Origin of the sequence: Caballeronia arvi (assembly GCF_001544695.2) — a bacterium.
In the GTDB taxonomy this organism is placed as follows: domain Bacteria; phylum Pseudomonadota; class Gammaproteobacteria; order Burkholderiales; family Burkholderiaceae; genus Caballeronia; species Caballeronia arvi.
This window is the reverse complement of the sequence record NZ_FCOM02000004.1, coordinates 114,230-308,679: the sequence shown is the minus strand read 5'-3', so window position 1 is coordinate 308,679 and position 194,450 is coordinate 114,230. Positions and strand designations below refer to the sequence as shown.

Here is a 194,450-nt window from a genome sequence, read left to right as displayed (position 1 = left end):
ACCAGCCCGATGCGCCAAGATGAATGTGTCAGCTATGTCCCCGACGAAAGTGTCAACCATGTCCCCGGTCTATACACAGCAGCAAAGAAAGTGACTGCCGCCCCGCACAGGGGCAGAGCCAACAAACCGACACGAAAACAGCCTTCCATGAAACCGCAAGCAATCGACGAGCAAAGAAATGGATTCGCTGATCACAGCGGCGGCCCGCGCGCTCGCCGCGGGTGACCCTCTCGGCGCGCTGAACAGTATCGCCCTGCGCGAGGACGCAAGCGCGCTCGCCTTGCGCGGCATTGCGATGGCACAACTCGGCGACTTCCCCCGCGCCCGCGCGCTGATAAAAAGCGCCACCCGCGCATTCGGCGCAAAAGAAGCCTTGTCGCGCTCACGCTGCATCGTCGCGGAAGCGGAAATCGCTTTGGCATCGCGCGATCTCGCCTGGCCTGCGAAAGCGCTGGATCATGCGCGCGCGATCCTCGAAGCCCATGGCGATCGCGTGAACGCCGCGCACGCACGCTATCTCGAAGTACGTCGCGCGCTTCTGATCGGACGGATCGACGACGCCGATCGCCTGCTCGCCGACCTCAATCCCGCTACGCTGCCAGCCGCCTTGCGCACGGCGCACGAGCTCATGACTGCGGGCATCGCGATGCGCCGTCTGCAGACCAAACCAGCCCGCGCCGCGCTCGAACGCGCGACGACCGCCGCGCGCGACGCGCGCATTCCCGCATTGGCTGCCGAAGTCGAGAGCGCCTGGCACATCCTGCACGCCCCCGCGGCGCGCGTCATCGCGAAGGGCTCAGAGCGGCCGCTGCTGCTCGAAGAGGTAGAAGCGCTGCTCGCATCGAAGAACGCATTGATCGTCGATGCCTGCCGACTGTGCGTGCGCGAGAACGGCGCAACGATTCCGCTCGCGACGCGCCCCGTGCTTTTCACGCTCGCGCGCATGCTCGCGCAGGCATGGCCCGGCGATGTTCCGCGCGACGCGCTGATCCTGCGCGCGTTTCGCATCAGGAACGCGGACGAGACGCATCGTGCGCGGCTGCGTGTCGAAATCGGCCGTTTGCGCACGATGCTGAACGCCCACGCGAGCATCGATGCGACGCCGCGCGGCTTCGCACTGAAGCCCGTGCATGCGCGCGACGTGGCGGTGCTCGCGCTGCCCGTCGAAGACGAATACGCGCCGCTGCTCGCCTGTCTCGCCGATGGCGAAGCGTGGTCCAGCTCCGCGCTCGCGATCGCGCTCGGTGCGAGCCAGCGCACCGTGCAGCGCGCGCTCGATGCGCTCGCCGCGAGCGGCAAGGCGCAATCGTTCGGACGCGGCCGCGCGCGCCGCTGGACCACCCCGCCGATGCCCGGATTCACGACGGCCTTGTTACTCCCCGTCGAGCTCGCGGGCGACTAGCATGAAGGCTCGATCAACGAAGGAGGAAGGCGACATGAAACGCGCGAAAGCGGAAATCATCCGTGAATACGGGCCTTTTGCGGATATCGAAGGTGTACACGGCGTCACGTTCGACGGCGAGCGCGTGTGGTTCGCCGCCGGCGACACGCTCAACGCGTTCGATCCCGAAAGCGGCGAGAAAGAGCGCTCGCTGAAGGTGGCCGCACATGCGGGCACGGCCTTCGACGGCGAGCATCTGTACCAGATCGCCGAGGACCGCATCCAGAAGATCGATCCGAAAACGGGCCGCGTGCTGTCGACGATTCCTGCGCCGGGCGGCGGCGCGGATTCGGGTCTCGCGTGGGCCGAGGGTACGCTCTGGGTCGGGCAATACAACGAACGCAAGATTCATCAGGTCGATCCGCGCGACGGCGCGATTCTGCGCACCATCGAATCGAATCGCTTCGTCACGGGCGTCACGTGGATCGACGGCGAGCTGTGGCACGCCACCTGGGAAGGCGACGAGAGCGAGCTGCGGCACATCGATCCGCAATCGGGCGAAGTCATCGAGCGGCTGGAGATGCCGGAAGGCGTCGGCGTGTCGGGGCTCGAATCGGACGGGCACGAGCGGTTCTTCTGCGGCGGCGGGCGCACCGGCAAAGTGCGCGCCGTGCGCAAGCCCAGGCGCGGCTGACCCGACCTCAAGACTTTCCCGTTTCCGCCGATAAACACGCATCAAACCACTAGCGGAACAGGGCCAAAGCGGTGCAGACGAGAGCGACCGATTTTCTCGGGACCATCGGCGAGAATGTCGCCAGGAACCTGCCAGCCATCGGAAACGCGCGCCGTTTCGATGGGCTTGGCGTGGCTCCGCTCGCCATCCTCTGCGCCGCGGCCGGCACCTTTTTCGCGCCGCTCCCGTGGACTGTGCCGCTCGCCGCGACGGTCGTCGGCATGACGTTCGTCGTGCATCGCATGCAGGTGGCGAACCGCAAGATCTTCGTCGCGCATCAGGTCGCGCACGGCCTGCTTTCCATCGCCGAGGATTGCCTCAAGCTGCTTTCGCTTGAAGGCCGCGTCATGTGCATATCGGAAGTCGGCATGCGCTTGCTGGAAGCGGACTGCGCGGACGAGCTCGTCGGCGTCGACTGGCTCGCGCTCTGGGACGGCCCCGATGCGCGGCAGGCGTTCGAGCGTGCCAAGGCGGGCGAATCGACATCGTTTTCCGGCACTTGCCGCACGGAGAACGGCAAGCTGAAATGGTGGACGTCCACCTTCGCGCCCGTCTACGGCGAGCACGGCAAGGTCACGGCGGTGCTGTGCAAGTCGCGCGACATCACGGCGGAAGTGAAGCTCATCGACGAACTGCGCGGCAATGCGCGCGTACAGAAGGACATGGAAGATCATGTCGACGCCGTCTTCTGGACCGCGACGCACGATTTCCGCGAGCTGCTGCATGTGAGCTCGGCCTTCGAACGCATGTGGGAAATGCCCGTGTCCGCGCTTCAGGCCGATCAGACCGCGTGGTCGCAGCGCGTGCATCCCGACGATCTGCCCGCCTTGCGTGACGAAATGCGCACGGCCGTGAACACGGGCGCCGCGAGGCAAAGCTATTTCCGCCTGTGCCTGCCGCACGACCGCACGCGCTGGGTGCGCGCGGACATCTATCCGGTGACCGAGGACGGCGCGGTGTCGCGCGTCGTGAGCGTGTGCGTCGATGCCACCGACGAGCGCCAGCGCCTTCAGGAACTGCATCGGCTCGCGAACACCGACAGCCTCACGGGTCTGTCCAACCGCAACGCGATGATGGACGCGCTCGTGAAGCGCTGCGAATCGGGCGTGCCGTTCGCGTATCTGTTCGTCGATATCGATCGCTTCAAGTCGATCAACGACACGGCCGGCCATATCGCGGGCGACGCCGTGCTGCGCGCGATCGCGAGGCGCATACAGGAGACGCTGCCCGAAGGCGCCGTGGCCGCGCGTCCTGGCGGCGATGAGTTCACGGTCATTCTGCCCGGCACCTTCGATCAGGAAAACATCGCGCGCGCGTGCCGCAGGCTTTCGCTCGTGTGCCATCGGCCGATCCAGATCGACTGCAAGAGCCTGACGATGACCTGCTCGATCGGCGTCGCGCTCTATCCGGAACACGGGCGCACGCCCGAAGCGCTGTTCATCAGCGCGGACATGGCGATGTACGCCGCGAAACGCGCGGGCCGCAACACGTTCCGCGTGTTCGGCGACCGCGAGAAGGACGATCTTGCGCGCGCGCATCTCGAAGCCGAGCTGCATGGCGCGATCCGCGAGAACCAGTTCGTGCTGCACTATCAGCCGCAATATGTGGTCGATTCGGGCGCGCTCGTCGGCGTCGAGGCGTTGCTGCGCTGGAATCATCCGCAGCTCGGGCTGCTTGCGCCCGGCGCGTTCGTGCCGGTGCTGGAAGAGAGCGCGCTGATCGTCGAGGCGGGGCATTGGGTGATTCGCGAGGCCGTGCTGGCGGCGTCGCGACTGATGCTCGCGCTGCCCGCGGTGCGATCGGTCGCGATCAACGTGTCGCCGAAGCAGTTCCGCGATCCGCGTCTCGTGTCCGTGCTCAGGCACGCGATCAGGCGCGGCTGCATCGATTCGCACCGCATCACGCTGGAAATCACGGAGTCCGCGCTGATCGATAACGTCGACGATGCGCAGGAAGTGCTGTCGAACGTTCGCGCGATGGGCGTGCGCATCGCCATCGACGATTTCGGCACGGGTTATTCGAGTCTGAGTTATCTCGCGCGCTTTCGCCCCGACGTGCTGAAGCTCGACAAATCCTTCGTCGACAATATCGCGACCGATGTGATGGCGCGCACCGTGGTCGAAGGTGTGATCGATCTCGCGCACAAGCTCGGGGTGATGGTGGTCGCGGAAGGCGTCGAGACGCGCGAGCAGCTCGATACGCTGCGCGCGGTGCGTTGCGACAAGGTGCAGGGGTTTTTGCTGAGCCGTCCGGTGCCGCTGGAAAGGCTGGTGGAGCGGGCGGAGGCAGAGGAGGCCGCGACCGTGCGCTGAGGCGCGTTTCCTTGCTGCCGCGCCCGTCGCCCGGCGTTATCATCGCGGCATTCGCGGCGTCTCGGAGAGAAGCGATGAAAACTGCATCGATGCGCGTTGTGCTGGCACTCTCGGGCTTACTTCTCAGCGCGTTCGCGTTCGCCCAATCTGCGCCGCCGTGTGCGTCCGCAAGCAACCTCGTTCAGGTCCGCGACTTCAAGGCGGTCAACTCGGGCGTGTCATCGCATTTCCCCGGCTCGCGGCTGCGCGCCGCGCGCAACGCGATGCAGGTCGAACAGAACGCGTCAGCGCTGGCCGACGGCATCGTCAGCAAGCTCAACGCGAAGGGCATCGCCGCATGCCATTTGACGACGCAAGCCGAACAAGCCGCGCCGCCCGCGTCCGGCTGGCTCGTGACCGGCGAGTTCGACGAAACGCTGTCATCGGGATTCGGCTCCGCGCTGCCATCGATGGGTTCGTCGGACAAGAAACCCAACACCCACGTCACCGTGCAGCTCGCGAATCTCGGAGCGAGCCCGGACGCGCCGCTCTCGCAGATCGACACCAACAGCCAGCTCAAGGGACAAAAGTCCGCGGCGGCGCCGAAACCCTACGGCGCGGCGGCGCGCTTCGTCATCAACAAGACCGAAGCGATTTCCTCGCTCGACGATCTCGCAAGCAAGATCGCCGATCAGATCGCGGCGGAGAAGGCGAAGATGGAAGGCGGCGGCGCGCAGTAACGCGGCGCTTCGATCAAAGCGAATCACAGCGCAAGAACTGGAGTGTCCGGGCGCGCGCCATCCGTGACGATGGAAGCATTCCATCCCGCCACGGAGCACGTCCGATGCGCTTTCCCGCTTCCTTCCAGCGTCTCGCCTGGTCGAACCTGCTCGCGCAATCGGCGGAGCAGATCGGCCTCGCCGCCGCGCCGCTCGCCGCCGTGTTCGCGCTCGGCGCGTCCGCCGCGGATATCGGCCTTCTGCAAAGCGCACAGACGCTGCCGTTCCTGTTGCTGTCGATGCCGCTCGGCGTGCTCGCCGACCGCCGCTCGCGCCGCGCGCTGATGACCGTCGCCGAATGCGCCCGCGCGCTCGCGATGGCCTGCGTGCTGCTGCTCGTGCTCTCGCATGCGTTGACGCTGCCGCTGCTCGCGCTGCTGGGTTTTCTCGGCGCGACCGGCACGGTCGCCTACAACGTCGCCGCGCCCGCGCTCGTGCCGGCGCTCGTCGAGCGCGCCGCGCTGCCCGCCGCCAACGGGCGCATCGAACTGGCGCGCAGCGTCGCGTATTCGGCGGGGCCGGCGCTGGGCGGGCTGATCGTCGGATGGATCGGCGCGGGATGGGCCTATGGCTGCGCGGCGGCTTTGTCGGCATCGGCGGCGATGCTGCTCGCGGGCTTGCGCGAACCGGCGCGCCAGCCCGCCGCCGCGCGCCATTTCCTGACGGAGTTGCGCGAAGGCGCGCGCTTCGTCGCCCGCGATACGCTGCTGCGCCCGATGCTTGCCACCGCCGTGTTCTTCAACATCGGCTTCTTCACGTTGCAATCGATGTACGTGCCGTATGCGGTGCAGCGGCTGGGACTGAGCGCGTCGGCGGTCGGCGTGACGCTCGGCGCTTACGGCGTTGGCATGGTGTGCGGCGCGCTCGCGGCGCCAGCAGTCGCGCGGCGCATGGCATTCGGCCGGATGCTGCTCGTCGGGCCGTTTTGCGGGCTGGCCGCATCGCTCGTGATGGTCGCGACACTCGCCGCGCCGTCGTTCTGGCTCGCGGCATCGAGTTTCTTTCTGCTCGGCGCGGGGCCGATCCTGTGGACCGTCGGCTCGACGACGCTGCGCCAGGCCATCACGCCCGCGAACATGATGGGCCGCGTCTCGGCGCTCAACAGCACGGCGACCTACGGCGCGCGTCCGCTGGGCGCGCTGCTCGGCGCGGCGATCAGCGCGCGCTTCGGCATGGGGCCGTGCCTCGTCGCGGCGGCGCTCGCGTTCGTCGTGCAGGCGTGGATCATTTCGATGTCCCCGGCGGCGCGGCTCGCCGACGTGCCCGAGTGCGCGGCGGTTTGACGGGCGCAGCGGCCGCGCGCGAGAACATCGGCATCCGGCTCAGAATCCAGTCGAGCAATTCCTGCGGCCCCGCCGCGAGCGGACGCCCCGCCTTCACGAGCAGCTTCGCCTGCGCGCTTTCGAAGAGCGGGTGCGCGATCGGCACCGTCGTCAGCTCGCCGCTCGCCAGTTCGCGATACGCGGCGAATTCGCCGATCAGCGTCATGAAGTTCTCCGCGGCGACGAAGCGTTTCAGCGCGCTGAGCGAATTCGTGGTGAGCGTCGGGCGGATCGCGAGATCGTCGGTGGTTTCCAGCATCTTCACGACATGGCCGATGCCGAATGTCGGCGGCATCAGCGCGAGCGGATAGTCGAGCAGATCGCGAATCCGCGCGACGCCGCCACGCCGCGCGAGCGGATGATCGCGCCGGGCGAGCAGCACGACCGGCTGCGGCGAGCTCGCGCGAATCTCGATGCGCTCGTGCGGCGGCGGATTGTACGCAAGCCCGATGTGCGCTCGGCTTTGCGCGACTTCGTCGAGCAGATCGTCGACGGCGAGCATCTGCACGTCGATGTCGAGGCGCGGATAACGCGCGCAGAAGGGCGCGAGCACGTCGTCGACAAGCGTATCGACATAACCTTCGCTCACCGCGAGCCGGATCTGCCCTTGCTGCAATCCCTTCAGCGCGTGCAACTGGTCTTCCAGCTTCTCCTGCTGCGATCGATAGCCCCGCCAGAACTCCAGCAGATGAAACGCTGCTTCGGTCGGCCGCACGCCGCGCGCCTCGCGCTCGAAGAGCGTCGTGTCGAGTTCGTCTTCCAGCAGCTTGATCTGACGCGCGATCACCGAAGGCGACGTGTTCAGATGATCCGCCGCGCCGCGAATCGTCCCGTGCGTCAGGACTTCGTGGAAGTATCGCAGGCGTTGCTGATTGATTTCGCGCATGGTCTTTCGAATCCCGTGTGTTGCTCACAGAGCAACGATACGTGAACTTTGTTGCTCTTGCTCGCACGGTCGCACGCGCTCAACATGGCCTCAACCCGAAAAACGGGGGAGACAACCAAGGAGACGCAGATGTCGACGATTCAGACCCTGCGAGGCGGCGATGCCGTTTCGGCGCTCTACAGCAGAATCAACTGGCGGCTCCTGCCGCTTCTGATCGCGTGTTACATGTTCGCGTATCTGGACCGCGTGAACGTCGGCTTCGCGAAACTCCAGATGCAAAGCGACCTCGGCCTTTCCGACGCGGCGTATGGCGTCGGCGCGGGCATCTTCTTCATCGGCTATGTGCTGTTCGAGATTCCGAGCAACCTGATGCTGCCGAAAATCGGCGCGCGCCTCACGTTCAGCCGCATTCTGGTGCTGTGGGGCATCACGTCGGCGTGCATGCTGTTCGTGCGCAACGTGCCGACGTTCTACGCGATGCGTTTCCTGCTCGGCATCTTCGAAGCGGGCTTCGCGCCGGGCATGATCTATTACCTGTCGCGCTGGTACGGACCGAAGCGCATGGCGCGTGCGATCGCGCTCGTGTTCGTCGCGGGGCCGCTCGGCGGCGTCGTCGGCGGGCCGCTTTCGGCGTGGCTGATTTCGTCGCTCGGCGGTGTCGGCGGGCTGGCCGGATGGCAGTGGATGTTCCTCGTCGAAGGGCTGCCGTGCATCGCGCTCGGCGCGCTCGTGTGGTTCACGCTGGCGAACCGTCCCGCCGATGCGCGCTGGCTCACGCAGGACGAGCAGCGTCTCGTCGAAGCCGAAACCGGCGGTCATGGCGACGGCTCGCATCGCATCGATTCGTTCCGGGAAGTCGCGAAGAATCCGCGCGTCTACGTGCTGGCGCTCGCGTACTTCTGCATCATCTTCCCGATCTACGCGATCAGTTTCTGGCTGCCGACGCTCGTCAAGGAGCAAGGCGTGAACGACACGCTGCGCCTCGGCTGGTATGTCGCGATTCCGTATGTGGCCGCAGCCATCGCGATGTACGCCGCGGGCCGCCGCTCCGACAAGGTCGGCGAGCGCCGCTATCACAGCGCGCTGCCCGCACTCGGCGCCGCCGTGCTGCTGGTGATGACGCCGTATGCATCGGGCAATCTCGTTGCCACGCTCGTGCTGCTCACCCTCGCCACCGCCTGCATGTGGATGGCCTACACGGTCTTCTGGGCGATTCCGGCCGAATCCATCTCCGGCCCGGCTGCGGCGGGCGGCATCGCGCTCATCAACACGATCGGCCTGTCGGGCGGCTTCTGGGGCCCGGCGGTGTTCGGCTGGGTCAAGTCCGCGACCGGCAGCACGCATGGCGGATTGCTCGTGATGGCCTGCATGGCGGCGCTCTCGTGCGTGCTGATACTCGCGAACAAGCGCAGGGGGGTTGCTGCGAAAACGCGCACGGCCTGACATCATTCACTCGACTCGCAAAAGGACGACGACCATGAAGATCCTGATCGCAGGATTCCAGCACGAAACCAACACCTTCGCGCCGACGAAGGCAAGCTATCAAAGCTTCATTCAGGGCGAAGGCTTCCCGCCGATGGCGCACGGCGACGATGTGTTGAAGCTGCGCGACGTAAACGTGCCGATCGGCGGTTTCATTCAATGGGCCGAAGCGCAGGGGCACGAACTGATCCCGGTGATCTGGGCGGGCGCGAGCGCATCGGCGCATGTGACGGAAGATGCATATGAGCGCATCGCGGGTGCGATCGTCGATCGCGTTCGGGCCGGCGGCTTCGATGCGATCTATCTCGATCTGCACGGCGCGATGGTCACCGAGCATCTCGACGACGGCGAAGGCGAACTGCTGTCGCGAGTGCGCGGCATCATCGGCGATGACATGCCGCTCGTCGTCTCGCTCGATCTTCACGCGAACGTCACGGCGCGCATGGTGGAACTCGCCGATGCGCTCGTCGCGTATCGCACGTATCCGCATGTCGATATGGCCGAGACGGGCCTGCGCGCGGCGCATCTGCTGGGGAAGCGGATCGAACATGGCAGGCCGTTCGAACGCGCGATGCGCCGCATCCCGTTCCTGATTCCGGTGAACGGCATGTGCACGCTCGTCGAGCCGGCACGCGGCATGTACGGCATGCTCGAAGCGCTCGAAAAAGACGTGGTGTCGCTGTCGTTCGCGCCGGGTTTTCCGGCATCGGATTTCGATGAATGCGGCCCGGTGTTCTGGGGCTACGCGCTCGATCGGCAATCGGCGGATTTCGCGGTCGACAAGTTATACACGCAACTCGTCGATGACGAAGCGCGCTGGGACGTGCCGTTCCTTTCGCCCGACGAAGCCGCACGCGAAGCCATCGATGCGAGCCGCGACGCGACGAAGCCGGTGATCATCGCGGATACGCAGGACAATCCCGGCGTCGGCGGCGATTCGAACACGATGGGCATGGTCCGCGCGCTTCTGCGCAACGGCGCGCGCGATGCGGCTGTGGGCGTGATCTGGGACGAGCACGCGGCGCGCGCGGCGCATCGCGCGGGCGTCGGGGCGCGCATCACGCTTGCGCTCGGCGGCGGTTCGAACGTGCCGGGCGATTCACCGCTCGAAGGCGTGTTCGAAGTCGAGCATCTTTCCGATGGCCGCTTCCGTTTCGATGGCCCGATGCTCAACGGCATGTCGGGCGAGCTGGGGCCGACGGCATGTCTGCGGATCGACGGCGTACGCATCGCGGTGAGCAGCATCAAGATGCAGGTGTTCGACCGCAATCTGTTTCGCGTCGCGGGTATCGAGCCCGAGCGCATGAGGATTCTGGTGAACAAGAGCTCGGTGCATTTTCGGGCGGACTTCGAGCCGATCGCCGAGCGCATACTCGTCGCCAAAGCGCCCGGTCCGATGGCCGCCGATCCGGCCGATCTGCCGTGGCTCAATCTCGATGCGCGCATGCGCGTGCGCCCGCTAGGGCCGACGCTCGAGGCGCTGCGCGCATCGGCGGCGTGATGGTTCGTGCTTCTTCCGCGTTTTTTGCCTGCTAACTGACAACATCGAAGAAAAGGAGAATCGCAACATGACGGATCAGATCAACGCGTGGCGCCGCCGCTTCATCGGCACGACGATCGCGAGTGTCGGCGCGATGCAGCTCGGCTTCAGCGATCTCGTGGGCGCCCAGACGACGCAGGGCGCGAAGCCCGCGCGCGCTTCATCGACGGCGGGTTTCGCCGACATTCGCCAGATCGAGGCGGGCACGCTCGATATCGGCTATGCGGAAGCGGGGCCGGCGAACGGTCCCGCGGTGATTCTGCTGCACGGCTGGCCGTACGACATCTACAGCTTCGCCGAAGTCACGCCGCTACTGACGGCGCAGGGTTATCGCGTCATCGTGCCGTATCTGCGCGGCTACGGCTCGACGCGCTTTCTCTCTGCCGACACGCCGCGCAACGGGCAGCAGGCGGTGGTCGCCGTGGATATCATCGCGCTCATGGATGCGCTGAAGATCCAGAAGGCCACACTCGGCGCGTTCGACTGGGGCGCGCGCACGGCGAACATCATGGCGGCGCTGTGGCCCGAGCGCGTCAAGGCGATGGTGTCCGTGAGCGGCTATCTGATCGGCAGCCAGCAGGCGAATCGCGCGCCCTTGCCGCCCAAGGCCGAATTCGCGTGGTGGTATCAGTTCTACTTCGCAACGGAGCGCGGCCAGGCGGGTTACGAAGCGAATCGCCACGATTTCAACAAGCTCATCTGGCAACTCGCGTCGCCAAAATGGAATTTCGATGACGCCACGTATGACCGCTCAGCGAAGTCGTTCGAGAATCCGGATCACGTTGCCGTGGTGATCCATAACTATCGCTGGCGGCTCGGGCTCGCGCAGGGCGAGGCCAAATATGACGCGCTGGAGCAGCGTCTTGCGACAGCGCCGACGATCGGCGTGCCGACGATCACGCTGGAAGGCGACGCCAACGGCGCGCCGCATCCCGATCCTGCCGTGTATGCGAAGAAGTTCACGGGCAAGTACAAGCATCGGAATGTCGCGGGCGGGATCGGGCACAATCTGCCGCAGGAAGCGCCGAAAGCGTTTACCGATGCGGTGATCGGGGCGGACCGGATGTGAGTGCGCGGCAGGGACTGCCAAACCGGCAATGCCATGCAAATTGATCGCGATCACCCGCGTCTATGGCAGCGTGAGGGTCCGCACGCGCTCAAATTCGGCAGGGTGATCGGTCTTCAGGCGTCGAAGCTGGGCGATCAATGCGTCTGCCGTCAACGAGGCTTCGTCAGCCTTGAGTTCATCGATCCGCTGATTGAGCTCTCTGAGCCGACGCAGCGACTGATCGGCCAGAGCCTGGTCGATCGATGCGGAATCGGCAAGATGCAGCAGAACCTCGGAAATCAGGCCAAGCTGCCTGCCATAGGATGCAACATTGAATGCCTTCGCTTCGACAGCACCGTTTCCCGCCTTTGTGGGGATAGCGCCGAAGAACCAATCCGTTTCGGGATCTATTTTCTGCGCGACTGCACCGCTCCACGGATAGTGATAAATCGGGCACCAGATCCACATCCATGGAAACATAGCTTCTCCGTCGCGCAGGGCAGATTCACAAAAGCCAGATGCAGTCCGAATCAACCATTCGATTGCGGTACTGTCCGGGCAAGCGTGTTCGGCATTGTAGCATCGCCTCTTTACCCGTCAGCTTGCGTCAATCATAGGCATTTCTAATAGTTCGGATGCGGCGCTTGCGGAAGTGTGACGGCTGCAAGGTCGGTTGCTTCGTCTGCGACCTTGCAGCCTGCGTGCGCTTAAAGCTCGATCTGCTCTGGACTCGGTCCCTGGACTATTGCTTCGTCAACTGACCATAGGCAATTCGCAAACTGTCCAGATTCTTCACGTTGTACAGAATGGTCCTCTTATATCCGTTACTGCCATTGATAGGCAGGAACACAATGGCGGCGTTGCCGGTATAGGTCATTCCGGCGGGCATCTGGCAAGACGTGCCTGGCGCAGCGCTCATTGTCACGGCATACATGTTGTGGTTGGTTCCGGGCGCCGCCAGTAGCATCGTCCCGCTGACATTGCAATTACTGAGCTTGCCAGTGAAGGAACCGTCATTGTCGATGGTGAGCGACGTCGAGGATTGCGACCATGTGCCTGCAACGCTCTGTTGCGTAACGCTCAGTGCATTTGCCGCATCGTAGTTCCATGAAATGTCTTTGGTCGCTCCGTTAGCGACGTAACTGCCCGTGAAAGTCTTTTGGGAAGCGTATGCGCCGCTTCCCGAAGTCGTCGGATAGGCAAAGAAGTTGCTGAAAGACCATCCGGAGGTCAGCGTCCATGCTTGTGGCGTCGGAGAGATGACACCGTAGAGCTGGTCGGTAACGAATGACGCCATCGCATTCAACGACGAGACGTTGCCGGTTGAATCGATCAGCGCCACGGCATGACTGGTGATCGAAGACGTCGTCCAGATTCCTTCCGCGTTCGTGCCTGTCAATGCCGTCGATCCCGGTTGCGGACTCGAGAGACTAGGCAATGCTTCGCCGACCATCGCCGGCGACGACGCTTCCGAAGGCGCGCTTGCGCTAGTCGGCAATGCAGTCGAAGCGCTCTCCGGTGCCGCTGCGCTCGCCGGTGCGTCTGCGCTCGATGCAGCACTGGGGGCGCCGGCGGATTGACTCGTGCCGTCTGTGTTGCCCGATCCACCGCCGCCACCGCAAGCGGAAAGCAATAAAACGCTGCTCAAAGTCAATGTTAAGGCAGCAATATTTCTAAAGGACATGTGCGTATTTCCTCTCCTGCATGGTGTTGTCAGTAAAGCGCGGGAGTATCTCGGAAAATTACTCGATAGATTGTCAAAAATAAGCAATTCAACAGTTGTCTGTCAGGTAGTTGTGAGCTCTTGAATTCTTTAGGATTTGCGCATCCGGCGGTGGAGCAAGTCCTCTGCTACCAGCGCCAGACCGTCTTCCTTGAAGGGAGGCGAGAGCGGGAGATTCGCGAGTCCGCGCTCCGCGTACTTGGAGGCGCCACTACCGCATATGCGGACGTTCACGCTGCCGCAGGCAAGCTGGCGTGTGATTCGGCATGCGAACTTACTCAGCAGTCCGAGTACCCAGCGCCTCACCAAGATCATGGCCAAGGATGAAAGTGCGTCGTTGTATCGTCCGATTTCAGATGAGGGCGGGATATGGACTGCCAAACAGTCGCTCGGTTGGCTCAGATTGTTCCGAAATAAATTGGCTGTTGGCAGCTAAATTTGCTTTATGGACGTCTATTTAAGGTCATTTTTCCTGTGCGCGGGCCATTTTTTTCAATCTTCTCCTTTCGCATGCGCGTCGCTCTGCCACAATCCTGCGCTGGCTCAAACTTCAATTCGGTCTTACTGTCCGAGCGAGGCAACGCAAGATATGGCTTCACCTGGTTTTCTGACGGCGCTCAAGGACCCCAATGCATGGGTCTCTCAACACCTGTCGCTGACTGTCGCGGGACTGACGTCCGTGGTCGATCCGCTGGAGTACACCCTCAAAGAGGAAATGAACGAGTTGTTTCAACTCGACATCCTCATTTACTCCGACGATCAGACGCTCGATGGTGCGGACTTTCTGGGTAAGAACGTAACCCTCGTGATTGAGGAACGCGCTGAGTTGAAGTACATGGGCACGGCTTCACGCCACGCCCGAACCGTCCACGGCGTCGTCAGAGAGTTGACGCACGAGAGTTCGAGCAAGGACGGCGCGCAGTATCGCCTGTTGATCCAGCCGAGAGTCTCTCTTCTGGATTTGACGAAAGACTCTGATGTTTTTTTAAAAAAGACGCTCAAGGAGATCTTTTACGAGCTTCTCGTCGATCGCGAGCGCATCTTTCCGCACGATATCGAACTGAATTTTGAAGGGGTGGATCAGCGTTATGATCAGCTTCTGATGGCCGACGAGACTGCGATCGGATTCATCAGGCGTCAGTGCTTGCGACACGGCCTTTATTCGTACATCAAGCACGCAGAGGTCGGCAGCAAGACCCATCGCGATACGCTCGTGATCGACAATCGTCCGAATGGCTACATGCGATCGATCGACATGCCATTCGCGCCGCCCAATGGACAGGACGGTGGATTCCACGAAGCGATACTGAGCATGAAGCGCAAGCAGACGCTGCTGCCTCAAAGCGTCGAGTTGCGGGACCACAATTTCCGCACGCCCAGCGCTCCGGTATCGGCGATTGCGTATGTCGATCGCGGCGACAAGACCCTGTATGGAACTATCGACCGCAGCACCGAGCATTTCCATACCAAGGAAGAAGCGCAGGCGCTGGCCAAGGTGCGCACGCAGGCGATCGGTTCAAAGCAGGTCGTTCACATCGGCACATCGAACATCGTCGGCCTGTATCCGGGTTGGGTGCTCAACGCCACGAACCACAAGTTCCCGAAAGCGCCCTATGGTCTGGTCATCACCAAGATGACGACGACGGGATCGCGCTCGAAGCCGGCTAAAAACGAATTTGAGGGAACGCCGGCGGACAAGATATGGCGGCCTGAATACGTTCCCGAGCGGGATTGGCGCTGGATGCAAGGTTCAATCGTCGCAACGATTGAATCGAGCGCCGAGGGCAGCCCCTATCCGGATTTGGACCAGCATGGCCTGTATCTGGTCAAGTTCCACTTTCATCGCAGTGCGGGCAAGCCGGGTTCGAACAGTATGCGGTTGCGGCTGATGCTGCCGTCTGCGGCCAGGGACGGCGGGTTTCACGCGCCCTTGCTTCCGGGAACCGAAGTCAGAATCTTTTTCACAAACGGCGACGTCGACCGGCCCTATATCGGGTTCGCCGCGCACGACTATTCGCACGCCAATCACGTCCACGGCTATGAGGGCTGGAGCTCGCGTGAGGTGTGGCGTTCGGCGCTGCTTGCCAACAAGGTTCGCTTTGAGAACTTCAAGGGCAAGGAAGGCGCGAAGTTCGCGACGATCTATCAGAAGTCCGCGGTGAGCATGGGCTATCTGGTGGACAACCAGAAGCAGCTTCGTGGGGAAGGACTGGAGGCGTTCACGCGCAAGCACATGGCGATGCGCGCGGGCACGGGCATGTTTCTCGTCGTCGATCCCCAAGCCGATCCGAACAAGCCGCAGTTGGAGATGCAGCGAACCAAGATGCAGTTGGACGCGGCGCTCTCGCAAATGCAGAACTTGGCCGACTTGGCAAGCGCCGCACAGGCGCTTGCTGCTGACGTTGAGCGTCAGCGGCAGATGCTGACTGAACGGATCGACGGGCTCAAGCAGGCGGTCTTGCTCGCCAGCGCGCCCGATGGCATCGCGTTGACCAGCGGCCAGCATTTGCAGTTCTCGGCCCAGGCGAATATCGCAGCGATTGCCGGCGGGAATGCGGACTATGGCGCCATGCGGAGCCTGACGCTCGCGGCGGGTGACGGTGCCTCCGTGTACGCTAACCAAGGCCCGCTCAAGGTGATTGCCCAGAAGGGGAGGATGCAGCTTCAGGCACAGGGCAACGCGATGGACGTCGCTTCAAAAGGCGACATGACGATCACCAGTTCGACCGGTGAAGTGCGCGTGTCGAGCGACAAGGCCATCACCCTCTATTCCGGCGGTGCTTACATCAAGCTCAGCGGCGGCAACATCGAAATTGTTTGTCCAGGCGAACTGACGCTCAAGGGCGGGACACATGCACGCGGTGGCCCGGGCTCCGCCCCGACGCCCGGCTACTCGTTTGCCGACGGCAAGGAACTCGACCCGCACGACCATCATTTCGTTCTGAAGAACCCTGTGACCGGTGAACCTCTTTCGGGTGTTAAGTACCGCGTGGTTGAGCCGGACGGCACGGAACACTTCGGGACCACTGATGCAGCGGGCAAGACGAATACGATTACGACCAACTACGCGCAATCGCTGCTGAAGATGCATATTGCGCTGAAGGATAACTAAGCAATGGGTGATAATTGGATTTTTCTAGGGGATGGTGTGTCCCAGAGGGCCTCGGAGGCCAGTTGGACCGCCATGCATTTTCCGCGTCGGATTGATCGAATTCGAATCATGCGGCTTCCGGTGTATTCCACCTCTCCGAGTATACCGGGGCACTATTGGTTCGAGATCGACCACGGGAAGAATGGTCCATTAGAGGGATACGGCTGGTATCCAGCGGAAGATATATCGCACAATCAGGGTCGCCTAGTACCCTCAATGTTCGACAAAGTCGAGGGATGTATCAATGGCGATTCGCCGGCTCGTCGAGAGGCACAAGAGGCACAGGGCAAAAACATTCCCGTGTTCATCGCTGGCGGCGGAATCGGTACGAAACCATACCCGTGGGACCCGCATCAGAAGGAAAAGGGGTCGCCTTCCATCAGTCACCCCTATGTGCTAGACGACCGGTCAGAAGAAGAGATCATCCAAAGCATTCGTGATTACGCTGCATCTTATAAGTCAACAAGCAACGGAAAATGGAGTTTCAAATTGGATGTGGCGTCCGAGAACAACTGCCACACTTTTGTCTGGCGAACGCTTTACCACTGTCAGTTGATTGACGTCGACGTTTTGAGCGTAAGAATCGATCCCCACTTTGCATCGCTTCGTTTGAACACTATATTTACGGCCGACGAAGACTACGTGGCATATATCAAATCGAAAGCGAGCCAGGTGGAGAAGTTGATCGAATCGCACGCTGCAAGTGGGGGGGTGATTTCTGGGAGCTTATGATGCCATTGATCGTCGTTGGAAATTCGCCGTTAATAGAGGAGGAAGCTGCCGATGAGGAATCCGTCTCCGCACTCCGCGCAAGATAAGCCGCCTCAACGCAAATGGACGAAACTGATCGCAATCGCATCGGTCGCAGCGCTTACGGTTTATTTAGGTACGCGACCTGCAATCAAGAACCTTCTTACGTGGGCTTGGCATATGACACACATTGACGAGTACGGCATGAATGGCATGCACTTGGAACCGGGCCGGGAATACTACTTTCCCCCTTCGGCTCCGTATTTTGACTACGACTATTTTCAGGTGAAACCCGTTGACGCTGCCGAAATCGAACAAGACGAACTAATCGGCATCGGCACGGTAAGGTCTGACCAGAAGAGGGACTACATGTACGGCTATCGTCGGGTCCGTACCAAGTACACACCGCGAATAGACACTGCCGCACTTAGGCTCGTCCGAAACGGGGACTATTTCTTGTCCGTAGACGAGACAGGGCGGGCCGCCAATCTTGTGTCTATTGATGAAGCGATTCGCCTTCCAAAGTATGTGAAGGTGACGGTCTACTTGCAGAAGGTCGTTGAGGCAGAGTTGGTAGACCGAGTCGGAGAGACCCACGTCCAGTTCAAGTACTGGACCACGACTGGATATCGACAAGAACTTGTTTCTTTTGACATCGACGAAGGAGTTAGAACGGACCACCGCTTATGCTACGCCGAAGCAGACGGCAGGCGAACGCCCTGTTCTGATTCACAAAAGAAGCCATGACGAGCAGCGTAACCCATAACAATTCGATCCATGCCGCTTGATCTTGCAAGGCTCCCGCCACCTGAAGCGCGCATCCCACGAACACCAAGAGTCGTAGTTTGGCTCCTCCTTGCCGTTATTGTCATCGGCGGCGGAGCCGCGTTCTGCCTATGGTGGCAGTCGCCTCAAGGTCAAAACACGCATCACTTACGCTTCTGGTTATGGGTGGCTGTAGTTCCTTCACTTGTATATGGCCTCATGTTGACGGCACGTTGGCATAGCTTCCAACAAGGCAGTTTGCGCATTGCCGCGTACAACCGGAAACGACACGAGGCAGTCGATCGCGACATCGAATTCGCACGCCGTCCGATCGCCCTGCTTGCTCACAGCTATGTCACTGCACTGGGGTGCGAGAAAGGGGCCGCCCGCGTCGTAGCCGGCGAGTCAGCTCTGCGCTTCCAGCCCGTCCGAGGCATCGGCTTACCGGTCAGCCATTCCTCGGTCATTGCGCAAGCGCCGGAGCGGTTGAACGGCGAGAAGCGTCGGACCAGAGCCAATGCCTTGCCGCTAAACGACGACGACTTGTTGGAGTTGTTCGGCAAATTGATCAGCGCTCTGGAACCGCAGCTGTCAGCCTTGCGCTCGCTCGTAGTACTGCCGGTGCAAATGGTTGTTTCGGGAAACGAGTTTCCCCTCGACGTCGCCGGCCAGTGGGAGCGCGCCTGGGCCTCGTTCGGCCTCGGGAGGTACGTGCTCAATGAACACTCGACAGAGGCGGGAACGATGGTGCTCGACGCATGGCTCGACGAAACGGATCGGTCCAGGCGGGAGCGCGTGGCCTTGTTCGTCAACGTTCAACTTCGTGATGCTCCGCCGGAAGGCAGCGCCGAAGTCGCGACCGCGCTGCTTGTCGCCTGGCCCGAGCTTCTTCCCCGTATCGGTTTGAAGCCGACGAACTGGCTGCATCGTCCGGTGCGTGGGCTGGACGCGCCAGACAACAAGTCGCTGGAAACGGCCCTCACATGGGGGCGCGTGGCGAGCATCAATAATGCCCACATCTGGACATGTGGCCTCGACACCAACTCTCATCTGTCCTTGAGCGCCATGCAGGAACATCAGAACGAAAAGAACAACGCAGAAGCAACCGGTGCGATCGATGCGGCAGATATCGAAAAGAAGTTGCGCTCGCTAACGGACATCGATACCGCACTGGGCGACGCGGGACACGCGTCTTCATGGCTTGCATGTGCATTGGCAGCGGAAGCCGCCCGTGACACGTCCGCACCTCAACTGATCGCCACGCGCGATCTGACTGGCACCACCTACTCCGTGGTCCGCTCGACCAATTGATCAACATAGATTCTTGTTTTCCTGCCTGTGACTAATCGAACCGTTCCGCAGCATACCTGGGGCTATCGCGCATTTATCTTCTTGCTGGCTCTTCTGGCGATGGTTCTCGCGTATGCAATGCGAGAAAGCTGGTCGTGGCTGGCGGGCGGTGGCTTGGGATGGGCCGTGGCGGCAATAATTCTCGCGGCGGCGATTCTGTTCGCGCTGGAACCACTTGTCCTGTCATCGTGGGATCGTATCTATGGCCGATTCTTCGAAGCACAGAAGCTGGACAAGGGGAGTCCCGAAACAACGAAGCAGAATCTAGACGCTCGTCTTCAGAACTTGCACGATGAGTTGCGCACAACACTCGGCTGGCGCTGGCGTCACGCGATGCCGTGGATCATGCTCACGGGTGAAGACGCACGCATCAACGAAGTTGCGCCGGGACTGAAGCAATTCGCCGTGCTGCGCGTCGGCGACATAATTCTTGTCCACGCCTCACCCGACACAATCGACGCGCAAGCATGGCGCAAGCAGCTTCGCCGTCTGCGGTGGCGTCGGCCGGTCGATACGCTGGTGTCCGTAGAGCGATTCAGCGAGAACTCCGCTATCGATGGAGACGCACCGCGCGCCCTCTCTAACATCGCGCGCGATCTCGGATGGGCCGCGCCGGTCATGATCTTGCACGCCGTCGGCGCGACTGGAAAACAATTTAGCGGTGTTCAGACGGTGGGCGCTTTTATCGCTGTCCCGTTTGGAACAACTGCGCATGCGTCAGCCGACGCGCTTGCACTCGATCTCAAGTACATCGACCAGAGTACGGCGGATCATGGCGTTGCGCTATTGACGGGTCCCGACCAAGTTCGGTATCTCGCCGAATTGTCTCAGTACATCGGTCTGTGGCGTGAGCGCGTTGGACAGGCCTGGCAAACGCTTTGTGCGTCAAAGTGGCGGCGCGCGCCGTTGGCCGGGGTCATGTTTGCACCAGTGTTCATGCCTCAGATTCAAGCAGACTTGCCAGACGATGACACCGTGCCGGTTGGCACGCTCGCGTCGCTCTCACATGTGCAACCGCCTGCGCTGCTTCCTACGTGGCGCGAAATCGGAACACGCGTCGATCCGCGCAAGGGGCGGCGCGTAGGCTTTCATTGGCCGAACGCGCTCGCGATCGCGTTGACGGCGGTCGTCATCGCGTGGTGCGTGACGATGACCGTCTCGTTCGTCGGAAACAGGACTATCGTCCAAAGCGCCCGCGAAGCCGTCGATGCCGCGCTCTCCGCCAAGCCAGGCACGCCCGCCGCGCTGCGCACGCAACTCGAACTCCAGCAGCAAATCGACACGCTCGAATACCGGCAGCAGCACGGCGCACCGTGGTATCTGCGCGCCGGCCTGAATCGCAACGATGATTTGCTCGCGGCTCTCTGGCGCCCGTATGGGACGATCGCCGCGCACAATCTGCGCGATCCCATCGCGCATCAACTCGAAGCGTTGCTCACGCAACTGTCGCAGACGCGCGCCGACGCACTGGTCAGCACAGGTGATCAGCAGCGCGGCTACAACGCACTCAAGACCTACCTGATGCTCACCCAGCCACAACATGCGGATGTGGCCTTTCTCGTCAAGCAATTGCCTGCCGTATGGCCTGCGATCGCCGAGATGCGAACAGGCGAATGGCTCGACATTTCGCAACGGCTGACATCGTTCTATGCCAATCATTTGCGCGCGCACCCGGATTGGCGTGCGGCTGGATCGAACGATCTCGTCATTGCGGCGCGCAACACGCTCGTCAACCAGATCGGTTTGCAGAACTCCGATGACACGCTTTACCAATCCGTCATCGAACAGGCGAAGGGCAAGTACGCGGACATGACGCTGGCGTCGCTGCTCAACGGCGCAGACGCGCGCGGACTCTTCGGCTCGACCCAGACGGTGCCGGGCGTTTACACCCGCACCGCGTGGGACGGCGTGGTGAGTGATGCGATCGACAGGGCCGCGAAGGAAGGCCGCGTGAGCGCCGACTGGGTGCTCGCCGACGAACGAGCCGCGCGTGTTCCGGGTGCTGCACTTGAGGAACACCAGGACAGTGAAGAAGTCCGGCAACGCCTACGCGCGCGCTACTTCACTGAATACACCGCCGCGTGGCAGGCCATGCTCAACAGCATTCAATGGCAAGCGGCGACGAACCTGAGCAGCGCGATCACCCAACTTACGCGGCTGACGGACGCCCAGACTTCGCCGCTGATCGCGCTGATGAAGTCGGTCCAGTATCAGGCCGAAGCCGGACGGCCGTCGCAGGCGCTGGCCGATACGCTGGTGCGCAAGGCGCAGGATCTCATCGGCACGAAGGCGGGCAATCCAAACGAACCGGTCGTCAATCCGCTGGACAAACCCTTCGGCCCGCTGCTTGCGCTGATGGGCGACGACGTGGTGACCGGCGCAAGCGGCAAAGCAAACGGCAAAACGAGCAAGAACGCGGCGGACTTCAGCGGCGTGAGCCTCGCGCATTTCCTGACGGTGGCGACCACCATGCGCCTGAAGCTGCAACAGATCGCCACCAGCGCGGATGCGCAGGCGATGGCGCGGCAGATGGCGCAGGCCGTGTTTCAGGGCAAGCTCTCGGAGCTCACGCAGGCGCGTGACGATGCGGCTCTGACGGCCGCGAGTCTCGGCTCGCAGTGGGCCGGCTTCGGTGCTGCGCTTTTCGCGCGTCCGCTCGATGTGGCGTGGCAAACCATCCTGCAACCCGCGGCGGCTAGCCTCAACGAAGTGTGGCGTTCCGCCGTGGCCGCGCCCTTCGCCAGCTCTTTCGACGGGCACTACCCCTTCGCCGATACCGCATCCGATGCGTCGTTCGTCGAACTCGGCCGCTACATCAAACCGGATACAGGGTTGATTTCGCGCTTCGTGGCGACACAGCTCGCTGGCATCTTGCAGCAGCAGGGCAGCGCGTGGACACCGAACGAACTCGCGCCGCAAGCGTTGCAATTCGATCCCGAGTTTCTGTCGGCGCTGCGGCAGTTGTCCGCGTTCGGCGCGCAACTTTACGCGCAAGGAGACGCAAGCTATCGCTTCCAGATCATGCCGCACCCGACGCCCGAGGTGACGCGCAGCGTTCTAACGGTGGACGGTACGAAGATCGAATACTTCAACCAGATGGAAACATTCACGCCGATCGTATGGCCGGGCAACGAGCAGAACGGGCGCACGATGCTGACATGGGAGTCCGATACGGCTGGTACGCGTATCGCGTTCCAGGCCAATGGTGATTGGTCATTCCTGCGTCTGCTCGGCACGGCCAAGGTCAAGCCGCTCGACAGCACGAGCTATGCGCTGACCTTCAACCAGGACAGCGGCTATCCGCTGCATTACGACCTGAAGGCACAGGTCGGCGCGGGGCCGCTGGATCTGCTCAAGCTGCGCGGCTTCAAGATGCCGCAGCGCGTGTTCATCGTCGGTAAAGGCGGCGCTATTTCAGCAGCGCCGGTGCTGCCGCCGCTGCCGCCCGAGTTGCAGTAATCCGCTCGAACAAGACCCGGAAGGAAGTCAATCGATGAAGCGATTCGACATTCTCGACAACGACACGACCACCGCCAAGGGGCGCGTGAAGGCCACCTGCAAGACCGACACGATCGACGGTCACGCCACAGCCTATGAGAACGATCCCGTCTGGTGTGCAGCCTGCAAGAGTTGGGGAAAGATCGCGTGCGTCGGCCCGCGCGTCGAGACGAAGGGACCGGACGGTCGCGAGCAGGCATTGAGCGACGACCTGTGCCGCTGCCAATGCACGCCGAGTCCGCGGCTCGTGGCGTCACAGACGCGTTCGTATTGCGAGGTCTGACGCCGTGCGACACTCCCTGCTCAAAACCCCTGCAAGCGTTGCAAGACAGGCGAAACCGTCGATCGAACAGGTGCGCCAAAGCGCGTTTGACTTCATGGTTGCTGTCAACGAGGTGTCCATCACAAGTCGGACGTTGCCGCCGGTACGCGGACTACAGGCAGGTCTGCTTCCGGCGTGGCGTGCATTCGCTCACACCTTGGAGCAATGCGGCTACCCCAAGTCTTTATCCGTCCACAATCGGAGCGACTATGGCCTGCACGAGGCCAACGAAGCTTGTAGTCAAATGATCCTCCACGCGTCCCGCCTGGTCGAACCACAAGACGGGCGCACACTGCCCCGCAAGTATATTTTTTCATTGTCATCTCTCGCCGGTCTTGCCGCGCTGTATCTAACCCGCTCACATGCTGTGATTGAACCAACCGATGCATTGCAGGCGTGGCTCGCGCGAACGGATATCGGTGACGATATTCCGGCCTCTCTCTTCAGGCTGCCACTGGGTGCGATCTTTCTGCGCGTAGGCGCGGAGTTGCGACAGACGATCGATCCGCCGCTGTGGGCGAGTTGTGAGCATCCTTCTACGACGCAAGGCGTGTACATTCACGAAGCCCTTGTCGAGAATCGACGCGAGCTGATGTTCGTCGCTGTGCGTGACAGTGCTTTGGGAACCGATGCGGCCCGCGGCGTGCGGATTCTGATCGAAGACGAGAACGAGTCGCTGTTGTCTGCAATGCGAAGGATGCAACTGGATCTGTCCTCTGATTTGGAAGATTTCATTCCAATGGTGGAGCATTGCGTCAAGGTCATGCTGTATCTACAGGCACCCGCCGCGATCCGGATCAATGACATGCGCGATGACGACGCCGCATCACGACTCACCCGCGTAGGCAGCAAAAAAGCAACCCGGATCGAGCGCAAGGTCGCGAGTCGCTACAACCGCATCATCGTGGGACCCGCGCAGATTCCCGGACATACGGGCGGCGAAGTCGCTCCGCACTGGCGACGCGGACATATGCGGATGCAGGCACACGGTCCGCAATTCTTGCTGCGCAAACTGATGTTCATCGCTCCCGCCCTGATACGCGCCGACCGCCTCAACGATTCGGGCACCGTTACCCGCTGAAAGAGCGCACCGCGCTCGCGTACCGAAATTCACGCAGGCGCGTCACGAGAAATCGAATGAAGAACGACACAACGAACGGCAGCGAACCCGACTTTCCTCAAGCGCGCCGGGACGAAGACCCGGTTCTGCGCTATTACGAAGCCGAGATGCGTTACCTGCGCGAATCGGGTCGCGAATTTGCTCGCGCGCACCCGGACCGGGCGAGGATGCTCAACCTCGATCGTGTAGGCGACCGCGACCCGTATGTGGAGCGTCTGTATGAAGGCTTCGCGTTCCTGACCGGGCGTTTGCAGCAGAAGCTCGACGACGAACTCCCGGAACTCACCGAGGGCCTTGTGAGTTTGCTGTGGCCTCACTATCTGCGGATGATCCCGTCGCTGTCGATCGTGGAACTGATCCCTGTGGCTGACAAGCATGAGCGAACTGAGCAGGTGCCCGCAGGCGTGACGGTGCGATCCAGGCCGATTCCCGTCGCCGGCAATTCAGCCGACGGCACGACGCAAAAGTCGGTTCAATGCCTGTATCGCACCACGCAGCCCGTGGACCTGCATCCCGTGCGATTGGTGCAGGCCGGACCCGGTGTGCGTCACGATGGTCGCTCGATCATCCGGCTCGCCTTTCAACTCGACACGGCCGCGAAACGCAACGAGACTGACCTCTCGCGCTTACGCCTGCATTTGAGCGCGGATCAGCCGCTCGCGTTCGCGATGCACTTGGCCCTTACGCGCCATGTCCGCGCCATCGAGTGGCGTATCCCCGAAGTGCGGGATGGCGAGGCGCTATCGCTCGATGGCGTTACGATCGAACCGGCCGGCTTTGCACCTGCAGAACGATTGTGGCCCAAGCCGGACGCCGCTTTTTCGGGCTATCAACTGCTGCTCGAATACTTCACGTTCCGCGAGAAATTCCTGTTCGTCGATGTATGCGGACTCGATGTCCATCGGCTGCCCGAGCGCGCGACGCGCTTCGAGCTGGAAATCGTGCTGAATGAGGCCTACCCCAACGATCAGCATTTCAACAAAGACAACGTGCGGTTGTTCTGCACACCGGTCATCAATCTGTTCGAACTCGATGCCGAACCCGTGGTGATCGACCATCACGAGACGGAATATCGAGTGATTCCATCGAGTCACCAAGGCGAGCACATTGAGACCTATTCCGTCGATGCAGTGGTCGGGTTCGATCATGTCAGCGCGCAAAGCTTCGAATATGTGCCGTTCTCGACCTTCCGCCATCGCGGCGGGATGATGCGGCACGAGTCGCCCGAGCGCTATTTCCATACGCGCGTGCGACCCGGCACGGACGGCCTGCATGAAACGTGGCTCATTTTCGGCGGTCATGCGTGGGAGTCGATGGAAGACTTGCCGGAAGAAAGCGTATCGCTGCAGGTGACGGGAACGAATGGCCTGCTGCCGCGCAAGGGTCTGCGCGAAGCGCGCATCGACGAGATGACGGGTGGCGCAGCAGAAATTGCGGGCGTGAGAAATCTCGTTGCACCGACAATGCCGCTGTATCCGCCCACCGGCGACCGCTTCCAATGGCGAGTTCTGTCACACCTTGCGCCCAACTTCCTGTCGATGATGAACGCCGAGGTGCTGCGTGGCGCGCTCGCGCTCTACGACTGGACCAACGATGAACTGAATCGCAGGCGTCTGGCGGGCATTCTGCATGTATCGGAGAAGTTGCTCGAAGAGGTATCGGGCGGCGCGGTGGAGCGAGGCGTGCTGATCGAAGTGACGCTCGATTCACACGCGTTCTCGAGTGAAGGCGACGTGATGCTATTCGGCGAACTGCTGCACCGATTCTTCGAACGCTATGCGGAGATCAACCTCTACACGAAGCTCGAAATCGTGAGTCTGCCGACGCAGGCACGCATCGAATGGCCGCGCAGCAAGACTTGGCGGGCGCCGCTATGACGCTGCGCCATCTCACCCCAGATGCGATTTCTTCGGCTTCGGCTTCGGCGTCTTCCTCGACGTCAGCTCCCGCATGATGCCGCACGCATCGACCGCCTGCTCGCCCCGGCACTTCTTGCGCAATGCCGTGAGTTGATCGCGTAGCCGGATCAATTCGCCGATGCGTGCGTCGACATGTTCGATGTGCGCGTCGACGAGCGCATCGATCGCGCAGCATCGAGACATGTGCGCTTCGGATGCATCGAGCAGGGCGCGCACTTCGTCATGCGTCATGTCCAGTTCGCGACAATTCCTGATAAGCCGCAAACGCTCGATGTGCGTCTCGTCATAGGTCCGGTAGTTCTTCTCCGTCCGTTCGGCTTGCGGAAGCAGGCCTTCTTTTTCATAGAAGCGGATCGTGTCGGGCGTGCAGTTCGCAATCCTCGCCAGTTCTCCAATTTTCATCTGGCCATCCTTTCTGCTTGACCCTGGAGTTGCTCCAAGGTGTTTACTCAAGCCTGAGTCAAGAAAAGGAAGCCAGTATGTTACGTCCTGAAGATATCGGCAAGTCGTATTGCGGAGATAGTCATGAACCTGTGGATCATGACGGAAGCAATGAAAAGGATAACGAAAGAGCGACGAAAGAAAGCGCGCCGAAACGAAGCAGCGCCGCGTGGCTGCTCGGATTCGCCTGCGTCGCTGCAGTGAGTTCCGAAGCGGCGAGCTGGCTCGGCGGTCCGCCCTGGCTCGTCGCCGCGCTCGCCCTGGCGGCCGTGCTTGCGTCGGGCTTCGGCACGTATCGCAAGGGGCTCGTCGCGATTCGTTACGGCAACCTGAACATCAACGCGTTGATGAGCATCGCGGTGACGGGTGCGATGATCATCGGGCAATGGCCCGAGGCGGCGATGGTCATGGTGCTTTTCACGCTCGCCGAATTCATCGAGACGAAATCCCTGCAACGTGCCCGCGACGCCATCGCGAAGCTGATGACGCTGTCGCCTGACACGGCGGTCGTGCAGCAAGCCGATGGCGCGTGGCTAGAGTGCAATGCCCGCGACGTCGCGTTAGGCGCGATTGTGCGCGTGAAGCCAGGCGAGCGCATCGCGCTGGACGGCAACATCGTGTCCGGCCAGTCCACCGTCAACCAGGCGCCGATCACGGGCGAGAGCCTGCCCGTCGAGAAGACCACCGGGGATGCGGTGTTCGCGGGCACCATCAACGAAACCGGCGCGTTCGAGTTTCGCGTGACGGCAGCGGCAGGCGACACGACGCTCGCGCGCATCATTCGCGCAGTCGACGGCGCGCAGGGCGCGAAGGCGCCCACCCAGCGCTTCGTCGACCGCTTCGCGCGCATCTATACGCCGGTCGTCTTCTGCGTGGCGCTCGCCGTCGCGCTCGTGCCACCGCTCGCGTTCGGCGAAGCGTGGCTGACGTGGATTTATCGCGCGCTCGTGCTGCTCGTGATCGCGTGCCCGTGCGCGCTCGTCATTTCGACTCCGGTGACGATCGTGAGCGGACTCGCCGCGGCGGCGCGCCACGGCATTCTGGTGAAGGGCGGCGCCTTTCTCGAGCGCGGCCGCCGCCTGCGCTGGATCGCGCTGGACAAGACCGGAACCATCACGCACGGCAAGCCCGTGCAGACCGATTACCAACGGCTCGATCCGCAACTCGACGAGACGCGCGTGCGCGCGCTCGCGGCCAGCCTTGCAAGCCGCTCGGACCATCCGGTGTCGCGCGCGATCGCCGAGGCCGCAGAGAAAGCGGGCGTGCCGCGCTTCGAGGTCGATCGCTTCGAGGCCGTGCCGGGGCGCGGTGTGCGCGGCGTAATCGACGCGCGTCCGTACTGGCTCGGCAATCATCGAATGATGGAGGAGATCGGCTGCTGTTCCGTCGATGTAGAGCGCCGCGTCGACGTGCTCGAGCGCGCAGGCAAGAGCGTCGTGATGCTCGCCGGCGAGGACGGCCTGCTCGGTCTCTTCGCGGTGGCGGACACGGTGAAGGAATCGAGCCGCGGAGCCATCACGCGGCTGCACCGGCTTGGCGTACGCACCGCGATGCTCTCGGGCGACAACCCGCACACCGCGCAGGCGATCGCGAAACAGGTCGGCATCGATCGCGCCGAGGGCGGCCTGTTGCCCGAGGACAAGCTGCGCGTGATCGAAGACATCGCCGCGGGCGGGGTGCAGGTCGGCATGGTGGGCGACGGCATCAACGACGCGCCAGCGCTCGCGCGCGCGGACGTCGGTTTCGCGATGGGCGCGCTGGGCGCCGATGCGGCCATCGAAACAGCGGACGTCGCGCTGATGGACGACGACCTGCGCAAGATCCCGGCGTTCATCCGCCTGTCGCGCGCGACGCACGGAATTCTGACGCAGAACATCGCGATCGCGCTCGTCGTCAAGGTCGTGTTTCTCGGACTGACGCTGGCCGGGCTCGGATCGATGTGGATGGCCGTCTTCGCGGATGCGGGCGCGAGCCTGATCGTAGTGGGTAACGGATTGCGGCTGCTGCGCAAACGGTTCGATTGAATGGCGAATACGCCAGGAGGATGTGATGGGTTTTCTACGCAAGATATTCAGCAACGACCACGGCCGGGGGCACGGCCAGGAATACGACCAGTGGGGCCGAAACAAGCACCACAGGCGTTATCGTCCCGAAGATCGTGACGATGCCGGCGAGCGCTGGGGCGGTCACGCCGGTTCGATTCCCGCGCTGCCGCCGGATTCGATCTGCCCGTTATGCCGCAAGTCCAATCCGCCCGGCACGCGGGCGTGCAGGCAATGCGGCACCGCGCTCGATCTGCAGAAGTGCGAGCGCTGCAGCGCGATTCTTCTGCGCGGCGCGGCCTTCTGCGTGCGTTGCGGCCAGCGGGCGGATTGACCGCCCGGCAGGACGAAAAGGCCACCGTTGCGTGGCTTTTTCGGCAGGCGGGCGCGTCGCATCACTGCGCATCGGCAGCTTTATCGCGTACGCGCTTTCAGGTCATCAACGGAACTATTACATCGGCCTGTCAAACGATTTTCACATTCATTTCCTACAGTAGCGCGTCAACCGGCACGTCAGGCCGCAACGGCCCGAGAAAAAAGAAGTTCATCGCCGGTGCACACACCGCAATCAAGGAATTGAAACCACACATGGCGCAGCCACTCGACCTCTCCCGCCGCAAGGCCCTGAAGATTCTCGCCAGCGCACCGATGCTGCCGCTCGGCGGCGGGGCCACCGCAGCGTTGCTCACGACCGCGTGCGGCGGCAGCGACAGCAACGCGGCCACGCCCGCGCCCGCATCGACTGCCGCATTCATCACGGCGACCTTCAGCGGCATGGCCGCGCCGACGCTCGCCGATCCCGCCGCGATGGCGAAGACCACGGTCGCCTCGACGATGACCGTCAGCTTCAGCGACGGCAGCAACCGCGCCTACAAGCTCGCGTATCAGCCGTTCTTCGTGACGGGCGATACCGTGCCGAACACCGCGGGCGGCACGATCGTCGCGGGCGGCTACTTCGATATCAACAATCAGCCGATCGTCGACAGTTCGGCGTCGGGCAAGGAGCGTCAGTTCTTCTCGGACTGCCCGGACGGCACCTCGCTGCTCAAGCTCGACAATCCGACGGTGAAGGGCGTGAAGGGCAACGCCGTGTTCGCGGTCGTGCAGTTCGAATACGTCACGCGCGACCAGAGCGCGGCGGACATGTACGGCAAGCTGCCGTCGCCGATCGCCGTGCTCACGCTCGACCAGGACCCGTCGACGGGCAAGCTCTCGCTCGTCAGCTATGCGAATGTCGATACGTCGAAGGCGAACGGTCTGTGGATCACCTGCGGCGCGAGCCTGTCGCCGTGGAACACGCACTTGTCGAGCGAAGAGTACGAGCCGGACGCGGCCGCGCTCGCGACGAATACGCAGTTCAAGGCCTACAGCAAGAACCTCTACGGCGACGAAACGAAGGCGCGCGCGTACCACTACGGCCATCTGCCAGAAGTGACCGTGCATCCGGACGGCACCGGCACGATCAAAAAACACTACTGCCTCGGCCGCATCTCGCACGAGCTGATCCAGGTGATGCCCGACAAGCGCACCGTGATGATGGGCGACGACGCCACCAACGGCGGCCTCTTCATGTTCGTCGCGGACAAGGAAGCCGACCTCTCGGCGGGCACGCTCTACGTCGCGAAGTGGGCGCAGACGTCGTCGGCGGGCGCGGGCTCGGCGACGCTCACGTGGATGAACCTCGGCCACGCGACGAGCGATGAAATCGAGAACCTCGCCAACACGTTGACGATCACCGACATCATGGACGTCGTCACCGACGCGGCGGTCGGCGCGACGCTCGACACGAGCTACACGCGCATCAACTACAGCGGCAAGATCAACTGGGTCCGCATCAAGCCCGGCATGGAGAAAGCGGCCGCGTTCCTGGAGACGCACCGCTACGCCGCCTTGCGCGGCGCGACGCTGAGCTTCACCAAGCTCGAAGGCACGACCGTCAACGCGAAGGACAAGATCGTCTACACGGCGATGTCGCAGATCGTCACGTCGATGGTGAAGGGCGATGCGGCTTCGCAGGACATCAAGCTCGACAAGAAGATCACCTCGGGCGCCGTGTATGCGCTGAACCTGAAGAGCGGCCAGAAAGACATCACGGGCGCCGCGATCGACAGCGAATGGGTGCCGGTCGACATGGCCGCGCCTGCTGCGCTCGTCGGCGAAGACATCTCCGCCGATGCGCTCGGCAATCTCTCGAACCCGGAGCGCATCGCGAATCCGGACAACCTCAAGTTCTCGGAGAAGCTGCGCACGCTGTTCATCGGCGAGGACAGCGGCGGCCACGTCAACAACTTCCTGTGGGCGTACAACGTCGATACCAAGTCGCTGACGCGCATCCTGTCGACGCCTTCGGGCGCGGAATCGACCGGCCTGCACGCGGTCGACGAGATCAACGGCTGGACCTACATCATGAGCAACTTCCAGCACGCCGGCGACTGGGACAGCAAGCTGCACGGCAAGGTGCAGGCGACGCTCGATCCGCTGATCCGCGCGAACTACAAGGATCGCTTCGGCGCGGCGGTGGGTTATCTGACCGCCGATCCGACCTCGATCAAGCTCGCCTGACGATGTGACGCAAGCGGAGCGAAGCAGCGCGCTTCGCTCCGCTACCGGTATCAATGCGTGGGTTCGAAGTGCGTCGCGGACGACTTGTCGTGCGTGGCGTACTTCTCGATCATCGTCGCGCTCGCGCGGTTCAAGCCGGTCACATCGACCGCGATTCCGTTACGGCGAAACTTGTGCACGATGCGGTCCAGCGCATCGATCGCCGTGATGTCCCAGAAGTGCGCGTGCGACAGATCGAGCCGCACCGAGCGCACGTTTTCCTTGAAATCGAACTCGGCCACGAGCGCTTCCGACGAAGCGAAGAAAACCTGTCCGCGCACGATGTAGCGGCGCTCGCCCGCCGTCTCGTTCAACGTCGATTCGACCTCGAGCACGCCGCGCACCTTCGACGCGAAGAATAGCGCCGACAACAGCACGCCGACGCCCACGCCAATCGCGAGATTGCCGGTCGCCACGACGACGACGACCGTCGCGAGCATCACGGCCGACGAGCTCTTCGGATGCGTGCGCAGGTTCGATATCGACTTCCAGCTAAATGTGCTGACCGACACGAAGATCATCACCGCGACGAGCGCGGCCATCGGAATCTGCCTGACCCACGGCCCGAGGAACACGACCAGCACGAGCAGGAACGCGCCCGCGACGAAGGTCGACAAACGCCCGCGCCCGCCCGACTTCATGTTGATGACGGTCTGCCCGATCATCGCGCAACCCGGCATGCCGCCGAGAAAGCCCGCGACGATATTCGCGCAGCCCTGGCCGCGGCATTCGCGATTCTTGTCGCTGGGTGTGTCGGTGAAGTCGTCGACGATGGCGGCGGTCATCAGCGATTCGAGCAGCCCGACGATCGCAATGCCGACCGAATACGGGAAGACGATGCGCAACGTGTCGAAGCTGAACGGCACGTGCGGGAACGCGAGCGCCGGCAGGCGATCGGGGAACGAACCCATGTCGCCGACGGTGCGCAATTGCAGATGCAGCGCCATCGAAAGCGCGGTCAGCACGACGATGCAGACGAGCGGCGAGGGCACCGCTTTGGTCAGGCGCGGCAGCAGATAGATGATCGCGAGGCCGCCCGCGACCATCGCGTAGACATACCAGGGTTGCGCGTGCAACTGCGGCATTTGCGCGAGAAAGATCAGAATCGCGAGCGCGTTCACGAAGCCCGTGATGACCGAACGCGACACGAAGCGCATCAGCGCGCCGAGCTTCGCGAGCCCCGCGCCGATCTGCAGAATGCCCGCGAGGATGCCCGCCGCGAGCACGTATTCAACGCCATGCGCCTTCACCAGCGACGAAAGCAACAGCGCGACCGCGCCCGTCGCCGCCGAAATCATGCCGGGCCGCCCGCCCGCGATGGCGGAGACCACCGCGATGCTGAACGCGGCATAGAGCCCGACTTTCGGATCGACGCCCGCGATGATGGAAAAGGCCAATGCCTCGGGAATGAGCGCGAGCGCGACGACGATGCCGGCGAGCACATCGCCGCGCACGTTGGAGAACCACTCCTCGCGCAATGTGTGTGTCTTCATGATGGGAGCGTGGGTCGAATCGATTGCGGATGAGGATCGGGAAGCGCGCGCAACGCCGCTGCATGAAAGCAGCGAAAACGATGCGCGCGAAAATCTGATGCGGCGTCGCGGCGGATCGCAGGCGACGCGCGATAGGTCCGCGAACCCTGAAAAAAGAAACGCCGCGAACGATGGTCGCGGCGTCGGTCGGCATTTTACCCGATGGAAGACGCAGGGCGCGTCAGGCGAAAAACTCGCAGCCTTGCGCGCAATCGATATATTCGGTGCCCGCGGCAATCGCAAAGCGGATCGCTTCTTCGACGCTGGGGAATTCGCCCGGCAGCCGCACGGACCGCTCCATCCCGTTCAAGTCCTGAATTCGCGCCGTTGCCGCGAAGTTGTCGCCGTGCCGGACCGCTGCCGGCGTGACCATCATTTCCCTGTAGCTGAAGACCATTGCTCTCTCTGTCGAATGTTGCCGGCCCGCGCCGGGCGGGGCGCGGAACGTTTTGTCCCGAATGTCTCGAATGTCGATGAGGGCCGGACGATCGTCTGGCCCTTTCTGTTTCCGGGTTATCGGCATCGGCAGATGTTTCTTTACGGAGATCGCTTAAAAGCGCGGTCGAATCAGGTTCGGCCGCGCTTCCGGTCGCGCTACCGGCCGGGGAAAGGCACGAATGCCTTGCTGCAATCGACCGGCGCGAGGCTCGTCCCGCCCGCCGCGGCCTGCGTGACGACGACGTCGCTCCGGGCCTGGAATGGCAGCGACGTGCCGCTTTCGCCGAGGGTCACGAGCGCGTCCGCGACCGTGAAATTCAGCGGCGCGGCATCCGCGACGACATTGTTCAGCGAGATCGACAGCGGATTCACGACCGGCGGAGCCGGCCAGCCGACCGTCCCCGCCGACCAGCCCGAGCCTTGCAGCACGGGGCTGGCCGAGTTGAAACCCTGGAACGTGTAGCTCGATGCGTTGACGATGCGCACGCCATCGAGCGCGATGTTCCTGAAGCTCGGATAGAGGCCGTTGTTCTTCGTCGGGCTGTAGTAGGGCGAAAAAATGAGTGCCTGCGGCTTGCCGTCCGGCGACGACTCCGGCGTGCGAATGCACACGTTCGAATAGCGGATGTCCGACACGAGGCCGCTGCGGCTCCAGTCCGACTTGATGCGCAATCCGTTGTCCGCGCCGTCGATGACGAGATCGTAGACATTCACGTTGCTGACGCTCGGCAGAATGCCGTCCACCGGGGTGACGTCGGGATTCGGGGTGTCGTTGTCCGTGCCCGCCGTTTCGCTGCCGATCGACATGCCGTGTCCCGAGTAGAAATGGCTGTGCGCAACGGTGATGTTGTACGTGCGGCCGTTGACCTTGCCGGTGCCGCCTTTGATCGCGATGTTGTCGTCGCCGGTGCGGATGGACGTGTAGGCGATCAGGATGTTGCTCGCATCGCCCTTCAGCTTGCCGGGGTTGCCGGGATTGCTCGTGATCGGTCCGGAGCTCGCCGGATCGATGCCGTCCGTGTTCTTCGCCGTATCCGGGCTGTACGGCATGCCGAGATAGTTCGTCATCGCCTCGTAGGCGGCGGTCGGCGTGTAGATCTTGACGCCCCACGCGGTGAAGCCTTCGACGCCGCTTGGCACGACGTGGAACTTGGGCGCGTTCTGCAGCGTCACGCGATACAGCGTGAAGTTGCGGCCATTGCTGATCTGGACGAGCCGCGGATTGTTCTGCGCCTGATTCAGCACCTTGTTCGCCATCCAGCCGATATCCCACCAACTCATCGTGCCGCCGCCATTCGGGCGCTTGAGCAGGTTGGGGTCGTTCGGCACGCTGCTGATGAGCGGACTGCCGCCGCGTCCGTCGATGACACCGTCGCCCACCACCGCGGCGTTTGCGATCTTGCTTGCGTTGATGAGCGCGAGACAGCCGTTGTCGCTCGCCGTGATGATGCCGCAGCTCGCGGTGCCTTTGACCTTGTCGTACTGACGCGGGTCGCGCGACGCAAAGAGCGTGACGCCGTCATCGATCCAAAGCGTGACGCCGCTTTGCAGATTGAGCGCGCCAGCGATGAACGCGTTCGCGCCGTTCGGGCCGGCAATGAGACGCACGGCCTTGTTCGTCGCGAGACCGCTGCTCGACGGATTCTTGCAGGCGTCGATCGCCGCCTGGATACGCGCCGTGTCGGGAGCCGTATCGGTGGCGTCAGCGCTGTCGGGCAGGAGGCCGTTTGCCTGGGCGGTGATCGCGGCGGGCAGCGTCGCGCAGATCTGCGCGCTGAAGGGCAGCGTGGGCTCGGGCGGCAATGCGGGGTCGTAGGATGTCGTGCCGACCGGGAAGCCCGCAGGCTGCGGGGCGGAGGCGGGTTGATCCGGCGTCGCGGGTGTGGAAGCAGGTTGGTCTGGCGTCGCGGGCGTCGCGCTCGAAGCGGGCTGATCCGAAGCCGCGGAGGCGGCTTGATCGGGCGCTGCGGACGTCGAGGATGCGTCGAAGTTCTGAGCCGTTGGCGAGGTGGACGCGTCCGAGCCGCCGCATGCGGCGAGCGTCAGCGCGAACGAAGTGGCGGCGAGCCACGCGATGCCCGCGCGGGCCAGCGTGGAAGGGGCAGAATTATTGTTCAATTGTCGAGCCTCGTGTGGAGCGATCGGATCGCGGTTGTATGACATCGCACGAATATTAGTCATCCGAACGAGTGTTGCGATACTTGGTGTTCGCCCTTAAGCCATATCGAGGGTTGTGCTGAAAGCAATGTGTGCGAGAACGGGAAGCTGGACGACAGCGATCAGGGGTCGCAGGCGTGCTTCATGGGGGGATTTGAAAGGGGAGAAAGGGAAGCGCGGCAGCGCGCGCTTGAACCCCGTTAGAAGTGATACAACTCGGCAGGATTATCGACAAGGACCTTTCGGCGCGCGTCATCGGCATCCAGAAGTTGCAACGCCCAGTCGAGCATATGGGCGTCGTCTGGCAGGGGCCGGACGTTCGGATGCGGCCAGTTCGATGCCCACAATCCCCGCTCCGGATAACGTGCCGACAAATCGCGCACGAGCCACGCGACATCGCCGTACGCGGGCGGACCGTTACGCGAGCTTTCATACGGCGCGGACAGCTTGATCCAGCAGCGCGGACCATCGAGCAGACGGCACAACGAGGCGAAGCCATCGCTTTGCGGCGTGACGGGTGCGAGGAACTTGCCGAGGTGATCGATCACGAGCTTCGATGGCAGACGCGAAAGCATCGCTTCATGCTGCGGCAGCGTGTGCCCGTCGAGTTGCAGGTTGATGTTCCAGCCCAGCGGCGCGATGCGCGCCGACATGTCCGCGAGCGCATCCCACGGCAACGCGCCACCGGGAAGCATCATGAAACGCACGCCGCGAATGCCCGCTTCATGCAGACGCTGCAATTCCTGATCGCTTGCATCGGGTTGCACGACCGCGATGCCGCGCGCGCCATCGCCCAATTGCGCGATCGCGGCCAGCGTGCAGCGATTGTCGAAGCCATAGCCGGTCGGCTGTACGACGATCACGCGCGACAACCCCAACGCCCGCTGCACTTCGCCATACGCCGATGCAGGCGCTAGCGGCGGCGTGAACGTCGCGCTCGCGGCGAGCGGATAGCCGTCTTCATACACGTGGACGTGGCAATCGCACGCGCCTTCGAGTGTGAGCGGCGCGCTCATCGCGTGGCCGTCTGCACGTCGAAGCTCGCATGATTCCAGCGTGCAAGCCGAAACGCATGCGCCGCATTCACGGCGCCCGCCGGCATGCGGCCGTCGAACAGCGCTTCGGTTTGCGCGACGGTTTCCATCGACTGATGTTCGATCGCGCCAGGCGTCAGTCCGCCGACGTGCGGCGCCGCGATCACACGCGGATGCGCCGCCAGAGCAGGCAAAGGCATCTGATCGGGCGCACGGCCCACATCGAGCGCGCAGCCCGCGATGCGCCCGCTTTCCAGCGCGGCGAGCAGCGCGGCGTCATCGACGAGTTCGCCGCGCGCCGCGTTGATGAAGTACGCATCGGGTTTCATCGCGGCGAAGGCGCGCGCGTTCATCATGTTCGCGGTCCGTGCGTTGGCAGGCGCGAGGCATACGACGAAATCGGCATCCGCGAACAGGGCGTCCATGCTGACCTGATGAAGCCGCGCGTCGTCGATACGCGCGTAAGGATCGGACACGATCACGCGCATGCCGAACGCCAGCGCGAGATCGCACAGATAGCGCGCAATCTGCCCGTAGCCGATCACGCCGAGCGTGCTGCCGCGCAATTCGCGGCCCATCCGCGGAACCGGCGATTCATTGCGGTGATACGCCGATGCGTACGCCGTCGTCGCGCGTGCGAGATCGAGCATCGCGCCGATGACCCATTCGGAGACCGCCGGCACGAAGCCCGCGCTCGCCTGCGTGACGAGCACGCCGTGTTCGCTCGCGGCATCGACGTCGACGGTGCGGATATCGACGGCGCAGCGTACGAACGCGGCCAGCTTCGGCAAGGCCTCGAACAATGCGCGCGGCGCGGGCGTCTGACGATACGCGATGACGACATCGGCTTCCCGCGCGGCATCGGCGAGTTCGGCGATCGTCAGTTCGCGGTCTTCGGTGTTGTACGTCGCATCGGCGAACTTCGCGAGCGCGGCCGATGCGCGCGCGCCGAAGTAATGGTCCAGCATGTGCCGGGGATGGCTCACGAATACCTTGTTCATTTCTTCGTCCTGGATTGCTTCGTTATCCTTGTCATCGGCGATGCGTGGCCCGGCCGCGTGACCGATTCGCGCTCGACGAGCGTGATATTCGTGAAAAGCGCCTGTTCCGATGCAGGCATGGGTTCGTCGTGCGAACGCATCACGCGCTCGACCATCGCGGCGGCCATCGCGGGCACCGGAAGCTGCACCGTCGTCAAAGCGGGATTCGAGATCGCCGCCAGAAAGTGGCCGTCCATGCCGACGATCGATACGTCTTCCGGCACGCGCAAGCCGGACTCGCGCAAGCCCGCCATCAAGCCGAGCGCCATCAGATCGTTGACGGCGACGATGCCGGTCGCGCGGTCGTCGTCCACCGCGAGCCGGCGTGCGAGGGCGCGGCCGTTCTCCGCGATCATCGAATCGCCATATTCGTCGACCGGCCCGCTGTCGAGCACGTGCGCGCTTTCCGACAAGCCCGCTTCAGCCGCGGCGGCCAGAAAGCCGTCGATCTTGTCGCGGCGGCTCATCGTGACGCCGGTCAGCGTGGCGAACGCGAGGCGCGTGTGACCATGCGCGATCAGATGGCGCGTCGCGAGCCGCGCGGCTTCGAAGTTGTCCGGCGTCACGTGATCGACGCGCGTCGTCTCGCCATCGGTCGCGCGCCGGTCATAACTGACGACGACCATCCCGCGTTCGGCGGCGGTTTCCAGATGACGCTCGTTGGCAAGCGACGAAATCACGATAACGCGGCGCACGCCTTGCGAAAACAGGTCCTCGAAAAACGACGCTTCCTTCGCCGGATCGCGATACGTGTTGCCGATCATCACGCGATAGCCGTAGCGCTCCTGCGCGTAGGTTTCGACTTCGCGCGCGATGTAGCCGTACATCGGATTGGCGATCGAAGGCACCAGCAGCCCGACGAGCGGCGTCTGCCCGGTCTTGAGCTGACGCGCGAGCGTGCTCGGCCGGTATTGCAGCGTGCTCATCGCGGCCTGCACGCGCGCGAGCGTTTCCTGGCGCATCTGATCCGTGCGGCCGTTGAGCACGTTCGATACGGTGCTCACCGACACGCCGGCTTCGCGGGCAACATCCTGAATGGTGCTCATAAGGTTCTGCATCTGCGGGCTACAGGCCGAGCCGGGTCGGCAGCCAAAGGGAAAAGGACGGCACCAGAATCAGCACCACCAGTGCGACGAACAGCACCAGCAGATATTTGAGCATAGGACGCGCCACCGCCTTCATTTCCGTGCCGGTGATCGCGCAGGTCGCGAACAGGCCGAGACCGACGGGCGGCGAAAAGAGCCCGAGTCCCATCGCGACGACGATCACCGTGCCGAAGTGCAGCGGGTTGATGCCGAGCTGCGTCGCGATCGGCGTGAGCAGCGGCCCGAAGATGATGAGCGCGGGCGCGCCTTCCAGCACGGCGCCGAACACGATCATGATGAGCACCGACAGCAGCAGGAACATCGTCGGGCCGTATTGATGCGCGAAGGTGATCATCGAATCGGAGACGAGCGCGGGAATCTGCTCGATCGTCAGCGCGAACGACACGCTCGACGCCGCCGCCACGATGAACAGAATGCCGCTCGCCATCGACGCCGAGCGCACGAACACGCGCGCAATCGACTTCGGCGTGAGTTCGCGAAACGCCAGCCAGCCGACGACGAGCGCATAGACGACAGCGAAGGCGGACACTTCCGTCGATGTCGCGATGCCCGACGTCACGCCCTTGCCGATCATCGCGATCATGACGAGCGCGATGAGCGCGCCGCCAGCGAGCGGTAGCCATGCGCGCGGGTTGGTCAACGCATCGGCAAGATTGATGCGGCGGCCGAAGATCACCGCGACGATCGCCAGCGCCACCGCGAGCACCGCAGCGGGCACGACGCCCGCGAGAAACAGCCCCGCGATCGAGATGTTCGCGACGAAGCCCATGATGATCATGTTGACGCACGGCGGAATGGTTTCCGCCATCACGGCGCTGCAGGCGAGTAGCGCCGCGGCTTCGTTCGGATCTTCCTTGCTCTGGCGCACGGCGGGCATCACGACGCCGCCGACCGCCGCGATATCCGCGAGCTTCGAGCCGGACACGCCGGAGAAAAATGCCGTCGCCATGATCGTGATGAGGCCGAGCCCGCCGCGCACGCGCCCGAAGATGCGCAGGAGCAGTTCGATCAGCCGCGACGACATGCCGTTCGTTTCCATCAGCAGGCCGGCGAGCACGAAGAACGGAATGGCGAGCAGGACGAAGTGGTCGGTGCCGGCCATGACCTGCTGCGAATAGACGAGCATCGGCAAGGACGGTTCGGCGAGGAAGTAGAGCAGCGCCGAGAACGCGAGCACGAAGCCGATCGGCACGCCCAGCACGAGCCCGCCGATGAAGCCGGCCGCCAGCAGCGTGCCCGCTTTCACCGCGTGGCCCGGCACGAGCAGGTTCCACGCGCACGCGGCGGCGGCGATCAGCACGCAGCCGATCAGCGTGCCGATCACCGTCTTGCGCGCGCCGTTGAGCGCGTTGGTGAGCGCAAAGATCGTCATGAACACGCTGCCGATGACGAGCGGATACACGTTGATCCACGCGGGCAGGCCGCTCGGCGTCATCTGCCCGTAGGAATCGACGAGCAGCAGGCACGACGACACGCAGAGGTTCCCCGCGACGCCGGCGATCACCCAGTGCCCCGCATGCACGAGCGCCGGTTGCCAGCGCTTCGGCAACATGCCGCGAAACAGATCGACGCCGACGTGCTGGCTGCGTCCGAGCACGGTCGCCGCGCCGAAGAAGACCAGCACGATCATCAACGCGCGGGCGACTTCCTCGGCCCAGTCGAACGGATCGTGCAGGAAGTATCGGTAGATCACGGACAGGAACACCACGAGCACGTCGGCTGCGAGCACGGCCGCGCACAGATATTCGATGCCGTGCATCAGGCGCGCGAGGCCGCGCGCGAGCACGGTCTCGTGGCCGAAGCCGGGCGCGGCGAGCTGCGCTTCCGGTCCGGGCGTCGCGGAGAAAGTGGTCATGGTGTCGTTACCTCGCTTAGCCGCGCGCCGCGGCGATGGCCGCGAAGAGCGGCGCGGTCGCGGGATACTGCTTCGAGAAGTTGGCGTACAACTGCGTCTGCATTTCCTTGCGCGCGGTGTCGCGATCGGCTTTCGACATCGGATAGAACGTCATGCCGCGCTTCCGGAGTTCCTGCTCGGCGCTTGCAGCGGTCTGGATGGCCGCGACGCGCTGCTTCGCGGTCGCGTCCTGCGCGGCTTTCTGGAACGCGGGGCGCAGGTTGTCGGGAATCTTTGCGAGCGCGCGGCGGCCCATCACGACGACGAGCGGGCTGAAGACATGCTGCGTCTGCCAGCAAGACTTCACGACTTCGTCGTACTTGCTGGCGACGACAGTCGCGCAATCGTGCTCGAAGCCGTCGACCACGCCGGTCTGCGCGGCCATATACAGCTCACCGATGGGAATGGGCGTCGGCACCGCGCCCATCAGCTTGAAGGTTTCCATGAAAGCGGGCGTGGGCAGCACGCGCAGCTTCACGCCCTTGATATCCGCGAGCGATTGCGTCGGCTTCTTCGTGAACACGTTGCGCGCGCCGAACGAATAGCCCCAGGTGACGACGGAGCAGCCCGCGCGCTGCTGCAGCATGCTGTCGAACGATTTGCCGACGCTGCCGTCCATCGCGCGGCCGACGTGATCGAAGCTGTCGAACACGTAGCCGAGATCGAGCATGCCGAGCTCCGGCAACACGGTCGCCCAGATCGACGAGCCGGTGACCATCATGTCGACCGCGCCGACCTTCACCTGCTGGACGACGTCGCTTTCCTTGCCGAGCTGGCTGTTCGGGAAATAGTCGATGCGAATCTGGTCGCCGACGCTCGCCTTCAGATTCGCGGCGAGGTTCTGATACCACACGTAGTGCGCGGCGTTTTCGTTGGCGGGCATCGATGACGACAGCCGCAGCGTGACCGCCGGCTGCGCGCGCACGATGGCGGGAAACCCCGCGCCCGCCGCGGCGAGCGAAGCCGCCGAGGCAGTCTGAAGGAACCGTCGCCGGGAAGTCGAATGCATGGTTTGTCTCCTGGATGCCGCGTGAGCGCGGGCGAGTGTGTGCGACGCGAAGAGCTGCCGCGTCTCTGTATCGATTTAGTGTATCGATACAGTAAAGCAGTAAGGAGATTCCGGCAAACGCGTGTTAACCCTTGTTCGCTAGCGTGCAGAAGCCGGATTTCGGCGCGTGATCCGGTCCCGATCCGCGCGATAAGATGGGAAATACGATCGCCGCCGCACGCGACGACGAGACGATCGCGCGTCTGTCGCTGACGGCGTTTCAAGCAAGAAGAAAATCGTCGCTGGAGAGGCGAAGCGTGACCGCGTCGGCGGCGCGCTCACAGGAGACTGCCATGCGTATCGGTGTGCCGAAGGAAGTGAAGAACCATGAGTATCGCGTGGGACTCACGCCAGCCAGCGTGCGAGAACTCACCGCTCGTGGACATCAGGTCGTGGTGCAGACGCAAGCGGGCGACGCCATCGGCCTGACCGACGAGCAGTACCGGCTCGCGGGTGCGGAGATCGTGACGGAGGCCGCGGAAGTTTTCGCTTCCGCCGAAATGATCGTGAAGGTCAAGGAACCGCAGCCCGCCGAATGCCAGATGCTGCGGCCCGGGCAGATCCTCTACACGTATCTGCATCTCGCACCCGACCCGGCCCAGACCAAGGCGCTCGTCGAGTCCGGAGCGATCTGCATCGCCTACGAGACGATCACAGGACCGGGCGGCGGACTGCCATTACTCGCGCCGATGAGCGAAGTCGCCGGACGCATGGCGGTGCAGGCCGGCGCGCACTTTCTCGAGATCGCGCAGGGCGGGCGCGGCGTGCTGCTCGGGGGCGTGCCCGGCGTGACGCCGGGCCATGTCGCCGTGATCGGCGCGGGCGTGGTCGGCACCAATGCGTTGCAGATGGCGGTCGGACTCGGCGCGCGCGTCACCGTGCTGGACAAGAACGTCGATCGCCTCCGCCAGCTCGATCTGGTTTACGGCAACCGGATCACGACCGCGTTTTCCGACGCGCAGAGCATCGAGGATGCCGTGCTCGATGCGGATGTCGTCATCGGCGGCGTGCTGATACCCGGCGCGTCCGCACCGAAGCTCGTCACCCGGCAGCACGTCGCGGGCATGCGCAAGGGCGCGGTGATGGTCGATGTCGCCATCGATCAGGGTGGCTGCTTCGAGACGTCTCATGCGACCACGCATGCCGATCCGGTCTATCTCGTCGATGGCGTCGTGCACTATTGCGTCGCGAACATGCCGGGTGGCGTGGCGCGCACGTCGACGTTCGCGCTGAACAACGCAACGATCGGCCTTGCCATCGTATTGGCGGACAAGGGTTGGAAGCGCGCGATGAAGGACGACGTGCATCTGCGCCGCGGACTCAACGTCTGCGACGGAAATGTCACTTATAAGGCAGTCGCACGCGATCTCGGATACCAGTACGTCGATGCGGAGTCTCTTCTCGACGGCTAGCCGCGAGGATCACGCGGTCAGACCAGTGGTCAGTGTGTGCGGCGCAATGCGCGCAGCAGCGAATCGCCGTGCTCCGTGACTCGCGGCAGCGTGGCGCCGCTCACCAGTTGCTCCATGGCGACCAACTGGCGCTCTAGCAAAGTGTCGAGTTCGTGGCGGTCGATGATCTGGTCCGCGGCGTCCTTGACGAGCATGAGGGTGGCAAATTCATGGGCGCTGAGCATACCTGTCTCCCGATCGTTCGAATAAATGTATGGATGTCGGCGTCGACTACTGTCGATCGGGTCGTTGCCCGACTTCTTCAGCGCTCTCGATCACGACGCAACACCGGGGGTACCTCGACCGCGTTAGCAGCGGGACCTGATCATAGGATGACGCGCCACGCTGCGGCAATCCGGGTCGTCCCGCATATTGGGCTTTTTCGGTGACGCTTTCAGGGTGCCTGCCCCTCGATGGCACGCGGCGGAATGAAGCGTCCCGGCCGCCGGTTGCCCTGCCAGACGCGCCTGACGATCGCTGGACTGAGCAGCGACGACGGCGGCATCATCAGGTTCACGACCTTCAGAAACGCGTTCGCCAGCGTGCTGTCGTGTCGCGCGGCGAGATGAAGCTTGCCGATGTACCAGTTAATGAAACGCAACATCGGCGGGCGCGCACCCTCGACGTGCGGATTGCGGAGGTCGTTGCCGACCGCGATGTCCCACGGAATATCGACGATCTTCGCGGCCGCGCCGAAAAATCGGCGCGCGAGATCGGTCGAGCCTGCGCGCAAGCATCGATGCAGCGTCAGCGCTTCCTCTGCCGCGACCGTCATGCCCTGTCCGTAGACGGGGTTGAAGCTGCAGATGGCGTCGCCGAAAGCCAGATAGTTCTTGGGGAAGCGTGCGAGCCGTTCGTATCGCCGGCGCAGGCTGGAGACGTAGCGGTAGCGCCTGTAATCGGTCAGCGGCTCCGCTCGCGCGACGACGTCATGAATCTCCATCGTCGGCAGCGTCGCCAGATACGCGAGAAAGCCCTGATCGTCGTCCGGTGCGTCGTCGCCGAGATAGCCGCCGGTGCTGACGATCCACGTGTCGTTTTCCTGCGCGAGCATGACGCCGTTGCGCCAGTTCGGCGCACTGCCGGCGACGACGATGCCGTGCTGGCCGTCGAGATCGGTCGGCCGGCGCCGATAGGTACGGGTCATGTAGCAGATGCCGATCTCGACTTTTTCATCGGCGGGCGGCGCGTAGCCGAGCGCCTGGAGCCACGCGGCACCGGATGAGCCACGACCGGTCGCGTCGATGACCAGGTCCGCGACGATGGTCTCTTCGGACCTGCCATCGACACACGCGCGCACGCCCGTCACGCTCTTGCGGGCGGGATCGGTGGCAAGCCCCTGCACGGCGCAGTTTTGCATGGCGCGCACGTTGGGCAACCCCAAGAGCCGCCGCCGCAAATGACCTTCGAGCACCGGACGGCTCGCGATCAGACCGGTCAGGTCGCTTGGACCGTTGGCAAGCCTGACGTTGTGACCGATCCAGATCACGTCGTTGGCGACATCGCCGATCAGGCCGCCGCTCTGCGCGACGACCTCGGCGTTGAATCCCGGAAAGAATTCCTCGATGACAGCGCTGCCTCGCGCAAGCAGCCCGTGGGTATGACGACCCTGTGGCACGCCCTTGCGCGGCGTGTCCGCTGCCGGAAACGCATCGCGTTCGAGCACCGTGACGATGGTATAGAAGTCCGACAGTGCGCGCGCGGCCAAGAGCCCGCCCATGCTTGCGCCGATCACGATCGCATGCTCGCCCAGTTGCTTCATGGCAATCCTCCAGTTCGATTAGTCGCGATGGGCCCGGCGGCCATCGTCTGCGGGCAATGCTAGGATTGCCTCGTCCCCTGAGCGTCCCTTGGACGCCTTAATCGAGGGTGGCCTTGCCATGGCTTTATTCAGCGTGAGAACGCTTGGATTTCCGGAGATTCGTCGGGATGGCCAGTTATGCCAGCTGGCCTTGCGCAAGGGCTTGGCACTGCTGGTTTATCTCGCCGAAGCGAAGACGTCAGTCGGGCGCGACACGTTCGCCGCAATGTTGTGGCCGGAAGACCGCGAAGAAGTCGTGCGGGCGCGGCTGCGGCGTCTGTTGCATCGCCTCCAGCTCACGCTCGGCGACGATGTTCTCACCATCGACCGGTCGACGATTCGATGGTCGCAGTCGATCGATCTGCAAGTAGATTCCCAGCGATTCGAGCAGGCCTGCGATCGCGGCGAGTACGAGCGGGCGTGCCGCGAATATTCGGGCGACTTTCTAGAGGGCTTTTCGCCCGGCGACTGTCCGCAGTTCGACGAGTGGGCTTTCTTTCGGCGGGAGGCCTTGCGGGGCCGGGCGATTCAGGCGCTCGAACGCGTGGTGCACGATAAAAACGCGGCCGGCGATCATGCGGCGGCGGCTGCGCACGCCGGCCGTCTCGTCGGGTTCGATCCGCTCAGCGAAGTGTACGGCCGTCATCTCATCCGCAACCTTCTGCTCGCCGGAGACCGGGCCGCGGCGAGGCGCCACCTCGATGCCCTGACGCAGCGCCTTCACGACGAGCTTCGTGTGGCGCCCGAAGCCGAGACGCGCGCGCTGCTGAATGCCAGCGCAACGGTGCCTGTCGAGGAACCGCCGTCGACGCGCTACGCCAGCGGCGGCGGTGTCCATCTCGCGTTCCAGACCTACGGCGAAGGCCGCATCGATATTCTGTTGTTGCCCGGTTTCGTCTCCCATGTCGAACGGGCGTGGGAGGAGCCACGCTGCCGCGCGTTTCTGTCAGCACTCGCCGGGATGGGCCGTCTCATTCTGCTCGATCGTCGCGGTATCGGGCTGTCCGACAGGGTCGGGTTCAATCCCGGCGTCGACGCGACCGCGCAAGACATCGGCACCGTGCTCGACGCCGCGGGCAGCCGCCGGGTCGTGCTGTTCGGTGCGTCGGAGGGAGGGCCGGCATGTATCAGATTTGCCGTCGATCACCCGGATCGGGTCGCGGGCCTCATCCTGTTCGGCTCTCTGGCGAAGGGGACCGCAACGCAGGACTATCCGCACGCGCTGCACGCAAGCCAGTATGACGCGTGGCTGCGGCAGCTCATTGCAGTCTGGGGCGGGCCTTCGGGCATCGAGACCTTCGCGCCGAGCCTGTCCGGCGATCTTCAGGCGCGAGCGTGGTGGGCAGGCATGCTTCGGGCCGCGTCGAGCCCGGGCGCCATCAAGGGCGTGCTCGAAGCGTTGCGCGATATGGATGTGCGGCATCTTCTGGGCCGTGTCTCCATCCCGACGCTCGTGCTGCATCGTCACGATGACCGTGCCGTTCGCATCGGTGCTGGCCGGCATCTCGCCAGCCATATCGCACATGCGTGCTTCGTCGAGCTCGACGGGGCGGATCACTGGGTCTTCGCCGGAGATCAACGACCCGTCCTGGACAATGTGACGCGCTTCGTCGAGAGTCTTGCTGCGTAGGTGCGGCGTGGGCGGGTCACTACGAGCGAGCGATGATACAGTCTGCAAAATTCGCGCAAGGGCACGCTGAGCCGCTATGAAGACGTTGTTGATCGTCTATCACACGATGACCGGAGGCACGCAACAAATGGCCGAGGCGGCAGCGGCCGCCGCGCGCGACCAGTCCGATGTCTCGGTCGAATTGAAGCGAGCCGTCGACACATGTCCGGACGACGTTCTCATGGCCGATGGTTATCTGTTCGCGACCCCGGAGAATCTCGCGACGATGTCGGGTCTGATGAAGGACTTCTTCGATCGCTGCTATTACCCGGTGCTCGATCGCGTGAACGGCCGCCCCTATGCGGCGATGATCTGCGCGGGCAGCGATGGACAAGGCGCATTGCGCCAGATCGAGCGTATTGCGCTGGGCTGGCGTCTCAACGCGGTAGCGCCGGGGATCATCGTCTGCACGCATGCGCAGACGCCCGAGCGCATTCTGGCGCGCAAGGTCATCGGCAGCACTGATCTCGCGCGTTGCGCAGAACTCGGCGCGGGATTGGCCGCCGGACTTTCTCTAGGCGTGTTTTAACGCCGCGCAGGCTTCGATTGTCCGGACCTGCTCAGGCCCTCTGCAAAATGTCCATCGCCGTTTCGGCGTCCTGCAGCGAGTCGAGCGCGACATAGGCGATGAACTGTGTGCCAAGCACCGCGGCGGACACGCCGCGCAGGTTGACGCCGCCATCGGCCAGCATTTGCGCGACTTGCCCGATGATCCCCAGTTGATCCATGCCCATCACACGGACGGAGTGAAGGCTCGGCGTGACGCTGAACCCCGCCTGCGTAGCGGCACGGATCTCGCTTTCCCCCTGCAGCGGCGCGACGAACACGACGCCCTTGCCCGCCGCTTCAGGCGTGCGCCGCGCGACGACGAACTGAAGGTCGACGCCAGCATCTCGCAAAGCACTTAACACTTGCGCAAGCCCACCCGGTTTGTCGTCGATGGTGGCCGCCCATACATCGACACGTTCGACGTGCAGTTCCATGACAATTCCTCCCGCCAGTCGCGTTGCAAATTAAAAATCTAGTTCACGCGGGGCGTGCGAACAAGAGCGGTCTCTCAGCTCGCGCGATAACCGGCGATCCAGCTATGCAACTGTTCGACCTCGGGGCTGAGTGGACGCAGGTCATTGCGCATCAGGAAGTAGCCGCGACCCGGGCGCACGCTCAGCGACGACAGACGTGCCAGTCTGCCGCTACGAATCTCCGCGTCGAGAAGATGGCGAGTGCCCAGGGTCACGCCTCGTCCGCGCGTGGCCGCATCCACGAGCACGATGTAGTTGTTGCCATACTCCGTTGCCTTCACGCGGTTCGGTTCGATTCCAAGCGACTTGAACCAGATGGACCAGTTGATCCAGTTTGGCTGAAGGCGTTCGTACTCGAGAAGCACCTGCGAAAGCAACGCTTCGGGACCGTCACCGGCCAGCGGATGGCGTGCGATATACGCAGGGCTCGCCACGGGGAATATCTCTTCCTCGAACAGCAACTCTGCCGTCCAGTCGATTCTCTGGCCCGGGTCGTACACCACGGCCAGATCGACGCTGTCGTCGAACACATCGGAAGGCTGATCGGACGTAATCGTGCGAATGCCCGCCGCGAAGCTGGGATTGCGGTCGCGAAAGTCCTTCATGACTTCGCTCAGCCAGAAATGCGAGATTGCCGTGTTCGCGGCCAGCGTCACCATGCTCGCGCTCCGCTTGACGCTGAGTTCGTCGACGGCATCGGCAAGGTAGTTGAACGCCGCACTGACTTTGCGATGAAGCTGCGTCCCCCGTGCCGACAACTGCACCCGTCGCCCCACGCGTTCGAAGAGTGCGAACCCGAGTCCCTCTTCGAGCTGGCGGATCTGCTTGCTGACTGCCGCCTGCGAAACGTGCAGTTCTTCGGCTGCCCGTGTGAAGTTCAACGTCCGGGCCGCCGCCTCGAAGAACATCAGGCTCGTCAGCGGCGGCAGGCGATGGCGCAGACTCTTCATAACGCAGAGTTATCAATGGACATGAGATTTCATCTGTGTACAGGGAAATCGTTGCCTCGTAAAGTCGTTTCTATGCAGATGCATCGGGCGCTTCGGCGCATCGGTCGTCGCGATACGGCTCATAACTAGAGGTTGGTATTTTCCCCATCTGGACGTTTCTATGACAACGCTAAACTGGCACCGCGAGCGCCACGATCTGTCCGATCTACAGTCACTCGATCGCGCTTCTGACGGCTCGGACATCGACCTTCCGTCAGTGCGGGCGTATCGTCTCGGCAGAGTTCGGGCCGAAATGCGAAAGCGCGATATCGCCGCCTTGATCATCAGCGATCCGGTGAACATCCGGTACGCGACAGGCGCGCGCAACATGCAGATTTTTTGCGCCCGCAACACGCCGTCGCGCTATCTCATCGTCACGGAGAGCCGGACGATTCTGTTCGAGTTCACCGGATGCGAGCATTTGGCCGACGGTCTCGAGACCATCGACGAAGTGCGTCCTTCATCGACTGCCAGTTTCGTCGCGGCGGGTCCGGCCATCGCGACGCGGGAAAAGGCATGGGCGGCCGATATGGCGGCCACGCTGACCGAGCTCGTCGGACACAAGCCCACGGTCGGTATCGAACGCATGAACGCCGGAGCGGCAATCGCGCTGGCCGGGCATGGCGTGCGTCTGGTCGATGCGCAGGAGCCGATCGAAATGGCGCGCGCAATCAAATCGGCCGAGGAACTGAAGTGCGTCATCGCTTCCCTTCGGGCGACCGAAGTGGCGGTCGGAAAGCTTCGCGACGCGATTCGGCCCGGCATGTCGGAAAGCGAACTCTGGTCCGTGCTTCACCAATCGGTCATTGCGCAGGATGGGGACTACGTCGAGACGCGCTTGTTGAGTGCCGGGCGCCGAACCAATCCGTGGTTTCAGGAAACATCGAGTCATGTGATCGAGCCGAACCAACTGATCGCGCTGGACACCGATGTCGTCGGCTGTCATGGCTACTACTCCGACTTCTCCCGCACCTTTCACGCCGGGCCGGATACGCCGAGCGAGAACCAGCGCACGATCTACAAGCTCGCTCATGAGCAGGTGCATCACAACATCGGGATCATCCGGCCGGGCATGACCTTCAGGGAGTACAGCGACAAGGCCTGGAATATCCCGCGGAAGTATCACGCGAATCGTTATTACCTGTCGGCGCACGGGTGCGGCATGACCGGCGAATATCCCTATCTCTACCATCACGCGGACTTTCCCGCATCGGGCTATGACGGCGAGATTCAGCCGGGCATGACGCTATGCGTCGAAAGCTACATCGGCGAGGAGGGAGGACAGGAAGGCGTGAAGCTCGAACAGCAATTGCTCGTGACGGAGACGGGAACGCGCCTGCTCTCGCTTTTCCCCTTCGAAGAAGCATTGCTGCGATAAAAGCGCCGCATATCGTCGACGATTTCAACCCTCAAATGGAAGCGTGGAAATGAACAAGTTGCCGGGATGGTTCAAGTGGTTACTGCCCTTAGTACTTCTCGTGAATGGCGCGATAGCGCGCGCGGACGATAAGTCGATCACGATCGGCGTGAACAACTGGGCGGAGAACATTGCCGTCGCGAATATGTGGAAGCTGCTTCTCGACGAGAAGGGCATCAAGGTTCAGTTGCAGAACGCGGACAAGGCGCTGATCTATAACAGCGTCGCGCAGGGAAAAATCGACCTGACTTTCGAAGTCTGGCTCCCGGCAGGCGACAAGCCCGCGTTCGATAAAGTCAAAGACAAAGTGGTCCAAATTGGTCCGTGGTTCAAGGAGGCGAATCTGGGCCTCGTCGTTCCTGACTATGTTGCCGTCGATAGCATCGATCAGTTGAATGCGAACAAAAGCCTCTTCGCTTCCAGTGGCCGTCCGAAGATCGTCGGTATCGATGCCGGCAGCAGCCTCATGCAGTTGACGGAGAAGGCGAAGACGACCTATCAGCTCGACTATGACGTTCAGTCATCGTCCGAGTCTGCGATGGTCCTGTCGCTGGAACGGGCGATTCAGCGCAAGGAGCCTGTCGTCGTGACGCTCTGGAAACCTCACTGGATTTGGTCCAAATACAAGCTCAAGTATCTGAAGGACCCGAAGGGCGCCTACGGTTCGACAGACTCGATCTATGGAATCGAAACTCAGGCATTCAGGAAGCAGCATCCCGACGTCGAGCGGTGGTTACAGCAATGGAAAATGGACGATAACTCGCTGGGAAGCCTGATGTCGGAAATCATCAAGCAAGGTGTATCGAACCCGGAGAAAGGCGCGAAGGCCTGGATCGATGCGAATCGTCCGCTGGTTCAGCAATGGATGAAATAAATCTCGACGCATCGAAATCAACTCAACCCTGCACATCCGACATGAACGCTTTCAGCACCACTCCGACCATTTCCAGCGAACGCGCGCCCGCCGACATCGAACACATGATCGCCGGCTGGGAAACCTGGCATTGCGATAGCAGCACGTTCCAGCATCGCTATGTACCGGGCGCGACGTTCTACGTCGTCAAAGGCCGGGCGCGGCTGAGCTTCGCACATGGCGTGCAGCTCGATATCGAAGGCGGCGACTTCGTCTCCATCGGCGAGGGCGCAGAGGCGCTGTGGGACATCTTCGCGCCCATCGAAACGCGCTATACGTATCACGACGGAGCATGATCATGAGCGAGGCCGTGGAGTTCGACTATGTCATCGGCGGCGCGGGTTCGGCCGGCTGCGTGCTCGCGCGCCGGCTCGCCGATGCAGGTAATCGGGTGCTGCTGATCGAAGCGGGGCCGCGTGACGATTCGTGGATGATTCGCATGCCCGCTGGCCTCAGATCGATTTTCAAGCCGAGCTCGCGCTACAACTACTGGTTCGAGACCGAGCCGCAGCGCAACCTCGGCAACCGCCGCATCCAGCAGCCGCGTGGCCGCGTGCTCGGTGGCTCGTCTTCGATCAACGGCATGACATGGCTTCGCGGTCATCCACTCGACTATGAGCGCTGGGAGCAGGAAGGCGCAACGGGCTGGAGCTGGGAGAACTGTCTGCCGTACTTCCGGAAGATCGAGCGGAGTGATGTCAGCAGCGCTTATCGGGGTACCGACGGTTTCATTCACGCGCAGCGGCAGGAGCATCTCTGTCCGCTCAACCAGGCCTTTCTCGATGCGGGCGTCGAAGCTGGCTTTCCACTCACCGACGACGTCAACGGATACCGGCAGGAAGGTGTGTCGCGCTTCGAGATGAGTGTCGATCGCGGTATCCGCAACAGCGCTTCGTACGGTTATCTTCACTCGCGCAAGGACGATGGCAACCTGACGATCTGGACGCAGAGCGCACTCAAGCAGATCACTCTCATCGGCAACAGGGCGACCGGGTTCAAGGTGCTGCACGGCGGCTCTGTCGTGAACGTCACGGCACGCAAGGAGACTTTGCTTTGCGCAGGTGTTTTCGGTTCCCCGCAACTGCTGATGTTGTCGGGAATCGGTCCGGCCGATCATCTGAAGGAAAAAGGCGTCGTGCCGCGAATCGCGTTGCCCGGAGTCGGCGAAAATCTGCAGGACCATCTGGAATGTCACATTCAGATCGAGACCAAGGAACCTGTTTCGCTCAACCGCGAGTTGCAGCTTCATCGAATGCTATGGGCCGGCGTGCAGTGGTTTGGTTTCAAGTCAGGTGTTGCATCGGTCAACCAGTGTCACGTCGGCGCCTTTCTGAAAAGCGCGCCGCACATTCGGCATCCGGATATCCAGTTCCATTTTTTCCCGGTGTTCTTCAACAAGGACTGGATACCTACGCGGCAAACGAATGGATATCGCATCGGCGTAGGACCGATGCGTCCGACCAGTCGCGGACGTGTGCGGCTCAAGTCGAGTCAGGCGGAAGACCCGCTCTCGATCGATCCGAACTACATGGACACCGAAGAAGACTGGCGCGTGATGCGCGAAGCGGTACGGCTCGGCCTCCTGTTTTCACGCCAACCTGCATTCCGCCGCTTTCACTACCGCGAGGACATGCCGGGCGTCGATGTAAGCACGACCTCCGCCGTCGACGACTTCATCAGGATGGACGCGTCGAGCGCATATCACCCGTGTGGAACGTGCAGGATGGGAGCGAAGCATGACCGGTCGGCCGTGGTAGGCCCCGATCTGAAAGTCATCGGGGTCGAGCGGCTGCGTGTCATCGATGCATCCGTCATGCCGTCCGTGCCCAGCGCGAACATCAACGCTGCGACGATCATGCTGGCCGAGCGGGCAAGTGATCTCGTGCTCGGGCGACCCACGATGCGTACCGAAGCGCTCAAGTTCGTTGCGTGACTTCCTGCTCAGGCGCTCTCCCGATCGATGATAGAAAAACCGGTATCGATTCTTCGCGCCTCAATGTCGGTACCTGAACGATCTGCCTCGAACCGCGACAGCAAAGTCTCCGCCGTCTTCATTCCGATGGTCGTGCCTTCGACACGCACCGTCGAAAGCGAAGGGTAGACGTGTGCAGCGGTGCTGAGATCGCCAAAGCCCATCACCGCGACGTCACGCGGCACCGACATTTTCCGGCTGGCCGCTTCGGCCAGGACGCCCTGCGCGAGCGTGTCCGAACTACAAACGATGACATCGGGCCGGTCTTCGTCCAGCAGCAGCGCAGCGCCTTGTCGCCCTGCCTGGAGGGTGGCAGGGGCCGGGAGAATCTTGAAGGCCGTATCGGTGATGCCCTGTCTGCGAAGTTCCGCGATCAGGCTCTTTCCGCGACGCAGACCTCTGGGGTCATCGACGGAAACGATGCCGAATTTCCGGTAGCCCTTCGCCAGAAGGTGCCGGGCCACCTTCCTGCCGACTTCCTCGTGTGAGAAGCCGATGACCGTGTCGATCGGCTTGTTCGTCAGATCCCAGATTTCCACGACGGGGATTCTGGCCTTCGTAAGCCGGTCGACCGTGGCCTTCGTGTGGCTGGTGCCCGCAAGCACGATTCCGTCGGGACGCCGGCCGAGAATCGCCTCGACGAGAGCCTCTTCGCGCGCCGTCGAATACGCCGTGAGGCCGAGAAGGGTCTGGTAGCCCGCCTCCGTCAGCTTGTCCACCAGCGCCTGAACGGTCTCGGCGAAGATCGAGCTGGCGATCGTCGGAAGCAGGATGGCGACGAGCCGGCTCTTGCTGCTGGCAAGTCCTCCGGCCAGCATGTTGGGCACATAGCCCGTGGCTCGCACCGCATCGAGAACTTTCTTCTGCGTGTCGCTGCGCACCAGTTCCGGGCGATTGAGCGCCCGCGATACTGTCATCGGCGCAACGCCTGCTACCTTCGCAACGTCGATGAGCGTCACGCTCTCCGGTTGCGCGGAAAGCGATGTCTGTCTGGAAGTTTTCTTCGTCATGTCGGAATTAGAACACGAACACGCCGGGTCGCCGATGCGTCGGAGTCTCGATCGTCATCGGGGAAAACACGGATGATTGCGCAATCAAACCGCCTTGAATGATTGCGCAATCACTGTATCATCTATCGCATGTCAGTCAGGGAGACAAGCGTGGCAATCCAGTCGTCCAGCGCCCCGAGCGGCGCGAATCGCACGAAAGTGCGATGGTTCATCCTTGCGATGATCTTCATCGTGACCGTGTTCAACTACGTGGATCGGGCGACGCTTTCGATTGCCGCACCGAGCATGCGGCACGACCTCGGCTTCGACGCGCTGACAATGGGCATCGCGTTTTCAGCGTTCGGCTGGGCCTACACGGCGATGCAGACTCCGGGCGGTCTCATCCTCGACCGCTTCGGCGCGCGAATCGTGCTCGGCATCAGCCTGATTCTCTGGTCGACGCTGACCTTCCTTCAGGGCTTCGTGCATCTCTTCGCGTCGGCGTTCGCGATGCTTTTCGCGCTTCGCTTCCTGATGGGAATCGCCGAGTCGCCGGCATTCCCATGCAACAGCCGCCTGACCGTGATGTGGTTCCCAAGCGCCGAGCGCGGCCTGGCAACGTCCGTGTTCCAGCTTGCGCAATACTTCGCACTGGCGGTCTTCACGCCGGTCATGACCTTCACGGTCAGCGCGTGGGGCTGGCATTACGTGTTCTTCACCACGGGTGCCGTCGGTATTCTGATCGGCCTGTGGTGGCTGCGATCCGTGCGCGAGCCACAGCGCGATCATCGCGTCAATGCGGCGGAGCTGGAGTACATCGCAGCGGGCGGCGGCCTCCCGACGATGGGCGACAGCCCGCAGCCATTCCGATGGAAGCAGGTGAGCGCGATCGCGGCGAACCGCATGATGATCGGCGTCTATATCGGCCAGTTCTGCCTGACGTCGATCACCTGGTTCTTCCTGACCTGGTTTCCGACCTACCTCATCGAAGCGAAGGGCATGTCGATCCTTAAGGTCGGTCTCGTCGCCGCGCTGCCAGCGGTAGCCGGCTGCATAGGCGGGCTCATCGGGGGCCTGTGGTCCGACTGGATGCTCAAGCGCGGCTTCAGCCTCACCGCCGCGCGCAAAACGCCGATCATCTGCGGACTGGTTTTGTCGAGCACGATCGTGGTGGCCAACTATGTGCAATCGACGACGATCGTGATTCTCGTGATGTCGATCGCCTTCTTCGCCAAGGGCGTCGGCAATCTCGGCTGGTGCATCGTCGGCGATGTGTCGCCCAAGCATGCAATGGGTATCAGCGGCGGCATCTTCAATCTCTGCGGCAATCTCGCGAGCATCGTCACGCCCCTTGCCATCGGCTGGATGATCAAGAGCACGGGATCGTTCGAAGTGGCGCTGACTTATGTCGCTGCGCTGTCGATCCTCGGCGCGTGCTCTTATCTGTTCATCGTCGGCAAGCTGCAGCGTCTGGATCCGGACGATCACGACAATGCACCTCACGAACGCGTCACGGCACCGCTCAAACCGCGCCACGGCCATTGAGTCGTCCGCACTTTCGAATAGTCAAAGGAAGCAAAATCATGAACGCAACTTCTTCGCTCATCGCTGCTACGTCGAACGACTCGATCAAGTGGGTCCGCGTCGCCTCCACGTTTCTTCCGCTCGCCAATCCGATCAGCGACGCCAAGGTGCTCACGGGTCGCCAGAAGCCGATGACGGAAATCGCGATCCTCTTCGTCGAGATCGAAACCGCCGACGGTCATCGCGGTCTCGGCTTCAGCTATTCCAAGCGTGCAGGCGGGCCCGGCCAGTTCGCGCACGCAAAGGAAATCGCGCCGACGCTGATCGGTGAAGACCCGAGCGACATCGCGCGGCTGTGGGACAAGCTGGCGTGGGCGGGCGCGTCGGTGGGAAGAAGCGGGATGGCCGCGCAGGCGATCGGTGCTTTCGACGTCGCGCTGTGGGACCTGAAGGCGAAGCGCGCCAACCTTTCGCTCGCGAAGCTGCTCGGTGCGCATCGTGATTCCGTGCGCTGCTACAACACGTCCGGCGGCTTCCTGCATACCCCGCTCGACCAATTGCTCACCAACACCGACGCCTCGCGCGAGAAGGGCATTGGCGGCATCAAGCTGAAGGTCGGGCAGCCGGACTGCGCGATCGACATTCACCGCGTCCAGACGGTTCGCAAGCATCTCGGCGACAGTTTCCCGCTGATGGTCGACGCCAATCAGCAATGGGATCGCCCGACTGCGCAGCGCATGTGCCGCATCTTCGAACAGTTCAACCTGATCTGGATCGAAGAGCCGCTCGATTGCTACGACGCGGAAGGCCACGCGGCCCTCGCCGCACAGTTCGACACGCCTATCGCCACCGGTGAAATGCTGACGAGCGTGTCGGAGCACTGGGAGTTCATCCGTCAGCGCGGCGCGGATTATCTGATGCCGGACGCGCCCCGCGTCGGTGGCATTACGCCGTTCCTGAAGGTAGCGACGCTCGCGGACCACGCGGGACTGATGCTGGCGCCGCACTTCGCGATGGAACTCCACGTGCATCTCGCGGCGTGCTATCCGCGCGAACCTTGGGTCGAGCACTTCGAATGGCTGGAGCCGCTCTTCAACGAGCGCCTGGAGACGAAGAACGGCCGCATGATCGTGCCGACCCGTCCCGGTCTCGGCCTGAGTTTGAGCGATCGCGTCGCCGGATGGACGGCGCAGGAAGCCGAGATCGGCACGCGCGCCTGATCCGGAGGCAGACGCAAGGCGCGGATCGCTACGGCAACGAGCGGGCGGCGGTGCTGAAGAACTCGGTCAGATAGCGCAGCGCCGTTTCGCTGACCGGGTTGCCCGTGTCGTCTCGCCAGGCAAGGACCAGTTCCGCATTGACGGCGTGCGCTTCGACCAATGGCCGAAAGATCACATTGTCGAAGTGGATGCTCTCGGCCGATCGCGGCACGAGCGCCACGCCCAGATCGGCGCCGACCAGAGCCAGTATCGAGTGCGTCTGAGTGACGTGCTGCGTCTCGGCCACGCGTACGTTCATGGCCTGAAGCAGTCCGGTGATCAGCCCATGAAAATACGCGCCCTCGACGGGCGGATAGGTAATGAGACTTTCACCCGCCAGGTCGGCTACGGCGACACTCGGCCGCTGTGAAAGCCGATGCTCCTTCGCGACGGCGAGCACGAGCGGCTCGCGAAACACGCAGACAGAGCGAATGCCACGTTCGAGGATCGGTGGCCGCGACAGCCCGATGTCGATCTGCTGCAAACGCAGCGCGTCGAGTTGCTGCGCCGACGTCATTTCGCGCAGGGTCAACGACACGCTCGGCATCCGCTCCCGCAGCAGCTTCACGAATCGCGGCAGGAAGTGATAGCTCGATGCCGCTGTGAAACCGATTGTCAAAGAACCTTCGTCTCCCGACGCGATGCGCCTCGCGTCGATCACAGCCGCATTCGTTTGCCCGACGATGAGCCTCGCCGATCGCGCGAACGCGGCGCCCGCAGGCGTGAGACGAATGTTGCGTCCGCCACGATCGAACAGGTCGAAGTCGAGCGCGTGTTCGAGCGCCTGGATGTGCCGGGTCAGCGGCGGCTGGGTCATGTTCAACTGCTCGGCCGCGCGTCGGAAGTTCATTTCGTCGACGACCGCGAGGAAGCAGCGCAACTGGATATAGGTGATCATTGATACAGAATAAGTATCAACCGATGCCCAAGCAAGCCTTTTCGGTATCGGAATTACTCGATATCGTGGTGCATCAACTGGCAACCACCCGTGCACGCCCAACCTATGTCAACCATCGAAACCGTTGAAGCAATCCGCCGCTCCGAAACAGAGCTGACGCTATTGGCCCATGATCTGCTGCACGCAGCGGGCATGGAACGCGAGAAGGCGCGCGCTGTCGCCGGCCTGCTCGTTCTGACCGACATGATGGGGCGCTCGACGCACGGTCTCGCTCAATGCAGCCCGTACCTCGAAGAACTCACGAACGGAAGGATGACCGCTCAAGGAAAGCCGGAAGTCGTGCGCGACCTGGGCGCGACGGTCGTGTGGGACGGACATTATCTTCCCGGCCTGTGGCTCATGCAGGAAGCCCTGTCGCTCGGTTTCGAACGCATCGCCGATTGCGGCGTCTTCACCTTCGCGATGCGCAGAAGTCATCACATCGGCTGTCTCGCCGCGCTCGCGAAGCAGGCCACCGACCGGGGCTACTACGCGATGATCGCGTCCTCCGGTCCGCACACGAAACTTGTCGCGCCGTTCGGCGGCAAGCAGGGCTTGTTCAGCCCGAATCCGTTCGCGTTTGCTTTTCCGACGAGCCGTTATCCCGTGCTGGTCGACACCTGCGCGTCGATCACGACCGTCTCGATGACGCGCCAGAAAGCGGCATCAGGCGAGCTGTTCGATCACGCATGGCTTCTCGATGCCGATGGCACACCGACGCGTGATCCGGGCGTCATGGAACGCAGCGAACGCAAAGGCAGTTTGATGTTGCTGGGCGGCGAAGAGTCGGGCCACAAGGGCTTCGGCCTGGCGCTGATGGTCGAGGCACTGACTCAGGGCTTGTCGGGCTTCGGGCGCATGGACGCGCCGACGCGCTGGGGCGCAAGCGTCTATCTCCAGATCATCGATCCGGCGGCATTTGCAGGCGCGGAAGCGTCGATCGCACAGATGGATTTCTTCGTCGCGCAGTGCCATGCCAACGATCCGATCGATCCGGCCAGGCCCGTGCGGCTTCCCGGCGAACAGGCTTCGCGCAATATCGAGCAGAGCCGCCGTGACGGCATCGTCCTGTCGCCTTCGACCGTTTCCACGTTGAGAAGCTGGGCGTCGAAGCTCGACGTCGATGACCGCATTCTCGAGTGACGGACCGACGTAAAGACGGTAGTGACGCGCAGGACCAAAATCAATAGATGGAGACAGCATGAAAGACGACGCAACCGCAGCGGCCCTACCGCAAGAACTTGCAAGAACCGAGGGACGCACGAATATCCGCTGGATGATGCTTGGGCTGGTGTTCATCGGCACGATCATCAATTATCTCGATCGCGCGAACATGTCGGTCGTCGCGCCGCTGATTTCGAAAGAGTTCAGCATATCGCCCGTGGCGATGGGCTTTCTCTTCTCGTCCTTCTCGTGGGCGTTTGCGATCGCCACCATTCCGGGCGGGTATCTGCTCGACCGCTTCGGCACGCGACTCGTCTACGGACTCTGTCTGACCGCCTGGTCGCTCGCGACGACGCTGCAGATTCTTGCGGGCGGTTTCGCTTCGCTCTTCGGGCTGCGCTTTGGCGTCGGTGCTGCCGAGGCGCCCGCGTTCCCCGCGAACAACAAGGTCGCGACGTCGTGGTTTCCTCAGCGCGAGATCGGCGTCGCGGGAAGCATGTGCTCGATGGGCATCTATCTGGGCACGGCGCTTCTCACGCCGGTGGAGTTCTACATCGCGGAGCGCTATGGCTGGCGCGGCGTGTTCCTGTCGTCGGGTGTCGTCGGATTGCTTTGGGCGGTGGTCTGGTTTCTCTTCTATCGCGAACCGGGCGACAGCAAGCTCGCCAACAAGGAAGAACTCGAGTACATCCGGCAAGGCAAGGCCGCGGGCGGCGCGGCAAACAAGAGCGAGGGCTTTAGCTGGGATCAATGTCTGAAGCTGCTGAGCTTTCGCCAGATGTGGGGCGTGTGCATCGGCAAGTTCGCCGCGACCACGACGCTCTACTTCTTCCTCACGTGGTTTCCGACGTATCTGATCCAGGCTCGAGGCATGACGATGCTGCATGCCGGGGCGGCGGCGATCGGTCCGTATCTTGCGGCGGCTGTCGGCGTGATGTTCGGCGGATGGTGGGGCGACTGGATGGTTCGAAAAGGCTTCTCGGTGACGGCCGCGCGCAAGATTCCGATGGTCATCGGCCTCCTGCTGACGGGCTCGATCGTCCTCGCCAACTTCACGACATCGAACTCCGTCGTGATGGTCATCCTGTGCTTCGCATTCTTCGCACAAGGCATGTCGTCGACGACGTGGGTGATCCTTTCCGAAATCTCGCCGCTGAAGCTCGTGGGCATGACGGGAAGCATTGCGAGCTTCGCAAGCAATATCGCCGGCATCGTTACGCCGATCACCATCGGCTTCATCGTTCAGAAAACGGGATCGTTCGAGTGGGCGCTTGGCTTCTGCGCGATCGTGTCGCTCATCGGTGTCCTTTCGTACACGCTGCTCATGGGTCCGGTCAAGCGGCTGAACGTCGAGTAACGTTCCCCAATACGGACAACGAAATTCTAATCATTAGAGGTGAAGTAAATGGCGCATCACGACGACAAGATCAGGCACGTCGAGCTTTCTCTCATCCAGGTTCCGCTGAAAAGCGCCGTCAGCGATGCGAAGGTTCTGACCGGCCGCCAGAAGCCGCTTTCACATGTGGCGGTGTTGACAGCCGATATCGAGACCGTTCACGGCGCGCGTGGCTTCGGCTTCAGCTACACATTGCGCGCGGGGAGCGCGGCGATCTTCGCGCACGCTCAGGAACTGGCGCCCTTTCTGATCGATGAAGACCCCAACGACATCGGCCGTCTTTGGGAAAAGCTCGCCTGGCAGGGCGCATCGATCGGTCGCAGCGGTCTCGCGGTGCAGGCAATCGCCGCTTTCGACACGGCGCTGTGGGATTTGAAGGCGAAGCGCGTCGATCTGTCTATCGGCAAATTTCTCGGCTGCTATAGAACGGCGATTCCCTGCTACAACACGTCGGGCGGCTACCTGAACGCGACGCTGGATGAAGTCCTGCGCAACGTCGAGACGTCGCTCGATAAAGGTCTCGGCGGTATCAAGCTGAAGGTCGGGCAACCGGACTTGTCGAAGGATATCGAACGGGTGCGCGCGGTTCGCAAGCATGTCGGCGAGAGCGTGCCGATCATGGTCGACGCCAATCAGCAGTGGGACTATACGACCGCATTGCGCGCGGGCTGCGCACTCGACGAGTTCAACCTGATCTGGCTCGAAGAGCCGCTGAGCGCATACGATTACGCGGGACACGCGCGACTCGCCGAGAAGCTGAAGACGCCCATCGCCACGGGCGAAATGCTGAGCAGCGCGGCCGAAGTGCAGAACCTGATCGATAACCGCTCCGTCACGTTCCTTCAGCCCGACGTTCCGCGCGTCGGCGGATTCACGCCGTTTCTCAAGATCATGGCGCAGGCCGAACAGCATCGGCTCAAGCTCGCGCCGCACTTCGTCATGGAGCAGCATGTCCATGTGGCCGCGGCGTTCCAGAACGAAACGTGGGTCGAGCACATCGAGTGGCTGGAGCCCGCGTTCAACGAGCGCCTCGAAATCAAGGACGGACTGATGATCCTGCCGACCCGGCCGGGCGTCGGTTTCAGCCTTTCCGAGCAGGCGCTTCACTGGCGCGTGGCGCACGCTCGCATCTGAGGTAATGCTTCAACGAGGGATTCTGCTGCTCATGCGAACGTGGCGCGTATTTGCACTCGCTCGAGCGCGGTTCCGCACCGAATTTTCACGGCAGCCTACGCCAACCGTCTACGCATTCTGCACTTCAATCAAACGATCGAAATTCATGTCAGCGCCTTGTAATTTAAATTGCGTGCACTAACGTCTCTGTTAGGGAACGCCGATTCGTAAGGCAATTCGCAAGCATTCAAAAAGAACCCGAACGAACGGTCATATCCGCCCTCGTTCGGCGTCCTTTTCCGCGACATTTCGCATGACGACGGAGGTTGAAATGCGAGCGAAATCGTGTCTGCTGAGTTCGTTAGCGTTGATGGCGCTGCCGTGCGTCGCGCTCGCGGAAAGTGTCAGCGTGTCGAGCAACAACTCCACGCTGAAAGTCACGCGCGATGATCCGATCTACAACCTCTCGACACCCAGCGATCCCGTGCAGTTGTTGAGAACACTCGAATGGACCGTCGATGGGCGGCGCATTCTGGTCTATCCGTCGGGTCCGTCCACGTTTCTCGATATCGGCCATATGCATTCCGATGCGCACGTCAGTGCGAATCAGATCCATGTTCAGGGTCCGATGCTCGGCTACGCGACGAGCGCGAGTTCCGGCACGGTGGTCGGCGGAGTCGTCTACGCGGTCGAAGGCGATGCCTCCGGCACGCTCGTTTCCCGCCTCACCGAGAAAGTCGATATCTTGAACAAAGGCACTTCGGCCGTATCGCTTTCATTGGCGGGGCTCGGTTTCAAGCCGACCCAGTCGAGCCTCGAAGTGCCGGATTACAGCGGGCTCGATGTCATCGGCACGACGGTTACGGTCATCGTCAATGGCCCGATCACGGAAACGCCGCCGCCATTCGGTCAGGTCTCGGTGCTTCCTGTCGTGTCGTTTGCGGGCTTCAATCCGCTGTTCAACCAGAGCGTGTCGCTTCCGGCCGGCTCAACCTTGTCGATGATTACCGAGCTCAAGGTCTCGCCGACCGCGAGCAAGATCCAGCAATTCCTTCGCGAACGCGCACCCGAACGCTTCCAGGATTCGCCGTATCTGAACAGCCCGTTTATCCGATTGCCCTGACCCCTCACGTTCACCTAATTGAAGCCGCATACAGTGGATTGGCGGACATCGATCGCCGCATAACCCGTTGCGCCCGGAAGACAGGCGCAACACTACGGCGTGGCAATCCATGGAAAATTACTTCGACGGCCCTTCCAACAGCAAGCCGCTTTCAGAGCAGGTGACCAATCCCAACATCATCGTGGGGCGCTATAGCTATTACGCTGGCTTCTATCACGGACACGCGTTCGATGACTGCGCGCGCTACCTCGTGCCGGATCAAACCGGTGGAGACCGGCTGATCATCGGTAGCTTCTGCTCTATCGGAAGCGGCGCGACGTTCATGATGGCGGGCAATCAAGGGCATCGGAAAGACTGGGCCAGCACCTTCCCGTTCTTCTACATGCAGGAAGAGCCGGCATTCGCTGATGCCCGCGATGCATTCCAACCCGCTGGCGACACGATCATCGGAAGCGATGTCTGGATCGGTTCCGAGGCGATGATCATGCCGGGCGTTTTCATCGGTCATGGCGCCGTGATCGGAAGCCGTGCTCTAGTAACGAAGCATGTCGAGCCGTACACGGTCGTCGGCGGCAATCCGGCGAAGCCGATCCGAAAGCGCTTTTCGGACGCGGAAATCGACATGCTGCTCGAGATGAAATGGTGGGACTGGCCGCTCGAAGAGATCAGCAAGTCGATGACGCTGGTCTGCTCGACGGATATCGCAACGCTGCACGAGCGTTGGCGGTTCCTGCGCCTCAGTGCAGCGTGAGCCTCGAAAACCGCAAATGGCGAGGCTCAGCGCCGAATACGCAGCTTACGCTCGCGCGCGGCCGAGCCAGTCGGCGAGCGCAATCTTTCCGCGGCGCGCTTCGCCCGTCGGCACGAGCGACTCTTCCGCGACGGTGCCGCCGAAGTACGTCGCTTTCGGATCGGCGACGATCTCGCGCGCATCGCCCTGCGCCTTCAGATATTGCCCGACGATCTGATACAGCGGCGCGCGCTCCGGTCCCGCGATATCGACGATGCCGTTCAACGGCGCAGCGAGCGCGACATCCGCGACGATCGCCGCGACGTCATCGGCCGCGATCGGCTGGAACTGTCCCGTCGACAGATGCACCTTGCCGTCCTGCATGCCCGCATCGGCAATGCCGCCGATAAATTCCATGAACTGCGTCGCGCGCACGATCGAATACGGCACGCGCGATGCCTCGATCAACGCCTCTTGCGCGACTTTCGCGCGGAAGTAGCCGTTGTCCGGCATGCGGTCCGTGTTGACGATCGAAAGCGCGACATGATGCGCGACGCCCGCCGCGGCTTCGGCTTTCACGAGATTCGTGGTCGACGAACGGAAGAACGCGAGCACGTCGTCCGGCGCCCATGAAGGCGCGTTCGCCACGTCGACGACGACCTGCGCGCCGCGAAGCGTTTCAGCCAGTCCTTCGCCCGTCACCGCATTCACGCCATTGCGCGGCGAGGCGGCGACAGCGTCGTGACCCTTCTCACGCAGAATCGCGACGACTTTAGCGCCGATCAAACCCGAACCGCCGATCACGACAACCTTCATGATGCACCTCGCTGAATAAGTGAAAGTGAAGTCATTGTGGGACAATCATGGCTTAGCAGAAAGGGACAAGATTCATCGATCGCACTAGTCCATGAGCCGCGCCATGTCCAAAGTCCAGAACCCGCTGACCATCGAAATCGACCGGCACGAGGCGTCGCCCATTTATCTGCAGATTGGCGAGCGCTTCAAGGCGGCGATCGCGGCGGGCCATCTGAAGCCGGGCGATCGCGTACCCGCATTGCGCGGACTCGCGACGCAACTGAATACTGCACGCGGCACCGTCGAAATGGCTTATAACATGCTCGTCGACGAGGGGTATCTGCAGATGCGCGGCGCGGCGGGCACGTTCGTGTCGTCGTCGCTGCCGGGCGCGGTCACGACGCCCGCCGCGCGCAAGACCCGCGAGCGCGCGAACGCGCCGCGCCTGAGGCGGCCCGAGCCCGCCGCCGATATCGGCAACGACGTTAAGCCCTTGCGTCCCGGCCTGCCCGCGCTCGATGCCTTTCCGCGCAAGGTCTGGAGCCGCCTCGTTTCGGCGCGCGCGAAGAGCGGCGATCTCGCGACGCTCACGTATCCCGATCCATCCGGATATCGCCCGTTGCGGGAGCGCATCGCGACCTATCTCGGCTTGTCGCGCGGCGTCGAATGCGTGCCGGAGCAGGTCTTCGTGACGAATGGCTATCGCGCGTCGCTCGAACTCATTCTGCGCAGTTTCGCAAAGCCGGATGATCGCGCGTGGTTCGAAGAGCCGGGCTATCTGCTCGCGCGCGCCTTTCTCGCCGATGCGAACATGCGGCTCGTGCCGGTGCCGGTCGATCACGAAGGGCTCGATGTCGATGCCGGCATCGCGCACTGTCACGATGCGCGCTTCGCATTCGTCACGCCTTCGCATCAGAGTCCGCTCGGCGTCACGCTGTCGCTCGCGCGGCGCATGAAGCTGCTCGACTGGGCGAGCCGCGCGGGAAGCTGGATCGTCGAGGACGATTACGACAGCGAGTTCCGCTACGTGGGCCGGCCGCTTCCGGCGCTGAAAAGCCTCGATCGCGACGATCGGGTGATCTATTGCGGCACCTTCAGCAAAGTGCTGTTTCCGGGCTTGCGGCTGTCATACGTCGTTGCGCCCGAGCGGGCTGCCGCGCGCTTCGAACAGCTCACGAAGAACATGAACGCGGGCTCGCCGCATCTCTATCAGGCGGCGGTGGCGGATTTCATCGCGCAAGGGCATTTCGCGCGGCATCTGAAGCGCATGCGCGCGCTGTATGCCGAGCGGCGCATGCTGCTCGCGAACGCGATCCGCGAGGCGTTCGGCGATAAAGTGAGCATCGACCTGCCGAACGGCGGCATGCATCTCGTCGCGATTTTTAATGCGGGACGCGACGGACCCATCGACGACATGGCGATGGCCGCGCGCGCACGCGAAGCGGGGCTCGCCGTGATCGCGCTATCGGCGTGGTATCTGAATGCGCGCGCCAAGCATGCGTTGCGCGGCATCGTCGCCGGTTTCGCGAATGTCGCCGATGCCGACGAAGCCGCGCGTCTTGCGCACATGCTTCGGCGCGCATATGACGGTCAGAGCGTGACGGCGTCGTCCGATGCGAACAGCGCGTGACGCGCGATGTCGTCGCGTGCAGCCTGCAACGCTTCGGTCACGGCTTCATCGCCGCGAACGAGCCCTTGCAGCAAGAGAAAATGCACGTTCTTCAAGCCGATGGAACCGAGCGCGTAACGCAGATACGGCGTGAGGAAATCGGGCTGACGCGCGTGCTCGCCGCTATGAAAGCCACCCGAGCCGACGATCACGAACGCTGGCCGGTCACGCATCAGTCCGACCTTGCCTTCGGGCGTCGCCGCGAACGTGCGATGAATCCGCAGCACGTAATCGATCCATAGCTTCAGCGCCGCGGGCACCGTGAAGTTGTGCATCGGCGTGTTGATGATGAGCGCATCGGTCGTTTCGATTTCGCGGATCAATTGCTCGGATACGTCGAAGCGGCTCGTATCCGGCTCACGCGATGTGATCGCTCGCGCATAGTCCTGCGTGACGGGCGGCAGCGGCATCGCGGCGAGATCGCGTTCGACGGTCTGCACGTTCGCGCTCTTGCCCAGCATGGCGAGCATGTCGAGCGCGAGACGATGGCCGTGACTCGCATCGCTGTGCGGGCTCGCGTTGACGAAGAGCACTTTCATTGCGCGTTCTCCGTGTCGTGCGAAACGAGCGGCTCGACGAAATGCATGCCCTTCGCGAGCAGGCCGTTGCGATAATAGAAACGCTGCGCGAGCGCCATGTGCAGGCCGGTATCGAGCACGAAATGCGCGCAGCGCGAATGACGCGCGATCTCGCGAACCTTGTCGAGCAGACATGCGCCGATGCCGCTGCGTTGCAGCCGCGACGTGACGACGAGATCGTCCACATAAACGAAGCGTCCATACAGCGTATTCGTTTGCGTGCGATATCCGGCGAGCCCGAGAATCGTGCCTGCGTCGTCGCATGCGGCGAGCAGGCGATAACTTTCTTCGCGTTGACGGCGCATCTGCGCGCAGAACGCGTCCGCGTCGGTCAGATGCGGCCGCAGCTCCTTCATGACGTCGAAAGCGCGCGTCCAGTCGTCGGGCGCGTCGAGATGCCGAAAGGTGATCGAGGTGTCCATGCGTGTTCTCCACGTTGCATGACCCCTACGATAACGGCGCGATGACACAGCCTGAAGGGCCAAGAAACGATCATCGGACTGGGACAAGTTGCGAACGAAGATGCGATATCCTGCGGGTTCGTCACTTCACGGGCTCGCAGCATCATGGCTTTGTCTCCGTTGCCGCCACTGGCTTGTCTGCAGGCTTTCGAAGCCAGCGCCCGCCTATTGAGCTTCACGCGCGCGGGGCAGGAACTGCATTTGTCGACCAGTGCGGTCAGCCGTCAGATTTCCCAGCTCGAAACGTTTCTGGGCCGCAGGCTTTTCGTGCGCGAGCACAACGCGCTGAGGCTGACGCCGGCCGGCGAGACGTACACGGTCGACGTGCGCCGCATGCTGGAACTCTGCACGAGCGCCACATCGAGCCTCATGGCGCGCGTCGTCAAATCCCGCCTGACGGTGTCATGCACCGAGGGAATTTCGGCGCTCTGGCTGACGCCGAGAATCGGCTCGTTCATCGACGCCAACCCGGACGTGGATCTTCGCATCATCGTGCGGGATCACTTCGGCGTGGTATCGCCGGCGGAATACGATATCGGCATTTTTCTGCTTCGCAAAGCCGACATGCCGGGCACGCGCACGATCAAGCTCTTCGACGAGCAAGTGTTCCCGGTCTGCTCGCCGGACTATCTGCGAGGCCGCAAGGTGACGCCGACCGAACTGCTCTCATGCACGCTGCTCGTGCTCGAAGACGCGGAACGAAGCTGGATGTCGTGGCATAGCTGGTTCGAACGCGCCGGGCTGGAGCGGCCGACGTTGAGCCAGACGATCATCGTGAACAGCTATCCGGTCATCGTGCAACTCGCCGCTTACGGCAAGGGAATCGCGCTCGGGTGGAACGGTGTGATCGACTTGCTACTCCACCAGGGGGTGCTGGTCAGGGCATCGGACCATGACGCGACGCTGGGCAGCGCGTATTTCCTCACCTGGCCCTCCGAACGCGCGGAAAGCTCCGCCGTCCGCCGCTTCCGCGACTGGGTCCTGGCTCAGACGAATATCGCCTGACGCTTCGATCGTCTCTCCGATGGCGGTTGCGATTTATGCAACCGCGTTTGCGAAATTAACGTTATGTCGCCGCCACGCCAAAAATTACATTGAGGGCGTGACGAATCGCGAACGTTCACATCGTCAAACATGAATCTGGGAGGTCGGGATGGCAACAGGTGCATCGGACGGGCTGTTTGCGCACGAACAGCCCGCACGCATGGTGACGCGTCGCAAGGCGATTCTCGCGACGGTCATCGGCAGCGGTCTGGAGTGGTTCGATTTCTCGGGCTACGCGTTCTTTGCGGCGATCATCGGCAAGCTGTTTTTTCCATCGAGCAACGAAACCACGTCGCTGCTATTGGCACTGGCGACGTTCGGCGTCGGGTTCGTCATGCGTCCGCTCGGCGGCATCGCCTTCGGCATCTACGCGGACAAGGTCGGGCGCAAGCGCGCACTGTCGCTCGCGATGCTGGTGATGGCGCTCGGTTCGGCGATCATCGCCTTCGCGCCGACGTATGAAACCATCGGCATCGCGGCGCCGTGCCTCATCGTCATCGCGCGGATGCTGCAAGGGCTTTCTGCGGGCGGCGAGATGGGCGGCGCGACCGCGTTTCTGACGGAGCATGCGCCGCAGAACCGTCGTGCTTTCTATTCGAGCTGGATTCAGACGAGCGTGGGCTTCGCCGTGGTCATCGGCAGCATCACGGGCGCGGTCATCACGTCGAGCCTGTCGGCCGAATCGCTGCTCTCGTGGGGCTGGCGCATTCCTTTCGTGATCGGCATGCTCGTCGCGCCGGTGGGCTACTACATCCGGTTGAAGATCGAGGAAACGCCCGAGTTCACGTCGGAGAAGCGTCATGCGAGCACGCCGCTGCGCGATGTCATTCGCGACTATCCGCGAGGCGTGCTTTCCAGCCTGCTGATGGTCGTGCTGTGGACGGTCTGTACCTACGTCATCCTGTTCTATATCCCGACGTACGTCGTGAAGTATCTCCACATGTCTCAGCGTGAGGGCTTCACGTCCGGCATCGTCAGCGGGGCGGTGCTCATGACGATGGCGCCCGTGTTCGGCGCGCTGTCCGACCGCGTGGGCAAGCAGCGCGTGATCTCCGTCGCGGCGCTCGTCATCCTGATCGCCAGCTATCCGCAGTTCTCGCATCTCATAAAGTCGCCGACCTTCGGTACGTTGCTGACGTTTCAGATCATCTTCGGCGTGCTGATTGCGGCCTACACGGGACCCATCCTCGCGCTCTTCACGGAGATGTTCCCGAGCCGCGTGCGGACCACGGGACTCTCGCTGGCGTACAACGGCGCCGTGACGATTTTCGGCGGCTTCGCCTCTTTCATCATTACGTGGCTGATGCAGGTCACGGGCGATGCCGAATCCGCGTCTTACTACATCATCTTCGCAGCGATCGTGAGCCTGGTCGGCACGCGGTTGATGAAGTCACACCAGTCGTGAGGAAACAACCATGAGCAAGCTAGTACTCGCAGGCGTTGCGGTCTTCGATCCGGTAACAGCAAAGCGTCGGACAGGCGTGAACGTCTGCATCGAAGACGGCAGGATCGCCGCGATAGGCGACGTCCCGCCTTCGTTCAGCGATGCCCGCAGGCTGAACCTGCCGGGGCGTACGGTGTTGCCCGGCTTCATCGATCTGCACGTGCATGTCGTCGCGGGAAGCACCAATCTGGGTGCGAGCGCCGCGATGCCCAACTTCCTCGCCGCGCTGAAGACGCTGCCCGTGCTTCGCGGCATGTTGAATCGCGGCTTCACGACGGTGCGGGATGCGGGCGGCGCGGACTTCGGCATGTGCGAGGCCGTCAATAACGGTGTGCTTTGGGGCCCGCGCATTCTGTCATCGGGCAAGGCGCTGTCTCAGACGGGCGGTCACGGGGATTTCCGCCAGCGCAACGACACATTGGACGATGCGTGCGGCTGCCTCGGGCGGCAAGGCTCCATCGCGCGCGTGGTGGATGGCGTCGAAGCGATGCGTCTCGCGGTGCGCGAGGAATTGCTGAAGGGCGCGTCCCAGATCAAGGTCATGGCGTCGGGCGGCGTCGCGTCGCCGAACGATCCCATCACGAACACGCAGTATTCGGAAGAAGAGCTTCGCGCGGCCGTTCAGGAAGCGGAAGCGGCGGGCACCTATGTGATGGCGCATGCCTACACCGCGCGCGCGATCCGGCGTGCCGTCGAGTGCGGCGTCAAATGCATCGAGCACGGCAATCTGATCGACGAGGAGACGGCGCGCCTGCTCGTCGAGCGCAACGTCGCCGTGGTTCCCACGTTATCGACGCTCGACAGGCTTTCCGAGCGAGGCCCCGCACTCGGCTTCCCCGCCGAATCGCTCGCGAAAATCGATGGCGCGCGCTCGAGCGGCCGGCAGGCGCTCGCACTCATGGCACGCGCGGGCGTGAAGCTGGGCTTCGGCTCCGACATGCTCGGCGAATTGCACGCCTGTCAGTCCGATGAATTCGCGGTTCGCGCGGAAATCCTCGGCAATGTGGAGGCGATCCGCTCGGCGACCTGCATCGCCGCGGAGATCACGCGGGAAACGGGCGTGCGCGGGACGTTGGCGGTCGGCGCAGTGGCGGACCTCGTCGTCGTCGATGGCGATCCGGTCGAGGACATTGCGCTGCTGCTGGGTCAGGGCGAGCATATTCCGGTCGTCATCAAGAACGGCGTCGTGATGAAGGAAGAAGGGCGGCTGCTCGAGCCGATTGCCGATTGACTTTGCAGCACCGGGTCGATTACGGTCATTGATATCCATCGGGCAACCACGAGATCCGCATGAAGATTACGCGCACCATTTCGACCGTCGAAGTCCATACCGGAGGCGAGGCGTTTCGCATCGTGACGAGCGGACTGCCCCGCTTGCCCGGCGACACCATCGTGAAGCGCCGCGCATGGCTCAAGGAAAACGCCGATGAAATTCGCCGTGCGTTGATGTTCGAGCCGCGCGGCCACGCCGATATGTACGGCGGTTATCTCACCGAGCCGGTCAGTCCGTCCGCCGACTTCGGCATCATCTTCCTGCACAACGAGGGCTACAGCGATCACTGCGGACATGGCGTGATCGCGCTGTCCACCGCCGCGGTCGAACTGGGCTGGGTTCAGCGGCAGATTCCCGAGACGCGCGTCGGCATCGACGCGCCGTGTGGCTTCATCGAAGCGTTCGTGCAATGGGACGGCGAGCACGCCGGCAATGTCCGCTTCGTGAATGTGCCGTCGTTCATCTGGAAGCGCGACGTCACCGTTCAAACGCCGTCCTTCGGAACCGTGAAGGGCGATATTGCGTTCGGCGGCGCTTTTTACTTTTACGTCGACGGCGCGCCATTCGGTCTCGAAGTGCGCGAGTCGTCGGTCGAAGCGCTCATCAAGTTCGGCGCCGAAGTGAAGGAGGCGGCCAACAAGGCGTACCCGGTCGAGCATCCCGAGATTCCGGAAATCAACCACATCTACGGGACCATCATTGCCAACGCGCCCCGGCATCCAGGTTCCACGCAAGCGAACTGCTGCGTGTTCGCCGACCGCGAAGTGGACCGCTCGCCGACCGGCTCGGGCACCGGCGGACGCGTCGCGCAGCTTTATTTGCGCGGCGAACTGCGCAAAGGCGAGACGCTCGTGAACGAATCGATCATCGGAACGGTCTTCAAGGGACGTGTGCTCAGTGAGACGACAGTCGGCGACTTCGAAGCCGTCATTCCGGAGGTCGAAGGCAACGCCTATGTTTGCGGCTTTGCCAACTGGATCGTGGACGAGCGCGATCCGCTGACGTATGGTTTCCTCGTTCGATAAGCGGCTCGACGTTCTTTTCCCGGAGGAAACCCATGAAAGGCTATTGGATCGTTCTCGGCAGCAGCGTCACGGATAAAGACGCGCAGCAGGCATACGGCGCGCTGTGGGCGCCCATCGCGGAGAAGTATCAGGCAAAGCTGAAAACCGTCGATGCTGCTTCCGTGCTGAAGGAGCAGCGCGAGACGCAACGCGTGCTCGTCGTCGAGTTTCCTTCGCATGAAGCGGCGATTGCCTGCTATGAAGACCCCGCGTATCAGGAAGCGAAGGAGTTTGCGCTCCGGGCATCGAATCGCGAATTGCTCATCCTCGCGGGCGAACTCATGTAAATCTCGGTGCCATGCCGCTCAATCCCGATTCTCCGCTTGCCCGCCTCATGACCGCGCCCGTTCGACCGGGCCGTGTCGTGTGGGTTGGCTTGCGCGTGTCGCGTCGCGCGCCGCTTCAGGTGGTCGAATCGGCGATTGCGTTGGCGGGCTTCGGACTCGACGGCGATCACTACAGCCGCAAGGACGGCAACAGGCAGGTCACGTTGATCGAAGCGGAAAGCCTGCGCGCGATCGCGAGCCATCTCGGGCTCGACGATGTTTCGCCCGGCGATCTGCGCCGCAATATCGTCACATCGGGCATCAATCTGAACGCGCTGAAAGACCGGCGCTTTCATATCGGCGATGCGGTGCTCGAAGCGAGCGGCGAATGTCATCCCTGCTCGCGCATGGAAGAGACATTCGGCGTGGGCGGTTATAACGCGGTGCGCGGTTTCGGCGGCATCACGGCGCGTGTCATCGAAGGCGGCACGATCGCGCTCGCAAGCGCGATCGTGCCGTGCTGATCCTATTTGCCCTGAGCAATCTGCGGCGCGCCTTCCCACGCGGGCAGCGTCGCGCCGTGATACACGGTCAGGATCGTCGAAGCGACGTTCGCCTGCTGATAGCTGTCGACGAGCGCTTTGACCCACGGCGCCTGCGCATCCTTCGCATTCACGGCGATGAAGTTGCGATACGGATTGCCCGGCACCTTTTCCTGCGCGATGCGTTCCTGCGGAATCTTGATGCCTGCCTTGATCGCCCAGTCGGTGTTGACGACGGCCGCATCGAGATCGCCGATCGCGCGTCCGACGATGCCCGCATCGAGTTCCTTGATCTGCACGTGCTTCGGGTTGCTCGCGATATCGCGCGCGGTCGGCAGCAGGCCGACATCGTCGCGCAGCTTGATCACGCCGTTGGCCTGCAACAGAAGCAGCGCGCGGCCTTCGTTGCTCGGATCGTTCGGCACGCCGATGGCCGCGTTCTGCGGCAGGTCCGCCACGGACTTGACCTTGCGCGAATAGAGGCCGATCGGCTGCACATACGTGAAGCCGACAGGCACGATGTCGTAATGACGCGCCTGGATCTGCGCATCGAGATAGGGCTTGTGCTGGAACGAATTGGCGTCGAGATCGTGTTGCGCGAGCGCTTCGTTCGGCTGGGTGTAGTCGGAGAAAGTCGTGACCTTGACCGTGATGCCGTGCTTCGCCGCATTCGCCGCGACCGCGCGCCAGACATCTTCGTCTTCGCCCGACATGATGCCGACCCGAATCGTCTTGTCGGCCGCCTCGACGGGCTGCACGCTCGCCACGCCCCATGCGAGCAGTAGCGAAAGAAACGCGGATTTGATTGGCGTAGAGAGCTTCATGAATGCGGACGTCATCAGTGGAAAGAGCCCTGATGCTAGAGGTCCGCATGCGGCGCGACAAATAATATCGAGCGCTATCGATATGAGCGTCGAGCCGAAGACCGGCGGACGATCCGCTAAGATACGGCACCCCGAATCAACACTCATAACGTGGAGCTTTTCGTGATCCAGCCGAGCAACGTATTCAAGGACAACCTCGCGCAGATGCCTGCCATCGACGGTATCGAGCGCATCGATCTGGTCGACGGCCAAGGCGAAGTCGTCGCGAGCATCGAGAACAAGCCGGGCAAGCAGGGCTCGCTCGCGGTCTATCACTATCTGAAGCAGACATTCGGCACGCTCGACGCCAAGGCTGCCGAGCACGGTCTCGCCGTGTTCGCCGAACATACCGCCGATGCGCGCAATCGGCCGGGCGCGCATCCGAACGTGGATCGACTGCTCGCGGTCGCCGATGGCGGCGAGGCCTTGCGCATCGACGTGATTCAGGCAAGCTGAAAGCGAAAAAGGCAACCTCCAAAGGTTGCCTTTCTCACATCATCGATTGAAACGTAGTGCTCAGACCTGCCGCAGTTCCACGCGCTTGATGTCCTTCACGATCACGAGATAACTGAACACCGTGATCAGCGCATTGATGCCGACGAACGCCAGCGCGCCGTTGAACGAGCCCGATTGCGCGACCAGATAGCCGATCACGATCGGCGTCACGATACCCGCCACGTTGCCGAACATGTTGAAGATCGATCCGGACAGCCCGATGGCTTCCTTCGGCGACGTATCCGCGACCACGGCCCAGCCCAATGCGCCGATGCCCTTGCCGAAGAACGCGAGCGACATCAGCGCGACCACGACCCAGTCCGTATCGACGTAATTGCAGCCGATGATGCACGACGACAGCAGCATCCCGCCAACGATCGGCAGCTTGCGCGCGAACGTCAGCGACTTGCCGCGGCGGATGAGGCCATCGGAGATCACGCCGCCGAGCACGCCGCCGGTGAAGCCGCAGATCGCGGGCAGCGACGCGACGAATCCCGCCTGCAGAATCGTCATGTGACGCGCCTGCACGAGATAGATCGGGAACCACGTCAGGAAGAAATACGTGAGCACGTTGATGCAGTATTGCGCGAGATACACGCCGAGCAGCATGCGGTTGGTCAGCAGTTGCTTCACGATCGGCCAGCCCACACGATTGCCCGACGCGCGCGCTGCGCCGCCTGAGCGCTGATGCCCCTGCACGAGCCCGCCGCCTTCCTCAATGTAGTCGAGCTCGGACTTGTTCACGCGCGGATGATCCGCCGGATTCTTCATCACGGAAAGCCACGTGAGCGCGAGCACGAGACCCGCGACGCCCATCACGATATACACGTGATGCCAGCCGAACGCATGCGTGAGCCACGCCATCAACGGCGTAAAGACCACCGCCGCGAAATACTGCGCCGAATTGAAGATGGCAGATGCCGTGCCGCGTTCCTGCGTCGGGAACCAGCTCGCGACGACTTTCGCATTGGCCGGAAACGCCGGTGCTTCGGCGGCGCCCATCGCGAAGCGCAGCACGAAAAGCGCCGTCACCGCGGTCGCCGCGCTGCCGAGCAGGCCGATCGAGCTTTGCAGCAGCGTGAAGAGCGACCACAGAAAGATGCTCGCCGCATACACGCGCCGCGCGCCGAAACGGTCGAGCAGCCAGCCCGCGGGCACTTGCGACAGCACATACGCCCAGCTGAACGCCGAGAAGATGTAACCCATGCGGATCGCATCGAAACCGAATTCGGCGCGCATCGCCGAGCCGGTCACGGACAAGGTCGCGCGGTCCGCGTAGTTGAACGTCGTGATCACGAAGATCAGCAACAGAATGAGATAGCGCACGCGGGTGCGCTTCATGACGTCCGCGGGATTCGCGGCGCGGCTCATCGACATGGCCTTCCTCCTGAATCTGATGCACGAAGGGCCGCCTGTGTTGCCGATGGCGGCCCTCATGCGCGAAGCACGCTTCGCGTGTCTCCTGCGATTTCGCTTACTGCGCGCCGAGCTTCTTGATGAGCGCGTCGAGCTGTTCCATCTCTTCGCCGGTCAGATCGGTCAGCGGCGCACGCACCGGGCCCGCGCTGTGGCCGACGAGCGTCGCGCCCGCCTTGACGATCGACACCGCGTAGCCCGCCTTGCGATTGCGGATCTTCAGGTACGGCAGGAAGAATTCGTCGATCAGACGGCCGGTCGTCGCGTGATCTTCGGCGGCGATCGCGCGGTAGAACTCCATCGCCGTCTTCGGGATGAAGTTGAACACCGCCGACGAGTACACCGGCACGCCCAGCGCCTTGTAGGCGGCTGCGTAGACTTCAGCCGTCGGCAGGCCGCCGAGGTAGGAGAAGCGGTCGCCCAGGCGGCGGCGGATCGTCACCATGTTTTCGATTTCGCCGACACCGTCCTTGAAGCCGATCAGGTTCGGGCAGCTTTCTGCGAGCTGTTCCAGCATGTCGGCGTTGAGCTTCGAATTCGCGCGGTTGTAGATGATGACGCCCATGTTCGGCACGGCCTTGCACACTTCTTCCGCGTGATTGCGGATGCCGTCCAGCGAGGCTTCCGTCAGGTAGTGCGGCATCAGCAGAACGCCTTGCGCGCCTTGCTTCTCGGCTTCCTGCGCGAACGCGATGGCCGTGCGCGTCGGGCCGCCGGCGCCCGCGAGGATCGGCACCTTGCCGCGGCACACTTCGGTCGCCGTCTTCACGATCTGCGAATATTCGGGTTGCGTCAGCGAGAAGAACTCGCCCGTGCCGCCCGCGACGAACAGCGCCGAAGCACCGTACGGAGCCAGCCATTCGAGGCGCTCCGCGTACGTGTCCGCGCGAAAGTTGCCTTGGCTGTCGAAGTCCGTCACGGGGAAGGAGAGCAGGCCTTCGGAAACGATTTGCTTCAGTTCTTGCGGTGTCGTCATGGTGATGGGGTCTCGTGTTCGGCGACCGGCGATTGCCGATCTCGTAAGTCATCGTACAACACAGTCTGTCATCAGACAACCGCTTTAACGCTTTGAAATCAATGAATACGGGTAAATACTAAGCAATTGTGACCGTCTATGTTGTAGGATGACATAACTCCAAGCCGCAGCCCGCGCGGTGTGTTTGCACAAGGATTCGTCAGAATGAATCAGTCTCCCCTCTATATCCGTGTCCATCCGGACGACAACGTCGCGATCGTCGTGAACGACGGCGGTCTCGGCGAAGGCGCCACGTTCGCCGACGGCCTCGTGCTGCGCGAGCGCGTGCCGCAGGGTCACAAGGTCGCGCTGAAAGATCTCGCGGAAGGCGACGCGGTGATCCGCTATAACGTGGTGATCGGCTACGCGACGAAAGCGCTGCCGAAGGGAAGCTGGATCAACGAGCACGTCACGCGCATGCCGACGCCGCCCGAACTGCACGATCTGCCGATGGCGACGATCAAGGCGCCGGACGAATCGCCGCTGGAAGGCTTCACGTTCGAGGGCTATCGCAACGCGGACGGCTCGGTCGGCACGCGCAACATCCTCGCGATCACGACGACCGTGCAATGCGTGGCGGACGTGGTGCAGCACGCCGTGACGCGCATCAAGGCGGAACTGCTGCCGCGCTATCCGAATGTCGACGATGTCGTGAGTCTCGGCCACACCTACGGCTGCGGCGTGGCCATCGACGCGCCCGACGCGATGGTGCCGATCCGCACCGTGCGCAATATCTCGCTGAACCCGAACTTCGGCGGCGAAGTGATGATGGTGTCGCTCGGCTGCGAGAAGCTGCAGCCGGAGCGCCTGATGCCGCCGGGCACGATCCCGATCGCGGCGGCATCGGCGGAAACGGAAGACGTGGCCGATATCGGCGACAACACGCACGACGACAACGGCGGCGCAGTCGTGCTGCAGGATGAATCGCATGTCGGCTTCGCGTCGATGATCGACTCGATCATGCACATGGCCGAGATGCATCTGAAGCGCCTGAACAATCGCCGCCGCGAGACGTGTTCGGCGGGGGATCTGGTCGTCGGCGTGCAGTGCGGCGGCAGCGATGCGTTTTCCGGTCTGACGGCGAATCCGGCCGTCGGCTTCGCGACCGATCTGCTGGTGCGCGCGGGCGCGACCGTGATGTTCTCGGAAACGACGGAAGTGCGCGACGGCGTTGCGCAACTGACGGCGCGCGCGGCGAACGGCGAAGTCGCGCAGGCGATCATCCGTGAGATGCAGTGGTACGACGACTATCTGAAGCGCGGCGGCGCGGATCGCAGCGCGAACACGACGCCGGGCAACAAGAAGGGCGGACTGTCGAACATCGTCGAGAAGGCGATGGGGTCCATCGTCAAGTCGGGCAGCTCGGCGATTTCCGGCGTGCTGTCGCCGGGCGAGAAGGTGAAGCAGAAGGGCCTGATCTATGCGGCGACGCCCGCGAGCGATTTCATCTGCGGCACGCTGCAACTGGCGGCGGGCATCAACCTGCATGTGTTCACGACGGGGCGCGGCACGCCGTACAGCCTCGCCGAAGTGCCCGTGCTCAAGGTCGCGACGCGTTCGGATCTCGCGCGCCGCTGGCACGATCTGATGGACGTGAACGCGGGCACCATCGCAACGGGCGAAGCGACCATCGCCGATGTGGGCTGGGAGCTTTTCCGGCTCATGCTCGATGTCGCGAGCGGCAAGAAGCAGACGAAGGCCGAGGCGCTCAAGCTGCATAACGCGCTAGTGCTGTTCAATCCGGCGCCGGTGACCTGATTCGACGCGTGCTGTTCAAAGCAGGACAATTGCCCCGCCTCAATCGATGCGGGGCAATTTTTTTGCACTATGGAACTGGATCCACTCTCCGGGCAAGTCCGAGCCGATGACCTCCAATCCCGCTCCGACAAGACGAACTCCGATCCCCCGCACTGTCTGGGCGCTCGGCATCGTCAGTCTCTTCATGGACCTGTCGTCCGAGATGGTGCATGCGCTGCTGCCGATCTACCTCGTGACGACGATGGGCATGAGCGTCACCGCGCTCGGCGCGCTCGAAGGGGCGGCCGAAGCGACTGCGATGATCGTCAAGGTGTTTTCCGGCTCGCTCAGCGATTGGCTCGGCCGGCGCAAGGGCTTGCTGCTCTTCGGCTACGGGCTCGCGGCGTTGACCAAGCCGCTGTTTCCACTCGCCGATACGCCCGCCGTGGTCGCGGCCGCGCGTCTGCTCGACCGCGTCGGCAAGGGCGTTCGCGGCGCACCGCGCGATGCGCTCGTCGCGGATGTCGCGCCACCGGAAATCCGCGGCGCCTGCTTCGGCCTGCGGCAGTCGATGGACACCATCGGCGCATTCGCCGGACCGTTGCTCGCGATTGTGCTGATGCTCGCGCTGTCCGACCAGATTCGCACGGTGCTGTGGTTCGCGGCGGCGCCGGCGCTCATCGCGGTCGCCGTCCTGTTCTTCGGCGTTCGCGAACCCGAACGGGCGGATGCGCCAGGCGCATTTCGCTCGCCGATGCACTGGAATTCGATACGCGAATTTAGCGGGCGCTACTGGTATGTCGTCGCGATCGGCGCGACCTTCACACTCGCCCGCTTCAGCGAGGCGTTTCTCGTGCTGCGCGCGCAGCAGGCCGGGCTCGGCCTCGCGTGGATTCCGGCCGTGATGGTGGTGATGAGCGTCACGTATTCGCTAAGCGCCTATCCGGTCGGCGTGTTGTCCGATCGATGGAACCCGCGCGCGCTGCTCGCGTGCGGGCTCGTTCTGCTGATCGCAGCCGATCTGCTGCTCGGAACCGGCACATCGATGCTCGCGCTGTTCGCGGGCGTCGCCTTGTGGGGACTTCACATGGGCTTCACGCAGGGCATTCTCGCCGCGATGGTCGCCGAATCCGCGCCGCCCGCGTTGCGCGGCACCGCATTCGGCGTGTTCAATCTCGCGAGCGGCGTCTGTATGGTGTTGTCGAGCGCGATCGCGGGCTGGATCTGGGACCGCAACGGCGCGTCGATGACTTTTTTCGCAGGCGCCGCGATCGCGCTGGTTCCGTTGGTGATGTGCGTCTGGCCGCGTTTTTCTTCACGGCCCGCGCCGTGAGGCATTACCCCACGTACCGCGCCGCCGGCGTATCCGTCGAAAGCTCCGGGCTCATCGCCTGACGCGCGGCTTCATACGCGTCCCACTTGGCGCCGTCGTGCAGCGATGGAATCGTCACGAGTTCGTTGCGGTCGAAGCCGACGAGCGCCGCATCGACCAGATCGCTCGCCGACATGACGATTGCGCTGTCGAGATTCTCGATCGGCAGGCCGCCCGTTTCCCAGAAGTCGGTGGCGGTCGCGCCCGGCAGCACGGCCTGAACGCCCACGCCCGTGCCCGACAGTTCCTTGTGCAACGCCTGGCTGAACGCGAGCACGAACGCCTTGGTGCCGCCATACACGCCGTTGAGCAGCTCCGGCGCGATGCTCACGATCGACGCGATGTTGATCACCGCGCCCTTGCCGCGCGCCACGAAACCCGGCACCGCCGCATACGTCAGACGCGTGAGCGCGGTCACGTTGAGGTCGATCATGCGGGTCATCGCATCGACATTGCTGTCGAGCAAAGGCGTATGCGTGCCGACGCCCGCGTTGTTCACGAGCAGCGTGATGCTCGCGTCGTCCTTCAGCTTCGCTTCGACGGCGGCGAGCGCCTGACGGTCGCCCAGATCGGCGTCGATGATTTCGACGCTGCGGCGCGTCTCGTTCGTGATGCGCTGCGCGAGCGCCGTGAGCCGGTCGCGATTGCGCGCGACCAGAACGAGGTCGTACCCGCGCCGCGCGAGGCGCTCGGCATAGACCGCGCCGATGCCCGAAGATGCGCCGGTGACGAGCGCCGTGCCAGGATGTTGCTGCGTCATGATTTCACTCCGTCCGAAAAAGGTGGTTGATTGCGTGAGTGAATTCTGGTCGAATTTGACCGTGGCGCAAATGACGTATAGGGTAGTGATTCGAGACATCACCGCGACGGGATAACGACGTGCACCGCATCGGCTATTTATTGAGCGACGGCTTCCAGATCATGGCGCTCGCATCGCAGACGGTATTCGAAATGGCGAACGACGTGTCCGGCGAGCCTTTCTACGGCGTCGAGAATTTTTCGCTGCACGGCGGCGAAGTGCGCTCGTCGCTCGGCTTGCCGGTCGGCACGCGCAAGATCACGCCGCGCACCGCGATGGACACGTGGATCGCCGCGGGCGTCACCACGCCGCTCACGCTGCCGCCGCCCGCCGAAGTGCTCGCGTTTCTGCGCCGCGCGAGCACGCGGGCGCGGCGCGTCGCGGGCATCTGCACGGGCGGGTTCGTGCTCGCCGAGGCGGGCCTGCTCGCGCACCGGCGCGCGACCACGCATTGGGCCTACGCGCGCGACATGCAGCGGCTTTTTCCCGACGTGCGCGTGGAAGAGGACCGCATCTTCATCGTCGATGGCCCGGTCTGGACATCGGCGGGCATGACGGCTGGCCTCGATCTCGCGCTCGCGATGGTCGAGAAGGATCTCGGCGCGGAACTCGCGCGCTCCGTCGCGCACAAGCTCGTGATGCATCAACGCCGCGCGGGCGGCCAGTCGCAGCATTCGGAAATGCTCGATCTCGCGCCGAAGTCGGATCGCATCCAGAACGCGCTGAACTACGCGCGCAAGAACCTGAACCGGCCGCTGACGGTCGAGGAGCTCGCGGGCGAGGCGCATCTGAGTCCGCGTCAGTTCAGCCGCGTGTTCACGCAGGAGACTGGGCAGTCGCCGGCGAAGGCCATCGAAGGACTGCGGCTTGAGGCGGCGCGCCTGATGATCGAAACGAGCCGTCATTCGCTCGAAGCGATTGCGCTCGAAACGGGCTTCAGGGACCGGCGTCACATGCGCGAGGCGTTCATGCGCGGTTTCGGCGTGCCCCCGCAGGAAGTGCGGCGCGAAGCTCGGGCACAGGTCTGATAACTTCCGCACTTTCCACGCACAACGAGGACACGCCGTGTTGAAGATCGATCCCGACCGCCTGCTGAACGACCTCAGGCATCTGCGCACGTTCGGCGCGACCGGGCCGGGCGTCGTGCGCTTATCCCTTTCGTCCGTCGATATGGACGCGCGCCGCTGGCTCGCCGGCCGCATGAACGACGCGGGCCTCACCGCGGCCATCGATGGCGTCGGCACCGTGTTCGGCCGCTCGCGCAATGCAGGCCCGGCGCTTCTGATCGGCTCGCACACCGACACGCAGCCGACGGGCGGCTGGCTCGACGGCGCACTCGGCGTCATCTACGGTCTGGAGATCGCACGCGCGCTCGCCGAATGCGAAGAGACGCGCAGCTTTGCGGTGGACGTCGCATCGTGGTTCGACGAAGAGGGCACGTTCTCGGGCTTTCTCGGCAGCCGCAGCTTCGTCGGCGACGATGTCGATGAAGCCATCCGCGGCGCGCGCAATCGCGAAGGCCTGTCGCTCGCCGATGCGCTCGCGCAAGCCGGCCTCGCCGGCAAGCCGCGCGTGCGGCTCGACGCGACGCGCCACAAGGCCTACATGGAGCCGCATATCGAGCAGGGCGGGCGTCTGGAGGCGCACGGCAAGTCGATCGGCGTGGTGACGACGATCGTCGGCATCCGCGAGCTCCGGCTGCGTTTCACGGGCCAGCGCAATCACGCGGGCACGACGCCGATGTCGATTCGCCGCGACGCGGGCGCGGCGCTCGTCGCGTTCATCGCGCGCATGGACGACGCGTTTCGCCCGCTCGCCGATGCGGATACCGTGTGGACCGTGGGGCGCATCGAGCTCGATCCGGGCTCGTTCAGTGTGGTGCCCGGCGCGGCGGACCTGTACCTGCAATTCCGCGACGCCAGCGCGCAACGCCTGCGCGCGATGGAAACCGCGCTCGCGTCGCTGATCCGCGATTTCAACGATGAAGGCAAGGTCGGCGTCGCGATGGTCGACAGCGAGCCGCCCGAAGAACCTGTCGTGATGGACGCCGGGTTGCAGGCGCATCTGGCGCAGGCTGCGGAAGCGTTCGCGCCGGGGCAATGGGAACGCATGCCGAGCGGCGCGTCGCACGATGCGCAGTTGCTCGCGCATCACATGCCGGCGTGCATGCTGTTCGTGCCGAGCATCGGCGGAGTCAGTCACGACTTCATCGAGGATACGGCCGAGGCGCACATCGTAAAAGGTTGCGAAGTCGCGGCGCGGGCGGCGGCGGAGATTCTCCGCACGCTCAACGCATAGCGCGCGCTCAGCGATGCCGGAGAGAACCGGCATCGAGAATCAGAACGGCACGTCGCCGATGATCCCCGCACGCTCCATCTTCCGGTGGCAAGGCGGATAGTCCATCACCGCGTAATGCTGCGTGCTGCGGTTGTCCCAGATCGCGATGCTGTTCTTCTTCCAGCGCCAGCGCACCTGAAACTCCGGGATATAAGCCTGGCTCACGAGATACGCGAGCAACTGTCCCGCGCCGGGATTCGCGTCCTGCCCGAAACGCACGCGCTCAGGCGTGTGATAGTTGGTGAAATGCGTCGTGAACGCGCTGACGAACAGCACTTTCTCACCGGTCTCGGGATGCGTGCGCACGACCGGATGCTCGGCATCGGGAAACTGCGCCTTGAGCGCGAGACGCTTTTCGATCGGCATGGCCGCGCCGAAGCTCGCTTCGATGCTGTGCCGCGCGCGCAGTTCCGCGATCTGCTCCTTCACGTTCTCGGGCAGCCTGTCATACGCGAGCACCATGTTCGCCCACATCGTGTCGCCGCCGACCGGGGGGCATTCCACGCAACGCAGCACGGCGCCGAACTGCGGTGCCGCACGCCAGGTGGCGTCTGCGTGCCATGCGTTCTCGTACCGGTCGTTGGGCTGGTCCGGATTCTTGTAGATGCGCACGAGTCCCGGATGCTCGGGATCGCTGCCCGCGACCGGATGATCTTCCAGCTCGCCGAAGCGCCGCGCGAACGCGACATGCTCGGCGCGCGTGATGTCCTGATCGCGCAGAAAGAGCACGCGATGCGCAAGCAATGCGGCGCGGATCTCGCCGAAAAGCGCGTCGTCGTGAATGGCGTCCGCGAGCTTCACGTTCGTGAGTTCGGCGCCGATCGCGCAAGTGAGTTGTTCGATACGCATGTTGCCTCCTCAGACGACGAGCACGGACGAACCCGTGGTTCTGCGCGCTTCGAGATCGCGGTGCGCGTCCTGCGCATCGGCGAGCGCATAGCGCTGATTGATTTCGATGCGGATGCGACCGCTCGCGACATGATCGAACAGTTCGGCGGCGAGCGCGTCCTTCTCGGCCGGATCGGCGATGTAGTCGGCGAGTGCCGGGCGCGTGAGATACAGCGAGCCCTTCATCGCGAGCAATTGAGGATCGAAGGGCGGAATCGGGCCCGATGCCGTGCCGACGCAGACCATCAGTCCGCGCCGCGCGAGCGAATCGAGCGATGCGTTGAAGGTCGTCTTGCCGACGCTGTCGAATACCGCGTTCACGCCTTTGCCATCGGTCAGTTCACGCACGCGCGCGGCGACATCCTCGCGGCTGTAGTCGATCACGTGCGCCACGCCGTGCTCGCGCGCGACTTGCGCCTTCGCATCGCTCGATACCGTGCCGATCACCGTGACGCCGAGCAGCTTCGCCCATTGCGACACGATCAGCCCGACGCCGCCCGCCGCCGCGTGCAAGAGCAGCGTGTCGCCGCGCTCGAAGCGCCGGATGCGCGTCATCAGATAGGCGGCGGTGAGGCCGCGCATCGTCATCGCGGCGGCGCGCGTGCAGTCGATCGCATCGGGCAGTTTGATCAGCGGCGCAGCCGAAATGATGCGCTCCGTGCTGTAAGCGCCGAGCGTGTTGATGAACCCAGTGTAGGTCACGCGGTCGCCTTCCTTCAGATGCGTGACGTTCGCGCCGACCTTCTCGACGACGCCCGCCGCCTCGACGCCCATGCCCGAAGGCAGCGGCACCGGATAGAGGCCGGAGCGGAAATACGTATCCGCGAAATTGAGGCCGACCGCCTCGTGACGCAGACGCACTTCGGACGGGCCGGGGTCGCCTACGCCGACTTCTTCCCAGCGCAGGACTTCGGGGCCGCCGGTTTCGTGAAAGCGGATTGCATGTGCCATTGTGTTCGTCTCCTGATTCGGTCTGTGTTCAGTGTGTTCAGTGTGCAGCGGCGGCGAGCGCGTTCCAGTCGTCATCGCGCAGATAGCGGCGCGCGGCGGGCAGCACCGCGCCTTCGATGCGTCCCATGCGTTCCCACGCGAAACCCGCGCACGCATGCAAACGGTCTTCGATCACATCGCCTCGCGTCGCCGATTCCGCGATGCGCGCGAGCAAGGCCGTTTCGCGTTCCGCGAGGCGCGCGAGTTCGTCGAGTTCGGCGTCGAGCGCGGAGGTTCGGTTGCGCAGCGCCGTCGTCAGCGCGGTGTCTTCGTCATGCGCTTGCTGAAAACGTCCGATCGTGCGCGGATCGGGCCGCTTCATGCAGAGCGCGTCGTCGTACGCATCCGAGCGTGCGCGATGCGCGGCCAGCAGCGCGCCGACCGCTTTCGCGACCATCGGGCGCGCGTCGACCGGGCAGATCAACACGGCGACGCCCGCCAGGGGCGGCACGGCACTGCCCTGCGCGATGCACACGAGGTCGTAATCGCGCGATGCGGGCGCCTCGCCCGCCAGCACGGACGACGGCACGCCCTGCGCCCGCGCCGCGGCTTCGGCGCGCGCCAGCAGCGCTCGCGCATGCCGATGCTGCAGTGCAGCGGCGCCGTGGTTTTCCTCGCGGGTTTCGCCGGTATCGCGGCAAACGAACGTGATGCGCGCGCCGAGCGTCCGCGCGAGCTCGGCCGCATGGCCAATCGCCTCGACGCACGCGTCGCTGCGCTCGACGGGCACGAGCAGATGTCGATACATGATGATCCTTCAGCTTGCAGTTGCACGATTGAATGCATCGTAGTGGGGGCATGGCGCGCGCGCCCCTCTCGCGGCGGGAGGGGCTTGACGCGCGCGCGTCATAGGAACCATGCTTGAGCGAAACACGAAACCACCCGATGCCCACCGACTCCCCCTCCACCGAACTCGTTTTGAAGACGATGGCGCCGCGCGCGCCGTCCGGCCTGCTCGCACGCGCACGCCTCCACGCCGCGAGCATGCCGGGCGCGGGCAGCCAGATCGTGCTCGTGCAGGCGGGCGCGGGCTACGGCAAGACTTCGCTGCTCGCGCAATGGCGGCGCGAGTTTCTGGCGCGCGGCGCGGCCGTCGCGTGGCTGCTCGCCGACGAGCGCGACGACGCCGAGCGCTTCCTGCGCGCGCTCGTCCACACGGTGCGCGCCGCCTGCGCGCGGCCCGCGTTCGGCCGGCTGATCGTCGATAGCCCGGGCGCGCCCGCCGGCGCGTTCGATCTCGCGACGGCGTGGCTCGCCGAACTGGCCCAGCTTTCGCTCGATGTCGTCCTGATCGTCGATGACGCGGACAGGTTGCCGCCATCGGGCGCCGCGCTGCTCGATTACGTGCTGCACAACGCGCCGCAGAACCTGCGTATCGTCGCGGCCGGGCGGCAGGGGCTCGACAAGCCCGCGGCGGAACTGCTCGCCTACGGGCAGGCGGGCCTCGTCGGTCCGGAGGCGCTGCGTTTTCGCGTCGACGAAACCATCGCGCTCGTCACGCAGCGCTTCGGCGCTCGCGTGGACGCGGATTCGAGCGCGCGCCTCTTCGAAATCACCGATGGCTGGCCGCTCGGCCTGCAACTCGCCCTCACGGCGATGTCGCGCGCGCAGGACCCGCGCGCCGCGCTCGACAATCTCGCGGCGGGGCCGCGCGGCTTGCGCGAGCCGCTCGTCGCCGCGCTGCTCAGCGAACTGTCATCGGAAGATGAACGCTTTCTCGTCGGCATCAGTGTCGTGGACGTGCTGCATCCCGACCTGTGCGCCGCCCTGACCGACGATCCCGACGCGCCGCAACGCCTTCTGCGTCTCGCGCGCGACACGCCCGTTTTCGTCACCGCCGAAGAAAGCGACTGGTGCCGGCTGCATCCGCTCGTGCGCGACGTGCTGCAAACGCGCTTCGCCGCGCTCGCGGACACGCAGCGCGCCGATCTGCACCGGCGCGCGGCGCGCTGGCTCGGCGCGCGCGGCATGCTCGAACAGGCGGCGCGTCACGCGCATGCGGCGGGCGAGCGCGAGCACGCGTACGAGCTCGCGGAACAATCGCTGCACGATGCCGTGAAGCAGGGCCAGCTCGGCACCGTGCTCGACTGGCTGGAACGTCTGCCGGAGCCGGAGCTGGAGAAGCGCCCGCGTCTGCGTCTGGCGGTGGCGTGGGCGCTCGCGCTCAGCGAACGGCACAGCGAGGCGCAGCGCCAGGTCGAGCGCGTACTGGCATCGTCAGGGGCCGACGACGCCCTGCGCTACGAATGCGCGCTGATCCTGAGCGCGGCCGCCTGGTACGCCGACGATCCCGACGCCTTTCTCACGCTCTTCGAGCCGTGGGCGCAGACGCCGCCAGCCAGGGATTCGTGGCTCGCGCAGGCGCACGCAAACCGCCTCGCCGCCCGCGCGATGCTGCTCGGCGAGCCCGCGCAGGCACGGCGTCTGCAACAGTCGATGACGCGCGAGCAGATCGGCAAGGGTCACGGCTATCTCGTGCGCTGGGGCGATCACATGGTCGGACTGACGTTCCTGCAGGAAGGCCAGGTGAAGCTCGCCGAAAGCGTGCTGCTGCCCGCGCTCGCGAGCGCCGAAGAAGATCTCGGCAGGCGTCATCCGCTCACCTGCATGTTCGCCGCGACGTGTGCGTCGATTGCATATGAAGACGATCGCATCGACGAGGCCGGCGCGCTGCTCGCCAATCGACTCGACGTGCTCGAACGCGCCGCGCTGCCCGAAACCGTCGTGCTCGCGTATCGCACGGCGGCGCGCATCGCGGCCTTGCGCGGCGACGAGCATCGCGCGCTCGATCTGCTCGAAATGCTTCACGCGATGGGCGTCGCGCGCAATCTGCCGCGTCTGTGCGTGACGAGTCTCGCCGAGCAGGTGAGCGCGCACGCAGGCCGCTACCGCGCGCAAACCTGCGATGCGCTCGTCGCGCGTATCGACGCCATCGTCGATGAACATGCCGCCGCGCGCGGGCCGATCTGGCGCGAATCGGTGCAGATGCTCCAGGCGATGGCGCACGGCAGCGCCGAAATGGCGCGGCAGGACTGGCGCGCCGCGATCGAACCGTTCGAGCGCGCCGAACGCATCGCCACGACGATGAAGCTCGGCCGCCAGCGCATCGCACTGATGGCCTTGCGCGCGTTCGCGCTCGAACGCGCGAGCGGCGAAGGCCATGCGCCTTTCCTCGAAGCGTTGAATCTCGCGCGCACTTATCACCTCGGGCGCGTGCTGATCGACGCGCATCCCGAACTCGCCGACTGGGCCCGGCGCGTCAGCGAAGACGGGCAGACGCCGCCTGGCGAGCGGCCGGTGGTGCCGCCGCACGTCGTGCGCCCGCCGCCGCGCTCGGCCACGGGCGGCCCGCGCGCCTTGCCGAGCGTCATCCTCACGCCGAAAGAGCGCGAGATGCTCGAACTGCTCGCGCGCAATCTGAGCAACAAGGAAATCGCGCTCGCGGCGGCGGTCGGCGAGGGCACCGTCAAGTGGCATCTGAAGAATCTTTTCGGCAAGCTCGACGCGAGTTCGCGCAAGCACGCGGTGCGCCGCGCCATCGCGCTCGGGCTGCTCGAAGGTGTGCAGTAGCACGCATCGTGCTGCTTGTATTCCCCGGTGCCTCACATATGCTTGCTGAGTGTGACGCGTCCCGTGAGGAGCGATCTTGGAGAGCCCTGAAGCGCGCGTTCGCCGCAGCTACGGCACGCAGCCCGGCTCGCGCTTTCCCATCGGCGCGACGGTGGTGCGGGGCGGCGTCAACTTCTGCACGTTCTGCCGGCACGCGACGCACCTCGAACTGCTGCTGTATGCATCGGAAGAAAGCGTCGAGCCGTTTCAGGTCGTCACGCTGACGCGTGAAGCGAACCGCACGTTCTTCTTCTGGCATGTGCTCGTCGAAGACCTTCCGCTGCGCTGCTGCTATACGTGGCGCGCGTACGGGCCGCTCGGCGTGCCGCAGATGAGCGATGAAGCCGCGAGCCGCAAGGAACTGCTCGACCCGCATGCGCGCGGCGTGAGCGACCGCTTCTATCAGCGCCGGCAGGCGGCCGTCGCGGAGGCGGCCGAGCACGCGTCGCTCAGAGCGATCGTCACGGAGCCGCTCGGCGCGCCCGGCCAGGACGTGGACGTCCGCACGCTCGACGACGCCATCATCTACGAACTGCACGTAGGCGGCTTCACGCGGCATCCGTCGAGCGGCGTGCGCCATCCCGGCACGTTCGCGGGGCTCATCGAGAAAATTCCTTATCTGCAGGCGCTCGGCGTTACGCATGTCGAACTGCTGCCGGTGATGGCCTTCGACGAGCAGGACATACCCGCGTCCGCCGTGGCGCGCGGCCTCAGCAATTACTGGGGCTACAGCACGCACAGCTTTTACAGTCCGCATCCGCGCTATTGCGTCGAGCCTGCGCGCGCGCCGCAGGAGTTCCGCGAGTTCGTCGATGCGCTGCATGCCGCCGGCATTCGCGTCCTGCTCGATGTCGTGTTCAATCACACATCGGAAGCGGGAAGAGACGGGCCGCTGATCCACTTCAAGGTGTTCGCCAACGAGGCCTTTTATCAAGTCGATAATCAGGTCGATACGAACGATGCGCGCCACTACCGCGATTACACGGGCTGCGGCAATACCGTCAACTGCAATCATCCGCTCGTGTCGGCGTTCATCATGCGTTGTCTCGAATACTGGGTGCGCGACCTCGGCGTCGACGGCTTTCGCTTCGATCTCGCGAGCGTCTTCGCGCGCGGCGCGCACGGCGAGCTGCTGCCCACGCCGCCCTTGCCCTGGGCGATGGAAGCATCGCCGGTGCTCGCGCGCGTGCCGCTGATCGCCGAGGCGTGGGATGCGGGCGGGCTCTATCACGTCGGCGCGTTTCCCGGCATGGCGTGGGCCGAGTGGAACGGGCGCTACCGCGACGTGATCCGGCGCTTCGTGCGCGGCGATCCGGGCCTCGTCGGCGAGGTGTGCACGTGCATCGCGGGCAGCGCGGATCTCTATCAGGACGATGGCAGGCTGCCCGCGAACAGCATCAACTTCGTCACCTGTCACGACGGCTTCACGCTGAACGATCTGGTCAGCTACGACGCGAAGCATAACGAGGCGAACGGCGAGGACAATCGCGACGGCAGCAACGACAATCTGTCGTGGAATTGCGGTGCGGAAGGCGAGAGCAGCGATGCGGCGATCATCGGCCTGCGTCTTCGACAGGCGCGCAACTTCATGGCGATCCTGCTGCTGAGCCAGGGCGTGCCGATGCTCCTCGCCGGCGACGAAATCCTGCGCAGCCAGCGCGGCAACAACAACGCGTTCTGTCAGGACAACGCGCTCTCGTGGATGGACTGGCGTCTCTCCGACGACGCGCAGGACATGCTGCGCTTCGTGCGCGAGCTGATCGCGCTGCGCAAGCGTCACGCGAGCCTGCGCCGCCGCCGTTTTCTGACGGGGCGGCCCGAAAACGGACAGACGCATCCCGACGTCGCCTGGCACGGCGAGCGCCTCGACGAGCCCGCGTGGCACGACCGCGGCGCGCGCTTCGTCGCCTTGACGCTCGCGGGGCACGCGCCGGACGAGCCGATGCTGCATATCGTCTTCAACATGAACGACGATGCCCGCGACGCCGCGCTGCCCGTCCTCGACAACCGGAGCTGGCGGCGCATCGTCGATACGTCGGCTGAAGCGCCGCGCGACATTGTTCCGGATATCGAAACAGCGGACGTCGAACGCGGTGTGTGCCGTGTCGAAGCGCGCAGCGTCGTCGTGCTGGAATCGTTCTGAATTATGCGTTCGGCGGCGCTGGACTGTGCGGCGCAAAACGCTTATTAGTGATGGTCGTGTACTGCTGCGTAGCATTGTCCACCCACAGGAGGCGGCATGGATGCAGTCAGAACGTTCCTCGAGAATCAGTCGCTGTTCGCGCTCTTTCTGACGATCGCACTGGGTTATCTGATCGGTGAAATCAATATCAAGGGCGTGGCGCTCGGCTCCGGCGCGGTGCTGTTCGTCGGGCTCGCCATTGGCGCCTTCGCGCCGAAGTCCTCGCCGCCCGCGCTCCTGGGCACGCTCGGATTGTTGCTGTTTCTGTACGGCATCGGCATTCAATATGGCGCGCAGTTCTTCCACGGGCTCACGAGCCGCGAAGGGGTGAAAGCGAATGCGGCGGCGTGCATCGGCGTGATCGTCGCGGGTCTCGTGTCGGTGGGCTTCATTCCGCTCGGCATCAAACTCGCCGATGCGCTCGGCATGTTCGCCGGCAGCGGCACCAGCACGGCGAGCCTGCAGGTCGCGATTGCATCGATGAAAAACAACGATGCCGCGGTGGCCTACAGCGTCGCGTATCCGTTCGGGGTCGCCGGACCGATTCTGTTCCTGTATGTGCTGAACGTTGCGCTCAAGGTAAAGATCCAGAAGCCGGCCGCGAAGGTGCTGGAAACGGCTGAAATCGCGCTGAAAAACGAAAACCTGTTCGGCATGAACATATCGCAGCTCGCGAGCCGCCTGCCTTCGGGCGTGGTGATCGCCGCGGTGCGCCGCGCGCATCACAATCAGTTGCCCACGGCCGACTTCACGCTGCGCGCCGACGACGTGCTGCTCGCCACCGCGACCGACCGGCGCCTGCTCGACGAAGCGACCGCGCTATGCGGCGAATTGCAGCCGGGGCGCATGGCGAGTCATCGCGAAGACCTCGACTACATGCGCGTGTTCGCGTCGAATCCGTCGGTCGTCGGCATGGCGCTCGGCGACATCCGCTTTCCCGATGGCGTCAACTGCGCGATCGCGCACGTGCGCCGCGGCGACGCCGACATGCTCTCGACGCCCGATCTCATCCTCGAAGCGGGCGACCGCGTCGGCCTGCTCGTCAATCGCGCGCATCAGGCGACGATGCGCACGTTCTTCGGCGATTCGATCAAGGGCACGGCGGATCTCAGCTTCATCTGCCTGGGAATAGGCGCGGCGGTCGGCTTGCTCGTCGGCGCGATTCCGCTGCGCGTGCCCGGTCTCGGCGCGTTCAGCCTGGGACTCGCCGCATTGCTGCTGGTCGCGCTGTGTCTGGGCAAGGCGCGCCGCAACGGGCCGTTCGTCTGGGTGATGCCGCTCTCGGCGAATCTCGTGCTGCGCAATCTCGGCCTCACGATCTTTCTCGCGCAAGTGGGCATTTCATGCGGGCCGAAATTCGTCGCGACGGTCGGCACCGCCGGGCCGCTGCTGCTGCTCTACGGCGCGATCACGCTGCTGATTCTGGTGGGCGTCACGGCCGTGTGCTGCCTGTGGATTTTCAGGCTGCCCTTCGATACGTCGGTCGGCGTGATCTGCGGCGCGACCGGCAATCCGGCGATCCTCGCGTTCGCCAATCGCATCGCGCCGACGGATCAGCCGGACATCATGTACGCGATGATTTTCCCGTCGATGACCATCGTCAAAGTGCTCTTCGTGCAGATCGCCATATCGCTTGCCGCGGGTTAGGCTTTTGCCCCACCATGCCTGAACACAAGTAAGGAGCCCATCATGGAAGTGGCGATCTTTAGCTCGACGCCTTACGAGCGCCAGTATCTCGACGAAGCGAACAAGACCGAGAAGCACACGCTCAAGTACCACGACATGTCGCTGGACATGGATACGGTCGGGCTCGCGGCGGGCTACGGCGCGGTGTGCATCTTTGTCAATGACAAGGCCGACGCCGAAGTGCTCGAAGCGCTGCACAAGGGCGGCACGCGTCTCGTCGCGCTGCGCTGCACGGGCTTCAATAACGTCGATCTCGCCACGGCGGGGAAGCTCGGCATCAGGGTGGTGCGCGTCGTGAATTATTCGCCGAACTCGGTGGCGGAGCATGCGGTCGCGCTGCTGCTCGCGATCAACCGCAAGGTGCATCGCGCCTACAACCGCACGCGCGATTCGAACTTTTCGCTCGATGGCCTGATCGGTTTCGATCTGTGCGGCAAGACGGTCGCGGTCGTCGGCACCGGCAAAATCGGCTGCGTCTTTGCGAAGATCATGCAGGGCTTCGGCTGCAACGTGATCGGCCACGATCCCTATCCGTCGAAGCAATTCGAAGCGCTCGGGCTGCGTTACGCGACGCCGGGCGAGATCGGCGAAAGGGCGGACATCATCGCGTTGTTCTGTCCGCTGACGCCGCAGACGCATCACATCATCAACGCCGAAATGCTGAAACGCGCGAAGCCCGGCGCATTGCTCATCAACACGAGCCGCGGCGCGCTGATCGATACGGAAGCCGTCATCGAAGCGCTGAAGACCGGCCAGCTCGGCGGCCTCGCGATCGATGTCTATGAACAGGAAGCGGATCTCTTTTTCCGCGATCTCTCCAGCGAGATCATCACCGACGATATCTTTCAGCGGCTCGTGTCGTTTCCGAACGTGATCGTGACGGGGCATCAGGCCTATCTCACGCGCGAAGCACTGACGACGATCTGCGAAACCACGTTGCAGAGCATTACCGCGTTCGAGCAAGGCAAGCCCCTGGAGAACGAGGTCAAGGTCGGATAGCGGCGCATGCCCATGCCCGAGCAGAATTCGCAGGAAGCGCGTCCTCGAAAGCGCGTCCTCGACACCGTGGATCGCGTGTCGGAGCTGTGCTTCGGCCTCTTCATGGCGCTGACCTTCGTCGGCACCGTGTCGGCGGCGACGAGCGGCGAGGATGCGGGACGCAAGATGCTGTACACGGCGCTCGGCTGCAATCTCGCGTGGGGCCTCGCCGACGCCGTCATGTATCTCGTGCGCACGATCGCGGACCGCTCGCGCAGGCACGCGCTCGCGCTCGCCATTCACCGCGAGCGCGACGCGGCGGCGGGCGTGCGCGCCTTGCGTGAGCGCGTATCGGCGACGCTCGATCCGTTCATCTCCGACGCCGATCTCGAAGCCATACGCAAGCGCATCGCCGCTGACGAAAGCCTGCCCGATAGCGCGCGCTTCATGCGCGATGACTTTCTCGCGGCGCTCGGCATCTTCATCATCATCGTGCTGTCGACGTTTCCCGTCGCCGCGCCCTTCGTCATCGTCAAGCACGTGCCGACCGCGTTGCTGATTTCGCGCGTCCTGACGCTCGCGATGCTATTCATCTGCGGCTTCGCATTGGGCCGCTATGCGGGCTGGAGCGGCTGGAAAGCGGGACTGTCGATGACAGCGCTGGGCGTGCTCCTGACGATGGCGATCATCGCCTTAGGCGGGTAATTAAATCGCGTGGAATCGCGGCTGGAAACCGAAGTGTCGTGAAGCGGTAAAAGTACGCATTGCACGACGCTTTCGGCACTATTATCCAGAGATCAATGTCTGCTGAGCGCCTGAGTACAGGCAAGGAGTCTCCATGAATGCGAAGAAAGTGCGCGCGGCCTGCGCCATCGTGATGACGGTGATGGCGCTCGACGCTATCGCGCAAAGCAAGCCGATCGCTTATCCGTCGAAAGGGCAGAGTGCGCAGCAACAGCAAAAGGACGATGGCGCGTGCTACAGCTGGGCGAAGAGCAACACGGGCATCGATCCGGCGACGGCATCGGCGGCGCCGCCTCCACAGGGCGGACCGGCCGTCGGCGGCGGCGAGCGCGTGGGCGGCGCGGCGCGGGGCGCTGCGGGCGGCGCTGTGATCGGCGCCATCGCAGGCGATGCGGGCAAGGGCGCGGCCATCGGCGCCGCGGCGGGCACGATGGGCGGCGGCATGCGCGCGCGCCAGAACAAGCGTACGCAGGAAGCCAACGCGCAGGCGCAAAGTCAGGGCGCGATGTCCACGTACTACCGCGCGTGGGCGGCGTGCATGCAGGGGCGCGGCTACTCGATCCAGTAGGGTTAGCCGTTTCATCGCGGCGTCGATAACAACAAGAGGAGCGCGATCATGACGCGCATGAGTCGCTTTGCCTTCGCATCGACGCATGCCGCGTGCGCGCTCGCGTCCGTCGTCATGCTCGCGCTCGCCGGTTGCGCGCAGCCCGAGCAGCGCGTGCAACCCGGCATGGACCAGCAGGAAATCGTCGCGAAGCTCGGGCCGCCGAAGGAAACCTACGATCTGCCCAATGGCGGCAAGCGTCTCATGTGGCCCACGCAGCCGATGGGATCGACCACCACGGCCGTCGATCTCGATGCGTCGGGCAAGGTGGTCAGTGTGCGGCAAGTGCTTCAGGAAAACGAGTTCTATCGCGCCGAGGTCAACAAGTGGACGCGCAACGACGTGATGGTCGCGTTCGGCAGGCCTTTCGAGACGGCCTATTTCAAGCGGATGGATCGTGAAGTGTGGTCGTATCGGTACATGGAGAACAACATCAGCCACATGATCTTCAACTTCTATTTCGACGCGCAGGGCGTGCTCAGGCAGACACAGAAGCAGCCTGACCCGAAGTTCGATCCGAGCCAGCGCAGCATACTCTGAGCGCGTGCCTGCGTCGTTCGCTAGAAGCTGACCGCGAAGCCGAACGACACGCCATGCACGTTGTGGCCGAAGACATAGCGCACCATCGCGCGCGTGCGCGTGATGATGACCGGATACCTGCTGCTGTCGAGTTCGAGCCCCACGCCGAGTGACGTCAGATCGTTGAAGCCGAGCACGCCGGCGCTGTCGCCGAAGTAGTGGGAGTACGCGGTTTCGAGGACATAGCGCACCGGCCGGTCGAGCGCGGCGAGGCCTGTGGGCGCACGCCAGCGCGCCCACAGGCTGAACTGCTGCGCGGCCGCCGAACCCTGCACGGCCGCCGACGATCCGCCAAAGCTGCGGATATAGATGTCCGTCGCGCGCAGTTCGAGATCGATTTCGTAGTGCTCGCGATAGTGCTCCAGATCGAGCATCAGCGAGCCGCCGACGCCGTATGCGTTGAGCGCGCCGTCTTCGAGGAACTGGAGATTGGCGTCCGCGATGTGATTGAAAACCGTTTGCGCGACGCGCAAATCGCTCGCGACGCGTCCGACCATGCCGTTGAGAATCGGCCTGAGGCGCAATTCGTCGGTGATCGGGAAGTCCCAGCCGATGCCGATCGTCGTGCTCGCCGTGTTCCATTTCGCCGGGACGGCGCGTTCCTGACCGCCGTCGGTGGCGACGAAGGTCGGATCGTAGCGGCTGTACGCGAGCGTGCCTTCGAGATAGAGCGGAAAGGACTTGCTGATGGTGAAGCCGCCGCCGAGCTGCGTCTGGCCGAAGCCGGGATTGCCGCTCGTGCCGCTGTTGATGGATAGCGAGCTCGTCGTGACGTCCGGCACCGCGGTGTACGACATGATCGCGAGCACGGCGTTCGCGTAGTTCTTCACGTTGGTGCCGACGACGGCGCGATCCGGCGCGGCCTGCGCCTGCGCGATGCCGGGCGCCACGGCGAGCAGGAATGCGAGCACCGGGAGGATACGCAACCGGCTCGGGGAGAGGAACGGCTTTCGCATGTGCTGCGTTCGCTTGAACGTTGTACGGCTGGTTGGTCGTTACATCGCGTACGTTGCATTGGCTGTTCCGCCACTACGCAGGAAATGTAGATGACGGATCGACGCAAGCCAAGTGCGTTGCTTCGAATCTATTTACACGACCGTTCAGGATTTCCTAAACTGAAGCTATCTCGCGCAACGCGTCCGGGAGATCCCGATGAAACTGAACGAGCCGCGCATGGTGGTTGCTTCGATCGGCGTGTTCATCTGGCTTGCCGGCCTTTACTTCACGATTCACGGCCTTCTGTACGACCTGAGGCCCGAATTCCGCTACGGCATGTGGGCGCTCGGCATCGGCATCGTGATATTCGTCGTCGCGTTGAATCCGCTCGCGCAGCGCCGCTCGGCAAAGCGCGACGGACCGACGTGAATCGTGCGCCGGTGCGGCACGCTTGCGATCGATTACCGCAGGACTCAATGGAGAAATCCGCAATGGGCGACCTCTGGCTGGGTAATGTCGACGAGTCGACGACCGACGACGAAATCAAGGACTTTCTCTGCCGCTACGGCTTTCCACCGTTCGATTCGATTCAACGCGTCACGGGCACCGGCGAGCATCCGGCCGCGGTCGTGAGTTTCGATTCGATCGAGCCGCATGTGCTGCGCACCTTCCAGCCGCGCATTCACAACATGTTCTGGAAGGATCGCACACTCATGGTGCAGGTCGTGCCCGAACGCAACGAAACCTGACGGCGACGTCATGCATGGAACCGTGCCGCGCGCATCGCCGCGATGGCGGCATCGGTGTGGTCGCGCGCGGCGGTATCGAACGAACATCATGGGAACACAGCCATGAAGGATGAGAAGGCCGTCAACGAGTCGAAAGGGGAACGCGAAGACGCGGGTGGACATGCGCGCCTCAGCCGCAAGCAGTATGAGAAGGAGCTCGCGCGCCTGCATGTCGAGCTCGTGAAGCTGCAGGAATGGGCGGTGCATACGGGCGCGAAGATCTGTGTCGTCTTCGAAGGACGCGACGGCGCGGGCAAGGGCGGCACGATCAAGGCGCTCACCGAGCGCGTGAGCCCGCGCATCTTCCGCGTGGTCGCGCTGCCCGCGCCGACCGAGCGCGAGAAGACGCAGATGTACGTGCAGCGCTATTTGCCGCATTTGCCCGCGGCGGGTGAAATCACGCTCTTCGACCGAAGCTGGTACAACCGCGCGGGTGTCGAGCGCGTGATGGGCTTTTGCACTGACCAGCAGGCGACCGAGTTCCTGAAAGGCGTCCCGCTCGTCGAGAGCGCGATCATCCATTCGGGCGTCATCCTGCTGAAATACTGGCTCGAAGTCGGCCAGGAAGAGCAGACGCGGCGTCTCGAGGAACGCATCCACGACGGGCGCAAGATCTGGAAGCTTTCGCCGATGGACCTGCGCTCGTACAGCCGCTGGTACGACTATTCGCGCGCCCGCGACGAGATGTTCGAAGCGACCGATACGGATCAGGCGCCGTGGTACGTCGTGCGTTCCGACGACAAGCGCCGCGCGCGTCTGAACCTCATCAGCCACTTTCTGAAAAGCATCCCGTACGAGGACGTGCCGCGCGAGAAGGTGAAGCTGCCGAAGCGCCAGAAAGCGGAAGGCTATCGCGAGAGCAACCGGCCGCTTCGCTACGTGCCCGAGCGCTTCTGAGCGCCATCGGCGCACGGCATCGTCATCATGTCGGAACGCGCGCCCATCCTTCCAGCATGGCTGTTTCACTACGGGAAACAGTGGGCGCGCGCGGACGCGGTCGCCGGTCTGACGGCGGCGGCCGTCGTCATACCGAAGGCGCTCGCTTACGCGACCATCGCGGGCCTGCCGGTTCAGGTCGGCCTCTATACCGCGTGCGTGCCGATGATCGTCTACGCGTTCATCGGATCGTCGCGCGCGCTCTCCGTCAGCACGACGACCACGCTCGCGATTCTCGCCGCCAACGCGCTCGGCAACGTCGTCCCGGACGGCGATCCGCACGCGCTCGCCGCCGCCAATGCGACGCTGACGCTGCTCGTCGGCGCGATGCTCGTCGCGGCGGCGGTGCTGCGGCTCGGCTTCGTCGCGAACTTCATATCGGAGCCGGTGCTCGTCGGCTTCAAGGCGGGCGTGGCGATCGTCATCGTCATGGATCAGTTGCCGAAGCTCTTCGGTTTGCACTATCCGAAAGGTTCGTTCGTGCACAACGTCGGCGCGTTTTTCGCCGGCTTGCCGCATCTGTCCGCGAGCACACTGGCGCTCGCGGCGCTCACGCTCATCGCGCTCGTGCTGCTCGAACGCTTCACGCCGCGCGCGCCGGCGCCGTTGTTCGTCGTCGCGGCGGCGATCGTCGCGGTGGCCGCATTCGGCCTGCGCGCGCATGGCGTCGAAACGGTCGGCGCGGTGCCCGCCGGATTGCCGTCATGGACCATGCCCGATGTGTCGCTCGCGTTGAAGCTGTGGCCCGACGCAATGGGCATCGCGCTGATGAGCTTCACCGAAAGCATCGCGGCCGCGCGTGCGTTCGCGCGCAACGACGAGCCCGCGCCCGATGCGAACCGCGAACTGCTCGCGACCGGCTTCGCGAATGCGGGCGGCGCATTCTTCGGCGCGATGACGGCGGGCGGCGGAACGAGCCAGACGGCCGTCAACCGGCAAGCGGGCGCGCGCACGCAGCTCGCGGGACTCGTGACGGCGTTGATTGCGCTCGCGGTGATGCTGCTGTTCGCGCCGCTGATGGCGCTGATGCCGCACGCGACGCTCGCGGCCGTCGTCGTGTTCTATTCGATCGGGCTCTTCAGCCCCTCCGAGTTCCGCGCCATCCTGAAGATTCGCCGTACCGAATTCGTGTGGGCCCTGACCGCATGCGCGGGTGTCGTGCTGCTGGGCACGCTGGAGGGCATTCTCGTCGCGATCGTCGTGTCGCTGTTCGCGCTCGCGCATCAGGTGTCGAACCCGCCCGTGTACGCCCTTAAACGCATACCGGGCACGAATGTGTTCCGGCGCGATTCAGAGCGGCATCCCGAAGACGAAGCGTTTCCCGGACTGTTGCTGTTGCGTCCCGAAGGACGGATATTCTTCGCGAATGCGCAACACGTCGCCGAAAAAATCCGGCCGCTGGTGCGCGATTCGAATGCGAAGATCGTCGTGCTGGATCTCAGCCGCGTATTCGATGTCGAATACACCGCGCTCAAGATGCTGAGCGAAGCCGATGCGCGCCTCGCCGCGAACGGCACGACCCTCTGGCTCGCGGGCCTGAACCCCGGCGTGCTCGAGGCGGTCAGGCGCGCGCCGCTCGGCCAGGCGCTCGGCGAAGCGCGCATGTTCTACAACTTGGAACACGTGGTGGAGAAGTATCGGGAGATTGTTTCGCCCGATGTAGCGCGTCATTGAGTCGCCTTTTTTTGCCACCTCGCTGTCGCACGTTGCGCTTATATTTGGATGATGTTATTCAGATCATCTGTCCAGAGAGACGTTCGTCAGACCAGGTTCGAAGCATCGGCTATCAGCGTCATCCCATGCACGTTTTCGTCGCGGAGGTCACGTCATGACGGTTGCAGATCAACTGGCCCGAAGCAGGCAGATCGCGGACAAGGTGTCCCGCGTGTTTCAGAAGCGCGCGGAAACGGCGCAGCAGCAATTCAGCGAACGCGCGCGCGATGCGGGCGTGCGCCTCTTCGGCAACGGCGGCGCGGATCGTTTCAGCGATGCGGGCGCAGGCGGCGGCCAGTTCAACGGCTATGCCTATGCGGTCGATATCATGCAGCGCTCCGTGCTCTTCTGGGACACGCTGCGTCAGCGCGGCAACAACTTCATCGAGCAGACGAGGCGCGGGCTCGAACCCGTGCTGCATTTCGCGCATGAAATGCTGATCGACGGGCGCACGTTCGCGCGGCCCGTCAACTATGCGCTATTGCGCATCGTGCCGCCCGAAGGCGTCGTCATCGATCCGCTCAAGCGGCCGTATCTCATCATCGATCCGCGCGCGGGGCACGGTCCCGGCATCGGCGGTTTCAAGGACGATTCGCAAGTGGGCGTCGCGTTGCGCGCGGGTCATCCGGTGTACTTCGTCACGTTCTTCCGCGACCCGCAGCCGGGTCAGACGCTGCTCGATGTCTGCGCAGCCGAGCAGCAGTTCGTGAAGCACGTGCGCGAGCTGCATCCCGACAGCGCGAAGCCCGCGATCGTCGGCAATTGCCAGGGCGGCTGGGCCGCGATGATGCTCGCAAGCTCGCAGCCGGACGACACCGGGCCGCTCGTCATCAACGGCGCGCCGATGTCGTACTGGAGCGGCGCGTGGAGCGAAGGCGAGGGCGACAACCCGATGCGCTATTCGGGCGGCATGCTGGGCGGCACGTGGCTCGCCTCGCTGACGGCCGATCTCGGCAACGGCAAGTTCGACGGCGCGTATCTCGTCGAGAACTTCGAGAACCTGAACCCCGCGAACAGCCTGTGGGACAAGTACTACAAGCTGTTCGACAACATCGACAGCGAGCCGCCGCGCTTTCTCGACTTCGAACGCTGGTGGGGCGGCTATTACCTGATGAACCGCGAAGAGATCGAATGGATCACGCGCAATCTTTTCGTCGGCAACACGCTGTGGTCGGGCGAAACGCGCGGCCTGTCGGGCGCATCGTTCGATCTGCGCGCGATCAAGTCGCCGATCGTTCTGTTCGCGTCGATGGGCGACAACATCACGCCGCCGCAACAGGCCTTCAACTGGGTCGCGGATATCTACGGCAGCACCGACGAGATCAAGTCGCGCGGGCAGGTGATCGTCGGGCTGATGCACGAGAACATCGGGCATCTGGGCATCTTCGTGAGCGGCAAGGTCGCGGAAGGAGTACACGCAGATCGCATCGGTGCTGGAGGCGATCGAATCGTTTCCGCCGGGGCTCTATGGCATGGAGATCGCCGAGCGCAAGGGCGCGGATGGCAAGACGGAGTACGAGTGAGCTTCCACGAACGCCGTCTCGAAGAAGTGACCGCGCGCTTCAATCGTTTCGAGCGCGCCGACGAACTGCCGTTCAACGCGGTGAAACAGGTATCGGACTTCAATCAGCGTGCGTATGAGTTGTTCGCGCAGCCGTTCGTGCAGGCGATGGCGAACGACACGAGCGCGGCCATGCTGCGCGCGTTTCATCCGTTGCGCGCGCAACGCTGGATGTTCTCCGATCTGAACCCGTGGCTCGCGTGGCTCGGCCCCGCGGCCGATGCGGTCAAGGCTGCACGCAAGCCCGATACCGAACGCGATGTGCTGCGCCGCGCGGAGCATTGCGGCTCCGACATGATCAGCGCGAGCCTCGACTTCTATCGCGCGATGCGCGATGCGACGACCGAAGCGATGTTCTTCTCCGTGTACGGCAACATGTTCTCGGTGCATCAGGCGCAGGAGCATCAGGCGCCCGAGCAACCGGCCGATCCGCGCGAACTGCCTTTCGTGCAGGAAGCGCTGGCATCGATCGCGCATGGCGGCTATGCGGAAGCGGTCGCGCGCGTTGCATGTCTGCTGGTTCGTCACGACGAGCCGCTGCCGCTCGCGCGCATGGTGCTGCGTCAGGAACTGATCGCCGACTACGCGGACTATCTGCCGCAGATGCCGCGCGATGAATGGCGGCGTATCCGCGGCGAGCAGGAGATCGTCGTGCGCTACGAGCCGGAGCAGGCGCTTTCGACCTTGCCCGATCTGCTCGAGGACAACGAGGACCGCAAGAAGCTCCTCACGCTCATGGACAAGCTGCGCGACGATAGCCGTCTGCAAGGCTACGAGCCGACCGCCGCGCAGCACGACATGCTCGCCCGCGTCCGCGCGGCGCTGCCCCTCAAACCCGCGCGTGCGCCGCGACGTTCCGCACCCGCGCACTGACGCGCCGGTAGCGCATCTCACGTTCTCGCACGTTCTCACGTTCTCACGGGAGGCGAAATGGAACACACGCACGAGAAGTACGACAAGCTCATCGAGATATGCCGGACACTGCCGCCGATCGCGACCGCCGTCGCGCATCCGTGCGACCGGACATCGCTGGAAAGCGCGGTGAAGGCGAACGAGATGGGCCTGATCGCGCCGCATCTCGTCGGGCCGCGCGAGCGCATTCGTGAGGTCGCCGAGGAATGCGGGCTCAATATCGCGGGCCTGCCGATCGTCGATGCGCCGCACAGTCACGCGGCCGCGGCCAAGGCGGTGGAGCTGGTGCGCGAAGCGAAGGCCGAAGCGCTCATGAAAGGCAGCCTTCACACCGACGAACTGATGGCCGCGGTCGTCAAGCGCGACGGCGGCCTGCGCACCGCGCGGCGCGTGTCGCACTGCTTCATCATGGACGTGCCCCGGCACGAGAACGTGCTCATCATCAGCGACGCGGCCATCAATATCGCGCCGACGCTCGCCGATAAAGTCGACATCGTGCAGAACGCAATCGAACTCGGTCATGCGCTGGGCTTCGAAGAGGTGCGCGTCGCGATTCTCTCCGCGATGGAAACGGTGAACCCGAACGTGCCGTCTACGCTGGAAGCCGCCGCGCTCTGCAAGATGGTGGATCGCCATCAGATCACGGGCGCGCTCGTCGACGGGCCGCTCGCGCTCGACAACGCGATCGATCTCGAAGCGGCGCAGACGAAGAAGATCGATTCGCCCGTCGCGGGCCGCGCGAACGTGCTGATCGTGCCGGATCTCGAAGCGGGCAACATGCTCGCGAAAAGCCTGTCCTTTCTCGCCGGCGCGGACGCGGCGGGCATCGTGCTCGGCGCGCGCGTGCCGATCATTCTGACGAGCCGCGCTGATTCGCTGCAATCGCGGCTCGCGTCGTGCGCGATTGCCGTGCTCTTCGCGTCGAAGCGGCGCGAACAATCGCAAGTGAAGGGGTGAGCAATGGCCGATGTGATCCTGGTTCTCAACGCGGGTTCATCGAGCATCAAGTTCAGCGCATTCGATGTGAAAGACGACGAACTCGAACTCGTCACGCGCGGGCAGGTGGAAGGGCTTTTCAGCTCGCCGCATTTCGTCGCGTTCGATTCGAAGGGCGAGAAGACCGGCGAGAATAAATGGGGCGACGGCCAAAAGCTCGAGCACGCCGATGCGATCGCGTATCTCGGCGCTTTCTTGCGCGGACATGGCGCGGGGCATCGTCTGATCGGCGTGGGGCATCGCGTCGTGCATGGCGGTGCGCAGTTCACGAAGCCGGTGCTGACGAGCCCCGAAGTGCTCGACGAACTCGAGAAACTCACGCCGCTCGCGCCGCTGCATCAACCGCATAATCTGAAGCCGATACGCATCGTCGCCGAGCGCAATCCGGATCTGCCGCAGGTCGCCTGTTTCGATACGGCGTTTCACGCGACACAGGCGCCGCTCGCGCAGGCGTTCGCGCTGCCCGAATCGATCACCAAGAACGGCGTGCGGCGATACGGCTTTCATGGCCTGTCGTATGAGTACATCGCGAGCGCGCTGCCGGATATCGCACCCGATGCCGCGCGCGGGCGCACCGTCGTCGCGCATCTGGGCAACGGCGCGAGCCTGTGCGCGATCCATGCGGGCAAGAGTATTGCAAGCACGATGGGCTTCACCGCCGTCGACGGCCTCATGATGGGCACGCGTTGCGGCAATCTCGATCCGGGCGTGATCCTCTATATGCTCGACGAGCTCGGCATGAACGCGCGCGAGATCGAAGACCTGCTGTATCGTGGCTCGGGATTGCTCGGCGTATCTGGCGTATCGGGCGACATGCGCGCGCTGCTCGCGAGCGACGACGAACGCGCGCGCTTCGCCATCGATCTTTACGTGTATCGCATCGGCCGCGAGATCGGCTCGATGAGCGCCGCGCTGCAAGGGCTCGATGCCATCGTGTTCACGGCGGGCATCGGCGAACATTCGAAGGAGATACGTCAGCGCGTGTGCGAGCAGGCGGCGTGGTGGGGCATCGAGCTCGACAGGAAGGCCAACGAAAGCGGTGGCCCGCGCATTAGCACGGCGTCGGGCAAGGTGAGCGCGTGGGTGATTCCGACCAACGAGGAATTAATGATCGCGCGTCATACGTTCGCGCTGATCGATGACAAGCGCGAAGGAGCATCGACATGATGGAGCATGTTCCGGCGCCCGTGCTGAAGGGCGCGAAGGCGCTCGTCACCGGCATCGCCAACGAGCATTCGATCGCCTATGGCTGCGCGAAGGCGTTCCGCGAGCTGGGCGCGGATCTCGCCATCACCTATGCCGACGACAAGGCGCGGCCATACGTCGAGCCGGTTGCAGAAGCGCTCGAAGCGCGCATCTTCATGCCGCTGAACGCATCGCGTCAGGATGAGCTCGACGCCGTGTTCGAGCGCATCGGCAGCGAGTGGGGCGAGCTCGATATCCTCGTGCATTCGATCGCGTGGGCGCCGAAGGACGACCTGCAAGGCGGCCTTTTGAACTGCTCTGCCGACGGCTTCGCGAAGGCGATGGACATCTCCTGTCATTCGTTCGTGCGCATGGCGCGGCTCGCGGCGCCGCTCATGAAAAACGGCGGCACGATGTTCACGATGAGCTATCACGGCGCGAACAAGGTCGTCGCCAATTACAACGTGATGGGCCCGGTGAAGGCGGCGCTCGAGGCATGCGCGCGCTATCTCGCCTACGAGCTCGGGCCGCAGGGCATCCGCGTGCATGCGATCTCGCCGGGGCCGCTCAAGACGCGCGCCGCATCGGGGCTCAAGGACTTCGATCTGCTGTTGACGGAAGCCGCGCAGCGCGCGCCACTCGGCGAGCTGGTCGACATCATGGACGTCGGGTTCACCTGCGCCTTTCTGGCGACGCCTTACGCGCGCCGTCTGTCGGGGGAAACGCTGTACGTGGATGGCGGCGTGCACATCATGGGATGACCATGTTCAACTGGCTCTTCAAACGCGACGAGAGCGCCACGCGCGACGACGTTCGGCAGGCGCTCGGGCGCATCGTTTCGGTCGCGCCGCAGGTGCGCCTCGCGAACCGGTACGAGTCGCGCCTTGCGCCTGTCATCGCAAAGACGATCGATCATGTGCGCGCGCTGGTCGCTGCGCTGCCCGCGCCGCGCGATGCGACGCCCGGCGCATGGTCGGACGATCCGTATCTGCGTGCGAAGTTCGCGACACCCGACGACATCGCGCGCGTGATCGGCGAGTCACACGACGTGCGCGGCTGGTTCGATGAGCACATTGCCGCGGACTACGCGTTCGCGGTGCTGGGCGCGACGTTCGTCGAGCGGCAGGTGCTCGTTGCGGCGCTCGAAGGCGGCGCGATGCGCTCGGATGTCGCGCGCACGGCGGTCGGCTTCGACGACAAGCGCATGCGCTTTTGCAACGAGACCGACGACGCGCTCAGGCACGATCTCGTGCAGCGGATCGTCGAGCAGTTCGCCCTGGAAGCGATGTCGCGCGTCGCGGAAAAGGAAGCGCGGCGCGATGCGTTGCAGGAATACCGCGCGCTGCTGACCGCGCGCATGCAGATGCTCGGAAGACGCGGCGCGGGCATGAGCAGCCTGATCGCATCGGCGGATCTCGGCGGCGACGCTACGCGGCTGCAGCGCGATTTCGAAGAGAATGAGGCCAGGCTTTCGGCGCTCGGCTCGCTCGCCGATTCCATCGAGACGCAGCTTCAGACGATCGTCGAATTGCTCGATGAGCCGGCGAAACTGATTTCCGTCACCGAGCGCACGCTGTGCCTGAATCATATGAACCTGCTGATGGAAACGCGCTGCGAGGAGCCGCATGCCGATATCGCGATCCATCTCGCGCATCTTCCGACGCAGCCGCCGCAGACGCGCGCTGTGGAGATCGTGAGGGTCGCGCGGAGGGATGTGCCGGTTGGAGGGGCGAGGTTTGAAGAGGCGGAGCGGTTGGTGTTGTAGGGGATACAACACCATGCGATTGGCGGCCCACTCGATCAAGGACTATCGACACGATTGCGCGAGCGCACCCGCAGCCGTGAAACGATCTTGAGTAAGGCAAGCAAGGCGACCAGCACGCCGAACCAGCACATCAGAAGCAACGCCAGAAGATATAGCGCTTCTATATCATCCGGCTCGCGTATAAATGGCACGAAGTGGTCTCGGAACCAATAGACTGCATCGACTAGCCACCCGAGGTTTCCGGGCGCGATCAGCACATCGTTGATCCAATGCGCGAGAAAGAAACCACCGAAGTAAGCGATCACGAATATCGCCACGGCGAGCGCGGTGCATCGCATTACTTTTTTCATCGCACTTGCACCGTGCCATACGCTTTGAGTGTGCTTCCCGGAACCGGCATGAGTGGCGGGCCATTTCGAATATACCGCTGCAACCGCTCGAAGCCCGCTTTATCCGTCACTGTGATGCATCCTTTACTCACGCGGCCCGGTCCTTCCGGGTGCAAACGAAACGCTTCGCGCCTTACACCGTCGATCATGGTGTAGTCCCCGGTGCGCGGATTCCATAGCATGAACCATTTCGTCCGATCGGTGGTGCCGTAGCCGTGCCTGCTCCAGAGGTCGTGCGCCCACCCCATCATTCCGCCCGACTGGCGATCCACGATGAAGTACGTGCCTTTCGGAAGTGGGCCGATGGTGGGCACAGCAACGGCATCGGGATTATCCCGACCTCGATTTTGCCCGGAGTACGCTTCGAGATCACCGAAGCCAGAGCACGATAACGTCGACGTTGTACGCCTGTTGAGCAAGAACGTGCAATTTACCGGCATGTCATACCGCCTCTTCACGCGCGGCGCTCAGCGCATCCGAGACTTTCAAGTTGCCATCATGGAAATGCCATGAAATCGTCTCATAGAACAATTCAACGCTTTCCATGTGATTGAAAAGTGCACAGCTTGCATCCTTGATGTTTGGCATGAGTGCCATGATCGAGCCGATCTTGACGTTCTCGAGATGCACTGTGTAATACGCTTCTTCCTTGCCCGCATGATTGATTCGATAGAAAACCGCATCGGCAGATTGCAGCGTTCGCGAATCACGCAGCGTCTGATGCAGCAACGGCGTCGATGAATCGATTTCTTTCTGAATCGTGATCGGCGTGTGTGTCCGTTGTCCCGTAACTTTTCCCGTTACCGGATCGATAGGCACGCTGAAGCAATGCGATAGCGCGATCACTTCGACGCTCCCTTCTCGACCCTGCACGGTAGAAGAGCCTCGAAGATCGCGGCCTTGATCGTCTTTCAGATAAAGGTGAACCGGCATGACCATTTTGTTATCCCTCGGTAAAAGCAAGCGCCAACACGGGCATGCTTAACGCTATCGCTTACGCGTTGGGACGTGTGTGGATTTTGGTCAAAGGAGGGCCGCGACGATTGTCAATCGGCAGTGGTCAACAGAATGATAAAGAGTGCAAAACAAGAGCATGCAGGCCGTCATTCGAAAGAGCGATAACGGCTAAAACCCCCCACGCCCCATCGCCGCCGCGATCTCCTTGCTCACGCCCGCAAGCGCACGACTATGCGCAGCAACGAGCGCATCATAGTCGGCCCCGCCGACCGACTCGCGCACCTTCGATCGCCCGCTTATCACGTTCTCGTCACCAAACCGTCGCACGGTCCATAACGCATCGATCACCACCGCATCGCCGGGAACGGATTCGAACTGCTGGATATCGACGCGCACGCGCCACGCGTCCGGATCGGCGATCGCGCGCGATGCGGGCGCCACGCGATCGGAGCCGAGCAAGATGGAAAGATCCGCAGCGATCGCATCCGCGATGCTGCTCTTGAGCGGCTCGCCCCAGCGCGCGTATTCATTGAGCGACACTTCGTTGTTCGTGTTGCGCGTGACGATCTGCGGCCGATCGACGAGATCGGGCACCGTCACCGGCCCGACGATCACGAGCCGCGTGCTCGGGCGCGCGGTCGTCGCGGTGAGCGTCGGATCGACGCTCAACCGATAGAAGCTCGCGCGCGGCGACGCGCATCCGGCGAGCAACACGAAGAGAAAGAGAACGAGAGCGGGCCGCATCACTTCTTGTCCTCCGGCTTGCCGCGCAGCAACGCTTCCGGATGCTGCTGCAGATAATCCGCGAGACTGCGGAACGATACGGCGGTGCGCGTCAGTTCACGGATCGCTTCGGCCGTGTCCTGCTGCAAGCCCGAATCCGGCATCAGCGTCGAATGCGCGGCATCGAGCGCGGCGCGCGCGGCGGCAAGCGTCGTCGCGGCTTGCGGCACGACTTGCGTGTTGAGACCCTGCATCAGCGCGGTCGTGCTGTTGAGCGTCTGCCGCGCGCTCGCGGTCAGCTCCTCGATCGGCAGCTTGTCGATGCGCGTCATGATGCGGTTGACCGAATCCTGCAACGAGTCGAGACCGCTCGGCGTCGTCGGCATTTCGGGCGGCGTGCTGGTCCAGTCCATGCTCGCCTTCTTCGCGTTGGGGAAGAAATCGAGCGACACGTAGAGCTGCCCCGTCAGCAGGCTGCCCGTGCGCAATTGCCCGCGCAAGCCGCGCGAGACCAGAAAGTCCGCGAGCGCCTTCGGATCTCTCACCATGCGCCCGCCCTTCGGCTCGCTCGCGAAGCGCGACGTGAAGCGCTCCGGATAAAGCTTGATCTCGACGGGAATGCTGATTTTCCTGGTGACCGGATCGAAGCGCGTATAGATCGCCGATACTTCGCCGATCTGGATGCCGCGAAACTCGACCGGCGCGCCGACCGCCAGCCCGCGCACCGAGCCCTGGAAGTTGAACATGTACGTTTCGACGATGCGCTCCTGCACGCGCAGCGCTTCGGCGCGCGTCGGGAACAGCTTGAAGGTCGTGTCGGACGGCGCCTCGGCCCAGCTGAGCGACACCGCAGGCGTCTCGAACGCGAGCCCGCCGATCAGGATCGACACGAGCGATTGCGTGTTGACCTTGAGCCCGTCGGTGCCGAGCGTCACGTCGATGCCGCCCGCCTGCCAGAAGCGCGAATCGGCGTTCACGTAGCGGTCGTAGGGCGCGTTGACGAAGACGTGCAGCGTCACGCCGCTGCCGTCCTTGTCGAGTTCGAACGACGTCACCTGGCCCACCTGCAGGCGGCGGAAATAGACCGGCGTGCCGACATCGACGGAACCGAGATCGACCGCCTTCAGCACGAACTGGCGGCCGGGCACGTCGCTCGCGAAGACCGGCGGCGTTTCGAGCCCGACATAATCGCGCCGCGTCTCTTTCGTGCGGCCGATATCCATGCCGATATACGCGCCCGACAGCAGCGTGCTGATGCCCGACACCGAGCCGCCCGCCACGCGCGGGCGCACGACCCAGAAGCGCGTGTCGTCGACGAGCATGTTGGTCGCGTCGCGCGTCAGCTCCGCCGTCGCGATCACGCGCTTGTAATCCTTCGAGAGCGCCACGGTCTTCACGAGACCGATATCGACGTCCTTGAACTTGATCTTCGTCTTGCCCGCTTCGAGCCCTTCGCCGGACTTGAAGCTGATGGTGACGGTCGGTCCCGCCGAAAGCACGGCCTGCACCGCGAGCCAGATGCCGACCGCCACCGCGATGGCCGGCACGACCCAGACCCACGGAATGCGCCAGCGCTTCTTCGGCACGACTTCGGCGTCGGGCGTGTTTTCGGGCGTGCTCATCGCGATCCTTCTCGAGGTGTCGGCGCATCCCAGATGAGGCGCGGATCGAAGGACATCGCCGCGAACATCGTCAGCACGACGACGGCCCCGAATGCGATCGATGCGGGCCCGGCTTCGATCGTCGCCATCGCGCTGAACTGCACGAGCGCGACGAGCACGGCGATCACGTAGATATCGAGCATCGACCAGCGTCCCACCAGCTCGACGATGCGGTAGATGCGCGTGCGCTGCGTGCTCTGCTGCGTCATGTGCAGATTCGTGGTGGCGGCGAGATAGCCGATCGCGAGGATCTTGAGCATCGGCACGGCAATGCTCGCGATGAACACGATGATCGCGAGCGGCCACGAACCCGAATGCCACAGGTACGCGACGCCGCTCATGATCGTGTCCTTCTGCGCGCCGAAGAGCGAGCTCGTGTTCATCACGGGCAACAGGTTCGCCGGGACGTAGAGAATCGCCGCCGAAATCAGATACGCCCACGTGCGCGACAGGCTCGCGGGCTTGCGCAGATGCAGGCGCGCGCCGCAGCGCGGGCAGTGCAGATGGCCATCCTCCGCGATGCCGCGCGTGCTCAGGCCGCAGTCGTGGCACACGCAGATGCCGCTCTCCGCCGCCGTGGGCCCGGCAAGCGGGGTGTCGGCGGGCATGCCGGGCGGCGCTTTCTCGATGCGCATCCACATCGCGCGCTCGTCGAAGGCGGAGGTCGCCGCGACGAGCAGCAGCATCAGCGCGGCGAGCGACCACAGCGCCGGCCCCGTCACCACCGACGCGATATGCGCGAGCTTCACGACCGCCACGAGCAGGCCGAGCATCAGCACTTCGGTCATGCCCCAGTTGCGCGCGACGCGCAACACGCGGAACACCGCGTCGGCGCGCCACGGCGTGCGGTTCAGCCGCAGCGGCAGGAGCAGCCACACCATGCCGAGCGCCTGGAGCGCGGGCATCAGGATCGTCGTGATGAAGATGAGCGCTGCGAGCGGCCACATGCCGTCGCGATACAGCACGCGCACCGCGCCGATGAGCGTCGTCTCGACGACATCGCCGTTGACCGCGAGGCCGACGATCGGAAACGCGTTCGAGATCACCCACAGCGCGCAGGCCGCGAGTGCAAAGGCGAGCGCGCGGTCGAAGCCGCGCGAGCGCCGCCGGTAGAGGACGGCATGGCACCGGCAGCAGCGCAGCGCCCCGCCGGGCGGCACGTCGCTTTCGCGCTGCATCAGATCGCATTCGTGACACGCGATCAGCGCGCGCGCCTCGCGTTCGCCCGCCTGGGATTCGCCCGCTCTCGGTGCCGGCGTGTTCATTGCACCGCCTGCGGGGGTGGCTGCGCGGTCTTCGCGGCGTCGCTCGTTTGCGTCGTCATCTTGTCGGCGGTGACGACCCAGCCGCCGCCCATCACCTTGTACAGCGTGACGAAGGAAGCGAGCGCGGCAGCCTGCGTCTGCGTCTGCGAAAGTTGCGCGTTGAAGAGGCTGCGCTCGGCGTCGAGCACTTCGATATAGCTCGTGTAGCCGCCTTCGTAGCGCGCCCGCGCCATGCGCGAATACGTGGAGAGGGCGACGACCTGGCGGCCCTGCGTCTCGAGTTGCTCGTGCAGCTTTTGCGACGCGATGAGCGCATCGTCGACTTCCTGGAACGCGACCTGTATCGCCTTCTGATACGTGAGCAGCGCCTGCTGCTGTTGCGCTTCGGCCGACTGCACCTGACCGGAAATGTTGCCCGCCGTGAAGATCGGCTGCGTGACCTGGCCCGCGAACGACCACACGCGCGCCGGTCCCGTGAACAGCGACGAGAACGCCGTGCTCGCGGTGCCGAACAGGCCCGTCAGTGAAATCTGCGGGAAGTAGAGCGCCCGCGCGGCGCCGATCAGCGCGTTCGCCGCGACCAGATCCTGTTCCGCCTGCAACAGATCGGGCCGGCGCTCCAGCAGATCGGAAGGCAGGCCCGCCGGAATCACGGGCGTCGCGAGCTGGCCGAGCGGTCGGCCGCGCACGATCGGCCCCGGATTCGCGCCGAGCAGGATCGACAGCGCGTCTTCCTGCTGCGCGAGCTGCGTTTCGAGCTGCGGAATCGTCGCGAGGGAGGCTTCGTATTCGGACTGGCTTTGCGCAAGCTCCATCTGCGAGACTTCGCCGCCTTCGAAGCGCAGCGTGAACACATGCACCGATTCGGCGCGGCTCTCGGTCGTCGCCTTGGCGATATCGAGCTGCTTGTCGAGGCTGAGCAGATTCAGATACGACGACGCCACCGACGCCACCAGCGACAGCACCGTCGCGCGCCGTCCTTCCTCGCTCGACAGCAGGTTCGCGCGCGCGGCCTCGGTGAGGCGCCGGTTGCGGCCGAAGACATCGATTTCCCACGCCGCCGAGACGGACAGCTCGACGCTGTTGTAGACCGGCCCGAAGCCGTTCGACAGCACCTGCGGCGTGCGCTGACGCGCCGCCTGCGCGCCCGCCGAGATCTGCGGAAAGAGCGCGGAACGCGTCGTCACGAACTGGCCCATGAACTGCTCGACGCGCGCCGCCGCGATCTTCACGTCCTTGTTGTTCGCGAGGGCGGTGGCGATCAGCTCGTCGAGCACCGGGTCCTGGAACTGCTTCCACCATTCGGTGTTGGCGGTATCGGCGACATCGGCCACGGCGAAGCGATACGTCGCCGGCGTCTCGACCGGCTGCCGCGAATAGTTCGGGCCGAGCAGGCAGCCGCCGAGCGACAGCGTGGCGGCCATGCCCGCGAAAGTGTGAATGAGCCGGGCGCGCCGCATGTCAGTGTCCTTTGTCCGGAGCGGACGGCGTGGCGTTCGGGCCGCTTCCCGATGCGGGCGGAGGCGGCGCGTCGACTGCGTGCGTCTCGCCGCCCGCTTCGACCTTCTCGTTCTTCTTCTTGCGCGAGGACATCGTTTCGAGACCCCAGAAGAACATCGGGATGAAGAACACGGCGATGACCGTCGCGCCGAGCATCCCGCCGATCACGCCCGTGCCGATCGAATGCCGGCTGTTGGCCGACGCGCCCGTCGCGATCGCGAGCGGCACGCAGCCGAGAATGAACGCGAGGGACGTCATTACGATCGGGCGCAGGCGTTCTTCGGCGGCGGTCATCGTCGCGTCGAACACGGACTTGCCCTGTTCGCGGTTCAGCACGGCGAACTCGAAGATGAGAATCGCGTTTTTCGCGGCGAGCGCAACGAGCATCGTCAAGCCGATCTGGAAGTACACGTCGTTGTTGAGGCCGCGCAGCAGGATCGCGAGCAGCGCGCCGAAGATCGCGAACGGCACCGCCATCAGCACGCCGAACGGCAGACTCCATTTTTCGTATTGCGCGGCGAGGATCAGGAAGACCATGATCAGGCCGAAAACGAACACCAGCGCCGACGAGCTGCCCGACTTCAGCGCCTCGTAAGCCTCGCCGCTCCACCCGATGCCGTAATCCGTCGGCAAGCCTCTCGCGATATCTTGCAGCGCGCCGATGACCTCGCCCGACGCATAGCCCGGCGCGGCGTTCGCCGTGATCTTCACCGCCGGGAAGTTGTTGAAACGCGTGATGAGATCGGGCCCGGTGACGTAGCGCGTGTCGACCACAGCCTTGAGCGGCACCATCTGGCCGGTGTTGCTTTTCACGAAGATCTGCGTGAGGTCGGTCGGCTTCAGCCGGTATTCGGGCTCCGCCTGGAGAATGACCTGCCACAGCCGGCTCGACCGGTTGAACTGCGACACGTACAGCGAGCCGAACATCGTCTGCATCGCGCTGTAGACGTCCTCGACGGGCACGCCGAGCGTTTCGGCCTTGTCGCGGTCGACATTGGCGAGCAGTTGCTGCGACGACGCATTGAACGTCGACGTGACGCCCGTCAGCTCCGGCCGCGCCTTCGCCTTGGCGACGAAATCGTCGACGATCGCCGCGAACTGCCCGATGGTCGCATCGCCCTTGCTCTGAATCCACATTTCGGTGCCGCCGGTCGTGCCGAGGCCCGGAATCGACGGCGGATTCAGCGGAATGACGATGCCCTGCCTGATCTGCGACAGCGTCTTGTAAGCGTCGATGAGCACCGCGCGCGCGTTCTGCGTGCGGATATTCGCCGATTTATAGCGTTCGTCGAAACTCTTGAAGCCCACGAAGAAGGTCGACGAATTGTTCTTGTTCTGGCTGTCGAGAAGGCTGAAGCCGTCGATGGTCGTGATGCTGCCCACGGCCGGCTGCTTCATGAAGTATTCGGTGACGCGGTCGGACACTGCGCCCGTGCGGTCGAGCGACGCGGCATCGGGCATGATGACCGCGCCGAGCAGATAGCCCTGATCTTCCGGCGGCAGGAACGCGGTGGGTATGTCCTTCATCATCACGACGGCGAGCGCGATCATGCCGACGAAAAGCAGCAGCGCGATCACGAAGCGCTTGATGATGAGCCGCACCATGCTCGTGTAGCCGCGCGTCATGCGCGCGAACCCGTTGTCGAACCAGCGGAAAAAGCCTTTTTTCTCGTGATGTCCCGGTTTCAGCAGCAGCGCGGCCAGCGCGGGCGACAAGGTCAGCGCGACGATGCCCGAAATCACCACCGATATCGCAATGGTGATGGCGAACTGCTTGTACATCTGCCCGGTGATGCCACCGAGGAACGCCACCGGCACGAACACCGCGCACAGCACGAGCACGATGGCGACGACCGGGCCGGCCACTTCGTCCATCGCTTTCTTGGCGGCGGTTTTCGGGTCGAGCTTGAACACGTTCATGTTGCGCTCGACGTTTTCGATCACGACGATCGCATCGTCCACGACAATCCCGATCGCGAGGACCATGCCGAACAGCGTCAGCATGTTGATGGAGAAGCCGAGCGCTTCCATGCCCATGAACGTGCCGACGATCGACACCGGCACCGCGATCACCGGAATCAGCGTTGCGCGCAGGCTTTGCAGGAACACGAACACGACGATCACCACCAGCACGACCGCTTCGAAGAACGTGTGCACCACGTCGGAGATCGACGCGCGCGTGAACTCCGTCGTGTCCATCGCGATCTGGTAGTCGATGCCTTGCGGGAAGGTCTTTTTCATCTCGGCGAGCGTCGCGCGCACCTGCTTCGACACGTCGAGCGCGTTCGCGCCAGGCTGCTGATACACCGCGATCACCGTCGCCGATTTGCCTTGGAAGCGGCTGCGGATCGAATAATCCTTCTGGCCGAGCTGCGCGCGCCCGACGTCGCGCAGACGCACGATCGCGGCGCCGCCCGACTGCGCGCGGATGATGATGTTCTCGAACTCCGACGGCTCCGTGAGCCGGCCCGTCGTCGTCACCGCGAACGATTGTTCGACGGCCGCGCCCGTCGGCGACTGCCCGAGACGGCCGACCGCGAACTGCTGGTTCTGGTTGGCGACGGCGCGCTGCACGTCGGAGGCCGTGACGCCGAGCTGTGCCATGCGGTCCGGCTTGAGCCAGATGCGCATCGCGTAATCGGGCGTGCCGAAGATCGCCGACTGGTTCGCGCCGGGAATGCGCTTGAGCGCGTCGAGGACATACACGTTCGCGTAGTTCGCGATGTAGGTCGCGTCGTAGCGTTCGTCGGGCGAATAGATGGCGATCACCATCATGAACGCCTGCGATTTCTTCTGCACCTGCACGCCCTGCGCCGTCACCGACTGCGGCAGTTGCGGCAGCGCGAGGTTCACGCGGTTCTGCACGTCGACTTGCGCGAGCTCCGGATTCGTGCCGATCTCGAAGTACGCGTTGATCGTGAGATTGCCCGTCGACGAACTCGACGAGCTCATGTAGATCATGTTGTCCGCGCCGTTGACCTGCTGCTCGATCGGCGCGGCCACGTTGTTCGCGACGACATCCGCGCTCGCGCCGGGATAGGTCGCGGAGATGGTGATCTGCGGCGGCGTGATGTCGGGGTATTGGGCGGTGGGCAGCGCGAGCATTGTCAGCGCGCCGCCCAGCGTGATGATGATCGAGATGACCGAGGCGAAAATCGGACGGTCGATGCAGAAATGTGAAATGTTCATTGGCCTCTTCCGCGCGACTTTATGCCGATGCTCGTTGGATCAGCTCACTTTTCGGTCCCGCCGCTTGCGTTCTTCGCCTCGCCGAGCGACGCCTCCTGCGCGCCCGATGCGGGTTTATCGACGACACGGACATTCGAATCCGCGCCGACGCGGATCGCGCCATCGACGACCACGCGTTCGCCCGCCTTCAGCCCGCTCGTGATGAACCAGTTGTCGCCGTGCCATTCGCCCACTTCGATGACGCGCTGATGCGGCTTCGACTCCTGATCCAGCACCCAGACGAAATGGCTCTTCGCGCCCTGCAGCACGGCGCGCTGCGGCAGGAGAATCGCGTTGGGCCGGATCGCGCCCGCGACGCGCGCTTTCACGAACTGGCCGGGGCGCAGCGTGCCCTGCGGATTCGCGAACACCGCGCGCACGAGGAACGTGCCGGTCTCCGTGCTGAATGCGGGATTCGTGAAGTCGATACGGCCCGTCTGCGGATAGACGGAGCCATCGGCCTGGATGACGGTCACGTCGAACTTGTTGTCGGGCGGAAACTTCAACTGGCCTTTCTTGATCTGCTCGCGGTAGGTCAGCAGCTCGTTCTCCGAGATGCTGAAGTTCACCCACATCGGGTCGAGTTGATAGACGTAGGTGAGCAGGCCCGATTGCGTCGGCGTCACGTAACTGCCTTCCTGAACGCGCGCAAAGCTCGACAGCCCCTTCAGCGGCGAACGGATCGTCGTGTAGCTGAGATTCAGCTCGGCGGTCTGCACTTCGCCTTTCGCGGCGATGACGGCGGCCTCGGCGCTTTTTTCGTTGCCGACGGCGTCATCGAGATCCTTCTTGCTCAACGCGTTCATCGCGGCGAGCGGCTTCACGCGCGCGAGATTCTGCTGCGTGACGAGGAGCCGCGCCTGCTGCTGCGCGAGCGAACCTTTGGCCGTTTGCAGCGCGGCTTCGAACGGGCGCTTGTCCATGATGAACATGACCTGGCCCGCTGAAACGAGCGAGCCCTCGGTGTACATGCGCTTTTCAAGGAAACCGTCGACGCGCGCGCGGATTTCCACTTCGCGCGAGCTTTGTGTCTGCGCGGTGAATTCGAAATCGACGGGCGTGGATTGCGCGGCGACGGTCACGACGGTGACATCGACCGGCGGTTTGGCCGCTTCGGGCGGCGGCTTCTTGCACGCCGCGAGCGAGAGCGACGCGATCGCGGCGGCTGCGATGAAACGCAGTGCGCGCATCGAGCGCGACGGATGAGCGAACGAGCAGCAGTCCAGCATCTGTTCCGACACGAACGCCATAGGCGCCTCCCTCTTGGGATGGCCGATCGTTGAAGAGCGAGCGCGCGTGCAGGGCGCCTCGCCACGACATGCTCGCGCGGGACAGGACTTCGACTATGTCAACGAGCGCGAGGAGCGCGAGCCTGATGCTTGTGATGTGTCGTAGCTGCCTCCGGTTTTGACGGTCGATTTCTAACGAGAGAGCTGCTCATGCTTCGCAGTCGCTTCGACGTGGCGTGCGTGACGAAACTACTAATAGCCGAACTCGGCTGAAAACGCCATAGCGTTTAATGCCATTTCTACTGAACGCCGGGACGGAATGCGCAGCAATTGCTGAACGGCCGCGAAGGTATGGATGGCTTATCAGTGCGCCGATTCATCGTATCGATTCATGAAACGATGAACGGGAATGTGGAGGGTTCCGGATGCGTCATGAATGGCTGATCGTTGCGAGGCGATCAGCCGTCCACATCACAAATGCCCGAACAAGGCCCGCGGCCGATCCTTCAGCGTGCCCGCCAGCATCCTCAAGCCGCTGACGAGCTGATCGCGGCTCTCCGCGCACGCGAGATTGATGCGCACGCCATGCTCGATCTCCGATCTGTCCACGGCAAACGCCGACGACGGCATCACCACCACGCCGCGCGCCTTCGCGTTCGCCGCGAAATCGTCGGCGCGCCACGGCAGTGGCAGCTTCAGCCATACGAACATGCAGGCGGGATCGGACTGCAAAAACTCCTGCGGCAACAGCTCACGCGCGAGATCGTGGCGCGCGCGAATTTCCGCCTGCTGCGCATTCATGATGTGCTGCGCGGTGCCGTCTTCCATCCAGACGGCCGCGATCAGCATCGATAGCGGCGCGGGCATCCATGCCGTCGTGCGCACGGCCTCCGCACAAAGCGCGGCCGTGTCCTGCGGGCTCGACAGATAACCGAGCCGCAAGCCGGGCGCGAGGATCTTCGAAGTCGCCGCGATATGGAACGTGAGCTCGGGACAAAGGCTCGCGATCGTTGGCAGACGTTGCGCGACGAGCGGGCCGTACACATCGTCCTCGATGATCGCCACGCCATGCCGGCGCGCGATCGCGACGAGCGCCATGCGCCGCTCGAGGCTCATCGTCGTGACCGTGGGATTCTGCAGATTCGGCACCGTGAAAATCGCCTTCACGGGCACCCGTTTGCACACGCGCTCGATCTCGTCGACGAGCAGGCCGTCGCGATCGCTCGGAATGCCCACGATCTCGAACTGGAATACGGGCGCGAGCGCCTTCAGCCCGTAATACGTGAGCTGGTCCGCGAGGATCACGCCATCCGTGCCGATCAGGCTGTTGAGCACCGCATACAGCCCGTGCTGCGCGCCGCTCGTGACGACGACCTGATCGGCGGTCGGCGCGAAGCCCGGCGCGCTCATCCAGCGCGCACCCGCCGCGCGCGCCCACGACGGTCCTTGCGGCGGCTGATATTCCTGCATTTGCGAAAAGCGCGGATCGCGCGGCAGCTCGGCCATCGTGCGCGCAAGGCACTTGAGATATTCGCCGGTGGCAGGCCGGTTCACGGTCAGATCGATGACGTTGCTGCCCGTGCTCGCGGGCGGCGTCTCGACGCTCGGCATCGCGCCGCCGGTCACGAGCGAACCGCGCCGCTTGCTGCCGATCACGAGGCCGCGCAACTGCAGCTCCTTGTACGCACGCGACACCGTCGACACGTTGATGCCCAGTTCGCTCGCCAGTTGCCGCTGCGGGGGCAGACGGCTGCCGGGCGGATAAATGCCGCTGCGAATCTCCTTTTCGATGGAGCTGGACACCTCGATATACGTCGATCGCTTCGTCGCGCCGTCGGCGTCACCGTTCGCGGCCAGCGTCTGATCCTTGTCAGAAGCCATGAAACTCTGTCTCCATACAAAGCATGCTTTGTCCGCGATTTGTGCGGAAGTTCGCCCGATTTTAACCCAGAGTCGGCTTCGTGCAAGGTTTGTGTGGACGATGCAAGACGCGCGCCGGCGTTAGATCAGGGAAAATCCGGACACCACACAACAGCACTTTTAATTGCACACAAAAAAATATTGTGTGATTCTAGATTCAGAGTTTGTCTGGTGTGCGTCTGATTTTTGCCTCGGCCGTGCTTCCGATTCATCCGATCTTTGTTCGCAGGAGACTTCCCCGATGTCCTTGCCCCGATCCACTCAACCGGCTCAATCGACTCCGTCCGGCAGCCCGCCGAAGCTCGGCTCCGCGCTGCGCCAGCGTCACGTCACGATGATCGCGCTCGGCGGCATCATCGGCGCGGGCCTGTTCGTCGGCAGCAGCGCGACGCTCGCGAGCGTCGGTCCGGCGGCGTGCGTGTCGTATCTCGTCGCCGGCATCGTCGTGCTGATGGTCATGCGCATGCTCGGCGAAATGGCGCTCGCGGTGCCGGGCGTCGGCTCGTTCACCGAATACGCGCGCATCGGCCTCGGCAACTGGGCCGGCTTCACGAGCGGCTGGCTCTACTGGTATTTCTGGGTGATCGTCGTCGCGGTGGAGGCGGTCGCGGGCGCGGCGATATTGCAACGCTGGATACCCGCGCCGGTGTGGGTCATCGGCCTCGTGCTGCTCTCCGTGATGACCGCGATCAACCTGCTTTCGGTCAAGTCGTACGGCGAGTTCGAATTCTGGTTCGCGTCGATCAAAGTGGCGGCGATCATCGTCTTCATCGCGATCGGCGCGGGCTATCTGCTCGGCTTCGGGCACACGGCCAGCGCGCTCACGCATCTCGCCGGCGATCGCGGCTTCCTGCCGTTCGGGACGATGTCCGTGTTCGCCGCCGTGCCGACGGTGATCTTCGCAGTCGGCGGCGCGGAAATCGCGACCATCGCCGCCGCCGAATCCGACGATCCGGCGAAGAGCGTCGCCGCGATGACGCGCTCGGTGATCCTGCGCGTCATCACGTTCTACGTCGGCTCGCTGTTCCTGATCGCGTGCATCGTGCCGTGGGGCAGCATCGTGACGGGCCATTCGCCGTTCGTCGCCGCGCTGGAGACGATGCGCATTCCCTACGCCGCCGACATCATGAACGCGATCGTGCTCGTCGCCGTGCTGTCCGCGCTGAACTCGGGGCTGTATGTGTCGTCGCGCATCCTGTTCCGTCTCGCCGAACGCGGCGATGCGCCGAAGTCGCTGCTCAGGCTCACGCCGCAACACGTGCCGCGTCTTGCCGTGCTGCTGTCGAGCGTGGTCGGCTACGTGGCGATCATCGCGGCGATCGTGTCGCCGCAGGGTGTGTTTCTGTTCCTCGTGAACGCATCGGGCGCGGTGATGCTGTTCGTCTATCTCGCGACGGCGCTGGCGCAGATCCGCATCCGCCGACGTATCGAGAAGCAGTCGCCCGAGCGCCTCACGCTGAAGATGTGGCTCTTTCCGTGGCTGTCGTATGCGGTCGTCATCGCGATCGTCGGCGTGCTCGCGGCGATGGGCGCGGACCACGAACTGCGTCCGCAACTGATGGCGAGTCTCGCGAGCCTCGCGGTGGCGTCGGCGGCGTATGGTTTCGCGGCGAAGCGTCATCATCGGAAGGAAGCGGACGGAGCCGACGAAGTGGCGACGGGCTTTCTGTCGGACGAAAACCGGCTTGCATGAAAGGGGCATGACTGATGTCGAATGTGGCGATCATCGGCGCGGGCTTCATCGGCATGGCGAGCGCGGCCTGGCTCATGCGCGACGGTCATGCCGTCACGCTGTTCGATCCTTCGGGTGTGGCGCAGGGCGCGTCGTTCGGCAATGCGGGCACGTTCGCGCCTTATGGATGCGTGCCGGTGAACAATCCGTCCGTATTCCGCGATATCCCGCGCTTTCTGCTATCCAGCGACAGTCCGTTCAGACTGCGCTGGCGCTATCTGCCGCACCTCGCGCCGTGGCTCGCGCGCTTTCTGATGAGCTCGCGGCGCGCGAACTACGAAGCGAGCGCGAAGGCTTTGGCCGCGCTGTTATCGCGTGCGCAGGAAGGTTATGCGCCGCTCTTCTCCGATGACGGATTGCAAAGCTTCATCAGGCCGCGCGAGTGTCTGTATCTCTATTCGAACGCCGCTTCGTTCGATGCATCGCGCGATTCGCTCGCACTGCGCGAGAGACTCGGCGTCGGCTTCGATGTGCTCGACAGCGGCGCGATCCGCGAACTGGAGCCGCAGCTCGCGCCGATCTTCGAGCGTGGCGTGCTGTTTCGCGATAGCTGGCATTTCAGCGATCCGGCGGGCTTTCTTCAGGCGTTATACGAACGGCTGGCGGCGCGTGGCGCGAAGCTCGAACGCATGAAAGTCGATGCAATCGAACCCGGCGCGCAAGGCGTGTCTCTACGCACGAACGGCGATGCGCGTCGCTTCGATCATGTGGTGCTGGCAACCGGCGCGCGTTCGCGCGAGTTCGCGCATCAATGCGGCGACGATGTTCCGCTCGATACCGAACGCGGCTATCACGTGCGCTATGCGTCGGCATCGAACCTGATATCGCGGCCGTGCGGCTGGGCGGAACGCGGTTTCTACATGACGCCGATGAGCGACGGCATTCGCGTCGCGGGCACGGTCGAGCTCGCGGGCTTCACTGAAGAGCGCAATCGCGCGCTGCTCGATCTCGTCACGGTGTCGTCGAAGCGCGCGTTGCCCGCGCTCGGCGCACCCGATCGCGAATGGCTCGGCTTTCGCCCCACGCTGCCCGATGGCGTGCCGGTGATCGGTGCATCGAAGGCGAGCGAGCGGGTGATCTACGCATTCGGGCATCAGCATCTTGGTTTGACGCTCGCGGGCGTGAGCGGGCGCATCGTGGCCGATCTAATCGCGCGGCGCGCACCGCCGCTCGATCTCGCGAGTTATCGCGCGTCGCGTTTTCAATGAGGAGCATCAACATGAACCGCCGCATCATTCTTTCTGGCATCACCGCAGCCGTGCTTGCCGCGTACGTGCCGATGTCGTGGGCTGCCGATCCGGAAGTCGTCAAGATCGCATTCGTCGGACCGTTGACGGGGCCGGTCGCACGCGTTGGCAAGGACTTGCAGTACGGCGCGCAACTCGCCATCGACGAAGAAAACGCGAAGCATCCGACCGTGGGCGGCAAGCCCGTCAAGTTCGAACTCGAGGTCTACGACGATCAGGCCGACCCGCGCACGGCGATCCAGGTCGCGCAGAAAGCGGTGGATAGCGGCGTCGTCGGCGTGATCGGGCATTACAACTCGGGATGCAGCATTCCGGCCTCCGCCGTGTATCACCAGGCGAATGTCGCGATGATCACGCCCGGCTCGACGAATCCGCAACTCACGAAGCAGGGCTTCAAGAACGTGTTCCGCACGATGGGCCATGACGGTGTGGGCGGCGTGGTCGCGGGGCGCTTCGTCGTCGATCAGATGAAGCCGAAGCGAATCGGCATCATCGACGATCGCACGGCCTTCGGGCAAGGTCTCGCCGATGCGTTCGAGAAAGGCGTGAAGGAGGCGAACGGCAAGGTCGTCGCGCGTGAATACACGAACGACAAGGCCGTGGATTTCCGCGCGATCCTCACGACGATGAAAAGCCAGAATGTCGATCTGCTCTTTTTCGGCGGCCTCGATGAACAAGGCGCGATGCTCGTCAAGCAGATGCGTTCGCTCGGCATGACGACGCAACTCTTCGGCGCGGGCGCATTGAAGAGCAATGCGTTCCTGAAGATCGCGGGTACGTCGGGCAACGGCACGCAGGATCTCGAACCCGGCCCCGCGCTCGACAAGCTGCCTTCCGCGCAGGAGTTCGGCAAGCGCTACAAGGCGCGATTCAATCAGGATGTCGAACTGTATGCGCCATTCGCCTACGATGCCACGCTCGCGATGATCAAGGCGATCCACGACGCGAACTCGCTCGATCGCGGCAAGATCGTCGAGGCGCTCGCGAAGGTCGACGTGACGGGCGTGACGGGCAAGATATCGTTCGATCCGTACGGCGATCTGATCAAGCCGCCTTATACGCTCTTTCAGGTCGAGCAGGGGCAATGGAAGAGCCTGAGAACGGTGGGCGGAAGCGGCGTATGAGTTACACGGAAAGCATCGGCGTTCGCACGTATCGCTTCGACGATCTGAAAACGCTGCTTGCGAAGGCAAGCCCGAGGCGCTCGGGCGACGAACTCGCGGGCGTCGCCGCCGCGACCGAAGAGGAGCGCGCGGTGGCGAAAATGGCGCTGGCTGCCGTGCCGCTTCGCGCGTTTCTAGAAGACGCGCTGATCCCGTATGAAGACGATGAAGTCACGCGCCTCATCATCGACGAGCATTCGAAGGACGCATTCGCCGCCGTGTCGCATCTCACGGTCGGCGAGTTCCGCGAGTGGCTGCTCGCGGATTCGACCGATACGGCGGCGCTCGTCGCGGTATCGAAAGGCTTGACGCCCGAGATGGTCGCGGCCGTATCGAAGCTGATGCGCAATCAGGATCTCATCCTTGCCGCGAAGAAACGCCCGGTCGTCACGCGCTTTCGAAACACTGTGGGCTTGCCGGGACATATGTCGGTGCGCTTGCAGCCGAATCATCCGACGGACGATGTGCAGGGCATCGCCGCATCGATGATCGATGGCCTGATGTACGGCTGCGGCGATGCGATGATCGGCATCAATCCCGCATCGGACTCGCCACAGGCCATCGGAAAGCTGCTCGCGATGATGGACGCGTTTCGCGAGCGCTACGACGTGCCGACGCAAACCTGCGTGCTCACGCACGTGACGAACACGCTCGCGGCGATGGAGCAAGGCGCGCCCGTCGATCTCGTGTTTCAGTCGATCGCGGGCACGGAGAAAGCAAACGCGTCGTTCGGCATATCGCTTGCGCTGTTGCAGGAAGCCTATGACGCGGGTCTGTCGCTGAAGCGCGGGACCATCATCGGCGACAACCTCATGTACTTCGAAACGGGGCAGGGCAGCGCGTTGTCGGCGAATGCGCATCACGGTGTCGATCAGCAGACCTGCGAGGCGCGCGCCTATGCGGTCGCGCGCAAGTTCGAGCCGTTCCTCGTGAATACGGTGGTGGGCTTCATCGGCCCGGAATATCTCTACGACGGCAAGCAGATCATTCGCGCCGGGCTCGAAGATCATTTCTGCGCGAAGCTGCTCGGCGTGCCGATGGGTTGCGACGTCTGCTACACGAATCACGCCGAAGCCGATCAGGACGACATGGACAACCTGCTGACTTTGCTCGGCACGGCGAACGTCAACTTCATCATGGGCGTGCCCGGCGCCGATGATGTGATGCTGAACTATCAGAGCACGTCGTTTCATGACGCACTATATGTGCGCGAAGTGCTCGGCCTGAAGCGCGCGCCGGAGTTTGAAGCATGGTTGCGCGCCATTCAGATCACGAATGCGCGAGGCATGCTTCAGGAGCAGGCGCAATGGCCCGCGCTCATCGACTGGATGAGGGCGTGATGAGCGTGAACCCGAATCGATGGGAAGCGCTGCGCCGCTTCACCGATGCGCGCATCGCGCTCGGACGGGCGGGCAGCAGCGTGCCGACCGGACCGCTGCTTGCGTTCACGCTCGCACATGCGCAGGCGCGCGATGCGGTTCATCGGCCGTTGGATGTCGATGCGTTGGGAGGCGAGTTGACCTCGAAGGGATATGCGAGCGTCGCAGTGCACAGCGCGGCGAACGCGCGCGATGTCTATTTGCGGCGTCCCGATCTCGGCCGCAGATTGAGCGAGGAAAGCGCGACGCGTCTCGAAGCGCAGGCGAAGGGCGCGGACCTCGTATTCGTCATCGCCGATGGTTTGTCTTCGAATGCAGCAGCAACACATGCGCTGCCGCTCATCGAAAGGACGGTCACACGGCTCGACGGATGGCGCATCGGCCCCGTCGTCGTGGCGACGCAAGCGCGCGTCGCGCTCGGCGATGACATCGGCGCGATACTGAAGGCGCGCATGGTCGCGGTGCTGATCGGCGAAAGGCCGGGCCTCAGCTCGCCTGCTAGTCTCGGCGTGTATGTCACCTACGATCCCATACAAGGCCGCAGCGATGCCCAGCGCAACTGCATATCCAACGTGCGGCCGGAAGGACTCGCTTACGACGCGGCCGCGTTCAAGCTGGCTTATCTGCTGAACGAAGCGCGCGTGCGCAAGCTGACCGGCGTCGGCCTCAAAGACGACAGCGCGATGGCCATCGCGCAGCGAACGACCGACCGGCTACCGAACGAATAGGCTTCGATGCTCCGCGTAAACCCCGCCCCAATAAAACGCATCACGTAAGAAACGGGTAAGCGGACGCTCTTACCTTAGTCTCCAGCGCATCGTATGCGCGACAGCATCGCATGATGTCCCCGCCCAGGGGACTTCCTTCATTCTTTGGATCGCCGGACGTTTGCGCACTGCGCGAACGGGCGCCTTCGCACGCAGAGAAAAGACCTTCATGCAGGAGACGGAAATGGATCTCAGGATCGTGGAAAAAATCAAGTCGAGCGCCACGTATGGCGAACTCGTGCGCAAGCGCTCGAAGCTCGGCTGGACACTGACGGCGCTCGTATTGATCGTGTACTACGGCTACGTGCTGCTGATTGCATTCGACAAGGATCTGCTCGCCGCGAAAATGGGTTCGGGCGTGATGACCTGGGGCATGCCGATCGGCCTCTTCGTGATCGTCTTCACGGTCGTCATCACCGGGCTCTACGTGCGGCACGCGAACAGCACGTACGACGAACTCACCGACAAGATCAAGCGGGAGGCCGCATGAAGGCGCATCGTTATCTCGCGGCGGGCGCGCTTTTCGCGGCCTCCGCCAGTTCTTTTGCAGCAGGCGGCGATCTCGGTCAGGCCGTCAAGCAGGCGACCAACTGGACAGCGATCTGCATGTTCATCGCGTTCGTGATCGCGACGCTCTTCATCACCAAATGGGCCGCAAAGAAGACCCGCTCGGCCGCGGAGTTCTATACGGCGGGCGGCGGCATCACCGGCTTTCAGAACGGTCTTGCGATCGCGGGCGACTTCATGTCGGCCGCCTCGTTTCTCGGCATTTCCGCGGCAGTCTATAGCAACGGCTACGACGGCCTGATCTATTCGATCGGCTTTCTGGTCGGCTGGCCGATCATCACGTTCCTGATGGCGGAGCGCCTGCGCAATCTCGGCCGCTTCACTTTCGCCGATGTCGCCGCGTACCGCTTCAAACAGACGCCGATCCGCGCGTTTGCGGCGTCGGGCACGCTCGTCGTCGTGGCGTTCTATCTGATCGCGCAGATGGTCGGCGCGGGACAGCTCATCAAGCTCCTGTTCGGCCTCGAATACTGGATCGCGGTGGTGATCGTCGGCGCGCTGATGATGGTGTACGTGCTCTTCGGCGGCATGACCGCGACCACATGGGTGCAGATCATCAAGGCGTGCCTGCTGCTCGCGGGCGCCTCGTTCATGGCGTTCATGGTGCTGTGGCAGTTCCACTTCAGCCCGGAGGCGCTCTTTGCGAAGGCCGTCGACGTGCACGAGAAGAAGGCGTCGATCATGGGTCCGGGCAACTTCATCAAGGACCCGATCTCGGCGATCTCGTTCGGCATCGCGCTGATGTTCGGCACGGCTGGCCTGCCGCACATCCTGATGCGCTTTTTCACGGTGCCGAATGCGAAGGAAGCGCGCAAGTCGGTGTTCTGGGCGACGACGTGGATCGGCTACTTCTACATTCTCACGTTCATCATCGGCTTCGGCGCGATCGTGCTGGTGAGCACCAATCCGGTCTTCAAGGACGCGGGCGGCAAGCTGCTCGGCGGCACGAACATGGCGGCGGTGCATCTCGCGAGCGCGGTCGGCGGCAACGTGTTCCTCGGCTTCATCTCGGCGGTTGCGTTCGCCACGATTCTCGCGGTGGTCGCGGGTCTCACGCTCGCGGGCGCATCGGCGGTGTCGCACGATCTGTATGCGACCGTGTTCAAGAAGGGCAAGGCGTCGAGCAAGAGCGAGCTGAAGGTGTCGCGCATGACGACGATCGTGCTTGGCATCGTCGCGGTCGTGCTCGGCATCGTGTTCGAGAAGCAGAACATCGCGTTCATGGTGTCGCTTGCTTTCGCGGTGGCCGCGTCGGCCAATTTCCCGGTGCTCTTCATGTCCGTCCTGTGGCGCGGCTGCACGACGCGCGGCGCCGCGGTCGGCGGTTTCCTCGGCCTGCTTTCGGCGGTCGTGATGACGGTGCTGTCGAAGGCCGTATGGGTCGACGTGTTCCACTATGCGAGCGCGCCGTTCCCGTATGCGTCGCCCGCGCTGTTCTCGATGGCCATCGGCTTCCTCGGCATCTGGCTCTTCTCGGTGACCGACAAATCGGCGCGTGCGCGCATCGACAAGGCCGGCTTCGAGGCGCAGACGGTGCGCTCCGAAACGGGCATCGGCGCGGTGGAGGGCGCGAGCCATTGATATGAAGGTGGCGGCGCTGCGCTCGCGGCGCCGCCGGACCATCGCCAAGGCGACATGCCGCAGCACTGATACGACAGCGAAGTCCTGCGTTATCGAATGGCCGAAAAAATGCGTTAAGCTCGATGCAACCGGAATGCACGAAGCGTCAATGCATGGAGCGAGCCATGAAACTGCAGTGCCCGAGTCTTTTCGAGCAATCGGCATATATCGGCGGCGCGTGGGCCGACAACACGTCACTGCCGCGCGTGCCCGTCACGAATCCTTCGACGGGCGAGACCCTCGGCAGCGTGCCGCAAGTCACGCCGGAACAGGTAACCGAAGCGATCGAATGCGCGAATGCGGCCTTGCAGGACTGGCGCAGCTGGAGCAGCCGCGAGCGCGCTTCGGTGCTGCGCGAGTGGGGACGTCTCGTCGAACATCATCGCGACGATCTCGCCATCATCCTTTGCAGCGAGCAAGGCAAGCCGCTGCACGAAGCGCGTTCCGAGATCACGCAGGCCGCGAACTATCTCGACTGGTTCGCGGAAGAGGCGCGACGCATCTACGGCGATAACATTCCCGCGCCGCGCCGTAATCAGCGCATCCGTGTGCTGCATCAGCCGATAGGCGTGTGCGGCGCGATCACGTCATGGACCTTTCCATCGTCGATGGTCGCGCGGCGGGTCGGCGCGGCGCTCGCGGCGGGCTGCACGGTCGTTCATCATCCCGATCCGCGGACGCCCTTTTCGGCGCTCGCGTTGTGCGTGCTCGGCGAGAATGCCGGCTTGCCGCGCGGCGTGCTCTCCGTGCTGACGGGCGAAGGCGAGCCGGTCCGGAGCACGCTGCTCGCGAGTCCCGATGTAAGGAAGGTGTCGTTCACCGGCTCCATCGACGAAGGCAAGCGGCTGATGAGCTTGTGCGCGCCAACCGTCAAGAAGATGTCGCTCGAACTGGGCGCGAACTGTCCTTTCATCGTGTTCGGCGATGCGGACATCGACCTCGCCGTCAAGGGCGCGCTCGATGCGCGGTTTCGTCACTCGGGGCAGGCCGCGATGTGTGCGAACCGTTTCTTCGTGCATGAGGACGTGTATGAAAGTTTCGTCGCGAAACTCGTCTCGCGCGTCGCGTTGCTGAGGGTGAGCGACGGGCTGGACGAGGGCGCGCAGATCGGGCCGCTCATCAGCGAGGCGGCGGTAGCGAACGTCGAAAGTCTCGTCGATGAAGCGGTGAGACGCGGCGCGACGGTTGCGGCCGGCGGCTCGCGCGTCGCGCCCGGATCGCGCTTTTACAGGCCGACGGTGCTGACGGGCGTCGATCCGTCGATGAGCGTATGCGGCGACGAAGTGCTCGGTCCGATTGCCAGCGTGCTCCAGTTCAGGGACGAGGACGACGTCATCACGCTCGCGAACGACACGCGCACCGGGCTTGCCGCCTACTTCTACACGGCGGACATCAGCCGCGCGTTCAGGGTGATGGAGGCGCTGGAATGCGGCGTCGTCGGCGTGAACGACAGCCTCGTGTTCAACGAGGTTGCGCCGTTCGGCGGGATCAAGGAATCGGGGATGGGAAGAGAAGGAGCGTCGTCGGGCGTCGAGGAGTATCTGGAAGCGAAGTATGTTTGTTTCGGGAATCTGGAGGGGTAGGGGCTTCACTCCGGCGGCCGCACCACCAGAATCGGCAAATGACTATGCGTCAACACCTTCTGCGTCTCGCTTCCGAGCAAAAGCCCGCGAATCCCGCCATGTCCATGTGACGCCATCACGATGAGATCGCAGTGCCGCGCCTTCGCGGCATCCAGAATCGCCTCGTATGGATGCGTGCCGGTGGGCGCTTCCGTATCGCATTCCACACCGGCCTCGGCGGCGATCGACCGCAAGCCCTCGAGATACTGCTCGGCGTGCGCCCTGTCGACCGACTGCAAATCATCCTGAGGCGCGCCCACCATTTCGGCGCTATAAACGGTCATATGAAACGGCCGCACCATATAAAGACCGGTGATACGCGCGCCGTTTTCCTTGGCCAGTGTGACCGCCATGCGTACCGCCGCTTCGGATAGCGCGGAGCCGTCTGTCGGAACGAGCAGATGCCTGAACATGATGACGTCCTCCGGTCCTATGCGGACAAGAGAGAAACACGCGAACTGACAATCCCAGTATAGGCGAGCTAACGGCCCATCGCGGCCACGGCTTCCTCGTCCAGGCGCACGGCCATGACAGGCGCTTCCGGCCCCACGTGCGATAACTTCATCAACCGCGGTTGCAGCAGCAGCGCAACGAGCCCGCTCCATCCCGTCTGATGCGAAGCGCCGACGCCGCGCCCGTTGTCGCCATGAAAATACTCGTGAAAGAGGATGAGATCCTGCGAGCGCGGGTCCGCTTGCAATTGCGGATACGCGGCCATGACAGGGCGCTTGCCCTGCGCATCTTTCGTGAAGAGCGTGGTGATGCGCCGTGACAGATCGTCGGCGATCTCGCTCAGGCAAAGCGATGTGCCCGATCCCGTCGGATGCTCGACGCGAAACTCATCGCCGTAGTAGCGATGAAACTCGTAAAGCGATTCGATCAGCAAGTAATTCACGGGCATCCATATCGGTCCGCGCCAGTTCGAATTGCCGCCGAACACGCGCGAGTCGGATTCCGCCGGCAAGTAGCGGATACGGACGTGCACGCCTTCGTGATCGAACACATAGGGCGTGCCGCAATGCACGCGGGACAACGCCCGCACGCCATAGTCGGACAGGAATTCGCTCTGATCGAGCGTGCGGCGCAACAGCGCTTTCATCCGATGTCCGCGCAACAGCGACAGCAAGGTCGTGTTGCCCTTGCCGGGCTCGGTCCAGCGCGATACGAGCTTTGCCAGATTCGGACGATGATCCAGAAACCACGCGAGCCGTTCGCGCAGTCCGGGCAGATCGCCATAGACGCGCTCTTCGAGCACGTGAACGGCAAAGAGCGGAATCAGCCCGACGATCGAACGAATGCGCATGGGCACGCGCTTGCCGTTCGGAAGATGCAGCGAGTCATAGAAGAACTCGTCTTGCTTGTCCCAAAGGCCTGTATTGCAGCCCTCACCGCAACTGACCGCTTCGGCGATATACAGAAAGTGCTCGAAGAACTTCACCGCGATCTCGACATACGATTCGTTCGTCATCGCGAGCTCGAGGCCGATCTGCATGAGATCGAGCGCATACGAGGCCATCCATGCGGTGCCGTCGGCCTGATCGATGCGCCCGCCCGTGGGCAGCGGCTGCGAGCGATCGAAAATGCCGATGTTGTCGAGCCCGAGAAAGCCGCCCTGAAAGATGTTGCGGTCGTCGGCGTCCTTGCGGTTGACCCACCACGCGAAATTGAGCAGCAGCTTGTGGAACATCACTTCTAGGAACGCGTGATCGCCGATGCCCGTCATCTCGCGATCGAGCTCGTACACGCGCCATGTCGCCCATGCGTGCACGGGCGGGTTGGCGTCGCCGAATGCCCATTCATACGCGGGCAATTGGCCGTTCGGGTGCATATAGCGCTCTTTGACGAGCAACATCAACTGCTTCTTCGCGAAGTCGGGATCGATGGTCGCGAACGCCACCGCATGAAACGCGAGGTCCCACGACGCGTACCACGGGTATTCCCATTTGTCCGGCATCGACACGATGTCGCCATTGCACATGTGGCGCCAGTCCGCGTTGCGTCCGTGGCGGCGGCCTTTCGGCGGCGTGGGCTGGCCCGGATCGCCGTCGTGCCAGCGGGTGACGTCGAACTGGTAATACTGCTTCGTCCATAACATGCCGGCGAGCGCCTGGCGTTGCACGAGGCGCGCATCTTCATCGGCGATATCGTGTTGCAGCGTCGCATAGAACTCGTCGGCCTCCGCTGCGCGACGCGCGACGAGCTGTTCCATGTCGAGCGGCGGATCGTTCGACACCGATGCGGGACGCCAGCGCAAAAACATCACCGATCGCTCATGAGGCGCGAGCTCCAGGCGCACACGTGCCGCGCTACGCGTGCCGCGATCGCGACGGATCGCCTGTTCGTCGCCTTCGACGAGAAAGTCGTTGAAGCCGTCCTTGAACGGTCCCGCGCCTTCCATACCGAAGATACGACGAACGTTCGTTTCGTTTTCGCAGAAGAGCCATTCGATGGGCGACTGCGCCGCGGCCGTGACAATCAGGGTGCCGGACGACGGATTGTGCGCAATGACGCGCGCGCCTTCCCGCGCATCCTGCTCCAGCGTCAGCGATGGCTTTCCCCACTTGCTCGACCAGCTCCATCGGTTGCGCGCCCAAAGCTGCGGCAGCACATCGAGCGTCGCGCTTTGATCCGCGCGATTTTCGACGGTGACCCGCATCACGATGTCGTCCGGCGTGTGCTTCGCATACTCGACGCAGACATCGAAGTAGCGGTTTTCGTCGAACACGCCGGTGTCGAGCACTTCATACTCCGGCAGCTCGGGGCCGCGCCGCCTGTTCTCGTCGATGAGCTGCTGATACGGATACGCATCGTGGGGGTACTTGTACAGCATCTTCATGTACGAATGCGTCGGCGTGCCGTCGAGATAGAAGTACAGTTCCTTCACGTCCTCGCCGTGATTGCCTTGCTCGTTCGTCAGCCCGAAGAGCCGTTCCTTGATGATCGGATCGCGCCCGTTCCACAGCGCGAGCGACACACACCAGTCGAGCGGATCGTTGCCGAACCCGGCGATGCCGTCCTCACCCCAGCGATACATGCGGCTACGCGCATGGTCGTGCGGAAAATAGTCCCAGGCGGTGCCGTATTCGCTGTAATCCTCGCGGACCGTGCCCCATTGACGTTCGCTCAGATACGGGCCCCAGCGTCGCCAATGGTCGAGCTCGGCCCCGTGCAGGCGGGCGCCTTCTTTCGTTTGCAGCAGATGGATTGCGCGTAGCGGTGGCATGCGACCTCCGGTCCGGGGATGACCATCCATTACGTTCGATGCGCGGTTTTTCCGATGATAAGCGCCATTGCATCGATTCGGGAACGCCGATTTTAGTCATGACATCCAAGCCGGTATCCGCAACCGATGCCGGGAGATTCCCATGAAGCTGGTTCATATCGCATGCGCCGTGGCGCTCGCCCTCGCGAGCGTCGCGCCTTACGCACAGAATGCAGGCCCGACCGATCCGCAGATCGCGGCCATCGTCGTGACGGCGAATCAGGTCGATATCGATGCGGGCAAGCTCGCCGAATCGAAGACGAAATCGAAGGATGTGAAAGCGTTCGCGCAGCAGATGGTCACCGACCATCGCGGCGTCAACAAGGCGGCAACCGATCTCGTGAAGAAGCTCAACGTGACGCCCGAAGACAACCCGACGGCACAAAGCCTCAAGCAGGGCGGCGAGGCGAATCTCTCGAAGCTGAAGACGCTTTCGGGCGGCAGCTTCGACAAGTCGTATATCGATCATGAGGTCGCCTATCATGAAAGCGTGCTCGATGCGCTCGACAAGACGCTGATTCCCAGCGCGAAGAACGAAGAGCTGAAGGCGTTGCTGGTGAAGGTGCGGCCCGCGTTCGTCGCGCATCTCGAACATGCGCGGCATGTGCAGGCGGAACTGGGAAAGAGCGGTGCGTGATGCGCGCTGGCTCTTTGCTTTCGCGGGCATGCTCGCGTTGTCGTCGGAAGCGATGGCGGCGACGTTCGTCGTCGTGATCGAACAGATGCGCTTCGAGCCGCCCGCGTTGACGATTGCGCGCGGCGATCGTGTCGTATGGGTCAACAAGGATCTGTTTCCCCATACCGCGACCGCCGACAAGAAAGCCTTCGATTCGCATGACATCGCGCCCGATGCGTCGTGGAGTTTCGTCGCGCGCGATGCGGGAAGCTATGCGTATTCGTGCACGCTGCATCCGACGATGCACGCGATCCTGAACGTTCGATGATGCATCGATGAGGCCACGATGAGCGAGCCCTTGCCAATCCAGACAGATGACGATCTGAGCCTAGTTCATCGCATCGTCGCGGGCGATCGCAGCGCGTTCGAACTCATGATGCGCCGGCATAACCGGCGTCTCTATCGGCTCGCACGCGCGACCTTGCGCAACGACGCCGAAGCCGAGGACGCGTTGCAGGACGCGTATCTGCACGCATACCGATCGATGAGCCAGTTTCGCGGCGATGCGAAGCTTTTTACGTGGCTCTCGCGGCTCGTGCTCAATGAATGTTTCGCGCGCTTGCGACGTACCGCGCGACGTCAGAACGTGATTCCGATCGTCGACGCGCCCGACTCCATCGAACATGCCGATGCAATGACCGCGCACGACGACGATGCACCCGATGAAGCGCTCGCGCGCGCCCAGGTCCGCGCGCTGCTCGAACGCAAGCTCGATGAACTGCCCGAGCTCTTTCGCATGGTGTTCGTGCTGCGTTCGATCGAAGAAATGAGCGTCGAGGAGACTGCGCTGTGCCTCCACATTCCCGAGGCCACAGTGCGCAGCCGTCACTTTCGCGCGCGAAGCATGTTGCGCGAATCGCTTGCGCAGGCATTCGATCTCGCCGAGCGCGACGTGTTCGAATTCGGCGGCGCACAGTGCGACCGGATCGTCGCGAGCGTACTATCGAAGATATCCGGCAGGAGGACGCCATGACTGGATTTCGGCGGGCTTGCGTCATAGCGGGAATCGTCGTGCTTGCGATTGTTGCGGACGCTCACGCAAGGACGATCACGGTCGTTTCCGGAACGTATGGCGCGAATTGCGGCGCGCCCGGCGGCAATGCGACGCGCGATCTCACGCGTCAATGCGATGGCCTCGACACCTGCGAATACGTGCCGGACCGCACCCGCATCAGCGACGCCACGCGCGTTTGCAGAAAAGACCTGCAGGCCGACTGGCGCTGCACCGACAGCGAATTTCACACTGCGATGCTCAGCCCCGAAGCCGGGGTGAACAGCACGCTGGTGCTGAGCTGCATCGAACAGAACGGGCCGGGGCATTGAGATGTTCCGGCATCGTTACGCCGTGATCAATGACATCGCGTCATCAATCACATAACCGGGAAGCCATTTTTCCGCATCGGTCCGCGCTCTAACATGCAATCCGTCGCAGTCAAACGAATTGCATAAGGAGTCGGACCATGTACGTCATCACTGGCATCACCGGACAAGTCGGCGGCGCGCTCGCCGATGCACTGTTGCAGCAAGGCAAGCCCGTGCGCGCGGTCGTGCGCGACGAGAAGAAGGGCGCGCACTGGTCGGCACGCGGCTGTGACGTTGCGCTCGCCGATATGACCGACGCCGATGCGCTCGCGAGCGCGTTCGAAGGCGCACAAGGCGTGTTCCTGCTGCCGCCGCCGGAATTCGATCCCGCGCCCGGATTTCCCGAAGCGCGGGGCGTGATCGATGCCATCATCGCGGCTATCGCACGCGCAAGGCCGCGCAAGATCGTGTGCCTGTCGACGATCGGCGCTCAGGCGACGCAAAGCAATCTTCTGACGCAGCGCACGCTGCTGGAAGACGCGCTTCGCAAGCAAGCGATCCCGGTCACTTTTCTACGTCCCGGCTGGTTCATGGAGAACTGCGCGTGGGACGTCGATGCCGCGCGCAACGAAGGCATCGTTCGATCCTTCCTGCAACCGCTCGATCGCGCGATTCCGATGATCGCCACCGACGATATCGGCCGTCTTGCGGCGAAGCTCTTGCAGGAAGACTGGGCGGGCGCACGCGTCGTCGAACTGGAGGGACCGCAACGCGTGAGTCCCGAAGATATCGCCGTCACATTCTCACAAGTGCTCGGCCAACCCGTGCGCGCACAGCCGGTGCCGCGCGATTCCTGGGAGCCGCTGTTCGTGAGTCAGGGCATGAAGCATCCGATGCCGCGTATCCGTATGCTCGACGGCTTCAACGAAGGATGGATCGATTTCGAAGGGCGCCGCGAAGATATCGTGAAGGGCACGACGCCGCTCGTCGATGTGATCCGCAAGCTCGTCGCGCGCTAGGCGTCAGGCGAGCGAGCGTCACACGGACTTCACTTCGCCGCCGTCCATCCTCAGCGTGCTGCCCGTCATCCATTTCGCGGCGGGCGACACGAGAAACGCCATCAGCTCCGCGATCTCTTCGGGCGTGCCGTAGCGCGCGATGCCGGCTTCCGTGGGAAAGCGCGCGGTGGCTTCATCGACTGTCATGTCGTGCAATGGCGCCCAGTGTTCGAGATACGAGCGCCTGCGCCCCGTCATCACCGGTCCGGGCAATACACTGTTGACCTGCACGCCATCCGCAATGCCGCGATCGGAAAACGCCTTCGCCAATGCGACTATCGCTGCGTTGATCGTCCCGACAGCCGCGTATGGCGCCTTCGGAAACAACGCCGAGTTGCCCGACATCAGCACGACCGATCCCGACGCTTCCTTCAATGCAGGCCACGCTGCGACGGTCAGCCGCCGCGCGCCGTGCAGCTTCAATGCGAGACCCGCGTCCCATTGCGCATCGGTCATGTCGAAGAGATCGATCTGCGGCACCGCGCCCGCGATGTTCAGCAGCGCATCGATGCGCCCGAACGCGGCGAGCGCTTCATCGACGACCTGTTGTGCGGCTTCGGGACTTGCGAGATCGATATCGATCGTCAGCGTCTTTGCCCCGGCTTCTTCGACCAGACGCGCCGTTTCGCCGACATTCTCGCGATTGCGCGCGACGAGCACGAGCGAATCGAAATCGCGTGCGAGACGGATCGCGGTCGAACGTCCGATGCCCTGACTCGCACCCGTGACGACAGCTACTTTTGTGGACATGTCTGCTCTCCGGTTCAATGAACGACGACCATCTTTCCATTCGCTGCATTGGCTTCCATCACGCGATGCGCTTCGTGAATCTCATCGAAAGAGAACACGCGCGAAGGCGTTGCGTCGAAACGTCCCGCGGCGACATCGGCGGCGATGGCTTGCAGCGGCACATCCGAAAGCGGAAAGCCCGGCGTGCCGAACACGAAGCTGCCGAAGAAAGTCAGATGCACGCCGCTCGACATTTGCAGGAGCGGATTGAAGTCCGCGATCGGAGCGAGGCCGCCGAGCCAGCCCGCGAGACACGCGCGGCCGCCGCGACGCAGCATCGCGAGCGAATCGAGAATCGTGCTGTTGCCGACGAGATCGAGCACGGCATCGATCTCTTTCGCTTGCGCGATACGCTTGCTCAGGTCCGGCGCTTCGAGTTCGACCCGCGATGCACCCAGCGCTTCGAGCTTCGCGAAGCGTTCGCGGCTGCGCGTCGTCGCGATGACCTTCGCGCCCGCGTTCACCGCGAGATTCACGGCTGCCTGTCCGAACGATGAAGTCGCGCCGCGAATCACGACGGTTTGCCCTTGCTCGATCTCCAGGTTGCGAAAGAGGCAGGTCCACGCGGTCGCATAGGTTTCCGGAATCGCGGCAAGCTGGGCCCATGAAAGATCGGATTCGATCAGCGCCACATTGGAAACCGGCGCGCGCGTGAACTGCGCATAGCTTCCGTTGATCGTGCGCCCGAGGCCGCCCATCAATGCAGCCACTTTCGCGCCGACAGGAAATTCGCCGCCCGGACACGACTTCACGATGCCCACGCATTCGATGCCGCTGACTTTCGCGGCTTCGGCCCATTCGCCGCGCCGCATGTGCATCTCGGCATGATTGACGCCGAACGCCTTGATCTCGATGACGACATGTCCTTCGAGCGGTTCCGGTTTCGGAATCTCGGTATAGACGAGGCTATCGATACCGCCGAACTTTTCGAGCACGATTGCACGCATGATGTATCTCCTTGGATGGATGAGCGCGGTGACGAAAGCCGCGTGTTACTGAGCGCGGAATTCGATGATGGCCGCCGCGATCTGCGCCGCGTGCGTTTCGAGCGCGAAGTGGCCCGTATCGAAGAAGCGCACGTCCGCATCGGGGATATCGCGCTTGAATGCTTCCGCGCCCGGCGGCAGGAAGAAGGGATCGTTCTTGCCCCACACGGCGAGGAACTTCGGACGATGCTCGCGGAAATACGCCTGAAAAGCCGGATACAGCGCGACGTTGCTGCGATAGTCGCCGAAGAGATCGAGCTGCACGTCATGCGCGCCCGGACGGTTCATGTAGTAGTCGTCGAGCGAATAGCCATCGGGGGAAATCGCGGTGACGTCGGCGACGCCGTGCGTGTATTGCCACCTCGTCGTGTCCTTCGTGAGCAGCGCGCGCAGCGCATCGCGGTTCGCTTGCGTGGGTGCTTGCCAGTACGCGCGGATCGGATTCCAGCCGTCGCTCAGTCCTTCTTCGTACGCGTTGCCGTTTTGCGAAACGATCGCCGTGATGCGCTCGGGATGCTTCAGCGCGAGACGAAAGCCGGTCGGCGCACCGTAGTCGAAGACGTAGACCGCATAACGATCGAAGCCGATCACTTCCGTGAAGCGATCGATCACGTTCGCGATGTTCTCGAACGTGTAGGCGAACGCGTCACGGTCCGGCATATCGGAAAGGCCGAAGCCGGGAAGATCGGGCGCGACGATATGAAAGCGCTCCGACAACAACGGAATCAGATCGCGAAACATATGGCTCGAACTCGGGAAGCCGTGCAACAGAAGCAGCTTCGGCGCATCGGCGGGGCCGGCTTCGCGATAGAAGACCTCGAAGCCGTCGACGTCGATATGACGATGAGCGATGGTGGACATGGGCGTTTCTCCGTGGTGAGACCGTGTAACCGTTAAAAGCATGAAATGAAGGTTACAGACGAGTTCCGTAACTTGTCAAGAGCATTTTTAGCGGTTACGATTGAGCCATCGTAGAAACTCGGCTGCATCGAAAATGGACTACCGACCCCTCCCGGCGATTTTTCTGGCCGACGCGCCCGGCCTCGACTTCCTGAATTCGATCGCGACGCCGGTCGATGAGCCCGTCGACTGGATCGGCGACGGCGAAGGCCTGCTGTCATGGCTCGAACAGGCGGGTCTCGTGCCTGTCGACGTGCTCGCGCACATGCGTTCGAAAGCCACGCCCGCGGAGCTGGATGAGATCGCGGCCAAGGCGCGCGGTCTGCGCGAGTGGTTTCGCGCGTTCGTGCAGAAGAGAAAAGGAAGGCCGCTGTCGGCGAAGGATTTGAGCGAGCTGGAGCCGCTCAATCAGGTGTTGCAGCGCGATGAACGGCACGGCGTGATCGTCGCCGATGCGAATGCCGCGAGCGGTCTCGCGTTCGGCATGCAGCGTCGCTGGCCGACTGCCGAATCACTGTTGATGCCGATCGTGGAAGCGCTCGCGAAGCTCGTCTGCGAAGAGGACTTCACTTACGTGAAAGCGTGCGAAGGCCCGAAATGCACGCTGCTTTTCGCGGATCACACGCGCGGTCATGCGCGCAGATGGTGCAGCATGGCGATATGCGGCAATCGCGCGAAGGTGGCCGCGCATCGGGCGCGGCTCCGGGAAGGGAAGAGCGGGTAAGGTTACTTTGCGCCCTCCGCGCGCGACGCGCAAAAGCGAAACGAACTCGGCTTCGGCGATTCGGCGACTTCACGCCACCAGCGCTCCCCGCGATGCGGCGCTTCCAGATCGAGCCTTTCCCCCATGCGCGGGGTCGCCGCCGCGACGCCGCGCGCAAGCGCCAGCCCCGTCACGCGCTCGAACGGCTCCTGCCACGGATGCATCGCGAGATCGAACGTGCCGTTGTGGATCGGCACGAGCCAGCGTCCGCGCAAATCGATATGCGCCTGCACCGTCTCCTCGGGCTGCATATGGACGTACGGCCATTGCGCATCGTAGGCGCCGGTTTCTATCAGCGCGACGTCGAACGGGCCGAGGCGCTCGCCGATCGTCCTGAAGCCGTCGAAGTAACCGGTGTCGCCGCTGAAGAACACGCGCAATACATCGTCTACGATAACCCACGACGCCCATAGCGTGCTGTTGCCATCGAAGAGGCTGCGGCCGGAGAAATGCTGCGCAGGCGTCGCGGTGAACGAGAGACCATCGATCTGCGCGCTCTGCCACCAGTCGAGTTGACGCACCTTTGCGGCGTCGATGCCCCATTCGATCAATCGGTCGCCGACGCCGAGCGGCGTCAGAAAGACCTGCGTCGTCGCGGCGAGCGTGAGCACGGTGTCGCGATCGAGATGATCGTAGTGATCGTGCGACAGGATCACGCCTCGCAACGGCGGCAGGTCGTCGAGCGCGATGGGCGGCGCATGAAAACGCTTCGGTCCGACGCGCCTGAACGGCGACGCACGCTCGCCGAAAACCGGGTCCGTCAGCCAGTATTCGCCGCGCAGCTTGAAGAGCATCGTCGAATGACCGAGACGATAGAGACTGCGATCCGGCGCGGCATCGAGCTGCTCGCGTGTGAGCGTATCGACGATGGGCGCCTGCGCCGGCACCGTATTGCGCGGCTTGTTCAGCAGCACGTTCCAGATGATGCGCAAGGTCTTGCCGAAGCCTTCGACGGGCCGCGGCTTCACGTTGCGAAAGCGCGCGCCATCATGTTGCGGCGACGCGCTTGACAACGCACGTCCGCGTTTTGCTGCGGCAAAACCCAGGGCACGGCTGAGGCGATCGGCAATCGAAGTCATGGGACGTGATCTCTGCGCAGAAAGTAGACTGAACAGTGTAGTTTAATTTCGAGATTAAAGTAAACTGACCGGTGTAAAATCCCCGCATGAAATCGAACGACATTCCCCAACGCCTGACCGACCGGAAGCGCGCCGCGATCGTGGACGCGGCCGTGGAGGAGTTCATCGCGGCGGGCTACGACGCGACGAGCATGGACCGCATCGCCGCGCGCGCGGGTGTGTCGAAACGCACGGTCTACAACCACTTCGAGAGCAAGGAAGCGCTGTTCGCCGCGATCCTGCATCGTCTGTGGGATGCGAGCGCGACCGGCGATACGGAGGTCTATAGCGCCGATGAACCGCTGCGCGCGCAATTGCTCGCCTTGCTGACGCGCAAGTTGCGACTTATGAATGACGATGCTTTTCTGTCGCTCGCGCGCGTGGCGATCGCGGCGGGCATTCATTCGCCCGAGCGCGCGCGGGACATGGTTGCGCGCATCGGCGAGCGCGAGGAAGACGTGACCGCGTGGATCAGAAAGGCCGCCGCCGATGGCCGTCTCGCCGTCACGGACCCGGTTTTCGCCGGGCAACAGTTGCATGGCATCGTGAAGGGATTCGCCTTCTGGCCGCAAGTGACGATGGGCCAGCCGCCGCTCACGAAGAACGAGCAGAAGAAAGTGGCGGAAGCGGCCGCCGACATGTTCCTCGCGCGTTATGAACGCCCCACGCCGAAACGTCTATAGAACGGCTTCCGCCACGAGCTGCAACGCAGGCGCGAGCTTCACGCAATCTTCCGGACGTTCCAGCGCATAAGCGAGATTCTTCTGCGCGATCTGTACGTGCTCGGTCGCAAGCGCCTGCGCACGCGTGCCTTCGCCGCGCTCCAGCGCATCGACGAGGCTGTGATGCTGCTGATGCGCCATGAAAAGCCACTGTCGTCCTTCCTCGATGGCGGACTGCATCGGCAGCATTGCGCTCGCGGCGGCGAACGGCAGGCGGTTGTTCATGTCGATGGCGCGCATCAGCGCCGCATTGCCCGATCCCTCGACGATCAGCTTGTGAAAGCGGTTGTTCATGTCGGTGTAGGCGGCGTAGTCGTCGAGATCGAGCTCGGACTTCGCGAGCAGCCGGTCGCCTGCGCGCAAACATTCCGCCAGCGCGTTCGATAGCTGGCGCGGCACGCCATGCTCGGCAACCAGACGCGCGGCCATGCCTTCGAGATGACCGCGAACCGCGATCGCATCGGCGATTTCGGCGGCGGTGATGCGCCGCATCACATAGCCGCCCGCCGGCGACGGTTCGACGAGACCTTCCTGCTCCAGCGTGGTAAGCGCGAGCCGCACCGGCGTGCGCGACGCCTTCAGCCGCTCGGCGAGCGCGACTTCGCCAAGACGTTCGCCGGGCGCGAATTCGCCTTTAAGGATCAGGTCGCGCAGGTAGACCAATACGCGTTCTTGCTGGGTTTCCATGCTTTCTCTCCGTTCGCCGCTGTCGACGATTCTAGGCGAAGCCACGCTTCCTGTGCTTGCTTTTCCGGCTGTCCATGAAGGAAATGTTTTCGTGTGTATGCAAAGAGCCCTAAAACGGCCGTCGGGTGCCGCTTAGGGATAATCCCGATAAAACGTTATAAATCGTTTAAAAACAACAGTATGTAGTGATGGCTCCGTAATTAACGCACTAGCGTGCTGCATACATTATTTGTACATTTGCACTCGAAAGTCTATTCTCCGCCTCAAGACAACGGCCGGCTGCATACAGCAGCGCGCCTTGTGAATACATCTGAACCGGAGACAAAGCCATGATGAGTTCGCAGCAAAACGAGACGATCACCCGTGTCGGCAAGGGCACGCCCGCAGGCCAGTTGCTTCGCCGGTACTGGCAACCGGTCGCGCTCGTCGACGAGCTGCCCGCCGATCGTCCGGTTAAGGCCGTGCGCCTGATGGGTCAGGATTTCGTCGTGTTCAAGGACGAAGCGGGCCGCTACGGCATGCTCGATCGCGACTGCCCGCATCGCGGCGCCGATCTCGCGGCGGGCCGTCTCGAAGGCGGCGGCATTCGCTGCGCGTTCCACGGCTGGCTCTTCGACGCCAGCGGGCGCTGCCTCTCGACGCCGGGCGAACCCGTCGGCAGCACGTTGTGCAACAAGGTGCGTCAGTCGGCGTATCCGGTCATCGAGAAGAGCGGCATTCTGTTCGGCTATATCGGCAAGGACGAGCCGCCCGCGTTTCCGAACTTCGATTGCTTCGCCGCGCCCGATGCGTACACCTTCGCGTTCAAGGGCCTGTTCGAATGCAACTGGCTGCAAGCGCTCGAAGTCGGCATCGATCCGGCGCATGCGTCATTTCTGCATCGCTTCTTCGAAGACGAGGACGTCAGCGAAAGTTATGGCAAGCAGTTTCGCGGCGCGTCGGCTGATTCGAACATGCCGATCACGAAGGTGCTGCGCGAGTTCGAATCGCCGGAGATTCTCGTGAGCCCGGCAGACTACGGCCTGCGTCTCATCGCGAAGCGCGTCCTCGACGATGCGAACACGCACGTGCGCGTGACCAATGTCGTGTTCCCGCAAGCCTTCGTGATTCCGATGAGCTCGGAGATGACGATCACGCAATGGCACGTGCCCGTCGACGATGAAAACTGCTACTGGTATGCGATTTTCACGAGCTTCGGCGCGCCGACCGACAAAGCGCAAATGCGCGAGCAGCGCCTCGAACTGTACGAGCTGCCCGATTACACGTCGCGCAAGAACAAGCGCAACAACTACGGCTTCGATCCGCGCGAGCAGTTGAGCGAGACCTACACGGGCATGGGCTTCGACATCAACGTGCACGATCAATGGGCCGTCGAATCGCAAGGCGCGATTCAGGACCGCACGCGCGAACATCTCGGCACGACGGACAAGGGCATCATCGCGTATCGCCGCTTGCTCGTCGATGCGATCGAGAAAACGCAGGCGGGCGAAAAGACGCTGATGCTGATCGACGAAGAACAAGCCGCGCATCTGACGGGACCGGCGTCGATCGACGGTATCGGACCCGCGGACCGCTGGGACGAATACTGGAAAGAATCGGACGTGAAGCGCCGCGTGAATGCGCCGTGGCCCGCGCCGAAAGCCTGAACGAACCGACCTGCAACCTGAATGGAGCGCGCGGCGCATCAAGTCGCCGCGCGGAACGAATATGTCTTTCGTAGAGACTCATGGTTTGTGGACGGACGCGCAGCATGCCGCGTATGCCGGGCTCGTCGAACGTCTGAAGAAAAGCGATGTGAAGGTGGTGCGTTTCTCGTTTCCCGATCAGCACGGCTTGCTGCGCGGCAAGACACTCGTCGTCGACGAAGCGATCAAGGCGATGAAAAGCGGCGTCACGCTGACGACGACGCTCTTCGCCAAGGACACCTCGCATCGCACGGTGTTTCCGGTGTTCACGACGGGCGGCGGCTTCGGCATGTCCGAGATGCAGGGCGCATGCGACACGCTGATGATCGCCGACCCCGAAACGTTTCGCGTGTTGCCGTGGGCGCCGCATACGGGTTGGGTGCTGTGCGATGTGCATTTCGCCAACGGCCTGCCGGTGCCGTTCAGCACGCGGCATTTGTTTCGCCGCGCGCTCGATCAGCTGTCGAATCACGGTTATGACTTCGTGTCGGGCCTCGAAGTGGAGTTTCATGTCTTCAAGGTCACCGATCCGCACATGAAACCCGAGCATTCGGGCCAGCCTGGCCTGCCGCCCGACGTCGAATTGCTGTCGCATGGTTATCAATATCTGACGGAGTTGCGCTATGACGCCGTCGATGACGTCATGGAACTGCTCCGGCGCAATATGCAAGGACTCAACCTCGACGTCCGTTCGCTGGAAGTGGAATACGGCCCGAGCCAGTTCGAGTTCACGTTCGCGCCGACGAAGGGCATCAAAAGCGCCGACGACATGGTGCTCTTTCGCAGCGCGGTCAAGCAGATCTGCCAGCGCAACGGCTATCACGCGACGTTCATGTGCCGCCCGCGCATTCCGAATGTCGTGTCGAGCGGGTGGCATCTGCATCAGTCGCTCGTGCATACGGGCGACGGTACGAACGCATTCATGCCCGACGATGATTCGCAACCTCTTTCGATGACCGGGCAGCGCTATCTCGCGGGCCTGCTCGCGCACGCGCAAGGCGCGACGTCGTTATCGACGCCGACCATCAACGGTTATCGGCGCTATCGCCCTTATTCGAACGCGCCCGATCGCGCAATCTGGGGACGCGACAATCGCGGCGTGATGCTGCGCGTGCTCGGCGGCGTGAACGATCCTGCGAGCCGCATCGAGAACCGCGTCGGCGAGCCGACAGCAAATCCGTATCTGTATTTCGGCTCGCAAGTGATTTCGGGTCTCGACGGCATTCGACGCAAACTCGAATTGCCGCCTTCCGCCGATACGCCGTATGAAACGCAAGCCGAACCCTTGCCGCGCACATTGAACGATGCACTCGATGCCTTGCGCGCCGACGAATGCCTGCGCGAAGGCTTCGGCAGCGCGTTCGTCGATTACTTCTGCAAGCTGAAGCAGGCGGAGATCGATCGCTTCAATCTCGAAGTCACCGAGTGGGAACATCGCGAATATTTCGAAGCGTTCTGACGGCGCGCTCACAAAGGAGAAACGATATGCCTATGGTTACCTATATCCTGCGCGACGGTGAGCGGCGCGACATCGATGTGCCCGACGGAACGAGCGTGATGGAAGCCGCGATTCACAACAACGTGCGCGGCATCGATGCGGAATGCGGCGGCTGTTTGTCGTGCGCGACGTGTCATGTTTATATCGATGCATCATCGACGGCGGATCTCCCATCGCCCGATGACTCGGAACTCGAATTGCTCGATGGCGTTGCAGCAGAGCGCCGTCCCGAAAGCCGTCTCAGTTGCCAGCTCGTGATGAGCGCCGCGCTGAGCGGGCTCGTCGTGCAGATTCCGCAAAGACAAGGGTGAAATCATGAATCGCTCGCTCGTGATCGTCGGCGCATCGTACGCGGGTGTCCAGCTCGCGGCGGCCGCGCGCGAATCCGGCTTCGACGGACGCATCGTGCTCATCGGCGATGAACCCGACGCGCCTTATCAGCGCCCGCCCTTGTCGAAGGGCTTTCTCACCGGGAGCCTGAACGAAGCGCGCTTGCCGCTGCGCTCGCAAGCGTTCTTCGACGAAGAGAAGATCGAATGGATGCCGTCGATGCGCGTGACGCATATCGATCGCGCGCGCCGTGAAGTCGAACTGCAAAGCGGCGCGCGCATCGCGTATGACCATCTTGCGCTGACGACCGGCGCGCGCGTGCGCAAGCTCGATTGTCCCGGTGCGACGCTCGATGCGGTGCACTATCTGCGCGATCTGCGCGACGCGCGCCGTCTCGCGCAAAGCGCATGCGCGGCACGGCGTGCGGTGGTGATCGGCGGCGGCTATATCGGTCTCGAAGCGGCGGCTTCGCTGCGTCAGAAGGGCATCGACGTGACCGTCGTCGAAACGGAGCCGCGTCTGCTCGCGCGGGTCGCGTCGCCGTGGATGTCGGCATTCATGCAGCGCCTGCACGCGGATAACGGCGTCGCGTTCGCGTTCGGGCGCAAGGTCGTCGCGCTGCAGGCGCTCAACGATGCGGTGTCCGTCGTGCTCGATGACGATACGCACTTGCCCTGCGATCTCGTCGTGGTCGGCATCGGCGTGATACCGAATACGGAGCTCGCGGCGGAATGCGGCCTGACGGTGGCGGGCGGCATCGTCGTCGATGAACATGCGCGCACGAGCGATCCGGCCATCGTCGCCGCGGGCGATTGCGCCGCGTTCGTGCCGCATTGGAGCATGGACGCGCGCGCGTGCCGCGTGGAGTCGGTACAGAATGCGAACGATATGGCGAAGATCGCGGCGCTCGCGATTGCGGGACGGCCGCAGCCGTATCGCGCGGTGCCGTGGTTCTGGTCCGATCAATTCGATCTCAAGCTGCAAATGGCGGGCATCAACACGGGCTTTACGCATCATGTGCTGCGCGGCACTGTCGAGGAGAAGAAGTTTTCGGTCTTCTACTTTCGCGACGATGCCTTGATCGCAGTGGACAGCATCAATCGGCCGCAGGAACACATGCTCGCGCGCAAGCTGCTCGCGAACGGCGCGCGTGTCGCTCCGCACGAAGCGGAAGATGCGGCGTTCGATCTGAAGGGAGTCATGCAATGAAGCCGCTGGTAGGTGTCGTGTGCGACCGGTTTTTTGTCGGCGAGCACGATGTGCATAGTGCGAAGCAAAGTTATGTCCGCGCGTTGATGACGTGCGCGCAGGTCAGTCCCGTGCTGATTCCCGCATCGCGCGACGTGGAGTCGGTCGCGGACTATCTCGATGGCGTGAACGGCCTGCTGTTTCCGGGCGGTGCGTCGAATGTCGAATCGCGCTTGTACGGCGGCGTGCCCGACGCCGACATGCTCGTCGATCCCGACCGCGATCATGTCGCGCTGGAACTGATGCGCGGCGCAGCGGAACGCGGCATGCCATTTCTCGGCATTTGCCGCGGCTTTCAGGAGATGAACGTCGCGTTTGGCGGCACCTTGCATCCGGACATTCATGCGTCGGGGCATTCGGAAGATCATCTCGAGAACCTGAACGAAGATCTGCTCACGCGTTATCGCTATCGGCATGAAATCGAGCTCGTCGATGACGGCGCGTTATCGAAGCTCGCAGGCGGCGCACGGCGTGTGCGCGTGAATTCGCTGCATCGTCAGGGCGTGGCGCAGCTTGCGCCGCATCTCGCCGTCGAGGCACGCGCGCCGGACGGGCTGATCGAAGCGATTCGTCTCGATGGCCACGCGTTCGCGCTCGGCGTGCAATGGCATCCCGAAGCGATGGTCGCAGGCGATGCGCTGTCGCGCGCGCTGTTCGAAGCGTTCGGCGCGAGTTGCAGGCGCTACGCCACGCGCGAGGGAGTTTGATGCCATGTCGGCCGATCGCATCGATCTCAACTTGCTGCGTGTCTTCGACGCAATCTTCGAAGATCGCAATCTCGCGCTCGCGGGCAAGCGCCTGAATCTCAGTCAGTCGGCGATCAGTCACGCGCTCGGACGCATGCGCGACGTGCTCGGCGACGATCTTTTCGTGCGCACCGGCCGAGGCATGGAACCCACCGTGCGCGCGCTCGCGATGGCCACACAGGTGCGCGGCGCGCTCGCGCAGATCAAGGCGGCGCTCGGTGTCGACAAGTTCGATCCGTCCATTGCGCAACGCACGTTCGTGCTGGCTGCCAACGACTACATCACGGCGCTCTTGCTCGGGCGGCTCAGCCAGCGTTTGCGCGCCGAAGCACCGCTCGTGGATATCGTCGTCAGGCCGTCGACGCGGCTCGATCTCGCGGGTCAGATCGACGTGGGCCGCATCGATGTCGCGATCGGTATTTTCGCCGACATGCCGCGGCGGTTCCGCTCGATCGATGTCTGGCAACAGACCGACGCGCTGCTGCTCAATCGCGAGCACCCGGCCGCGGACCGGCCGCTTACGCACGACGATTTGCTGACGTATCCGCTCGTCGCGGTTTCGCAGGGCGGCGAGGAAGAGGGCGCGGTGAGCGGCTTCATCGTCGAGCGGGGGCTTGCGCGGCAGTCGGAAATGTTCGACCGCGAAGCGCTCAATCGAGGCTTCGCCGATCACGCGGACGTGCCGCGCGTGCGCATGGCCGTCGCGCATTCGCTCGCGATTCCCGCGCTGCTGCGTCATAGCGACATGCTCGCGCTGGTGCCGTCGTCGATCGGCCGCGAGCTCGCGCGCAATGGCGAGCTGAACATGCGTGCGACGCCTTACGCCTGTCCCGATGCGACCGTGCGCGCCGTCTGGCACGAACGCAACGATGCCGATCCCGGGCTGCAATGGCTCAGGCAGCAACTCATCGATGTTTCGCGGCAAGTGCGATGCCGCTGATGCGCGGCATTCATCATCGCCATGCAAAGGATTCACTGCGTTCGCGCTCATGAGCGTGCGCGCGTGAACGTCGTCGAAAGTCCCTGAAACAAGGGCTTTTTCATTCGAAAAGGTGACATCGCGAATGGCGTCGCAAGGCGCTCGCTCGCGCTGCGCGCTGCTCGTTCGTAACTTGCCGGGTTGTTCGCCCGGATATGCGCTCTTAATCTGGGCGCCCGTCGATAAGAGAGGATGTCATGGAAGAGACAAAGGTCGTCGATGTTCAGGCGCTCATCAACGCGCACCGCTTTTCACGCTATCAATGGCTCGTCTTCGCGATGTGCTTCGTGATCGTGCTGATGGATGGCTTCGATACCGCCGCGATCGGCTTCATCGCGCCTTCGCTCGTCGGCGAATGGCACTTAAGCAAAGCGGCTCTGGCGCCCGTGCTGAGCGCGGCGCTCTTCGGGCTCGCGTGTGGCGCGGTGTTGTCCGGGCCGCTCGCGGACCGCTGGGGCAGGCGCGGCGTGCTGATCGCGGCCGTGCTGATATTCGGCCTCGCGTGCCTCGTTTCAGGCTATGCGCGCGATCTCACGGAGCTGACCGCGCTGCGCTTCGCGACCGGCGTGGGACTCGGCGCCGCGATGCCCAATGCGGTCACGCTGATGAGCGAGTTCTGCCCGAACGGCCGGCGCGCGACCATCGTCAATCTGATGTTTTGCGGCTTTCCGCTCGGCGCCGCGTTCGGCGGATTTCTCGCGGCCTGGATCGTTCCGCAATTCGGCTGGCGCACCGTGCTGCATTTCGGCGGCGCGGTGCCGTTGCTGTTGACGGTGATGCTCGTGCTCGCGTTGCCGGAATCGATTCAATACATGGTGTCGAAGAAGAAGCCTGTCGAGCGTATCCGGAAGGTGCTGACGCGCATCGCGCCGCAGGCCGCATCGGCGGAATCATTCGTGATGCGCGAGGGCGCCGCGCGGGAAGCGGGCACGGGCGGGGCGCGTGTCGTGCTGTCGCGCACGTATATTTTCGGCTCGCTGATGTTGTGGCTGTGCTACTTCATGGGACTCGTCATCTTCTATGGCCTGATCAACTGGATGCCCGTGTTGCTGCGGGACGCCGGACTGAACCCGCAGCGCGCGGCGCTGATTTCCGCGCTCTTTCCGCTCGGCGGCGCGGGCGCGGTGCTGTGCGGCTGGCTGATGGACCGCTTCAATCCCAATGGCGTCGTGGCGGCCGCGTATGCGTTCGGCGCGGTGAGCGTGTGCGCGATCGGACAGGCGATCGGCAATGTCGGCCTGCTGGTGTGCGCGGTCTTCGTCGCGGGCGTGCTCGTGAACACCGCTCAGGCATCGATGCCGGCGCTCGCGGCGGCGTTCTATCCGACGTCTGGCCGCGGCACGGGCGTCGCGTGGATGCTGGGCGTCGGACGCTTCGGCGGCATCGCGGGCTCGTTTCTGGTCGCGGAGTTGTCGCGGCAACAGATGAGCCTCTCGGGCATCTTCACCGTCGTGGCGATGGCGGGCGCGGCCTCGTGCATCGCGTTACTGCTCAAGCAGGTGGCGAGCCGTCGCGTCGTCCCCGAAGTCGCGGATGGACAGCCGCTCGCGCATTGACGACGCCATACGAGCCGCCGCCGATTTCCGAACGTTCATGCTCGAATAAACGACGGCGGCTCGAATGTGCGATATACCCGCGGGAAGCGATCATCGGAGGCTGGTAAAATTGCGCAACGTTTTTCCACGGGCACGATGTGATGGGTTTCGAACAACTCGCCGGACTGAAAAAGCAACTCGCGAAACAGGCTGCAAACGAAGCAGCAAAGAAAAAGGCGCCACGCGCACGGCGTCCGGCGCCGGCAGCAGCGGCGGCGTCCAAACCGGCGCCGCAGCCCAAACCGGGCGTTGCGGCGAAACCGCCGCGTCAGCCGAAACCGGAAACTGCGTCGAAACCGGTCGATCCTGTCGTGCATACGATAGGCAAGCTGCAAAAGCGTTTTCCGCTTGCTTTCCCGAAGAATCCCGCGCCGAAGGTGCCGCTGAAGGTCGGCATTTTCGAGGATCTGATGAAGCACGCGGAGGAACTCGGTCTGAACGAGCGGGAATTGCGCAGCGCGATCAAGGTTTGGTGCCGGGGCAACCGCTATTGGACGAGCCTCGTCGAAGGCGCGCCGCGTATCGATCTCGCGGGCGGCAATGCGGGTGAAGTGTCGTCGGCGGATGCGGCGCGCGCGGTGTATCTGGAAACGAACCGCGCAGCGCGCGCGGCTTCGTCGCCGAAACCCGCGGAACCGGGCAAGCAGCCGGACGAAGAACCTAGCAAAGAAGCCAGTAAATAAGCTGCAAGTTACGCAATACGCCGCGCACAGTTCGACTGACGCGCGGCTTTTGTTTTTGCTTTTTGTTTCGCATGCTGGCGGGCGCGAGCATGCGACAGCTATCTCAATGCCGGGGCGGCGGCTCGATATCGTAAGCGATTCGTCCCGCGGGCAGAAAGAACAGCGCGATCACGGCGCCGTCTTTTGCTTCCGGATAGTGATGACTTCCCGGCGCGGGCGCGGTCCAGCCGCCATGACACCATCCGTTCGGACCGGCGAGCGCTGCACCGTCGTCGAGCGGCACGACCATGTTGAACTCGCCGTACGGATGCGCGTGATAATCCCCGCGAAAGCTGCCTTCGGGATTGTTCTGCTGGTTGCCCGTGCTGTCCATCAGAACGGCCGTGATGCTGAAGTAGAACGTTTCGGGGCACGGTGCGACGAGCCGCGCGCGCCGGTATCGCGGTCCGGAGATTTCGACATCCGCGGCCCATCCTTCTTCGACGCCTTGCCTGATGAGTCGCGCCAACTCTTTGTACAGCGCGCTATCGACGCCGTATTTCGTGTTGAGCCATTGCTCGATGTTCGTGTCCGTCGTCATGTCCCTGACCTCTTCGAGAAAGGGCAGGCATCGCGCGACGAGTTCTTCCTTGCTGGTTCGTGTGGTTTGATTCGGGGACATCGCTTCTTCTCCTTGGCTTGCGTGTCGATTCACGCGTGCGCCCAAGATGCCACATGGATTCACGCATCAGAAGCGAAGTTGCTGCAATGAAAACTTGAACGCGGTGCAACTCACGCGATGCCGACATGCACGGCAGGCGTTACATCGATTTGATTCAAGAAGGGATTGAATACCTTTCCTGCGCGATGTGTGCCGGGCATTTCGTGGTGGTTTTTCTCGCGATTTCCTTCTTCGAAGAAAGAGATCGCATCCAGACGCGCACATGGAAAGCAACATCGTCTTTTGGCCGGCCCTGCGATCGGCGGGAATGCACTCGTTCGCTGTTGCCCGTTTCACGCCCAGTCTCTAAGCTCGCCGCGATAGTTTCATCCATCGACAAAAGATTCGTCATCCGAACGAATCAATGGAGACACAGGAGCGTTCATGAAACACGGCCGAATCGCGGTATCGATCGCAGCAGCGTTGTGCAGTGCTTCCGCATTCGCGCAAAGCAGCGTCACGCTATATGGCGTGATGGACACGGGCGTCGAATATGTATCGCACGCAAACGCGGCGGGAGATTCTGTCGTGCGCATGCCCGGCATCACGGGAGAAGTGCCGTCGCGCTGGGGCATGCGCGGCGTCGAAGATCTGGGCGGGGCGCTGAAGGCCGTGTTCGTGCTCGAAAGCGGATTCAACGTGCGCGCGGGCGACTCGGGCCAGGGCGGGCGGCTCTTCGGCAGGCAAGCGTTCGTCGGTCTGGAGGGACCGTGGGGCACGCTGTCGTTCGGGCGTCAATACACGATGACGTACTGGGCCATGCTCGACGCCGATATCCTCGGGCCGGACATCTACGGCATCGGCGCGCTGGATGCGTTCATCCCGAACGGAAGAAGCGATAACACCGTTGCGTACAAGGGCAAGTTTTATGGCGTGACGGTCGGCGGATCGTATTCGTTCGGCCGCGACAGCACAGGGACCGGCAATTCTCCGGGGCAGGGCACGTGTTTCGGACCGGTGCCCGGCGACGCGAGCCAATGCCGCGAATGGAGCGCGATGCTCAAATACGACGGCACGTACTTCGGCGTCGCCACCGCTTACGACGAGCAACACGGCGGCACGAATGCGCGCGCGAATTTTTTCGACGGCGTTGCGCCATTTTCCATCGCGTCGAGCGGCGACAAGGACGCGCGTCTGCAGGCCAACGGCTATGTGAACGTGATGGGCGTGAAAATCGGTGGCGGATGGATCGGCCGTCGCGTGGAGTCGGACGGAGCGGGCGGCAGCGTGCGTTCGAATCTTTTCTATCTCGGCGCCCAGTACTTCGTGACGCCCGCACTGGCAATCGATGGCGAAGGTTATCGCGTGATCGTCCAGCAACACGACACGCGCGCCACGCTGGCGAGTCTGCGCGCAACCTACTTCCTGTCGAAGCGAACCGCCGTGTATGGCAACGTCGCGTATCTGTGGAACAGCGCGAAAGCGCGCTTTTCGGTGAGCGCGGGCGGCGGCGGCACGACACCCGCGGCGGGCATGGGGCAACTGGGCGCGATCGTCGGCGTGAGGCATTCGTTCTGATCGAAAGATGGCGGACAAGCACATCGATGCATGGCTCCGAACCGTCGAGGATATCGGCAAGGGCGTTCGCGAAGTACGGAACACATGCTATCCGGCGCGCTGCTGGGACGGCCGCAGCGAGCCTGTCGTGCGCGTGCTGGACAAGCCGACGACGCGCACGCTCACCGTCTCGTGGTGCGATGCGAGCACGGGTCACTACGGCTATCAGACGTGGCGCGTGAGATGCGCGCGCAACGCAGGAACGTGCGTGCTGACGGGGCTGCCGATCGAGGCAGGCGACGAAGTGTTCAGCCCGCGCAAGGGACTGACCCAGCCAGGCAACGCCGGCGCGATGATCGCGGCGGCGAGCCTTCGTCGTACTTCGAGGCGTGTATCCTCATGACTATCCGGCAGGCTATGGATACGGAGGTTAATCATGAACGAACAGACGATACGTGAAGCGCTGGATGCTCACTGGCGCGCATCGGCGGATGGCGATCTCGATGCGGAACATGACATCTACGAGGACGATGTCATCTGCGACTATCCGCAATCGAACGAACGCATCCACGGACGAACGAATTTGCAGCAGTTGCGCGGTCATCATCCGGACAAACCATCGGGCTTCGAAGTCAGGCGAATGCAAGGAGCGGGCAATCTCTGGATTACGGAATACACGATCGCGTATAAGGGGAGCACCGCCTATACGGTAAGCATCATGAAATTCCACGACAACAAGGTCGTTCACGAGACTCAGTACTTCTGCGAAGGCTTCGAGGCGCCGGCCTGGCGCAGCCAGTGGGTTCGGCGGATTGCGTGAGCGGTGTCTCAACGGCCGGCAAAATCGTTTGCGTAGGTCGTCTCCCACCCGCCGCCGAGTGACTTGCATAGCGCGACGAGATTCTCGGCGGCCCGCGCCTTGCTTTGTTCGAGCTGGCCTTGTGCGTCGAGCAGTTGCTTCTGGACGTTGAGCACATCCAGATAGTCGAGCGCGCCGGCCTTGTATCGTTGTTGCGCGATGCCGAGCCCGCGCTGATTCAGCGCGACCGCCGAAGCGAGCCGGTCACGCCGGCGCTGTTCCGCATCGTAGACGAGCAGCGAATCGTCGACCTCGCGCCACGCTTCGAGCACGGTGCGCTTGTACAGGATCGCCGCTTCCTGCTGTTGCGCCTCGCGCAGTTGCAGGGTTCCTTTCAGTCGCCCGCCTTCGAAAATGGGAAACGTAATGGCCGGTCCGATCACGAACTGCCCCGACGCCCATTCAGCCAGATTGGAAAGCTGCAGACTCTGAAACCCCGCACTGCCGTTCAGCGAAATGCGCGGATAGAAATCGGCCTTCGCCATGCCGATCGATGCCGTGGCCGCATGCAACTGCGATTCGGCCCTCTTGATGTCGGGCCGACGCTCTGCAAGCTCCGACGGAAAACCGACAGGCACCTGATCGGGCAGCCTGGGCACATCGCGCGCAACGCTCAGCGTCTCCTTCAACGCGCCGGGCTGCTCGTCGAGCAACACGCCGATGGCGTTGATCATCGTATCGCGACGTGCTTCGAGCGTCGGAATCAGGCTCTCGATGGTTTCCATCTGCGCTGACGCATTGGCGACATCGAGTTCCGTGGTGACGCCTTCGCGCACGCGTATCTTCGTGAGCTTTACCAGATCTCGCGCAATATCGAGGTTCTGTCGGGCAATGTCGAGCAGCGACTGCGCGTCGCGCATCTCGATGTAGTCGCGCGCGAGTTCCGCGCGGGCCGACAGAAGAACGGAATTGCGGTCTTCGTAAGAGCCCTCCGACAAGGCAGCCGCGGCCTCGACGCCGCGCCGCGCGCGGCCCCAGAGGTCGAGCTCCCACGATGCATCGAAACCGGCCTGAAACAGGTTGTACGCCGGTGAACCCTTGGAGCCGGGCATGGCCGACACGCCGAGTGGGTCGCTGCCGGATGCCGACAGCGGCTGACTCTGCGACGGTGTCACGCCGAGCAAAGACAGGATGCCGTTCTCGCTGCCGCGTTCTCGGTAGTACGATGCTGCGCCACCGAGTGTCGGAAGCTCGGCCGCGCCCGCCACGCGCTGTTCGGCGCGACTCTGGAGCAGACGCGCCGAGGCAGCGGCCACGTCGAGGTTGGAAGCGGCCAGCCGCGTCTCGAGCATGTTCAGCACGGGGTCGTCGAACAGGGTCCACCAGTCCGGGTTGAAATTGGTCTCTATCGCCTTGCTCGATGCCTGCGTGGCATGGGTCCGGTCGAAAACATCGGGCGTCGCGGACTTCGGACGTTCGAAGTCGGGTCCGACCATGCATCCCGTCATCGCGAAGCTTGCGAGGACGGCCAGGGCGCGCAGGGACATTCCGTTTGCGTTCATTTTGCGTCGGCGCTCTGCGCGAATGTCCGGCCCGGCCGGCCCACGGCCACCTCCGCTTCGACCGAAAGCCCGACGCTCAATGCGGATGCGGCTTCCTGGTCGCGGTCGATTTTGATCTTGACCGGCACACGCTGGACGATCTTGGTGAAATTGCCCGTTGCGTTGTCGGGCGCGATGGGCGCGAAGCGCACGCCGGTCGCGGGCGCGAGACTATCCACATGGCCCTTGATGACGACGCCCGGAAGGCTGTCGACCTTGATGCGGACACTCGCGCCAGGCCGCATTCTGGCGATCTGGTTTTCCTGAAAGTTGGCGACGACGTAAGCGTCCGACAAAGGAACGATGGCCAGCACCGGCGCACCAGGCGTCACGAAAGCGCCGACCCGTGCCGAACGCCGTCCCACCTTGCCGGAGACTGGCGCGCGAATCTCCGTGTACGACAGGTTGAGCTTCGCCTGCTCCAGCGCGGCCTGCGCGCGTGCCTGCTCGCCGGCGGCTTTGTCGCGCTGCGTGCGCAACACGTCGAGGTTCTGCTCGGTGCTGCTCAGCGCGGCGCGATCGTGTGCCTGCTGCGCGAGCTGCTGGGCCAACGCGCTCGTTGCGCGCTGCTGTTCCTGCGCGGTGCCCGCACCGGTATCCGACAGATTCTGATAGCGCGATGCGTTGGCGCGTGCGAACGCGACGCCCGCCTCATCCGAGCGAAGCGTGGCTCGGACCTGCTCGACGAGCGAGGGCTGCCGCCTGATCTCGGCCTCGAAATTGGCGACGGTCGCACTGGCTGCGGTCACATCGGCCTGCGCGCTCATCAACGCGGCGCGATAGTCGCGGTCGTCGATGCGCACGAGCAGTTCCCCGGATTTGACCGACTGATTGTCGTCGACCAGAACATCGGATATCTGACCGGCGATGCGCGGCGCCACCAGCGTGAAGTCGGCTTCGACATAGGCATCGTTCGTGGATTCGCTGGTCGAGTCCGACAGGAGCCAGATGCACACCCATGCAACGACTGCGAGCGCGAGCACCGCCCCGGCGATGCGCAAGTATTTGAAATGGGAACGGATGAAAGTCGACATGGAAAACGTCCCTTGATGGGAGGAGGGGGGCGAAGCGGGCGGCGCATCGGTCCACGGCGGATAGATACGCACGGGCAGCACAGGAACGAGGAACAGAAGCGCGACGGCCACGCAGGCCATCACGCGATAAAGATCCGCGCACATCAGCACCAGCGCCTGTTCGTGCACGCGCTGCGCGAGTTCGCCGAGGCCGTGCGCCGCGTCGATGCTTTGACTGCTGACGAGGGCGTGATTGCCCAGCTGATCCACGAGCATGTTCGAATGAAAGCGTTCGCGATCGGTGCCGAGCCCTTCTATGAGACCGGTCGCGACCGTCGCGCTGAAGGCTCGAAGCGAGTTGAACATCGCAGAGGCGAACGGGCCTTCGGCGGGCGGCAGCCCAGTCGTCACGCCCATCAGGATGGCGAGGATGACCATCGGTTGCGCGACGATCTGCAACGACTGAAGCAGATAGAAGTTGTCGCGGATCCATTCGGAATTCAAATAGCTTCCCATCACGCAGGTCGCGATCATAAGGCACAGTCCGAAAGCCATGACCCAGCGCGAATCGATGCGCTTCAGGTTGAGCACGGCGGCCGTCAACGGAAGCGTGAGCAGTAGCGGAAGCGCGACCAGCAGCGACAGAGGCGTGGTCTGCAACGGACGGTACGCGTGGATGCCCGCGAGAAACTGACCCGGTATCGCAGCGACGCCAACCAGCAGGATCACCGCACCGGCGAGCGTCGTGAGTCCGTGCGAAAAGTTTCTTCGCGCAAGCAACTGGAGCTTGAAGAAGGGCAGCGGATGAAACCATTCGTTGACGAGAAAGAGCGCGAGCAAGATCGACCCGCCGATCAACATCGAGCAGATGAAGCCGGAGTTCAGCCAGTCGAGTCGATCGCCCTGCAAAAGACCGATGACGAGCATGACGACGGCCGGACATCCGGTGATGAAGCCCGTCCAGTCGAAGGACCTGAAGCGGTCGAGTCTGAGCGGATCGGCGGGAAGCCCTTGCTGGATCGCGAGACAGCTCACCACGCCGAGCGGCACGATCTGCCAGAACGCCCATTTCCAGCTGACGTACTCGGTCCAGAGCGCTGCCAGCGGCGTGCCGAGCGCCGGTCCGAAGGTCGCCGTCAACGCGTATCCCGCGAGTCCGTATAGCTTGATCTTCGGCGGCAGATAGCGCAGCGCGACGATGATCAGCATCGGCGGCAAGCACCCGCCCGCGATGCCTTGCAACACGCGCAAGACATACAGCGTCGCGAGATTCGGCGCGAACGGGCAAAGGAAACCGAAGAGCATGGCGGCTATAACAGCGCCGATCGTGAATCGCTTGAGTGTGAACGTGATGCCGAACCACGGCGCGAAGACCATCGTGGCGGCATTGGCCGCTTCGAACAGCGTGGTCAGCCAGGTTCCGTCGTCATGTCCGATCGAGCGCGCGCCTTGGATGTCGGTCATCGAAATCGCGGTGACCTGTTCGTTGACGATGGCGAGTAAGGACGCGACGAGCATACCGATCAGGCCAACGGCGACGCCAGGTGAAAGCGTGACCTGAGCTGCAGCCGGCGCGATAGCGGCTGCCTCATTCTGCGGACTGCCCGGTAACGGATTGGCGGCAGACATAGGGTCTCGCTGGCTGATCGCTTACCGATCAGGCATCACCTGGGCCATTGCCGATTCGGGCCGGACGGGCGCTGTGTTTTTTATTGTGATTTCACTCGACCGATTGCGGCGTCGCAATCATGTATCGGCTTAATGGAATGCGGAAAAGCGTGCGGCGTTTTCTGTAGCGAAGACAGGCCGTCTAATGGGACGTTGCATGAGTCATGCTTGCAACTGACGGGACGCCGTTATTCTGGAATGCTTGGAGTATAGCCGCGTGTGTTTTCGTGCGCAGAATTCGTGCGATTCCGTCTGTTGTCCGCTCACTGAGCCTTTCGGTCGAGCGTCGCGCACCGACGATTGCAATTGACGGATGGGACTTGCGCACATACAACTTCTAATGGTGTTCTCGCGTCGCAGTGCGCGATCGATTTCGGAGGCGTCGCCATGATTGAGTCTGCCAGTTTCCGGAGCAAACGATACGCGCTCGATCACGGTGGCGGACATATGCCGGCACTCGGCTTCGGCACGCTGATTCCCGATGCAGCAACGACGATCCGTGCCACACGCGATGCACTGGAAGCCGGTTATCGCCACATCGATTGTGCCGAACGCTATCGCAACGAGCGCGAAGTCGGTGAGGCGCTGCGCACAGGACTTGCCGCTGCGGGCATTGCGCGCGAGGACCTGTTCATAACCACCAAGATGTGGAATAACAATCACCGTCCGGAACGCGTCGAGCCGGCGTTCGACGCGAGTCGCGACCGCCTCGGGCTCGACTATCTGGACCTGTATCTGATTCATACGCCATTTGCGTTCCGGCCAGGGGACGAGCAGGATCCACGCGATGAAAACGGCAACGTCATCTACGACCCCGGCGTGACCTTGCTCGACACGTGGCGCGCGATGGAAGCGCTCGTCGACGCGGGCAAATGCCGCGCCATCGGACTGTCCGACATTCTGCTCGACGAAGTGGCGCCGTTGTACGAAGCGGCACGCATCAAACCGGCGGTGGTGCAGGTCGAAGCGCATCCCTATCTTCCGGAAGCGGAACTGCTGGAATTCTGCAAGGCGAAGAAGATCGTGTTTCTGGCTTTCGCGCCGCTCGGTCACGGCATCCGACCCGGGCCTCTCGAAGATCCCGTCATCGCCCGGATTGCGATGCGAACCGGAAAGACGCCGGCGCAAGTGCTGCTCGCATGGGCGATGCAGCGTGGCGGCGCTTTGCTCACCACGCCCAAGACTGCGGCGCGCGCGAAAGAGAATTTCGATGTCGACGCTCTGCCGCAAGACGCGTTCGACGAGATCAACAGGATCGAGACGAGGCAGAGGTTCAACCAGGTCGTCAACACCGGCAGCGGCGGCTTCCTTACGCAACGTTAGGTTAGTGACGCCGGGATGGCCGCAGTCTGGCCGAAAAGCCAGCGTCGCGGCGGCCAGAAACGCATCAAAGCTGTCCCGGAATCGCCGCAGCGAGCGCGTCCGTACTCATCCATAAGACCTACACTGAACTTCACCAGCGGTCGCGCAATTCGCGATCCGCACAGCAGTTCTCTTCGACCTGGCGCCGGTATTCTGCACCGCTAATCTGCGCCCGTGTCCAACAAGGAGCGACAGATGAACGAAGCCAATCACAGCGCCGCGCGCGTGCGCGAGCTGAGCCATTTTATCGACGGTCGACGCGTTTCCGGCACCAGCGGCCGGCTCAACGATGTGTACGATCCGGCACAAGGACGAGTCACGGCGCAGGTGCCGGTTGCCGACGCAGCAGAAGTGGCCACGGCCGTCGCTGCCGCGAAGACGGCGTTTGCGCAGTGGAGCGAAGTTTCACCGCTGGAGCGTGCACGCCTGATGTTCCGGTTCAAGGCGCTGCTCGACGCGCATTCCGATGAACTCGCCGAGCTCATCACGCGCGACCACGGCAAGCTGCTTGAGGACGCCAAGGGTGAGGTGCTGCGCGGCATCGAAATCGTGGAATTCGCATGCGGCATTCCGAACCTGCTCAAGACTGAATTCACCGATCAATCCGGCGGCGGCACCGATAGCTGGAATTTGCGTCAACCGCTCGGCGTTGCCGCGGGCGTCACACCTTTCAATTTCCCGATGGTCGTGCCGTGCTGGATGTTCGTGATGGCGGCCGCTACCGGCAACACGTTCGTGCTCAAGCCGTCGGAGCGCACGCCGTCGGCGTCGATCCGGCTTGCCGAGTTGTTCATCGAAGCTGGTTTTCCCAAAGGCGTCTTCAACGTCGTGCATGGCGATAAAAGCACTGTCGATGCACTGATCGCGCATCCCGATGTCGTCGCGATGTCGGTCGTCGGTTCGACGCCGGTCGCCGAATACATCTATAGCGAAAGCGCGAAACGAGGCAAGCGTGTGCAGGCGTTGGGCAGCGCGAAGAACCATCTGGTCGTGATGCCCGATGCGAATCTCGACCGAGCCGTCGATGCGCTGATCAATTCGGCGTACGGCTCGGCCGGCGAGCGCTGCATGGCGACTTCGGTCGCGGTGGCGGTCGGGCGCATCGGCGATGAGCTGGTCGAGCGGCTCGTGCCGCGCGTGCGCGCGCTGAAGATCGGCGACGGTAAGGAACCCGGACTGGATATGGGGCCGCTCATCAGCGCTGCGCATCGAGCCAAGGTAACGGGCTATATCGAAGCGGGCGTCGCGGCGGGCGCAAGACTGATCGTCGATGGTCGCGGGCATACGGTGCCCGGACATGAGGACGGCTTCTTCCTCGGCGGCTCGCTTTTCGACGACGTGAAGACCGATATGAGCATCTATCGGGAAGAGATTTTCGGGCCGGTGCTGTCCATCGTCCGTGTGCCGGATCTCGCGAGCGCAATCGCGCTCGTGAACGCGCACGAACTGGGTAACTGTGTGTCGCTCTTCACGTCGGATGGCGGCACCGCGCGTACATTCACGCGGCGCATTCAGGCGGGCATGGTCGGCATCAACATACCGAGTCCGGTGCCATCCGCGTGGCATTCGTTCGGAGGATGGAAGCGATCGCTGTTCGGCGATCATCACGCGTACGGCGAAGAGGCCGTGCGGTTTTACACGCACTACAAGAGCGTCATGCAGCGCTGGCCTGATGAAGAACTTGCGGTGGCCGGGCAAGATAATTAGGCTTGCCTTAAGCGCGGCAAAGACAAAAGGCTCGCAGCGACAATGCTGCGAGCCTTCCGGTCACAACGCAATTAGAACTTGTGGCGCAGGCCGACGCGCGTCACGAACTGCGTGTTCGCGCCCGCATTGCCGATGAAAGACGCCGCCGAACCGATTTCCGCCTGCACCGGCACGCCGTTGTTGCTGCCCGAAGCCTTCTGATACGCGCCGATCGCATACACGTCGGTACGCTTCGACAGCGCGTAATCGACCACGGCGTTGACCTGATGCCACTTGCCTTCAAAGTTGTCGTCGAGCTTGGAGAACGTATAGCCGAGGCCCGCGCTCAATGCCGGCGTGAACGCGTACCTGCCGCCGATTTCATAGTTGTTCAGTTTCGACGATCCGGCCGTGATCGGCTCGAACTTCGTATGCGTCCAGTTCGCCCAGATGACCGCGGCGGCGATCGTGTAGCGTGCGCCGACGCCAAAAGTTTCGAGGTCATGCAGGCCCAGCGTGTTCACGTTCGCGATGCTCACACTGAAAGCCGGCGTCGCGCCATTCGGAAAGCGGATCTTGGTGTACGCCGCGCCGATGCCGAACGGACCTTGCGCATAGTTCACGCCGAAGCTGTAGGCGCTCGACGAGCCTTGCGTCGTCGTGCCGCCGGCGGTCGTCGTCGGCGAGCCGGCGAAGTTGGTCGTGTTCGAGAAGCCGTACATCGCGCCGAACGTCACGCCGTAGAAACTGGCGCTGCTGAACTTGACCGCGTTGTTGATGCGGCTCGACGTCAACTGGTCCACGTCGTTGATGTGATATGCGTAGTTGCCGGCGGGCGTCTGGCTGCCCATCGTGTAGTTGCCGCCGAGGTAATCGGTCGAGAACGAGTATTGACGACCGAACGTCAGCGAGCCGAATTCGTTCTTCGAGAGACCGACATACGCCTGACGGCCGAACAATGCGCCGCCCTGGCCGAGCGTGCCGTCGCCGCTGTTGAAGCCGCTTTCGAGCACGAAGATTGCCTTGAGACCGCCGCCCAAATCTTCCGCGCCGCGCAGGCCCCAGCGGCTGCCTTGCGCGACGCCGTCGCCGTACTTCACGAGGCTGTCGTGGCCATTTGCCGTCGCGACCTTGTTGGCGTAGGTGATACCGGCGTCGATGATGCCGTACAGCGTCACGCTGCTTTGCGCGTGCGCCGCGATGCCGAACATGCCGAGTACCGCCGCCGCTACGATGTGCTTCTTCATTCTTGTTTTCCTAGTTGTCGACCGCGTGAAGCGGTTCATTCCGCAGCGCCGCAAGCACTTTTGCGGGCGCGAGTGCTGCCATCCTTCGCGTCGGATCGCGAAGGCCGGGCGTGCGTGATGATGGGGAAGCCGCTTCTTTCGCGGAAGCGGCAAGAAGTCCCAATGCGATGAAGCGGACGAATCGTCGCTTGGCGTTATAGCGATCGAAATATAGCGCTTTGTCAGGTGTTGGTAAATTTGCCTTGACTGATCTGTAGCATTTCGTCCACATGGTTGTCACACACGGGCATTTGCGTTTCGCCGCTCGTGGCGCAACTAACTGTCGATCGCTTAAACCCACTTGGAACTGGCGCAATCATTGCGTAGCGAACCTCAAAGCCAACATGGAAAGGAGACGCCATGCCTGAAAGTAAACATCCCGACGCGTGCAGAATCGGTGTCGCGTTCATCGAAGCGCAACTGACGACGCTCTTCGCGTACGCGAGCCTGTTGTCCGATTGGATCGATCGTGGCGCGCCGCCGCCCGACTTCGCGAAGGCGGCGCCGCTATTGGCGCGCAAGCGTTCGCATCCGGAGGCGCACACGCATAGCGAAGACGGCACGCCGATGAAGAGTCCGCCGCCGGAAGACGCGCTGTCGTGGCCATCGTTCGACACCGCCGACAAGCGCATTGCATTCGCGCTGATCGTGCCGTGCACGAATGCGATTCTGGCCGTAGCCGAATACTTCGACGTTCATCGGCTCTCGGCTTCACGCGCGCCCGAAGTGCAATTCCTGATGCGTCTGCGCGATGCCGCCGTGAACGGCAACACCTTCAGCATTCCCGCCGATGAATACATGCCGCACGCCGCCTATGCAGGCCTCATCGTCGAACCGACGCTCGACGGCACGCTGCTTTTCAGCGATGGCGTGCGGCCCGGTTTCATCGAATTCGGCGATACGGTGGGCTTGCTTCGCTATCTGACGAAGCTATTGAAGAGCATGCAATCGGCGATCAGCGGAGGCGATGCGGGTTGAGGTTGAATCGCGATGCCGCTTCAGCGCGTATCGCTCGCGGCGCGTTCCTGTCCGGGTGTCTTCGCAAAGAGCTGCTTGTAGCAGCGCCCGAGATGCGACGCGCTCGCGAAGCCGCACTGCATCGCGACATCGAGCAAAGAGAGCGACGTTTCGCGAATCAGCTTTTGCGCCGCTTTGAGCCGCAGTTCCAGATAGAACTGCGATGGCCGCACGTTGAAATGTTTGATCCACATGCGCTCGAACGTGCGCGGCGAAATGCCCGCGAGCGATGCGATGGTCTTCATCGGAACAGGGCGCTCGATGTTCTGTTCCATCAGCGTGACGGCATGCACGATGCGTCTGTCGTCCACGCCATAGCGCCATTGAATCGCCATTTTCTGGCTTTCCTGCGCGGTCCGCATGCGGGTATGGATGAACTGATCGGCGACTTCGGCGGCGAGCTGATGCCCGTGCTGACGCGCGATCAGATCGAGCATCATGTCGATGGCGGCGGTGCCGCCGCTGCACGTCATGCGGTCGCCCTCGATGCAATACAGATCGCGGCTCACATCGAGCGACGGAAACTCGTCGGCGAGCTCTTTCAGCGCTTCCCAGTGAATCGTGCAACGGCGCTTGTCGAGCAGTCCCGCGCGCGCGAGGATCATCGTGCCGAGGCTGATGCCGCCCAATGTCGATCCCTTCGCTGCGTAACGGCGCAGGAATTCGAAGACCTGCGCATTGCGATAGTTCGATACGCCGATGCTCGCGACCACGAATACATGACTCAATTCCGGCGATGACGTGATCGCGAAATCGGGCAACAGCGCGAAACCCGAGCTCGACGAGACCGGCTCGCCGTCCGCGCTGATCAGATGCCAGCTATACAGCTCTTTACCGCTCACGCGATTGGCCGCGCGTAATGGCTCAGTGACGGAGCTGAGCGCCATCATCGAGAAATGCGGGACGAGGAAAAAGCCCATGCGCTGAGGCTTCGTTTCCTCGCGCACGATTTTGATCGAACGCGTGACCGGCGGGATGTCGTTCGCGTTCATGCGTCGATGCGAATCGACCCGAGCACGAGATCGAGCAGGGGCGATACGGTTTCATCGTTCGAATCGAGCGCATCGACGGTGCTTTCCAGCTCACGCGCCACGCTCGCACCGCATGCGGCTTCCGCGAAATTGCGAAACTTGACGCGAATGGCGTGCGCATCGAGCGGCAGATCGGGATCGCCGAGCGCCTGCGTCGGTCCTGATTCGAAGCGCCTGCCATCGAACAATTCGATGCGCATCTCGGCGAAACGCTCGTCCGGAAAGCGCGACGTGTATTCCGCGTCCTCTTCCGTGTGGATGAGATGACTCAGGCGCAGCACTTCCTCGTTGCGGAGCGCATCGCCATGCAGCGCGTCGAAGCGCACCGCGCCATGCGTCAACGCAACCGCAACGGGAAAGAGCAGACTGTACTGCGCTTCTTCGGTCGATGCAGGTGCCGCATGCGCGAGCCGCGTCGCGTGATGGAACGTCCGCACGTTCACCGCGCGAATCTGCTCGCTCGTGAAGCCATGCTTCGACTTGAGCGCGAGCGCCGCATCGATCGCGGGATGCGCCCATCGGCAGACCGGTTGAGGTTTGAAATATTGCTCCATGATGCGCCAGCGTTCGCCGAGATCGCTCCACAGACTGCGGGTTGAGTCCTGCTCGATGGTGAGCGCCGGTGCCCCCGTAAAGCCGCGCTGCGCGAGGAAGGCCGCTGAGAGGCCCGCCATGCAACCCCAGCCGGAGCCGTCCTTCACCATCGTCGGGTGATCGATGCAGCGCATCATCTGGCTGCGCGGCCCGTGATACTCCGCGATGCCGAGCGCCTCGCGCGTTTGCCGCATATCGAGCGGCAAGATGCGCGCTGCAAGCGCCGCGGCGGCCAGGGCATTCCATGCGCCCGACGTATGATAATCGCAGGCGCTCGCGTGCAGCGCAATGCCCGCACGCGTGCCGAGTTCATAGCCGAGCACCACGCATGTGAGGAATTCGCGCGCGCTCATGCCGGGCCGCGCATCGGCAAGCGCGAGCAATGCAGGCAATACCGTTACGCCGACGTGGCCTTTGGTCTGCGCATGACCGTCGTGTCCGTCGCAGCTATCGATGGTCATCGCGCCCGCAAGACCCGCGCCGACGGGGCTCGCCACGCGGCCGTCGAAAAGCATGCGCGAGCGCAACGTGCCGGGCGCGAAGAACTCGACCGCATGATCGCTCGCGATGCGTGATAACTCCGTTTGCCGGCCCGCAAGCGCGACGCCGAGCAGATCGAGCACGCATAGCTTCGCTTGCTCGATGACATTGCGCGGCAACGCATCGAACGTCAGTTCGTGAATGAACGCGATGGCGGATGTGCCCATCCATCACGCTCCCGTGTAGGCCGGCGCGCGGCGCTCGAACGTCGCGGCGATGGCCTCGCGATGATCCGCCGTGCGATGTGCGATGCCCTGAAACGCCGCCGACATTTCGAGCAGGCTCGGCAAGTCCATGCGTTGCCCTTCACGCACGAGGCGCTTCGACATGCGCAGGATATCCGGCGCATTGCTGGCGATTTCGCGTGCGAGCGTGAGGGCGGTGTCCATCAACTCGGCATCGGGGACCACGCGCGACACGAGTCCCCATGCCTCGGCGCGCTGCGCGTCGATCGCACGTCCGGTGAAGATCATCTCGTTCGCACGCGAGAGGCCGACCGCACGCGGCAATAGCCATGCGCCGCCATCGCCGGGAATGATGCCGACCTTCGCGAAACTCTCTGCAAACAAGGCACTTTCGCCCGCAATGCGGATATCGCACATCAACGCGAGATCGCAGCCGGCGCCGTGCGCGGGACCGTTGACGGCGGCGATGACGGGCACATCGAGTTCATGAAACGCGCGCGGAATGCGCTGAATGCCGCGCCGATAGTTCTCGCGAATATGCGCGGACGTGCCTGCGAACGTGCCGACTTCATCGCGCATGTGCTTGATATTGCCGCCCGACGAGAACGCCGGACCCGCGCCCGTCAGCACGATCGCGCGCACGGACATATCGCCTTGTGCGCGATCGAGACAATCGATGATCGCATCGACGACTTCTTTTTCGGTGATGGCGTTGCGTGTTTCGGGGCGGTTCAGCGTCATCGTGACGACATGACCGTCCTGTTCGTACAGTACGGGTTCGCTCATTGCGAGACTCCTGAAAGCATGCTTTGATAAACGGGTCCGGCGAGTTCGTGCCGCAGCACCTTGCCGCTCGGATTCAGCGGCAACTTTTCCACGAAGAAGACTTTCTTGGGACGCTTGTACGGCGCGAGATCGTCGCCGGATTTGCAGAACGCGACGACATCGTCTTCCGTCAACGTCGATACGCTGCGCACGATGAACGCCGTCACGGCTTGTCCCCACTTCTCGTCGGGCACGCCGATCACCGCGGCTTCCTGCACGCCAGGACAGTGATACAGCACTTCTTCGATTTCGCGCGGATAGATGTTCTCGCCGCCCGACACGATCATGTCATCGGCGCGGCCCTGAAAGTGAAAATAGCCCGCATCGTCGATGCTGAAAAGATCGCCGGTATAGAGCCAGCCGGACTTGAATTTCTTGTCGGTCTCGACAGGGTTGTTCCAGTAGCCCGATGCAAGCTGCGGTCCCTTCACGATCAACTGGCCGACTTCGCCTGCCGCAACGGTTTCGTTCGGCGTCACCACGCGTTCGGGATCGTTGCGGATCACGCGGCACGTGCTGATGAGCGTGGGCTTGCCGCACGAGCCGAGATACGTGAGCGCATCGCGCGGATGCAGCAGCAGCGTCAGGCTCGCTTCGGTCATTCCGTAGCCGTTGAAGATGCTCGGGCAGAACTCGTCGATCACGCGTCGCATGGTCTTTGCGGGAATCGCCGCGCCGCCGGTCGTGATCATGCGCAGGCTGTGCGTGTCGATGGCCGCGAAGTCGGGATGAAACAACATGTCCTGAATCTGCGTCGGCACCGCGAAAAGCGTCGTGATGCCGTAATGCGCGATGGCCTGCAGCGTCGCGAGCGGCTCGTAGCGCGGCAGGATCACGTTATGCGCGCCGACCATCAGATGCGGCACGAAATACGCCTGCATGCCGCCGACGTGATAGAGCGGCGCGATATGCAGCGCGGCATCCGTGCTCGTCAGGCTGTATTCCATCACGCAGTTCGTTGCGATGGACACGTCGTTGCCATGCGTGTGAATCGCGCCTTTCGGACGGCCCGTCGTGCCGGACGTGTAGACGAGCGCGGAGATATCGTCGGGCGTGAGTCGCGGCAGCGGCGCATCGAGTTGTTCTACGCGTTCGATCAACGCTTCCATCGAATGATGATGCGATGGCATCGTGCCTTCATTGCTGCACACATACGTGCGCAGATCCGGCGCGGCCTGTTCGATCTTCGCGATGACTGGCGACATCGAATCGTCGTAGAAGAGCACGCGTGCGCCTGCATCGCGCAGGATGAACGCGGCTTCGTTCGCGGAGAGACGAAAGTTCATCGGCACCGCGATCGCGCCGAGCAACTGGCACGCCATGTAGGCGGTCGGCGTCGCATCGGAGGTCTTCTGCAGAATCGCGACGCGGTCCATCTGCCGCACGCCGAGATCGAAGAGCGCCTGCGCGAGACGGCGCACGCGCGCATTCCATTGCGCATACGTGAATGAAACGGCGCCGCAAGTGAGCGCGGGACGGTCCGGATATTTGGCGACCGTGTTTTCGAAAAGCGACGTGATCGTGAGCATGATGCGTTTATTGCTCTTTTAGAGAGTGATCCGGATGTCGGGAAGATCGCGGCCCGCGATCAGATACTTGGCGACTTCGGACGTGCCGCCGACGATGGTGAGCGCGCGCGCATCGCGATAGAGCTGCTCGGCGCGCCCGTATTCCTTCGTGATGCCGTCGCCGCCGAGAATCTGCACGGTCTCGTTGGCGCAATAGTTCGCGGTTTCGGTCGCGACGAGCTTGGCCATCGCGGCTTCCTTCATCAGCGCTTTGCCGTCTGCGCCCGCGTCGTACATCTTCGTCGCGCGATACGTGATGAGTTCCGACGCATCGATGCGCCAGCTCATCTGTGCGATCTTGTCCCAGATCAGTTGCTTGCAGCCGAGCGGCTGACCGAAGGAATTGCGCGTTTGCGCGTGCGCCGTCGCGATATCGAACGCACTGCGCGCCACGCCGAGACCCGATCCGCCGAGAATGGCGCGCTCGAAGTTGAACATGCCGCGCATGATCCGAAAGCCGCCACCTTTATCGCCCAGAAGATGATCGGCGGGGACACGGCAATTCTCGAACTTAACTTCACCGACGATGCAGCCGCGCCGTCCCATGAACGTATAGTTGCGCGGAAAGCTGATGCCGCGCGCGTTCTTCGGCACCGCGACTGCCGTCATGCCGTCGCCGGTCAGGCCGTACACGATGTACACATCCGCGACGGACGCGTTCGAGATATAGCGCTTGAATCCGTTGATGACCCACTCGTTGCGTGTGTCGTCGAACTCGATGCGCGTCTCCATGCCCGCCGAATCGCTGCCGACATTCGGCTCCGTCACACAGATCGCGCCGATCGCCGTGCCTTCGAGAATCGGCGTGAGGTAGGTATCACGCAGCCGCTCGCTCGCATGACGATGCAGCGGATACGCGCACGACAGTGCGGTCGCGATGGTCGTCTCGAATGCGTAGTTGAGGTATGACGCTTCTTCGGAAAGGATCGTTGCGTGCGTGAGGCCGGGCTCTTTCAATGAACCGCGATACAGATCGGGAAACATCAGCTTCAGATAGCCCGCCGCGCCGAGCGCGCGCACGACATGCCTGACCGCATCCCAATCCTGACGGTCTTCGATATCCGCGGCTCGCGGTGCGAGCTCGCGTTGCAGGAATTCGCGGACTTCCAACCGGAAAGCTCGGTCCGCATCGTTCAACAGAAAATCGCGCATGGTGTTGTTCGGTTTCGTTCAGATACGTTGCGCATAGAGGCGCGCATCGCGCACGGTCGGAAGAAGAAAACGCGCGCGGCGGATCGTTTCGTAGTCGAGATCGCCGACGACGAGACATTCGTCTTCACCCTCCGCCTGCACGATGGTCTTGCCGAAGGGATCGAGAATGCGCGAGCCGCCCCAGAAGGTCATCATGCCTTCGGTGCCGACGCGATTCGCCATCACGATCGGTACGCCGTAGGTGAGCGCATGAAAGCGCAGATTGATGTCCCAGCCCGATGGGTTATCGAAACCTTCGCCTACGGCTTCGCGTGCCGAACTGATCGGCGCCGCGAGCAGCGTGACGCCGTCGCACATGAGGCCGTGCACGAGCGCCGGGTTCCACAGGTCGTTGCAAATGGGCGTTGCGACGCGCCATTCGTCATCGATCGCATAGCTTTCGGGCTTCGGGCCAGCGGCGAAATACAGGCCGTCGCGCAGCTTGCCGTAAGTGGCGAGCATCGTCTTGCGATGCACGTGAACGAGCTTGCCGTTCGCGACCGTCGCCTGGCTGTTGTAGAACTGCCCGCCCGGCGCTTCCTCGATGAAGCCGAACACCACATGCATGCCAGCGCTGGCTTCGGCGAGTTGTCGAAGCGCCGGATCGTCGCGCGTCATCGCGAGACGCAATGCGTCCTTGCCGCCGCTGTGGCCGTGCAACGAAAGCTCGGGGAAAACGAGCAGGCGCACGCCGCGCTTCTTCGCATCGGCGATATGGTCGAGATGCCGCGCGAGATTCGCGTGCATGTCGCCGTAGGCCGTTTCGGTCTGCGCGGCCGCCACTTTTATCGTGGTCATGAGGTCGGTCCCTGGTTATGGCTACGCGTGGTCAGATCAGACCGGACTCTTTGAGGAACTGATTCGCTACATCCGAGAACGACTTCTTCTGCACGTCGACGCTCGCGTTGAGGCGGGCCATCGTGGGCGCATCGAGCTTGGCCGACAGCGCGTTGAGCAGCGGTCCGAGCGTCGGGTTCGCATCGAGCGTCGCCTTGCGGATCACGGGCGTCAGCGCGTAAGACGGGAAGTAGCCCTTGTCGTCCTTCAGCAAGACGAAGTTGAACGCGGGCACGCGGCCATCGGTGGCGAAGACCAGCGCGACATCCACCTGACGATCCTTCAGCGCCTGATACGTGAGGCCCGTGTCCATACGCTTCACGTCGCCCTGGCTGAACTCGAAGCCGTATTGCTTCTGCAGCGGGCGCAGTCCGTCCGGACGCGCATAGAACTCGGAGTTGCACGCGAACGTGATTTCCTTGCCACCCTTGATCACCTTCGCGAGATCGCTCATCGTGACGATGCCGAGTTTCTTCGCATCGTCCTGATTCATCGCGAATGCATAGGTGTTGTTTGCTTTCGACGGATTGAGCCACACGAGACCCTTCGACGCGTCGAGGTCCTTCACCTTCTTGTACGTGTCCTCGGGCGAGAGGCGGTCATTGATCTTGTTGTAGGTGATGAGCGACGTGCCGGTGTATTCCCAATAGACATCGACCTGGCCGTTCTCCTGTGCCTGGCGCAACACGGCGCTGCCCATGCCGTCTTTCTTCGTCACGGTGAAGCCCTTCGCCTCGAGATAACGCGCGGTCATCTCGGCCATCAACTGCTGCTCGGTGAAGTTCTTGCCGCCGACGACCACCGACGCCGCGCTTGCCGACACGCTCGCGAACATCGAAATAAGGATGCCGAACGATACTGCGAATAACTTTTTCATGGTCTCTCTCAAGGTGGCGAATGTTGGTTAATGAGTCAAGTTTGCGGATTCACGCCGCGCGATACGAGCAGGCGCTGCATTTGCCCGATGAACGCATCGGTCAGGATCGCGAGCAGCGCGGTCGGAACGGCGCCCGCCAGCAGCATGCCGAAATCGTTCAGGTCGATGCCCGTGAAGATCAGCTCGCCGAGCCCGCCGCCGCCGATCAGAAACGCGAGCGGTGCGGTGCCGACCGTGATCGCCAATGCCGTGCGGATGCCCGCGAAGATCACATACAGCGCGTTGGGAAGTTCGACGCGCCAGAGGATCTGCCACGGCGTCATGCCCATGCCGGTCGCCGCTTCGATCAACGCGGGCGGCACCGCGCGCAGGCCTTCATACGTGTTCAATGCGATGGGCAGCAGCGTCGCGACCCACAAGCCGAAGATCGCCGGCACCGCGCCGATGCCCATCACGCTCATCGCGAGTGCGAGCAGCGCGAGCTTCGGCACCGCTTGTCCCGCATTGAGCGATTGCATCACGACGGCCGCGCCGCGTTTTTGCGATGGCCGGCTCAGATAGACGCCCGCCGGAATCGCGACGACGATCGCGAGCACGCCCGCCACCGCGACCATCATCATCATGTGCACCCCTTGATAGGCGATGTCGCTGCGATACTGAACGACGCTTTCCCACCAGCTATCCGCATGCGCCTGCGCGCTCAGCGCGGCAAGCAGCGAGGCCAACAGAACGCGTTTCATGCGTGCTCTCCCGCGGGCAGCTTCAACATGTCGACGATGCGCTCCTGACTCACATAGCCGACGAAACGGCCATCGTCATCGACGGTGGGCATCCACGAAGCGCCGCTCGCGAACATCGTCGAGACGACGGTGCGCAGGTCGTCTTTCTGGCTCGCGGTGGCGTGCACCGGCAGTGCATGCGCGGCAGTGACCGGGCCTTCCACTTTCAGCAGCCGGTCGATCGTGAGATAGCCGTGCGGCTTGTCGGCGGCATCGACGAGCACGATCTGTCCGATGCCGTGCTTTTCCATCATCGCCCTGGCGCGCGTGCTGTCTTCGCCGACGCGCACGAGGCAATCGCATGAAGACAGCGCATCGCGTGCGCGCAGGAGACGCAGCCGCTTCAACGCGCGATCCGTGCCGACGAAGCCCGCGATGAACGGCGTAGCGGGGCGCGCGAGAATGTTGTCGGGCGAATCGAACTGTTCGAGATGACCGTTGCGGAAGATCGCGATCTTGTCGGCCATCTTCACCGCTTCGTCGATATCGTGACTCACGAACATGATCGTCTTCTTCACCTGCTTCTGAATGCGCAGGAACTCGTCCTGAATCAGCTCGCGATTGATCGGATCGATGGCGCCGAAGGGCTCGTCCATCAACATGACGGGCGGATCGGTGGCGAGCGCGCGCGCCACGCCCACGCGTTGCGCCTGACCGCCCGAAAGATCCTTCGGATAGCGCGTGAGATACGTGGCCGGATCGAGTGCGACGATCTCCAGCAATTCCGCGGCGCGGCGGCGCGCTTTCGCCTTGTCCCAGCCGAGCAGCGTGGGCACCACGCTGATGTTCTCTTCGACCGTCATGTTCGGAAAGAGCCCGATCTGCTGGATCACATAACCGATGCGGCGGCGCAACTCGACGACTTCGAACTCGTCGGTGTCGCGTCCTTCGAGATGGATCTTGCCGGACGTCGGACGCACGAGGCGGTTGATCATCTTGAGCGTCGTGGTCTTGCCGCATCCCGACGGCCCGAGCAGTACGCAGATCTCGCCGGCGCCCACTTCCATGTTGATGCCGTCGACGACCGGGCTCGCCGCGCCGTCATATCGCTTGGTAAGGTTGGAGAGCTTGATCATGATTTATTGCGCGTGTCCGGTTTGTTTGCGAAAGCCCGTCATGGCGGTGAGGCGCAGCGCGAGGCTGGCGGCGCGGGAAGGCGCGCGAAGACCCTTGGGCGTGAGGAAGCGTTGCAGCCATGAAAGACCGATATCGGCGGCAATGGCGAGCACGGAAACCAGGATCGCGCCCGCGATCAGCTGGCGCGGGTCCGATTGCGAAATCCCGCGGCTGATGAGCTTGCCGAGCCCGCCCGCGCCGATATACGCCGCGATCGCCGCGATGCCCACGTTGATGACCACCGCCATGCGCACGCCGGCCATGATGATCGGCAGCGCAATCGGAATCTCGACCTTGCGCAGGCGTTCGCCGGTCGTCATGCCCATGCCGCGCGCGGCTTCACGCAATGCGGGATCGATGTTGGTGATCGCGGTATAGGTGTTGCGCACGATGGGCAACTGCGAATAGAGGAAGAGGGCGATGACCGTCGGCAGGAAGCCGATGCCCTGGCCGATCACGGAAAGCACCGGAATCATCAGGCCGAACAGCGCGACCGATGGAATCGTCATGATAATCGCAGCGACATACAGCACGATCTTCGCGAACCGTTCGTTGATCGTGATCGCGATGCCGAGCGGCACGCCTGTCACGATCGCGAGTCCGACGCCCACTCCGACGATCTCGATGTGCTCGCCGGTCATTCTGGCGATGCTTGCCAGGTTGTCCCAGATGAAGGCAAGGGTTTCCACTATGTCTCCTGAGCTCTTCGTGCGAGAGCCGTTTTGTGTTTGAACTGCTATGGGCTCAACGATAGTGCGGAGCAGAGATATAGGGCTAACATCGACCCGACATTGTTTGTCACAAAAGCGGCGTGGCGCGTGGGTGACTTGGATTTATCGTTTCAAATCATGAGTCTATGAAGATGCGTGACTGTACGGTGCAGTCATCGCGATGCGGCGGCGGCGCGAATGCCGCGCAGTGCGAGGAGGGCGAGCGCAGCCGTGACGATCATCGAGAAGAGATAGATGCCAGACGGTCCCGCATGGCTCATCACGAACGAAGCCGCGATGGGCCCGATGCTTCCGCCGAGCGCGAATGTCAGCAGCAGGCCCGCGCTGACCGCCACACGTCGACGTGAATCGATCCAGTCGTTGGCGTGCGCAACGGAGACGCCATAGATCGTGAAGATCAGGCTCACATAGAGATACGCGATCAGCTGGACCAGCCCCGCGCCGTGGAAGACGAAGAGCATCGTGCTCGCGACCATCAGCGTCGAAGCGATCGCGCCTATCACGCGCTTGCGGTCGAATCTGTCCGAGAGATGAGCGAGCGGCCATTGCGGCAGGAGCGCCGCGATCAGTGCGATGCCCATGAAGCTCGATACGGCTTCGACCGAATAACCCGCGCCGCGCATATAGACGGGATAGAGCGCATAGAACGTGCTGTTGAGCAGGCCCGACGCGAAGCATCCCCATAACGAGAGCGGCGCGTCGCGCCAGAGCGACGGCAAGGCTTTCAGCTTCGCCGTCGGTGATGATTCGAGCGGACCGGGACGCTGGCCGATATCGGCACTATCGGCGACGGAAACGCGCGCGAGACTCGCGGGCACCAGCGACAACGCGAAGAGCGCGGCAACGAGACTGAACAGCTCGAAGCCATTCGGATTCGCCATGCCGATGAGAAACTGCCCTGCGCCCACGCACAGATACGTCGTGATGAGATAGACGGAGAACACGCGGCCGCGAAACGCATTGGGCGCGACGCCGTTGAGCCAGCTCTCCATCACGGCAAAGATCCCGACGAGCGAGAAGCCCGTCACGAAGCGCAGCGCCATCCAGACGAGTGGTTGCGAGTCGACCGCATAACCGAGCGCACTGCATGCGGCAAGCGCGGCGAATGCGGCAAACGCGCGATGATGCCCCACGCGCGCGATGATCGCCGAGCCGCGCCACGCGCCGAACATAAAGCCGGTGTAATACGCGGCCTGCACGAAGCCGATCGTCGATGGCGCGAAGTTCGCATGCACCATGCGGAGCGCCACGAGCGTGCCGAGCAGACCATTGCCCATGACGAGCAGCGCGAAGCCGAGCAACAGGCTGGCGATGGACGACACGATGCGGCCGAAGGGAGGCCCGGTGTCATCGCGTTCATTCGATGCATTGGCGGGACTCATGCCGCCCAGTTCTTCAGTGCTCACGCTCTCGCCTCGAATGAATGCGCGCCGGATCGACGGCTCACTATAAGGACGGGAAAGCACCGGCGTGTAGCACGGGAGCGACATCGGCTTGCACGGATGCGGCATTGTGCGGTGGGCGCCTTTTCGCGCGATGTTGGACGACGAGCATGCCCGCCCGAATTGGCGCAACATGACGTGGTTCATCGATCAAATTCAAGGAGAACCGCAACATGCCCGCATTCAGCGATACGCCCGTCTGGTTCATCACCGGTTGCTCGACCGGCTTCGGCCGCGAACTCGCGCTGGCCGTGATCGAGAAGGGCTGGCGTGCGGTCGTCGCGGCGCGCAATCCGGATAGCGTCGCCGATCTCGTCGAGCGTGCCAAAGGCCGTGCGATCGCGGTGCGTCTGGACGTCACGCGCGCCGATGAAATCCGCTCCGCAATCGACGATGCCTACGCCGCCTTCGATCGCATCGATGTGCTCGTGAACAATGCAGGCTTCGGCTACCTGTCGGCGGTGGAAGAAGGCGAAGACGACGAAGTGCGTGCGATGTTCGAAGCGAATTTCTTCGGCGCGGCCGCGATGATACGCGCCGTGCTGCCGCGCATGCGCGAACGACGCTCGGGACATGTCGTCAATATCACGTCGGTGGGCGGGCTCGTCGGCAATCCGGGCAGCGGGTATTACGCGGCGACGAAGTTCGCGCTCGAAGGCCTCGGCGAAGCCCTCGCGCGCGAAACCGAAGGGCTCGGCATCAAGGTCACGGCGGTCGAGCCGGGGCCGTTTCGCACAGACTGGGCGGGGCGCTCGCTGCGGCAAACGCGCAATACGATCGACGATTACGCGGAGAGTTCGGGCAGCCGGCGCGCGGCGATCGCGGAACGCAGCGGCAAGCAGCCGGGCGATCCGGCGCGCGCGGCGCACGTCATCATCGAAGCGGTCACGTCAGCCGAACCTCCGGGCCATCTCGTGCTCGGCGGCCCTGGGCTGGAACTGGTGCGCACGAAATTGGCGAAGCTCACCGCCGATATCGACGCATGGCAAACGCGCAGTGAATGGACGGACAACCCGGCCCGATGATCATGAAACTCCGCGCGGAAGAACGACACGTGCTCGCGCTCGTCGCCGACGACGCCGCGGCGCTGCACGTCACGCCGCCGCGCGTGCGCTTCGTGGAATCTTCCGGCGGGCCGTGTTACGAAACGCTGCTCAACCGAATCGAAATCGATCGCGAAACGCTCACGCTGCCGGAGCCGCTGTTGCGTATCGTCGTCGCGCATGAGGTCGGTCACGCGACGCAACGCAAGTCGATGTTGCTCGATTTCGCGCGCACGCTGGCTTCGACGATGACGCTCCTGGCGATACCGTGCATCGCGTTCGCGACTTTGCCCGGCGAAGACCTGTGGCGCGTGAGCGTGCCCGGCCTTGCGTTCGTGCTCGCGTTCATGGTCTGCGCGAAGATATGGCGTGCGCGTGGCGAAAAGCGCTCGGCCGCCTTCGAACTCGATGCGGATGCAAAGGCCGCATCGATCTATGGCTCCGCATCGGCATTGGCTGCGCTCGAAGCAATGGCTACGCGCCGACACATCAGCGCGGCACGTCTCGATGCAATGCGCGCGCGCCTCGTGTCGGGACTGCAATAGTCCCCGCGGCGACACGGCGCCTTTCGTCTGACCGTCTCCGAACGCCGTACCCGTCCGGACAATAGAAAAAGCACGCGCGTCCGTCTTGCAAACGTGCGTGCTCTTATCGGCGAAGGAGATTTACTGCGTCTGCGAGGCCGGCGGCGGCGTGGTCGTCGACTTCTTGCTCTTGTGCTTATGCCCCTTCTTGTAAGCGGGGCGCGGCTTGTTGTCCGGATAGTCCGCGGCCGCGAACGACAGCGTTGGGGCCGCGAATGCCGCCAGCACTAAAAGCACGAGAGTTTTCTTCAAGGACGTTTTCATCGGAGACTCGCTTGGAGGAGATGGCCTTAAGGATCGCAAAACAACGCCTGGCTCGCCGCTTCGCACGAAGAGAAATATAAGACTCGCTATTCCGGTGCAAGTAGGGGAAACCGGCACGAGGGCGTCGATACGCTCAGAGCCAGGCCGCAGCTCGTGGTTCCGGCCCGCATCGCGCCGCCTGAGACAACAGTATATTGCACAAAAAAATACAGTCCGTCAGTCGCGGTTCATAAGACATTGACGCAATGGGGTTTTGTCGTTTTGCTCGACTTCGATGGACGAGCTTTCATGGCGGGCATTCGCGACAGTTGTCATCGAGTGCATTTACTATCGTGCCTGTTCTAAACCCAGGAGCGATTCAGTGAAAGAAGATTACATCCGCAGGAATGCGTTTGCCATGCCTGTGCACAATCCCGCCTATCCGCGCCCGCCGTTCCGCTTCCTCAATCGCGAGTACTTCATCATCACCTACGAGACGGACCTCGACGCGTTGCGCGCCGTGGTGCCCGAGCCGCTCAAGGTGGATAACGGTCTCGTGAGCTACGAATTCATTCGCATGCCCGATACCTCGGGCTTCGGCGACTATACCGAAAGCGGCCAGGTGATTTCCGTCATCGACCCGGATGGCAACAAGGGCAGCTACACGCACGCTATGTATCTCGACGACGAAGGCCCGATCGCGGGCGGCCGCGAGATCTGGGGCTTTCCGAAGAAGCTCGCGCGGCCGCGCCTCTCCGTCGATGGCAAGGACACGCTGCTCGGCACGCTCGAATACGGCACGCAGCGCATCGCGACGGGCACGATGGGCTACAAGTATCGTCCGCTCGATCTCGAAGCAGAGCGCAAGAAGCTGGCCGAAGTGCCGAACTATCTGCTGAAGGTCCTGCCGCATGTCGACGGCACCGCGCGCGTGTGCGAACTTGTGCGCTTCTTCATGCGCGACGTGACCGTGACCGGCGCGTGGGAAGGCCCGGCAGCGCTGGAGCTGCACGCGCATGCGCTCGCGCCCGTCGCGGACCTGCCGGTGCGCAAGGTGGTCAGCGCGCGCCATGTCATCGCGAATCTCACGCTCGATATCGGCGAAGTCGCCTACGACTATCTCGCACCCGGCGACGAGCTCAAGCTCGCCGTCAATCAATAAAGCCAACAACATCAACCAGGGAACTACACATGGCACTGCAAGGGAAAGTCGCGCTCGTGACGGGCGCAGCAAGCGGCATCGGTGAACAGACGGGGCGCAAGCTCGCAGCCGACGGAGCGGCGGTCGTCATCGCCGACCTGAACATCGCGAATGCGCAGAAAGTGGCGGACAGCATCGTCGCAGCGGGCGGCAAGGCGATCGCCGTATCGATGGACGTGACGAGCGAAGACGCGGTGAACGCGGGTATCGAAGACGCGGTCGCGAAGCTCGGCGGCATCGACGTGCTGGTGTCGAACGCGGGCATTCAGATCGTCGCGCCGATCGAAGAGTATGCGTATTCGGACTGGAAGAAGATGCTCGCGATCCATCTGGATGGCGCGTTCCTCACGACGAAAGCCGCCATCAAGCACATGTACGCTTCGGGCAAGGGCGGCTCGATCATTTATATGGGATCGGTGCATTCGCATGAGGCATCGAAGCTGAAGTCGGCCTATGTGACCGCGAAGCATGGCTTGCTGGGACTCGCGCGCGTCGTCGCGAAAGAAGGCGGCCCGCGCGGCGTGCGCGCCAATGTGGTGTGCCCCGGTTTCGTGCGCACGCCGCTCGTCGAAAAGCAGATTCCCGAGCAGGCGAAAGCGCTCGGCATCTCCGAAGCGGATGTCGTCAAGAACGTGATGCTGAAGGAAACGGTCGACGGCGAATTCACGACCGTCGCCGATGTCGCGAACACGGTCGCGTTCCTCGCGGGCTTCGAATCGAATGCGCTGACGGGCCAGTCGATCGTCGTGAGCCACGGCTGGTTCATGCAATAACCCATAAGGAGAACCCATGCGCCGCAGTCAACGCAACACACTCACACAGCCGAACCACGTCGCGCTGCCGGACTACGATGAGGTTTGCCTCGTGCTGCAAGGCGGCGGCGCGCTGGGTTCGTATCAGGCCGGCGTGTTCGAAGGGCTTGCCGAAGTCGGTGTCGAGCCGACCTGGACCTCGGGCATTTCCATCGGCGCGTTGAATACCGCGATCATCGCGGGCAATGCGCCCGAAGATCGCGTGGCCGCGCTGCGCGGTTTCTGGAGCACGGTCTGCCAGCCCGCGGATCTGATCGGAAACGTGGGCGCCTACGTGCCCGCCGCGTTCGGCTTCGCGAATCTCAGCCGCAAGTTCTCGAGCATGTGGGCGGCCGTGCGCGCGGTGAGCCAGGGTCAGAATGGCTTCTATGCGCCACGCGTGGAGATTCCCGATTTTTCCGCGCATCCGCGGAGCAAGCGGCCGAGCGAGGTGAGCTATTACGACACGTCCGCCTTGCGATCGACGCTGCTGCAATATGCCGATTTCGACCGCATCAACGATGGCGACATGCGCGTGTCGGTGGGCGCGGTGAACGTGCGCAACGGCAATCTCGTCTACTTCGACAACACGAAGATGCGTCTCGCGCCTGAGCATTTCATGGCGTCGGGCGCGTTGCCGCCGGGCTTTCCGGCAGTCGAGATCGACGGCGAGTTCTATTGGGACGGCGGACTCGTGTCGAATACGCCCTTGACCGAGATCATCCGCGACTGCCAGCGCAAGGACGCGCTCGTGTTTCAGGTGGACCTGTGGAGCGCGCGCGGCACGCTGCCGGGCGATTTTCTCGATGTGAGCGAGCGCACCAAGGACATTCAGTATTCGAGCAGAACTCGTGCGATCACCGATTTTCTGGCGCATAACCGCAAGCATTCGCGGCTCATCAAGGAACTGCTCGAGCATGTTCCCGAGAAGACGCGGCGCTCCACGCCGCTGTTGCGCGAGGCGCAGAAAGTCGCCGATGGCGGTGCGGTGAATGTCGTGCATCTCATCTACAAGAACAAGTTCTTCGAAGGGCACTACAAGGACTACGAGTTCAGTAGCGACACGATGGGCGAGCACTGGGCAAGCGGGCTGGAAGACATTCGACGTTCGTTCGGCCATCCGGAGTGGTTCGAAGTGCCGAGCCACGATCTCGGTTTCGTCACGCATGACGTACATCGGCATGAGCCTGCGCCGAAGGCGACGCCCGAGATGCCGAAAGCGGTGTCGAAGAAGCTGGACGACGAGGATGTGGTCGAAGGCGTTTGAAGGCGTCGAACGTATTAACTGCTTGTCTTGCGCCGGGCGCTTTGCGCCCGGCGTTTTTTCGCGAGGCTCACATTTTAGGGACCGGTCTTGCGGTCCCTTCGTATAGGGTGAACGAACATGTAACGCGTCGTAGATGCGTTTCGATTGCACGCAAGGAAATCCAGATAATGTCCGAAGAAGATTGGATAACTGTCGCGAGAACAACTACGAACACGATCGAGGGATCGACTGTGACGGTGTTCATCAACACAACGCCGATTTGCCCGAATATGACGAACGCGCAGTTTCGAAAGCTCATGATGAGATTGCGCGATATCGCAGTAAGAATGATCGACGACCGAATCATCGCGCTCGCGACGGTCTGGATTAGGGAGAAGGAGCGTGTGCAGACATGGTTCGGGAAATCGGACGAAGGCACGCGTAAGACTTTGCTGGAAGGATTACCAAGGCTGCAAACGGTTCTTCGTGAGTTGAAGCCGGAGAATATGATTCGTTACGACGATGACTTAGGCAAAACCCTAAGTTGCGTACCCGTCGCCGATATGGGAAGCAACGATGCATCGGTATGCAAGCCTGATTCACAGAAGCGCATCATTCAGTTCTATTCGCATTTCTGTACGCTCCCGTCAGCGGATCTCCATACCAATTGCAAGCTGAAGGTGCTGATTCATGAATGTACGCATTACGTTGATGCCTTCGATTCTCTTGACAATGCATACGGGTGGGCCAGCGGACTGAAGTATTGGGCGCGAGCGCACAGCGAGGAGTCTTTGAATAACGCTGACAGCATTGCTTGCTATATCGCCCACTTCGAGGGCCTTGATCTTGACCCGGATGGACGGCTATGGAAAAGCTGAAGCAATTGCTTGTTCGGGCTGGACTGATGCTGATTGTGTGTTACGCGATGCCCGCATGCGCCTGTACGTTCTCGCAAATGCTTGACGTAGCCATTCCTTTGAATACTGTCGACATCGGCAATGCCGCACGGGTCGAAGTTGCTCAAATGGTTATCCGGGCGCGGGATTGGAGAAACGTGACCGGTGTCGATATCAAAGCGGAGATCATCAGTCCTGCCCTCGCGAGCGAGCACCGGGCCGCGGGTCTTGCTGACGCGAGAGGAAAAATGATCAAGACTTACCTGATGCAGCTTGGCTTGAAAGAGGAGAACATATTTTATGATCCTCAGGTTTTGCAGGAGCGTCAGGGAGAGACGCCGGAACAATACGAGCATTTCAGACGCACGACGATAGGTCTTCTGCCAGTTTGTGAAGGAGGATGTGACCGCCTCTGTCACGATCCTGCAATCGCACCGAATAGCCGAGGCCGCGAATAATTGAAGCAAGGCTGATTCGGGAACGCGCCTTTGCGCTACGCTGATACTCCCGCAGCGCGATTCAGGAAACGTGTATGACCGACTGGAAACCCGCGAACTATCCCTCCGTCAGCCCTTATCTCATCTGCGAGAACGCCGAAACGATCATCGCGTTTCTCGAACGCGTCTTCGATGGCGCGTTGGTCCGCCGCTTCGACCGCCCCGATGGCTCGCTGATGCACGCCGAAGTACGCATTGACGACAGCATCGTGATGATCGGCGGCGGCGCGGCCGATCATCAATCGTCCGGGCCGCATATCCACGTCTATGTGCGCGACGCGCAAGCCGTCTACGATCGCGCGATCCAGAACGGCGCGCAAAGCGTGCAAGCGCCCACCCGCAAGCGCGACGACGACGACTTCCGCGGCGGCTTTCGCGATGCCGCCGGCACGACGTGGTGGGTCGGCACGCAGTGAAGCACTAGCGCTTCTTCTTCGGCGCACGCGCTGCGGGCTTGCCGAGACTCTCGCGCAGCGCGTTCGTCAGCGATTTCAGGAACTGATCGACGGCAGGCGGCAGACGGCGTTCGCGCATCACCGTGACTTGCAACAGACGCTCGTTGAGCAAAGGCTCGTCGATGGGCGTGGCGACGAGCGTCGGCGGGCCGGGATCGCCTTCGAGCGCGACGGCGCTGCCGAGCGTGATCGCGCCGGTGAGCGCCGCGAAGTGATGCATCGCGCTGGAGTTGTTGCTCGCCAGCACGGGCTCCAGATGCACGCCGCGCGCCGAGCAGCACCAGTCGACCAGTTGACGCACGGTGGTGCCGCGATCGAGCACGGCGGTCGGATACTGAAGAATCTCGTCGAGCGTCAGGCTCGTTTTGCCCGCCAACGGATGGGTCGGCGGCAGCAGTGCGCAGACCGGCGCCTTCACGCTGTATTCGACGCTCAATGCCGTCGATGTCGATGTCGAAAACGCGAGGCCCACATCGACCTCGCCGCTCGCCACCCAATGCTCGACCTGTCCAGGCGTACCGGAACGCATCACGAAGCGCGTGCGCGGATACGCGCGATAGTGCGCCGCCATCACGCTCGGCAGAAAGCAGCGCGTGAAGCCTTCCGTGCAGCCGATGCGCACGATGCCGCGTCCGAGCGCATGCATCGCCGAGATTTCGTCGAGTACGGCGTCGCCATCCATCAGCGCGCGGCGCGCGTGCTGCACGAGCAGTTCGCCCGCTTCGGTCAGGATCATGCCGCGCGGCATGCGCTCGAAAAGCGGCGTGCCCGCCTGTTCCTCCAGCTTGGCGATCTGCCGGCTGATGGCCGATACCGCGACATGCAATTGTTCCGATGCCGCCGCGAGCGAGCCCGAACGCGCGACCTCCACGAAGTATCTGAGTGCGATGCCGTGCAGCACGACGCCTCCCCGTGCGTTGCCTTTTTGGCAATGCTATCCGCACAATTTGAAATTGTCGCGAATTTTTGGCGTTTCTAGACTGGTCGGAATTGGAAGGACAAACCAGCCGGAGACGTCGTGAAAGAACCCCAGAACACTCGCGAAACCGCCATCGCCATCGCTTGCAAGGCTTTCGATTCGGGCGCGTTTTTCGCGGACCTGCAACGCCGCGTCGCGTTTCGCACCGAGAGCCAGATTGGCGCGAATCCCGCGTTGCACGCCTATCTCACCGACGAAGTCAGCGACACGCTCGCGCGTCTCGGCTTCACCGCGCGCATCGTGGACAATCCGGTCGCGGGCGGGCCGCCGTTTCTGATCGCCGAACGACACGAGTCCGATGACCTGCCGACCGTGCTCACCTACGGTCACGGCGATGTCGTGCGCGGCTACGACGAGCAATGGCGCGCCGGTCTGAAGCCGTGGGACATCGTCATCGACGAAGACCGCTGGTACGGTCGCGGCACCGCCGACAACAAGGGGCAGCATTCGGTCAACTTCGCGGCGCTCGCGGCGGTGCTGACGGCGCGCGAAGGCAGGCTCGGCTATAACGTGAAGGTGATCTTCGAGACCGGCGAAGAGATTGGCTCGCCGGGCCTGAACGAGGTCTGCGCCGCGCACGCGGACGCGCTTGCGGCAAACGTGTTCATCGCCTCCGATGGGCCGCGCGTGTCCGCCGAACGTCCGACGCTCTTTCTCGGTTCGCGCGGCGGCGTGCCGTTCGAGCTGACCGTGAACCTGCGCGAAGGCGGTCATCACTCGGGCAACTGGGGCGGCGTGCTGCGCAATCCGGCGGTCGTGCTGTCGCATGCGATCGCGAGTCTCGTCGATCGGAACGGGCGTATCGCGGTCGATGGATTGCGGCCGCCGCCGATCTCGCAAGCCGTGCGCGAAGCACTCGCCGATATCGAACTGGGCCGCGACGACAGCTCGCCCGAGATCGATCCGACGTGGGGCGAGCCGGGCCTCACGCCGACCGAGCGCGTGATCGGCTGGAACGCACTCGAAGTGCTCGCGATGAAATCCGGCAACGCCGACGCGCCCGTCAACGCAATACCGCCCGTCGCAAAGGCGGTGTGCCAGTTGCGCTTCGTGGTCGGCACGGACTGGGAGAATGTGCAGACGCATCTGGAGCGTCATTTCGCCGAGCATGGTTTCGATGAAGTGAAGGTCGAAGCGACGCGCGGCACGCCCGCGACGCGTCTCGATCTCGACGACCCCTGGGTGAGATGGACGCTGGATTCCATGCGCGCGACGACCGGCAAAAAGCCCGCGTTGTTGCCGAACCTGGGCGGCACGGTGCCCAACGATGTCTTCGCCAAAACGCTCGGCCTGCCTACGCTCTGGGTGCCGCATTCGTATCCCGCGTGCAATCAGCACGCGCCGAACGAGCACGTGCTTGGCTCCGTGATGCGCGAATCGCTCGGCGTGATGGCGGGCCTCTGGTGGGATCTCGGCGACAAGGGCGCCGCACTCATCGCCATGCGCGACGCGCATTGATCAACCGCTACTCATGACACGCTGACATCATGAACAAAAAGCCTCTGAGCCTGACGCAGATCGTGCTCGCGACTTCGGTCGGCAACGCGCTCGAATGGTTCGATATCGCGATCTATGCGTTTTTCGCGGTGTATATCGCGAAGAACTTCTTCCCGGCCGCGAACGAGACGGCGTCGATGCTGCTCACGTTCGGCTCGTTCGGCGCGTCCTATCTGGTGCGCCCGATCGGCGGCATGGTGCTCGGCGCTTACGCGGACAAGCGCGGACGCAAGGCGGCGCTGATGATGTCGGTGGGCCTGATGATGATCGGCACGGCGATCATCGCGGTGATTCCGACTTATGCATCGATCGGGCTGATCGCGCCGGCGGGCGTGTTCATCGCGCGGCTGATTCAAGGCTTCTCCGCGGGCGGCGAATTCGGCCCTTCGACGGCGATGCTGATCGAGCACGCACCCGACCGGCGCGGCCTGCTCGCGAGCTGGCAGTTCGCGACGCAAGGGCTCGCGACCTTGCTTGCGTCGCTCTTCGGCTTCGCGCTCGCCAAGCTGATGCCCGCCGCGGATCTCGCCGCGTGGGGCTGGCGCATTCCGTTCTTCTTCGGCTTGCTGATCGGGCCGGCGGGCTTGTTCCTGCGCCGCTATCTCGAAGACGCAACCGATTACACCGAAGCCGAGCACACGTCGACGCCGGTCCGCGATGTCTTCGCGCGGCAGAAGACCTTGCTGCTGGTTTCGATCGGCGCGCTGACGGTGTCGACGGCGGTGAACTATCTGCTGCAGTACGTGCCGACGTTCGCGATCCGCGAGCTGCATCTGGACGCATCGACCGGTTTTGCGGCGAGCATGGTCGCGGGCTTCATGCTGACGTTCGTCACGCCGTTCGCGGGGCATCTCTCCGACAAGATCGGCCGCGTGAAGCAGATGTCGACGGCAGCATTGCTGTTGTTCGTGACGGGCTATCCGGCGTTCGCGTATGTCGTGTCGCATGTGTCGGTGCCGGCGCTGTTTGCGCTCGTCGCGTGGCTTGCGCTGCTCAAGGCGATCTACTTCGGCGCGCTGCCGGCATTGATGTCGGAGATTTTTCCGGTGTCGACGCGCGCGACCGGCATGTCGATTGGCTACAACATCGGCGTGACGGTGTTCGGCGGCTTCACGCCCGCGATCATCATCTGGCTGCTGAGCTCGACGGGCAGCAAGGCGGCGCCGAGCTTCTACATGATGTTCACGGCGGTGATCAGTCTCGCGGCGCTGGCGGCGGTGAGCCGGGGGAAGGGCGGGGTGAGGGAGTTGCGCGTCGCGGCGTGATGGTGCGATGAGAGCCAGGCAAAGGCCACGCGAGCGCGTGGCCTTTGCCGTTTTTCGGACGTCGGGCAGCAATGCTCAGTGCCGTCTGTCGCGCTCGCCGTAGGCCAGCGTCGCCGGATCGGTCCGCGTGAAGCTGAGGTATTGCGGGACCTTCAGCGTGCCGGCCGGCGCGAACGTCCAGTATCCGCCCGTCACGACGTCGTACTTGCGCACTTCGCCGGTCTGGAAGATCGGCACGTAGAGATATCCGCCGGGGCCGAACACGATTGCCTGCGCCGAAGTCTGTTGCGCCGCGTTGGCCTGGTCGAGCTCGATATGAAACGGATCGACCCTGAACTGCCCGCTGATCCGCTCCTCCGCACGAACGATCAGGATTCTGTCGAGGTCGGTCATGTCCGCCCGAAAGCTCGTGATGAAAAGGTCTCCGTTGGGCGCGAAGACTAGACCTTCCGGACGATGCAGGTTGTTTGCATTCTTCTTGCAGTCGATCGAGTTCTGCAGAACGATATCCTTGAACCTGAGTTCGACGGGATCGAAGCGCGCGACGCCGCCGCCGCACGGGTTCGGCAGATACCGGTAGGAAACGTACAAGTATCCGTCCGGGCCGAGCACGATGCCGCGCGGATGAAACTCGGGCGCGATCGTTCCGGGATGGTCCAGATTCGGATTCAGATCTCCGCGGAATCTGACGTGGTTGTCGGTGACGCGAAACACGAGCAGCTTGCCTTCCACAGGGCCGGCATCGCTGGTGGCATCGCCAAGATCGGCGATGAACAGCAAGCGGCTGCCATCGTGCAGACGAAGGAGGACGATCCCGCGCGGCGCAAAGGGCGCATGCGGGTCATCGGCGGACACGATCGGCGCGCCCGGCCTGACGTCGCGGCCGAACTGGATCACCGCGCCGCTGAATTCCGTGCCGGCGTTCTGATTGGCGACGATCATTCGGCCTTCGTCGAAGAGAATGCCATTCGGGCCATGCAGGCCGCCGCTGTCGTCGGGCAGCCGGGCGATCACATTTCCGGTGCGAGTGCTGAGGAACTGGACCGTCGAGTTCTTTACCTCCCCATCGGTGCCCACATCGCCCCAATCGCCGATTGCGAGGACATCGTCGTCTGCGCGGGAATCGGCATGGCCGTCCGCATAGGCACTGGTCACGAAAGCAAGAGAAACGGCGCTCAACGCGCACGCCACGAACGACCGAATGCGATGCTGTCTCTTCATCATCATCACAGCCTCCTTGTTGTTAGACGGGAAACACGCGCTCTCGCGCGATCCCGTCGCAACCTTACGCGTTTGGAAGGCCGAGCTATGTTTTCGGTGTCAGAACTCCCGTTTCGCGAAAACAATGGTGTGAGTTTTAGTCCGTCAGCAAACCCGAGAAACCGATACTCGCATTGATTTATCCGCAGGCTCCTGTGAGAAAAAATCGACCGATTCCCACGTTTCCCCCTATGTCTCGCCTCCCTTGCGCGATGGTCTACTCATCTCACCGGTTGACCACACTCGTGCGCTACGCCTGGAGGAGACATGAACGTTGCAGAAACGCAGTCCGTCGAGCGATCGGCGATCAGGAAAGTGTCGTGGCGGCTCGTGCCGTTCGTCGCGCTGATGTTCTTCATCAACTTTCTCGACCGGACCGCGATCTCATTCGCCGGACCGAACGGGATGACCAAGGATCTCGGCCTCACCGCTGCGCAGTTCGGTCTCGCGGCGGGCGTGTTCTTCATCGGCTATATCGTGCTGGAGATTCCCAGCAATCTCGCGTTGCACAAGTTCGGCGCGCGCCGCTGGCTCGCACGCATCATGGTGACGTGGGGCATCGTCGCGCTGCTCTTCACGTGGGTCAGCAGCATCGGCGGCCTCTATACGCTGCGCTTTCTGCTGGGCGTCGCGGAAGCGGGCTTCTTCCCCGGCGCGATTCTCTTCCTCAGCATGTGGGTGCCGGCGAAGCATCGCAGCCATATCCTCGCGCTCTTCTATCTCGCGCGGCCGCTCACGATCGTCATCGGCGCGCCGCTCGCCGCGCTCCTGATCGAAGCGCACGGTCTCTTCGGTCTCGCCGGCTGGCGCATCATGTTCTTCGGCGTCGCGGTGCCCGCGATTCTCGTCGGCGTGATCGCGTGGTTCTATCTGACCGACAGACCCGCCGACGCCAAATGGCTCACGACCGCCGAACGCGACTGGCTCGTCACGCGCCTCGAAGAAGAGGACCGCGCGAAGGGCGCATCGGGCGCGCAGGGCCACGGCAACCCGATGGCCGCGCTGATGAGCGGACGCGTCTGGCTCTTCGCGCTGATGTACTTCGGCCTGATCTATGGTCTCTATGCGCTGGCGTTCTTCCTGCCGACGATCATCGGCGGCTTCGAAACGCGCTTCGGCACGCACTTCAACGTGTTCCAGAAGGGCTTGATCACCGCGATTCCGTATCTGCCTGCCGCCATCGCACTGTTCCTCTGGAGCCGTGACGCAACGAAGCGCGGCGTGCGCTCGTGGCATATCGCGGTGCCCGCGCTGATCGGCGCGGTGAGCGTGCCGCTCGCGCTGCAAATGGGCTCGCCCGCCGCGACCATCGCCGTGATCACCGTGACGGCCTGCGCGATCTTCTCCGCGCTGCCGAACTTCTGGGCGCTGCCGGCGCGCTTCCTGTCGGGCGCCGCGGCGGCCGCGGGCATCGCGCTGATCAATACGGTCGGCAATCTCGCGGGCTTCGTCGCGCCGTATGTCACCGGCGTGGCGAAGGACATGACCGGCTCGTATCAGGTGCCGATGCTGATCGTCGGCGCAGTGATGCTGATGTCCGCCGCGCTCGCCTTCGCGATCGGACGGACGAGCGACCAACGCGCGCCCGACGCCGTCGCGGCGAACGCACATTGAACATTCACCTCACAAAGGAATACTGAAATGAACGAAAAGATCGCGTTGTTCGGCGCGGGCGGCAAGATGGGCGTGCGTCTCTCGAGCAATCTGCTGAAGTCTGATTTCCGTGTCGCGCACGTCGAGCCGGGCGCCGCAGGACAGAAGCGCCTGAAGGACGAACTGGGCATCGAATGCGTGTCCGCCGATGCCGCGCTCGACGGCGCCGACGTCGTCATCCTCGCCGTGCCCGATACGCTTATCGGCAAGCTGTCGCACGAGATCGCGCCGAAGCTGCCGCCCGGCACGATGGTCATGACGCTCGATGCCGCCGCGCCCTTCGCAGGCCATCTTCCGGAGCGCAAGGATCTGACGTACTTCGTCGCGCATCCGTGCCATCCGATCATCTTCAACTACGACCTCGACGAAAAATCGCTGCACGATCACTTCGGCGGCGCGCATGCGAAGCAGTCGATCGTCAGCGCGCTGATGCAAGGGCCCGAAGAAGCGTTCGATCTCGGCGAGGCGGTCGCGAAGGTGATCTATGCGCCGATCCTGCGCTCGTATCGTCTGACCGTCGATCAGATGGCGATTCTGGAGCCGGGTTTGTCGGAAACGATCTGCGCGACGCTGCTCTACGTGATGCGCGAAGCAATGGACGAAACCATCAAGCGCGGCGTGCCCGAACAGGCCGCGCGCGACTTCCTGCTCGGCCACATGAACATTCTCGGCGCGGTGATCTTCAACGAGATTCCCGGCGCGTTCTCCGATGCGTGCAACAAGGCGATCGAGTTCGGCAAGCCGCGTCTCATGCGCGACGACTGGAAGAAGGTGTTCGACCGCGAAGAGATCGCGGAAAGCATTCGCCGCATCACGTAAGCACGCAATTGCACGGCATCGTTGAAATCGACTTGTGAGGAAATGACTGTGAGCGAACGCATCCACGCCACTTACTGGCTCGAAACCGGCGTCGACCCGCGCACTGCCGCCGAAACGATCGCGGGCGAGCAGTCGAGCGGCACCTTCATCGCGCTGCCCAACGAGACGCCCGAACTCAAGGCGCGCTCGGGCGCGCGCGTCGAGCGGCTCGAAGTGCTTGACCATAGCGAGACGCCGAGCCTGGCGGGCGGCGCGGAGTCGAAGTGCTACACGCAATGCACGCTCGAACTGTCGTGGCCGATCGAAAACTTCGGGCCGTCGCTGCCGAATCTGATGTCGACGATCGCGGGCAATCTCTTCGAATTGCGGCAGGTGTCGGGCTTGCGGCTCACGGGTCTGCGCCTGCCCGATTCGTTCGCGAAGGCGTATCCGGGGCCCGCGTTCGGCATCGAAGGCACGCGCAAGCTGTCGGGCGTGCAGCACGGGCCGCTCATCGGCACGATCATCAAGCCGAGCGTCGGTTTGTCGCCGCAGGAAACGGCGGAGCAGGTGAAGGCGCTGGTGGCGGGCGGCATCGACTTCATCAAGGATGACGAACTGCAGGCCGACGGCTCGCATTGCCCGTTCGATGAACGGGTGCGTGCGGTGATGCGCGTCGTGAACGATCACGCCGAGCGCACCGGCAAGAAGGTGATGGTCGCGTTCAACGTGACCGGCGACCTCGATCAGATGAAGCGCCGCCACGATCTCGTGCTCGAACAGGGCGGCACCTGCGTGATGGCGGTGCTCAATTCGATCGGGCTCGTCGGCATGCACGCGTTGCGCAAGCATAGCCAGTTGCCGATTCACGCGCATCGCGCCGGCTGGGGCTATCTGACGCGCAGCGAAGCGCTCGGCTGGGACTACGCGCCGTGGCAGATGCTGTGGCGTCTCGCGGGCGCGGATCATCTGCACGTGAACGGCTTGCGCAACAAGTTCAGCGAGTCCGACGAAAGCGTGATCGCGGCGGCGCGTGCGGTGCTGTCGCCGGTGATGGAATCGGCGCCGCTGACCGCGATGCCCGTCTTCAGCTCCGGGCAGACGGGTCTGCAAGCCGCCGATACGTATGCGGCGATCGGCTGCGCGGACCTGATCCACACGGCGGGCGGCGGCATCTTCGGGCATCCGGGCGGCGTGGCGGCAGGCGTCGAGGCGCTGCGCGAGGCGTGGGTCGCGGCGATGGAAGGCGTGCCGCTCGCGCGTCATGCCGAACGCAATCCCGCGTTGCAGGCCGCGCTGGGGTTCTGGAAATGAACGCGCAATGGCCCGATGGCCTGCTTCTAACGTACTACGGCGACGATTTCACCGGCTCGACCGACGCGATGGAAGCGATGACCGCTGCCGGCGTGCCGACGCTTCTTTGTCTGCAAGCGCCCACGCCCGAACTGCTCGCGCGCTTTCCCGGCGTGCGCTGCGTGGGACTCGCGGGATCGTCGCGCGGGCGCAGTCCGCAATGGATGGACGACGAGCTGCCGCGCGCCTTCTCGGATCTCGCCGCACTCGGCGCGCCGATTCTGCAATACAAGGTCTGCTCGACCTTCGATTCATCGCCGCAGACGGGTTCGATCGGGCGCGCGATCGATATCGGCGTGACGCACATGCACGGCGCGTGGTCGCCGATGATCGTCGGCGCGCCGCGTCTGAAGCGCTATCAGGCGTTCGGCAATCTGTTCGCGGCGGTGGAGGGAGAAGGTTATCGGCTGGACCGTCATCCGACGATGTCGCGCCATCCCGTCACGCCGATGGACGAAGCGGATCTGCGCGTGCATCTGGCGCGTCAGACCCGGCGCGACATCGGGCTCATCGACTTCGTGCAGCTTCGCTCGGATCAGGCACGTGAACGCCTGAACGCGTTGATGCAAAGAGACACGCCCGTCGTCCTGATCGACGTGCTCGACGAAGAAACGCTCGCCGCCGCCGGCAAGCTCGTCTGGGAAGCGCGTGGCGAAGGCGTGTTCACGGCGTCGTCGTCGGGATTGCAATACGCGCTCGCCGCGCACTGGCGCGCGTGCGGGCTCGTGCCGCAGACGCCCGGTTTGCCCGTCGCGAGCGCTGTCGATGTGATCGCGGCCGTCAGCGGAAGCTGTTCGCCGGTGACCGCGGGACAGATCCGCTGGGCGCGCGAAAACGGCTTTTGCGTCGAGCGTCTGGACTTGCGCCGCGCGCTCGATGCGCCATCGCGCGAAGCCGAGATCGAGCGCGTCGTCGGCATCGCGGCGCAAGCCGTGCGCGAAGGCCGAAGCCCGCTCGTGTTCAGCGCCGAAGGCCCCGACGATCCCACCGTGCTCGCCTTCGACGATATCGCAGCAGAAGCCGCGCTGAGCCGCGCCGAAGCCGCGCGCCGCGTCGGTGAAACGCTCGCCGACGTGATGCGCAGGCTGCTCGATCGCACGCCGTTGCGCCGCGTCGTCGTGGCGGGCGGCGACAGTTCGGGCGAAGTCGCGGGCAAGCTCGGCATCACGGCGCTGAGCGTCGCGGCGGGCATGGCGCCGGGCGCGCCGCTGTGCCGCGCATGGTCCGACGATCCCGCCCGCGACGGCCTCGAAATCGTGCTGAAAGGCGGCCAGATCGGCGGCGTGTCCTTCTTCGGGAGCGTGCGCGACGGCGTGGCCTGAGCGCGTCTCACGCCTCCAGAAACGCGGTCATCTCCTTCAGGCTTTCGCTCATCTCTTCGATCAGCCAGCGTTCGAGCTGCGCGACATCGGCATGGGCGCGCAGATGCGGCGCGACCCACAGCACGAGCTCGCGCGGCCCCGGCGCGAAGCCGAACGGCGCGACGAGCTTGCCGGACACGAGATCGTTCATGACGAGCATCTGCGGCACGAGCGCGACGCCGAGCCCGCACACGGCCGCCTGGATCAGCAGATAGAAATGGTCGTAGACATCCGCGCTTGCGCCTGAGACGGGCGCGATATTCGTCGCGCGATACCAGTCTTCCCATGCCTCGGGACGCGTGCGCGTGGACAGCAGCTTCGCGCGCGCGAGACCGGCGGGCGCGGCGAGCCGGATCGACTGCGCATACTCGGGCGAGCAGACCGGCCCGATCCATTCGTCGATGAGCTTGCGCGTGATCGCGTCCTTCGGCGGCTCGATCGTGCTCGCGCGAATGGCGACGCTGATCTTGTCGCGCACGAAATCGATCTGGTCGTAGTTCATGTTGAACTTGAGCTCGGTCTGCGGATAGCACCGATGAAACCCCGCGATGCGCGGAATCAGCCAGTTCATCATGATGGTCGCGGAGCACGACAGCGTGAGCGGTTCGGGCTTCATTTGCTCGATGCTCGCATCGATGAGATTGAACGCGGTCGTGAGGCCTTCGGCGAGGCGCTTGCCTTCGGGCGTCGGATCGGACGACTGCGCCGAGCGCACGAGCAGCGTGAGGCCGAGCGTGTCTTCCAGCGCCTTCACCTGCCGGCTGATCGCGCCGTGCGTGACGCACAGCTCCTGCGCCGCGAGCGTCATGCTGCGCAGACGCGCCACGGCTTCGAACGCGCGCAGGGCGTTCAGCGACGGACGCGGGGTCTGCATGGGTCTCCTCCTTTGATCTTTCCGACGCCGGAGTTTATTGCGTAATTATTGCGCCGCGCGATACGGCGACGTCGATTGTAGACCGCGCCCGGCGTCGCCGAGGCGGTTTGTATCGCAATGTATCTGCGTCTATGGCGGACACACGTCGATTCATGATCGAAATAAGCCAGATACGTCCCGTGGTTCTAATACCTCCAAGCCCGAACGATCCGAAACACAAGGCGGACCGGCAAGCGGGCCTTCCATCACAAACTCTGGAGGTCAATCATGAAAGTCATTCAATCGCTGATCGTCGCTGTCGCTGTCGCGCTTCCGGCTTTCTCGTTCGCGCAGTCGAACCAGCCGATTACCCGTGCGGAAGTGCGCGCGCAGCTCGTCGAGCTGCAAAAGGCGGGCTACGACCCGGCGAGCGACCAGACGCAGTATCCGCAAAACATTCAGGCGGCGCAGGCGCGCATCGATGCAGCCAAAGGCCTGACGGCTTACGGCGCTTCGGTGAGCGGTGGCTATGCGTCCGGCTCGCGTTCGGCGGAATCGACCGTCATCGGCCTCGGCCCGGTTTTCGCGAAGCCGTAAGCGTGCGGCTTCGCCAGTCTTCGAGCCCGGACGGATCATCCGTCCGGGCTCGATGCGTTTCTTGAAATAACGCAGCGGTTCTCGAATTCATCGTGCGGGCGATAAACTCCCAACTGCGAAATACCCTGATTTGACGTCACATGACGCGCTGCCCGCTATGGAAGCGGCGAAAATCGGTATCATTCCTTTCCGCCCCGCGCGGGTTCCATCGAATGTAACAACGTATCGCAGTTCTATTGAGTGCGACGCCATTGATTCTCGAGGCGCTTATGTCCACAGACCTAGATAACATCACCGACGAGCAGATCGCATCGATCGCCGATCGCCTGTCCGAAGAAGGACGCAAGGTTTCCCCCGTGACCGTTTGGACGGAGGCGAAGAGCGGTTCGGTCGTCGCCATTGCTGCCGGCCTGCAGCGATGGCGTGACGCGCGTCAACCGGACATGCCGGCGCATCAGCCGCCGACCGGACTTCCCGACGACCTCGCCGAGACGCTCGTGAACGTCGCGCGCCGGCTCTGGACCGTTTCGCGCGACGAAACCGAACGGCTGTCCGGCCAACGCCTTTCCTCCGTGAGCCAGCGGCTTTCGATCGCGCTCGCCGAACGCGACGAGGCGCTCGCCGAATTCGAGAAGAGCGGCGACGAATCCGCGCGGAACCGTCAGCAAATGACGGAAATGCTGAGCGCGTTGCGTGCGTCGGAAGACTCGGTCGCGCGCTTGCGCGAAGAGGTCGCGGCGGTCACCGGACGCGCACAGACCGCCGAGGCGCGCGTCGAGGAAGCGGCGCAGCGTGCGTCGATGGAGCAATCGCAACTGGAAGCGCTGAAGGCGTCGCTCGACGAAGAGCGGCGTGCGAAGGAAGCGCTGAACGCGGCGCTCGCGGGCAAGGACGAAGAGATCGCGCGCATCGCCCAGGAACGCGATGCGGCGCGTCAGGCGCACGACGAGGTGTATGCGCAGGTGTCGGGCAAGGACGACGAGCTTGCGCGTATCGCCAGCGAGCGCGACGAGGCGCGGCAGCAGCACGATCAGTCGCGCGCGTCGCTCGCAGGCCGGGATGAAGAGATTGCGCGCATCGCCGCGGAGCGCGATCAGGCGTGGCAGCAGCACGAGCACGTCAAAACGTCGCTGGCGGGCCGGGATGAGGAGCTGGCGCGTATCGTCGCGGAACGCGATCAGGCGTTGCAGCAGCATGAGCACACGAAGACGTCGCTCGCGGGCCGGGATGAAGAGCTTGCGCGCATCGTCGAGGAGCGTGACCGCGCGCGTCAGGATCATGCGGAACTGCATGCGCTGATGTCGGACAAGGACGAAGCGCTCGCACGCATCACCGAGGAGCGTGACCGCGCGCGTCAGGAGCATGAGGCGCTGAGCGTGGCATCGCAGGAGAAATCGGCCGAAGCCGAACGCCTGTCGCAGGATGTGAGCGCGTCGCAGGCACGCGCACAAGCCATCGAGGCGCAGTTGAACGAGAGTCTCTCGCGTGCGGCGGCACTCGAAGCCGAGTTGAACGAGGCGCGCGGCGCGCTCGCCAGCGAGCGTGACAGCACGGCTGCGCGCAGCGCGGAACTCGCGGCGCAGCGCGATCACGTGAACCACGTGAGCAGCGAGCTGGACGACGCCCGCAAGCGCATCAGCATGTTGATGGAAGAAAAGGCCGAGCAGGGCGCCGAGCTCGCGCGCGTGTCGAACGATGTCAACGCATTGCGCGAACGCGCCGAATCGGCGGAGAAGAACGCGACCGATCTCGCGAAGCGCCTCGTCGAGAAAGAGCAGGGCGACGAGTCCGAGCTCGCTTCGTTGCAGCGTCAGATTTCGGCGCAGGCCAACGCGCATTCGAAGGCGTACGACGACCTTCGCACCAATGCCGAGCAATGGGTGACCTACGCGAAGGACTTGCGCCAGCGCCTCGACGTGGCCAACGAGAAGATCCTCTTCATCGATGCCCGCAGCACCGGCGAAGTCGCGCTGATGCGCAGGCTCGCGGTCGAACTGGAGCGTATGAAGCCGGATCACGAGCTCGTGCTCCGCGAGGCGCAGCAGAAGCTGATCGGCGACAAGATGGCGCAACAGCTCGCGCAAAAGGGCTATCGCTACGATCCGGCGACGGCGGTGATGTCGAAGATCGAATCGTGACGCTCATGTGACGATGGAAACGCAGACCCTCACCGTGACGGTCGATCGCGACTGGCGCGAGCTCTACGATGCCATCTGGCGTCCGGAAGTGTTCCCGACGTGGGCGTCGGGGCTCGCGCAATCGACGCTCGAAGACCGGGGCGATCACTGGCGCGCCCGCGGCCCCGCGGGCGACGTGATCATCCGCTTCACGGAGCACAACGCGTTCGGGATCATGGATCATCGCGTCAGTCTGCCGAACGGCGATGAAGTCTACGTTCCGTTGCGGGTCTATCAGAACGGCGCGGGCGCCGAGGTGGCGCTCACGCTGTT

171 protein-coding genes and 1 pseudogene (1 of these 172 cut by a window edge) are annotated in these 194,450 nt (G+C 63.3%); 107 read left to right on the top strand and 65 right to left on the bottom strand.

Annotated features, from left to right (window positions below):
- The first annotated feature begins 178 nt into the window (after positions 1–178).
- The 5 genes from AWB74_RS07675 to AWB74_RS07655 all read left to right on the top strand — a co-directional run bounded on the left by AWB74_RS07675 (position 179) and on the right by AWB74_RS07655 (position 6,467).
- Positions 179–1,402 (top strand): hypothetical protein, encoded by a 1,224-nt coding sequence (locus AWB74_RS07675; protein WP_061146166.1) that lies wholly within the window; start codon positions 179–181, stop codon positions 1,400–1,402.
- Between the two features lie 34 nt (positions 1,403–1,436).
- Complete coding sequence (locus AWB74_RS07670; protein WP_061146198.1) at positions 1,437–2,075, top strand: Vgb family protein; 639 nt, start codon at positions 1,437–1,439, stop codon at positions 2,073–2,075.
- Between the two features lie 71 nt (positions 2,076–2,146).
- Entirely contained in the window at positions 2,147–4,426 is a 2,280-nt protein-coding gene (locus tag AWB74_RS07665; RefSeq protein WP_061146165.1) for a sensor domain-containing protein, read from the top strand.
- Between the two features lie 74 nt (positions 4,427–4,500).
- The gene (locus tag AWB74_RS07660) at positions 4,501–5,145 is read left to right on the top strand and encodes a hypothetical protein (protein WP_061146164.1); all 645 of its coding nucleotides are present in this window, start codon (positions 4,501–4,503) and stop codon (positions 5,143–5,145) included.
- Between the two features lie 104 nt (positions 5,146–5,249).
- Positions 5,250–6,467, top strand: coding sequence for an MFS transporter (locus AWB74_RS07655; protein WP_061146163.1), 1,218 nt, complete (start codon positions 5,250–5,252; stop codon positions 6,465–6,467).
- On the opposite strand, the gene AWB74_RS07650 is transcribed toward AWB74_RS07655, so the two are convergent.
- On the bottom strand, positions 6,409–7,392 hold the full coding sequence (locus AWB74_RS07650) for a LysR family transcriptional regulator (protein WP_061146162.1): 984 nt from the start codon (positions 7,390–7,392) through the stop codon (positions 6,409–6,411). The genes AWB74_RS07655 and AWB74_RS07650 overlap by 59 nt on opposite strands.
- Positions 7,393–7,521: 129 nt before the next feature.
- Between AWB74_RS07650 and AWB74_RS07645 the strand changes: the two genes are divergently transcribed.
- From AWB74_RS07645 to AWB74_RS07635, 3 genes are all read left to right on the top strand, one after another.
- Positions 7,522–8,835: an MFS transporter gene (locus AWB74_RS07645; RefSeq protein ID WP_061146197.1), complete on the top strand. Its 1,314-nt coding sequence runs from the start codon at positions 7,522–7,524 to the stop codon at positions 8,833–8,835.
- Between the two features lie 34 nt (positions 8,836–8,869).
- Positions 8,870–10,375 (top strand): M81 family metallopeptidase, encoded by a 1,506-nt coding sequence (locus tag AWB74_RS07640; RefSeq protein ID WP_061146161.1) that lies wholly within the window; start codon positions 8,870–8,872, stop codon positions 10,373–10,375.
- 67 nt (positions 10,376–10,442) lie between these two features.
- Positions 10,443–11,483, top strand: coding sequence for an alpha/beta fold hydrolase (locus AWB74_RS07635; RefSeq protein ID WP_061146160.1), 1,041 nt, complete (start codon positions 10,443–10,445; stop codon positions 11,481–11,483).
- 60 nt (positions 11,484–11,543) lie between these two features.
- Here AWB74_RS07635 and AWB74_RS46865 read toward each other — a convergent pair whose 3' ends face one another.
- A complete protein-coding gene (locus AWB74_RS46865; RefSeq protein WP_061146159.1) occupies positions 11,544–11,942 on the bottom strand; it encodes a hypothetical protein in 399 nt (132 codons plus the stop codon).
- A 262-nt stretch (positions 11,943–12,204) separates the two neighbouring features.
- Complete coding sequence (locus AWB74_RS07625; protein ID WP_061146158.1) at positions 12,205–13,146, bottom strand: hypothetical protein; 942 nt, start codon at positions 13,144–13,146, stop codon at positions 12,205–12,207.
- Between the two features lie 628 nt (positions 13,147–13,774).
- On the opposite strand from AWB74_RS07625, the gene vgrG reads away from it, so the two are divergent.
- The 8 genes from vgrG (at position 13,775) to tssF (ending at position 26,018) form a co-directional block, all read left to right on the top strand.
- Positions 13,775–16,297, top strand: coding sequence for a type VI secretion system tip protein VgrG (gene vgrG, locus AWB74_RS07615; protein WP_061146156.1), 2,523 nt, complete (start codon positions 13,775–13,777; stop codon positions 16,295–16,297).
- 3 nt (positions 16,298–16,300) lie between these two features.
- On the top strand, positions 16,301–17,068 hold the full coding sequence (locus AWB74_RS07610; RefSeq protein ID WP_143749156.1) for a hypothetical protein: 768 nt from the start codon (positions 16,301–16,303) through the stop codon (positions 17,066–17,068).
- 222 nt (positions 17,069–17,290) lie between these two features.
- Positions 17,291–17,833, top strand: a complete 543-nt coding sequence (locus AWB74_RS07605) for a hypothetical protein (protein ID WP_143749154.1) — start codon at positions 17,291–17,293, stop codon at positions 17,831–17,833.
- 237 nt (positions 17,834–18,070) lie between these two features.
- On the top strand, positions 18,071–19,162 hold the full coding sequence (locus tag AWB74_RS07600; RefSeq protein ID WP_061146153.1) for a hypothetical protein: 1,092 nt from the start codon (positions 18,071–18,073) through the stop codon (positions 19,160–19,162).
- A gap of 117 nt (positions 19,163–19,279) precedes the next feature.
- Positions 19,280–22,660 carry an ImcF-related family protein gene (locus tag AWB74_RS07595; RefSeq protein WP_235024509.1) on the top strand — a complete coding sequence of 1,127 codons (3,381 nt, stop codon included), beginning with the start codon at positions 19,280–19,282 and terminating at the stop codon, positions 22,658–22,660.
- Positions 22,661–22,694: 34 nt separating this feature from the next.
- A complete protein-coding gene (locus AWB74_RS07590) occupies positions 22,695–22,982 on the top strand; it encodes a PAAR domain-containing protein (RefSeq protein WP_061146151.1) in 288 nt (95 codons plus the stop codon).
- A 4-nt stretch (positions 22,983–22,986) separates the two neighbouring features.
- Positions 22,987–24,102, top strand: a complete 1,116-nt coding sequence (locus tag AWB74_RS45545; RefSeq protein WP_143749153.1) for a hypothetical protein — start codon at positions 22,987–22,989, stop codon at positions 24,100–24,102.
- A gap of 56 nt (positions 24,103–24,158) precedes the next feature.
- Positions 24,159–26,018: a type VI secretion system baseplate subunit TssF gene (gene tssF, locus AWB74_RS07580; protein ID WP_061146149.1), complete on the top strand. Its 1,860-nt coding sequence runs from the start codon at positions 24,159–24,161 to the stop codon at positions 26,016–26,018.
- A gap of 12 nt (positions 26,019–26,030) precedes the next feature.
- On the opposite strand, the gene cadR is transcribed toward tssF, so the two are convergent.
- Positions 26,031–26,462: a Cd(II)/Pb(II)-responsive transcriptional regulator gene (gene cadR / locus AWB74_RS07575; RefSeq protein WP_061146148.1), complete on the bottom strand. Its 432-nt coding sequence runs from the start codon at positions 26,460–26,462 to the stop codon at positions 26,031–26,033.
- 209 nt (positions 26,463–26,671) lie between these two features.
- On the opposite strand from cadR, the pseudogene AWB74_RS07570 reads away from it, so the two are divergent.
- From AWB74_RS07570 to AWB74_RS07560, 3 genes and pseudogenes are all read left to right on the top strand, one after another.
- A pseudogene (locus AWB74_RS07570) lies at positions 26,672–28,525 on the top strand (heavy metal translocating P-type ATPase); the annotation flags it as partial.
- A 25-nt stretch (positions 28,526–28,550) separates the two neighbouring features.
- Positions 28,551–28,877, top strand: a complete 327-nt coding sequence (locus AWB74_RS07565) for a zinc ribbon domain-containing protein (RefSeq protein WP_061146147.1) — start codon at positions 28,551–28,553, stop codon at positions 28,875–28,877.
- Positions 28,878–29,131: 254 nt separating this feature from the next.
- Positions 29,132–31,105, top strand: coding sequence for a PhoX family protein (locus AWB74_RS07560; RefSeq protein WP_061146146.1), 1,974 nt, complete (start codon positions 29,132–29,134; stop codon positions 31,103–31,105).
- 50 nt (positions 31,106–31,155) lie between these two features.
- Here AWB74_RS07560 and AWB74_RS07555 read toward each other — a convergent pair whose 3' ends face one another.
- From AWB74_RS07555 to AWB74_RS07520, 8 genes are all read right to left on the bottom strand, one after another.
- Positions 31,156–32,637, bottom strand: coding sequence for a SulP family inorganic anion transporter (locus tag AWB74_RS07555; protein WP_061146145.1), 1,482 nt, complete (start codon positions 32,635–32,637; stop codon positions 31,156–31,158).
- Positions 32,638–32,857: 220 nt separating this feature from the next.
- Positions 32,858–33,073, bottom strand: a complete 216-nt coding sequence (locus AWB74_RS07550; protein ID WP_061146144.1) for a hypothetical protein — start codon at positions 33,071–33,073, stop codon at positions 32,858–32,860.
- A gap of 197 nt (positions 33,074–33,270) precedes the next feature.
- Positions 33,271–35,232, bottom strand: coding sequence for a glycoside hydrolase family 28 protein (locus AWB74_RS07545; protein WP_235024507.1), 1,962 nt, complete (start codon positions 35,230–35,232; stop codon positions 33,271–33,273).
- A gap of 239 nt (positions 35,233–35,471) precedes the next feature.
- Positions 35,472–36,287, bottom strand: coding sequence for an amidohydrolase family protein (locus AWB74_RS07540; RefSeq protein WP_061146142.1), 816 nt, complete (start codon positions 36,285–36,287; stop codon positions 35,472–35,474).
- Positions 36,284–37,306, bottom strand: a complete 1,023-nt coding sequence (locus AWB74_RS07535; RefSeq protein WP_061146141.1) for a hydroxyacid dehydrogenase — start codon at positions 37,304–37,306, stop codon at positions 36,284–36,286. The genes AWB74_RS07540 and AWB74_RS07535 overlap by 4 nt, the downstream gene beginning before the upstream one ends.
- Complete coding sequence (locus tag AWB74_RS07530; protein ID WP_061146196.1) at positions 37,303–38,391, bottom strand: LacI family DNA-binding transcriptional regulator; 1,089 nt, start codon at positions 38,389–38,391, stop codon at positions 37,303–37,305. The genes AWB74_RS07535 and AWB74_RS07530 overlap by 4 nt, the downstream gene beginning before the upstream one ends.
- A 19-nt stretch (positions 38,392–38,410) precedes the next feature.
- Positions 38,411–40,306, bottom strand: a complete 1,896-nt coding sequence (locus AWB74_RS07525) for a TRAP transporter large permease (RefSeq protein WP_061146140.1) — start codon at positions 40,304–40,306, stop codon at positions 38,411–38,413.
- A 16-nt stretch (positions 40,307–40,322) separates the two neighbouring features.
- Positions 40,323–41,354 (bottom strand): TRAP transporter substrate-binding protein, encoded by a 1,032-nt coding sequence (locus AWB74_RS07520; RefSeq protein WP_061146139.1) that lies wholly within the window; start codon positions 41,352–41,354, stop codon positions 40,323–40,325.
- 332 nt (positions 41,355–41,686) lie between these two features.
- On the opposite strand from AWB74_RS07520, the gene ald reads away from it, so the two are divergent.
- Complete coding sequence (ald, locus tag AWB74_RS07515; RefSeq protein ID WP_061146195.1) at positions 41,687–42,805, top strand: alanine dehydrogenase; 1,119 nt, start codon at positions 41,687–41,689, stop codon at positions 42,803–42,805.
- A gap of 29 nt (positions 42,806–42,834) precedes the next feature.
- Here the strand turns inward: ald and AWB74_RS07510 are convergent, their stop codons facing one another.
- Together AWB74_RS07510 and AWB74_RS07505 are read right to left on the bottom strand one after the other, a co-directional pair.
- Entirely contained in the window at positions 42,835–43,029 is a 195-nt protein-coding gene (locus AWB74_RS07510) for a hypothetical protein (RefSeq protein ID WP_061146138.1), read from the bottom strand.
- Between the two features lie 209 nt (positions 43,030–43,238).
- The gene (locus tag AWB74_RS07505) at positions 43,239–44,606 is read right to left on the bottom strand and encodes an NAD(P)/FAD-dependent oxidoreductase (RefSeq protein WP_061146137.1); all 1,368 of its coding nucleotides are present in this window, start codon (positions 44,604–44,606) and stop codon (positions 43,239–43,241) included.
- A 118-nt stretch (positions 44,607–44,724) separates the two neighbouring features.
- On the opposite strand from AWB74_RS07505, the gene AWB74_RS07500 reads away from it, so the two are divergent.
- Positions 44,725–46,275, top strand: a complete 1,551-nt coding sequence (locus AWB74_RS07500; protein WP_061146136.1) for an alpha/beta fold hydrolase — start codon at positions 44,725–44,727, stop codon at positions 46,273–46,275.
- Between the two features lie 76 nt (positions 46,276–46,351).
- Entirely contained in the window at positions 46,352–46,843 is a 492-nt protein-coding gene (locus AWB74_RS07495; RefSeq protein ID WP_061146135.1) for a flavodoxin family protein, read from the top strand.
- A gap of 31 nt (positions 46,844–46,874) precedes the next feature.
- Here AWB74_RS07495 and AWB74_RS07490 read toward each other — a convergent pair whose 3' ends face one another.
- Entirely contained in the window at positions 46,875–47,297 is a 423-nt protein-coding gene (locus tag AWB74_RS07490) for an ACT domain-containing protein (protein WP_061146134.1), read from the bottom strand.
- A 74-nt stretch (positions 47,298–47,371) separates the two neighbouring features.
- Positions 47,372–48,286: a LysR substrate-binding domain-containing protein gene (locus AWB74_RS07485; RefSeq protein WP_061146133.1), complete on the bottom strand. Its 915-nt coding sequence runs from the start codon at positions 48,284–48,286 to the stop codon at positions 47,372–47,374.
- Positions 48,287–48,446: 160 nt separating this feature from the next.
- Between AWB74_RS07485 and AWB74_RS07480 the strand changes: the two genes are divergently transcribed.
- From AWB74_RS07480 to AWB74_RS07465, 4 genes are read left to right on the top strand one after another with little or no spacing between them, the layout of a single operon-like run.
- Positions 48,447–49,703, top strand: coding sequence for a M24 family metallopeptidase (locus AWB74_RS07480; RefSeq protein WP_061146132.1), 1,257 nt, complete (start codon positions 48,447–48,449; stop codon positions 49,701–49,703).
- A 49-nt stretch (positions 49,704–49,752) separates the two neighbouring features.
- Positions 49,753–50,616, top strand: a complete 864-nt coding sequence (locus tag AWB74_RS07475) for a glycine betaine ABC transporter substrate-binding protein (protein ID WP_061146131.1) — start codon at positions 49,753–49,755, stop codon at positions 50,614–50,616.
- A gap of 41 nt (positions 50,617–50,657) precedes the next feature.
- Positions 50,658–50,951, top strand: coding sequence for a cupin domain-containing protein (locus tag AWB74_RS07470; RefSeq protein WP_061146130.1), 294 nt, complete (start codon positions 50,658–50,660; stop codon positions 50,949–50,951).
- 2 nt (positions 50,952–50,953) lie between these two features.
- Positions 50,954–52,588 carry a choline dehydrogenase gene (locus tag AWB74_RS07465; RefSeq protein WP_061146194.1) on the top strand — a complete coding sequence of 545 codons (1,635 nt, stop codon included), beginning with the start codon at positions 50,954–50,956 and terminating at the stop codon, positions 52,586–52,588.
- An 8-nt stretch (positions 52,589–52,596) separates the two neighbouring features.
- Here AWB74_RS07465 and AWB74_RS07460 read toward each other — a convergent pair whose 3' ends face one another.
- The gene (locus AWB74_RS07460; protein ID WP_061146129.1) at positions 52,597–53,637 is read right to left on the bottom strand and encodes a LacI family DNA-binding transcriptional regulator; all 1,041 of its coding nucleotides are present in this window, start codon (positions 53,635–53,637) and stop codon (positions 52,597–52,599) included.
- Between the two features lie 219 nt (positions 53,638–53,856).
- On the opposite strand from AWB74_RS07460, the gene AWB74_RS07455 reads away from it, so the two are divergent.
- Both AWB74_RS07455 and AWB74_RS07450 read left to right on the top strand, forming a co-directional pair.
- Complete coding sequence (locus tag AWB74_RS07455; protein WP_200821940.1) at positions 53,857–55,161, top strand: MFS transporter; 1,305 nt, start codon at positions 53,857–53,859, stop codon at positions 55,159–55,161.
- 38 nt (positions 55,162–55,199) lie between these two features.
- Positions 55,200–56,360, top strand: a complete 1,161-nt coding sequence (locus AWB74_RS07450) for an L-talarate/galactarate dehydratase (RefSeq protein ID WP_061146128.1) — start codon at positions 55,200–55,202, stop codon at positions 56,358–56,360.
- Between the two features lie 28 nt (positions 56,361–56,388).
- Here the strand turns inward: AWB74_RS07450 and AWB74_RS07445 are convergent, their stop codons facing one another.
- Positions 56,389–57,297, bottom strand: a complete 909-nt coding sequence (locus tag AWB74_RS07445; protein ID WP_061146127.1) for a LysR family transcriptional regulator — start codon at positions 57,295–57,297, stop codon at positions 56,389–56,391.
- A gap of 105 nt (positions 57,298–57,402) precedes the next feature.
- Between AWB74_RS07445 and AWB74_RS07440 the strand changes: the two genes are divergently transcribed.
- From AWB74_RS07440 to catB, 5 genes are all read left to right on the top strand, one after another.
- Positions 57,403–58,479 carry an Ldh family oxidoreductase gene (locus tag AWB74_RS07440; protein ID WP_087038878.1) on the top strand — a complete coding sequence of 359 codons (1,077 nt, stop codon included), beginning with the start codon at positions 57,403–57,405 and terminating at the stop codon, positions 58,477–58,479.
- A gap of 58 nt (positions 58,480–58,537) precedes the next feature.
- Entirely contained in the window at positions 58,538–59,857 is a 1,320-nt protein-coding gene (locus AWB74_RS07435; protein ID WP_235024505.1) for an MFS transporter, read from the top strand.
- A 48-nt stretch (positions 59,858–59,905) separates the two neighbouring features.
- Positions 59,906–61,030 (top strand): L-talarate/galactarate dehydratase, encoded by a 1,125-nt coding sequence (locus AWB74_RS07430; RefSeq protein ID WP_061146126.1) that lies wholly within the window; start codon positions 59,906–59,908, stop codon positions 61,028–61,030.
- A gap of 310 nt (positions 61,031–61,340) precedes the next feature.
- Complete coding sequence (locus AWB74_RS07425; RefSeq protein WP_061146190.1) at positions 61,341–62,132, top strand: hypothetical protein; 792 nt, start codon at positions 61,341–61,343, stop codon at positions 62,130–62,132.
- 109 nt (positions 62,133–62,241) lie between these two features.
- Positions 62,242–62,883, top strand: coding sequence for a type B chloramphenicol O-acetyltransferase (gene catB, locus AWB74_RS07420; RefSeq protein ID WP_061146125.1), 642 nt, complete (start codon positions 62,242–62,244; stop codon positions 62,881–62,883).
- A 45-nt stretch (positions 62,884–62,928) separates the two neighbouring features.
- Here catB and AWB74_RS07415 read toward each other — a convergent pair whose 3' ends face one another.
- The gene (locus AWB74_RS07415; protein ID WP_061146124.1) at positions 62,929–63,678 is read right to left on the bottom strand and encodes an SDR family oxidoreductase; all 750 of its coding nucleotides are present in this window, start codon (positions 63,676–63,678) and stop codon (positions 62,929–62,931) included.
- 103 nt (positions 63,679–63,781) lie between these two features.
- Here AWB74_RS07415 and pdxR point away from each other — a divergent pair, with 103 nt between their 5' ends.
- Entirely contained in the window at positions 63,782–65,287 is a 1,506-nt protein-coding gene (gene pdxR, locus AWB74_RS07410; protein ID WP_061146189.1) for a MocR-like pyridoxine biosynthesis transcription factor PdxR, read from the top strand.
- Here the strand turns inward: pdxR and AWB74_RS07405 are convergent.
- Entirely contained in the window at positions 65,248–65,865 is a 618-nt protein-coding gene (locus AWB74_RS07405) for an FMN-dependent NADH-azoreductase (protein ID WP_061146123.1), read from the bottom strand. The genes pdxR and AWB74_RS07405 overlap by 40 nt on opposite strands.
- Complete coding sequence (locus AWB74_RS07400; protein ID WP_061146122.1) at positions 65,862–66,326, bottom strand: GNAT family N-acetyltransferase; 465 nt, start codon at positions 66,324–66,326, stop codon at positions 65,862–65,864. Before AWB74_RS07400 ends, AWB74_RS07405 begins: the two co-directional genes overlap by 4 nt.
- A 144-nt stretch (positions 66,327–66,470) precedes the next feature.
- Between AWB74_RS07400 and AWB74_RS07395 the strand changes: the two genes are divergently transcribed.
- The 6 genes from AWB74_RS07395 to AWB74_RS07370 all read left to right on the top strand — a co-directional run bounded on the left by AWB74_RS07395 (position 66,471) and on the right by AWB74_RS07370 (position 71,980).
- Positions 66,471–67,370, top strand: a complete 900-nt coding sequence (locus AWB74_RS07395; RefSeq protein ID WP_061146121.1) for a LysR substrate-binding domain-containing protein — start codon at positions 66,471–66,473, stop codon at positions 67,368–67,370.
- Between the two features lie 148 nt (positions 67,371–67,518).
- The gene (locus AWB74_RS07390) at positions 67,519–68,814 is read left to right on the top strand and encodes an MFS transporter (protein WP_061146120.1); all 1,296 of its coding nucleotides are present in this window, start codon (positions 67,519–67,521) and stop codon (positions 68,812–68,814) included.
- Between the two features lie 10 nt (positions 68,815–68,824).
- Positions 68,825–70,084: a metal-dependent hydrolase family protein gene (locus tag AWB74_RS07385; protein ID WP_061146119.1), complete on the top strand. Its 1,260-nt coding sequence runs from the start codon at positions 68,825–68,827 to the stop codon at positions 70,082–70,084.
- Positions 70,085–70,143: 59 nt separating this feature from the next.
- Positions 70,144–71,151: a trans-3-hydroxy-L-proline dehydratase gene (lhpH, locus tag AWB74_RS07380; protein ID WP_061146118.1), complete on the top strand. Its 1,008-nt coding sequence runs from the start codon at positions 70,144–70,146 to the stop codon at positions 71,149–71,151.
- Between the two features lie 32 nt (positions 71,152–71,183).
- On the top strand, positions 71,184–71,477 hold the full coding sequence (locus tag AWB74_RS07375) for a DUF1330 domain-containing protein (RefSeq protein WP_061146117.1): 294 nt from the start codon (positions 71,184–71,186) through the stop codon (positions 71,475–71,477).
- A gap of 11 nt (positions 71,478–71,488) precedes the next feature.
- On the top strand, positions 71,489–71,980 hold the full coding sequence (locus AWB74_RS07370; RefSeq protein ID WP_061146116.1) for an MOSC domain-containing protein: 492 nt from the start codon (positions 71,489–71,491) through the stop codon (positions 71,978–71,980).
- A gap of 2 nt (positions 71,981–71,982) precedes the next feature.
- Here the strand turns inward: AWB74_RS07370 and AWB74_RS07365 are convergent, their stop codons facing one another.
- The gene (locus AWB74_RS07365) at positions 71,983–72,822 is read right to left on the bottom strand and encodes a MetQ/NlpA family lipoprotein (RefSeq protein WP_061146188.1); all 840 of its coding nucleotides are present in this window, start codon (positions 72,820–72,822) and stop codon (positions 71,983–71,985) included.
- Positions 72,823–72,984: 162 nt separating this feature from the next.
- Here AWB74_RS07365 and AWB74_RS07360 point away from each other — a divergent pair, with 162 nt between their 5' ends.
- A complete protein-coding gene (locus AWB74_RS07360) occupies positions 72,985–73,317 on the top strand; it encodes a DUF2322 family protein (RefSeq protein WP_061146187.1) in 333 nt (110 codons plus the stop codon).
- A 60-nt stretch (positions 73,318–73,377) separates the two neighbouring features.
- Here the strand turns inward: AWB74_RS07360 and AWB74_RS07355 are convergent, their stop codons facing one another.
- Together AWB74_RS07355 and kdgD are read right to left on the bottom strand one after the other, a co-directional pair.
- Complete coding sequence (locus AWB74_RS07355) at positions 73,378–74,733, bottom strand: MFS transporter (RefSeq protein WP_061146115.1); 1,356 nt, start codon at positions 74,731–74,733, stop codon at positions 73,378–73,380.
- 97 nt (positions 74,734–74,830) lie between these two features.
- The gene (gene kdgD / locus AWB74_RS07350) at positions 74,831–75,748 is read right to left on the bottom strand and encodes a 5-dehydro-4-deoxyglucarate dehydratase (protein WP_061146114.1); all 918 of its coding nucleotides are present in this window, start codon (positions 75,746–75,748) and stop codon (positions 74,831–74,833) included.
- Between the two features lie 204 nt (positions 75,749–75,952).
- Between kdgD and garD the strand changes: the two genes are divergently transcribed.
- Positions 75,953–77,545: a galactarate dehydratase gene (gene garD / locus AWB74_RS07345; protein WP_061146113.1), complete on the top strand. Its 1,593-nt coding sequence runs from the start codon at positions 75,953–75,955 to the stop codon at positions 77,543–77,545.
- A 106-nt stretch (positions 77,546–77,651) separates the two neighbouring features.
- On the top strand, positions 77,652–78,857 hold the full coding sequence (locus AWB74_RS07340) for an MFS transporter (protein WP_061146112.1): 1,206 nt from the start codon (positions 77,652–77,654) through the stop codon (positions 78,855–78,857).
- Between the two features lie 4 nt (positions 78,858–78,861).
- Here AWB74_RS07340 and AWB74_RS07335 read toward each other — a convergent pair whose 3' ends face one another.
- A complete protein-coding gene (locus tag AWB74_RS07335; RefSeq protein ID WP_061146111.1) occupies positions 78,862–79,656 on the bottom strand; it encodes an SDR family NAD(P)-dependent oxidoreductase in 795 nt (264 codons plus the stop codon).
- Positions 79,657–79,775: 119 nt separating this feature from the next.
- On the opposite strand from AWB74_RS07335, the gene AWB74_RS07330 reads away from it, so the two are divergent.
- Together AWB74_RS07330 and AWB74_RS07325 are read left to right on the top strand one after the other, a co-directional pair.
- Complete coding sequence (locus AWB74_RS07330; RefSeq protein ID WP_061146110.1) at positions 79,776–80,723, top strand: GlxA family transcriptional regulator; 948 nt, start codon at positions 79,776–79,778, stop codon at positions 80,721–80,723.
- A gap of 37 nt (positions 80,724–80,760) precedes the next feature.
- A complete protein-coding gene (locus AWB74_RS07325) occupies positions 80,761–81,993 on the top strand; it encodes a Zn-dependent hydrolase (protein ID WP_061146109.1) in 1,233 nt (410 codons plus the stop codon).
- 39 nt (positions 81,994–82,032) lie between these two features.
- Here the strand turns inward: AWB74_RS07325 and AWB74_RS07320 are convergent, their stop codons facing one another.
- The 3 genes from AWB74_RS07320 to AWB74_RS07310 are packed head-to-tail and all read right to left on the bottom strand — an operon-like array spanning position 82,033 to position 84,658.
- Positions 82,033–82,881: a TauD/TfdA dioxygenase family protein gene (locus AWB74_RS07320; RefSeq protein WP_061146108.1), complete on the bottom strand. Its 849-nt coding sequence runs from the start codon at positions 82,879–82,881 to the stop codon at positions 82,033–82,035.
- A 9-nt stretch (positions 82,882–82,890) separates the two neighbouring features.
- Entirely contained in the window at positions 82,891–83,871 is a 981-nt protein-coding gene (locus tag AWB74_RS07315; protein WP_061146107.1) for a quinone oxidoreductase family protein, read from the bottom strand.
- 37 nt (positions 83,872–83,908) lie between these two features.
- Complete coding sequence (locus AWB74_RS07310; RefSeq protein WP_061146106.1) at positions 83,909–84,658, bottom strand: universal stress protein; 750 nt, start codon at positions 84,656–84,658, stop codon at positions 83,909–83,911.
- A 137-nt stretch (positions 84,659–84,795) separates the two neighbouring features.
- Here AWB74_RS07310 and AWB74_RS07305 point away from each other — a divergent pair, with 137 nt between their 5' ends.
- From AWB74_RS07305 to AWB74_RS07275, 7 genes are all read left to right on the top strand, one after another.
- Positions 84,796–87,480 (top strand): LuxR C-terminal-related transcriptional regulator, encoded by a 2,685-nt coding sequence (locus tag AWB74_RS07305; RefSeq protein WP_061146105.1) that lies wholly within the window; start codon positions 84,796–84,798, stop codon positions 87,478–87,480.
- Positions 87,481–87,556: 76 nt separating this feature from the next.
- The gene (locus tag AWB74_RS07300) at positions 87,557–89,662 is read left to right on the top strand and encodes a glycogen debranching protein (RefSeq protein ID WP_061146104.1); all 2,106 of its coding nucleotides are present in this window, start codon (positions 87,557–87,559) and stop codon (positions 89,660–89,662) included.
- Between the two features lie 96 nt (positions 89,663–89,758).
- The gene (locus AWB74_RS07295; protein ID WP_061146103.1) at positions 89,759–91,348 is read left to right on the top strand and encodes an aspartate:alanine exchanger family transporter; all 1,590 of its coding nucleotides are present in this window, start codon (positions 89,759–89,761) and stop codon (positions 91,346–91,348) included.
- Positions 91,349–91,390: 42 nt separating this feature from the next.
- Entirely contained in the window at positions 91,391–92,386 is a 996-nt protein-coding gene (locus AWB74_RS07290; protein ID WP_061146102.1) for a 2-hydroxyacid dehydrogenase, read from the top strand.
- 6 nt (positions 92,387–92,392) lie between these two features.
- Positions 92,393–93,070, top strand: a complete 678-nt coding sequence (locus AWB74_RS07285) for a VIT1/CCC1 transporter family protein (protein WP_235024504.1) — start codon at positions 92,393–92,395, stop codon at positions 93,068–93,070.
- 133 nt (positions 93,071–93,203) lie between these two features.
- Positions 93,204–93,677, top strand: coding sequence for a glycine zipper family protein (locus AWB74_RS07280; RefSeq protein ID WP_061146100.1), 474 nt, complete (start codon positions 93,204–93,206; stop codon positions 93,675–93,677).
- Between the two features lie 57 nt (positions 93,678–93,734).
- Entirely contained in the window at positions 93,735–94,256 is a 522-nt protein-coding gene (locus AWB74_RS07275; RefSeq protein WP_061146186.1) for a hypothetical protein, read from the top strand.
- Positions 94,257–94,276: 20 nt separating this feature from the next.
- Here AWB74_RS07275 and AWB74_RS07270 read toward each other — a convergent pair whose 3' ends face one another.
- Positions 94,277–95,251, bottom strand: a complete 975-nt coding sequence (locus tag AWB74_RS07270; RefSeq protein WP_061146099.1) for a hypothetical protein — start codon at positions 95,249–95,251, stop codon at positions 94,277–94,279.
- A 196-nt stretch (positions 95,252–95,447) separates the two neighbouring features.
- Between AWB74_RS07270 and AWB74_RS07265 the strand changes: the two genes are divergently transcribed.
- The 9 genes from AWB74_RS07265 (at position 95,448) to AWB74_RS07225 (ending at position 105,087) form a co-directional block, all read left to right on the top strand.
- The gene (locus AWB74_RS07265) at positions 95,448–95,660 is read left to right on the top strand and encodes a DUF2964 family protein (protein WP_061146098.1); all 213 of its coding nucleotides are present in this window, start codon (positions 95,448–95,450) and stop codon (positions 95,658–95,660) included.
- 62 nt (positions 95,661–95,722) lie between these two features.
- A complete protein-coding gene (locus AWB74_RS07260; protein WP_061146097.1) occupies positions 95,723–95,980 on the top strand; it encodes an RNA recognition motif domain-containing protein in 258 nt (85 codons plus the stop codon).
- A 102-nt stretch (positions 95,981–96,082) separates the two neighbouring features.
- Positions 96,083–96,916: a polyphosphate kinase 2 gene (gene ppk2, locus AWB74_RS07255; protein WP_061146185.1), complete on the top strand. Its 834-nt coding sequence runs from the start codon at positions 96,083–96,085 to the stop codon at positions 96,914–96,916.
- A 27-nt stretch (positions 96,917–96,943) separates the two neighbouring features.
- On the top strand, positions 96,944–98,629 hold the full coding sequence (locus tag AWB74_RS07250; RefSeq protein WP_061146096.1) for a SulP family inorganic anion transporter: 1,686 nt from the start codon (positions 96,944–96,946) through the stop codon (positions 98,627–98,629).
- Between the two features lie 154 nt (positions 98,630–98,783).
- Positions 98,784–101,102, top strand: coding sequence for a DUF3141 domain-containing protein (locus tag AWB74_RS07245; RefSeq protein ID WP_087038877.1), 2,319 nt, complete (start codon positions 98,784–98,786; stop codon positions 101,100–101,102).
- Between the two features lie 57 nt (positions 101,103–101,159).
- Positions 101,160–102,098: a phosphate acetyltransferase gene (locus tag AWB74_RS07240; RefSeq protein ID WP_061146095.1), complete on the top strand. Its 939-nt coding sequence runs from the start codon at positions 101,160–101,162 to the stop codon at positions 102,096–102,098.
- Between the two features lie 3 nt (positions 102,099–102,101).
- A complete protein-coding gene (locus tag AWB74_RS07235) occupies positions 102,102–103,304 on the top strand; it encodes an acetate/propionate family kinase (RefSeq protein ID WP_061146094.1) in 1,203 nt (400 codons plus the stop codon).
- Positions 103,301–104,083, top strand: a complete 783-nt coding sequence (gene fabI / locus AWB74_RS07230; protein ID WP_061146093.1) for an enoyl-ACP reductase FabI — start codon at positions 103,301–103,303, stop codon at positions 104,081–104,083. The genes AWB74_RS07235 and fabI overlap by 4 nt, the downstream gene beginning before the upstream one ends.
- Positions 104,080–105,087 carry a hypothetical protein gene (locus tag AWB74_RS07225; protein WP_061146092.1) on the top strand — a complete coding sequence of 336 codons (1,008 nt, stop codon included), beginning with the start codon at positions 104,080–104,082 and terminating at the stop codon, positions 105,085–105,087. The genes fabI and AWB74_RS07225 overlap by 4 nt, the downstream gene beginning before the upstream one ends.
- A gap of 35 nt (positions 105,088–105,122) precedes the next feature.
- On the opposite strand, the gene AWB74_RS07220 is transcribed toward AWB74_RS07225, so the two are convergent.
- The 10 genes from AWB74_RS07220 to AWB74_RS07175 all read right to left on the bottom strand — a co-directional run bounded on the left by AWB74_RS07220 (position 105,123) and on the right by AWB74_RS07175 (position 117,920).
- Complete coding sequence (locus AWB74_RS07220) at positions 105,123–105,437, bottom strand: hypothetical protein (RefSeq protein ID WP_143749152.1); 315 nt, start codon at positions 105,435–105,437, stop codon at positions 105,123–105,125.
- A complete protein-coding gene (locus tag AWB74_RS07215) occupies positions 105,434–105,916 on the bottom strand; it encodes a DUF2778 domain-containing protein (protein ID WP_061146090.1) in 483 nt (160 codons plus the stop codon). The genes AWB74_RS07220 and AWB74_RS07215 overlap by 4 nt, the downstream gene beginning before the upstream one ends.
- A 1-nt stretch (position 105,917) precedes the next feature.
- On the bottom strand, positions 105,918–106,415 hold the full coding sequence (tssD, locus tag AWB74_RS07210; protein ID WP_061146089.1) for a type VI secretion system tube protein TssD: 498 nt from the start codon (positions 106,413–106,415) through the stop codon (positions 105,918–105,920).
- Positions 106,416–106,601: 186 nt separating this feature from the next.
- Positions 106,602–107,177: a PqiC family protein gene (locus AWB74_RS07205; protein WP_061146088.1), complete on the bottom strand. Its 576-nt coding sequence runs from the start codon at positions 107,175–107,177 to the stop codon at positions 106,602–106,604.
- Positions 107,177–108,778, bottom strand: a complete 1,602-nt coding sequence (locus AWB74_RS07200; RefSeq protein WP_061146087.1) for a PqiB family protein — start codon at positions 108,776–108,778, stop codon at positions 107,177–107,179. Before AWB74_RS07200 ends, AWB74_RS07205 begins: the two co-directional genes overlap by 1 nt.
- Complete coding sequence (locus AWB74_RS07195) at positions 108,775–110,082, bottom strand: paraquat-inducible protein A (RefSeq protein ID WP_061146086.1); 1,308 nt, start codon at positions 110,080–110,082, stop codon at positions 108,775–108,777. Before AWB74_RS07195 ends, AWB74_RS07200 begins: the two co-directional genes overlap by 4 nt.
- Complete coding sequence (locus AWB74_RS07190; RefSeq protein WP_061146085.1) at positions 110,079–111,542, bottom strand: efflux transporter outer membrane subunit; 1,464 nt, start codon at positions 111,540–111,542, stop codon at positions 110,079–110,081. The genes AWB74_RS07195 and AWB74_RS07190 overlap by 4 nt, the downstream gene beginning before the upstream one ends.
- Position 111,543: 1 nt before the next feature.
- Positions 111,544–114,771 carry an efflux RND transporter permease subunit gene (locus AWB74_RS07185; protein ID WP_061146084.1) on the bottom strand — a complete coding sequence of 1,076 codons (3,228 nt, stop codon included), beginning with the start codon at positions 114,769–114,771 and terminating at the stop codon, positions 111,544–111,546.
- Between the two features lie 44 nt (positions 114,772–114,815).
- The gene (locus AWB74_RS07180; RefSeq protein WP_087038876.1) at positions 114,816–116,060 is read right to left on the bottom strand and encodes an efflux RND transporter periplasmic adaptor subunit; all 1,245 of its coding nucleotides are present in this window, start codon (positions 116,058–116,060) and stop codon (positions 114,816–114,818) included.
- 450 nt (positions 116,061–116,510) lie between these two features.
- Positions 116,511–117,920, bottom strand: coding sequence for an aminotransferase-like domain-containing protein (locus AWB74_RS07175; RefSeq protein WP_061146083.1), 1,410 nt, complete (start codon positions 117,918–117,920; stop codon positions 116,511–116,513).
- Positions 117,921–118,200: 280 nt separating this feature from the next.
- Here AWB74_RS07175 and AWB74_RS07170 point away from each other — a divergent pair, with 280 nt between their 5' ends.
- The 8 genes from AWB74_RS07170 to AWB74_RS07135 all read left to right on the top strand — a co-directional run bounded on the left by AWB74_RS07170 (position 118,201) and on the right by AWB74_RS07135 (position 128,017).
- Positions 118,201–119,652 (top strand): amino acid permease, encoded by a 1,452-nt coding sequence (locus tag AWB74_RS07170; protein WP_061146082.1) that lies wholly within the window; start codon positions 118,201–118,203, stop codon positions 119,650–119,652.
- Between the two features lie 14 nt (positions 119,653–119,666).
- Complete coding sequence (locus tag AWB74_RS07165; protein WP_061146081.1) at positions 119,667–120,899, top strand: NAD(P)/FAD-dependent oxidoreductase; 1,233 nt, start codon at positions 119,667–119,669, stop codon at positions 120,897–120,899.
- A gap of 11 nt (positions 120,900–120,910) precedes the next feature.
- Positions 120,911–122,062 (top strand): branched-chain amino acid ABC transporter substrate-binding protein, encoded by a 1,152-nt coding sequence (locus tag AWB74_RS07160; RefSeq protein ID WP_061146183.1) that lies wholly within the window; start codon positions 120,911–120,913, stop codon positions 122,060–122,062.
- A complete protein-coding gene (locus tag AWB74_RS07155; protein WP_061146080.1) occupies positions 122,059–123,441 on the top strand; it encodes an ethanolamine ammonia-lyase subunit EutB in 1,383 nt (460 codons plus the stop codon). Before AWB74_RS07160 ends, AWB74_RS07155 begins: the two co-directional genes overlap by 4 nt.
- Positions 123,408–124,208 carry an ethanolamine ammonia-lyase subunit EutC gene (gene eutC, locus AWB74_RS07150; protein WP_407642408.1) on the top strand — a complete coding sequence of 267 codons (801 nt, stop codon included), beginning with the start codon at positions 123,408–123,410 and terminating at the stop codon, positions 124,206–124,208. The genes AWB74_RS07155 and eutC overlap by 34 nt, the downstream gene beginning before the upstream one ends.
- Positions 124,209–124,431: 223 nt before the next feature.
- Positions 124,432–124,737 carry a DUF485 domain-containing protein gene (locus AWB74_RS07145; RefSeq protein WP_061146182.1) on the top strand — a complete coding sequence of 102 codons (306 nt, stop codon included), beginning with the start codon at positions 124,432–124,434 and terminating at the stop codon, positions 124,735–124,737.
- On the top strand, positions 124,734–126,395 hold the full coding sequence (locus tag AWB74_RS07140) for a cation acetate symporter (RefSeq protein ID WP_061146078.1): 1,662 nt from the start codon (positions 124,734–124,736) through the stop codon (positions 126,393–126,395). Before AWB74_RS07145 ends, AWB74_RS07140 begins: the two co-directional genes overlap by 4 nt.
- Before the next feature lie 164 nt (positions 126,396–126,559).
- A complete protein-coding gene (locus AWB74_RS07135; protein ID WP_061146181.1) occupies positions 126,560–128,017 on the top strand; it encodes an NAD-dependent succinate-semialdehyde dehydrogenase in 1,458 nt (485 codons plus the stop codon).
- A 5-nt stretch (positions 128,018–128,022) separates the two neighbouring features.
- Here AWB74_RS07135 and AWB74_RS07130 read toward each other — a convergent pair whose 3' ends face one another.
- Both AWB74_RS07130 and AWB74_RS07125 read right to left on the bottom strand, forming a co-directional pair.
- Entirely contained in the window at positions 128,023–128,469 is a 447-nt protein-coding gene (locus tag AWB74_RS07130) for a universal stress protein (protein WP_061146077.1), read from the bottom strand.
- Between the two features lie 68 nt (positions 128,470–128,537).
- Positions 128,538–131,279: an MGH1-like glycoside hydrolase domain-containing protein gene (locus AWB74_RS07125; protein ID WP_061146076.1), complete on the bottom strand. Its 2,742-nt coding sequence runs from the start codon at positions 131,277–131,279 to the stop codon at positions 128,538–128,540.
- Between the two features lie 142 nt (positions 131,280–131,421).
- On the opposite strand from AWB74_RS07125, the gene AWB74_RS07120 reads away from it, so the two are divergent.
- The 5 genes from AWB74_RS07120 (at position 131,422) to AWB74_RS07100 (ending at position 134,315) form a co-directional block, all read left to right on the top strand.
- On the top strand, positions 131,422–131,955 hold the full coding sequence (locus tag AWB74_RS07120; protein ID WP_061146075.1) for a DUF4142 domain-containing protein: 534 nt from the start codon (positions 131,422–131,424) through the stop codon (positions 131,953–131,955).
- A 28-nt stretch (positions 131,956–131,983) separates the two neighbouring features.
- Positions 131,984–132,262 (top strand): cupredoxin domain-containing protein, encoded by a 279-nt coding sequence (locus AWB74_RS07115; protein WP_235024513.1) that lies wholly within the window; start codon positions 131,984–131,986, stop codon positions 132,260–132,262.
- Positions 132,263–132,280: 18 nt separating this feature from the next.
- On the top strand, positions 132,281–132,967 hold the full coding sequence (locus AWB74_RS07110; protein ID WP_061146074.1) for an RNA polymerase sigma factor: 687 nt from the start codon (positions 132,281–132,283) through the stop codon (positions 132,965–132,967).
- Positions 132,964–133,317 (top strand): hypothetical protein, encoded by a 354-nt coding sequence (locus tag AWB74_RS07105; protein ID WP_061146073.1) that lies wholly within the window; start codon positions 132,964–132,966, stop codon positions 133,315–133,317. Before AWB74_RS07110 ends, AWB74_RS07105 begins: the two co-directional genes overlap by 4 nt.
- 137 nt (positions 133,318–133,454) lie before the next feature.
- Complete coding sequence (locus AWB74_RS07100; protein ID WP_061146072.1) at positions 133,455–134,315, top strand: NmrA family NAD(P)-binding protein; 861 nt, start codon at positions 133,455–133,457, stop codon at positions 134,313–134,315.
- A gap of 18 nt (positions 134,316–134,333) precedes the next feature.
- On the opposite strand, the gene AWB74_RS07095 is transcribed toward AWB74_RS07100, so the two are convergent.
- From AWB74_RS07095 to AWB74_RS07085, 3 genes are read right to left on the bottom strand one after another with little or no spacing between them, the layout of a single operon-like run.
- Positions 134,334–135,104, bottom strand: a complete 771-nt coding sequence (locus AWB74_RS07095) for an SDR family oxidoreductase (protein WP_061146071.1) — start codon at positions 135,102–135,104, stop codon at positions 134,334–134,336.
- Positions 135,105–135,118: 14 nt separating this feature from the next.
- On the bottom strand, positions 135,119–136,090 hold the full coding sequence (locus AWB74_RS07090) for a zinc-binding alcohol dehydrogenase family protein (RefSeq protein WP_061146070.1): 972 nt from the start codon (positions 136,088–136,090) through the stop codon (positions 135,119–135,121).
- A gap of 45 nt (positions 136,091–136,135) precedes the next feature.
- Positions 136,136–136,990, bottom strand: a complete 855-nt coding sequence (locus tag AWB74_RS07085) for an alpha/beta fold hydrolase (RefSeq protein ID WP_061146069.1) — start codon at positions 136,988–136,990, stop codon at positions 136,136–136,138.
- Between the two features lie 133 nt (positions 136,991–137,123).
- On the opposite strand from AWB74_RS07085, the gene AWB74_RS07080 reads away from it, so the two are divergent.
- A complete protein-coding gene (locus AWB74_RS07080; protein ID WP_061146068.1) occupies positions 137,124–137,753 on the top strand; it encodes a CGNR zinc finger domain-containing protein in 630 nt (209 codons plus the stop codon).
- 2 nt (positions 137,754–137,755) lie between these two features.
- On the opposite strand, the gene AWB74_RS07075 is transcribed toward AWB74_RS07080, so the two are convergent.
- Positions 137,756–138,871, bottom strand: a complete 1,116-nt coding sequence (locus AWB74_RS07075; RefSeq protein WP_061146067.1) for an MBL fold metallo-hydrolase — start codon at positions 138,869–138,871, stop codon at positions 137,756–137,758.
- A gap of 86 nt (positions 138,872–138,957) precedes the next feature.
- Here AWB74_RS07075 and AWB74_RS07070 point away from each other — a divergent pair, with 86 nt between their 5' ends.
- Positions 138,958–139,593: a TetR/AcrR family transcriptional regulator gene (locus tag AWB74_RS07070; protein ID WP_061146066.1), complete on the top strand. Its 636-nt coding sequence runs from the start codon at positions 138,958–138,960 to the stop codon at positions 139,591–139,593.
- On the opposite strand, the gene AWB74_RS07065 is transcribed toward AWB74_RS07070, so the two are convergent.
- Positions 139,588–140,319, bottom strand: a complete 732-nt coding sequence (locus AWB74_RS07065; RefSeq protein WP_061146065.1) for a GntR family transcriptional regulator — start codon at positions 140,317–140,319, stop codon at positions 139,588–139,590. The genes AWB74_RS07070 and AWB74_RS07065 overlap by 6 nt on opposite strands.
- A 329-nt stretch (positions 140,320–140,648) precedes the next feature.
- Between AWB74_RS07065 and AWB74_RS07060 the strand changes: the two genes are divergently transcribed.
- From AWB74_RS07060 to AWB74_RS07025, 8 genes are all read left to right on the top strand, one after another.
- Positions 140,649–141,965 (top strand): aromatic ring-hydroxylating dioxygenase subunit alpha, encoded by a 1,317-nt coding sequence (locus AWB74_RS07060; RefSeq protein ID WP_061146064.1) that lies wholly within the window; start codon positions 140,649–140,651, stop codon positions 141,963–141,965.
- 61 nt (positions 141,966–142,026) lie between these two features.
- Positions 142,027–143,463 (top strand): glutamine synthetase family protein, encoded by a 1,437-nt coding sequence (locus AWB74_RS07055; protein ID WP_061146179.1) that lies wholly within the window; start codon positions 142,027–142,029, stop codon positions 143,461–143,463.
- A gap of 26 nt (positions 143,464–143,489) precedes the next feature.
- Positions 143,490–143,813: a 2Fe-2S iron-sulfur cluster-binding protein gene (locus AWB74_RS07050; protein ID WP_061146063.1), complete on the top strand. Its 324-nt coding sequence runs from the start codon at positions 143,490–143,492 to the stop codon at positions 143,811–143,813.
- 4 nt (positions 143,814–143,817) lie between these two features.
- Positions 143,818–145,041 (top strand): NAD(P)/FAD-dependent oxidoreductase, encoded by a 1,224-nt coding sequence (locus tag AWB74_RS07045; RefSeq protein WP_087038874.1) that lies wholly within the window; start codon positions 143,818–143,820, stop codon positions 145,039–145,041.
- Positions 145,038–145,787 (top strand): gamma-glutamyl-gamma-aminobutyrate hydrolase family protein, encoded by a 750-nt coding sequence (locus AWB74_RS07040; protein ID WP_061146062.1) that lies wholly within the window; start codon positions 145,038–145,040, stop codon positions 145,785–145,787. Before AWB74_RS07045 ends, AWB74_RS07040 begins: the two co-directional genes overlap by 4 nt.
- Positions 145,788–145,791: 4 nt before the next feature.
- The gene (locus tag AWB74_RS07035; protein WP_061146061.1) at positions 145,792–146,766 is read left to right on the top strand and encodes a LysR substrate-binding domain-containing protein; all 975 of its coding nucleotides are present in this window, start codon (positions 145,792–145,794) and stop codon (positions 146,764–146,766) included.
- Positions 146,767–147,002: 236 nt separating this feature from the next.
- The gene (locus tag AWB74_RS07030; RefSeq protein ID WP_061146060.1) at positions 147,003–148,361 is read left to right on the top strand and encodes an MFS transporter; all 1,359 of its coding nucleotides are present in this window, start codon (positions 147,003–147,005) and stop codon (positions 148,359–148,361) included.
- Positions 148,362–148,501: 140 nt separating this feature from the next.
- A complete protein-coding gene (locus AWB74_RS07025; RefSeq protein ID WP_061146059.1) occupies positions 148,502–149,083 on the top strand; it encodes a ProQ/FinO family protein in 582 nt (193 codons plus the stop codon).
- A gap of 103 nt (positions 149,084–149,186) precedes the next feature.
- Here the strand turns inward: AWB74_RS07025 and AWB74_RS07020 are convergent, their stop codons facing one another.
- Positions 149,187–149,744, bottom strand: coding sequence for a 4-hydroxylaminobenzoate lyase (locus tag AWB74_RS07020; RefSeq protein WP_061146058.1), 558 nt, complete (start codon positions 149,742–149,744; stop codon positions 149,187–149,189).
- A 423-nt stretch (positions 149,745–150,167) separates the two neighbouring features.
- Between AWB74_RS07020 and AWB74_RS07015 the strand changes: the two genes are divergently transcribed.
- The 3 genes from AWB74_RS07015 to AWB74_RS07005 are packed head-to-tail and all read left to right on the top strand — an operon-like array spanning position 150,168 to position 152,100.
- Positions 150,168–151,301, top strand: a complete 1,134-nt coding sequence (locus AWB74_RS07015; RefSeq protein ID WP_061146057.1) for a porin — start codon at positions 150,168–150,170, stop codon at positions 151,299–151,301.
- Between the two features lie 7 nt (positions 151,302–151,308).
- Positions 151,309–151,683, top strand: coding sequence for a DUF3331 domain-containing protein (locus tag AWB74_RS07010; RefSeq protein ID WP_061146056.1), 375 nt, complete (start codon positions 151,309–151,311; stop codon positions 151,681–151,683).
- 33 nt (positions 151,684–151,716) lie between these two features.
- Positions 151,717–152,100 (top strand): nuclear transport factor 2 family protein, encoded by a 384-nt coding sequence (locus tag AWB74_RS07005; protein ID WP_061146055.1) that lies wholly within the window; start codon positions 151,717–151,719, stop codon positions 152,098–152,100.
- An 8-nt stretch (positions 152,101–152,108) separates the two neighbouring features.
- On the opposite strand, the gene AWB74_RS07000 is transcribed toward AWB74_RS07005, so the two are convergent.
- Together AWB74_RS07000 and AWB74_RS47170 are read right to left on the bottom strand one after the other, a co-directional pair.
- Complete coding sequence (locus AWB74_RS07000; RefSeq protein WP_061146054.1) at positions 152,109–153,641, bottom strand: efflux transporter outer membrane subunit; 1,533 nt, start codon at positions 153,639–153,641, stop codon at positions 152,109–152,111.
- Complete coding sequence (locus AWB74_RS47170) at positions 153,638–156,322, bottom strand: MFS transporter (RefSeq protein WP_407642407.1); 2,685 nt, start codon at positions 156,320–156,322, stop codon at positions 153,638–153,640. Before AWB74_RS47170 ends, AWB74_RS07000 begins: the two co-directional genes overlap by 4 nt.
- A gap of 426 nt (positions 156,323–156,748) precedes the next feature.
- Between AWB74_RS47170 and AWB74_RS06985 the strand changes: the two genes are divergently transcribed.
- Together AWB74_RS06985 and AWB74_RS06980 are read left to right on the top strand one after the other, a co-directional pair.
- On the top strand, positions 156,749–157,684 hold the full coding sequence (locus tag AWB74_RS06985; protein WP_061146053.1) for an aldo/keto reductase: 936 nt from the start codon (positions 156,749–156,751) through the stop codon (positions 157,682–157,684).
- 234 nt (positions 157,685–157,918) lie between these two features.
- Entirely contained in the window at positions 157,919–159,430 is a 1,512-nt protein-coding gene (locus tag AWB74_RS06980) for a CoA-acylating methylmalonate-semialdehyde dehydrogenase (RefSeq protein ID WP_061146052.1), read from the top strand.
- A gap of 71 nt (positions 159,431–159,501) precedes the next feature.
- Here the strand turns inward: AWB74_RS06980 and AWB74_RS06975 are convergent, their stop codons facing one another.
- Complete coding sequence (locus AWB74_RS06975) at positions 159,502–160,656, bottom strand: porin (protein ID WP_061146051.1); 1,155 nt, start codon at positions 160,654–160,656, stop codon at positions 159,502–159,504.
- A 399-nt stretch (positions 160,657–161,055) separates the two neighbouring features.
- On the opposite strand from AWB74_RS06975, the gene AWB74_RS06970 reads away from it, so the two are divergent.
- Positions 161,056–161,673, top strand: coding sequence for a hypothetical protein (locus AWB74_RS06970; RefSeq protein WP_061146050.1), 618 nt, complete (start codon positions 161,056–161,058; stop codon positions 161,671–161,673).
- A gap of 20 nt (positions 161,674–161,693) precedes the next feature.
- Here the strand turns inward: AWB74_RS06970 and AWB74_RS06965 are convergent, their stop codons facing one another.
- The 11 genes from AWB74_RS06965 to AWB74_RS06915 all read right to left on the bottom strand — a co-directional run bounded on the left by AWB74_RS06965 (position 161,694) and on the right by AWB74_RS06915 (position 173,392).
- On the bottom strand, positions 161,694–162,704 hold the full coding sequence (locus tag AWB74_RS06965; protein WP_061146049.1) for a GlxA family transcriptional regulator: 1,011 nt from the start codon (positions 162,702–162,704) through the stop codon (positions 161,694–161,696).
- Positions 162,701–164,044: an MmgE/PrpD family protein gene (locus AWB74_RS06960; protein WP_061146048.1), complete on the bottom strand. Its 1,344-nt coding sequence runs from the start codon at positions 164,042–164,044 to the stop codon at positions 162,701–162,703. The genes AWB74_RS06965 and AWB74_RS06960 overlap by 4 nt, the downstream gene beginning before the upstream one ends.
- 3 nt (positions 164,045–164,047) lie before the next feature.
- Complete coding sequence (locus tag AWB74_RS06955) at positions 164,048–164,848, bottom strand: crotonase/enoyl-CoA hydratase family protein (RefSeq protein WP_061146047.1); 801 nt, start codon at positions 164,846–164,848, stop codon at positions 164,048–164,050.
- Positions 164,845–166,416 (bottom strand): class I adenylate-forming enzyme family protein, encoded by a 1,572-nt coding sequence (locus tag AWB74_RS06950; protein ID WP_061146046.1) that lies wholly within the window; start codon positions 166,414–166,416, stop codon positions 164,845–164,847. The genes AWB74_RS06955 and AWB74_RS06950 overlap by 4 nt, the downstream gene beginning before the upstream one ends.
- Before the next feature lie 18 nt (positions 166,417–166,434).
- Positions 166,435–167,607, bottom strand: a complete 1,173-nt coding sequence (locus AWB74_RS06945; protein ID WP_061146045.1) for an acyl-CoA dehydrogenase family protein — start codon at positions 167,605–167,607, stop codon at positions 166,435–166,437.
- An 18-nt stretch (positions 167,608–167,625) separates the two neighbouring features.
- Complete coding sequence (locus tag AWB74_RS06940; protein ID WP_061146044.1) at positions 167,626–168,444, bottom strand: nitrilase-related carbon-nitrogen hydrolase; 819 nt, start codon at positions 168,442–168,444, stop codon at positions 167,626–167,628.
- A 31-nt stretch (positions 168,445–168,475) separates the two neighbouring features.
- A complete protein-coding gene (locus tag AWB74_RS06935; protein WP_061146043.1) occupies positions 168,476–169,360 on the bottom strand; it encodes a glycine betaine ABC transporter substrate-binding protein in 885 nt (294 codons plus the stop codon).
- 35 nt (positions 169,361–169,395) lie between these two features.
- Positions 169,396–170,100: an ABC transporter permease gene (locus AWB74_RS06930; RefSeq protein WP_061146042.1), complete on the bottom strand. Its 705-nt coding sequence runs from the start codon at positions 170,098–170,100 to the stop codon at positions 169,396–169,398.
- Positions 170,097–171,215 carry an ABC transporter ATP-binding protein gene (locus AWB74_RS06925; RefSeq protein ID WP_061146041.1) on the bottom strand — a complete coding sequence of 373 codons (1,119 nt, stop codon included), beginning with the start codon at positions 171,213–171,215 and terminating at the stop codon, positions 170,097–170,099. The genes AWB74_RS06930 and AWB74_RS06925 overlap by 4 nt, the downstream gene beginning before the upstream one ends.
- A gap of 3 nt (positions 171,216–171,218) precedes the next feature.
- Entirely contained in the window at positions 171,219–171,944 is a 726-nt protein-coding gene (locus AWB74_RS06920) for an ABC transporter permease (RefSeq protein ID WP_061146040.1), read from the bottom strand.
- A 194-nt stretch (positions 171,945–172,138) separates the two neighbouring features.
- Positions 172,139–173,392: an MFS transporter gene (locus AWB74_RS06915; protein WP_160110231.1), complete on the bottom strand. Its 1,254-nt coding sequence runs from the start codon at positions 173,390–173,392 to the stop codon at positions 172,139–172,141.
- Between the two features lie 209 nt (positions 173,393–173,601).
- Between AWB74_RS06915 and AWB74_RS06910 the strand changes: the two genes are divergently transcribed.
- Both AWB74_RS06910 and AWB74_RS06905 read left to right on the top strand, forming a co-directional pair.
- Positions 173,602–174,453: an oxidoreductase gene (locus tag AWB74_RS06910; protein WP_061146038.1), complete on the top strand. Its 852-nt coding sequence runs from the start codon at positions 173,602–173,604 to the stop codon at positions 174,451–174,453.
- Positions 174,450–175,016, top strand: a complete 567-nt coding sequence (locus AWB74_RS06905; RefSeq protein WP_061146177.1) for a M48 family metalloprotease — start codon at positions 174,450–174,452, stop codon at positions 175,014–175,016. The genes AWB74_RS06910 and AWB74_RS06905 overlap by 4 nt, the downstream gene beginning before the upstream one ends.
- A 120-nt stretch (positions 175,017–175,136) precedes the next feature.
- Here the strand turns inward: AWB74_RS06905 and AWB74_RS06900 are convergent, their stop codons facing one another.
- On the bottom strand, positions 175,137–175,319 hold the full coding sequence (locus AWB74_RS06900) for a hypothetical protein (protein WP_061146037.1): 183 nt from the start codon (positions 175,317–175,319) through the stop codon (positions 175,137–175,139).
- A 361-nt stretch (positions 175,320–175,680) separates the two neighbouring features.
- Here AWB74_RS06900 and AWB74_RS06895 point away from each other — a divergent pair, with 361 nt between their 5' ends.
- The 6 genes from AWB74_RS06895 (at position 175,681) to AWB74_RS06870 (ending at position 180,345) form a co-directional block, all read left to right on the top strand.
- On the top strand, positions 175,681–176,460 hold the full coding sequence (locus AWB74_RS06895) for an acetoacetate decarboxylase (RefSeq protein WP_087038872.1): 780 nt from the start codon (positions 175,681–175,683) through the stop codon (positions 176,458–176,460).
- A 29-nt stretch (positions 176,461–176,489) separates the two neighbouring features.
- Positions 176,490–177,272 carry a 3-hydroxybutyrate dehydrogenase gene (locus tag AWB74_RS06890; RefSeq protein WP_061146036.1) on the top strand — a complete coding sequence of 261 codons (783 nt, stop codon included), beginning with the start codon at positions 176,490–176,492 and terminating at the stop codon, positions 177,270–177,272.
- A gap of 16 nt (positions 177,273–177,288) precedes the next feature.
- Positions 177,289–178,557: a DUF3734 domain-containing protein gene (locus AWB74_RS06885; RefSeq protein ID WP_061146035.1), complete on the top strand. Its 1,269-nt coding sequence runs from the start codon at positions 177,289–177,291 to the stop codon at positions 178,555–178,557.
- Positions 178,558–178,724: 167 nt separating this feature from the next.
- Positions 178,725–179,414, top strand: a complete 690-nt coding sequence (locus tag AWB74_RS06880) for a M35 family metallo-endopeptidase (RefSeq protein WP_061146034.1) — start codon at positions 178,725–178,727, stop codon at positions 179,412–179,414.
- Positions 179,402–179,890 (top strand): hypothetical protein, encoded by a 489-nt coding sequence (locus tag AWB74_RS06875; protein WP_061146033.1) that lies wholly within the window; start codon positions 179,402–179,404, stop codon positions 179,888–179,890. The genes AWB74_RS06880 and AWB74_RS06875 overlap by 13 nt, the downstream gene beginning before the upstream one ends.
- Positions 179,891–179,964: 74 nt before the next feature.
- The gene (locus AWB74_RS06870; RefSeq protein ID WP_061146032.1) at positions 179,965–180,345 is read left to right on the top strand and encodes a VOC family protein; all 381 of its coding nucleotides are present in this window, start codon (positions 179,965–179,967) and stop codon (positions 180,343–180,345) included.
- A 4-nt stretch (positions 180,346–180,349) separates the two neighbouring features.
- Here AWB74_RS06870 and AWB74_RS06865 read toward each other — a convergent pair whose 3' ends face one another.
- Positions 180,350–181,285: a LysR family transcriptional regulator gene (locus AWB74_RS06865; RefSeq protein ID WP_061146031.1), complete on the bottom strand. Its 936-nt coding sequence runs from the start codon at positions 181,283–181,285 to the stop codon at positions 180,350–180,352.
- A gap of 117 nt (positions 181,286–181,402) precedes the next feature.
- On the opposite strand from AWB74_RS06865, the gene AWB74_RS06860 reads away from it, so the two are divergent.
- Both AWB74_RS06860 and AWB74_RS06855 read left to right on the top strand, forming a co-directional pair.
- On the top strand, positions 181,403–182,821 hold the full coding sequence (locus AWB74_RS06860) for a M20 family metallopeptidase (protein ID WP_061146030.1): 1,419 nt from the start codon (positions 181,403–181,405) through the stop codon (positions 182,819–182,821).
- 26 nt (positions 182,822–182,847) lie between these two features.
- Positions 182,848–184,125, top strand: a complete 1,278-nt coding sequence (locus AWB74_RS06855) for an MFS transporter (RefSeq protein ID WP_061146029.1) — start codon at positions 182,848–182,850, stop codon at positions 184,123–184,125.
- Between the two features lie 75 nt (positions 184,126–184,200).
- On the opposite strand, the gene AWB74_RS06850 is transcribed toward AWB74_RS06855, so the two are convergent.
- Entirely contained in the window at positions 184,201–185,352 is a 1,152-nt protein-coding gene (locus tag AWB74_RS06850) for an NHL repeat-containing protein (protein WP_061146028.1), read from the bottom strand.
- Between the two features lie 300 nt (positions 185,353–185,652).
- Here AWB74_RS06850 and AWB74_RS06845 point away from each other — a divergent pair, with 300 nt between their 5' ends.
- The 4 genes from AWB74_RS06845 to oiaK are packed head-to-tail and all read left to right on the top strand — an operon-like array spanning position 185,653 to position 190,511.
- The gene (locus AWB74_RS06845) at positions 185,653–186,999 is read left to right on the top strand and encodes an MFS transporter (RefSeq protein ID WP_061146027.1); all 1,347 of its coding nucleotides are present in this window, start codon (positions 185,653–185,655) and stop codon (positions 186,997–186,999) included.
- Between the two features lie 27 nt (positions 187,000–187,026).
- Complete coding sequence (locus AWB74_RS06840; RefSeq protein ID WP_061146026.1) at positions 187,027–187,857, top strand: phosphogluconate dehydrogenase C-terminal domain-containing protein; 831 nt, start codon at positions 187,027–187,029, stop codon at positions 187,855–187,857.
- 42 nt (positions 187,858–187,899) lie between these two features.
- Positions 187,900–189,150 (top strand): ribulose-bisphosphate carboxylase large subunit family protein, encoded by a 1,251-nt coding sequence (locus tag AWB74_RS06835; protein ID WP_200821936.1) that lies wholly within the window; start codon positions 187,900–187,902, stop codon positions 189,148–189,150.
- Entirely contained in the window at positions 189,147–190,511 is a 1,365-nt protein-coding gene (oiaK, locus tag AWB74_RS06830; protein WP_061146025.1) for a 3-oxo-isoapionate kinase OiaK, read from the top strand. The genes AWB74_RS06835 and oiaK overlap by 4 nt, the downstream gene beginning before the upstream one ends.
- Positions 190,512–190,518: 7 nt before the next feature.
- On the opposite strand, the gene AWB74_RS06825 is transcribed toward oiaK, so the two are convergent.
- Positions 190,519–191,424, bottom strand: coding sequence for a LysR substrate-binding domain-containing protein (locus AWB74_RS06825; protein WP_061146024.1), 906 nt, complete (start codon positions 191,422–191,424; stop codon positions 190,519–190,521).
- Positions 191,425–191,691: 267 nt separating this feature from the next.
- On the opposite strand from AWB74_RS06825, the gene AWB74_RS06820 reads away from it, so the two are divergent.
- The 3 genes from AWB74_RS06820 to AWB74_RS06810 all read left to right on the top strand — a co-directional run.
- Positions 191,692–192,000: a DUF4148 domain-containing protein gene (locus AWB74_RS06820; RefSeq protein WP_061146023.1), complete on the top strand. Its 309-nt coding sequence runs from the start codon at positions 191,692–191,694 to the stop codon at positions 191,998–192,000.
- Between the two features lie 269 nt (positions 192,001–192,269).
- Positions 192,270–194,138, top strand: a complete 1,869-nt coding sequence (locus AWB74_RS06815) for a DNA-binding protein (protein WP_061146174.1) — start codon at positions 192,270–192,272, stop codon at positions 194,136–194,138.
- A 13-nt stretch (positions 194,139–194,151) separates the two neighbouring features.
- A protein-coding gene (locus AWB74_RS06810) for an SRPBCC family protein (RefSeq protein WP_061146022.1) crosses the window boundary here: on the top strand, positions 194,152–194,450 show its 5' portion. It continues 97 nt past the right edge of the window; the window shows 299 of its 396 coding nt (coding positions 1–299); its start codon is at positions 194,152–194,154; its stop codon lies beyond the right edge, outside the window.

Excerpts from the sequence above, each read along its gene's own strand:
- AWB74_RS06885 (WP_061146035.1), top strand. The coding sequence starts at position 177,289 with ATGCGCCGCAGTCAACGCAACACACTCACACAGCCGAACCACGTCGCG.
- vgrG (WP_061146156.1), top strand. The coding sequence starts at position 13,775 with ATGGCTTCACCTGGTTTTCTGACGGCGCTCAAGGACCCCAATGCATGG.
- AWB74_RS07320 (WP_061146108.1), bottom strand. The coding sequence starts at position 82,881 with ATGCGTATCGAACAACTCACTTGCGCGATCGGCGCCGAACTCACGAAC.
- AWB74_RS07455 (WP_200821940.1), top strand. The coding sequence starts at position 53,857 with ATGATCTTCATCGTGACCGTGTTCAACTACGTGGATCGGGCGACGCTT.
- AWB74_RS07530 (WP_061146196.1), bottom strand. The coding sequence starts at position 38,391 with ATGAGCACCATTCAGGATGTTGCCCGCGAAGCCGGCGTGTCGGTGAGC.
- AWB74_RS07240 (WP_061146095.1), top strand. The coding sequence starts at position 101,160 with ATGGAACACACGCACGAGAAGTACGACAAGCTCATCGAGATATGCCGG.
- AWB74_RS07315 (WP_061146107.1), bottom strand. The coding sequence starts at position 83,871 with ATGGCACATGCAATCCGCTTTCACGAAACCGGCGGCCCCGAAGTCCTG.
- AWB74_RS07640 (WP_061146161.1), top strand. The coding sequence starts at position 8,870 with ATGAAGATCCTGATCGCAGGATTCCAGCACGAAACCAACACCTTCGCG.
- AWB74_RS07175 (WP_061146083.1), bottom strand. The coding sequence starts at position 117,920 with ATGGCTTCTGACAAGGATCAGACGCTGGCCGCGAACGGTGACGCCGAC.
- AWB74_RS06975 (WP_061146051.1), bottom strand. The coding sequence starts at position 160,656 with ATGAAGAAGCACATCGTAGCGGCGGCGGTACTCGGCATGTTCGGCATC.
- AWB74_RS07110 (WP_061146074.1), top strand. The coding sequence starts at position 132,281 with ATGAGCGAGCCCTTGCCAATCCAGACAGATGACGATCTGAGCCTAGTT.
- fabI (WP_061146093.1), top strand. The coding sequence starts at position 103,301 with ATGATGGAGCATGTTCCGGCGCCCGTGCTGAAGGGCGCGAAGGCGCTC.
- AWB74_RS06905 (WP_061146177.1), top strand. The coding sequence starts at position 174,450 with ATGATCATGAAACTCCGCGCGGAAGAACGACACGTGCTCGCGCTCGTC.
- AWB74_RS07415 (WP_061146124.1), bottom strand. The coding sequence starts at position 63,678 with ATGAAGGTTGTCGTGATCGGCGGTTCGGGTTTGATCGGCGCTAAAGTC.
- AWB74_RS07190 (WP_061146085.1), bottom strand. The coding sequence starts at position 111,542 with ATGCGGCGCGCCCGGCTCATTCACACTTTCGCGGGCATGGCCGCCACG.
- ppk2 (WP_061146185.1), top strand. The coding sequence starts at position 96,083 with ATGAAGGATGAGAAGGCCGTCAACGAGTCGAAAGGGGAACGCGAAGAC.
- ald (WP_061146195.1), top strand. The coding sequence starts at position 41,687 with ATGCGTATCGGTGTGCCGAAGGAAGTGAAGAACCATGAGTATCGCGTG.
- AWB74_RS07205 (WP_061146088.1), bottom strand. The coding sequence starts at position 107,177 with ATGCGGCCCGCTCTCGTTCTCTTTCTCTTCGTGTTGCTCGCCGGATGC.
- AWB74_RS07015 (WP_061146057.1), top strand. The coding sequence starts at position 150,168 with ATGAAACACGGCCGAATCGCGGTATCGATCGCAGCAGCGTTGTGCAGT.
- AWB74_RS07000 (WP_061146054.1), bottom strand. The coding sequence starts at position 153,641 with ATGAACGCAAACGGAATGTCCCTGCGCGCCCTGGCCGTCCTCGCAAGC.
- AWB74_RS07220 (WP_143749152.1), bottom strand. The coding sequence starts at position 105,437 with ATGAAAAAAGTAATGCGATGCACCGCGCTCGCCGTGGCGATATTCGTG.
- AWB74_RS07040 (WP_061146062.1), top strand. The coding sequence starts at position 145,038 with ATGAAGCCGCTGGTAGGTGTCGTGTGCGACCGGTTTTTTGTCGGCGAG.
- AWB74_RS06845 (WP_061146027.1), top strand. The coding sequence starts at position 185,653 with ATGAACGTTGCAGAAACGCAGTCCGTCGAGCGATCGGCGATCAGGAAA.
- AWB74_RS07305 (WP_061146105.1), top strand. The coding sequence starts at position 84,796 with ATGCCCACCGACTCCCCCTCCACCGAACTCGTTTTGAAGACGATGGCG.
- AWB74_RS07400 (WP_061146122.1), bottom strand. The coding sequence starts at position 66,326 with ATGGACACCTCGATCACCTTTCGGCATCTCGACGCGCCCGACGACTGG.
- AWB74_RS06890 (WP_061146036.1), top strand. The coding sequence starts at position 176,490 with ATGGCACTGCAAGGGAAAGTCGCGCTCGTGACGGGCGCAGCAAGCGGC.
- AWB74_RS06955 (WP_061146047.1), bottom strand. The coding sequence starts at position 164,848 with ATGAGCGAACCCGTACTGTACGAACAGGACGGTCATGTCGTCACGATG.
- AWB74_RS07520 (WP_061146139.1), bottom strand. The coding sequence starts at position 41,354 with ATGCATTCGACTTCCCGGCGACGGTTCCTTCAGACTGCCTCGGCGGCT.
- AWB74_RS06925 (WP_061146041.1), bottom strand. The coding sequence starts at position 171,215 with ATGATCAAGCTCTCCAACCTTACCAAGCGATATGACGGCGCGGCGAGC.
- AWB74_RS06910 (WP_061146038.1), top strand. The coding sequence starts at position 173,602 with ATGCCCGCATTCAGCGATACGCCCGTCTGGTTCATCACCGGTTGCTCG.
- AWB74_RS07480 (WP_061146132.1), top strand. The coding sequence starts at position 48,447 with ATGACAACGCTAAACTGGCACCGCGAGCGCCACGATCTGTCCGATCTA.
- AWB74_RS07160 (WP_061146183.1), top strand. The coding sequence starts at position 120,911 with ATGAACCGCCGCATCATTCTTTCTGGCATCACCGCAGCCGTGCTTGCC.
- AWB74_RS06820 (WP_061146023.1), top strand. The coding sequence starts at position 191,692 with ATGAAAGTCATTCAATCGCTGATCGTCGCTGTCGCTGTCGCGCTTCCG.
- AWB74_RS46865 (WP_061146159.1), bottom strand. The coding sequence starts at position 11,942 with ATGTTTCCATGGATGTGGATCTGGTGCCCGATTTATCACTATCCGTGG.
- AWB74_RS07525 (WP_061146140.1), bottom strand. The coding sequence starts at position 40,306 with ATGACCACTTTCTCCGCGACGCCCGGACCGGAAGCGCAGCTCGCCGCG.
- AWB74_RS07595 (WP_235024509.1), top strand. The coding sequence starts at position 19,280 with ATGCGAGAAAGCTGGTCGTGGCTGGCGGGCGGTGGCTTGGGATGGGCC.
- AWB74_RS06875 (WP_061146033.1), top strand. The coding sequence starts at position 179,402 with ATGGAAAAGCTGAAGCAATTGCTTGTTCGGGCTGGACTGATGCTGATT.
- AWB74_RS07280 (WP_061146100.1), top strand. The coding sequence starts at position 93,204 with ATGAATGCGAAGAAAGTGCGCGCGGCCTGCGCCATCGTGATGACGGTG.
- eutC (WP_407642408.1), top strand. The coding sequence starts at position 123,408 with ATGGCCCGCGCTCATCGACTGGATGAGGGCGTGATGAGCGTGAACCCG.
- AWB74_RS07460 (WP_061146129.1), bottom strand. The coding sequence starts at position 53,637 with ATGACGAAGAAAACTTCCAGACAGACATCGCTTTCCGCGCAACCGGAG.
- AWB74_RS07565 (WP_061146147.1), top strand. The coding sequence starts at position 28,551 with ATGGGTTTTCTACGCAAGATATTCAGCAACGACCACGGCCGGGGGCAC.
- AWB74_RS07470 (WP_061146130.1), top strand. The coding sequence starts at position 50,658 with ATGAACGCTTTCAGCACCACTCCGACCATTTCCAGCGAACGCGCGCCC.
- AWB74_RS07075 (WP_061146067.1), bottom strand. The coding sequence starts at position 138,871 with ATGACTTCGATTGCCGATCGCCTCAGCCGTGCCCTGGGTTTTGCCGCA.
- AWB74_RS47170 (WP_407642407.1), bottom strand. The coding sequence starts at position 156,322 with ATGTCTGCCGCCAATCCGTTACCGGGCAGTCCGCAGAATGAGGCAGCC.
- AWB74_RS07310 (WP_061146106.1), bottom strand. The coding sequence starts at position 84,658 with ATGTATCGACATCTGCTCGTGCCCGTCGAGCGCAGCGACGCGTGCGTC.
- AWB74_RS06935 (WP_061146043.1), bottom strand. The coding sequence starts at position 169,360 with ATGAAAAAGTTATTCGCAGTATCGTTCGGCATCCTTATTTCGATGTTC.
- AWB74_RS07425 (WP_061146190.1), top strand. The coding sequence starts at position 61,341 with ATGCGAGCGAAATCGTGTCTGCTGAGTTCGTTAGCGTTGATGGCGCTG.
- AWB74_RS07235 (WP_061146094.1), top strand. The coding sequence starts at position 102,102 with ATGGCCGATGTGATCCTGGTTCTCAACGCGGGTTCATCGAGCATCAAG.
- AWB74_RS07155 (WP_061146080.1), top strand. The coding sequence starts at position 122,059 with ATGAGTTACACGGAAAGCATCGGCGTTCGCACGTATCGCTTCGACGAT.
- AWB74_RS07540 (WP_061146142.1), bottom strand. The coding sequence starts at position 36,287 with ATGAGCGCGCCGCTCACACTCGAAGGCGCGTGCGATTGCCACGTCCAC.
- AWB74_RS07490 (WP_061146134.1), bottom strand. The coding sequence starts at position 47,297 with ATGGAACTGCACGTCGAACGTGTCGATGTATGGGCGGCCACCATCGAC.
- AWB74_RS07610 (WP_143749156.1), top strand. The coding sequence starts at position 16,301 with ATGGGTGATAATTGGATTTTTCTAGGGGATGGTGTGTCCCAGAGGGCC.
- AWB74_RS07600 (WP_061146153.1), top strand. The coding sequence starts at position 18,071 with ATGTTGACGGCACGTTGGCATAGCTTCCAACAAGGCAGTTTGCGCATT.
- AWB74_RS07275 (WP_061146186.1), top strand. The coding sequence starts at position 93,735 with ATGAGTCGCTTTGCCTTCGCATCGACGCATGCCGCGTGCGCGCTCGCG.
- AWB74_RS07020 (WP_061146058.1), bottom strand. The coding sequence starts at position 149,744 with ATGTCCCCGAATCAAACCACACGAACCAGCAAGGAAGAACTCGTCGCG.
- oiaK (WP_061146025.1), top strand. The coding sequence starts at position 189,147 with ATGAACGCGCAATGGCCCGATGGCCTGCTTCTAACGTACTACGGCGAC.
- AWB74_RS07225 (WP_061146092.1), top strand. The coding sequence starts at position 104,080 with ATGACCATGTTCAACTGGCTCTTCAAACGCGACGAGAGCGCCACGCGC.
- catB (WP_061146125.1), top strand. The coding sequence starts at position 62,242 with ATGGAAAATTACTTCGACGGCCCTTCCAACAGCAAGCCGCTTTCAGAG.
- AWB74_RS06970 (WP_061146050.1), top strand. The coding sequence starts at position 161,056 with ATGCCTGAAAGTAAACATCCCGACGCGTGCAGAATCGGTGTCGCGTTC.
- AWB74_RS07485 (WP_061146133.1), bottom strand. The coding sequence starts at position 48,286 with ATGAAGAGTCTGCGCCATCGCCTGCCGCCGCTGACGAGCCTGATGTTC.
- AWB74_RS07270 (WP_061146099.1), bottom strand. The coding sequence starts at position 95,251 with ATGCGAAAGCCGTTCCTCTCCCCGAGCCGGTTGCGTATCCTCCCGGTG.
- AWB74_RS07050 (WP_061146063.1), top strand. The coding sequence starts at position 143,490 with ATGCCTATGGTTACCTATATCCTGCGCGACGGTGAGCGGCGCGACATC.
- AWB74_RS07035 (WP_061146061.1), top strand. The coding sequence starts at position 145,792 with ATGTCGGCCGATCGCATCGATCTCAACTTGCTGCGTGTCTTCGACGCA.
- AWB74_RS06960 (WP_061146048.1), bottom strand. The coding sequence starts at position 164,044 with ATGGGCACATCCGCCATCGCGTTCATTCACGAACTGACGTTCGATGCG.
- AWB74_RS07365 (WP_061146188.1), bottom strand. The coding sequence starts at position 72,822 with ATGAAGCTCTCTACGCCAATCAAATCCGCGTTTCTTTCGCTACTGCTC.
- AWB74_RS07260 (WP_061146097.1), top strand. The coding sequence starts at position 95,723 with ATGGGCGACCTCTGGCTGGGTAATGTCGACGAGTCGACGACCGACGAC.
- AWB74_RS07090 (WP_061146070.1), bottom strand. The coding sequence starts at position 136,090 with ATGCGTGCAATCGTGCTCGAAAAGTTCGGCGGTATCGATAGCCTCGTC.
- AWB74_RS07065 (WP_061146065.1), bottom strand. The coding sequence starts at position 140,319 with ATGGAAACCCAGCAAGAACGCGTATTGGTCTACCTGCGCGACCTGATC.
- AWB74_RS07180 (WP_087038876.1), bottom strand. The coding sequence starts at position 116,060 with ATGGCGTTCGTGTCGGAACAGATGCTGGACTGCTGCTCGTTCGCTCAT.
- AWB74_RS07120 (WP_061146075.1), top strand. The coding sequence starts at position 131,422 with ATGAAGCTGGTTCATATCGCATGCGCCGTGGCGCTCGCCCTCGCGAGC.
- AWB74_RS07145 (WP_061146182.1), top strand. The coding sequence starts at position 124,432 with ATGGATCTCAGGATCGTGGAAAAAATCAAGTCGAGCGCCACGTATGGC.
- AWB74_RS06835 (WP_200821936.1), top strand. The coding sequence starts at position 187,900 with ATGACTGTGAGCGAACGCATCCACGCCACTTACTGGCTCGAAACCGGC.
- AWB74_RS07435 (WP_235024505.1), top strand. The coding sequence starts at position 58,538 with ATGAAAGACGACGCAACCGCAGCGGCCCTACCGCAAGAACTTGCAAGA.
- AWB74_RS07250 (WP_061146096.1), top strand. The coding sequence starts at position 96,944 with ATGTCGGAACGCGCGCCCATCCTTCCAGCATGGCTGTTTCACTACGGG.
- AWB74_RS07295 (WP_061146103.1), top strand. The coding sequence starts at position 89,759 with ATGGATGCAGTCAGAACGTTCCTCGAGAATCAGTCGCTGTTCGCGCTC.
- AWB74_RS06945 (WP_061146045.1), bottom strand. The coding sequence starts at position 167,607 with ATGCGCGATTTTCTGTTGAACGATGCGGACCGAGCTTTCCGGTTGGAA.
- AWB74_RS07465 (WP_061146194.1), top strand. The coding sequence starts at position 50,954 with ATGAGCGAGGCCGTGGAGTTCGACTATGTCATCGGCGGCGCGGGTTCG.
- AWB74_RS07025 (WP_061146059.1), top strand. The coding sequence starts at position 148,502 with ATGGGTTTCGAACAACTCGCCGGACTGAAAAAGCAACTCGCGAAACAG.
- AWB74_RS07265 (WP_061146098.1), top strand. The coding sequence starts at position 95,448 with ATGAAACTGAACGAGCCGCGCATGGTGGTTGCTTCGATCGGCGTGTTC.
- tssF (WP_061146149.1), top strand. The coding sequence starts at position 24,159 with ATGAAGAACGACACAACGAACGGCAGCGAACCCGACTTTCCTCAAGCG.
- AWB74_RS07340 (WP_061146112.1), top strand. The coding sequence starts at position 77,652 with ATGACCTCCAATCCCGCTCCGACAAGACGAACTCCGATCCCCCGCACT.
- AWB74_RS06900 (WP_061146037.1), bottom strand. The coding sequence starts at position 175,319 with ATGAAAACGTCCTTGAAGAAAACTCTCGTGCTTTTAGTGCTGGCGGCA.
- AWB74_RS07560 (WP_061146146.1), top strand. The coding sequence starts at position 29,132 with ATGGCGCAGCCACTCGACCTCTCCCGCCGCAAGGCCCTGAAGATTCTC.
- AWB74_RS07675 (WP_061146166.1), top strand. The coding sequence starts at position 179 with ATGGATTCGCTGATCACAGCGGCGGCCCGCGCGCTCGCCGCGGGTGAC.
- AWB74_RS07290 (WP_061146102.1), top strand. The coding sequence starts at position 91,391 with ATGGAAGTGGCGATCTTTAGCTCGACGCCTTACGAGCGCCAGTATCTC.
- AWB74_RS07370 (WP_061146116.1), top strand. The coding sequence starts at position 71,489 with ATGCCGCTCAATCCCGATTCTCCGCTTGCCCGCCTCATGACCGCGCCC.
- AWB74_RS07130 (WP_061146077.1), bottom strand. The coding sequence starts at position 128,469 with ATGTTCAGGCATCTGCTCGTTCCGACAGACGGCTCCGCGCTATCCGAA.
- AWB74_RS07055 (WP_061146179.1), top strand. The coding sequence starts at position 142,027 with ATGTCTTTCGTAGAGACTCATGGTTTGTGGACGGACGCGCAGCATGCC.
- AWB74_RS07195 (WP_061146086.1), bottom strand. The coding sequence starts at position 110,082 with ATGAACACGCCGGCACCGAGAGCGGGCGAATCCCAGGCGGGCGAACGC.
- AWB74_RS07140 (WP_061146078.1), top strand. The coding sequence starts at position 124,734 with ATGAAGGCGCATCGTTATCTCGCGGCGGGCGCGCTTTTCGCGGCCTCC.
- pdxR (WP_061146189.1), top strand. The coding sequence starts at position 63,782 with ATGTCCAAAGTCCAGAACCCGCTGACCATCGAAATCGACCGGCACGAG.
- AWB74_RS07395 (WP_061146121.1), top strand. The coding sequence starts at position 66,471 with ATGGCTTTGTCTCCGTTGCCGCCACTGGCTTGTCTGCAGGCTTTCGAA.
- AWB74_RS07070 (WP_061146066.1), top strand. The coding sequence starts at position 138,958 with ATGAAATCGAACGACATTCCCCAACGCCTGACCGACCGGAAGCGCGCC.
- AWB74_RS07085 (WP_061146069.1), bottom strand. The coding sequence starts at position 136,990 with ATGTCCACCATCGCTCATCGTCATATCGACGTCGACGGCTTCGAGGTC.
- AWB74_RS07115 (WP_235024513.1), top strand. The coding sequence starts at position 131,984 with ATGCTCGCGTTGTCGTCGGAAGCGATGGCGGCGACGTTCGTCGTCGTG.
- AWB74_RS07390 (WP_061146120.1), top strand. The coding sequence starts at position 67,519 with ATGGCAACAGGTGCATCGGACGGGCTGTTTGCGCACGAACAGCCCGCA.
- AWB74_RS07385 (WP_061146119.1), top strand. The coding sequence starts at position 68,825 with ATGAGCAAGCTAGTACTCGCAGGCGTTGCGGTCTTCGATCCGGTAACA.
- AWB74_RS07505 (WP_061146137.1), bottom strand. The coding sequence starts at position 44,606 with ATGAAGCAACTGGGCGAGCATGCGATCGTGATCGGCGCAAGCATGGGC.
- AWB74_RS07135 (WP_061146181.1), top strand. The coding sequence starts at position 126,560 with ATGAAACTGCAGTGCCCGAGTCTTTTCGAGCAATCGGCATATATCGGC.
- AWB74_RS07335 (WP_061146111.1), bottom strand. The coding sequence starts at position 79,656 with ATGACGCAGCAACATCCTGGCACGGCGCTCGTCACCGGCGCATCTTCG.
- AWB74_RS06980 (WP_061146052.1), top strand. The coding sequence starts at position 157,919 with ATGAACGAAGCCAATCACAGCGCCGCGCGCGTGCGCGAGCTGAGCCAT.
- AWB74_RS07500 (WP_061146136.1), top strand. The coding sequence starts at position 44,725 with ATGGCTTTATTCAGCGTGAGAACGCTTGGATTTCCGGAGATTCGTCGG.
- AWB74_RS07125 (WP_061146076.1), bottom strand. The coding sequence starts at position 131,279 with ATGCCACCGCTACGCGCAATCCATCTGCTGCAAACGAAAGAAGGCGCC.
- AWB74_RS07245 (WP_087038877.1), top strand. The coding sequence starts at position 98,784 with ATGACGGTTGCAGATCAACTGGCCCGAAGCAGGCAGATCGCGGACAAG.
- AWB74_RS06950 (WP_061146046.1), bottom strand. The coding sequence starts at position 166,416 with ATGCTCACGATCACGTCGCTTTTCGAAAACACGGTCGCCAAATATCCG.
- AWB74_RS06825 (WP_061146024.1), bottom strand. The coding sequence starts at position 191,424 with ATGCAGACCCCGCGTCCGTCGCTGAACGCCCTGCGCGCGTTCGAAGCC.
- AWB74_RS07670 (WP_061146198.1), top strand. The coding sequence starts at position 1,437 with ATGAAACGCGCGAAAGCGGAAATCATCCGTGAATACGGGCCTTTTGCG.
- AWB74_RS06985 (WP_061146053.1), top strand. The coding sequence starts at position 156,749 with ATGATTGAGTCTGCCAGTTTCCGGAGCAAACGATACGCGCTCGATCAC.
- AWB74_RS06840 (WP_061146026.1), top strand. The coding sequence starts at position 187,027 with ATGAACGAAAAGATCGCGTTGTTCGGCGCGGGCGGCAAGATGGGCGTG.
- AWB74_RS07200 (WP_061146087.1), bottom strand. The coding sequence starts at position 108,778 with ATGAGCACGCCCGAAAACACGCCCGACGCCGAAGTCGTGCCGAAGAAG.
- AWB74_RS07080 (WP_061146068.1), top strand. The coding sequence starts at position 137,124 with ATGGACTACCGACCCCTCCCGGCGATTTTTCTGGCCGACGCGCCCGGC.
- AWB74_RS07010 (WP_061146056.1), top strand. The coding sequence starts at position 151,309 with ATGGCGGACAAGCACATCGATGCATGGCTCCGAACCGTCGAGGATATC.
- AWB74_RS07060 (WP_061146064.1), top strand. The coding sequence starts at position 140,649 with ATGATGAGTTCGCAGCAAAACGAGACGATCACCCGTGTCGGCAAGGGC.
- AWB74_RS07430 (WP_061146126.1), top strand. The coding sequence starts at position 59,906 with ATGGCGCATCACGACGACAAGATCAGGCACGTCGAGCTTTCTCTCATC.
- AWB74_RS07100 (WP_061146072.1), top strand. The coding sequence starts at position 133,455 with ATGTACGTCATCACTGGCATCACCGGACAAGTCGGCGGCGCGCTCGCC.
- AWB74_RS06880 (WP_061146034.1), top strand. The coding sequence starts at position 178,725 with ATGTCCGAAGAAGATTGGATAACTGTCGCGAGAACAACTACGAACACG.
- AWB74_RS07635 (WP_061146160.1), top strand. The coding sequence starts at position 10,443 with ATGACGGATCAGATCAACGCGTGGCGCCGCCGCTTCATCGGCACGACG.
- AWB74_RS07590 (WP_061146151.1), top strand. The coding sequence starts at position 22,695 with ATGAAGCGATTCGACATTCTCGACAACGACACGACCACCGCCAAGGGG.
- lhpH (WP_061146118.1), top strand. The coding sequence starts at position 70,144 with ATGAAGATTACGCGCACCATTTCGACCGTCGAAGTCCATACCGGAGGC.
- AWB74_RS07215 (WP_061146090.1), bottom strand. The coding sequence starts at position 105,916 with ATGCCGGTAAATTGCACGTTCTTGCTCAACAGGCGTACAACGTCGACG.
- AWB74_RS07605 (WP_143749154.1), top strand. The coding sequence starts at position 17,291 with ATGAATGGCATGCACTTGGAACCGGGCCGGGAATACTACTTTCCCCCT.
- AWB74_RS07355 (WP_061146115.1), bottom strand. The coding sequence starts at position 74,733 with ATGTCGATGAGCCGCGCCGCGAATCCCGCGGACGTCATGAAGCGCACC.
- tssD (WP_061146089.1), bottom strand. The coding sequence starts at position 106,415 with ATGGTCATGCCGGTTCACCTTTATCTGAAAGACGATCAAGGCCGCGAT.
- AWB74_RS06940 (WP_061146044.1), bottom strand. The coding sequence starts at position 168,444 with ATGACCACGATAAAAGTGGCGGCCGCGCAGACCGAAACGGCCTACGGC.
- AWB74_RS07030 (WP_061146060.1), top strand. The coding sequence starts at position 147,003 with ATGGAAGAGACAAAGGTCGTCGATGTTCAGGCGCTCATCAACGCGCAC.
- cadR (WP_061146148.1), bottom strand. The coding sequence starts at position 26,462 with ATGAAAATTGGAGAACTGGCGAGGATTGCGAACTGCACGCCCGACACG.
- AWB74_RS06930 (WP_061146042.1), bottom strand. The coding sequence starts at position 170,100 with ATGAAACGCGTTCTGTTGGCCTCGCTGCTTGCCGCGCTGAGCGCGCAG.
- AWB74_RS06870 (WP_061146032.1), top strand. The coding sequence starts at position 179,965 with ATGACCGACTGGAAACCCGCGAACTATCCCTCCGTCAGCCCTTATCTC.
- AWB74_RS07185 (WP_061146084.1), bottom strand. The coding sequence starts at position 114,771 with ATGAACATTTCACATTTCTGCATCGACCGTCCGATTTTCGCCTCGGTC.
- AWB74_RS07550 (WP_061146144.1), bottom strand. The coding sequence starts at position 33,073 with ATGGTCTTCAGCTACAGGGAAATGATGGTCACGCCGGCAGCGGTCCGG.
- AWB74_RS07375 (WP_061146117.1), top strand. The coding sequence starts at position 71,184 with ATGAAAGGCTATTGGATCGTTCTCGGCAGCAGCGTCACGGATAAAGAC.
- AWB74_RS07510 (WP_061146138.1), bottom strand. The coding sequence starts at position 43,029 with ATGCTCAGCGCCCATGAATTTGCCACCCTCATGCTCGTCAAGGACGCC.
- AWB74_RS07285 (WP_235024504.1), top strand. The coding sequence starts at position 92,393 with ATGCCCATGCCCGAGCAGAATTCGCAGGAAGCGCGTCCTCGAAAGCGC.
- AWB74_RS07095 (WP_061146071.1), bottom strand. The coding sequence starts at position 135,104 with ATGTCCACAAAAGTAGCTGTCGTCACGGGTGCGAGTCAGGGCATCGGA.
- AWB74_RS07655 (WP_061146163.1), top strand. The coding sequence starts at position 5,250 with ATGCGCTTTCCCGCTTCCTTCCAGCGTCTCGCCTGGTCGAACCTGCTC.
- AWB74_RS07105 (WP_061146073.1), top strand. The coding sequence starts at position 132,964 with ATGACTGGATTTCGGCGGGCTTGCGTCATAGCGGGAATCGTCGTGCTT.
- AWB74_RS07475 (WP_061146131.1), top strand. The coding sequence starts at position 49,753 with ATGAACAAGTTGCCGGGATGGTTCAAGTGGTTACTGCCCTTAGTACTT.
- AWB74_RS07495 (WP_061146135.1), top strand. The coding sequence starts at position 46,352 with ATGAAGACGTTGTTGATCGTCTATCACACGATGACCGGAGGCACGCAA.
- AWB74_RS06850 (WP_061146028.1), bottom strand. The coding sequence starts at position 185,352 with ATGATGATGAAGAGACAGCATCGCATTCGGTCGTTCGTGGCGTGCGCG.
- AWB74_RS07625 (WP_061146158.1), bottom strand. The coding sequence starts at position 13,146 with ATGTCCTTTAGAAATATTGCTGCCTTAACATTGACTTTGAGCAGCGTT.
- AWB74_RS06815 (WP_061146174.1), top strand. The coding sequence starts at position 192,270 with ATGTCCACAGACCTAGATAACATCACCGACGAGCAGATCGCATCGATC.
- AWB74_RS07535 (WP_061146141.1), bottom strand. The coding sequence starts at position 37,306 with ATGAACAAGGTATTCGTGAGCCATCCCCGGCACATGCTGGACCATTAC.
- AWB74_RS07450 (WP_061146128.1), top strand. The coding sequence starts at position 55,200 with ATGAACGCAACTTCTTCGCTCATCGCTGCTACGTCGAACGACTCGATC.
- garD (WP_061146113.1), top strand. The coding sequence starts at position 75,953 with ATGAATCAGTCTCCCCTCTATATCCGTGTCCATCCGGACGACAACGTC.
- AWB74_RS07045 (WP_087038874.1), top strand. The coding sequence starts at position 143,818 with ATGAATCGCTCGCTCGTGATCGTCGGCGCATCGTACGCGGGTGTCCAG.
- AWB74_RS07555 (WP_061146145.1), bottom strand. The coding sequence starts at position 32,637 with ATGAAGACACACACATTGCGCGAGGAGTGGTTCTCCAACGTGCGCGGC.
- AWB74_RS07650 (WP_061146162.1), bottom strand. The coding sequence starts at position 7,392 with ATGCGCGAAATCAATCAGCAACGCCTGCGATACTTCCACGAAGTCCTG.
- AWB74_RS07405 (WP_061146123.1), bottom strand. The coding sequence starts at position 65,865 with ATGAAAGTGCTCTTCGTCAACGCGAGCCCGCACAGCGATGCGAGTCAC.
- AWB74_RS06965 (WP_061146049.1), bottom strand. The coding sequence starts at position 162,704 with ATGAACGCGAACGACATCCCGCCGGTCACGCGTTCGATCAAAATCGTG.
- kdgD (WP_061146114.1), bottom strand. The coding sequence starts at position 75,748 with ATGACGACACCGCAAGAACTGAAGCAAATCGTTTCCGAAGGCCTGCTC.
- AWB74_RS07660 (WP_061146164.1), top strand. The coding sequence starts at position 4,501 with ATGAAAACTGCATCGATGCGCGTTGTGCTGGCACTCTCGGGCTTACTT.
- AWB74_RS07445 (WP_061146127.1), bottom strand. The coding sequence starts at position 57,297 with ATGATCACCTATATCCAGTTGCGCTGCTTCCTCGCGGTCGTCGACGAA.
- AWB74_RS07005 (WP_061146055.1), top strand. The coding sequence starts at position 151,717 with ATGAACGAACAGACGATACGTGAAGCGCTGGATGCTCACTGGCGCGCA.
- AWB74_RS07645 (WP_061146197.1), top strand. The coding sequence starts at position 7,522 with ATGTCGACGATTCAGACCCTGCGAGGCGGCGATGCCGTTTCGGCGCTC.
- AWB74_RS07165 (WP_061146081.1), top strand. The coding sequence starts at position 119,667 with ATGTCGAATGTGGCGATCATCGGCGCGGGCTTCATCGGCATGGCGAGC.
- AWB74_RS07170 (WP_061146082.1), top strand. The coding sequence starts at position 118,201 with ATGTCCTTGCCCCGATCCACTCAACCGGCTCAATCGACTCCGTCCGGC.
- AWB74_RS07440 (WP_087038878.1), top strand. The coding sequence starts at position 57,403 with ATGTCAACCATCGAAACCGTTGAAGCAATCCGCCGCTCCGAAACAGAG.